Annotated in this window: 237 protein-coding genes and 3 tRNA genes (2 of these 240 running past the window's edge); 96 read left to right on the top strand and 144 right to left on the bottom strand. The window is 51.9% G+C overall.

Annotated elements, in window-relative coordinates; translation table 11 throughout:
- Nucleotides 1-769, top strand: partial view of an HD-GYP domain-containing protein gene (locus tag J9260_RS15770; protein WP_210218667.1) — the 3' portion only. 551 nt of this gene lie to the left of the window's left edge; the window shows 769 of its 1320 coding nt (coding positions 552-1320); the start codon falls outside the window, past its left edge; it ends in the stop codon at nt 767-769.
- Here the strand turns inward: J9260_RS15770 and J9260_RS15765 are convergent.
- The 3 genes from J9260_RS15765 to J9260_RS15755 are packed head-to-tail and all read right to left on the bottom strand — an operon-like array spanning nt 682 to nt 3376.
- The gene (locus tag J9260_RS15765; protein WP_210218666.1) at nt 682-1071 is read right to left on the bottom strand and encodes a hypothetical protein; all 390 of its coding nucleotides are present in this window, start codon (nt 1069-1071) and stop codon (nt 682-684) included. The genes J9260_RS15770 and J9260_RS15765 overlap by 88 nt on opposite strands.
- A gap of 17 nt (nt 1072-1088) precedes the next feature.
- Nucleotides 1089-2762, bottom strand: coding sequence for a vWA domain-containing protein (locus J9260_RS15760; RefSeq protein WP_246499482.1), 1674 nt, complete (start codon nt 2760-2762; stop codon nt 1089-1091).
- Nucleotides 2759-3376, bottom strand: coding sequence for a hypothetical protein (locus J9260_RS15755; protein WP_210218665.1), 618 nt, complete (start codon nt 3374-3376; stop codon nt 2759-2761). Before J9260_RS15755 ends, J9260_RS15760 begins: the two co-directional genes overlap by 4 nt.
- Nucleotides 3377-3671: 295 nt before the next feature.
- On the opposite strand from J9260_RS15755, the gene J9260_RS15750 reads away from it, so the two are divergent.
- The 4 genes from J9260_RS15750 (at nt 3672) to J9260_RS15735 (ending at nt 7213) form a co-directional block, all read left to right on the top strand.
- Nucleotides 3672-3881 carry a hypothetical protein gene (locus tag J9260_RS15750; RefSeq protein WP_210218664.1) on the top strand — a complete coding sequence of 70 codons (210 nt, stop codon included), beginning with the start codon at nt 3672-3674 and terminating at the stop codon, nt 3879-3881.
- Nucleotides 3878-5746 carry an AAA family ATPase gene (locus J9260_RS15745; RefSeq protein WP_210218663.1) on the top strand — a complete coding sequence of 623 codons (1869 nt, stop codon included), beginning with the start codon at nt 3878-3880 and terminating at the stop codon, nt 5744-5746. Before J9260_RS15750 ends, J9260_RS15745 begins: the two co-directional genes overlap by 4 nt.
- Before the next feature lie 63 nt (nt 5747-5809).
- Nucleotides 5810-7078: a YeeE/YedE family protein gene (locus tag J9260_RS15740; RefSeq protein WP_246499480.1), complete on the top strand. Its 1269-nt coding sequence runs from the start codon at nt 5810-5812 to the stop codon at nt 7076-7078.
- Nucleotides 7079-7137: 59 nt separating this feature from the next.
- Nucleotides 7138-7213: transfer RNA gene (locus J9260_RS15735), tRNA-Lys, on the top strand.
- Nucleotides 7214-7634: 421 nt separating this feature from the next.
- Here the strand turns inward: J9260_RS15735 and J9260_RS15730 are convergent.
- The 13 genes from J9260_RS15730 to J9260_RS15670 form a co-directional block, all read right to left on the bottom strand.
- A complete protein-coding gene (locus tag J9260_RS15730) occupies nt 7635-8204 on the bottom strand; it encodes a hypothetical protein (RefSeq protein WP_210218662.1) in 570 nt (189 codons plus the stop codon).
- Nucleotides 8204-9778 (bottom strand): YfjI family protein, encoded by a 1575-nt coding sequence (locus J9260_RS15725; RefSeq protein ID WP_210218661.1) that lies wholly within the window; start codon nt 9776-9778, stop codon nt 8204-8206. Before J9260_RS15725 ends, J9260_RS15730 begins: the two co-directional genes overlap by 1 nt.
- Before the next feature lies 1 nt (nt 9779).
- A complete protein-coding gene (locus J9260_RS15720) occupies nt 9780-10673 on the bottom strand; it encodes a toprim domain-containing protein (protein WP_210218660.1) in 894 nt (297 codons plus the stop codon).
- Entirely contained in the window at nt 10663-10923 is a 261-nt protein-coding gene (locus J9260_RS15715) for a helix-turn-helix transcriptional regulator (RefSeq protein ID WP_210218659.1), read from the bottom strand. The genes J9260_RS15720 and J9260_RS15715 overlap by 11 nt, the downstream gene beginning before the upstream one ends.
- Nucleotides 10924-10979: 56 nt before the next feature.
- Complete coding sequence (locus tag J9260_RS15710) at nt 10980-11177, bottom strand: hypothetical protein (RefSeq protein WP_210218658.1); 198 nt, start codon at nt 11175-11177, stop codon at nt 10980-10982.
- A gap of 13 nt (nt 11178-11190) precedes the next feature.
- Nucleotides 11191-12870, bottom strand: a complete 1680-nt coding sequence (locus J9260_RS15705) for an ABC transporter permease (protein WP_210218657.1) — start codon at nt 12868-12870, stop codon at nt 11191-11193.
- Between the two features lie 10 nt (nt 12871-12880).
- Entirely contained in the window at nt 12881-13135 is a 255-nt protein-coding gene (locus tag J9260_RS15700) for a hypothetical protein (RefSeq protein WP_210218656.1), read from the bottom strand.
- Nucleotides 13132-13416, bottom strand: coding sequence for a hypothetical protein (locus J9260_RS15695; RefSeq protein ID WP_210218655.1), 285 nt, complete (start codon nt 13414-13416; stop codon nt 13132-13134). The genes J9260_RS15700 and J9260_RS15695 overlap by 4 nt, the downstream gene beginning before the upstream one ends.
- The gene (locus tag J9260_RS15690) at nt 13413-13631 is read right to left on the bottom strand and encodes a hypothetical protein (protein WP_210218221.1); all 219 of its coding nucleotides are present in this window, start codon (nt 13629-13631) and stop codon (nt 13413-13415) included. Before J9260_RS15690 ends, J9260_RS15695 begins: the two co-directional genes overlap by 4 nt.
- Nucleotides 13628-13807 (bottom strand): hypothetical protein, encoded by a 180-nt coding sequence (locus J9260_RS15685; RefSeq protein WP_210218654.1) that lies wholly within the window; start codon nt 13805-13807, stop codon nt 13628-13630. The genes J9260_RS15690 and J9260_RS15685 overlap by 4 nt, the downstream gene beginning before the upstream one ends.
- Complete coding sequence (locus J9260_RS15680; RefSeq protein WP_210218653.1) at nt 13804-14172, bottom strand: hypothetical protein; 369 nt, start codon at nt 14170-14172, stop codon at nt 13804-13806. Before J9260_RS15680 ends, J9260_RS15685 begins: the two co-directional genes overlap by 4 nt.
- On the bottom strand, nt 14169-14411 hold the full coding sequence (locus J9260_RS15675; protein WP_210218652.1) for a hypothetical protein: 243 nt from the start codon (nt 14409-14411) through the stop codon (nt 14169-14171). Before J9260_RS15675 ends, J9260_RS15680 begins: the two co-directional genes overlap by 4 nt.
- Nucleotides 14412-14516: 105 nt before the next feature.
- Nucleotides 14517-14684, bottom strand: coding sequence for a hypothetical protein (locus J9260_RS15670; RefSeq protein ID WP_210218651.1), 168 nt, complete (start codon nt 14682-14684; stop codon nt 14517-14519).
- Nucleotides 14685-14800: 116 nt separating this feature from the next.
- On the opposite strand from J9260_RS15670, the gene J9260_RS15665 reads away from it, so the two are divergent.
- Nucleotides 14801-15079, top strand: coding sequence for a TraY domain-containing protein (locus tag J9260_RS15665; protein WP_210218650.1), 279 nt, complete (start codon nt 14801-14803; stop codon nt 15077-15079).
- A gap of 349 nt (nt 15080-15428) precedes the next feature.
- Here J9260_RS15665 and J9260_RS15660 read toward each other — a convergent pair whose 3' ends face one another.
- The 7 genes from J9260_RS15660 to J9260_RS15630 all read right to left on the bottom strand — a co-directional run bounded on the left by J9260_RS15660 (nt 15429) and on the right by J9260_RS15630 (nt 20877).
- Nucleotides 15429-15677, bottom strand: coding sequence for a MerR family transcriptional regulator (locus J9260_RS15660; protein WP_210218649.1), 249 nt, complete (start codon nt 15675-15677; stop codon nt 15429-15431).
- A complete protein-coding gene (gene gpM, locus J9260_RS15655) occupies nt 15674-16381 on the bottom strand; it encodes a phage terminase small subunit (RefSeq protein WP_210218648.1) in 708 nt (235 codons plus the stop codon). Before gpM ends, J9260_RS15660 begins: the two co-directional genes overlap by 4 nt.
- 2 nt (nt 16382-16383) lie before the next feature.
- The gene (locus tag J9260_RS15650) at nt 16384-17427 is read right to left on the bottom strand and encodes a phage major capsid protein, P2 family (RefSeq protein WP_210218647.1); all 1044 of its coding nucleotides are present in this window, start codon (nt 17425-17427) and stop codon (nt 16384-16386) included.
- Nucleotides 17428-17448: 21 nt separating this feature from the next.
- On the bottom strand, nt 17449-18195 hold the full coding sequence (locus J9260_RS15645) for a GPO family capsid scaffolding protein (protein WP_210218646.1): 747 nt from the start codon (nt 18193-18195) through the stop codon (nt 17449-17451).
- Nucleotides 18196-18567: 372 nt separating this feature from the next.
- The gene (locus J9260_RS15640; protein ID WP_210218645.1) at nt 18568-18873 is read right to left on the bottom strand and encodes an addiction module antidote protein; all 306 of its coding nucleotides are present in this window, start codon (nt 18871-18873) and stop codon (nt 18568-18570) included.
- Nucleotides 18870-19187: a type II toxin-antitoxin system RelE/ParE family toxin gene (locus tag J9260_RS15635; protein ID WP_210218644.1), complete on the bottom strand. Its 318-nt coding sequence runs from the start codon at nt 19185-19187 to the stop codon at nt 18870-18872. The genes J9260_RS15640 and J9260_RS15635 overlap by 4 nt, the downstream gene beginning before the upstream one ends.
- 412 nt (nt 19188-19599) lie before the next feature.
- Nucleotides 19600-20877: a tyrosine-type recombinase/integrase gene (locus J9260_RS15630; RefSeq protein ID WP_210218643.1), complete on the bottom strand. Its 1278-nt coding sequence runs from the start codon at nt 20875-20877 to the stop codon at nt 19600-19602.
- 272 nt (nt 20878-21149) lie between these two features.
- On the opposite strand from J9260_RS15630, the gene J9260_RS15625 reads away from it, so the two are divergent.
- The 3 genes from J9260_RS15625 (at nt 21150) to J9260_RS15615 (ending at nt 22802) form a co-directional block, all read left to right on the top strand.
- Complete coding sequence (locus J9260_RS15625) at nt 21150-21692, top strand: RNA polymerase sigma factor (protein ID WP_210218642.1); 543 nt, start codon at nt 21150-21152, stop codon at nt 21690-21692.
- Complete coding sequence (locus J9260_RS15620) at nt 21689-22396, top strand: anti-sigma factor (protein WP_210218641.1); 708 nt, start codon at nt 21689-21691, stop codon at nt 22394-22396. The genes J9260_RS15625 and J9260_RS15620 overlap by 4 nt, the downstream gene beginning before the upstream one ends.
- A 67-nt stretch (nt 22397-22463) precedes the next feature.
- Nucleotides 22464-22802: a zinc ribbon domain-containing protein YjdM gene (locus J9260_RS15615; protein WP_210218640.1), complete on the top strand. Its 339-nt coding sequence runs from the start codon at nt 22464-22466 to the stop codon at nt 22800-22802.
- Here the strand turns inward: J9260_RS15615 and J9260_RS15610 are convergent.
- Genes J9260_RS15610 through J9260_RS15600 form a run of 3 tightly spaced genes read right to left on the bottom strand, consistent with a single transcriptional unit; the run spans nt 22774 to nt 25564 of the window.
- The gene (locus J9260_RS15610; protein WP_210218639.1) at nt 22774-23043 is read right to left on the bottom strand and encodes a FeoC-like transcriptional regulator; all 270 of its coding nucleotides are present in this window, start codon (nt 23041-23043) and stop codon (nt 22774-22776) included. The genes J9260_RS15615 and J9260_RS15610 overlap by 29 nt on opposite strands.
- On the bottom strand, nt 23000-25321 hold the full coding sequence (gene feoB, locus J9260_RS15605) for a Fe(2+) transporter permease subunit FeoB (RefSeq protein ID WP_210218638.1): 2322 nt from the start codon (nt 25319-25321) through the stop codon (nt 23000-23002). Before feoB ends, J9260_RS15610 begins: the two co-directional genes overlap by 44 nt.
- A 3-nt stretch (nt 25322-25324) precedes the next feature.
- Nucleotides 25325-25564 carry a FeoA family protein gene (locus J9260_RS15600; protein ID WP_210218637.1) on the bottom strand — a complete coding sequence of 80 codons (240 nt, stop codon included), beginning with the start codon at nt 25562-25564 and terminating at the stop codon, nt 25325-25327.
- Nucleotides 25565-25720: 156 nt separating this feature from the next.
- Here J9260_RS15600 and J9260_RS15595 point away from each other — a divergent pair, with 156 nt between their 5' ends.
- The 3 genes from J9260_RS15595 (at nt 25721) to J9260_RS15585 (ending at nt 27941) form a co-directional block, all read left to right on the top strand.
- Nucleotides 25721-26911: an ATP-binding protein gene (locus J9260_RS15595; RefSeq protein WP_210218636.1), complete on the top strand. Its 1191-nt coding sequence runs from the start codon at nt 25721-25723 to the stop codon at nt 26909-26911.
- Between the two features lie 93 nt (nt 26912-27004).
- Entirely contained in the window at nt 27005-27574 is a 570-nt protein-coding gene (locus tag J9260_RS15590) for a hypothetical protein (protein WP_210218635.1), read from the top strand.
- 13 nt (nt 27575-27587) lie between these two features.
- Entirely contained in the window at nt 27588-27941 is a 354-nt protein-coding gene (locus J9260_RS15585; protein WP_210218634.1) for a YkgJ family cysteine cluster protein, read from the top strand.
- A 13-nt stretch (nt 27942-27954) separates the two neighbouring features.
- Here the strand turns inward: J9260_RS15585 and J9260_RS15580 are convergent, their stop codons facing one another.
- From J9260_RS15580 to J9260_RS15570, 3 genes are all read right to left on the bottom strand, one after another.
- On the bottom strand, nt 27955-29712 hold the full coding sequence (locus J9260_RS15580; protein ID WP_210218633.1) for a SulP family inorganic anion transporter: 1758 nt from the start codon (nt 29710-29712) through the stop codon (nt 27955-27957).
- A 5-nt stretch (nt 29713-29717) separates the two neighbouring features.
- Complete coding sequence (locus tag J9260_RS15575) at nt 29718-29924, bottom strand: hypothetical protein (RefSeq protein WP_210218632.1); 207 nt, start codon at nt 29922-29924, stop codon at nt 29718-29720.
- A 263-nt stretch (nt 29925-30187) separates the two neighbouring features.
- Nucleotides 30188-30823 (bottom strand): carbonic anhydrase, encoded by a 636-nt coding sequence (locus J9260_RS15570; protein WP_210218631.1) that lies wholly within the window; start codon nt 30821-30823, stop codon nt 30188-30190.
- Nucleotides 30824-30948: 125 nt separating this feature from the next.
- Between J9260_RS15570 and J9260_RS15565 the strand changes: the two genes are divergently transcribed.
- Nucleotides 30949-32415 carry a sensor histidine kinase gene (locus tag J9260_RS15565; RefSeq protein ID WP_210218630.1) on the top strand — a complete coding sequence of 489 codons (1467 nt, stop codon included), beginning with the start codon at nt 30949-30951 and terminating at the stop codon, nt 32413-32415.
- The gene (locus J9260_RS15560) at nt 32412-33776 is read left to right on the top strand and encodes a sigma-54-dependent transcriptional regulator (RefSeq protein WP_210218629.1); all 1365 of its coding nucleotides are present in this window, start codon (nt 32412-32414) and stop codon (nt 33774-33776) included. Before J9260_RS15565 ends, J9260_RS15560 begins: the two co-directional genes overlap by 4 nt.
- Here J9260_RS15560 and J9260_RS15555 read toward each other — a convergent pair.
- The 3 genes from J9260_RS15555 to J9260_RS15545 form a co-directional block, all read right to left on the bottom strand.
- Nucleotides 33773-35521, bottom strand: coding sequence for a SulP family inorganic anion transporter (locus J9260_RS15555; RefSeq protein ID WP_210218628.1), 1749 nt, complete (start codon nt 35519-35521; stop codon nt 33773-33775). The genes J9260_RS15560 and J9260_RS15555 overlap by 4 nt on opposite strands.
- Before the next feature lie 110 nt (nt 35522-35631).
- Nucleotides 35632-36987: a sigma-54-dependent transcriptional regulator gene (locus J9260_RS15550; RefSeq protein ID WP_210218627.1), complete on the bottom strand. Its 1356-nt coding sequence runs from the start codon at nt 36985-36987 to the stop codon at nt 35632-35634.
- Nucleotides 36988-36989: 2 nt separating this feature from the next.
- Complete coding sequence (locus J9260_RS15545; protein ID WP_210218626.1) at nt 36990-38810, bottom strand: ATP-binding protein; 1821 nt, start codon at nt 38808-38810, stop codon at nt 36990-36992.
- A 155-nt stretch (nt 38811-38965) separates the two neighbouring features.
- Here J9260_RS15545 and J9260_RS15540 point away from each other — a divergent pair, with 155 nt between their 5' ends.
- From J9260_RS15540 to J9260_RS15510, 7 genes are read left to right on the top strand one after another with little or no spacing between them, the layout of a single operon-like run.
- The gene (locus tag J9260_RS15540) at nt 38966-39478 is read left to right on the top strand and encodes a HyaD/HybD family hydrogenase maturation endopeptidase (protein ID WP_210218625.1); all 513 of its coding nucleotides are present in this window, start codon (nt 38966-38968) and stop codon (nt 39476-39478) included.
- Nucleotides 39475-39900, top strand: a complete 426-nt coding sequence (locus J9260_RS15535; RefSeq protein ID WP_210218624.1) for a hydrogenase expression/formation C-terminal domain-containing protein — start codon at nt 39475-39477, stop codon at nt 39898-39900. The genes J9260_RS15540 and J9260_RS15535 overlap by 4 nt, the downstream gene beginning before the upstream one ends.
- Nucleotides 39881-40993, top strand: a complete 1113-nt coding sequence (locus J9260_RS15530) for a hydrogenase small subunit (protein WP_210218623.1) — start codon at nt 39881-39883, stop codon at nt 40991-40993. Before J9260_RS15535 ends, J9260_RS15530 begins: the two co-directional genes overlap by 20 nt.
- Nucleotides 40990-41649, top strand: a complete 660-nt coding sequence (locus J9260_RS15525) for a hypothetical protein (RefSeq protein WP_210218622.1) — start codon at nt 40990-40992, stop codon at nt 41647-41649. Before J9260_RS15530 ends, J9260_RS15525 begins: the two co-directional genes overlap by 4 nt.
- Nucleotides 41646-42923, top strand: coding sequence for a (Fe-S)-binding protein (locus J9260_RS15520; RefSeq protein ID WP_210218621.1), 1278 nt, complete (start codon nt 41646-41648; stop codon nt 42921-42923). Before J9260_RS15525 ends, J9260_RS15520 begins: the two co-directional genes overlap by 4 nt.
- Nucleotides 42920-43360 carry a hypothetical protein gene (locus tag J9260_RS15515; RefSeq protein WP_210218620.1) on the top strand — a complete coding sequence of 147 codons (441 nt, stop codon included), beginning with the start codon at nt 42920-42922 and terminating at the stop codon, nt 43358-43360. Before J9260_RS15520 ends, J9260_RS15515 begins: the two co-directional genes overlap by 4 nt.
- Nucleotides 43361-43370: 10 nt before the next feature.
- On the top strand, nt 43371-45092 hold the full coding sequence (locus J9260_RS15510; protein WP_210218619.1) for a nickel-dependent hydrogenase large subunit: 1722 nt from the start codon (nt 43371-43373) through the stop codon (nt 45090-45092).
- A 3-nt stretch (nt 45093-45095) separates the two neighbouring features.
- Here J9260_RS15510 and J9260_RS15505 read toward each other — a convergent pair whose 3' ends face one another.
- Nucleotides 45096-48032 (bottom strand): TIR domain-containing protein, encoded by a 2937-nt coding sequence (locus tag J9260_RS15505; RefSeq protein WP_210218618.1) that lies wholly within the window; start codon nt 48030-48032, stop codon nt 45096-45098.
- Between the two features lie 161 nt (nt 48033-48193).
- Here J9260_RS15505 and J9260_RS15500 point away from each other — a divergent pair, with 161 nt between their 5' ends.
- The gene (locus J9260_RS15500; protein ID WP_210218617.1) at nt 48194-48391 is read left to right on the top strand and encodes a hypothetical protein; all 198 of its coding nucleotides are present in this window, start codon (nt 48194-48196) and stop codon (nt 48389-48391) included.
- A gap of 58 nt (nt 48392-48449) precedes the next feature.
- Here the strand turns inward: J9260_RS15500 and hypF are convergent, their stop codons facing one another.
- From hypF to J9260_RS15440, 12 genes are all read right to left on the bottom strand, one after another.
- Nucleotides 48450-50771 carry a carbamoyltransferase HypF gene (hypF, locus tag J9260_RS15495; protein WP_246499478.1) on the bottom strand — a complete coding sequence of 774 codons (2322 nt, stop codon included), beginning with the start codon at nt 50769-50771 and terminating at the stop codon, nt 48450-48452.
- Entirely contained in the window at nt 50768-54196 is a 3429-nt protein-coding gene (locus J9260_RS15490; protein WP_210218616.1) for a type I restriction endonuclease subunit R, read from the bottom strand. The genes hypF and J9260_RS15490 overlap by 4 nt, the downstream gene beginning before the upstream one ends.
- A complete protein-coding gene (locus tag J9260_RS15485; RefSeq protein ID WP_210218615.1) occupies nt 54193-54825 on the bottom strand; it encodes a metallophosphatase domain-containing protein in 633 nt (210 codons plus the stop codon). Before J9260_RS15485 ends, J9260_RS15490 begins: the two co-directional genes overlap by 4 nt.
- Nucleotides 54826-54964: 139 nt before the next feature.
- Nucleotides 54965-56326 carry a restriction endonuclease subunit S gene (locus J9260_RS15480; protein ID WP_210218614.1) on the bottom strand — a complete coding sequence of 454 codons (1362 nt, stop codon included), beginning with the start codon at nt 56324-56326 and terminating at the stop codon, nt 54965-54967.
- 106 nt (nt 56327-56432) lie between these two features.
- On the bottom strand, nt 56433-56723 hold the full coding sequence (locus J9260_RS15475; RefSeq protein WP_210218613.1) for a BrnA antitoxin family protein: 291 nt from the start codon (nt 56721-56723) through the stop codon (nt 56433-56435).
- Nucleotides 56710-56979 carry a BrnT family toxin gene (locus tag J9260_RS15470; protein ID WP_210218612.1) on the bottom strand — a complete coding sequence of 90 codons (270 nt, stop codon included), beginning with the start codon at nt 56977-56979 and terminating at the stop codon, nt 56710-56712. The genes J9260_RS15475 and J9260_RS15470 overlap by 14 nt, the downstream gene beginning before the upstream one ends.
- Nucleotides 56980-57036: 57 nt before the next feature.
- Nucleotides 57037-58689, bottom strand: coding sequence for a type I restriction-modification system subunit M (locus J9260_RS15465; protein ID WP_210218611.1), 1653 nt, complete (start codon nt 58687-58689; stop codon nt 57037-57039).
- A gap of 40 nt (nt 58690-58729) precedes the next feature.
- The gene (gene hypE / locus J9260_RS15460; protein WP_210218610.1) at nt 58730-59755 is read right to left on the bottom strand and encodes a hydrogenase expression/formation protein HypE; all 1026 of its coding nucleotides are present in this window, start codon (nt 59753-59755) and stop codon (nt 58730-58732) included.
- Nucleotides 59752-60885: a hydrogenase formation protein HypD gene (gene hypD, locus J9260_RS15455; RefSeq protein ID WP_210218609.1), complete on the bottom strand. Its 1134-nt coding sequence runs from the start codon at nt 60883-60885 to the stop codon at nt 59752-59754. The genes hypE and hypD overlap by 4 nt, the downstream gene beginning before the upstream one ends.
- The gene (locus J9260_RS15450; RefSeq protein WP_210218608.1) at nt 60882-61154 is read right to left on the bottom strand and encodes a HypC/HybG/HupF family hydrogenase formation chaperone; all 273 of its coding nucleotides are present in this window, start codon (nt 61152-61154) and stop codon (nt 60882-60884) included. The genes hypD and J9260_RS15450 overlap by 4 nt, the downstream gene beginning before the upstream one ends.
- 21 nt (nt 61155-61175) lie before the next feature.
- Nucleotides 61176-61748, bottom strand: coding sequence for a HupE/UreJ family protein (locus J9260_RS15445; RefSeq protein WP_210218607.1), 573 nt, complete (start codon nt 61746-61748; stop codon nt 61176-61178).
- 26 nt (nt 61749-61774) lie between these two features.
- Entirely contained in the window at nt 61775-62287 is a 513-nt protein-coding gene (locus J9260_RS15440; protein WP_210218606.1) for a glycine cleavage system transcriptional repressor, read from the bottom strand.
- A gap of 217 nt (nt 62288-62504) precedes the next feature.
- On the opposite strand from J9260_RS15440, the gene J9260_RS15435 reads away from it, so the two are divergent.
- The 6 genes from J9260_RS15435 to J9260_RS15410 all read left to right on the top strand — a co-directional run bounded on the left by J9260_RS15435 (nt 62505) and on the right by J9260_RS15410 (nt 68134).
- Entirely contained in the window at nt 62505-63173 is a 669-nt protein-coding gene (locus tag J9260_RS15435) for a toll/interleukin-1 receptor domain-containing protein (protein ID WP_210218605.1), read from the top strand.
- 47 nt (nt 63174-63220) lie between these two features.
- Nucleotides 63221-63721 (top strand): hypothetical protein, encoded by a 501-nt coding sequence (locus J9260_RS15430; RefSeq protein WP_210218604.1) that lies wholly within the window; start codon nt 63221-63223, stop codon nt 63719-63721.
- Between the two features lie 12 nt (nt 63722-63733).
- The gene (locus J9260_RS15425; RefSeq protein WP_210218603.1) at nt 63734-64708 is read left to right on the top strand and encodes an AAA family ATPase; all 975 of its coding nucleotides are present in this window, start codon (nt 63734-63736) and stop codon (nt 64706-64708) included.
- Nucleotides 64708-65709 (top strand): hypothetical protein, encoded by a 1002-nt coding sequence (locus J9260_RS15420; RefSeq protein ID WP_210218602.1) that lies wholly within the window; start codon nt 64708-64710, stop codon nt 65707-65709. Before J9260_RS15425 ends, J9260_RS15420 begins: the two co-directional genes overlap by 1 nt.
- Nucleotides 65706-66542, top strand: coding sequence for a hypothetical protein (locus J9260_RS15415; protein WP_210218601.1), 837 nt, complete (start codon nt 65706-65708; stop codon nt 66540-66542). The genes J9260_RS15420 and J9260_RS15415 overlap by 4 nt, the downstream gene beginning before the upstream one ends.
- 98 nt (nt 66543-66640) lie before the next feature.
- Nucleotides 66641-68134 carry a toll/interleukin-1 receptor domain-containing protein gene (locus tag J9260_RS15410; RefSeq protein WP_210218600.1) on the top strand — a complete coding sequence of 498 codons (1494 nt, stop codon included), beginning with the start codon at nt 66641-66643 and terminating at the stop codon, nt 68132-68134.
- Nucleotides 68135-68303: 169 nt separating this feature from the next.
- Here the strand turns inward: J9260_RS15410 and J9260_RS15405 are convergent, their stop codons facing one another.
- The 6 genes from J9260_RS15405 to J9260_RS15380 all read right to left on the bottom strand — a co-directional run bounded on the left by J9260_RS15405 (nt 68304) and on the right by J9260_RS15380 (nt 71541).
- A complete protein-coding gene (locus J9260_RS15405) occupies nt 68304-68798 on the bottom strand; it encodes a PIN domain-containing protein (protein ID WP_210218599.1) in 495 nt (164 codons plus the stop codon).
- Entirely contained in the window at nt 68791-69042 is a 252-nt protein-coding gene (locus J9260_RS15400; protein WP_210218598.1) for a UPF0175 family protein, read from the bottom strand. Before J9260_RS15400 ends, J9260_RS15405 begins: the two co-directional genes overlap by 8 nt.
- A gap of 159 nt (nt 69043-69201) precedes the next feature.
- Nucleotides 69202-69417 (bottom strand): hypothetical protein, encoded by a 216-nt coding sequence (locus J9260_RS15395; protein ID WP_210218597.1) that lies wholly within the window; start codon nt 69415-69417, stop codon nt 69202-69204.
- A 98-nt stretch (nt 69418-69515) separates the two neighbouring features.
- Nucleotides 69516-70316 (bottom strand): hydrogenase nickel incorporation protein HypB, encoded by an 801-nt coding sequence (gene hypB / locus J9260_RS15390; RefSeq protein WP_210218596.1) that lies wholly within the window; start codon nt 70314-70316, stop codon nt 69516-69518.
- Nucleotides 70316-70657: a hydrogenase maturation nickel metallochaperone HypA gene (gene hypA, locus J9260_RS15385; RefSeq protein ID WP_210218595.1), complete on the bottom strand. Its 342-nt coding sequence runs from the start codon at nt 70655-70657 to the stop codon at nt 70316-70318. The genes hypB and hypA overlap by 1 nt, the downstream gene beginning before the upstream one ends.
- 17 nt (nt 70658-70674) lie before the next feature.
- Nucleotides 70675-71541, bottom strand: coding sequence for a septal ring lytic transglycosylase RlpA family protein (locus J9260_RS15380; RefSeq protein WP_210218594.1), 867 nt, complete (start codon nt 71539-71541; stop codon nt 70675-70677).
- A 141-nt stretch (nt 71542-71682) separates the two neighbouring features.
- Between J9260_RS15380 and J9260_RS15375 the strand changes: the two genes are divergently transcribed.
- The 3 genes from J9260_RS15375 to J9260_RS15365 all read left to right on the top strand — a co-directional run bounded on the left by J9260_RS15375 (nt 71683) and on the right by J9260_RS15365 (nt 74400).
- Entirely contained in the window at nt 71683-72930 is a 1248-nt protein-coding gene (locus tag J9260_RS15375) for a vWA domain-containing protein (protein WP_210218593.1), read from the top strand.
- On the top strand, nt 72927-73457 hold the full coding sequence (locus J9260_RS15370) for a hypothetical protein (RefSeq protein ID WP_210218592.1): 531 nt from the start codon (nt 72927-72929) through the stop codon (nt 73455-73457). The genes J9260_RS15375 and J9260_RS15370 overlap by 4 nt, the downstream gene beginning before the upstream one ends.
- A 133-nt stretch (nt 73458-73590) precedes the next feature.
- Complete coding sequence (locus J9260_RS15365; protein ID WP_210218591.1) at nt 73591-74400, top strand: hypothetical protein; 810 nt, start codon at nt 73591-73593, stop codon at nt 74398-74400.
- Nucleotides 74401-74441: 41 nt separating this feature from the next.
- Here the strand turns inward: J9260_RS15365 and J9260_RS15360 are convergent, their stop codons facing one another.
- The 4 genes from J9260_RS15360 to J9260_RS15345 form a co-directional block, all read right to left on the bottom strand.
- A complete protein-coding gene (locus J9260_RS15360; protein WP_246499476.1) occupies nt 74442-75128 on the bottom strand; it encodes a hypothetical protein in 687 nt (228 codons plus the stop codon).
- Nucleotides 75129-75130: 2 nt separating this feature from the next.
- A complete protein-coding gene (locus tag J9260_RS15355) occupies nt 75131-75598 on the bottom strand; it encodes a hypothetical protein (protein WP_210218590.1) in 468 nt (155 codons plus the stop codon).
- 169 nt (nt 75599-75767) lie between these two features.
- On the bottom strand, nt 75768-77681 hold the full coding sequence (locus J9260_RS15350) for a sodium:solute symporter family protein (RefSeq protein ID WP_210218589.1): 1914 nt from the start codon (nt 77679-77681) through the stop codon (nt 75768-75770).
- Nucleotides 77682-77692: 11 nt separating this feature from the next.
- The gene (locus J9260_RS15345; protein ID WP_210218588.1) at nt 77693-77947 is read right to left on the bottom strand and encodes a DUF4212 domain-containing protein; all 255 of its coding nucleotides are present in this window, start codon (nt 77945-77947) and stop codon (nt 77693-77695) included.
- A 320-nt stretch (nt 77948-78267) separates the two neighbouring features.
- Between J9260_RS15345 and glnL the strand changes: the two genes are divergently transcribed.
- Both glnL and ntrC read left to right on the top strand, forming a co-directional pair.
- On the top strand, nt 78268-79323 hold the full coding sequence (gene glnL / locus J9260_RS15340; protein WP_246499473.1) for a nitrogen regulation protein NR(II): 1056 nt from the start codon (nt 78268-78270) through the stop codon (nt 79321-79323).
- Entirely contained in the window at nt 79310-80737 is a 1428-nt protein-coding gene (gene ntrC / locus J9260_RS15335) for a nitrogen regulation protein NR(I) (RefSeq protein ID WP_210218586.1), read from the top strand. Before glnL ends, ntrC begins: the two co-directional genes overlap by 14 nt.
- Before the next feature lie 336 nt (nt 80738-81073).
- On the opposite strand, the gene J9260_RS15330 is transcribed toward ntrC, so the two are convergent.
- Nucleotides 81074-81694, bottom strand: coding sequence for a hypothetical protein (locus J9260_RS15330; RefSeq protein WP_210218585.1), 621 nt, complete (start codon nt 81692-81694; stop codon nt 81074-81076).
- 77 nt (nt 81695-81771) lie between these two features.
- Between J9260_RS15330 and J9260_RS15325 the strand changes: the two genes are divergently transcribed.
- Complete coding sequence (locus tag J9260_RS15325) at nt 81772-82014, top strand: hypothetical protein (protein ID WP_210218584.1); 243 nt, start codon at nt 81772-81774, stop codon at nt 82012-82014.
- Nucleotides 82015-82099: 85 nt separating this feature from the next.
- Here J9260_RS15325 and J9260_RS15320 read toward each other — a convergent pair whose 3' ends face one another.
- The 10 genes from J9260_RS15320 to J9260_RS15275 form a co-directional block, all read right to left on the bottom strand.
- Complete coding sequence (locus J9260_RS15320; protein ID WP_210218583.1) at nt 82100-82930, bottom strand: prolyl hydroxylase family protein; 831 nt, start codon at nt 82928-82930, stop codon at nt 82100-82102.
- Nucleotides 82931-82947: 17 nt separating this feature from the next.
- Nucleotides 82948-83790 (bottom strand): prolyl hydroxylase family protein, encoded by an 843-nt coding sequence (locus J9260_RS15315; protein WP_210218582.1) that lies wholly within the window; start codon nt 83788-83790, stop codon nt 82948-82950.
- A 120-nt stretch (nt 83791-83910) separates the two neighbouring features.
- The gene (locus tag J9260_RS15310; protein WP_210218581.1) at nt 83911-85545 is read right to left on the bottom strand and encodes a sulfatase-like hydrolase/transferase; all 1635 of its coding nucleotides are present in this window, start codon (nt 85543-85545) and stop codon (nt 83911-83913) included.
- Nucleotides 85546-85684: 139 nt separating this feature from the next.
- Nucleotides 85685-87094: a glutamate--ammonia ligase gene (gene glnA, locus J9260_RS15305; RefSeq protein ID WP_210218580.1), complete on the bottom strand. Its 1410-nt coding sequence runs from the start codon at nt 87092-87094 to the stop codon at nt 85685-85687.
- Between the two features lie 134 nt (nt 87095-87228).
- Nucleotides 87229-89403, bottom strand: coding sequence for a glutamine synthetase III family protein (locus J9260_RS15300; RefSeq protein WP_210218579.1), 2175 nt, complete (start codon nt 89401-89403; stop codon nt 87229-87231).
- A 217-nt stretch (nt 89404-89620) separates the two neighbouring features.
- Nucleotides 89621-90784, bottom strand: coding sequence for a cation diffusion facilitator family transporter (locus J9260_RS15295; RefSeq protein ID WP_210218578.1), 1164 nt, complete (start codon nt 90782-90784; stop codon nt 89621-89623).
- The gene (locus tag J9260_RS15290; RefSeq protein WP_210218577.1) at nt 90781-91941 is read right to left on the bottom strand and encodes a homoserine kinase; all 1161 of its coding nucleotides are present in this window, start codon (nt 91939-91941) and stop codon (nt 90781-90783) included. The genes J9260_RS15295 and J9260_RS15290 overlap by 4 nt, the downstream gene beginning before the upstream one ends.
- Nucleotides 91942-91944: 3 nt before the next feature.
- Nucleotides 91945-92406 carry a hypothetical protein gene (locus tag J9260_RS18705; RefSeq protein ID WP_246499472.1) on the bottom strand — a complete coding sequence of 154 codons (462 nt, stop codon included), beginning with the start codon at nt 92404-92406 and terminating at the stop codon, nt 91945-91947.
- A 2-nt stretch (nt 92407-92408) separates the two neighbouring features.
- Nucleotides 92409-93134 (bottom strand): LOG family protein, encoded by a 726-nt coding sequence (locus J9260_RS15280; RefSeq protein ID WP_210218576.1) that lies wholly within the window; start codon nt 93132-93134, stop codon nt 92409-92411.
- Between the two features lie 16 nt (nt 93135-93150).
- Nucleotides 93151-93390 carry a BolA family protein gene (locus tag J9260_RS15275; protein WP_210218575.1) on the bottom strand — a complete coding sequence of 80 codons (240 nt, stop codon included), beginning with the start codon at nt 93388-93390 and terminating at the stop codon, nt 93151-93153.
- Between the two features lie 111 nt (nt 93391-93501).
- On the opposite strand from J9260_RS15275, the gene J9260_RS15270 reads away from it, so the two are divergent.
- Nucleotides 93502-93996, top strand: coding sequence for a Crp/Fnr family transcriptional regulator (locus J9260_RS15270; RefSeq protein ID WP_210218574.1), 495 nt, complete (start codon nt 93502-93504; stop codon nt 93994-93996).
- Between the two features lie 71 nt (nt 93997-94067).
- On the opposite strand, the gene J9260_RS15265 is transcribed toward J9260_RS15270, so the two are convergent.
- From J9260_RS15265 to J9260_RS15240, 6 genes are all read right to left on the bottom strand, one after another.
- Nucleotides 94068-94949, bottom strand: a complete 882-nt coding sequence (locus tag J9260_RS15265; RefSeq protein ID WP_210218573.1) for a rhodanese-like domain-containing protein — start codon at nt 94947-94949, stop codon at nt 94068-94070.
- Nucleotides 94950-95037: 88 nt separating this feature from the next.
- Complete coding sequence (locus J9260_RS15260; RefSeq protein WP_210218572.1) at nt 95038-95382, bottom strand: hypothetical protein; 345 nt, start codon at nt 95380-95382, stop codon at nt 95038-95040.
- A 177-nt stretch (nt 95383-95559) separates the two neighbouring features.
- The gene (gene dtd, locus J9260_RS15255; protein WP_210218571.1) at nt 95560-95997 is read right to left on the bottom strand and encodes a D-aminoacyl-tRNA deacylase; all 438 of its coding nucleotides are present in this window, start codon (nt 95995-95997) and stop codon (nt 95560-95562) included.
- Nucleotides 95994-96950, bottom strand: coding sequence for a prolyl aminopeptidase (pip, locus tag J9260_RS15250; RefSeq protein ID WP_210218570.1), 957 nt, complete (start codon nt 96948-96950; stop codon nt 95994-95996). The genes dtd and pip overlap by 4 nt, the downstream gene beginning before the upstream one ends.
- Before the next feature lie 63 nt (nt 96951-97013).
- Nucleotides 97014-97763 carry an autoinducer binding domain-containing protein gene (locus J9260_RS15245; protein ID WP_210218569.1) on the bottom strand — a complete coding sequence of 250 codons (750 nt, stop codon included), beginning with the start codon at nt 97761-97763 and terminating at the stop codon, nt 97014-97016.
- A gap of 130 nt (nt 97764-97893) precedes the next feature.
- Entirely contained in the window at nt 97894-98313 is a 420-nt protein-coding gene (locus tag J9260_RS15240; RefSeq protein WP_210218568.1) for a hypothetical protein, read from the bottom strand.
- Between the two features lie 272 nt (nt 98314-98585).
- On the opposite strand from J9260_RS15240, the gene J9260_RS15235 reads away from it, so the two are divergent.
- From J9260_RS15235 to J9260_RS15205, 7 genes are read left to right on the top strand one after another with little or no spacing between them, the layout of a single operon-like run.
- A complete protein-coding gene (locus tag J9260_RS15235; RefSeq protein ID WP_210218567.1) occupies nt 98586-100079 on the top strand; it encodes a complex I subunit 4 family protein in 1494 nt (497 codons plus the stop codon).
- The gene (locus J9260_RS15230; RefSeq protein WP_210218566.1) at nt 100076-103297 is read left to right on the top strand and encodes a DUF2309 domain-containing protein; all 3222 of its coding nucleotides are present in this window, start codon (nt 100076-100078) and stop codon (nt 103295-103297) included. Before J9260_RS15235 ends, J9260_RS15230 begins: the two co-directional genes overlap by 4 nt.
- Nucleotides 103287-104843 (top strand): proton-conducting transporter transmembrane domain-containing protein, encoded by a 1557-nt coding sequence (locus tag J9260_RS15225; protein WP_210218565.1) that lies wholly within the window; start codon nt 103287-103289, stop codon nt 104841-104843. The genes J9260_RS15230 and J9260_RS15225 overlap by 11 nt, the downstream gene beginning before the upstream one ends.
- A 13-nt stretch (nt 104844-104856) precedes the next feature.
- Nucleotides 104857-108081: a putative inorganic carbon transporter subunit DabA gene (locus J9260_RS15220; RefSeq protein ID WP_210218564.1), complete on the top strand. Its 3225-nt coding sequence runs from the start codon at nt 104857-104859 to the stop codon at nt 108079-108081.
- On the top strand, nt 108074-109630 hold the full coding sequence (locus J9260_RS15215; protein WP_210218563.1) for a proton-conducting transporter transmembrane domain-containing protein: 1557 nt from the start codon (nt 108074-108076) through the stop codon (nt 109628-109630). Before J9260_RS15220 ends, J9260_RS15215 begins: the two co-directional genes overlap by 8 nt.
- 10 nt (nt 109631-109640) lie before the next feature.
- A complete protein-coding gene (locus tag J9260_RS15210) occupies nt 109641-111179 on the top strand; it encodes a complex I subunit 4 family protein (RefSeq protein ID WP_210218562.1) in 1539 nt (512 codons plus the stop codon).
- Nucleotides 111180-111190: 11 nt separating this feature from the next.
- Complete coding sequence (locus J9260_RS15205; protein ID WP_246499470.1) at nt 111191-112654, top strand: complex I subunit 4 family protein; 1464 nt, start codon at nt 111191-111193, stop codon at nt 112652-112654.
- 63 nt (nt 112655-112717) lie between these two features.
- On the opposite strand, the gene J9260_RS15200 is transcribed toward J9260_RS15205, so the two are convergent.
- Together J9260_RS15200 and J9260_RS15195 are read right to left on the bottom strand one after the other, a co-directional pair.
- Nucleotides 112718-113782, bottom strand: a complete 1065-nt coding sequence (locus tag J9260_RS15200; protein ID WP_210218560.1) for an alkene reductase — start codon at nt 113780-113782, stop codon at nt 112718-112720.
- A 144-nt stretch (nt 113783-113926) separates the two neighbouring features.
- On the bottom strand, nt 113927-114448 hold the full coding sequence (locus J9260_RS15195; RefSeq protein WP_210218559.1) for an Lcl C-terminal domain-containing protein: 522 nt from the start codon (nt 114446-114448) through the stop codon (nt 113927-113929).
- Nucleotides 114449-114660: 212 nt separating this feature from the next.
- Here J9260_RS15195 and bioD point away from each other — a divergent pair, with 212 nt between their 5' ends.
- Nucleotides 114661-115314, top strand: coding sequence for a dethiobiotin synthase (bioD, locus tag J9260_RS15190; RefSeq protein ID WP_210218558.1), 654 nt, complete (start codon nt 114661-114663; stop codon nt 115312-115314).
- Here the strand turns inward: bioD and J9260_RS15185 are convergent.
- The 4 genes from J9260_RS15185 to J9260_RS15170 form a co-directional block, all read right to left on the bottom strand.
- Nucleotides 115311-115706: a hypothetical protein gene (locus J9260_RS15185; RefSeq protein ID WP_210218557.1), complete on the bottom strand. Its 396-nt coding sequence runs from the start codon at nt 115704-115706 to the stop codon at nt 115311-115313. The two genes, bioD and J9260_RS15185, sit on opposite strands and share 4 nt — an antisense overlap.
- A gap of 143 nt (nt 115707-115849) precedes the next feature.
- Nucleotides 115850-117007 (bottom strand): PilT/PilU family type 4a pilus ATPase, encoded by a 1158-nt coding sequence (locus J9260_RS15180; protein WP_210218556.1) that lies wholly within the window; start codon nt 117005-117007, stop codon nt 115850-115852.
- The gene (locus J9260_RS15175) at nt 117004-118161 is read right to left on the bottom strand and encodes a PilT/PilU family type 4a pilus ATPase (protein WP_210218555.1); all 1158 of its coding nucleotides are present in this window, start codon (nt 118159-118161) and stop codon (nt 117004-117006) included. The genes J9260_RS15180 and J9260_RS15175 overlap by 4 nt, the downstream gene beginning before the upstream one ends.
- 9 nt (nt 118162-118170) lie before the next feature.
- The gene (locus J9260_RS15170; RefSeq protein ID WP_210218554.1) at nt 118171-119205 is read right to left on the bottom strand and encodes a type IV pilus twitching motility protein PilT; all 1035 of its coding nucleotides are present in this window, start codon (nt 119203-119205) and stop codon (nt 118171-118173) included.
- Nucleotides 119206-119256: 51 nt separating this feature from the next.
- Here J9260_RS15170 and J9260_RS15165 point away from each other — a divergent pair, with 51 nt between their 5' ends.
- The 4 genes from J9260_RS15165 (at nt 119257) to rimO (ending at nt 123829) form a co-directional block, all read left to right on the top strand.
- Nucleotides 119257-119976 (top strand): YggS family pyridoxal phosphate-dependent enzyme, encoded by a 720-nt coding sequence (locus J9260_RS15165; RefSeq protein ID WP_210218553.1) that lies wholly within the window; start codon nt 119257-119259, stop codon nt 119974-119976.
- Between the two features lie 10 nt (nt 119977-119986).
- Nucleotides 119987-121141, top strand: coding sequence for an ATP-binding protein (locus tag J9260_RS15160; protein WP_210218552.1), 1155 nt, complete (start codon nt 119987-119989; stop codon nt 121139-121141).
- Nucleotides 121134-122120, top strand: a complete 987-nt coding sequence (acuI, locus tag J9260_RS15155; RefSeq protein ID WP_210218551.1) for an acrylyl-CoA reductase (NADPH) — start codon at nt 121134-121136, stop codon at nt 122118-122120. Before J9260_RS15160 ends, acuI begins: the two co-directional genes overlap by 8 nt.
- A gap of 392 nt (nt 122121-122512) precedes the next feature.
- Nucleotides 122513-123829 (top strand): 30S ribosomal protein S12 methylthiotransferase RimO, encoded by a 1317-nt coding sequence (gene rimO / locus J9260_RS15150; protein WP_210218550.1) that lies wholly within the window; start codon nt 122513-122515, stop codon nt 123827-123829.
- 58 nt (nt 123830-123887) lie between these two features.
- Here rimO and J9260_RS15145 read toward each other — a convergent pair whose 3' ends face one another.
- From J9260_RS15145 to J9260_RS15125, 5 genes are all read right to left on the bottom strand, one after another.
- The gene (locus tag J9260_RS15145; RefSeq protein ID WP_210218549.1) at nt 123888-124403 is read right to left on the bottom strand and encodes a 3'-5' exonuclease; all 516 of its coding nucleotides are present in this window, start codon (nt 124401-124403) and stop codon (nt 123888-123890) included.
- On the bottom strand, nt 124400-124948 hold the full coding sequence (locus J9260_RS15140; protein ID WP_210218548.1) for an RNA 2'-phosphotransferase: 549 nt from the start codon (nt 124946-124948) through the stop codon (nt 124400-124402). Before J9260_RS15140 ends, J9260_RS15145 begins: the two co-directional genes overlap by 4 nt.
- A 70-nt stretch (nt 124949-125018) precedes the next feature.
- Nucleotides 125019-126374: a slipin family protein gene (locus J9260_RS15135; protein ID WP_210218547.1), complete on the bottom strand. Its 1356-nt coding sequence runs from the start codon at nt 126372-126374 to the stop codon at nt 125019-125021.
- Nucleotides 126375-126435: 61 nt separating this feature from the next.
- Nucleotides 126436-126506 (bottom strand) — tRNA-Pro (locus J9260_RS15130).
- Nucleotides 126506-126580 (bottom strand) — tRNA-Ser (locus J9260_RS15125). Before J9260_RS15125 ends, J9260_RS15130 begins: the two co-directional genes overlap by 1 nt.
- 344 nt (nt 126581-126924) lie before the next feature.
- Here J9260_RS15125 and exaC point away from each other — a divergent pair.
- Entirely contained in the window at nt 126925-128445 is a 1521-nt protein-coding gene (gene exaC / locus J9260_RS15120) for an acetaldehyde dehydrogenase ExaC (RefSeq protein ID WP_210218546.1), read from the top strand.
- Nucleotides 128446-128483: 38 nt separating this feature from the next.
- Here the strand turns inward: exaC and J9260_RS15115 are convergent, their stop codons facing one another.
- On the bottom strand, nt 128484-128972 hold the full coding sequence (locus tag J9260_RS15115; protein ID WP_210218545.1) for a disulfide bond formation protein B: 489 nt from the start codon (nt 128970-128972) through the stop codon (nt 128484-128486).
- Nucleotides 128973-129134: 162 nt separating this feature from the next.
- Here J9260_RS15115 and J9260_RS15110 point away from each other — a divergent pair, with 162 nt between their 5' ends.
- The 6 genes from J9260_RS15110 to J9260_RS15085 all read left to right on the top strand — a co-directional run bounded on the left by J9260_RS15110 (nt 129135) and on the right by J9260_RS15085 (nt 134744).
- Nucleotides 129135-130355, top strand: a complete 1221-nt coding sequence (locus J9260_RS15110; RefSeq protein ID WP_210218544.1) for an ATP-binding protein — start codon at nt 129135-129137, stop codon at nt 130353-130355.
- A gap of 65 nt (nt 130356-130420) precedes the next feature.
- Nucleotides 130421-130990 carry a hypothetical protein gene (locus tag J9260_RS15105; RefSeq protein WP_210218543.1) on the top strand — a complete coding sequence of 190 codons (570 nt, stop codon included), beginning with the start codon at nt 130421-130423 and terminating at the stop codon, nt 130988-130990.
- Nucleotides 130991-130997: 7 nt separating this feature from the next.
- Complete coding sequence (locus J9260_RS15100) at nt 130998-132452, top strand: Eco57I restriction-modification methylase domain-containing protein (RefSeq protein ID WP_246499785.1); 1455 nt, start codon at nt 130998-131000, stop codon at nt 132450-132452.
- Entirely contained in the window at nt 132449-133402 is a 954-nt protein-coding gene (locus J9260_RS15095) for a BsuBI/PstI family type II restriction endonuclease (RefSeq protein ID WP_210218541.1), read from the top strand. Before J9260_RS15100 ends, J9260_RS15095 begins: the two co-directional genes overlap by 4 nt.
- A gap of 49 nt (nt 133403-133451) precedes the next feature.
- On the top strand, nt 133452-133715 hold the full coding sequence (locus J9260_RS15090) for a VF530 family protein (protein ID WP_210218540.1): 264 nt from the start codon (nt 133452-133454) through the stop codon (nt 133713-133715).
- Nucleotides 133716-134744, top strand: a complete 1029-nt coding sequence (locus tag J9260_RS15085) for a protein adenylyltransferase SelO family protein (RefSeq protein ID WP_210218539.1) — start codon at nt 133716-133718, stop codon at nt 134742-134744.
- Here J9260_RS15085 and J9260_RS15080 read toward each other — a convergent pair.
- Nucleotides 134724-135905, bottom strand: coding sequence for a helix-turn-helix domain-containing protein (locus J9260_RS15080; protein ID WP_202718686.1), 1182 nt, complete (start codon nt 135903-135905; stop codon nt 134724-134726). The two genes, J9260_RS15085 and J9260_RS15080, sit on opposite strands and share 21 nt — an antisense overlap.
- 175 nt (nt 135906-136080) lie before the next feature.
- On the opposite strand from J9260_RS15080, the gene J9260_RS15075 reads away from it, so the two are divergent.
- Both J9260_RS15075 and J9260_RS15070 read left to right on the top strand, forming a co-directional pair.
- Nucleotides 136081-136356 carry a helix-turn-helix domain-containing protein gene (locus J9260_RS15075; RefSeq protein ID WP_210218538.1) on the top strand — a complete coding sequence of 92 codons (276 nt, stop codon included), beginning with the start codon at nt 136081-136083 and terminating at the stop codon, nt 136354-136356.
- Complete coding sequence (locus tag J9260_RS15070; RefSeq protein ID WP_210218537.1) at nt 136343-137644, top strand: HipA domain-containing protein; 1302 nt, start codon at nt 136343-136345, stop codon at nt 137642-137644. The genes J9260_RS15075 and J9260_RS15070 overlap by 14 nt, the downstream gene beginning before the upstream one ends.
- A gap of 18 nt (nt 137645-137662) precedes the next feature.
- Here the strand turns inward: J9260_RS15070 and J9260_RS15065 are convergent, their stop codons facing one another.
- Entirely contained in the window at nt 137663-138109 is a 447-nt protein-coding gene (locus J9260_RS15065) for a type II toxin-antitoxin system VapC family toxin (protein WP_210218536.1), read from the bottom strand.
- Between the two features lie 5 nt (nt 138110-138114).
- A complete protein-coding gene (locus J9260_RS15060; RefSeq protein WP_210218535.1) occupies nt 138115-138381 on the bottom strand; it encodes a type II toxin-antitoxin system RelB/DinJ family antitoxin in 267 nt (88 codons plus the stop codon).
- Between the two features lie 183 nt (nt 138382-138564).
- Here J9260_RS15060 and J9260_RS15055 point away from each other — a divergent pair, with 183 nt between their 5' ends.
- Nucleotides 138565-138813: a UPF0175 family protein gene (locus tag J9260_RS15055; protein WP_210218534.1), complete on the top strand. Its 249-nt coding sequence runs from the start codon at nt 138565-138567 to the stop codon at nt 138811-138813.
- Nucleotides 138814-138839: 26 nt separating this feature from the next.
- Nucleotides 138840-139244 (top strand): hypothetical protein, encoded by a 405-nt coding sequence (locus J9260_RS15050; protein ID WP_210218533.1) that lies wholly within the window; start codon nt 138840-138842, stop codon nt 139242-139244.
- Nucleotides 139245-139258: 14 nt separating this feature from the next.
- On the opposite strand, the gene J9260_RS15045 is transcribed toward J9260_RS15050, so the two are convergent.
- Together J9260_RS15045 and J9260_RS15040 are read right to left on the bottom strand one after the other, a co-directional pair.
- Nucleotides 139259-140491, bottom strand: coding sequence for an RtcB family protein (locus J9260_RS15045; protein WP_210218532.1), 1233 nt, complete (start codon nt 140489-140491; stop codon nt 139259-139261).
- Between the two features lie 158 nt (nt 140492-140649).
- The gene (locus J9260_RS15040; protein WP_210218531.1) at nt 140650-141534 is read right to left on the bottom strand and encodes a fructosamine kinase family protein; all 885 of its coding nucleotides are present in this window, start codon (nt 141532-141534) and stop codon (nt 140650-140652) included.
- A 220-nt stretch (nt 141535-141754) separates the two neighbouring features.
- Between J9260_RS15040 and J9260_RS15035 the strand changes: the two genes are divergently transcribed.
- The 7 genes from J9260_RS15035 to J9260_RS15005 all read left to right on the top strand — a co-directional run bounded on the left by J9260_RS15035 (nt 141755) and on the right by J9260_RS15005 (nt 147785).
- Nucleotides 141755-142009, top strand: a complete 255-nt coding sequence (locus J9260_RS15035; RefSeq protein WP_210218530.1) for a UPF0175 family protein — start codon at nt 141755-141757, stop codon at nt 142007-142009.
- The gene (locus J9260_RS15030) at nt 142009-142482 is read left to right on the top strand and encodes a PIN domain-containing protein (protein ID WP_210218529.1); all 474 of its coding nucleotides are present in this window, start codon (nt 142009-142011) and stop codon (nt 142480-142482) included. Before J9260_RS15035 ends, J9260_RS15030 begins: the two co-directional genes overlap by 1 nt.
- A gap of 11 nt (nt 142483-142493) precedes the next feature.
- A complete protein-coding gene (rtcR, locus tag J9260_RS15025) occupies nt 142494-144086 on the top strand; it encodes an RNA repair transcriptional activator RtcR (RefSeq protein WP_210218528.1) in 1593 nt (530 codons plus the stop codon).
- 205 nt (nt 144087-144291) lie between these two features.
- Complete coding sequence (locus tag J9260_RS15020) at nt 144292-145299, top strand: TRAP transporter substrate-binding protein (RefSeq protein WP_210218527.1); 1008 nt, start codon at nt 144292-144294, stop codon at nt 145297-145299.
- Between the two features lie 80 nt (nt 145300-145379).
- On the top strand, nt 145380-146000 hold the full coding sequence (locus tag J9260_RS15015; protein WP_210218526.1) for a TRAP transporter small permease: 621 nt from the start codon (nt 145380-145382) through the stop codon (nt 145998-146000).
- A complete protein-coding gene (locus tag J9260_RS15010; protein ID WP_210218525.1) occupies nt 145997-147280 on the top strand; it encodes a TRAP transporter large permease in 1284 nt (427 codons plus the stop codon). Before J9260_RS15015 ends, J9260_RS15010 begins: the two co-directional genes overlap by 4 nt.
- Before the next feature lie 10 nt (nt 147281-147290).
- Nucleotides 147291-147785 (top strand): universal stress protein, encoded by a 495-nt coding sequence (locus J9260_RS15005; RefSeq protein ID WP_210218524.1) that lies wholly within the window; start codon nt 147291-147293, stop codon nt 147783-147785.
- 60 nt (nt 147786-147845) lie between these two features.
- On the opposite strand, the gene gpmI is transcribed toward J9260_RS15005, so the two are convergent.
- From gpmI to fusA, 5 genes are all read right to left on the bottom strand, one after another.
- Complete coding sequence (gene gpmI / locus J9260_RS15000) at nt 147846-149411, bottom strand: 2,3-bisphosphoglycerate-independent phosphoglycerate mutase (RefSeq protein WP_210218523.1); 1566 nt, start codon at nt 149409-149411, stop codon at nt 147846-147848.
- Nucleotides 149408-150841 (bottom strand): cell envelope integrity protein CreD, encoded by a 1434-nt coding sequence (gene creD / locus J9260_RS14995; protein WP_210218522.1) that lies wholly within the window; start codon nt 150839-150841, stop codon nt 149408-149410. The genes gpmI and creD overlap by 4 nt, the downstream gene beginning before the upstream one ends.
- Before the next feature lie 124 nt (nt 150842-150965).
- Nucleotides 150966-151526: a hypothetical protein gene (locus J9260_RS14990; RefSeq protein ID WP_210218521.1), complete on the bottom strand. Its 561-nt coding sequence runs from the start codon at nt 151524-151526 to the stop codon at nt 150966-150968.
- Nucleotides 151514-152701: a class I SAM-dependent rRNA methyltransferase gene (locus J9260_RS14985; protein WP_210218520.1), complete on the bottom strand. Its 1188-nt coding sequence runs from the start codon at nt 152699-152701 to the stop codon at nt 151514-151516. Before J9260_RS14985 ends, J9260_RS14990 begins: the two co-directional genes overlap by 13 nt.
- Nucleotides 152702-152829: 128 nt before the next feature.
- Nucleotides 152830-154926: an elongation factor G gene (gene fusA, locus J9260_RS14980; protein ID WP_210218519.1), complete on the bottom strand. Its 2097-nt coding sequence runs from the start codon at nt 154924-154926 to the stop codon at nt 152830-152832.
- A 193-nt stretch (nt 154927-155119) separates the two neighbouring features.
- Here fusA and J9260_RS14975 point away from each other — a divergent pair, with 193 nt between their 5' ends.
- The 4 genes from J9260_RS14975 to J9260_RS14960 all read left to right on the top strand — a co-directional run bounded on the left by J9260_RS14975 (nt 155120) and on the right by J9260_RS14960 (nt 157765).
- Nucleotides 155120-155953, top strand: coding sequence for a symmetrical bis(5'-nucleosyl)-tetraphosphatase (locus J9260_RS14975; RefSeq protein ID WP_210218518.1), 834 nt, complete (start codon nt 155120-155122; stop codon nt 155951-155953).
- Between the two features lie 20 nt (nt 155954-155973).
- Entirely contained in the window at nt 155974-156348 is a 375-nt protein-coding gene (locus tag J9260_RS14970) for a CidA/LrgA family protein (protein WP_210218517.1), read from the top strand.
- On the top strand, nt 156338-157063 hold the full coding sequence (locus J9260_RS14965) for an LrgB family protein (protein ID WP_246499468.1): 726 nt from the start codon (nt 156338-156340) through the stop codon (nt 157061-157063). Before J9260_RS14970 ends, J9260_RS14965 begins: the two co-directional genes overlap by 11 nt.
- Nucleotides 157064-157273: 210 nt before the next feature.
- Nucleotides 157274-157765, top strand: a complete 492-nt coding sequence (locus J9260_RS14960) for a hypothetical protein (RefSeq protein ID WP_210218516.1) — start codon at nt 157274-157276, stop codon at nt 157763-157765.
- Here J9260_RS14960 and J9260_RS14955 read toward each other — a convergent pair.
- From J9260_RS14955 to J9260_RS14905, 11 genes are all read right to left on the bottom strand, one after another.
- Nucleotides 157745-158260 (bottom strand): chemotaxis protein CheW, encoded by a 516-nt coding sequence (locus J9260_RS14955; RefSeq protein ID WP_210218515.1) that lies wholly within the window; start codon nt 158258-158260, stop codon nt 157745-157747. The two genes, J9260_RS14960 and J9260_RS14955, sit on opposite strands and share 21 nt — an antisense overlap.
- The gene (locus J9260_RS14950; RefSeq protein WP_210218514.1) at nt 158257-161412 is read right to left on the bottom strand and encodes a hybrid sensor histidine kinase/response regulator; all 3156 of its coding nucleotides are present in this window, start codon (nt 161410-161412) and stop codon (nt 158257-158259) included. Before J9260_RS14950 ends, J9260_RS14955 begins: the two co-directional genes overlap by 4 nt.
- A gap of 83 nt (nt 161413-161495) precedes the next feature.
- Entirely contained in the window at nt 161496-163298 is a 1803-nt protein-coding gene (locus J9260_RS14945) for a FimL-related protein (RefSeq protein WP_210218513.1), read from the bottom strand.
- A gap of 13 nt (nt 163299-163311) precedes the next feature.
- Nucleotides 163312-164439, bottom strand: a complete 1128-nt coding sequence (locus J9260_RS14940; protein ID WP_210218512.1) for a methyl-accepting chemotaxis protein — start codon at nt 164437-164439, stop codon at nt 163312-163314.
- Nucleotides 164436-164969, bottom strand: a complete 534-nt coding sequence (locus J9260_RS14935; protein WP_210218511.1) for a chemotaxis protein CheW — start codon at nt 164967-164969, stop codon at nt 164436-164438. The genes J9260_RS14940 and J9260_RS14935 overlap by 4 nt, the downstream gene beginning before the upstream one ends.
- Entirely contained in the window at nt 164962-165348 is a 387-nt protein-coding gene (locus tag J9260_RS14930) for a response regulator (RefSeq protein WP_210218510.1), read from the bottom strand. Before J9260_RS14930 ends, J9260_RS14935 begins: the two co-directional genes overlap by 8 nt.
- A 6-nt stretch (nt 165349-165354) precedes the next feature.
- On the bottom strand, nt 165355-165801 hold the full coding sequence (locus J9260_RS14925; protein WP_425520096.1) for a response regulator: 447 nt from the start codon (nt 165799-165801) through the stop codon (nt 165355-165357).
- Between the two features lie 171 nt (nt 165802-165972).
- Complete coding sequence (locus J9260_RS14920) at nt 165973-166836, bottom strand: metallophosphoesterase (protein ID WP_210218509.1); 864 nt, start codon at nt 166834-166836, stop codon at nt 165973-165975.
- Between the two features lie 15 nt (nt 166837-166851).
- Nucleotides 166852-167466 carry an NADPH-dependent FMN reductase gene (locus J9260_RS14915; protein ID WP_210218508.1) on the bottom strand — a complete coding sequence of 205 codons (615 nt, stop codon included), beginning with the start codon at nt 167464-167466 and terminating at the stop codon, nt 166852-166854.
- Between the two features lie 70 nt (nt 167467-167536).
- Entirely contained in the window at nt 167537-167998 is a 462-nt protein-coding gene (gene dsrE2 / locus J9260_RS14910) for a sulfur carrier protein DsrE2 (protein ID WP_210218507.1), read from the bottom strand.
- A 93-nt stretch (nt 167999-168091) separates the two neighbouring features.
- Nucleotides 168092-168424 carry a rhodanese-like domain-containing protein gene (locus tag J9260_RS14905; RefSeq protein ID WP_210218506.1) on the bottom strand — a complete coding sequence of 111 codons (333 nt, stop codon included), beginning with the start codon at nt 168422-168424 and terminating at the stop codon, nt 168092-168094.
- Nucleotides 168425-168520: 96 nt separating this feature from the next.
- Here J9260_RS14905 and J9260_RS14900 point away from each other — a divergent pair, with 96 nt between their 5' ends.
- Both J9260_RS14900 and J9260_RS14895 read left to right on the top strand, forming a co-directional pair.
- Nucleotides 168521-169948 (top strand): M48 family metalloprotease, encoded by a 1428-nt coding sequence (locus tag J9260_RS14900; protein ID WP_210218505.1) that lies wholly within the window; start codon nt 168521-168523, stop codon nt 169946-169948.
- A gap of 49 nt (nt 169949-169997) precedes the next feature.
- Entirely contained in the window at nt 169998-170579 is a 582-nt protein-coding gene (locus J9260_RS14895) for a DUF4124 domain-containing protein (protein WP_210218504.1), read from the top strand.
- Nucleotides 170580-170582: 3 nt separating this feature from the next.
- On the opposite strand, the gene J9260_RS14890 is transcribed toward J9260_RS14895, so the two are convergent.
- The 4 genes from J9260_RS14890 to J9260_RS14875 all read right to left on the bottom strand — a co-directional run bounded on the left by J9260_RS14890 (nt 170583) and on the right by J9260_RS14875 (nt 173484).
- A complete protein-coding gene (locus J9260_RS14890) occupies nt 170583-171365 on the bottom strand; it encodes a DUF2189 domain-containing protein (RefSeq protein WP_210218503.1) in 783 nt (260 codons plus the stop codon).
- 111 nt (nt 171366-171476) lie between these two features.
- Complete coding sequence (gene purT / locus J9260_RS14885; RefSeq protein ID WP_210218502.1) at nt 171477-172670, bottom strand: formate-dependent phosphoribosylglycinamide formyltransferase; 1194 nt, start codon at nt 172668-172670, stop codon at nt 171477-171479.
- Nucleotides 172671-172720: 50 nt separating this feature from the next.
- On the bottom strand, nt 172721-173233 hold the full coding sequence (locus J9260_RS14880; RefSeq protein WP_210218501.1) for a GNAT family N-acetyltransferase: 513 nt from the start codon (nt 173231-173233) through the stop codon (nt 172721-172723).
- Complete coding sequence (locus tag J9260_RS14875) at nt 173221-173484, bottom strand: type II toxin -antitoxin system TacA 1-like antitoxin (protein ID WP_210218500.1); 264 nt, start codon at nt 173482-173484, stop codon at nt 173221-173223. Before J9260_RS14875 ends, J9260_RS14880 begins: the two co-directional genes overlap by 13 nt.
- A gap of 180 nt (nt 173485-173664) precedes the next feature.
- Between J9260_RS14875 and J9260_RS14870 the strand changes: the two genes are divergently transcribed.
- The 3 genes from J9260_RS14870 to J9260_RS14860 are packed head-to-tail and all read left to right on the top strand — an operon-like array spanning nt 173665 to nt 175657.
- The gene (locus J9260_RS14870; RefSeq protein WP_210218499.1) at nt 173665-174705 is read left to right on the top strand and encodes a CDP-6-deoxy-delta-3,4-glucoseen reductase; all 1041 of its coding nucleotides are present in this window, start codon (nt 173665-173667) and stop codon (nt 174703-174705) included.
- Nucleotides 174702-175112, top strand: a complete 411-nt coding sequence (locus tag J9260_RS14865; RefSeq protein WP_210218498.1) for an HIT domain-containing protein — start codon at nt 174702-174704, stop codon at nt 175110-175112. The genes J9260_RS14870 and J9260_RS14865 overlap by 4 nt, the downstream gene beginning before the upstream one ends.
- On the top strand, nt 175112-175657 hold the full coding sequence (locus J9260_RS14860) for an HD domain-containing protein (protein ID WP_210218497.1): 546 nt from the start codon (nt 175112-175114) through the stop codon (nt 175655-175657). Before J9260_RS14865 ends, J9260_RS14860 begins: the two co-directional genes overlap by 1 nt.
- Here the strand turns inward: J9260_RS14860 and ung are convergent.
- From ung to hisI, 12 genes are all read right to left on the bottom strand, one after another.
- A complete protein-coding gene (gene ung / locus J9260_RS14855; RefSeq protein WP_210218496.1) occupies nt 175654-176334 on the bottom strand; it encodes a uracil-DNA glycosylase in 681 nt (226 codons plus the stop codon). The two genes, J9260_RS14860 and ung, sit on opposite strands and share 4 nt — an antisense overlap.
- Entirely contained in the window at nt 176331-177065 is a 735-nt protein-coding gene (locus J9260_RS14850; protein WP_246499466.1) for a sulfite exporter TauE/SafE family protein, read from the bottom strand. The genes ung and J9260_RS14850 overlap by 4 nt, the downstream gene beginning before the upstream one ends.
- Before the next feature lie 61 nt (nt 177066-177126).
- Nucleotides 177127-178005 (bottom strand): F0F1 ATP synthase subunit gamma, encoded by an 879-nt coding sequence (locus J9260_RS14845; RefSeq protein WP_210218495.1) that lies wholly within the window; start codon nt 178003-178005, stop codon nt 177127-177129.
- Nucleotides 178002-179429: an alternate F1F0 ATPase, F1 subunit alpha gene (locus J9260_RS14840; RefSeq protein WP_210218494.1), complete on the bottom strand. Its 1428-nt coding sequence runs from the start codon at nt 179427-179429 to the stop codon at nt 178002-178004. Before J9260_RS14840 ends, J9260_RS14845 begins: the two co-directional genes overlap by 4 nt.
- Nucleotides 179422-180225, bottom strand: a complete 804-nt coding sequence (locus J9260_RS14835; protein WP_210218493.1) for a F0F1 ATP synthase subunit B family protein — start codon at nt 180223-180225, stop codon at nt 179422-179424. The genes J9260_RS14840 and J9260_RS14835 overlap by 8 nt, the downstream gene beginning before the upstream one ends.
- 3 nt (nt 180226-180228) lie before the next feature.
- Complete coding sequence (locus J9260_RS14830) at nt 180229-180510, bottom strand: F0F1 ATP synthase subunit C (protein ID WP_210218492.1); 282 nt, start codon at nt 180508-180510, stop codon at nt 180229-180231.
- 30 nt (nt 180511-180540) lie between these two features.
- Nucleotides 180541-181212, bottom strand: coding sequence for a F0F1 ATP synthase subunit A (locus tag J9260_RS14825; RefSeq protein ID WP_210218491.1), 672 nt, complete (start codon nt 181210-181212; stop codon nt 180541-180543).
- Nucleotides 181202-181486, bottom strand: a complete 285-nt coding sequence (locus tag J9260_RS14820) for an ATP synthase subunit I (RefSeq protein WP_210218490.1) — start codon at nt 181484-181486, stop codon at nt 181202-181204. Before J9260_RS14820 ends, J9260_RS14825 begins: the two co-directional genes overlap by 11 nt.
- A complete protein-coding gene (locus tag J9260_RS14815) occupies nt 181479-181808 on the bottom strand; it encodes an AtpZ/AtpI family protein (protein ID WP_210218489.1) in 330 nt (109 codons plus the stop codon). The genes J9260_RS14820 and J9260_RS14815 overlap by 8 nt, the downstream gene beginning before the upstream one ends.
- 10 nt (nt 181809-181818) lie before the next feature.
- The gene (locus tag J9260_RS14810; protein ID WP_210218488.1) at nt 181819-182220 is read right to left on the bottom strand and encodes a F0F1 ATP synthase subunit epsilon; all 402 of its coding nucleotides are present in this window, start codon (nt 182218-182220) and stop codon (nt 181819-181821) included.
- Entirely contained in the window at nt 182213-183643 is a 1431-nt protein-coding gene (gene atpD / locus J9260_RS14805; protein WP_210218487.1) for a F0F1 ATP synthase subunit beta, read from the bottom strand. Before atpD ends, J9260_RS14810 begins: the two co-directional genes overlap by 8 nt.
- A gap of 116 nt (nt 183644-183759) precedes the next feature.
- Nucleotides 183760-184146 (bottom strand): phosphoribosyl-AMP cyclohydrolase, encoded by a 387-nt coding sequence (hisI, locus tag J9260_RS14800; RefSeq protein WP_210218486.1) that lies wholly within the window; start codon nt 184144-184146, stop codon nt 183760-183762.
- A 91-nt stretch (nt 184147-184237) separates the two neighbouring features.
- Here hisI and J9260_RS14795 point away from each other — a divergent pair, with 91 nt between their 5' ends.
- The 3 genes from J9260_RS14795 (at nt 184238) to J9260_RS14785 (ending at nt 185621) form a co-directional block, all read left to right on the top strand.
- Nucleotides 184238-184903 (top strand): glutathione S-transferase family protein, encoded by a 666-nt coding sequence (locus J9260_RS14795; protein ID WP_210218485.1) that lies wholly within the window; start codon nt 184238-184240, stop codon nt 184901-184903.
- A 72-nt stretch (nt 184904-184975) separates the two neighbouring features.
- Complete coding sequence (locus J9260_RS14790; RefSeq protein WP_210218484.1) at nt 184976-185227, top strand: DUF6290 family protein; 252 nt, start codon at nt 184976-184978, stop codon at nt 185225-185227.
- On the top strand, nt 185208-185621 hold the full coding sequence (locus tag J9260_RS14785; protein ID WP_210218483.1) for a type II toxin-antitoxin system VapC family toxin: 414 nt from the start codon (nt 185208-185210) through the stop codon (nt 185619-185621). The genes J9260_RS14790 and J9260_RS14785 overlap by 20 nt, the downstream gene beginning before the upstream one ends.
- Here J9260_RS14785 and J9260_RS14780 read toward each other — a convergent pair.
- From J9260_RS14780 to hslV, 3 genes are read right to left on the bottom strand one after another with little or no spacing between them, the layout of a single operon-like run.
- Complete coding sequence (locus J9260_RS14780) at nt 185618-185983, bottom strand: gamma-butyrobetaine hydroxylase family protein (protein ID WP_202715513.1); 366 nt, start codon at nt 185981-185983, stop codon at nt 185618-185620. The genes J9260_RS14785 and J9260_RS14780 overlap by 4 nt on opposite strands.
- Before the next feature lie 12 nt (nt 185984-185995).
- Nucleotides 185996-187363, bottom strand: a complete 1368-nt coding sequence (hslU, locus tag J9260_RS14775) for an ATP-dependent protease ATPase subunit HslU (RefSeq protein ID WP_210218482.1) — start codon at nt 187361-187363, stop codon at nt 185996-185998.
- The gene (gene hslV, locus J9260_RS14770) at nt 187363-187896 is read right to left on the bottom strand and encodes an ATP-dependent protease subunit HslV (RefSeq protein WP_202715515.1); all 534 of its coding nucleotides are present in this window, start codon (nt 187894-187896) and stop codon (nt 187363-187365) included. The genes hslU and hslV overlap by 1 nt, the downstream gene beginning before the upstream one ends.
- A 507-nt stretch (nt 187897-188403) precedes the next feature.
- Here hslV and J9260_RS14765 point away from each other — a divergent pair.
- The 3 genes from J9260_RS14765 (at nt 188404) to J9260_RS14755 (ending at nt 190395) form a co-directional block, all read left to right on the top strand.
- On the top strand, nt 188404-188838 hold the full coding sequence (locus J9260_RS14765) for a Fur family transcriptional regulator (protein WP_210218481.1): 435 nt from the start codon (nt 188404-188406) through the stop codon (nt 188836-188838).
- A gap of 88 nt (nt 188839-188926) precedes the next feature.
- A complete protein-coding gene (locus J9260_RS14760) occupies nt 188927-189502 on the top strand; it encodes a LemA family protein (protein ID WP_210218480.1) in 576 nt (191 codons plus the stop codon).
- A 17-nt stretch (nt 189503-189519) separates the two neighbouring features.
- Nucleotides 189520-190395 (top strand): hypothetical protein, encoded by an 876-nt coding sequence (locus tag J9260_RS14755; protein ID WP_210218479.1) that lies wholly within the window; start codon nt 189520-189522, stop codon nt 190393-190395.
- A 76-nt stretch (nt 190396-190471) separates the two neighbouring features.
- Here the strand turns inward: J9260_RS14755 and J9260_RS14750 are convergent, their stop codons facing one another.
- The 6 genes from J9260_RS14750 to J9260_RS14725 all read right to left on the bottom strand — a co-directional run bounded on the left by J9260_RS14750 (nt 190472) and on the right by J9260_RS14725 (nt 194467).
- Nucleotides 190472-190771: a hypothetical protein gene (locus tag J9260_RS14750; protein ID WP_210218478.1), complete on the bottom strand. Its 300-nt coding sequence runs from the start codon at nt 190769-190771 to the stop codon at nt 190472-190474.
- A gap of 210 nt (nt 190772-190981) precedes the next feature.
- A complete protein-coding gene (locus J9260_RS14745; RefSeq protein WP_210218477.1) occupies nt 190982-191356 on the bottom strand; it encodes a CZB domain-containing protein in 375 nt (124 codons plus the stop codon).
- 43 nt (nt 191357-191399) lie between these two features.
- Nucleotides 191400-192044 (bottom strand): hypothetical protein, encoded by a 645-nt coding sequence (locus tag J9260_RS14740; RefSeq protein WP_210218476.1) that lies wholly within the window; start codon nt 192042-192044, stop codon nt 191400-191402.
- A complete protein-coding gene (locus tag J9260_RS14735) occupies nt 192041-192649 on the bottom strand; it encodes a protoglobin domain-containing protein (protein ID WP_210218475.1) in 609 nt (202 codons plus the stop codon). Before J9260_RS14735 ends, J9260_RS14740 begins: the two co-directional genes overlap by 4 nt.
- A 25-nt stretch (nt 192650-192674) precedes the next feature.
- The gene (locus tag J9260_RS14730) at nt 192675-193052 is read right to left on the bottom strand and encodes a roadblock/LC7 domain-containing protein (protein ID WP_210218474.1); all 378 of its coding nucleotides are present in this window, start codon (nt 193050-193052) and stop codon (nt 192675-192677) included.
- 35 nt (nt 193053-193087) lie between these two features.
- Nucleotides 193088-194467: an RAD23 family protein gene (locus J9260_RS14725; RefSeq protein WP_210218473.1), complete on the bottom strand. Its 1380-nt coding sequence runs from the start codon at nt 194465-194467 to the stop codon at nt 193088-193090.
- Nucleotides 194468-194684: 217 nt separating this feature from the next.
- On the opposite strand from J9260_RS14725, the gene J9260_RS14720 reads away from it, so the two are divergent.
- The 3 genes from J9260_RS14720 to J9260_RS14710 all read left to right on the top strand — a co-directional run bounded on the left by J9260_RS14720 (nt 194685) and on the right by J9260_RS14710 (nt 197998).
- On the top strand, nt 194685-196253 hold the full coding sequence (locus J9260_RS14720; RefSeq protein ID WP_210218472.1) for a tetratricopeptide repeat protein: 1569 nt from the start codon (nt 194685-194687) through the stop codon (nt 196251-196253).
- Between the two features lie 6 nt (nt 196254-196259).
- Nucleotides 196260-197372: an NAD(P)/FAD-dependent oxidoreductase gene (locus tag J9260_RS14715; RefSeq protein ID WP_210218471.1), complete on the top strand. Its 1113-nt coding sequence runs from the start codon at nt 196260-196262 to the stop codon at nt 197370-197372.
- A gap of 146 nt (nt 197373-197518) precedes the next feature.
- A complete protein-coding gene (locus tag J9260_RS14710; RefSeq protein ID WP_210218470.1) occupies nt 197519-197998 on the top strand; it encodes a DUF302 domain-containing protein in 480 nt (159 codons plus the stop codon).
- Nucleotides 197999-198056: 58 nt separating this feature from the next.
- Here the strand turns inward: J9260_RS14710 and glyS are convergent, their stop codons facing one another.
- Both glyS and glyQ read right to left on the bottom strand, forming a co-directional pair.
- The gene (gene glyS / locus J9260_RS14705; protein ID WP_210218469.1) at nt 198057-200114 is read right to left on the bottom strand and encodes a glycine--tRNA ligase subunit beta; all 2058 of its coding nucleotides are present in this window, start codon (nt 200112-200114) and stop codon (nt 198057-198059) included.
- Between the two features lie 2 nt (nt 200115-200116).
- Nucleotides 200117-201028, bottom strand: a complete 912-nt coding sequence (gene glyQ / locus J9260_RS14700) for a glycine--tRNA ligase subunit alpha (RefSeq protein ID WP_210218468.1) — start codon at nt 201026-201028, stop codon at nt 200117-200119.
- A 107-nt stretch (nt 201029-201135) separates the two neighbouring features.
- On the opposite strand from glyQ, the gene J9260_RS14695 reads away from it, so the two are divergent.
- The 3 genes from J9260_RS14695 to ruvA all read left to right on the top strand — a co-directional run bounded on the left by J9260_RS14695 (nt 201136) and on the right by ruvA (nt 204102).
- On the top strand, nt 201136-201915 hold the full coding sequence (locus J9260_RS14695; RefSeq protein ID WP_210218467.1) for a methyltransferase domain-containing protein: 780 nt from the start codon (nt 201136-201138) through the stop codon (nt 201913-201915).
- 100 nt (nt 201916-202015) lie between these two features.
- Nucleotides 202016-203452: a hypothetical protein gene (locus J9260_RS14690; RefSeq protein WP_210218466.1), complete on the top strand. Its 1437-nt coding sequence runs from the start codon at nt 202016-202018 to the stop codon at nt 203450-203452.
- Between the two features lie 56 nt (nt 203453-203508).
- Entirely contained in the window at nt 203509-204102 is a 594-nt protein-coding gene (gene ruvA / locus J9260_RS14685) for a Holliday junction branch migration protein RuvA (protein WP_210218465.1), read from the top strand.
- 584 nt (nt 204103-204686) lie between these two features.
- Here the strand turns inward: ruvA and mazG are convergent.
- The gene (mazG, locus tag J9260_RS14680; protein WP_210218464.1) at nt 204687-205511 is read right to left on the bottom strand and encodes a nucleoside triphosphate pyrophosphohydrolase; all 825 of its coding nucleotides are present in this window, start codon (nt 205509-205511) and stop codon (nt 204687-204689) included.
- A 251-nt stretch (nt 205512-205762) separates the two neighbouring features.
- Here mazG and J9260_RS18850 point away from each other — a divergent pair, with 251 nt between their 5' ends.
- The 4 genes from J9260_RS18850 to J9260_RS14660 all read left to right on the top strand — a co-directional run bounded on the left by J9260_RS18850 (nt 205763) and on the right by J9260_RS14660 (nt 209296).
- The gene (locus tag J9260_RS18850) at nt 205763-206356 is read left to right on the top strand and encodes an OmpA family protein (RefSeq protein ID WP_210218463.1); all 594 of its coding nucleotides are present in this window, start codon (nt 205763-205765) and stop codon (nt 206354-206356) included.
- Nucleotides 206357-206499: 143 nt separating this feature from the next.
- Nucleotides 206500-207627, top strand: a complete 1128-nt coding sequence (locus J9260_RS14670; RefSeq protein WP_210218462.1) for a Re/Si-specific NAD(P)(+) transhydrogenase subunit alpha — start codon at nt 206500-206502, stop codon at nt 207625-207627.
- Nucleotides 207628-207629: 2 nt separating this feature from the next.
- Entirely contained in the window at nt 207630-207917 is a 288-nt protein-coding gene (locus J9260_RS14665; RefSeq protein ID WP_207250353.1) for an NAD(P) transhydrogenase subunit alpha part 2, read from the top strand.
- A gap of 2 nt (nt 207918-207919) precedes the next feature.
- On the top strand, nt 207920-209296 hold the full coding sequence (locus tag J9260_RS14660; RefSeq protein WP_210218461.1) for an NAD(P)(+) transhydrogenase (Re/Si-specific) subunit beta: 1377 nt from the start codon (nt 207920-207922) through the stop codon (nt 209294-209296).
- Between the two features lie 58 nt (nt 209297-209354).
- On the opposite strand, the gene J9260_RS14655 is transcribed toward J9260_RS14660, so the two are convergent.
- The 7 genes from J9260_RS14655 to J9260_RS14625 form a co-directional block, all read right to left on the bottom strand.
- The gene (locus tag J9260_RS14655; RefSeq protein ID WP_210218460.1) at nt 209355-210068 is read right to left on the bottom strand and encodes a 4Fe-4S binding protein; all 714 of its coding nucleotides are present in this window, start codon (nt 210066-210068) and stop codon (nt 209355-209357) included.
- Between the two features lie 3 nt (nt 210069-210071).
- Nucleotides 210072-210737: a TorD/DmsD family molecular chaperone gene (locus tag J9260_RS14650; RefSeq protein WP_210218459.1), complete on the bottom strand. Its 666-nt coding sequence runs from the start codon at nt 210735-210737 to the stop codon at nt 210072-210074.
- Nucleotides 210737-211471 carry a 4Fe-4S dicluster domain-containing protein gene (locus J9260_RS14645; RefSeq protein ID WP_210218458.1) on the bottom strand — a complete coding sequence of 245 codons (735 nt, stop codon included), beginning with the start codon at nt 211469-211471 and terminating at the stop codon, nt 210737-210739. The genes J9260_RS14650 and J9260_RS14645 overlap by 1 nt, the downstream gene beginning before the upstream one ends.
- 20 nt (nt 211472-211491) lie before the next feature.
- The gene (locus J9260_RS14640) at nt 211492-214053 is read right to left on the bottom strand and encodes a molybdopterin-dependent oxidoreductase (RefSeq protein ID WP_210218457.1); all 2562 of its coding nucleotides are present in this window, start codon (nt 214051-214053) and stop codon (nt 211492-211494) included.
- Nucleotides 214050-214940 (bottom strand): hypothetical protein, encoded by an 891-nt coding sequence (locus J9260_RS14635; RefSeq protein ID WP_210218456.1) that lies wholly within the window; start codon nt 214938-214940, stop codon nt 214050-214052. The genes J9260_RS14640 and J9260_RS14635 overlap by 4 nt, the downstream gene beginning before the upstream one ends.
- A 66-nt stretch (nt 214941-215006) precedes the next feature.
- Complete coding sequence (locus J9260_RS14630; protein WP_210218455.1) at nt 215007-216230, bottom strand: hypothetical protein; 1224 nt, start codon at nt 216228-216230, stop codon at nt 215007-215009.
- Between the two features lie 42 nt (nt 216231-216272).
- A complete protein-coding gene (locus tag J9260_RS14625) occupies nt 216273-216557 on the bottom strand; it encodes a hypothetical protein (protein ID WP_210218454.1) in 285 nt (94 codons plus the stop codon).
- Between the two features lie 264 nt (nt 216558-216821).
- Between J9260_RS14625 and J9260_RS14620 the strand changes: the two genes are divergently transcribed.
- The 5 genes from J9260_RS14620 to J9260_RS14600 all read left to right on the top strand — a co-directional run bounded on the left by J9260_RS14620 (nt 216822) and on the right by J9260_RS14600 (nt 224048).
- Nucleotides 216822-218720: an ATP-binding protein gene (locus J9260_RS14620; protein ID WP_210220808.1), complete on the top strand. Its 1899-nt coding sequence runs from the start codon at nt 216822-216824 to the stop codon at nt 218718-218720.
- Nucleotides 218717-220078 (top strand): sigma-54-dependent transcriptional regulator, encoded by a 1362-nt coding sequence (locus tag J9260_RS14615; protein WP_210218453.1) that lies wholly within the window; start codon nt 218717-218719, stop codon nt 220076-220078. Before J9260_RS14620 ends, J9260_RS14615 begins: the two co-directional genes overlap by 4 nt.
- Before the next feature lie 369 nt (nt 220079-220447).
- Nucleotides 220448-222478: a replication restart helicase PriA gene (gene priA / locus J9260_RS14610; protein ID WP_210218452.1), complete on the top strand. Its 2031-nt coding sequence runs from the start codon at nt 220448-220450 to the stop codon at nt 222476-222478.
- A gap of 109 nt (nt 222479-222587) precedes the next feature.
- Nucleotides 222588-223292, top strand: a complete 705-nt coding sequence (locus J9260_RS14605; RefSeq protein WP_210218451.1) for an SPOR domain-containing protein — start codon at nt 222588-222590, stop codon at nt 223290-223292.
- Nucleotides 223293-223337: 45 nt separating this feature from the next.
- Entirely contained in the window at nt 223338-224048 is a 711-nt protein-coding gene (locus tag J9260_RS14600) for a Bax inhibitor-1/YccA family protein (protein ID WP_210218450.1), read from the top strand.
- 4 nt (nt 224049-224052) lie between these two features.
- Here the strand turns inward: J9260_RS14600 and nadA are convergent, their stop codons facing one another.
- The 4 genes from nadA to J9260_RS14580 form a co-directional block, all read right to left on the bottom strand.
- Nucleotides 224053-225102, bottom strand: a complete 1050-nt coding sequence (nadA, locus tag J9260_RS14595; protein WP_210218449.1) for a quinolinate synthase NadA — start codon at nt 225100-225102, stop codon at nt 224053-224055.
- 2 nt (nt 225103-225104) lie between these two features.
- Nucleotides 225105-226352, bottom strand: a complete 1248-nt coding sequence (locus tag J9260_RS14590; protein ID WP_210218448.1) for a DEAD/DEAH box helicase — start codon at nt 226350-226352, stop codon at nt 225105-225107.
- A gap of 88 nt (nt 226353-226440) precedes the next feature.
- Nucleotides 226441-226677 carry a hypothetical protein gene (locus J9260_RS14585; protein ID WP_210218447.1) on the bottom strand — a complete coding sequence of 79 codons (237 nt, stop codon included), beginning with the start codon at nt 226675-226677 and terminating at the stop codon, nt 226441-226443.
- 70 nt (nt 226678-226747) lie between these two features.
- Nucleotides 226748-227548: a polysaccharide lyase gene (locus tag J9260_RS14580; protein ID WP_210218446.1), complete on the bottom strand. Its 801-nt coding sequence runs from the start codon at nt 227546-227548 to the stop codon at nt 226748-226750.
- A 238-nt stretch (nt 227549-227786) separates the two neighbouring features.
- Between J9260_RS14580 and J9260_RS14575 the strand changes: the two genes are divergently transcribed.
- Nucleotides 227787-227939 carry the 5' end (the start) of a DUF6174 domain-containing protein gene (locus tag J9260_RS14575; protein ID WP_210218445.1) on the top strand. Its footprint extends 528 nt past the window's final position, so only the first 153 of its 681 coding nucleotides appear in the window; the start codon lies at nt 227787-227789; its stop codon lies beyond the right edge, outside the window.

The raw sequence follows: 227939 nt of genomic DNA, 5'->3' as shown, positions 1-227939 counted from the left end.
GTTTTACACCTTCATGGCGGCACACAGCCTGAGCAGTTCGGTGCAAACCTTGCACGATAAGAATCAGGAAATTCTCGCCACCCAGCGGGAAATCTTGCTGCGTTTGGGGCGTGCCGGTGAATACCGCGATAGCGAAACTGGCGAGCATATTCAGCGCATGAGTAAAAGTTGTCAGTTATTGGCATTGCAGGCCGGTCTAGGGCAAACCTTTGCGGATAAAATGTTGTACGCCAGCCCGATGCACGACGTGGGTAAAATCGGCATTGCGGATCATATTTTGCTGAAACCCGGTAAATTAAGTGAGGCAGAAAGAGCCGTAATGCAAACCCATGTGTTAATCGGGAAAAACATTCTCGATGGGCATAGTTGCGAAATCATGCAAATGGCGAGCCGCATTGCGGAAACCCACCATGAACGCTGGGATGGCATGGGTTATCCCTACGGTTTAGCGGGTACAGAAATTCCTTTGGAAGGGCGGATTACCGCGATTTGTGATGTATTTGATGCGCTGACTTCGCAACGCCCGTATAAATCGGCATGGAGTGATGCCCGCGCGGTAGCATTCATACGCGAAGAAGCCGGACGGCATTTTGATCCGGTATTGGTGGGGTATTTTCTGGAAATTATCCCGGCGATTGTGGCGTTGCGCGAAACCTGTTCCCAAGAGCGTGATAACTTGGGTTACGGAAACTTAACCACCGTCCACCCCGTCGGATTAATCGTGCCATCGGATAACAAGATTTTCTCCACCGCCGACGTTTGCGCGTAACGCTGCAAATTGTCTTCGCTCATCCGCCCAAATGCGGTGCGGAAAATGGCCTCTCTGGATTTCAGGGAGGTAAGCTCCCCCAGTAATGCTTTATCCGTTCCCACCACAATCTTTTTGTAACGGGTACTCGCTTCCCGCGCCGAAATCCAGCGTTCCATTGCCGCGAATTGCGGTTTCAACGCATACGATGTATCGACCACAATCAGCACATCCGGCTGGTGTTGGCTTAGGTAAACGTGCGTACCCGCCCAAGCAGCGACGTGCAGCACTAGAAACAAACCAAAGATTTTCAAGCCTTTCACGCGCTGCCTCCCTTGGCTTACATTTCCGAATTCAGCAAGTTACCGATACGGAAGGAGGCGGAACCCGCACTCGATTCGGTATACGCGCCTTCTGCCAGACTCGCCATTTCCTTGAGTTCGGGCGAACTCAGTTCGTAAGCAATCGTGTGAATCGGGATGCCGACCAGTTCCAGCAAGGTTTTGGTTTGCTCGAAATCCACGCCCATATTGGTTTCGCCATCGGATAGCACGAAGATCACGGTTTTGTAATCCGGGTGGGTCTTTTTGAATTCGCTCAGTAAATTCGCCGCAACCAAAGTAGCACTGTAAGTTGCGGTTTTGCCGCCCACCGAAAGCTGTTCCACCGCGCCGTTAAATAAGGATTTTTGCTGCACGTTGAACGGGTTAATCGGTAAATCCACGTTCACGGTATCGTTGTACGACACCAAACCAATCGCGTTATTGGCACTGATCAGGTCGGAGGATTCGATCAGGGCTTTTTTCAGGTTTTTAATGCGCTCGCCTTCCATTGAGCCGGAAATATCGGTAACAAACACTGCCGCAACGGGTTTGCCGCCGGACTTTTTCTGCTTCCAGAGTTTTTGCGCTTGGGCAAGGGTGTTGCCATCGGGAATTTTGTAGGCATCGCGGAAATCGGGGCTGGTTTCAAAGCCGTACTTGGTTAGTACCGATTTTTGGGTGGCAATGTATTTAGCAAATAGCTTCAAGGTTTCCAACTCCGCCGGGTCAGCTTCGCTGGTGGCGTACAGCGGGTTGTCGTGGCGCACCCCGAACGGCACGAATTGGTAATCATCCATGCCGGTGGCACTTAACCAGGTTTGTTCGCTGCCGACAAAACCATCCAATACGCCGCTGCCCATGGCGGCATCACGCATTTGCAGGGTGTTTTGCGCCACAAACGGCACACCGAGTTGGAAGGCTTCAAACGCGCTGGCAACATCCGGCGACAACATTTGGCTGTGATCACCTTTGGCAAACGCATCCAGCACCGTGATTAAGAAGTTTAACCCGGTGGCGGATTGGTAAGGGTTGGTGTAACCCATTGCAAATTCGCCGCTGCTGACGTTGGTGAGTAATTTAGCAACGTCGAGCTTGCCATCGGTGGTAATCAGGTCGAGTTTGGTTTTCCGTGCAATCACGCCGCCGACGCTGGACGCGGTTACGTCGGCAATCGTGGTAAGTTTATTGCTACTGCTATTCACTAAACTTCCCCACAAGGCATTCGCGGGGGAATACGCTTCGGCAATGTACTGCCCGGTCATAATGAATTGCGCCCCTAACCCGGAATCGAGCTTGCGGATGGTAATCGCGGCTTTTTTGCCGTTGCTCAGGGTTTGGCGTTGTTGGTTGAAATTTTCGGCTAATTCCAGATACACGCCATCTAAGCCTTTGCCTGCTTTGTCGGCAGAGGTGAAAATTTCTGCGACTTCGGTGTCATTACTGTCGGTTACGTCCAGCAACAGCGGGTATTCGGCTAAATCCGGCAACATTGCCAGCAAATTGGTGCGGGTCAGTTGGATATTGGCGCGGTACTGGTTTTCGCGTTGGGTGGGTTGAATGTCGGTTTGTACCAATTCGGCGACTTTGACTTCGGCTTTTTCTTTGGTGTCGAGGGTTTCGCCGCAACCGCTTAGCGTGGTGGCGATTAACCAGGCGAGGGCGGTGAAAGTAAGTGTGTTGCGCATATTCATGACTGGGTTCCTGTGTGGCTGGCGGTTTGCGCCAAACTGACTAAACGCGCCAAGGTGTCGAGTCGCTCAAATTGGCTGACTGAACGAATATTGGCGACTTCCACGGCGGTTTCGTTTAAGGCAGTGAAGAATTTATCGTTTTCGGCGAGTAACGTGGTGATGCGTTGTTGTTGTTCCTGATGCAAATCTGATTGCGCAGCTTGGCGGTTTAATCCGGCAAGGCTGTGCCCAACCGCCACCATGTCGGTGAGATTTTGCACGACGTGTTCCTGCACACTACGAGCGGCATTCAGGTAGGTAATCGGCGCGAATTGTTTGCCGATAAAGCGGGTTTCCACCACTGAACGGTAATCATCGAGAATGTCGGTGAGGATATTGGCTTGTTTTACACCGGCAGTAATGTTTAATTCGGTTAAGGATTCGCGGACATTGTCTAGGCGTTGCATTAGGGTGGCGTGTTCGCGCAGGTTGCGTTCGTTTAGCCACAAGGCTTCGTCCTGCATTTTGTAACCGAACAGGCGGTACAATAGCGGCACGCTGAGCGCGATTAAAACCGCCGCTACCGTATAAATACCCAGCAGCCACCAAGGGGCTTGAAACCACCAAGCAAACAAGCCGACTAACGCTGCCGAGAGTGCCAGTGCGATTAGGGTGTATGCCTTGATGGTGTTATAAGGATTTGGGGCAGAAATAAGCGTTCTCCTCGCGCAGTCTTACCTAACGGCTATTGTAGAAGCATATCGCCTCGCTGTGTCAATGATACGATAAACTGTCGCTTATAAGGTTTAAGGCTAGGGGTGTTAATGGATGCTTAATATTTGTCTTGAAACGTATTTTCTGGTTGGAATATTCTGCAAAAAATCACGTCTTCGCATATAGTTGTGGGGTGTCTTTTCTAGGAGAGTGATAATGTCATCTCAAGTAACCCCAGATTTCCTGCAACAGTTACAGCCTGAGCAATTAAAAACGGCAGCAGCCCGTCGTTTCGCAGATTTTTGCCTGCAAGATTTTCCCGACCGTCAAAAAACCGACGGTTTTGAACCACACGTTTATGCCGATGCCGCCAGTTTAGTGGTTGCCCGCCTTGAAGCGACACGTTATTCGGATACTCTCGCATGATTATTACGGCACTTAAAGCCAGCGATTTTCGCAAATACGCTGACCTGCATTTAACCCAACTGCCTGAACGCGGTCTGATTGCAGTGATTGGTTGCAATGAATCCGGCAAAAGCAGTATCGGCGATGCGATTCAGTTCGGTTTGTTTGGTTGCACCGCGCAACTGGATGAAACCCAAGTGAATAAACTGATTCGCTGGGGTACTGAACAAACTACTGTGACCTTGCATTTACAGCACCGTGGTCATGCTTATCACCTGATTCGTTCGGTGAACCAAGCCGGTGACACGATGGCAACGCTGTTTTCGACCGAAGAGGGGCTAACCCTCGCGGATACTCCCGAAACGGTGGAACATCAGCTCAAAGCCTTACTGGGTTACAACCATAAAGCGTTTGCCCAAGCGTTTTACTGGAGCCAGCAAACCGCCCAACTGCCACAAGGCGATAATGAGCAATTGCTGGCATTAGCCGGTTTGAAGGAGTACGCGAATCTCAGCGGGCAATTGCAAAACGAAAATCGTGAGCGTATTCAAACCATTGCGCAAATGAATGATGCCCGTAAACAGCTTCAGGCGAATTTAAACGGGTTACAAATTGACGAAGCGCGGTTGCCGCAACTGGAAAGTATTGGCACGGTGCTCGAACATCGCCAGCAGTCATTTTTGCAATTAGCACAACGCATTGATAAAGAAACAGAAGTTTACCCCAGTAATCGTGAGCAGTTTTCAGGGCTGAAACAGAAAAGTGAAAAGCTAAGTTTTTGGACACGTACCACCCTGATGGTGTTCGTTCTGATGCTGTTAACCGGCTTGTTTTTATTGGTTTCCCCGCCGCAATGGCTATCCGGGATGAGTGGTGATTTGCGTGAAATGCTGGGCAAAGCAACGATTCGCGTGGCGGCATTAACCGCTTTAGCCGGGGCTGCGTTGTTAATTTACGGTTGGTTTGTGGAAATGCGCCAGTTGCGCCCATTGCGGTTACAGGCGAATCGGCTGGCGGATACCTTGATGGAAGGTTTTGATGTCACCAATACCCCGGCGGATCAGCAATTAACTCAGGATAATGAGCCGCTAACCCATGACGCAGCGCGTTATATCTTGCAAACCCAAGCCGATATTCCGGCTGTTAGTAGTGATCACCCCGATATTGCCGTATTGCCGGAATGGGCGGAATCGGTGCGGCGTTACGAATTAAACATGAATAATTTGCAGGGTGCAGCGGATGCATTAAACGTTAGTATGGAAGCCCGCAACCGCGAATTCGGTCGTTATTTACAGGTATTAAACGGCGACAAAGCCCAGCAACACGCCGCGCTCAACCAACGTGAACAGTACCAAGCGCAACTGGATCAGCAGGAAATGGCTTTGGAACACATCCGGCGTGACCGGGTGGTGTTTGATACCGCACTGGATTTATTGCAACGTAGCGGTAGTCAATCGGTGGCGCGTTTTAACCAACTGGTGCAACAGCGTTGTACGGAATTGCTGCAACGTTTTACCAATGGTCACTACGAAACTATTCAATTAATGCCCGATTTCAGCCTGAAAGTGTTGTCTGAACAAAAAGGCGCGTATCTGGATTTCATTGAAACCTCAGCGGGAACTCAACGGCAAATTGCGTTAGCGATGCGGGTTGCGGTGGCAAATGCCTTGGCGGATAACACCCATACCACCCATCAAGTGTTGTTTTTGGATGAGCCATTGGCGTTTTTTGACCCAGAACGCAGTCTGAGTACCTTGCAGAGTTTGCAGACAGTGAGTCAGTCGGCGGTGAGTCAGGTGTGGTTAACTGCGCAAACCGTGCCGGAGGGTGTTGATTTTGCTCGAGTGATTCATTGTCCGCAAGCCAGCGCGGATTTGCACGCTTAGGGTTTATTCTTTGACATTTCTCAAACTATAATCGGCCTCGCACACAGTTAATGAGAGGATAAGATGATGACGTTTGAAGATTTTGCATCGGCACAGTCGTTTTTACTGATAGCGGGTTTTGTGATTGCCTTCATTATGGGGGCGGTGGTGAACAAAACCCATTTTTGCACCATGGGCGCGGTTTCTGACTGGGTTAATATGGGGGACACGGGGCGTTTCCGTGCGTGGGGTTTAGCCATTGGCGTTGCGCTGCTGGGCGTAGTGGTGTTGGAAATGTTGGGTATGGTAACGGCTGATGGCTCTTACCCACCGTACCGTAACGGGCAATTGATCTGGGTGGAAAACCTGATTGGCGGCATTTTATTCGGCATCGGTATGACGATTGCGGGCGGCTGCGGCAACAAGTGTTTAGTACGTATCGGTGCTGGCAACCTGAAATCCATTTTGGTGTTTTTGATTATCGGTTTGGTGGCGTATTTCATGCTGAACCCGTTCCCCGGCTCTGATAAAACCTTGTATTCCGTGTTGTTTTACCCTTGGATGAATCCGTTAGCGATTAATCTGGGCGATTCGCAAGACTTAGGCACGCTATTGGCTGGCGCGGATAATGCGAAAATTGCCCGTCTGGTCATTGGTGGCGTGTTGGGTCTGGCGTTGGCATGGTTGGCGTTTAAATCCAAAGACTTCCGCAGCAGCAGCGATTTTGCGGTGGGCGGTATCGTGGTGGGTTTGTGTGTGTTGGCGGCGTGGTATGTCACCAGCAATATCAGCGTTAACATTGACGATCAACCGTACAGCTTGAGCCAATATTACAGCGAATGGGACATGCTCGCAGAATCCGAAGCAGGTAAACCGGCACTCGGTGCGGCATTAGCACCACAATCGTTCACCTTCATCAATCCGATGGGGCAAGCGGTTGGCTATGCGGCAGGTGGTTTTAATAGCGGTTTGTTAACCTTTGGTTTAATGGCCTTTTTCGGGGTAGCCGCAGGTTCGCTGGCATGGGCTTTAGTAAGTCGTACTTTCAGAATCGAATGGTTCGCTTCATGGGCAGATTTTACCAGTCACGTCATTGGCGCGGGTTTAATGGGTATCGGTGGCGTATTGGCGATGGGTTGCACCGTTGGGCAGGCAATTACTGGGGTTTCCACCTTGGCGATTGGCTCGTTCATTGCGTTTGCAGGCATTGTATTGGGCAGCGCGTTAACCATGAAAGTGCAGTTCTATCAAATGATGTACGAAGAAGAAGCTTCTTTTGCTAAAGCTTTGATCACAGGTTTGGTCGATTTGAAGTTGTTGCCAGAGTCTTTACGCAAACTTGAAAAAGTTTAACCGAAGCTTAAAAAAAACTTGAAAGCGGAAAGTGTTTGCGTATAATACCGCTCTTCTCAGGGACATTAGCTCAGTCGGTAGAGCATCTGACTTTTAATTAGGTGGTCGTGCGTTCGAGTCGCACATGTCCCACCATATACGAATCAAAGGGTTACATTCAAACGGATGTAGCCCTTTTTTCTTTGTAATCCCCATCAGGTGTCCTTTCAGGTGTCCTTTTGCTGTTTTGACTCCCTCAAACACCCCATTTTCTAATGCTTTGGCGTGACGTAACGCCAGAAGAGTAATAGGCAATCCCGCCGCCGTTTCTAACCTAGCGATACCCTGTTTTTTCAGTTTTGGCACGTTGCTATTGCTATTCCTGCTATTCTTGCTATTCCTAGATGATTGGCCTTTATAATCAATGGTTTGATGAATAGCAGATTTTGCTATTCCTGTTGCTACAGTTGCTATTCCTGCTATTTTTAGATTATTTTTTGCACGAATAGCAAGTTTTGCAGTTTCCATACGTAAAAAAACCGCATCAGGTGCGGCTCTTAGGGGTTGGGTGTTTTGGCTATCGTCTGCGGTAGTCGTCCAGATTATGAACCCGTGCCGTGTAATCATCACACCACCGCCATGCTGGTGAACTCTGCATCACCACATTACCGTAGGGCGTAACCTGTCGGTAAGTACAACGATTTTGCAGGCAATCAATGCAACGCACCATTCCCGCTGGTATTTCTTCAAGTCTTGGTTCTTCCATGCCTTTGTATTGGTAAGCGTACCAGCGCACGGCCTGAACAATACCTGCTTGTTTTACTAATCCCTGCCCGAACTCTTGCAAGTCATCAGCGAAAAAAACCGCCAATTCTTCAAGAGTAACAGGCAATCCCGCCGCCGCCGCTTCTAACCTGGCGATACCCTGTTTTTTCAGTTCTGGCGCGTTGCTATTGCTATTCCTGCTATTCTTGCTATTCCTAAATAGTTCTCCTTTAGAATCAATGGCTTGGAGAATAGCAGATTTTGCTATTCCTGTTGCTACAGTTGCTATTCCTGCTATTTTTAGATTGGTTTTTGAACAAATAGCAGGTTTTTCAGTAGCAAGTGGGTCAAAATCGGGGTTTAGCCAGTCGCGTAAAGCCATTATTTCACCTCTTCCAGCAATGCCGGATTCACTTCAATCACTGCGGTTTTACCCTCTTTGGTCTGGCGAATGCGGTTTGCACGTTCCAGCGTATCAAGTGCCTTATTCAGCTTGTCGGCCTTGCGTAAACTGGCAGGGGTGACGCGCTGCAATACACGATTTTTGCTAACGATGGCTTCCCCGCTTGCCTTGCATTCAGCTATTAACCACGAATCCAGCTTAACCGCTTCAAGGTCATCTTTAGGTAAGGCAATCTCACCAAAAAACCGCCGCGCTTCGTACAAGTGCCAGCTTGCTAAACGACAAGCCGCTCTCATGGTTTCGCCGCTGATTGCGTCCAGCACATCACCGCCGTTGAACAGGTGAAATAATCCCGCTAAACGTGCCGCGTTGTTGGGGTTCTTGCCCGCTATCTTGCCTTCACCTTCAAAATCGCCGCCTGAAACAAGTTCGCGTTCAACAGAATTCAGATAATTAACCCATATTCCCAGTGCTTCACGGGATAGTTTGAGCGTTGGCAAATTGTCGAACTTGCCGCCCTTTCCGTTGGTGTATTGCTGTTCAAGTATTCCATGCAATTGCTTACGGAATGCTTCAATGCTTGGTGTTTGCGCCTCAGTTAACAGGGTTTCAACGTCTTCAATGCGTGTACCTTGCGTTGTTTCTGGGAATGACAACAGCCAACGTGCAAAGAAACCTGAACCAGTTGCGCCCCTTCCGTTCGTCTCGAAAAACTCCCGGATAAGGTCGGGTTGAATAGCAAGCCCCATAGAAAAACGTCCGCCAGCTATGGTAAAGCTATCATCATCGCCGCTTCTGGTTACTTCCACTTTGCCAGCTTCCCACAATTCATTAATGCGGGAAAAATTGCGCATCGCTTTATCTTTTGCCATGCCGTGTCCACCAAAAACCGCGCCCGCTTCTGCTGCCATATTGCAAAGACTAGGCCATTTATTCATAAGATGTTTAGCTATGCCTTCGGGTGTTGCATCCTTGGTGGTCATCTTTGGGATATACACTTTTTCGGGTTCGTTCTGTTCCAGCCAGATAAGTTTTTCCCGCGCCTCTTGGCCTTTTTGTAGGCTTATCGGGTCGCCTTTTGATGCTGCTGATTCAATCGCTTTTTCAAGTCCGCGTTTTTGGGCGTTCCAGCTTGCAAGCTCTGCTTTGTATGCTTTCAGTTCTGGTTCAAGCTCCATTTCCTTGCTGTCGCACCATTCGCCGATTTCCTCAGAAAAGAAGTCGTCAGCCGCGCTTTTCCGTTCGTTGGGGTCGCCAATTGTGACCATAATCAAGCTAAGTGGTGACGGCTTTTTTAATCGTGGGTTAGGTTTGATATTGGCAACACCTTGGCACGCTGTCGCCAGTACGGACAATGCCGAGTTTGCAGCGATGGCTGCCGGACATTTGACGATTTGCACAACCTCACGCACTGCATCGCCAATAATGCCCGGTAGCGCGTCAAGCGGGTAAGGTGCTGCGCTGGTTTGTTGGGTGAGCGGTTCGGGTGTATCCCACTGATAAGCGGGTTTTTCAATGGTTGCCATTTGTAGGATTTTCGCTGGTACTGCCATGTTATGCGGCCTCATTAATCAGGTCGTTAAAGTCGGCCTTGTTGGTGGTGTTCGGGGTTAGCACATAGCCGTTACAGGCAAACGCGGCTTGTCTGGCGTAGTGAACGCCGGGGTTTTCAATGTTGCCCGCCTTAACGCCTACGTCATTGTCAGCAGCAAACACTAATTCAGATTCAGGGTAACGGGTGCGTATCGCCTGCCCCACTGGGGTTAGGTTGCCCGCATCGAACGCAATAACGACACATTGCCCGGTGAGCTGGTGCAACGTTGCGCCGGTTGCGTAGCCTTCGCACACATAAACCGTATCCGTTGGGGTTTCGGGCTTGCCGATGTGGTGGAAACCGCCGCGCTTACTGCCAAGGATAATCTTGTCAGTTTTCCCGCCGTCTGCGGTTTCCACCTTTGCCGGGTAGATGTATTGCAGGGCTTGCAGTTGCCCGGATACGTCACGGATAGGCACAAGCAAGGCGGTGTTGTGTTGGCGGATACCGAACGCGCCTACCTGCTTACGGACTAAATACGGGTGGTCTGGATTAGCAGGCTGTGAGGCTGCCCACGTTTTCCGCTGTTTGGCGATACGTTGCGCCCTTGCCAATGCCGCCGCCGCTTGCTGGCGTGCGTTGTGTGCGTCAATTTCGGCTTTACGTTGCGCGTATTCTTCGGGTGAAAGTCGGGTGTTATCCGTTCCCCATGATTTCCAAGTGAAATACTCTTCACCTTGGCGGTGGTCGTGGTAACGGACAATCACACCCTTAACGTGCTGGATAACGATGTAACGGCACTTGCCCGTGTTGGGGACTTCGCCGCCGTCGTGCCACTGTCCATCCTCCTTCAGGTTGTCGAACGAATAGCCAATATTTTGCAGCATGGCTTCCTGCAAGTTGCTATAATTCATCTGTCGATTCCTCGCTGGTATCGCCATTTTGAAGCCCTGCCGGATTCCGCCCGGTGGGGCTTTCGCATTTTGGGGATGTTGATTCAATCCACGTCTTCAGTTCTGATTGTTTCCAACGTGAGGCAGTCAGCCCGACTTTCACGGGGTTGGGAAGTTTTCCCAATCTGGCAAGCCTCCAAATAGAAGAGCGGGACATTTTCAGCACTTGTGCCACTTCTCTATCTGTCAGCATTTGTTCAATTTCATTCATCGGTTTGATTCTCGCTTGTGTAAAGTGGGCAAGGCTTGCGCCCTGCCCGGTGGGGGTTATGCCGCCAAGAGCGCGGCGATTTCCGAATCAATCAATTCGGGTGAAGCATCAGACGGGAAAAATGCCGTGCCGTGCGTGCTGCCAAAAGCGTTTATTTCGTCCATTAAATCGGCCTCTTCCTTGTCGGTTATCCAGTACCCATCAAGCCAGTAATAAATGGGCTTTATTGGTTCGGATGTGTTTTCTATGGTCATGTGTAGGTTCCTCTTAACCAATCCAGTTGTATTTTTTGCCGCCGTTACGGTAGGTCGTGTTGATCTGCATTAGCCCTTCCCGGATCGCACGACTAAAGAACCCTTTGCGCATTTGGTCGATACGTTTTAGGTCGTTGGTCTTGCTGCCGGTCATCACTGGCGCGATGTGCTTTTGAATCCATGCCCGTGACTCATTGACCGAAGCACGACACTCGCCCGCCTTCACTGCTGCTATCCATGCCGGATAAAGTGTTTCGGTGGTGGTGTGCGCTTTGGGTGCATCAGAAACCGCGTGCACGTGGTTTTCATCTGCTTTTTCCAAACCGCGTGCACGTGGTTCTACACGTGGTTTTTCGGCTGGTTGCTCAGATGGTTCTACACGTGGTTTTTCAGCCGGTGGGGTAGTGGTTGCATCTAGCGGCATATCCCGGTAATCGCTGGAACCGGTGCGCAATTCATCGCGGTAAGTGTGGCCCGGTACGGCTGGATTAGTGCGCTTGAAGTCCTCACGCGGAATCAATGCGTAGTCGTCCGCCGTCTTGCCTTTGCCGGTGGGGTATAGAATTTCCTGCGGATACTTGCGGCGGTTTTCAGCGTCCAGCCGTGCGCTGGATTGCGCGGTTTGTCCGTGCCGAATGAATCCGAAGTCTCCACCTTTCTTTTCGGGTTCCGGTTCTGGTTGAAACGCGTCCTGTAGGCGGTCTTTGAAATGCTCAATCTTGCCACTTTCGCGCATTTCCATTAGGTCGATAATTTCACCTTCCTTGAAGTCGGTCGCTTCAAACTGTTTGCCGGTCTGGTGGAAGTAATCGACTTTCAGCCGCTTGAAATTACCCTCTAGCCGGTCAATCTCTTGCTTCAATCGCCACTCGTTGTAAATCGTCAAAGAATGGCTAATCTCAAAGATCAAGGCGGCGATAAGCGCGGCGATTACCGCACCAGTGGCAATGGTCGAGCCGAACAGTTCAGCAAACGATTTAGCAATGGGCAGTGCGTGGGCTTCACGTTCCTTGTCGAGCGCGGATTGCTTGGCGGTAATGGCGGCGGTGTTGGCAGTAATCGCGGCTTGCCGGTCGGCTGCGGATTGCTCTTTCAGGCTGTTCACCTTGGCGGTGCTGTTGGCGCAATCCTTCACCTTGCCCTCGCTTAGTTTGCGTTGGCAGGCTACCAGCTTGAATTCAGCATCAGCGAGTAGGGAAGCGTAGGCACTTGTGTCGGTGCTAACCGTTGTCCCCATGATCGCCTTACCTGCATTCGAGTTTTCTACCGCTTGGTGGGCTTTTTCCTGTTGCTGGCTTGTCGCGCTGGTCATTTCAAAATAAATGCCCGATGCGATAAAGAACGCGATGATTGCGCCCATCCAACGCGGATCAATCCCGCGTTTACTGAGTGCCTTGTAACCAGAGTGCTTGCCCATTGCTAAAGCCGTGGGCAGTGCCACCAGAAACAAACCGATAACAATAATCGCAACGTAATTACCGGCATTCGCACCGAAGAATGCTTGCAACACCCACAAGGGTGCTCCGTACATTGCCGCCGCAAACATTAGGTAAATTATCCAAGTTGAAACGGTAAAGAACTGCTGCGCCCAGTGGGTCACTTTCAGGGCTTGGCGTTCATCGTGTGCGCTGCGCTGCAAATCCGTCATTTCTGAATGCAGGGCATAAGCGTTTGTCATTTTGTTGTCAGACATAGCACACCCCCTATTGAATCCAAAATGTTGAAAACGCACCAACCACAAACAACACCTTTAGCAGGCTGTTTTTGCGGGTCGCGAAACACAAAAAGCCATACGCCAGACACGCGGTAAAGCCGAACACGGGCATTACTGCGGTGAACAATGACGCGCTGCTAATGGCGTTGAAGAGGTGCGCAATAGCACACGCGGCGATAATTCCCAGTGCTAACAGGCCGTATGCGCCTTGCCTTGTTAGGGCGATGATGAAGGGGTGGTTCATGACTTACCCCCAACGGCTTCACGCAAATCACACGACATGACGGCTAATTGTGTAAGCGATTCGGCTTCATCGTCTGCGAGGTACACATTCAGATTGAAGTCACGGGTTTTGTGTTTGCACGTGTGGTCGTTCCAGCCGTCAAGGTATCCATAAGCGGATACTCCACGGACATGGGGTGCGATACTCACCCATACCATGATTGATTCGGTACTGAGTGCGAGAGCGTCACGCATTACAGCGAGAATGGCGCGTTGTTCGGCTTCGGTGTAAAGAGGTTTCATGCTGAAGCCCTCCCGATTAACCCATTAAAGGTCACGCGCCCGTGTTGGGTAATGCGGGTGTAACCGTTGGGCAAACGCTCCACGCTGTAAATTGTGCGCGGTGGGCAAGCGGTCGGTTTGATTTCTGTTACAGATTTCAACTCAGCCGGTGGGGTGGATACGGTTGTATCCGGTGTGCCTGCAAAGAGGTCGATTTGATCAAGTTCGCGGCTCATGGCTTCACCTCGCGCAATGTCGGCTTGTGGTTGAACACCGTGCGGTTAATCCAACGCGCCCACATGCTGTTTAGGAGGATTTGACGGTGTGCAGGCTTGGCACGTTGCAGGTGAGCGTCAATAACGGCTTGTGCCATTTTCAGACGTTGTTCAAAGGGTAGGGTGTTGGTGATCATGCCTCTTCCCCCTTTGAATTTGCGCGGAAAACCGCATTAACTTGTTGAAACGCTTCGATTGCGCCGGGTGGTAAGTTTTTGCGCCATTCTTTCCGGGCTTCGATTTCCTCCATTGCTTTTTGGGCTTCGATTTTGGTTAACCATTCTTCGTAAAGAACAGTTTCCAGTGCTTTAGCCGGTGCTATGGCTTCCCATGTGCGTTCTGACAGTGAATCCAGTACGTTGGTGGTATGAACCAACTCAAGCGCGTTTACTAACTGCATGGAATCGACACAAACCCGTAACAGGTTGTGAATGGCTTCCAGTTCTTCGCGCAAGTGTTCCGCGTCGCGGTGGTGGCATGGTGGGTATTGTTTCGCGCTCATGCTGCACCTCCCACGCGGGTAGCGGTGCGAATGGTGACGGCTTGCGGGTAGTGGTTCCCGTGTTGGACGGCATGGCCTGCAATTTCAACTTGCAAGCCTTGGCAGTGCAGGAAGTTCGCCAGATGTTCGCCGAGAATCGCGCTATCCGCACCGGGTTTGATACCTGTAACAGTAATCAAGATGTCAGATTCATAGGTCTTGTTTGTGCCGTTAGGCGTTGTGATAACATTAGCTTTCATTTGCTGAGTTCTCTTAACTTCGTTCAGTAAATGGGCTGTTTGGGTGTTAGTTGCACCTTGCAGCCCGGATAAGCCCCGCTTCATGCGGGGTTTGTTCGTTATGGCTTACGCCGCCTGTTTCTGTTCTTCTGCCTCCTTTGCTTTCCTCAGTACACGGTTAATTTCCGCATTTAGTGACCTGTCGCCCGCTTTTGCTTGGCTCTTAACCCATGCCTCTATTTCTGGGTCAAGACGTACTGAACGCGGTGCTTGTCTTTTCTGTTCCAAACTCATTTTGTACTCCTAGGTAATTTTTTGTAGTACCAAACATAGCATACGATAAATGGTAATACAATGTACTCCAAACGATTACTTGAATACTTTGTACTACCATTGGAAGATTGGAAACTATGAATACAGATAATCGACCACCGCCGTACTCGATGCGGCTTGATCCAGACTTACGCGCAAAGTTAGAAGCCATAGCTAAGGCTAACGGTCGTTCACTCCATGCTGAAATTTCGATACGGCTTGAGGCTTCTTTGCTGACAGAGAACACCACGCAAGCTGGTAATAAGTTTTGGTACTTTGAGGATGTGCCGCCCGGTGTGCTGGAAGTATTAAAAGAAGATATGCGCCGCGTTGCTCTTGAAGTGGTTCGGGAAGAACTCACCAAAGCGGGTAAGTAGGGGTTTTTAGGCAAAGCGTTGCTATTCATGTAAGCCCTGCATCATTAACCAAAAATAAACACCACTCATGCGCTAGGCTTGACCGATAGTAACCGGGTGACAATCGCGCCCGCTGTTCGATACGGGGTCTGTGTTGCTTCATGGTTGCGTAGGTTTTTATCCAGAATTGTTTAAAGTTTCGGTTCATGGGGTTGTCTGATTTAATTAATCTATCTGAAAAATATAAGGCGGGTGTCCTAACACACTGTTTTAAAGCGGCTTTATGCTACGTGTTGGCGGTAATCACAGATCGCAAGTAAAACGGCTGTTTAGTATTCAGTGTGGGACACCCTAAAACTCAGTTACTGATTTAACTTGATACGCACCAACCAACGGGAGTGGTGACGTGATCTTCTTTGAACTTGTCAAGATTGGCTTTTTCGTAACGAATAAAACGGCGTTTTCTGACGTATCCATCTTTGTTCGGGGTGTCGTCGCGCAAAATTTCAAGCCGTGGTATGGGTAAATCCCTAATGGTGCGTTTAGATACCCCTAAATACCGTGCGGCGGCGGTCTCGCTGTAGTTCACTTTTCCTGATACTGCATTATCTGCATTCATCGTTGTTGTCCTCTTTGCTTTTCAAGTCGTTCTATCGCCTTGCGGATACTGGCAAGCGGTCTTAATCGGTTGGATTCGGTGTAGTGTTGAATAGCGGTGTCGCTGTCAGTGCTGGCAACTGCCATTGCATAGGCGCGGTGAAGTTTGGCGTTGATGTGGTCGGTGATGTCGTGTTGCTTCACTAATTCCATCAAGTGCAATAAGTGGTTGGCTGCGTTGTGTGGGGTTTGGCTTTTTAACACCGTATCGGCGAGCGTTTCCGCCAAGGTTTCAGCGAGGTTGCGCTTGAATCCTGCGGGGCTTGGGGTGTGGCGGTAGCCGTCCGGTTTGGGGAGATAACGCCCTAATGCAAATTCAGCCAACAACAACCCGTTGCTGATTTCCCCAATGTCGAAACACCAGATACAAACCCGCGTGATAATACTGTCGGGCTTGGTGGTGTTGCGGCTGATTACCGCACTACAGTAACCCCAGTAATGCGGGAGGATGCTGTGTTTCATCTGGTTGGCACGGTCACGGCTGCGGATGCTGGCAAGCCGCCTTACATCGTCGTCTAGCCGGATATGCATTAGGCGGTAGTCATTACCCGCCGCGTGTTCCGCACTAACAGCTGCAACAATGGGCGCATCGTGAGTGGCTTGCTCACGCTGCACTTGCAGTTGCACGTCATGTTGTTGGCGGTGTTGCGCGGCGGGTGACAACATGGTTACACCCAATTACCAGCGGCGTTTTTGAGCTTGACCGCACCGGCACGGATGCCGCCAAACTTGCCATAATCTTCCACCACATAAGCGTCGTTACTGGATAGGTATTCTTCCACACGGTCGCGCTTGGGGTTGTCGATGATGGCGCGGCGGACTGCACCTGATTGAAAGTAAATACTCAAATTGTCGTAACTGGTGACGACCGCACCGCGCTCAGGGAAAAACGGGACGGTGATGGTTGGCAATCCTGCAACGGCTTGGCGTGCAAACCAGACTTGTAGGGCGTTGCGTTCGGTAGCAGGTCGGTTTTCTGCGTAAAGTTCTAAACCGTGTTTTACCCACAGTTCACGCCCCAAAATTAATACGAGGTCATCACTTCCCGTATTCCACGGGTCGAGTAAGTTGCTCATCATGTCAAACACGAGCGCGTCCAGCGTTGGGTATTGTCCACCTTCACCAACGTTGTAGGTGTCGGTGGTTTCTTGCCCGGTTGAGTCGTAACCCATCATGCGTGCTGGGGCATTGCGGCGGACTTTTTCTAACCATCCAATGTTCACGTCTTGCAGCAGCGGACTTGTCGCGCGGTCGGTTTCAGCGGCTGCACTTGTGCCGTTCCAGCCAATTAAGATGCGGTCTAATGCCATGCGCTTCATGACGTGCTTACGATAACGCTTGTTAAAGTCCGCAAACGCTGCCCATGCGTCCATCATGCGGTAACTGAGGTGAGTGTCGAAATTGGTTTGCATGGCTTCGTAAGGGTCGGGAACTAACGAGCCAACGTAGGCGGTTTCGCGCTCTTTGGTGTCGGTGTTGGTGCGGCTGCCAATTGGTGAGCCTACCCCTAAACCGAGCTTTTGGCCTTTTTGCTCCGTGACACCGATGATATTGATGCTTTTCAGAAAATCAGAACTTTCGCCCATTTGATCAACAAGGCGTTGTTCAACGGCTGGGGTGACAGTGAACTTTTCGGTTACGTCCATGACACCATTGGTCTGTGCTGCATCTAATTTCAGTTGATTGAATTTTTCGCGGGTTTGTTTTTTCATGAGATTGTTCCTAAGAGTTGTTTAGTAGCCGATACGGTTGTTTTCGAGTGAACGACCGCCCAATTCGCGGCGGACTGGTGTTACGTCTTCTGCCATGAAGTCCTCAAATTTTTGGAATTTGGCGGTGAGTTCTGCAAAGTCGTTTCTGAGCTTGTCCAGATCAGAATGTGCTGCGAATTGGTGCGGCGGGTTGGTTGGGTCGGGTTCGGTCTTACCTTTCCACGGGTCGGGGTTGGCAGTGAGCTTTTCCAGCATAGAGCGGATGGCGGTTAAGTCATCTTGTTGGTTTTCGCAGTTTCCAAACTCACACACCAACGGCGCGGAAAACACATTTTCAGGGCGGTTGGTGGTGCTGAATTTCATAATTCCAGTACCGATCGAGGCGGGAGAATCCGTTACACCTAAGCCCATAAGATACGCGCCGCCAGTGGTCGGGAATTCCGGGTGCATTTCGATAGAAAGGTGGGTCTTTTGCCCATTGCGTACCATTGCAATGAGTTCGGGTGACGGGGTGAGTTTCACGAATAAAGCCAGCTTTCCTTTTAATTCGCCGCTCTTGATCGTGTCAGCCTTCACCCCGCTAACAGTTCCCAATGCTTTGAAAACACTATCAGGTAGTGTTCCGCGCAAATGTTCCAGCCAGATTTTTGCAGCGTAAACTTGCGGGTTGTAGCTGTCCGCCATTTGCTGCACTTGTTCTTTGCTGATACCCCGCCCGTCTGCGGTTTCGCCTTCAACGGCGGCAATAATCCAATCTGTTTCAAACATGACGATTCGTCCTCTTTTGTAAAGGTTCATCATTAGCTTTTTTGTACCGATAGGACACCGTAGGGCATCCAGCTAGAGGCGCGGCTGGATGAATGCCTTAGAAGTTGCGTCCAAGGGCGGTGGGGCTGCAAAAAATAACCGCCCTAAAATTACGAGGCATTTTTTATGATCTGGAATCGCTGCAAGTGGCGCGGTGTATAAGGTTTGGCGGGTGTGATGGTGCGTTCAGATGTTCAAATTCGTTAAAAAACTGGAATGTTTTTTACATGACTTATCCACAGATCAAGCAAAAAGGCGTTTATCTGGCGTTCAGGTTGTGAGGCACAAAAAAGCCGCAACGTGTGCGGCTCTTTTTGTCGTTCATTTTCGCGCCTAAGCGGTTAAGCTGCTGCGCTCAGAATTTGGCGTGACAGTAAAGCGGAATCCAAGGCCGCGCATTATCAGAGATAGTGTGTCGTAATGCGGGTTGCCCTGTTCTGATAGCGTTTTATATAAGCTTTCACGGTTCAGCCCTGTAATATCTGCGAGTTTCGCTATACCGCCTTTAGCCATCGCGACATTACGCATTGCCAGCAGCAGGACGCTATTGTCTCCATCTTCAACGGCTGCATTCAGGTATTCGATAATGTCTTCATCGGTTTTCAGGTAGTCACTGCTACTGTAAGGAACTGTTGTCATTTTTCCACCTTGTAATCCTTCCAATATTTAATGGCTTGTTTGATGTCGGCTTGCTGGCTGCCCTTGTCACCACCACAAAGGAGAATAACAAGCTCCTGCCCGTTCCGTCCGTAGTAGATGCGATAGCCTGCGCCAACATCAACACGCAATTCACACACACCATCACCCACGGGCTTCCAGTCTCCAAACAATCCCAACGTCAAGCGGTCGATGCGTATTTGAATACGCGCCCGCGCCCGACTGTCACGAACACTTGAAAGCCAATCATCCAGCGGTATGTTCCCTTGTGGGGTTTGGTACTTGGTTATTTCCATCGACTCAGTGTAGCTCTTAGGCTACAAATGCGCAAATACACATGCTATCAATCCATTGGGGTGTTGAATGCCTGCTTTGTGTGTTGCTTAAAAACCAATCTAAAAATAGCAGGAATAGCAAGAATAGCAGTAGCAAACGCTGCTACATGAAAATGAAGGGTTAGTAAGATATATAAATAATTGATTTATATAATAATGATTAATTATTAATCTATTCTTCTTTTTCAATATTGATTAAGAATTAGGCCAAAAATAGCAAGAATAGCAGGAATAGCAAAAAATCAGAGGAGAAATAGCAAAGTATGCAGGGTGTCAGCAGTAGCAACACGGGCAAAAATAGCAAGTTATCCAACCCCCAACGGTGAGGCACAAAAAAGCCGCAACGGGTGCGGCCTTGGTGGTGTGGTGGTGGCTATTCTGCCCGCCTGAACTCCACTACATTTCCCAATAGTTCGCCGGTCACGATCTCAGTTAACCGCCGTTCCCATGCCTCTTGTGCTTGTTGGCGTTCCTTAGCGTAAGAATGGCGGTCATAAATGCCGCCTATGCTGCTGTCTGCGTGATTGGTAACAAGGTTTTGAATGAATCGGCTGAACCCCAACGCGCCTAACCCGGTGGTGAACGTCCGCCGTAGGTCGTGCGGGGTTGGCCTGCCCTCTGGGTTGTCATCCCATTGAACTGACCATTTCCCGATACTTTGCGCTAGGGTCTTGTTGTCCTTCATTTTGCCGCTGCTATCAATGAACAGATAACCTTTGCGCCCAAACATCCGCGCTTCTTCGATGATCTGTAACGCCATTGGGGTGAGGAATACATCGTGTGATTTGTCGGTCTTGGTGTCGGGTATGTGCCAGATATTGCCGGTTATCTGCTTTTCCTTCATTTGGCATATTTCGCCCGGTCGTTGCCCAGTGACAAGGATAAGACGCAATGCAAGGCGCGTAGACGGGTCAAGCCGACTGGTGGTCGAGTTGGTGTATTCCCATAGCAATCTGATTTCACGTTCACTAAGAACCCGTTCCCTGTCTTTGGTCTTGGTCTTCTTGATGCCGGTCACGGGGTTATATTCGAGTAATGCCCGCTCTATGGCAAAGTTAAACATCTTGGAAAGCACGGCTATTACCATGTTTCGGGCAACCATTACCCCCGCGTCCTGTTTGCGGTCAAGTAAACCAATGATGTGTTTACGCTCCACCTTGTCGAGCGGCATATTCCCCACTATCGGCAACACATCCACATTCAGGATACGTTTGTATTCCGTGCCGCTTTTCTTACCCTTCATGTGACGACTTATGAAGGTGTCGGCAAACTCTGAAACCGTGGGCATGGTGGCGATATGGTGCGTTTTCAGGTCACGTTCTATTGCAGGATCAGTGCCCGCCTTCATTTCTGCCCGTTGGGTTGCACATATTGCGCGTGCATTGGCTAAAGCTTCGCTGATTTGCCGTTCAGTGTTGGATTTTGAGAGGGTAATATTCTCGAAGGTATAAACGCGCCTCACGCCGTTGATTTTGTAGCGGTGTATGAATGTAGCGTTTCCCGTGGGTTGGATGCGTAAGTAAAGCCCTTGGCACGTTGAATCCTTAACTTCTACGTGCGAATGCAAGGGTGGTATGCTTAGCGCGGATTTAATGCCTTTGTGGTTGGTGTAGGTGTTCATCAGGTGTCCTTTCAGGTGTCCTTTTTGCATGATAAACCATGCTACAGACTAGAACAGTATGCGACAAGGACAGGCCAGACACTAAGCAGGGCAAAGGGTTGGTGATATTTGGTGATTTTCGCTAAAACAGGTGTGAAGGTAACTTTTAATTAGGTGGTCGTGCGTTCGAGTCGCACATGTCCCACCATACAAATGAAAGGGTTACATTCAAACGGATGTAGCCCTTTTTTGTTTCTGGGTTTCCTGCTGTTGGCGTGCATCCAACAATCGCTGAGTAACGTATAAACACGTAAAGGAGCATCATGGAACCACTCAACGAATTGCTGATTCATAGCGGTCAACGCGATGCTGCCGCATTCCGGCAACTTTACCAAGCCGCGTCCCCGCGTCTGTTTGCCTTGTGTAAACGTTTGTTGCGTGACGAAGCTCTCGCTGAAGATGTCTTGCAGGAAGGATTTGTCAAAATCTGGAATCATGCGGGGCAATTTGCCGCCAGCAAAGCCAGTGCGATGACCTGGATGACCACCATTGTGCGCAATCAGGCACTCGACAAACTCCGTCAAGCGCAAAGCCGACCCCAAGTGGTTGATGATCTGGACTACGAAACCCTAGCGTTTGTTTCACTCGAACCGCAACCGGATGCGTTGCAGCAAATGGGCGAAGATGCTCAGCGTTTGATGTTTTGCATCGGGCGGCTCAAACCGGAGCAACGTGAATGTATCCTGCAAGCCTTTTATCACGGGCAAACGCATGAGGAGCTTGCGCAGACACTGGCAAAGCCGTTAGGGACAGTGAAAGCATGGATACGTCGTGGATTGGAACAATTGAAGGGGTGCTTACAATGAAGCGTTACCAAAACCCGGACATTTTTGAATATTTGGCGATGTCTTACGCGCTAGGCACATTGCAGGGCAAGGCACGCCTGCGCTTTGAAACGCTCATGAGTAAACACCGCTATTTGCGGGCAGTGACCGACGCTTACCAGCAACAGTTCGCACCTCTAGTCACTTTATTACCAGAACAACAGCCACCAGCACGGGTGTGGAATGCGATCAGTAAAGAGCTGAACTTAGGCAAAGCCGCTTCTCCGCAAAAAAGTTGGCTGACCGGTTTGTGGCATTATTTACCCGTCGCTGCGTTTGCCTCAATTGCCGCATCCGCTGTGACGGTGTTGCTGTTAAATACCGGCAATCAGCCTAATGCGTACATGGCGAGTATGAAATCCCCGGTGCAACACGACAAAATGATGGTGGCAATGGTTTACCATGAAACCATGGAAATCGCTTTCGACATGCCAGTCGGAGCATTACCCGCTGATAGTGGGATGATGCCGACCTTTTGGTGTATTCCTAAAAATAAAGCGATGCCTCCGATGCGCATGGGAACGTTGACAGCAGGCGGGGCAATGCGAATGCCGATTGATAAGAAAGCGTGGAAAGACTTAGCGGATATTGATGCGTTTGCAATCAGTTTAGAACCGATGGATCAGCCAGCACGCGACATACCGCAGGGGAAAATTATTTACACAGGTGAATTGGCGGCACTGTAGATGGTTGACTACCCGCGGTGCAGTCAGTAGGCTTGCCCGTCTTACGCGCCTACCTTAAAGGAATTCCATGAGCGATTTACCAGCCTGCCCCCAATGCGGTTCGACTTACACCTACGAAGACGGTGAGATGTACGTTTGCCCGGAATGCGCCTACGAGTGGTCAAAAACGGCGGCAACAAGCACCGACGATGAGCGCGTGATTAAGGATTCCAACGGTAATGTGTTGCAGGACGGCGATACCGTGACGGTGATTAAAGACCTGAAATTGAAAGGTTCGTCACTGGTGGTCAAGGTCGGAACGAAGGTGAAAAACATCCGTTTAGTTGACGGCGATCACGACATTGATTGCAAAATTGACGGTATCGGCGCGATGAGCCTCAAGTCCGAGTTTGTGAAAAAGGTGTAAATTGCAGCGGTATGTCTCGCGCCCGCCATTCGTAGTGCGTGCCATCACCGCCGCCACAGCTTTTCCCCCCGCAACCGCCTGAACCGCAGGCGGCGTTTACTGCCCGCACTTTGCCGCGTTGTTGCCAGTAATCCAGCGCGAAACGTGCGGTATCCGGGGCAATGTCGAAATGGGTTGCGACATCGCTGAGACTGGCACTACCGCGTTGTTGCAAGTAATTGCGGATTTCCCCCAATAACATGCTGTTGCCTCCCCGCCCGATAAAAAGCGTAAACCACGCCACTTAGGGTTCCAAAGATACCCGTTGCCCACAATAGCGAAGCCAGCGGATGTTGCGCGAGCGTTGCCATTTGGTAAAACAATACCGCTGCGGCGTAACCCAGGCCGGTACTCCACGCCACCCCCAGCATTGCCCAACGCGCCCCGACTTCGCGATACATCGCGCCGGTCGCCGCTACGCACGGGAAATACATCAAAATAAACAGCAAGTAAGCAAATGCCCCGATTTTGCCATCAAACCGCTGTTGCATCGCGCTAAACGTGGCACTGTTCACTTCCTGCGTTTCATTCACTGTCCCAAACCCCAGCGGATCACTCAAACTACCCAGCGCATCACTGACATTGACGGGAATGGTCGCCACAGCCGCTTGTAGACCCGCCACTAAATCAAACGCGGTATCTGTTGCAGGTTCGCTCTGTGTTGCGCCGCCAGTCGTTTCCATCTGTCCGTAAAGTGCATCTAATGTACCGACGACGACCTCTTTAGCCAGTAAACCGCTGACAATACCCACCGTTGCAGGCCAGTTTTCCTGGGTAATCCCCATTGGCGCGAATACCGGCGTTACGGTTTTAGCCGTGGCACTCAGCAGCGATTTTTCGGTATTTTGATTACCAAAACTGCCATCCGTACCGAGACTGTTGGCAATATTAATCACCATCACCACCAGCACAATGATTTTACCCGCCCCCACGATAAAGCCCTTCAGCTTACCCCAAGTATTCAGCAGAATGTTGTAGATACTGGGCAATTGGTAGGTCGGCATTTCCATCACGAAATGATCCGCGCCACCTTGCAGCAAGGTCTTACGCATGATTAACCCGGTCAAAATGGCGAAAGCAATCCCGACCAGATACAGCAAAAACACGATGTTTTGCCCGCCTTGCTGGAAAAAAGCCGAAGCAAACAGCGCGTAAACCGCCAATCGCGCCCCGCACGACATAAACGGAGCCATTAACACCGTTAAAATGCGTTCGCGCTGACTATCCAGTGTGCGAGCTGCCATAATTGCCGGAACATTGCAGCCAAAACCCACAATCAACGGCACAAACGCTTTCCCAGAAACCCCCAATTTGCGCATGAACTGATCCATGACAAAGGCGGCACGCGCCATGTAACCGGATTCTTCCAATAACGTCAGAAACAAATACAACGCCGCAATTACCGGAATAAACGTCGCCACCACCTGAATGCCGCCGCCCAAGCCCTCCGCCAGCAAGGTAATCAGCCATTCCGGGAATGCCCACTGGGTCAACAGGTGACGTACCCCGTCCACCGCAATCGCTTGCACCCCAAGGTCAAAAAAGTCGATGAATGCCCCGCCAAGATTTATGCTGAACAAAAACAGCAAATACATAATGGCAAGAAAAATTGGTACGCCCGTCCAACTGCCCAATACCCAGCGATCCAGTTTATCCGACACTGTGCGGCTGACTTTACCGCGCTCTTGCACCACACTTTGGGCAATGCGTGTGGCTAAATCAAAGCGTGCATCCGCTAATAAAAAGTCTAATTCCTCGCCGCTGGCGGCTTCAATGGTGCGGTGTGTTGCAGCAATTCCCGGCTCTTGTTGGCAAGTTTGCAGCGCGAACAAGGCATCGCCCCGGCTAATGCTGGCATCGGTTGCCTGCAATTGGGTAATGGCTTGCTCGACACTGGCGTGGTACGGAATATCAAAATGCACCGTGGAAGTGCTGGGCTGGTAATGGCAAATGGCGTGATGTACCGGCGCGAGGTCTTTATCCTGCCGCAGCGATACCGGAATGACTGGGCAACCGAGGCGTTCATGCAATGCCTCGATATTAATGTTCATGCCGCGTCGTTGCGCCACATCCATCATGTTTAACAGCACGATCATTGGCACGTTTAGCTCGCGCAATTGTAACGTCAGGTATAAACCGCGCTCCAAAGTGCTGGCATCGACAATGTTTAAATACAAATGATCCGGGTGTTGTTGCACGAACATTCGCGCCACTTGTTCGTCGGTGGAGGCATCGCTGAAATCCAGCGAATACGTGCCGGGTAAATCCACCACATGCAAGTCTTCATTGAGTAACCGGCACTGGCCTTCTTTGCGTTCTACCGTGACTCCCGGCCAATTGCCGGTGCGTTGGCGTGCGCCCGTCAGCAAATTGAACAGGGTGGTTTTGCCCGCATTCGGGTTGCCCAGCAAGGCAATTTCGCGTGGCAATAAGGCTTTGGGGCAACGTCGTTCGGTGGCGTTACAGCATTCCTTCGACATGGTTTACTCCTGTACGTGAACGCTGATTTTATCGGTAATGCTGCGCCCAAGGCTGATGCGGTTATTGCCATTGCCCAGCACAATGTCACCGTTACGATTGCGCAACACTTCAATCCGCGTTCCCGTGCCTATCCCCATGCCGAGTAAGCGGATGCGCAGGGCATTGTCGGTATGCACCGCGTGAACGTGCGCAAAGGCATGTTCTGCCAATTGGGAAAGTGTTTGAGGGTTGGCTGCGTTCATGGCACTGGCTACCTAAACATGAAAATGATTATCAAATGTAAGTCACATGACGCTAATATTCAAGTACGAATGAACATTTTCCAAGGTTTTGTCGATTGCTTACGATGTATTTATCTGTAAAATTGAAGTTGTACTTCATATTTACATGGTTTCAATATGATCCAACGTCATATGCTCCCAACGTTGTTAGCGCGTGCTGTGCAATGGCCTGTGGTAACTGTAACGGGGCCGCGCCAATCAGGTAAAACGACATTGTGCCGTGAAGCCTTCCCCGATAAGCCTTACAGCAATTTAGAGCGTCCTGATACCCGCGATTTTGCCCGTCTTGATCCGCAGGGTTTCCTGAACCAATTCCCCAACGGTGCGGTGATTGATGAAATTCAGCGCGTCCCCGAGTTGTTGTCATGGATTCAGGTACGGGTAGATGAAAATAATACAGCAGGGCAATTCATCCTCACCGGTAGCCATCAATTTGAGTTGAGCCGCCATATTTCGCAGTCATTGGCAGGACGTACCGCGTTATTGAAGCTGTTGCCGTTGTCGATAGCGGAACTATTGCCGGTACTGGATAGGCCAACGTCTGACAGCTTTTTGTATCAAGGTGGTTATCCACGTATCCATGCACAACAGCTAGATCCTGCGGTAACGTTGGGTGACTATTTTGAAACTTATGTGCAGCGGGATTTGCGTGAATTGGTGCAATTGCGCAATTTACATTTGTTTGAAAAATTTGTGCGATTGGTAGCGGGGCGTGTTGGGCAATTGGTTAATATGCAAAGCCTTGCCGCTGATGTGGGCGTTTCCGGGCATACCGTGCAGGAATGGTTAACGTTGTTGGAAGCTTCTTACATCGTATTCCGCCTGCCGCCTTGGTTTAGCAATGGTAGTAAACGCCTGATCAAATCGCCGAAATTGTATTTTTATGACGTGGGACTTGCGGCTTGGTTGATGGGCATTACCCAACCGGCTTATTTGCCAACACACCCGCTGCGCGGAAATTTGTTTGAAAATCTTGTGGTGTTGGAAGTATTGAAAACCCTACATAATGCTGGCGTGAAACCCAATGTCTATTTTTACCGTGATTCCCAGCACAATGAAGCGGACTTGCTGCTGGAAACCGGGGATAAATTACAATTGCTGGAAATCAAAGCTGCGCAAACGGTTGCCAGCGACGCGATGCAGGCAGCAACACGAGTGCAGCGTGCATTAGAGGGACGTGTTGCAAGCATGACACTGGTTTATGGTGGCACGGAAGCGCAACGGAGGAGCGCGTTTGAGGTATTGCCGTTTACGCAGGTGTTTGAGTGGGTGGGGCGGGTCACGACAGTTAATCTGCCTCGCGAATGAACATTTTCTATAAAGCAATGTCATAACCAAGGGTATAGGGGTTATGCTTGCGCCATGAAAGGCATTTTTCTACTCACAGGTATGAGGGCTGCTGTGAAAACAACACATTATTTACTCACTGCATTGCTGGTCATGGGCTTGGCTGGCTGCGAACGCCTCGAAAAAGACATGTTAGCTGCACCAGACGATGATCAATTGCAGCGTTACGGCTTGGATAGCGTTAAGTTGGGCGATAAACGTGCCGAAGCTGGTAAGCAGTTGCAAACCTTACTGAAACAGCCGTTGCAGTGTAAATCGGGTAAGGCGGGTCTGGGCGATCAGCGCAAGGCGTATATGACCGAAACTTGCACTGCCAAGGCAGTTGATGGGCAAGTCGGCACACTCTGGGATGAAAAGCTCACTGCGCTATCGGCGACGTTCGTGGAAAATCAACTGTGTCAGTTAACTATCCAGCTTCAAACGTCTGGTGATTACACTGCGCTATACGACAAGCACGGTAAAAAAATCCTCAATTTATTTGGTAAACCTGATGAAACCAGCACCCAACAAGTGCAATGGCTACGTCAAGGTGATGAAGTTATCGTCCAAGACAAAGGCAAGGGTAACGTGACGGTTGAGATCCGTAATAAAAAAGTGATGCAAGCGTTGCACCACCAGCAATAATAATGATGCATTAGTGATCATAAACGACCAAGAATTACGCTTATTACGCCGTGCTATTCCCGGTTTTGCCTGTGAGCCGGGTTGCCATGATTGCTGTGGGCCGGTCACTGCTTCTTCAGAGGAAATGGCGCGTTTACCCGTTAAAAGCGCGGCAGAACACGCCGCAGCATTGGCTGAGTGGTGTTGCCCGCATTTGGGTGAGCAAGGGTGTCAGGTGTATGCGGAACGTCCGTTGATTTGCCGCTTGTTTGGAACCACGCCGCGCCTTGTTTGCCCGCGCGGTAAACGTCCCGAAATCATGATTGAGGCACGGGCGGAACGTCGGGTTTGGCAATACTTGGCGGAAACTCGCCAAGTATTGGTGTAAAAAGTGTACTGTGTTACACCTTACATTCTTTGAACAAACGCGCAGTACAACCTTCACACAGGCTCTTATCCAGCTTTTGGTAAATGGCGTGGATCGCGGCGGACTTGGACTGGAACACATTGCGTGAACCTTCCTTGTCGAAACATTCGCACGCTTCTAACGCATCCCACAAACCTTCCTTGACATTGATCAGGTACAAATTGCCGCCATCTGCCTGCCGTTGTTTGGCTTCTTTGTACAGCGCGTGGCTGCCCTGCAAATCGGCGAAGTTGATGCCTTCGCAAATCACTGCCAAGTGTTTTTGCTGCGGGTGTTCTGCACGGATTTTGCCGAACTTTTCTTCCATGTGATTCACCGAGCCGAAGAATAGCGAACCTTCAACACCCACGAAGCGCAATTGCTGGCATTGGGGTAAATCCGGGTTAGTGGAAAACGCATGGTTCGGCAAATTCTTGTCAGGTGTGCGGGTCAGGATGCGCGGCTTGGACACTTTTTCCAGATACAACACCAAGGACAGCATCACGCCGAGGAAAATCGCAAATTCCAAATCAAGGAACAGCGCACTAAAGAACGTGACAGCTAAAACCACCGTTTCGCGTTTCGAGAAGCTGATAATCTCGCGGATTTCATGCCAGTCGATCAAGCCCCACGCCACCAAAAACAGTACGCCCGCCATGGCTGCTTTGGGTAAATACGCCGCGTAAGGCGCAACCAGCACCACCACGAATATCAGCAATAATCCCGCAAATACCGCCGCCATCGGGGTTTTCGCGCCGGATTCGTAGTTGACACCTGTGCGGTTAAACGAGCCGGTCGAGACATAACCGGAGAAAAATGACCCGGCAAGATTGGATAAACCTTGCCCAATAAATTCCTGATTGCCATTGATGTTATAGCCGCCGCGTGCCGCCATTGCCCGCCCAATGGATACCGCTTCGGTCAAGGCAAACAGCGTGACTGCCAAGGCAGCAGGAGCCAGCATTTTAATATTTTCCAGCGTCAACACGGGGGAAGATAAAGGCGGGAAAGAATCCGGCAAAGCACCGACCGTCGCGATATGCGTAATATCTGTGCCCAACCATGCATTTAAGCCGACACTGAGCAAGCTACCAACCAAAATGGCCACCACCATGTAAGGCACACGTTTCAACCAACGTTTAGTCGCTATGCCACTGAGTAAGGTGACGACAGCAATCAATACCGCATAGGCGTTAATGCCGTCCAGATGTTGCGTAAACCGGAATAACAGTTCGGTCAAATTCCCGCCGTTATCCATGTCCACCCCGAAAAAATACTTCAATTGCTTGGCTGCAATCAAAATAGCCGCACCGGCAGTGAAGCCGACGACGACAGAGTGCGAGATGAAATTGACCAACGCACCCATGCGTGCCAGCCCCAGAACCAGTTCAAACAAGCCCACCATGAACGTCAGGGTCAAAGCCAGCGTGACATAATCCGGGCTACCCGGTACGGCATGGATGGAAAGTGCCGAAAACAACACCACCGAAGCCGCCGTAGTTGGCCCTGACACCAAATGCCGTGACGAACCAAACAGCGCGGCAATAATCGCGGGGATCATCCCGGCGTATAAACCGTATTGCGGTGGCATCCCCGCGATAGTCGCAAACGCCACGCCTTGCGGCAGCACCACGACAGCCCCGGTTAAACCGGCAATAAAATCCGCCCGTAAATCATGTCCATTGAGTTTGGGCATCCAGTTGAGAAATGGCAGCAGCCATGTCCAGTAAGTGGGAAGTGTTTGAACGCTCATGATGCTCACTTGGCGTGTAAGGCCATATTAGGGGGAGTTAGAATAGTTGTTGTGGTGTTGGCAGTGGCTTGCACAGCTTGTTTTTCGCGTTCAATTTCGGTGAGTACCCGTTGCAGATTGGCTGTTTTCTCTTCGGTCGTCAGCATTTCGCCTTCGTATTGCATCGCCAGCCCGTTAAGGATGGTTTTCAGTGCAGCCGATAAATGGTTCATGAGAAGAATTTCCTTGGTTAAGAATAGTATTTGTTAGTTCTATAGCAAGGGGCGTGCCAGTATTCGGGTGGCAATTAACTGATTGTTATTTAAAGATAAAAGTGAAGTGTGCTGAATGGTGTCGAAGTGTCTGCTGTTACAGTTTGCAACGGAGTTTTGATGGAACTTCGTAAGTCATTAGATTTAAAGATTATTTTCCGCAAAGTTGTTACTGTTTCAGAATGAAACGTTTTGTTTCAATCTGAAACAGTGTTGGAAGGGAATTACGGCACGTCAAAAAACTCGACTTTGCCACTTTCCAACGAATATTCGGCACTCACCACCAACAACCCTTCGTTAGCAATCAGGTTTTCCAGAATCTCCGAACCGTGGCGCAAATGACTGGTCGCGGCACGAATATTGGCACGTACTGCGTGTTTCATCAGGGCTTCGGGATCATCGCGCAACGGCGTTTCCATTAAGGTGGCAACGGCGGGGGCAATGCGTTCGACGATGGAACGTTGGTTGCGGGACGGGCTTTGCAGGTTATGGCGTAATTCCTCGATGGTGGCATGAACTGCGCCACATTGCGTATGCCCCAGCACTACCACCAGCCGCGTGTTGTATTGCGTCGCTGCGAATTCCACGCTGCCGATTTGTGAAGGCGCGACAATATTCCCCGCGACGCGAATCACAAACAGCGAGCCGAAACCTTGGTCGAACACCAATTCCGCCGGAACCCGCGAATCCGAACAGCCCAGAATAATCGCAAACGGGTTTTGCCCCTCGGTCAGGCTGGCGCGTTGTGTGTGACTCAATAAGGTATCCAGACTGCGCACATTGTTGGCAAAACGTTGATTGCCTTCTTGTAAACGGGCGAGTGCTTCCGCCCCGCTCAAGTTGCTTTGTTTATTTGGCATGATTGTTCTTCCTAAAACACGAATGTTTGATGGTAAAGAGTACGCATCCGGTTTTCAAAGGATTGCGTGACAGAAGTCTTTCATGTTACACAATGCAACACCCCGTTTCAGATTGAAATAGTGCCATGATCAGTATTCACCGTAAAATTACTTTCGCGTTCTCCTCCCTTGCTGTCTTGGTGGTCGGGGTGGCAGCTTTGGCGTTTCTGGATTTGCTGTTTCTGGAACGTCAAGTTGAGCAGGGTATCACCATCACCACCTTGGAAACCGCGATACAGGACATGCGTCGCGAGGAAAAAAACCTGTTCCTCTACCAAGACGTGAGTGCGGGTCAGGCAGCGGATACCTTTGCGGCGACCGCCTTGCAAACCTTGCAGACTTCCCCACAGACACTCGCAGAAGTGGGTAATGTGATGCAAATCTCGCAATTGCAGACGATTTTACACACCTACCGCCAGTTATTAGCCAACCATTTGCAACGTTTGCCTGCTGATAGCACGCTGGAAAGCAGCATTCGGGCGCAAGGCCATTTGGCTTCACAATTGGCGGAATCACTCACCTTGCAAGAACGCCGCTTGTTAAATACCGCCATTGCGGATGCGAAATGGGCGCAAGTGTTGGGGGTGGGGATTTTGTCCGCGCTGCTGGTGCTGATTGCCTGGTTGTTGGATCGTTCGGTGATTACCCCGATGAAACGTCTGATGGCAGATCTAACCCCGATTGCGGAAGGGCATTTCGAGCGGCTGGATGTCCGCGCCCGCAGCACCGAAATGGTCAGTTTGCGCCAAGCCTTTAACCGTTTATTGGACGAACTTGAAGCCCGTCGTCGCCGCCTGATTCAGTCCGAAAAACTCGCAGCGTTGGGGGTGTTGGTCTCCGGTGTGGCACACGAACTCAACAATCCGCTCTCCAATATTTCCTCATCCAGCCAATTGTTGCTGGAAGAACTCGACAGTGCCGAGCCAGATACCTTGCGCGAATGGGCGCACACCATCGACAGCGAAACCGAACGCGCCCGCCGCATTGTCGATGCGCTGCAAGATTTCGGGCGCAGGCAAGAGCCGCATCTGGAAACGGTCAACCTTGCCGACTTGCTGGAACGCACTTTGTTGTTATTGCGCGGGCATTTGCGCAAAGCCGGAGCGACGGTCGAAAACCATGTGCCGTTGGATTTAACCCTGCCCGCTGATGCGCAACGTTTGCAGCAAGTGTTCATCAACCTGTTGCGCAATGCGGCGGAAAGCGGCACGAACCTGACGCTGCATATTCGCGCACAGGGATGCAGCTTGTCGGGTACGCCCTTACCACCGAATGCCACGGTGGTAGGGGAACTCGGTTGTCAGGTGCGCCAACGTCAACCCATGATCGAAATCAGCATTGAAGACAATGGTGCGGGGATTTCGGCGGCAGTATTGCCACGGGTATTTGAGCCATTTTACACCACTCGCGCTCCCGGTCAGGGCATGGGGCTGGGGCTGTATATTGTGCAGGAAATTATTCAGGAACATGACGGTTGCATCGCCATTGCCAGCCAGCCGGGGCAAGGCACGTGGGTGGTGCTACGCTTGCCATGTGGAGGACATTACCCGTGAAAGAACGCATTTTAATCATCGACGACGAACCCATTGCAGTGCGCAATCTGGCGTATGCCTTGCGCAAAAACGGTTACGAAGTGACCACCCGCGAAAGCGGCACGGGCGGTTTGGAAGCCTTGCAAACCCAAACCTTCGAGCTGATTCTGACCGATTTGCGCATGGAACGGGTGGATGGCATGGCGATTCTCAAACGTGCGCTGGAAACCGAACCCGACATGGCGGTGATATTAATTACCGCACACGGCACGCTGGATTCGGCGGTGGAAGCAATGAAAGCGGGGGCGTTTCATTACGTTGCCAAACCGTTCCGTTTGGATGAAGTGCGTAGCATTGTGGCAAACGCGCTGCAATTGGTGCAGCTCAAGCGCGAAAACCGCCGCTTGCGGGCGCAGGTAAGTAACGGTTTGCATACCCATGCCGGATTGGTGACGCAAAACCCCGCGATGTTGCGCCTGCTGGACACGGCGCAACAGGTGGCGGCAACCGACACTACCTTGCTGATCAATGGGCAAAGCGGCACGGGCAAGGAATTGCTGGCGCGTTACCTGCACCAGCACAGCCGTCGCAGCCAAGGCGCATTCGTCGGGGTGAATTGCGGCGCATTGCAGGAAGATTTGCTGGCAAACGAATTGTTCGGGCATGAAAAAGGCGCGTATACCGGCGCGGGTGAAGCACGAGCAGGTTTGATCGAAGCCGCTAACGGTGGCACGTTGTTTCTGGATGAAATTGGCGAAATGTCGTTGGCAATGCAGGTGAAATTGCTGCGCGTGGTGCAGGAGCGCGAAGTGCAACGGCTGGGGGCGCAAGCCGCCGTACCGGTAGATGTGCGCTTGATTACCGCGACCCACCGCGATTTACGCGCGGAAGTGGCGGCAGGGCGTTTCCGGCAGGATTTGTATTTCCGGCTGGACGTGGTGGGGCTGCATTTGCCGAGTTTGGTGGAACGGCGCGACGATATTCCCTTGCTGGCGTTCTTTTTCTTGCGCAAACACGCGCTGCGCATGGGGCGCGAGGTGGAAAATATTGCTCCGGCGGCTATGTCGGTGTTGTTGGGGTATCACTACCCCGGCAATGTGCGCGAGCTGGAAAACCTGATTGAGCGCGGCGTGGCGTTGGCGCGGGGCAATGAATTGACTGTAGCGGAATTGCCAGCAGCATTAGCGGCGCAAGCGATTCATGCCTTGCCGGAAGCCCCGACGGAATTGCCGTCGCTGGTGCAGCGCGAAGAGGAATACATCCGCTACGTGCTGGAACACAGCGATGGCAACCGCACCAAGGCGGCGCAGATTCTGGGAATCGACCGCGTGTCGTTGTGGCGTAAGTTGAAAAAATACGGTTTGGTGGAAGGGGAAGATTAACGTACTAAAGCTGCTCCCGGTAAACCCGCACATTCGCGGAAAATGCGCTTATCGCAAGTAGCGCAAATCGTATGATCCAAACGTTTAGTGATGGACGTAATCGCCGCCTCCTTGCTGGAGAAAATATTCCCATTGCCGAAGTCATCCATAAAATCAATACGATCCATAAAATCGTACACCTTGTTTTTCGCGCCTTGTAAATAAAGCCCGCCACCGAGGGACTTTAAGCGTTTGGCTTCCTGCACCAGCATTTCCGCACCGGCTAGGTCGATGAAATTGATACTTTCGCCCAGAATCAGCACGTGTTTAATGTGTTGTTTTTCCACAATACACGCGAGTTCACGCTGCACCTTATCGAGTGAACCGAAGTAAATCGACATATCAACACGCACCAGTTTTAACTGCGGGCATTCCTGCAATGCATGATCATTTACTTCTGCAAGCTTATGGCGCGGTTCGTTGGGATCAGGAGCTAAATCCACGATATTAGGCATGGAGGTACGCATTAAGAAAATCATCAGTGACAGCATTACCCCCATGTAAATCGCGAATTCCAGTTCCATGAACAGGGTTGCAAAAAACGTGGTGGCTAAAATCGAGGTTTCGGCTTTGCTGCTATGTAAAATATGTTTGATGTGGTGGAAGTCGATTAGGTTATAGGCCACCAACATAATCACCCCGCCCATTGCCGCCACTGGTAAATACGCCGCTAAAGGTGCGACCAATAGCACAATTAACGCCAGTAATACGGCGGCAAAAACAGCGGATAACGGGGTTTGCGCACCTGCGCTGTAGTTAATGCCTGAACGTGTGAATGACCCTGAACCAGCGTAGCTGGAGAAAAAACTGCCGACAATATTGGATAAACCTTGTCCGACAAACTCCTGATTACCGTCTAAGCGTTGCTGTGATTTCGTGGCGATGGAACGTGCAATTGATACCGCTTCAATCAAACCCAGTAAAGCTACCGCGAATGCACCCGAAGCCAATTGCTTTAACGAACCCAGTGAAAAATCCGGTATGGAAAATGGTGGTAACTGCCCGGTGATTTCACCGACATAGGTAAGCCCGTGTGTTGTGCCACCAAGAGCTATGCTGGCGAGGCTGCCCATGACCATACCAAACAGTAAGTGAGGCAATTTAGGCAAATACCGTTTCAGCATCAGGGCAGACAGCATGGTAAACAGTGCAACCGCGAGGACATGAAAATTGGTGGCAGCAAGGTCGCGCCCGACATCCATCCAAGTGTGCAGGAAGGATTCCCCTTTCGGAATCGGAATGCCGGTGACATATTTCATCTGGCTGGTAGCAATCAAAATCGCCGCGCCTGCGGTAAAGCCAATGACCACGGTATGTGATACAAAGTTGACCAGCATTCCAAGACGCATTAAACCAAACGCTAACTGGTAAATGCCCGCAAGCAGTGTCAGCGTGAGTACCATTTGAATGAACGGTTCAGTGCCGGGTTCGGCGTAACGGCTGATGGTGGAAAAAACCACTAGGGAAATGGCAGTAGTCGGCCCCGATACCAGATGGAGCGATGATCCGAACAAACCAGCGATAATAGGGGTAATCATTGCTGTGTATAAACCGTATTCCGGGGGTAAGCCCGCAATCGCGGCAAAAGCTACGCCTTGTGGTAACACCACTACAGCACCCGTCAGACCGGCGAAAAAGTCAGCTTTGAGCGTGTGGCGATTGATTAACCCAAACCATGCGAGAAACGGGAGGAAAAACTGTGTCATGCAAACTGCCCTGCCAATTACCCTATGAAGGCGGGGTATATTACAACATCAGAGATTACTAATGCATTAACTTACCTTAAACGCATACGTTTTTGGCAAAAATAGTTACATTACTCCTGAAACTGCCCGCGCTCCAGCCCGTATTTTTTCATTTTATCGGTAAGGGTTTTGCGCGGTAAATCCAGTGCATCCATGACTTCGCGGGTGTTGCCTTTATGACGGTTGAGGGCTTGTTCGATCAGGGTTTTTTCAAAGCACGCGACTTGTTGCGCCAGTGACAGGCCATCAAATTTCTCATCGGAATTCATTAATATGGCAAGGTCAAAGTGAAAGGTTTCGCCCAATAACACGTAACGTTCGGCAATATTACGCAATTCGCGGATATTACCCGGCCAGTCGTGCCCCAATAAAACGTGCAGGGCTTTGCTGTTGAGTGGTGGTACTTCGGTTTCGCAACGCGCCGCCGCAACCAGTACGAAATGCTGAAATAATAACGGAATGTCTTCACGTCGCGCCCGCAACGGTGGCACTTCCAGCGTCACTACATTGAGGCGGTAATACAAATCTTTGCGGAATTCGGCGCGTTCCGCCGCGTCTTTTAAATCCACTTTGGTGGCAGCAACCACGCGAATATCCAGCGGAATTAGGTGATTGGAGCCGAGTCGCTCAATCTTGCGTTCCTGCAATACCCGTAATAACGGGGCTTGGGTGGAGAGCGGCATTCCTTCGATTTCATCTAAAAACAGCGTGCCGCCATTGGCGTGTTCAAACTTGCCGATACGTTTGCCCTTGGCTCCGGTAAAGGCTCCGGCTTCGTGCCCGAATAATTCGCTGTCGAGCAAACTGGCGGGAATCGCTGCGCAATTAATAGCCACGTAATTGTGATCGCGGCGTTTGCTTTGTTCGTGCAGGGAACGCGCCACCAGTTCCTTACCCGTGCCGGTTTCCCCCCAGATCAACACATCGGCATTCACATTGGCAATGCGGGTAATCATTTTGCGGAGCTGCATAATCGAAGGCGTTTGCCCGATAATGCGTGGCCCCGGGCGGGTTTGGTTTTCGAGAGCTTCTTTGAGGGCGCGGTTTTCAAGGGTGAGGCGGCGTTTTTCAGTGGCGCGTTTAATCACATCCAGCAACTGGGTATTGCTAAACGGTTTTTCCAGTAAGTCGTAAGCCCCTTGACGAATGGCGGCAACAGCAGTGGCTACATCGGCGTGTCCGCTGATTAAAATCACCGGCAAATCGCGGTCAATTTTCAATACCCGTTCCAGAAATTCCAAACCGTCCATGTCCGGCATTCGGATGTCTGAAATAATCACACCTTCAAATTCCGGGGTCACTTTCAGCAACGCAGCAGGGGCATTGCTAAAGGTTTCCACTTCGCACCCCGCCAGCAACAGCGATTGCGCGGTGGCATCACGCACGGCTTTTTCATCGTCGACCAACAGGATGGAACTGGGTGTCATGGTTACGCTCCGGCGATGGCTGGCTGCAAACTTAAGGTGAAAATCGCACCACCTTCGGGTGAGTTGCACACGCTTAAATGCCCGTGCATGTCTTTAGCGAGGCGGTAGGAAATCGACAAGCCTAATCCTAACCCTTTTCCAATGGTTTTGGTGGTGAAAAAGGCTTCAAAAACGTGCGGCATTGCGGCTTCGCTGATACCCATACCGTTATCGCGCACGCTAACGCTAATGTGCGTGTCAGTGGTTTGCAGGGTAATCCATACTTGCTGATCGAGTTGTTCTTGCACCGCTTCCACCGCATTGCTGATGAGGTTAACCAGAATTTGTTCCAGCCACACCAAGTCGGCTTGCACGTAACGGGTGTCATCGGTGCGTTGCTGGGTCAAGCGCACCCGGCTTTGGGAAAGTTTCGGCTGCACAATGCTTAATGCGGAATCAAGGGCGCGGTGTAAGTCGCAGGTTTCCATTTGCCCGCTGCTTTTGCGCGAAAAGGTTTTGAGCTGGCGGGTAATGGTTGCCATGCGTTCGGTAAGGCCAACGATTTCACACAAGTTTTCACGGGCAATCGCGTGTTTGCCGATGTCCAAGAATTGCACCGCATTATCCGCGTAAGCCCGGATCGCGGTGAGCGGGTTATTGAGTTCGTGATTAATCCCGGCGGAAAGTTGCCCCAGTGCAGCCATCTTGGCGGCTTGCACCAATTCTTCTTGGGTATGGCGCAATTCGCGGGTGCGCTCTTCGACTTTGGCGGCTAATTCTTCGCGGGTGCGTTGCTCGTAATCGCGGCGTTGGCGTTGGTTTTTCCACAGTAAATAAATGAGCAGGATGCTTAATAGCAACATCACTCCGGCTAAAATGACTGCGACACTCACGGTGCGGGTAACGCGCCCCCAATCAGCCAGCAGATACAATTGCCACCCAGCGGTTTCGCGCATGTCTTGGTAAAGCACCAGATAATTGCGGGTAAGGTCGTTGGCGTGTTGCCCGTTTTTACCCGGTTGCAGGTTCAATTCGGTGAGCGGGGTAATTTGCCGATCCCCGTAGCGGCGGCTTTCGCGCAATGCGGTGAGTTTCGCGCTGGTTAACGGTTGCACCGCGCGGTAATGCCATGCACTGCGGTCGGACATAAACACCACGTCATCCGGGTCGGTCACTATGAAACTCATGCCGCGTTGTTTCGCGAGATTTTCTAACGGATCAACTGCGATTTTAACCACGACCACGCCACTAACCGTGCCATCGGTTGCTTTGACGGGGGCGGAAAAATAGTAGCCGCGCTCCCCAGAGGTGGTTCCCAAGGCGTAATAGCGGCTGATTTTGCCCTGCATTGCTTCCTGAAAATACGGGCGGAAGGCGAAATTTCTGCCAATAAAGGTAGCGGGTGAACGCCAGTTACTCGCGGCAATGGTTAAACCATCAGCCTGCATCAGGTAAATATCGGCAGTTTCCGCAATGCGATTGGCTTGTTCCAAATAGCGGTTTAACGCCTCAACCGATTGTGTGGCGGGGGCGCGTTCCAAAAAATCGTGGACTTCGTGTCCGCTGGCTAACAGCGCGGGCAGGTAAGCATGACTTTCCAGTGCGCCCAACAATTGGCTGTGTAATTGTGTCAGGGCATTGTAGGCATCACGCTCTAAACTTTCCGCCGCATTTTTCCGCACTGTGTGGTAAACCGTCAGCAGCGTAATGATGCTAAATAACCCCAACAAGCCCGCAACCAGTGCTTTGCCAAGCCGGTAATGTGTTAATCGCGTTGGTGAAAATAGCAAGCGCAGAAGTGATACCTCGCTTCGTTGGTATAACGTATGGATGGGGGTAAGCATACCACGCCGCTTCAGCAATCCGCGCTTTCCTAATTAAAATCAAGATTTACCTAACTTGTTGCCGGTAGAGGGATTCATATTGATCAATGTCAAGCGAGGTTCTCAGAAAATCGCCACAATACTCACAGTGAAAATCAAACGATAAGTGAATCATTATGTTGGTATTAGGTATTGGTAATAGTCTGTTGCAGGACGAAGGCATCGGTATTCATCTGCTAAACTTTATGCAGAAGTTCTTTCCTGCCTTTCCTGATGTGACGTATTTGGATGGTGGAACCCTGAGTTTCACCCTTGCCAGCGATATTGAAGAGCATGATCACTTATTGGTGTTGGATGCGGTTGAGTTACACGCCACACCCGGCACGTTGTGTTGCTACGAAAATGAGGCGATGGATCATTTTCTCGGCACAGCCAAACGCAGTGCGCACGAAGTCGGTTTGCTGGATTTGATGGACATTGCGCGTTTGACCGGGCATCTGCCCCGGCATCGTGCCCTCGTCGGTATTCAGTACCAAACCTTCGGCTGGGGTGAACAATTGACCCGTGCGGTCAAACACAATATCCCGTTGGCAGGTCGTCTGGCTGCTAATATCTTACAAAAGTGGGAGTTTGCAGCGCATCCACCCTGCATCCCCCATCACGCACCTAAGTTGGAGATAGTTTCATGAGTTTAAACGCTATTCCTGTTCACACTGAAACCGTTGCTACTGGCAATTTGCGCCCCGTCATGCACGAAATCCGCCAAGCTCTCAGCGACTTAATCGTACACGGCACGCACGGCATGATCGACTTGCACAGCTTGCCGTTCTCCCCACAGGAATACGCGGCTCTGGATGAATTTCTGGGTGAAGGCGAGATCGACCTTACTCTCAATGTGCTGGGCAAAACCCGGTTGCGCGAAAGCGGTTACGCGGGCATCTGGCGTATTGAACACTTTGACGGCAACGACAAACGTATCGGTTATTTCATCGAAATAGGGCATGTGCCGGAAATCCTGCGTTCCCAATGCGACGACATTAAGGAAGGCTTGGCGGCAATGACCACAATTCTGGCGATGGAGGAAGACAATAATGAGGATGCAAACACCTAGTCCTTATGATCAAACCCTAGGCGAACACCTGCGCTCGCAGGGTATTTCGCGGCGGGGTTTCCTGAAGTTCTGCGGCTTGCTGGCTTCCAGTATGGCCTTGGCTCCGGCGATGATTCCGAAAATCGCCGCTGCCCTTGAACAGGCAAAACGCCCTTCGGTGATCTGGCTGTCCTTTCAGGAATGCACAGGTTGCACCGAATCCCTAACCCGCTCGCACAGCCCCAGTCTCGAAGGGCTGATCTTTGATGCGATTTCGCTGGATTACCATCACACCTTGCAAGCTGCTTCGGGCGACGCTGCCGAACACGCGCGTGAAGAGGCGATGAAAGAACATTACGGCAAATACGTGTTGGTGGTGGATGGCTCGATTCCGCTGGATAACCCCGGTTATTCCACCATCGCGGGCATCAGCAATCTGGATATGTTGAAAGAGGCTGCGGCGGGGGCTGCGGCGATTATTGCGGTCGGCACATGCGCTGCCTACGGTGGTTTGCCAAAAGCTGATCCGAATCCGACAGGGGCAGTCTCTGTTTCCGACATTATCAAAGACAAGCCAATCATTAATGTTCCCGGTTGTCCGCCGATTCCGGTGGTGATTACCGGCGTGATTGCCCATTTTCTAACCTTCGGGTTGCCTGAACTGGATAGCTTGGGGCGTCCAAAAGCCTTTTACGGGCAAAGCATCCACGACCGTTGCTATCGCCGTCCGTTTTACGAGCGCGGCTTGTTTGCCGAAACCTTTGATGATGAAGGTGCAAAAGCGGGCTGGTGTTTGTACAAACTCGGTTGCAAGGGCCCTGTAACTTACAACGCTTGCGCCACCACCAAATGGAATGACGGAACGAGCTTCCCAATTGAGTCTGGGCATGGCTGTATCGGTTGTTCCGAACCCAACTTCTGGGATTTCGGCGGCTTTTATAAAGCATTGTCCATTCCGATGGGAGCATCAGGGCAGAACGTGGTGTATGCCGCTGCCGCCGGTATTGCTGCCGGGGTTGCCATCGGTGCGATGAACAAGAAATCCAAAGCGGAGGCGGCAAGTTTACACAAAGCCGTGACTGTCGAAGAATTGAATCAGGAGTCAGGATCATGAACGAAGTTGATTTCCTGCTATGGGTCAAAGGCCCTGCTTTCAGCATTGCCCTGTTTATCTTTGTGGCGGGTTTGGTGCTGCGCCTGTTTGAAATCCTGTCGTTGGGCAGGAAAGTGAATTACGCCGTACCGAAAGGTGATCCGATGCAAGGCGGGTTGCGTGAAATTTTCCGCCGTTTCGGGACGGATAAGGCAACTTTCCAGCGTTCGATGATTACCATTGTGGCGGGTTATGTGTTCCACATCGGCTTGTTCGTGGTGATCTTTTTGCTGGCAGCGCATGTGGAAGTGTTCAAAAGCGTGATTGGCTTCGGCTGGCCTAACTTGTCCACACCCGTGGTGGATGCGTTTGCGGTTGTCACCATGATTGCGTTGGTGGTGGTGTTGATTCATCGCTTGCAACATCCGGTGAAACGTTTCCTGTCTAGCCCCGGCGATTATGTGGCGTGGGCGGTGACGTTTGTGCCGTTGCTGACCGGCTACATGGCTTACCACCATTTATTGCTGTCGCCGCAGATGATGTTGGGGCTGCATATTTTGAGCGTGGAAATTTTGCTGATCGTGTTTCCGTTCACCAAGCTGATGCATACTTTCACGGTGTTCCTGTCGCGTTGGTATAACGGGGCTTCGATGGGTTTGCGGGGGGTGAAATCATGAGTACGTTGACACTCGAACGCGGCATTAACGCTTTCAAAGCGCAAATTGATGCACCGATGGCAAGTTTCTTCAGCTCCTGCGTATCGTGCGGGATGTGTGCCGATGCTTGTCTGTTCTACACCGAAAACCCTGACCCACGCCATACGCCGATTTACAAACTCGAACCGTTGCGGCGCGTGTGGGAACAGGAATACACCCTGATCGGCAAGCTCAAAGCCAAACTGGGATTGAGCAAACCTGTCACCGATGCGGAACTCGCCGAATGGCAGGAGCTGGTTTACAACAACTGTTCCTTGTGCGGACGTTGCACCCTGATTTGTCCGGTCGGCAATGACATTACCTACATGATTCGCCGGATGCGCGAAGGCATGGTGGCATCGGGTCACGCGCCCGAAGGCTTGATTGGTGCATCCACCCGTGCGGTACAAATCGGTAGCCCAATGGGGGTCAAGCTCCCCGCCTTGCAAGCGCAAGTCCGCCATCTGGAAAAATCCAGTGGGTTGACCGTGCCGTTTGACCAAGAAGGCGCGGAATACCTGCTAATGCTGTCCTCGATGGAAATCATGAACTACCCCGAATACTTGGGGGCAGTTGCCAAAATCCTCACCAATGCAGGCAAAACTTGGACGTTGAGCAGTGAATGCTTTGAAGCTACCAATTCCGGCATCCAAATCGGCTCGTCCGACATTGCGCGGGAACTGGTCAGCCGTGTCGTGGCTGCTGCCGAAAAGCTCAAAGTCAAAACCGTGATCAGCCCCGAATGCGGGCACGCTTACACCGCATTGCGTTGGGAAGGGCCGAATCTGATTGGTCGCCCTTACACCTTTGCTGCCAAACACATCGTTGAAGTGCTGGACGAATTACGTGCTGAAGGCTTGCTGCAAACCGAAGGCTTCGAGGAATCTAAACTCACCTTCCACGACCCCTGCCAATTGGTACGTCGTGGTGGCGTGGTCGAACAGCCGCGCAATCTGCTGAATATGGTGGCGAAAAACTTCGTGGAAATGGCGGATCACGGCACGCTCAACTGGTGTTGCGGTGCAGGCGGTGGCGTGAGTGCCAACGAAGACGCTGAAGAAGTGAAAATGAAAGCCTTCCAACGCAAGAAAAAGCAACTGGACGAACTGCATGTGGATACGCTGGTGACGGCGTGCGCCAACTGCCGCATTCAGTTGGAAGAAGGTATGGAAGTCAACCAGATGGACATCCCCGTGTTGGGCTTGACCGAAATGATTGCCGAACACTTGGTCGAACGTAAGGGAGGTGCAGCATGATCACCCAAGATACCGATTTCAAACAGGCACTCGATAAGTTGGGATTGGCGCAACAACGCCGCGTTGGTGCAGCTTTTGTGCGCAACGTACTGGCACTCAATTCCGCCGTAACCAAAGTGGTGGATGCCGCTGCCAACGAAGATACCACTGCCGATGAACTCGCCGTGGCATTCAAGCAGGCCAAAGCTGCCGCGCTCGACAGCCATACCCGGTGCGGTTCGGACAGCGATTGGCAAGCGCAAGCAGGTTATTTCGTTGCCCGTGCCGCCACTGCCTTGGTTGCCCCCGACAAGCAGGCCAAAGCGCCCGCGTGGGAAGCCGCAGTCAATGCGCGGATGGCACGCACTTGTGGGCACATTGATGCCTCCGACGAATCCATGCACGAGGAAAGCGAAGCACAGTATCGCCTCCTTGAGCAATTTCTGAACGACATTTGAGGATACTAAAATGACTGAACGTGTCGTTGTCGACCCTATCACCCGCATCGAAGGTCACTTACGCATTGAAGCGCAAATGAACGGTAACACCATCGAACAGGCGTATTCCGCCGGGACTATGGTGCGCGGTATTGAAATTATCCTGCGTGGGCGCGACCCGCGTGATGCGTGGGCGTATGCGCAACGCATTTGCGGCGTGTGTACGCTGGTGCATGGCATTGCCTCGGTGCGCTCGGTGGAAAACGCGCTGAATTACAGCATTCCACCCAATGCGCAACTGATCCGCAACTTGATGATCGCGGCGCAATACGTGCATGACCACGTAATGCACTTCTACCATTTGCACGCGCTCGACTGGGTGGATGTGGTATCCGCGCTCAAAGCCGATCCCAAAGCCACGTCTGAGTTAGCGCAAAAGATTTCCCCAAGCTGGCCGAATTCCTCCGCCGGTTATTTTGCCGACCAGCAAGCCAAGCTGAAAAAGTTTGTCGAAGCGGGGCAGTTGGGTATTTTCGCCAAGGCATATTGGGGACATCCGGCTTACAAACTGCCACCTGAAGCCAATTTGATGGCAGTGTCGCATTACCTTGAAGCTCTTGCATGGCAACGCGATGTGGTGAAACTGCACACCATTTTCGGTGGTAAAAATCCGCACCCCAACTTCCTTGTCGGCGGTGTGCCTTGCCCAATTGACCTGAATTCCGATTCCGCGCTCAATATGAAACGCCTGTCGCAAGTGCAGGACATCATTAAGAAAATGCAGGTATTCGTCGATCAGGTCTACGTGCCGGATACGTTGGCGATTGCCAGTTTCTACAAGGATTGGTTCAAGCAGGGCGAAGGCTTGGGCAATTTCATGACCTACGGCGATTTCCCGGAAAAAGGCATGGATGACCCCGCGTCGTTCCTGATTCCTTCCGGCGTGATTCTCAACCGCGATTTGTCGAAAATCCATCCGGTGGATTTGAATGCCGAAGACCAGATTCAGGAATTCGTGGCGCACTCGTGGTACGACTACAGCGAAGGCAAGGACAAAGGTTTGCACCCTTACGCGGGCGAAACGGAGCTGAATTACACCGGGCCGAAACCGCCATATAAGCAACTGGAAGTTGATCAGTCGTATTCGTGGATGAAATCACCGCGTTGGAAAGGGCAGGCGGTCGAAGTGGGGCCATTGGCGCGGGTGTTGATGTTGTATGCCACCGGGCACGAACACACCAAATCGCTGGTCGATTACACCCTGAAGTATCTGGATGTGCCGGTGGACGCGCTGTATTCCACCTTGGGGCGCACCGCTGCCCGCACGCTGGAAACCAAGATCATTGCCGACAAGATGCAAACGTGGTTCGACCATTTGATTGCCAATATCAAGGCGGGCGACACCAAAACCTTCAACGAAACCTTGTGGGAACCGTCAAGCTGGCCTTCCAAAGCGCAAGGCGTGGGCTACATGGAAGCCCCGCGTGGTGCGCTGGCGCATTGGATTGTGATTAAGGATCAGAAGATTGCTAATTATCAGGCTGTCGTTCCGAGTACTTGGAATGCGGGGCCGCGTGATGTGCAGAATCAGGCGGGGGCGTATGAAGCGTCGTTGCAAGGGCATGTGTTGCATGATCCGAAGCAGCCGGTGGAGATTTTGCGCACCATCCACAGTTTTGACCCGTGCATTGCCTGCGCGGTGCATGTGACTGACCCGGATGGGGAAGAGCTGGTGAACGTGCAGATACGGTAAGTGTCACTGCGCGGCGAGGATTTGCTGCAATTCTAGCAGCTCCTTGTCGCGGCGGTGGTAGCCGGTTGCCGCGATCAAACGTTCGGCTTCCGCGATGTGGTATTGAAGAGGGCGTATGCAATACGCCCCTACGTCTGCCGTTCCCTGTAGGGGCGTATTGCATACGCCCTCTTTCTCTTCCGCTACCAACAACCGCGCCATCTCCAAATGATAATCCGTCAAATGCAGCCGCATCCCGCTGCCGTCGGCGATGTCGAACACTTCCTGCAAGTCCTGCCGGGCGCGGGCGAAGTCGTGGGTGTGGCGGTGCAGTGCAGCGCGGGCGAGTAGACCCCACGGCAAACGATGCAATGTTCCTGCTGCACGCAAACCAGCGACAGCCTGATCTAGCCAGTGAAGACCCTCACCCCCAGCCCGCACCCCTGCCGCTTGAGCGCGGCGCTTCGCCCCAGAGGTAGAGGGGAGCAAGAGTTGTTGCAGATGGGCGCGTCCGAGGGTGAGTTGATCCAGTGCTGCACTCAGCACATCCTGCCCTGCACGAGTTACCCATTCCAGCGTCTGTTCCGCCCGCTCCAGCACCTCCGCCGTGCTGCCCTGCGTCAGTAGCAGGTCGCAGTATTGGAATCCTCGCAGCGAATACAGGCGTGGGGACGAAGGCTGGCTTTCCTGCTGGAGTTGCTCCGCTTCCCGGAACAGGGCAAGGGCGGCGGCGGTGTCCCCTGCCTGATGCAGAGCATCGGCGTGAGTGGTGCGGCCGCCTATGCGCCAGAACATATCCCCGGACTGGTCGGCGTAGCGGCTGCTGCGTGCGCCGCTTTCCACTGCTTGCGCCACATCGCCGAGAGTGAGTTGCAGTTCGCTGAGGTTGCTGGCAGCCATTGACGCACGTCGCCAATCTGCCTGTTGGACATAATCATTCAAACTTACCAGTAAAGGTTCTAGTGCCTCATGTAACCGCCCCAAGGCGCGTAAGTGGAAACCTGCCCAGTTCAGCACGAACGGTTTCACCTCTTCCGTCAAACCCGCTGCGGGGGTATGCCACGGGGTCGTGAAGAAATGCGCTATGGTAGCGAGGTTATCGCTGAAAGCACCGAGTTTCTTTTCAAGGAATGACTCACTCTCACGATTGATACGAGACCAGTAAACCTCAAGCAACGCCTGCTGATGCAACCCCGCTGCACACCCATGCGCCACCGCACTGAACAGCGGCTGCATTTCTTCCAGCGTATCGGGTAATGGGTTCTTGGGCAGGGCTTTGTAGTATTCGTACAGCCGTTCATGCGCCTGCTGCCATGCTTGCGGCTGCTGGGTTTGCAGTTGCCCGCCGAAGTATTCGCGGATCAGCGGGTGGCAGTCGAGGTCGCCGCCGCTGTCATGTTGCGACAACAGGTGGTGTTCTTCGCGCAAAGCCAGTACTGCCTGATTCCATTCCCGCTGTTCTTGTTGGCTAAGTGCGGCAGGTTGGGATTTGCCAAACCATTTGCTGAGCCAACCGCGCTTGGGCTGGGGAGCTGCGGTCAAGCCGGGGATGCGTGCTTGCAGCAATACGTCAAGGACAGGCTGGTCAATCGGGTGGTCGAACAATCCCAACAAGTACAACACTTTCAATTCCGCCGTACCCGCCAGCCAGGTTTCATACGCCCGCATCACCTTGAAGGCATGATGTTCTAGCTGCCCGCTACCGTCATTCAATTCGCGGATGGTGTCACGCCTGAGGATGCCGCCCCCCAGATACCGCCGTACCGCATTTCCCAGCAAACTCAACGCCAGCGCGTGACCGCCGTATTCACCCACTGCCTTGCCCAGTTCCGCCGCACTGCCCGTCACCCCCAGCGATTGCAGCAACTGGATGCCATCCACCGCTGTCAGGTTTTGCAAATCGTGGCGGATGACAGTGGGCGCGTCCCGATCACTGAGTTCATGCAGCGTAATCCGCGTGGTGATAATGCACAAACCACACGGATGGCGGGCAAGCTGGCGCAACAACTGGCGGATGGCTTTGTCCTTGAGTTCGCCGCGCATTGCCGCGCCGCCGTGTTGCAGCGGCTCCAGCCCATCCAGCACCAGCACGTAGCGTTTGCCGTGCAACAACTCGGCGAGGTGGTCGCCCTTGTCCTCCTCCGACGCAAACCGCTCGCGGGTCGAACCCAGCTTGGCAAGCGCATGGCTGAAAAACGGCGTTGCGGAAGTCTGCTTATCCTCAGATGAGCCTTGCGAATAGAACGACCACGCGATTAGCACCGGGATGTCGGCGGTGTGGTCAAGCCAGTGGCGTAGCAATTTGGTTTTGCCTGTGCCGCCGGGGGCGATGAACTGGATGATGCGGGTGGTGGTGGATGTCGTGGGGGGCGTGGGTGGTGTTGGTAGAGACGCAAGATTTTGCGTCTCTACGGTGGTGGTGGGTGTTGCGCCAGACCATGCGTTGTTCAGCAATTGCAGTTCGGCTGTGCGCCCGAAAAAGCCGCCCTTGACGGTGGGGAGGCGGTCGGAGTGGATGGTCGTTACCGTACTAGTTTGCTGCCGGGGTTTTACCCGCTGAAGAACGAATCCGGCAATTTGTTCCGGCGTATGCCTGCGTAAGTCAATGTAGCCATCAATGCTGAACAGACCGGGAATGTCAGTATCATCAAACCGTAGCGGCATGATGTCATTATCTTGACGTTTTTTCAGCAAATCACGGATTGCCCGCCATTCCAACCCACACCATTGTTTGCGCTCATAATCCGCACACAAAAATGGCACAATCAGTTCTGCATGGTCATGGTAAATGGCTTGCAAGTGGGTATCCATATTCGGACGGGCTAATTCCGCTGTGTACCATTGGTCGTAGAACACCGTATCTTGCCCCAGCTTTTGCCCCAATATCGCCGCTACTTGTGACACATAATCACGGTATTCACCGGGAAAGGACAGGGCAACTTGGAAGCGTTTGGCAGTCATGGATAACCTTGTGGCGATAAGGGTTTACGCCATGAATCATAACGTTTATCCGCCATTTTGTCCGGCTTTATGAACAGTTAATCACCGCTTCAAGGTGGCGATATTGACAATAATGATTCAACATTCAAGACTCTAAGCACATGATACGGGAGGCGCGAAGCATGACCACACTGAACGACCTACAACAGCGTTTGGCAGATCTGTCACCAGATGAACTTGCCGAGGTGAGCGAGGAAAAATTCATGCAGATGATGCGTGAAGAGGCTCAACGCTCCGCTAAAGGCAAACGTAATTTCTTGGCGATTAAGTTGAAAACCCGTGGTTATCGCTTTGACCGTGAGGATGCCAATGCCCGCTAAGCTTTTCCTTGATTCCAACGCGTTGATCTATCTGTATTCCGAGAATGAATCTGAAAAATCAGACTTTACCCCGCGCCGCGCCAATCACCGCCTGCCCCAACGCAATGCCGCCATCGTTAGTCGGTACGTGTTGGTGTGTTAAGACCCGCACCCCTGCGTCGGTCAATTGCTGATTAATCCCGTTAAACAGCAACGTATTTTGAAACACCCCACCCGATAACGCGACCGCTTGAATGTCGGGATATTCCACACGCAACCGTTGCGCCAACTCAACAATCACGCGGATCAAACCTTGGTGGAAACGCGCCGCAATGGTTGCGCGTTGCGTGCCGTTTTGCAGGTCATGAAGCAGCGCGTACCAGAGCGGAGCGGGGTCGATTTCCCAACAGTCCGCTGCGTTTTTGGCAATGGCGAACGGATAGGGTTGAACGCTATCGGGCGCAGCGGCGGCAAGAGCTTCGAGTTCGATCGCGGCTTGCCCTTCGTAGCTGATATTGGCGCGGCTGCAATCGAGTGCTGCCGCTACCGCATCAAACAGTCGCCCGCAGGAACTGCTTAACGGCGAATTCAAGCCACGCGCCAGCATGGTTTCCAGCGTTGCCAGCGGTTGTTGTTGCAGGAATTGCAGCAACCCCAGATCCGCAAACGATGCGGCTATGTTGTCCCAGCCGAGCGCGTGTAAATGTGCCCAAGTATTGCGCCAAGGTTGCAAAATCGCTTGCGTACCACCGGGCATGGCAACGGGTTTGAAATGCCCGACACGCTGGTAATTGGCGTAATCTGCCAGCAAAAATTCGCCGCCCCACAACGTGCCATCATCGCCGTAACCCAGCCCGTCCAGCACGATACCCAAAACTTGACCACCCGCTAACGACCAGTCGTTATCCGCCATGCAAGCCGCTATGTGGGCGTGGTGATGTTGCACTTCAATCACGGGTAAAGCCTGTTCCCGCGCCCATTGTTGCCCCACTTGAGTGGAGCGGTAGCCGGGGTGTTTATCGACCACAATCGCTTGCGGCTGGTGTTGAAACAAGTCGCGGTAAAGCTGCAAGGTGTGGGTGTATTCGCGCCCGGTGCGTGCGTCCTCAAGATCGCCTAAATGTTGCGAAAGTATCACTTGCCCGTCGCGTACCAGTGCGAAGGTGTTTTTGAGTTCGCCACCCATCGCGAGCAGTGGCGGCACATCCGTAAAGCCCGCCGGTAAATGAATGTGTTCCGGTGCATAACCTCGCGCCCGCCGCAATAAGCGCGACTTACCGCCCAGAATCCGCGCAACAGAATCATCCACGCGGTTAACAATCGGGCGATTGTGTAACAGCAAATAGTCGGCGATGCCCTGCATCCGCTGGCGGGTTTCATCCAAGGTGATGCACTGCGGTTCTTCGCTGAGATTGGCACTGGTCATCACCAGCGGCGTGTCCCACGTTTCGAGCAATAAGGCATGAAGCGGCGTGTAGGGGAGCATGAAGCCGAGGAAGGGAACGGAAGATACCCCGTTTAACCACACCTTTGCTTCCAACAACACAATCGGCGCGTATTTGCTTTGCAACAACGCCGCCTCTGCCTCGCTGACCCGGCAATATTGCCGCACCACCGCTAAATCCCGCGCCATCAACGCCAACGGTTTCTGATAACGGCGTTTACGCTGCCGCAAATTTGCCACCGCCGTTGCATTGCTGGCATCACACACCAAATGCACTCCACCCAAGCCCATTAACGCGAGAATATGCCCTTCGCGCAATAAACGCTGGGCGGTATCAAGGCAATCGCGTTCGCCAGCATCGGCTGAAATCGCTTGCCCCGCCATATCTTCTAGCCACACCTTGGGGCCACACGTCGGACACGCATTCGGTTGCGCATGAAACCGCCGGTCAGCGGGGTCGGTGTATTCGCGCAAACAGTCGGGACATTGCGCAAACCCCGCCATGCTGGTATTCGCACGGTCATAGGGAATGGTGCGCACAATGCTCAAACGCGGCCCGCAATGGGTGCAATTGGTAAATGGGTAACGGTAACGGCGATTGTTTACGTCGAAAATATCCGCACGGCAAGCGGCACACGTCGCCGCATCCGCGACGATACCGGTGTGAATTTCACCGGACTCACTGGCAATAATGCGGAAATCGTGATGCGGGCAAGCGGCTTCCAGCGCGGTAATCTGGAGCCGTTCAATGTGCGCCAGTGGTGGAATATCGGTGCGTAATTGCTGTTGAAAAGCTGCCAGTGCAGATTCACTGCCCCACGCTTCGATCAATACGCCGCTGCTGTCATTGCGCACAGTTCCGGCGATATGGCAAGCCTGCGCCAGCCGCCAGACGTTGGGGCGAAAGCCGACACCTTGGACTAGGCCGGTGATGCGAATGCGTTGGGCGGTCATCATGCTGAATTCCGGTATTGCTTGAAGTTTTCCGCCTGCGCAAAGATTTCCTTGTAAACCTCGTCGCGATCGACTGGCGGGTAGCCGTATTTAGCCAACAGCATAATCAAGTCAACTTTCAGTTCTGCCTTAATGTCTTCGCGCTGGTTCCAGTCGGTGTATTTGCTTTTGTCATCGACCACCGCTTTCACGGCTTGGGCGAGGGTCAGCAGCTTCGCTTCCGGGTAAGTGAAGTCGTATTTGACCGCCAGCCCCTTGAGGATGTCGTAGAATGCCTTTTCCTCAAAGTCGATGCCGAGATCAGCGAAAGATGCCTTTTCGCGTTGCAGGGCGTGGAACAGGTCGATGATTTCATTGGCGAAGTCATCCAGCACGTTGCTGACCAGCACATTTTGTTCGTCGCGCTCGTTGTAGCGGTCAACCAGTGCTTTGAACTGTTTGGAGAAGTCCACGCCCTTGGCGCGGTTGGTCTTCTTGAATTCGGCAATGGCGCGTTCGAGTAGCTGTTGCAGCAGTTTGATTTTGGTGTTGGGCAATTTGATCTTGTCGATCTTGGCGAGGTAGTCGTCCGAGAATAAATCCACCTCAGCGGTAGCATCTTCGCCCAGCTTAAAGATTTCTTCCACGCCATCGCTTTGCAGCGCGTCTTTGATCATTTCGCGTACTTTGGCGTTCATTTGCGCGGTATCCGGGGCGTTGCCACGGGTGAGCTTGAAGACAATGGAGCGCACTGCCAAGTAGAAGTGGATGCGGTCGCGGTCGCTTTGGGTGAAAGCGTCGCTGCCGGAACAGATGTCGTAAGCGGCCTTGAGGCGTTTCACCAGCCCCATGAAACGCTGTTCGAGCTTTTGGGTGAGCTGCACGAATTCGGCGGCAAGATTCAGGTACGTCAATTGTTCAACAGGCGTGCTGTAGAAATATCTTGTGAAATCAGGGCGCACACGTAGGTGCGCCCCTACAATAGAACCGCCATTCCTCGTAGGGGCAGACCTGTGTGTCTGCCCTTTTTCGGTGTCTGATTGAAAAAATGGATAAAACAATTTATCCAGTAAATCCAATTGGTCTTTGACGGCGATAATGGATTGCTGGATTTCCTCAAAGTTGTCTTCGTCACCTTTGGAATACTGCTTGAGGGCTTCGTTCATTTGGCGTTTGATGCCGATGTAATCGACCACCAGCCCCTTGTTTTTGCCTGCAATGGTGCGGTTGACGCGGGAAATGGTCTGGATCAGGCTGTGCCGCTGGATCGGTTTGTCGATGTAGATCGTGTCCAGTTCCGGCACGTCAAAGCCAGTCAGCCACATATCCACCACGATGGCGATTTTGAAATTGGACTTGGCTTCCTTGAACTGGCGGTCGAGTTCCTTGCGGTATTCCTTGGTTCCCAACAGGTCGTACAGGGCTTTGGGGTCATCTTGCCCGCGTGTCATCACCAGTTTTAGGTGTTCGCTGGGCTTTATGTCATTGATTCTTGTAGGGGCAGACCTGCGTGTCTGCCCTTGCCCCAAATCCCCTGATTCCGAAGAAGGGCAGACACGTAGGTCTGCCCCTACAGGTTCACGCACTTCTGCCCATTCGGGACGCAGGGCGATGATTTGCTGGTAGAAATCCCAGGCGATTTCGCGCTTGCTGCACACGAACATGGCTTTGCCCTTGAGGGTTGCGCCTTCCGCCACCCGGTTTTCGTAGTGTGCGACGAAATCAGCCGCGAGTGCCTTGAGGCGGTCGGGGTCGCCGAGGATCGCGCTCATATTGGCGGAGGCTTTTTTGCTTTCCTCAATTTGGTAGTCGCTCGCGCCATCTTCCGCGCATTGCTGGTAGTAGGCTTCGATGTCTTTCAGTTTCTGGTTGTCGAGGATGACTTTGGCGGCGCGGCCTTCGTAGACGATGCGCACGGTGATGTCGTCTTTGACCGATTCGGTCATGGTGTAGCTGTCGACGATACGCCCGAAGACTTCTAGCGTGGCATCCACGGGTGTGCCAGTGAAGCCGACGTAGGTGGCGTTGGGCAGCGAGTCGTGCAGGTATTTGGCGAAACCGAAAGTGCGTTTCACACCCTGTTCGGTAACGCGGACTTTCTGGTCGAGGTTAATCTGGCTGCGGTGCGCCTCATCCGAAATGCAGATGATGTTGTTGCGCTCGGACAGTAGCTCAATGTCTTCGGTGAATTTGTGGATGGTGGTGAGGAACACCCCTCCGCTGGTGCGCCCTTTGAGCAATTCACGCAACTGGGTGCGGCTTTCCACGCTGATAATATTGTCGTCGCCGATGTAGCTTTTGGCTTTGACGAACTGCCCGGAAAGCTGGTCGTCGAGGTCGGTGCGGTCGGTAATCAACACGATAGTGGGGCTGGCGAGTTCCACACTGCGCATCAGTAGGCGGGCAAGGAACAGCATGGTGTAGCTCTTGCCGCAACCCGTCGCGCCGAAATACGTGCCGCCTTTGCCGTCGCCGTGCGGTTTACGGTGTGTGAGGATGTGGGCATACAGCTTAGTGGCGGCGTAATACTGCGGGTAACGGCACACCACTTTTTCTTCTTTGCGGGAAGTGTCCGGCAGGTAGATGAAATTGCGGATTACATCGCGCAGACGGCGTTTGTCGAATAAGCCTTGTATCAGGGTGTGCAGCGATGAAATGCCATCCACCGCCAGATTTTCATCGCCCGTGACCTTGCGCCATGCGTAGAAAAATTCATAGCGGGCGAATAGCGAGCCAACCTTGCTGTTTACTCCGTCGGAAATCACGCACAGCGCGTTGTATTTGAGCAGTTCGGGAATGTCGCGACGGTAGCGGGTGGTGAGCTGCACGTAGGCATCGTGGATGGTGGCGTCCTCACGTACCGCGCTTTTGAACTCGAACACCACCAGCGGCAAGCCGTTGATGTACAGGATCGCGTCGGGAATGCGCTTTTCGTAGCCTTCGATTTCGAGCTGGTTGACCAGTTGGTAGCGGTTTTTGCTGGCACGGTAGCGAGGTTGGAAACCTTCCGCAATCGCCATTTCCTCGCGTAGGGGCGCACCTATGTGTGCGCCCTCTTCTCTTTGTGCCGTTACGTTTGAAGGAGGGCAGACACGTAGGTCTGCCCCTACCAAATCGCTGTAGTCGATGAGCTGGATGTAGAGGTCTTTCTGGCTGCGGTCTTCGCGCTTGAGCAGGAAACCATCGCAGACCAACTTCATTACGGTTTTGTTGCTGTCGTAGAGGTCGGAGGCGGGCAGTGCTTCCAAATGGCGGATGATCTGTTCGATTTCACCAGCGGTAATGCCTTCATGCGCGTAGCGGTTTTGCAGGTAAGCGCGGAGTTCGTCTTGCAGCAGCACGTCCTGCGGGGTGCGGGTCAGGGTGTCACCGCGAACGTGCGGGTAGCCCTGTTCGCCCAGTAGGGTGATGATGGCTTGTTCCAGTTTGGCTTCGGTGAAACGGCTCATAACTTCACCACAATCGGCGGATTACGCACCTGATAACGTTCGTCCAGCAGGCAAGCGTTGATGAATAGGGTCTTGCCGACTTTCTTTTTGCCGTAGCCCTCGTGGATGTGGCCGCTGGCGTGGATGCGCGGTTTGATGCGCTGGATGGCGTGTAGCAAATCTTCGCAGCCAACCCGTTCACCATGCGTGCATAAGTCTAGTATGCCGGACGCGGGGCCGTGGGTAATCAGTACGTCAGTGTCGGCGGGGATTTTGTCCCAGTGTTGGCGGATGTCTGCGCCGCGTTCGCGGTTGAATGCCCAGTCACAGAATTCGGGCTGGATGGGCGAACCCCAGAATTTCACGCCGTCAATTTCGATGCCGGAATCGTTTAGGTAAATGAGGCCGTATTCTTTGAGGATGTATTCGGCGATTTTGCGGCGTTTGTCTTCAAAGCACCAGTCGTGGTTTCCGGCAATCACGATCTTGTGGGTGAATGGCTGCGCTGCCATGAATTCGGCGAAATTCAGCGTGTCGTCCAATGTGCCGCGCCCGGTGAAATCGCCGCAGTGAATCAGCACGTCGCCTGCGTCGATAGCGGGTAAGCGGTCGTGCAGGGAATGGGTGTCGGAGATGAAGGTTAGGTTCATGCAAGCACCACCTTTTCGGAATCAGGGTCATTAAGAGGGCGAACACGCAGGTTCGCCCCTACAACGGCACGATCATCTGTAGGGGCAGACCTATGTGTCTGCCCTCTTCGACACAACGATTCATATAACCGATAGGGAATCATGCCACGGATTCCTCCACCAATTCATCCGCCTCTGGAATCCGCAACTCACCCGACAACAACTTCGGCAACAGCGTATCCCGAAGCTGTGTCAAACTATTGGTTTCATTTTTTAGTGTTGTAATTTTTTCAAAGAAGCCATTGGTTGAATCGTGAAACTGTTGTTTGATTTTCTCGGATTTGGGTAAACACAAATAAAAACTGTCAAAGCAAGCATTTTGAACACGCTGTCTGCCCGAAGAACCAACCATGCTTTGAATACAGTGAGTGCGAAATTTATCGTCACGAGCTAAACATGCAACAAAGGGCATATTTAATCCATTTCGTCCTCGAAGAATAATAAACTCTGTTGAGCCAAAACCTGATTCGCCCTTCTTCAAAAAATCGACTACTCCCGTTTTTCCATTTTCTAAACAAGGCGTAATACGAGCAAGCAATACATCTTTATTCTTAAATTTTGCACCACCTGCATAGGCTTTTCGGCTTACATCATCAATTGCATAGCCTGAAGTCGGCAATGCTTTCATATCAATAAATGGAGCAACTTCACCTTTCTTAAGCTGAACACTAGGATTTACTGTAATCGCTTCACTCACAGAAAGAATCTCCCACCCCTCCGGTATCCACCCCATTTCCTCAGTGAACACAAACGCATTCGGGAACAGCGAGCGGATGTCCTCCGGCAGTGGCTTACGCGCATCACCCAAGGCTTGACGGGCGGCGGCTTTGGCTTCGAGTTCGTCGGGAATGGGATTCCCCGCCGCCAGCGCGTTATCAATCACTGGATCGAAGTCCACGAACCAGCTTTTGAACAGGGCTTGCGCCATTGCTTCCAGCGTGGCATTCATCTGGCGGTTGAGTTCGATTTTGTCGTCGAGAGAGCCGAGGATGTGGGCAATGGCTTTTTGTTCCTGCACTTCTGGACAAAGAATTTCCAGATTTTTGATGCTTTTTAAACTAATTGTTTTCTGAGTTGTACCGACAGCTACACTCTCAATTTGGTGTCTTACTGATGCAGACTGAAGTGTTAAATATAAAAATCGTTCATCTATTTTTGGATTTATAACAACAGTATTTTGACCTAAGCAAAATGGTTCATCAGTAGAAACATAACTGCTAATACCATATGAACCAACTCGACTAAAAACAATATCCCCTTTTTTAGGTTTGTATTTCTTAGTAAATTCGTCAAAGATGCTAAATGTTACTTTAAATGTGTTATTAAGATTTAGGAATCCTGGCCTTATATCTGTTACTCTAACCATTGAATAACCATGATCAGAATAAGATGGGGATTTATGCAATGAATCTATAACTTCAGCAATATCATCAAGACGATATTTTTGCCATTCACTCGCCATTATTCAGCACCTTCCAATGTTGGGGAGGGTGTATTTGCATACGCTCTCTTGCTCCCCCTCCATCTCTGGGATAGGGGGCAGGGGGTGGTCTTTAAATTTCGCATCATCAAGCTGCTTTATGTTGCGCTACATATTCACGTAACACTTGATCCATACGAGTTTGCCAACCTTTGCCCGATGCCTTGAAATACTCTGTCACCTCAGCAGACAAGCGCACTGTGATTCGATCCTTCGTGACATCAGCTTTCGGGCGACCCCGCATTGACACTGGTTTCATCTGCGCCCATTCCTCAGCACTTGTCACCTCATAGGTATCAGGGTCAGCGGCAATCCCAGCCCGAATTTGTGCATCTTCTGCGTCTGTTGGGAAAATAGTCCCTACTTTAAGCTTTGGCATAATCGTTAATCTCCTTCTTGGTTGCTTCTCGCAAACTGATAGCCCGCCAGTTTTCCTCATCGTGTTCTACATACACTAGGCAGTACAACGTCATCCCAATGTAACCGAAACCGATCATCCGCATTTCACCGTAAGCAAAGCGAGTATCTTCACGCGCAATAAATGTGTCCCACTCCATCCGTTTAGCCTCATTCAACGAAATGTGGTGGCTACGGATATTGAGTGCATCTTTTTTCGGATCACAGGTTACGTTCATGTGGGAAATCCTTATTTTTATTTATTGTATGTACAAAAAATTAAGCTGTCAAATTGGTCATTCCCCATACCCCAGCACCGCCAAATTCTTGCGAATCACCGCATCCAACGTTTCCGCCTGCTGCATTTGCAGGTAAAGCGTGCGCGTCAGTTCTTCCATCTTGGTTTCAAACGCGATGCCGTCGTCTTCGATTTCCGCCGCGCCCACATAACGCCCCGGTGTCAGCACGTAGTCATTGGCGCGAATATCTGCCAATGTTGCCGATTTGCAGAACCCTGGCATATCCATGTAGGGGCGGACCTGCGTGTCCGCCCTCTTTTCGGTGATGCCGGAGTTACCTGAATTGGCGGAAGGGCAGACACGCAGGTCTGCCCCTACACCGCGCCAAGCGTGATAGGTGCAGGCAATCGCGGCGATGTCGTCGCTGGTCAATTCTTTGTGGGTGCGGTCGACCATCGAACCCCTGTTGCGGGCATCAATGAACAGCGTTTCACCCCGACGGTCACGGAACTGCTGTACTCCCTCTCCCTCAGGGAGAGGGCTGGGGTGAGGGTTCTTGTTTCTGCTGAGAAACCACAAACACACCGGAATCTGCGTGGTGTAAAACAACTGCCCCGGCAATGCGATCATGCAATCGACCAAATCGTTTTCGATAATCTTCTTGCGGATTTCGCCTTCCGAGTTGGTATTTGTCGACATCGAGCCATTTGCCATCACAAAGCCCGCTATCCCGTTGGCGGAGAGCTTAGCAATCATGTGCAGAATCCACGCATAGTTGGCGTTGCCCGTGGGTGGCACTTCGTAGCCTGCCCAGCGTGGGTCGCTGGTCAGTTCATCCGCACCGCGCCAGTCTTTCAGGTTGAAAGGCGGGTTAGCCATAATGAAATCGGCTTTGAGTTCGGGATGCTGATCCTTGAAAAAGGTATCGGCTGGCACATCGCCCAAGTTCCCGGCAATGCCCCGGATGGCGAGGTTCATTTTCGCCAACTTATAGGTGGTGCTGGTGTTTTCCTGCCCGTAAATCGAAATGTCTTTTTGATTGCCGTGATGGCTTTGCACAAATTTGACCGACTGCACGAACATCCCGCCCGAACCGCAGCACGGGTCGTAAATTTTGCCCTTGTACGGCTCAATCATTTCCGCAATCAGGTTGACCACGCACTTGGGCGTATAGAATTCGCCGCCGCCTTTGCCTTCTGATGCGGCAAACTTGCCGAGGAAATATTCATACACCCGCCCGACCACATCGTTTTCCTTGTCGTGGGTGGTGTCGATATTGCTGATGGTGTCGATCAACGCAGCCAGTTTGCTGGAGTCGAGGCCAAGGCGCGAAAAGTAATTGTCCGGCAATGCGCCTTTCAACGCCTTATTGTGCTTTTCCAGCGTCGCCAACGCAGTGTCGATCTTGAGGGCAATATCGGGCTGTTTGGCGTAGGTTTGGATGTAAAGCCAGCGGGCAGCTTCGGGCAGGTAAAACACGTTTTTCATGGTGTAAAACTCCACCATGTCAAGATAGGCTTCCTTGCCTTCGTCGATCAACTCCTGTTCACGCTCGGTGAATTTGTCGCTGGCGAATTTCAGGAAAATCAGGCTGAGAATAACGTGCTTGTATTCGGAAGATTCCACCGTGCCGCGTAATTTATTGGCGGTGTCCCACAGGGATTCTTCAAAACCTTTGCCGGATGGTTTGCTGGTCGGGGTTAGTGCCATGATTTGCCTTTTGCGCGGAAATTTTAAGGTGCATATACCTTCAGCAAATGCGCGGTAACTGCTCTCCGGGCAGCATATCAACAATCCGTTCCCCACCGAAAGCGGTTTGCAAGATCACATGCCCGTCGCCTTCCAGCACTTCGCCGATAATGCGGCTATCACGGCCTTCGGGGATGCGTTGCATCGCTACCAACACCGCTTGCGCCGCTGCTGCGGGAACTACCGCTACCAGCTTGCCCTCATTCGCCAGGTACAACGGATCAAGGCCGAGGATTTCGCACATGCCGCGCACCGGAGTACGAATCGGCAATGCTGTTTCTTTCAGCACAATATCGACACCGGAACGTTCCGCAAATTCATTCAGCACCGTCGCCAAACCGCCACGGGTTGCATCGCGCAAGCAATGGATGTCAGCGCAAGCGGCAAACATCGCTTCCACCAACGCATTCAATGGAGCGCAATCGGTTTCAATATCCGCCTCCAACGCCAAATCGCCCCGCGCATTCAGGATTGCCGCGCCATGATCGCCCAACCAGCCGTTGACGATCACCGCATCGCCCACTTGCGCACCGCCAGCGGACGGGTTGAAACCTGCGGGAATCACGCCCACGCCAGCGGTATTGATAAACAGCTTATCCGCGCCGCCGCGTTGTACGACTTTGGTATCACCTGTGACGATTTGCACACCTGCTTCATCTGCCGCCAAGCGCATCGCTTGCAAAATACGTGCGAAGGTTTCCAGCGGCAAACCTTCTTCGATGATGAAACCGCAACTCAGGTACAGCGGGATTGCGCCCCCGACTGCCAGATCGTTAACCGTGCCATTGATGGCGAGTGTGCCGATATTGCCACCGGGGAATTCCAGTGGGGTAACGACGTAAGAATCAGTGGTGAATGCCAGCCGGTCGCCTTGCGCAACCAATTCTGCTAGTGGGATGCGGGCTTGATCTTCGCCTTCTTCCAGCAGTGGATTGCTGAAGGTGCTGCGGATTAGGTCATCGACCAGTTGGTGCATGGCGCGTCCGCCGCTGCCGTGGGCGAGGGTGATTGTGCCGGTAAGATTCATGCGGTTTCCTTGCATTTCGCCAGCTTGCCGTAAGCGTAATACGCCGCACACGAACCCTCCGGTGACACCATCAATGCCCCTAGCGGATTTTGCGGGTTACAGGCTTTTCCAAACGCGGGGCAATCCCACGGTTTTATCACCCCGCGCAATACATCCGCGCATTTGAGGTGTTCGGGGTCGTGCGTACTCGCCGTCGCTTGCAGCTTAAACTTCTTCTCCGCATCGTAAGCTGCATACGCTTCCCGAATCTGGATTCCCGCATCACCAATATTGCCCAAGCCGCGAAATTCGCTGTGTTCCCGCGTTTCGTAAACCTCGGCAATTGCTTTCAACCCCGCGACATTGCCCGCCTCCGGCACAATCCGCGCATATTGGTTTTCGACTTCGCAACGCCCTTCGGCAAACTGTTTCACCAGCATCCACAAGGCTTGCAAAATATCCAGCGGCTCAAAGCCGGTAATCACCAGCGGCTTGTGGTAATCGCGGGTCACGAAGTCATAGGGGTGCGCGCCGATCACCATGCTGACGTGTCCGGGTGCAAGGAACCCATCCAGCCGCAAATCGGGGTCGGTGAGGATTGCCCGCATTGTCGCAGGCGTGGTGATGTGGTTGCAGAACAGCGAAAAGTTTTTCAGCCCTTCGCGGTGTGCCTGCAACAAAGTCAGTGCGGTGCTGGGCATGGTAGTTTCAAAGCCAAGCGCGAAAAACACCACTTCACGGTCTGGGTGTTGGCGGGCAAGGGTGAGCGCGTCCAATGGCGAATACACCATACGCACATCGCAGCCATCCGCTTTGGCTTGCAACAGGCTTTTGCGCGTCCCGGGAACACGCATCGCATCGCCAAAGGTGGTGAAAATTACGCCGGGTTGTTCCGCAATCGCCACGCAATCATCCACCCGCGCCATTGGCAATACGCACACCGGGCAGCCGGGGCCGTGCACCATTTCAATGTCAGCGGGCAACATCGACTCAATGCCGTACTTGAACAGGGTGTGGGTGTGTCCGCCGCAGAATTCCATGATTTGCAACGGCATCTCGCGTTCGCCACGGGCAATGGCTGCGAGGCGGTTGATTTCCGCTACCAAGGTTTTGGCTTTGCTGGGGTCACGGAATTCATCGACGTATTTCATGCGCTTTGACCTGGTAACTCGTCCTGTTGCATGTCGCTCAATTCTGCTAACAATGCCAAGGTGCGTGCGGCTTCGTCCTCGTCCAAGCGGCTCATGGCGAAACCGACATGCACCAACACCCAGTCGCCGACGCAACTTTCCGCCGGATGTTCGTCATCCACAATGCAGGCAATGCTCACCGAACGCTGCACCCCGCCAATCTCCACGATGGCGAGGTAACATTCCGCGTCCAGCAAACCAACAATACGACCGGGGATACCAAGGCACATGCTGCACCCTCCTTAAAGGCATTAACTGGCGAGCAACAACCACGCGCCCACGGCACTCATGCCCGCCCCGAATAAGCGCAGCACCCACAGTTGCGCACTACGCACGCTCAACGAGCCAATACCCACACCCGCTAAATGCAGCAAGCCGGTACTCAGCAAGAAACCCAGCAAATACATCGCTATCGCACCACCTGCGGGGGCTTCCACCCCATGCGCGTTACCGTGGAACAAAGCAAATGCGGCAATCAAACCTAAAGCAGGCATTGCCCCCAAGCGCGAGAAACCAATGACCAACAGACCCATGACCACCACCGACAAGGCAATGCCCGGTTCAAGCAGCGGTAACGTTACACCGCCAATACCAAGGGTTGCGCCGATTAGCATTGCTGCCATAAACGCCGCAGCACCCGCCCACCACTGGCGCGGCATTGCCGTCGCTGACCACATACCCACCGCCAGCATTGCCAGCAAATGATCCAAACCGCCAAGTGGGTGCGCCATACCACTGGCGAAACCGTGTACATCATGCCCGGTGTGTGCCAGTGCGGAAGTACTGGCGAGCATCAGGCTTACTGTCATCCAAGTGCGTTTCATGGTTGTTCTCCTATTACGGATAAAAGTTAGCTAAAACTCAGGTCAACCGTCAGCGGGTCAGGCATCGCCTCAAATGCCCCTTGCACATCATCAGCCGTCACACCCTCTGGCAAACCCAATTTGAGATGCGCGTAAAACATCAGTTCACTCGACATCGGGGCAGCACGCTGTTCGCTTTCCAACTCTTCGATATTCACATTGAGTGCAGCAAGCAGGCGGGTAATGTCATGGATAATACCGGGGCGGTCATGGCCTAACAGTTCCAGCGACAACGGTGTGATAGCGCGAGTGGTCGGGGTTTCACAATGCTGGAGCAGGATTTGCAGACCGTCCTGTTGTAATGCTTGCAGCGTTTGGGTCAGTGCGGCGAGTTGCTCTTGCGGTAGGGTCACGTGGGCAAGCCCGGCGAATTGCCCCGCCAGATGCACCATCCGGCTTTCCTGCCAGTTACCCTGATGGGCGGCGACAGCTTCGGCAATGGATTTGACCAGACCAGCACGGTCAGAGCCAAGGACAGTGAGGACAAGCGATGATTGCATGATAGCTCCTGTTGCGGTTGTTATGGTGAGATTGTAGCAGTTTTGCGTAGCGCAAAACGTGGTATAGGTCATGGTTGTTGATGTTGGGTAGGGACGAACAGTGTTGCGTCGCTGAGATAGATCAGCCTCTAGAGAAGCATAATCGGGGTTTGTGCTTGTAATTGTCTCAGAAATAAGTAATCTCATCCGTACAACGAATCCTCCACAAAGAAACCGGATGCGCCGACCCAAAGTTTTCATCAGCCACAGTACCTCACCAGCAAATAAGCCTTTTCTGGATCAAGTCTATGCCGCATTAAAACAACATGATGGGGGAAACAGCTTTGACGTGTTTCTTGACCGTAAGGAAATCACTACGGGTGAAGAGTGGCATCAGAAAATCCTCAAAAACCTTTGCACCTGTGATGCCGTTGTAATCCTGCTCTCGAAAAAAGCACTGGCTTCGCACTGGGTAAAGCAAGAAGCCGCATTTTCTGCGATGCGCAGGTACGGCGACCTTGCGTTAAAGCTGGTGGTGGTGACATTGGACAAAGTTACTGCCCAACAAATTCAGGCTTGTCCTTATCTGGGCGGCGTTGCCCGGTTACACGATATTCAGTTCCAGCCCAAACACAAAACGCCGGAAGAAATCATTGAGGAGCTAGCTGATTTAACCATCAGACCCTATTCCCCATTGGGTGATTTGCTGCTCAAAATGAGCGAAACGCTGGAGTACATCAAGCCCGCCACACTGGAGCGTGCTATCAGGCTTCTGGACTGCAATTGTGTTGCCACACTCAACTGGAATACTCATCTTGCCCACACATTGGCACTTTCGGTTGCCAGTGAACAGTACAAGGCACTAGAAAACCTGTCAGCTTTGATGAAAGGCATTGGTCAGTCGTAGGGCAAGAGAAAGCCCGTACTCTGCTGCATATGGTCAGGCATTTGTGGGTGAGTTCTGATGCTGCCGCTCATCTTTCTAATGCACATACCCAGCGGATACCGATTACCGTCAACGGTTTTAACCCAGAAGATTTTACTGCGGGGAGTTTTGCAGATAGAGCTTGGGGCAAAGGCAATCACTGGCTTGTACCTGTTGGTCATTGCCGTGATATGGGGGCGATTGAAGAGGCAATGCGGCAAAGTGTCGGCCTGCGAACCATGCCCCTGCGCTACAAAGATAAACTGCTGAAAACTATTTCTGAACCCATTTTACTGGTTTTTCCTGCGCCTGATGAGGTTGCACCCGACATTGATCTTTTGCCTGACGAAAATTTGCTGAAAGACATCATGGGGAAATACCCGACGACAGTCATTTTTATTCCAGTTGGAGAAACTTCTCCCGATTGCAGACCAGATTTGCAACCCATTGAACCCGCCTTGGATGTGGCAATGGAAGATGAGCAGTACTTGAACTACTGTAAAGTGAAGCAATACATCGAGAGCATGTAACGGACTAAAGCCATGAACAACATACTGAAAGATTTTAAATTCCCTGAAACCAATGTCTGGCTAGGCAACCCGGAGACTGGGACGCCGCCGTATGTGCTATCCGAGGAGATCAAAATCGCCCTAAAAGTTGCTTTGGTGACAAACCGCCCTTTATTGGTTTCCGGCCTACCGGGTAGCGGTAAGACTACATTGGCAAAGGTGGTTGCTGAATCCCAAGGTTGGAGTTACCTGAAACATACATTGACCTCTCGTAGCCGTTTGGAAGATTTGACGGGTGAAGTAGATCAGTTGCAACGCCTGCATGATGCCCATACTGCCATATCAAACGAAAACGCACTGATGCCTGATTGGGCATATCTGAAACCGGGGTTATTTTGGTGGGGATTTGATCCCATTTCTGCACAACTCAAGGGGCGTGAACCAGAAGAATTTGAGGAACAAGTAGAGAATGGCATCAAACAAACGACTCCTCCGAAAACACTGCAAAATAACGCCGCTGGTATCGTTATTCTGTTGGATGAAATCGACAAAGCAGAACCTGATTTGCCTAATGATTTATTGGAACCATTGGATCGACGTATTTTCCAGTTACCGGATGGCACAGAAATCAAGGCCACTGATGACTTGCACATGTTAGTAGTGATTACGACCAATGGCGAACGTGATTTGCCACCTGCATTCCTTCGTCGTTGTATCCATCTGGAATTGCAAAGCCCGGATTCGGAAGCCTTGCAGCAGATTGCAGATTTTCATTTCAAGACAGAGGAATGCACATATAAACAAGCCCTTTTTGCAGCTGTCGCTGAGAAATTCAGTGATTTGGTAAAAGTAGCCAAAGGCACAAGTCGCCGTCCACCAGGCACGAGTGAATATCTGGATGCCGTGCGTGCCTGTCTGGAACTTGGTATTACTCCTGAAAACGAAATCTGGCAGCAGGTTGAGCAAGCCACCTTGAAGAAACAACCCAAGCAGGCAGAGGATGCATAATGACAACCCGGCGGGCTGAAATCGGTTTGGCGGATTGGGTGCGGGTTTTGGCAGAACTGCCTGCGATCACGGATTCAGAGCGTGCGTTGGTTGCACGCTGTTTAGGCTTACAAACGGACAAAGTGGAAAACACATATAATGACCAACCGACACGGGGCGCGTGGCAGCGTAATGCACGTAAGCCAGAAGTTCGTACAGACACACCTACCGATAAACCAACTTCTGCACCCGCTACAGAATCACGGCCTGAATTGCCGGATGAAATATTACCCATTCGTATAGAAAAGCTACCGAATACCTTAGAAGCGGGACTTGCGCCTCCTTTGCCAGCAGAAATTGCCAACCAAGAGCCACTGGAGCTTGGCGCATCCAATCACCCACCTGTGCCGCGCCTTTCCTTGTTTCCGCAGCGCACGGTGCGGGGTTTGTTGGCAGCAAGTGTTGCCCAACCTTCAGGCGGGTATGATTTGGACATGCCACGGCTGATTCGGGCTTCTGTACAATGCCAACCCTTACGAAGTTTACCGTTACTGCCACGTTTCAGTACCCAACAGGGTTGCCAATTGTTACTGGATTTCAGCGAAGCATTAGTGCCGTGGTGGGACGACATGCGCGATCTGATCCAGCAATTTCATGCTGTGTTAGGGGAAACCGCTTGCCCAGTGTATGAGTTCACCGACAATCCACGCCACGCAGTCCGTTGGACAGAAACAGGTGAACAACCTTGGCAAGCAATTGCTGGGAAGCCCGTGGTGATTGCCTCTGATTTGGGACAAGTTCGCACCATCCGCCATGAAGTGCGCCCCGGTTTATCCGTCTGGCGTGATTTTGCCTTGCACTGCCGCCGCTGGCAGATTCCCGTGATTGTGTTGACACCATTGGGGCATAAGCGTTGCCCCAAAGAATTGGCACATCTTATGTCCATTATCGACTGGAATTCACAAACCCGCGCTTCTGATGTCAAACGCCTGATCAACCATAAGCAAGGCATACGGCTATGAGTTGGTTGCAACCTACCCTCGAAGATGAGCAAGACATTCAGCAATTACGGGAAGTGCAACCTGAACTTTATGCGTATGCACAAGTACTGGCCTTGGCTTTGCGGATAGATTCACGGTTGTTGCGTAACCTCCGCCTGTACTTTCTCCCCAAAAGCAACGTGGAATTGGAAACCGAACTCTGGTTTTCATCGTTAATCCATACCCGGAATGTACAGGCAGCAACGATGTACTCTGGTATCGCCCGTGCTTTGTGTGATGCTTTGAAAAATGAGAATTTGGATCGCTTTGCATCAGCCAAAACCGAGATTGGCAAACTGACACATCACTGGCCTGAAACCGATCGAATTGAACAGGAAATGCGTTGGGCTGTGCTAGAAGGTAATGAGCAGACTTTAAAAAATAACGTGCAACGTATTTTGAAGGCTGTAACACTGGCAGAGGGGGATATTGAAAAACGTGAGTTGGCACGTTGGGTGAAAGGCGCATTACCCGTGTTGGCAGACATAGAGAAAGTTGATAGAGAGCAACAATGGTTATTGCAGTACGTAATTGCAGCATTGGGGGCATCTGTCACATGGCAGACAAAAGATGCTGAGTTGCAACCAATGCCTGAAGTCTTAATAAAGGCTTTACCCAAAGGAAAGTCACAGAAAGTAGGATTACGAATGCGTCCAGGAGTGTTGGAAGTGTTAAATCCGAATGAGAATTTAAAAGTAATTGAGCTTTCCATGCCATTACCAACTACTGTAATGCTTGAATTTAATGCTAAACCCTCTAATTTGGAGAGCGGGGGGGGATTAGCAAAACTGATTATGGACAAGTTTCAAAAATAAGGCAATGGGAATTATTCTGGCCAGGACGAGTAATTTATATCCCCAAACACATATCAAGCTTAAATCTACAAACATTGCAAGGTGATAAATTTAATATTATGATCAAAAAAGAAATTACCAACAACTCTAACATCAATGTACTTGTATCGTATTCATGGAGTGTTGAACGCGATATAGGTATCGTTGATGAACTCGAAAAACACTGCCAGTCACGCAATATTCATCTGTTGCGTGATAACAATCAAATCAAACACGGTGAATTGATCCAACAGTTTATGGATAAGTTAACAGGAGGTGAACATGTCATTACCGTATTCAGCAAATCTTATTTCCAAGCACATTGGTGCATGTATGAATTGCTAAAGATATGGCAAAGAGGCGACTTCCATAATCGTATCCATCCCATCATCGTCGATGACTGTGATTTACAGGATGTCGCTTACCGGATTTCTGTCGTTGATCATTGGGTTGTCGAGCATGAGAAAATCAGGGAGCTTCTGAAAGGTCGCGATCTCGCTCTGTTTGTTGAAGAGTTCAAGAAAGCCAACATGCTCCGCGACATCAGCCAGAATGCGAATCAACTGATGAATTTCGCGGCGGGCAGACTCACCACGCCGTTGGAACAACTCAAAGCAAGCAATTATGCTCAGTTACTTGATCCAATCAATTCTCTACACAAAACATCTTCCTCTTATACCTCCCATGCCCAATCCGATCAAAATTTTATGCTTGAAGTCAAGGCGAGAATGCAAGAGGAACTAGATAAATCCAATCTCTTGCGAGAAGCAATTGTCAGACAATTCAGAGTCGATAGCAGCATAGATATCAAAACACTTGTCAACATCCTAGTCGACCGTTGTGAAAACAGTTTGGACGAACTACTACGGGATGATATGCATATTGCTATTGATGAAAAATTACATGAGTTGTCATTTCGATTCGATATTGAATCTTCTTGGATAGTAAAGGAGTTCCAGCAACTAATCAGTAGTGCTGATATGCTATTTTCTTGTTTAGTCCTATATGCAGTGCGTGAACAGTGGATGGTAGATTACTTTCAGCGATACAATTTAACAGTTTCAAGTTTATATCAAATGCCATTTAACTCGGAGAGTATAGTGGAAATTATTACTTCGCGTTATTTGCAAAGAATACCGCGTTTTAAATTCAATAATACAAAAACCGAAATCACAGGTGAAGATGCTGTTACTGCATGGGTGACGTATTTTGATATTGTAACTGATATTCTACAAAAAGTTTGGATTCAGGTATTTCCGACAGATCGCCCGGAAAAACTGAATGAAAGGCGTTTAGGGGCACAAATAAAAGCTCGTCATAAACGTAAAAGTATAAAGAAAAACAACTATTATGTGGTTATCCCAGATGACCCTACTCATCCTCTGATAGATACGGGAATACGTGAAGAACTGATGCGGCGTCTTCCAGAGTTGCCACTAATTTTCCTGAAATCTTCTAACCAAGAAAATGCTTTGGTGATCCCAGAATCTGAGGAGTTGGCATCACTAATCTTCGACTTTTACCTGATGTTAGATAAATACACTCCTTATTCTTCCCCCGATCTAAAAACTTAAAGTACGATATATTTACCTCAAGACATTCAACTAGCAACCAAACAGTGACAGCCCAAGTCAGAACCACACCAAAACTACTGCACTGAGTGCGGGAATGCGCTCGTTTAAGCGCGTTCGACTTAGCGAAAAAGTTGCCGGTCAAACCTAAAAAAACGATGCAGTGATTGCCTCAATCCCACTCCCCAACATCGCGCAGTACAGCCTCCACCAAATTCTCAGCCATATAAATATTATTCGCTCGCAGATATTCAACGTGAGGTCTTATCACGGCAATCAATCCCTGCTTTTTTGCCTTGCGCAAGATGCCCAAAGTCCCTATACGCGGAATATGGAAACGTTCCGCTACCCGTCGAGCCTGGGAATCATCCAGCAGTACAATGCTATCGGCGATAGTTTGTGCCAGCGCAATAGCTTCCGCTTCACCCGGATCAACTAAGATGGATAGCGGCTGGAGTACTTGCGGTTCCGGTTTACGAATTTCCAGCCAAGATAATTGAGCAACAGCCTGCGCACCCGGCATCCCCAAACCTTTCACCGTCACCTCATGCCATACAGCGGGTGGAACTAAAACCCGCTGATACAACTGCCTCAATAAGTCCAGTTGCCCAATAATGGCTAATGAAATTAACGGGCCGCTGTCCGCAACGATAGCTGGTCTAATCATCCCGCAACTCGTCTGCGATCTGGTCATTCTGCAAATTAACCACGGAGACACCCAGCCGTCCCAGTTCAAACATGAATTTCAGCTTTGCCATCCCGCAGAATTCCGCTGCCTTGCCCAGTGACAAGCGGTGCAGTTCAAACAACTTGAGAGCCAGTAAAAAGCGTAATTCTTCCTCTAACTCGCGTGGAGCCTTGCCGGATGTGACTAATAGGTCATCAGCGTAAGGTATTGATAAACATTGCATGGTGCTATTCCTAATACAACTGTGCTAGTAGGTGCAGCGTACACCAAAAACTACCGATTTGGCATAAAGATAGCGTGCGTATGAAGTATCTCCGATCATAAAAAACGGCGATACAATCGCTTGCACCGCCGTCGTATCAGTCCGTTATCTACGGAAAGCTTACTTGTTGACCATTGCTTCGCATTCTGCGATCAGGTCGTCCAACACTTGTACCGCTGATTTTGCTTCTGCTTTGATTTCTTTCAGGAAATCGAGTTCGCTTTTGCTAACGTCGCCGTCTTTCAATACGAGTTCGCGCAGCAGGTCGACTTCTTTAGTACTTACGTGACCATCGCCCAGTGCAAAACCTTTTGCTACTTTACGCCATTCAGCCATTGGATACGCTCCTTTTTACATTCATTTAATTAGTGATAATGTGCGACTTATTAAAATAAAATAATGTCGACGAGCTGATTATCCGGCAACTGGCGCAGTTAAACAATATTTACAGTTTTTCCTGCCAATTGATGTTGTAGCCAGCCAACCCATGCAGCCATGCCTTCTCCGCTGGTGGCGGATAAGTGCAGGATTTGGATATTGGGGTTAACCCGGCGGGCATAGTCTTCACACTTTGCTACATCAAATTGTAGGTAAGGCAGTAAGTCGGTTTTATTTAATATCATTAAATCGGCGGCATGAAACATATCGGGGTATTTGATGGGTTTGTCTTCACCTTCCGTGACAGAGAGAATCACGACTTTATGCGCTTCGCCCAAATCAAAGGCGGCGGGACACACCAAATTGCCTACATTTTCGATGAATAAAATACCGCCAGCGGCTATGGGTAACGTTTCCAGCGCGTGACCGACCATGTGTGCGTCCAGATGGCAACCTTTGCCGGTGTTGATTTGCACCGCAGGCACGCCGGTAGCGCGAATGCGTTCCGCATCATTGCTGGTTTGTTGGTCGCCTTCAATCACCGCTAAGGGCATTTGCCCCTGTAATTGGCTGAGAGTGGCGGTCAGTAAGGTGGTTTTGCCTGAGCCGGGGCTGGATACGAGATTCAACGCCAGAATGCCACGCTCCGCCAACCAGCGGCGATTATCGGCGGCGTATTGGTTGTTTTTACCGAGAATGTCTTGTTCGATTTGCACCATGCGGGCTTGGGTCATGCCGGGTGCGTGGGCATGGGAGTGTCGCGGCTGCTGTGCCTGCAACCCACGAATCAGGGCGTGAGGTGGGTATTTACCATCAATGGTGAGTTCGCCTTCGCCGCAACCACATACGCTACACATTATGCTACCTCCAGTTCTTTGATGCGCATTTCCTCGCCGCGAATAACTTGTAGCTGGCAACTGCCGCAATGGGGGCAGGTATCGTAACGCTGTTGGATTTTGACCGTTTGCGCACAATCTAAACACCATGCTTCGGCGGGAACTTCAATAACTTGCAGTGTAGCCCCATCGGCCAAGGTATTTCGCACGATTACGTCAAAACAAAAGCGCATTGCTTCAATTTCTACGCCGGACATCGCGCCGATTTCCAGCCATACCGTTTTGACTTGGTGAAATTGTTGGCGTTTGGCTTCGGTTTCTAAGACCTGCAACACGCTTTCGCACAAGGACATTTCATGCATGGCGGGTGAAACCGTATTTACTCAAGTACTTCGACCTTGACCTTGGCAGTGCCCGCGCCCAGCATCCCAATTTGGCGGGCAGCAGCTTTGGATAAGTCAATCACACGCCCGTATTTGTGGAAGCCGCCCCGGTCGTTGACTTTGACTTCCACCGATTGATTATTGCGTAAGTTGGTGACACGTATTTTACATCCAAAAGGCAAACTGCCATGAGCGCAGGTGAGTTTGTCCTGATCGAAGCGTTCGCCGCTGGCAGTGCGCCCGCCATCAAATTTGTCGCTGTAATACGAGGCAGTACCTGTGTGTAAATAGCGGGCTTCACGCTCTTCGTTGGTTTCGGTTTCCGGTGCAGCTTGGGTTTGATAATCGTCGGGAATGGCTTCGTCGAAAGAAGAGCCACCGGGCATTTGGTAATACGCTTGCTGCGATACGTTGGTGGGTGGTTGCCATAGTGAATCGTCGTCGCGCTTAACGGCGTGCTGGCGGCTGCTGCGTTTGAGCGGTTTTGCTTTGAGGGTTTTTTTGCTGGCAATAACGCTGGCTTTGCTCGATTTGGTTTTAGCGGTCTTTTTGACGGCGGTATTTTTGGTCGCCGCTGCGGTTTTAGTCGCTTTCACCTTGGTTTTGGTGGTGAGTTTAGCCGGTTTAGCGGTTTTGACGGACGCTTTCGCAGTGGGTTTGGTGGTTTTTTTCACCTTAACCACCACGGCTTTCGCCGTTTTTTTATCTTTTGCCGCCGCATCGTGTGGCAGTAGCAAGGTCGTGACTGATAAGCCCAGTAATATACCCATGCTCCAACGGTGCATCGGGTTTGTGAAAATAGCAACGGAAGAAGCCATATCCCCATATCTCCGCAGTAATAACAGATTGATTTTGGTAAGCATACCACGCTCACCCGACTTGTCCATTAATGGCAAAATGATGCTCAATGGTTGTCGCTTCAATCAGTTGACTTACATCATGCAGGAGTGCAAGTCTAGGGCGTAGAGTAAGCTTATTATTTGCGTTTGATAGGGAGTATTGAAATGAATAAAAAAATTGCCTTAGTCAGCTTGTTAGTGTGTGCCGCTGTATCTTCGGTGCAGGCCGAAGAGCGTTCCATGCTGGTGTTGGATGCATCGGGCAGTATGTGGGGACAGGTGGATGGTAAACCCAAAATTGATATTGCCCGCGATGCCCTGAAAACCTTGGTGGCGGCATGGCCTGAAGGTCGTTCGGTTGGTTTGGTGGCTTACGGGCATCGCCATAAAGACGATTGCGCCGATATTGAAACCTTATTACCCGCAGGCGCGGTGGATGCGGCAAAAATGGGGGCGATTGTCGATGGGTTAACCCCCAAAGGTAAAACCCCGCTTTCTGCCGCCGTCAAACACGCTGCTGAAGCCCTTAAATACACCGAAGAAAAAGCTACCGTGGTCTTGATCAGCGACGGGGTGGAAACCTGTAATCTTGACCCTTGCGCTTTGGGGACGGAACTGGAAAAACTCGGTGTGGATTTCACCGCGCACGTCATCGGTTTTGATGTGAACAAGGTGGAAGATCAAAAAGGTTTGCGCTGTCTGGCGGAAAACACGGGCGGGAAATTCATTTCCGCCGCCAATGCAGGTGAACTCAAAACCGCGTTGGAACAAACCGCTAAAGCTCCCGAACCAGAGCCTGCGCCACCTCCAGAAACTAAGCCTGAACCACCTGTTTTGCCTAAGGCTACGCTGACCATTACCCCGGCTGAAGTCATCAAGGGCGCGGAAATTACCATTAACGTGGAAAGTGCGGAAGACATTACCGGCGGTGGTCACGCCCACCTTGAGCTGTTCAAAGTCGGCAAAAATGTTGCTGCGGAACATCAATACGTTTACGAGGATAAAAAAGCGGGAGGGTATAAACCTGCCACCCTGCGAGTGCCGAACGTTGCGGGTGATTTCACCGTCAAATTGCTGACACGCGACAAAAAACACGTATTGGCGGAAGCCCCGCTCAAGGTCATTGAGGCTGAGGTCAAATTGCTTGCCCCCGCCCAAGCCGCACCGGGCAGCAAGGTTGAGGTGAAGCTGGATGCGCCGTTAGGATTGAAGGGCGAAGTGCGCCTTTACCCACAAAATGGCACGAAACAGGTTGGCATTGAATACGTGCGTGAAGATGCCATTGAAAACTATAAGTCCATGAAATTCACGCTGCCAGAAGTGGCGGGCGCATACGTCTTCAAATTTGAGGCAAAGCCCGACAGGAAAGTGATGGCTGAACTGCCCATCCAAGTTGGTGGTGCACAGCCATGAACATGACAAAACTTACCTTGGCTTGCGCCCTTGCCTTACTGTCTGCGTCAGCGGGCGCGGTTGACCTGAAAGCCTTTCAGGAACAGGTTCGTGCCGTTGTGCCAACCGACCCTTTCAAGACTGCTCCAGTCTGTATGCTGGGTGACGCGGAAGAGGCAGGAGCTACTTGCTCTTTCTTCAACAATACCGGAATGCTGGGTGCTACAGTGCACCTGAACATTGGGGTCGGTAAGGAAAGCCCGGAAGATGCCACCGAGGGTGATGGTAATCCTGCTAACACGGATAGCACCCCCATCGAGGTTGAAGGCTGGAAAGGTTTACTGGCAAGCAAGCGTGAACCGGAAGACGGTTTCGTTGGCAAGATGCTGATGTTGACCCACCCCCAAGGTCAGTACCAACTGAGCCTTGCCGCTGGCTGGCAACCCGGCAGTAAAGATGCCCTCAGCGATGACAGCCTCAAAGTCATGGCAGGCAAACTGGCGAAGGTGTACACCGATCAGCCCGGTTTGCTGGAAGGAGGAATCTGACGCGTTACGTAACATTTATGATCCAGATCAACGCGGAGCGAAGCAGGGTGCAAATTTGCAGGCTTACGCATGTGCAATTGACCTAAAAAAGTTGTCCAACCTCAGGTGAACCAACAAAAAGGAGATATTTGTGATGAAACACCTTAAATTAAAAATGAGCGCGTTGGCGGTGCTGGCTCTCGCGGGTTGCGTGGAAAACCCGGTGATTAGCGATGCACGAGCCGATTACCGCGACATGTCCCGCCCGGAACTAGCAGTGGATATGCGGGTGGAAGGCGACAATACCGGTGCGGCGCGGGAATTTCCCGTGAATGGCAACGCCAAACATTACCGCGCTTACGTGCAGGCAACCCCGAATGAGCGTTACCGTTTGCGCGTTACCAATAACAGCGGCGAGCGTATCGGCGTGGTGATTGCGGTGGATGGGCGTAATATTATCAGTGGTAAGCAGTCCAACCTGCGCAATGATGAACGTATGTACATTCTTGAGCCGTATGCCAGCGGCACGTATGAAGGCTGGCGCAGCGGGCAAAATCAAACCAACCGTTTCTTTTTCACTCAAGCTTCCAATGCTTACGCAACCGCATGGGGTGACACCAGTGCGATGGGCGTAATTGCAATGGCGGCATACCCTGAAAAACCGCGCCTCCCACCGCCGCCGGTTATGCACGGCAACCGTATGGAAGCTGCGCCCGCCGCCGCGCCGATGATGCGTCCGGCTCCCGGCACAGGTTACGGTGAATCTACTTGGTCGCCCAGCCATTCCGTGGATTTCGAGCCGGTTGGCAACCCGATGGAAAAGCTATTCCTGAAATACGAATGGCGTGAAACCTTGTGCGAAAAGCGCGTGTTGCCGGAATGCCGTGCAGTGCAGCCACGTCCCGGTAATAATCGTTTCTGGCCTGAAAACGGTGGTTACGCGCCACCGCCACCACGCCATTAAATTTAGGTTGCGGCGTGTTGCAAGATACACGCCGCACTTATCTATATTTCCGTCAAATACTCGCCCATCTTCGGCGCGAACGGATCCATTACCACGATTTCACCGTCTTTGGTGCGGCGCATTAGGTTGTCACCGTGTAAATCCCACGACAGGTAAGCCTCATGTTCGCGGTAATAACGGCACAGTTTACGAATATCTTCGGCAAGCGTTTCCCCGTAACTGGTGGCGACCCATTCCAGTACCTCGGCACGGGTCTTATCGTCTTTCCAGTCCATGCCGTAAACGTGTTCGGTGAAAAAAGCTGCGTCCGCTTCGTCCAAATGTTCCAAGCGTTCCATCACGTAAATCATGCGGTAATCCGGCTCCGCATAGCTGAATAACTGCACCACGCTAGGGTCAAGGTTGATGTCATTTTCATCGAGAATCCCGACCCGTCGAATGAACGGTACGCGCACTAAATCGTATTGCTGAATCGCATCATAAAAATATTCCAAACCCAGCGCGTATTTTTCCAGAATCACGTAGTTTGCCCACGCGCTGGTTTCGGTATTAGCGAGGAATACCTTTTTGCATTGAGCGCATCTGACGCTGAGTTTTTTGCCATGATCAAAGCACTTGAGTTCGTAGACATTGGTGAGAAAGGTGTTTTCACATTGCGGGCAATTCATGCGTTTGAATTTACCCTTGATGAAACATTCCAGAATGTCTTTGCTAGAGTCAATGTCCATAATCAATAGTCTATGCCGTTGTTTAGGAGGAAAGAGGTTCCGCACTGGCTGATGCCGGGGAAGTAATCGTCTATCCATAACCCAACGCTAATGCCTTCGTGGAGCATGAAGGCGCGTTTGCGTTTACCGTCAGTGGTGTAGACGCGAATCCCGGAGTCGTGCAGTTTCTCATGGATTTCGGTGAGGTTATCGCCTAAATCATCGCGTAAGGTGCATACGACCGGCTCCCAGCCGTGTTTACGGTAGGTGTCGATCAGGTCAATGTAGAAATCAACATCAGCGGTAATGGTATTGTCAAAGTCCAGTGCGATAACGCGCGATGTCAATGAATCCGCCAATACGTAAGCATCAATCAAAAATTCATTGAATTCGTGAATGACCCGATGTTCGCCATTCATACGGATGGCAGATTGCAATACCGTAAAAGCCGGGTGGGTATTGGGGCGATGATAAAAAACAAGTCCACTCATTAACCAAGGTTCTCTCTAGCGTTGCTGCGTTACATTATTTTCAATTGTCCAGCATAGGGGTTAATAACCACGTATACCATGAGATAAAGCAAGTTTTTGGCGGTGAAAAAGTCCAGACGAGAAAAAGGCTCCCGAAGGAGCCTTTTTACAAACCGATGTGGAGATCGATTTAGTGAGTTGCTGCACCCGCACCGCGTGGGATACGAACATCTTCAACCAAGTGTTGAATGTGCTCTGGAGGTGGCGCAGTGAACTTAGATACGATGAATGCTACTGCGAAGTTCGCAATTGCACCAACCGTACCAAACGCTTCAGGAGAAATCCCCAGGAACCAGTTAGCTGCAACGTTAGGAGCCATTTCTGTGCCCTTAACGAAGAACCAGCCTTTGAACCAGAAGATGTAAACCAGTGTCAAGCCGATACCAGCCAACATCCCAGAGATAGCACCTGCGGTGTTCATACGCTTGGAGAAGATACCCATCATCAACACAGGGAAGATGGAGGATGCCGCCAAACCAAACGCCAAGGCCACGACCTCTGCGGCGAAGCCTGGTGGGTTCATCCCCATGTAGCCTGCTAAAACGATTGCAATGGTAATCGCAACACGCGAAGCCATCAATTCGCTCTTTTCAGAGATGTTAGGCATGAAGATACCTTTCATCAAGTCATGAGAAACGGAAGATGCGATTGCCAGCAACAAACCAGCCGCTGTAGACAGTGCCGCTGCGATACCGCCCGCTGCAACCAAGGCGATAACCCAGTTAGGCAGGTTAGCGATTTCAGGGTTAGCTAATACCATGATGTCGTTGTCGACCTTGGTGATTTCGTTACCCTTCCAGCCGTAACCAGCAAACTTAGTGCCGTCGTGCTTGGTGGTCGCTTCAGCCAATGCTGCCGTTGCTTTATCAACAGCCGCTTGTGCTTTCGCAGTGTCGCCGCCTTTCTCTGTGGCTTCTTTCAAGCCTTTTTCAGCAGCACCCATGTCAGCTTGCGCTTTGCTCAGTGGGCCGTCGCTGTAGTATTGAATTTTGCCATCGCCGTTCTTGTCTTTGAATGAGATCAAACCGGTTTTTTCCCAGTTAGCCATCCAAGCTGGACGTGCATCCATTGCCAAGTTGCCATCAGCCGCACCGACTGCACCAGTTTGAACGGTATTCATCAGGTTCAAGCGAGCCATTGCGCCTACTGCCGGAGCAGTGGTGTACAACAATGCGATGAAGATCAATGCCCAACCAGCAGAAGAACGTGCATCCTTAACGGTTGCTACCGTGAAGAAACGGATAATAACGTGTGGCAGACCCGCAGTACCAATCATCAGCGTCATGGTTAACATGAAGACGTTGATGGTGCTGTCATTTTGGGTGGTATACGCCTTGAAGCCAAGTTCAGTGATAACCTGATCCAGTTTATCCAGCATGTAAATGCCGCTGCCGTCAGCCATTGTAGAACCTAAGCCCAATTGTGGGATTGGGTTACCAGTCAGGTTGAAAGAGATGAACATCGCAGGAATGGTGTAAGCCAAAATCAAAACAACGTATTGTGCGATCTGGGTATACGTGATGCCTTTCATACCGCCGAACGCAGCATAGAAGAATACGATAACCATGCCGACAATCAGACCCATTTCCATGCTAACGCCTAAGAAACGAGAGAAGGTAACGCCAACGCCTTTCATCTGACCGATTACATAGGTCAAGGAGATAACGATTAAGCAGACAACAGCAACGATACGGGCAGTCTTTGAGTAATAACGATCACCAACGAACTCAGGTACGGTAAATTTACCGAACTTGCGCAGGTAAGGTGCTAACAGCATTGCCATCAGTACGTAACCACCGGTCCAACCCATCAGGTAAGCAGAAGCGTCATAGCCTTTGAATGCAATGATACCTGCCATAGAGATGAAGGATGCTGCTGACATCCAGTCAGCCGCTGTTGCCATACCGTTAGCAACCGGGCCGATACTGCCGCCTGCAACGTAGAATTCACTGGTAGAACCAGCACGCGCCCACCATGCAATACCGAAGTACAGCATAAAGCTGGCACCAACAATTAGATAAGTCCAGATTTGAAGTTCAGTCATGTGATTTCCCCTTACTCGTGAACGTCAAATTGACGGTCGATTTGCCCCATGCGCCATGCATAGAAGAAAATCAGGCCAACGAAAATATAAATAGAACCTTGCTGGGCGAACCAGAAGCCAAGTTTGTAGCCGCCAAGTTTGATAGCATTCAGTGGTTCAACCAATAAAATGCCGAAACCGAACGATACAACGAACCAAATAACCAAGCACAATGTAAGCAAGCGAAGATTCGCTGCCCAATAGGCTTTTGCATCTTGAGATAACATAAATAAAGACTCCTCCGTTTGTTCTGCAAACGAGCCGAGTTTAGCTTGAATGTAAACAAGATGTAAATTAGGGAGACCATAAAAACTGTCGATTGACCAACATTTTGTAGATATTTGTGCAGTGTTTCGGGGTGTATATCAGCAAATACTGCAATAGATTGGTCAGGATTGTCGACAATCCTATTTCCGCACCTTATTGGTGCGTTAATTTTTTACGAAATGCTTAAAAAATATCCTTGAACGGGGTTTTGCCCCGTGGTTATCGGTTTAAGCTTAATGGCATTAATTTTGCATGGATTCGGTGCATGAGACATTTGGAAATGAACACAAAAGAATTATTAGACATCCTCAATTGCGCAGTGCTGGTATTAGACGGCAGCAAGTGCGTTGTCTACATGAATCAGTCCGGTGAAATGCTGTTCGGGCAGAGTCACCAGCGTGCAGTGGGTGAATCGGTGGTGCAATTGCTGCGCGGCGATGATTTTTTCGAGCATTTGGACTTGGCGATGCATCAACGTGACCCGCATTCGCTGCGTGAGTGCGTGGTTGAAGTCGCAGGTGGCGAGCTGATTACCATTGACTGCATTTTGACACCGCTGACATTGGAGCAATGGCCGCAACATTTATTACTGGAATTTCAACGGGTTGACCGTCAGTTGCGGATCGTGCGCGAAGAGCAAATGATTCACCAGCAGCAAGCCATTCGCGAATTGGTGCGCGGCATTGCCCACGAAATCAAAAATCCGCTGGGTGGTTTACGCGGTGCGGCGCAATTACTGGAATCCGAATTGGATAATCCAGAGTTGAAAGAATACACCCAGATTATTATTTCCGAAGCGGATCGGCTGAAAAATCTGGTGAATGGCATGTTAGGCCCGCGCACATTGCCACGTGCGGAAGAGGTCAATATTCACGAAGTGTTGGAACATGTGCGGCATTTGGTGAGTACCGACATGGCGACTGACATTCATTTTGTGCGTGATTACGACCCTAGCATTCCAGAATTTCAGGGTGATCGTGATCAATTAGTGCAGGTAGTGCTGAATATTGTTAGCAATGCGGTGCGTGCCTTGGAAAATGTGGGTGAAGTGCAGTTACGCACCCGTATTTTGCGCCAATTCACGATTCATCAGGTGCGTTATCGTCACGTGTTGAAAATTGAGATTTGTGATAACGGCCCCGGCGTTCCGTCACATTTACGCGATAAACTGTTTTTACCGATGGTAAGCGGTCATGCTGAGGGCAGTGGCCTCGGTCTGGCGATTGCGCAATCGTTGGTGCGTCGTCATAACGGGCTGATTCAATACGAGTCTGCGCCCGGTTGTACGTGCTTTTCTATCCTGATTCCGTTGGAGAATGGACATGCCTCTCGTTGAAAATATATGGATTGCCGATGATGACCGCTCAATCCGCTGGGTGTTGGAACGCGCTTTGCAAAAAGCCGGTATCGGGGTGCGCAGTTTTGAAAGTGCCGATCAGGTCATTGTGGCTTTGCGTACTCAGCAGCCGGACGCGCTCATGACCGACATCCGAATGCCGGGAACCGACGGTTTGCACTTGCTGGAGCGGATGCAGCGCGAATACCCGGAAATTCCGGTAATGATTATGACCGCACATTCTGACTTGGAAAGTGCGGTATCCGCGTACCAAGGTGGTGCATTTGAATATTTGCCCAAGCCGTTTGATGTCAACGAAGCGGTGGATTTGGTGCGGCGTGCCTGCAAAATGCGCCATGAACGTGATGTGAGTAAAGACACCGAAGCGGCAGTTAATCTGTTAAGCGGTGGCGACATGATTGGTCACGCACCCGCGATGCAGGAAGTGTTCCGCGCGATTGGGCGACTCTCCAAATCCAGCATTACCGTGTTGATTACTGGGGAGTCTGGCACGGGTAAGGAATTGGTGGCAAAGGCTTTGCACACCCACAGCCCGCGTGCCAATAAGCCGTTTATCGCGCTTAACACCGCCGCGATTCCGCGTGAGTTACTGGAGTCCGAATTATTTGGGCACGAAAAAGGTGCATTCACCGGTGCGTATGCACAACGGAAGGGACGTTTTGAACAAGCCGACGGCGGCGCGTTATTTTTAGACGAAATCGGCGATATGCCTGCGGAACTGCAAACACGCTTATTGCGGGTGCTGGCGGAAGGCACTTTTTACCGGGTTGGTGGGCATACCCCGGTAAAAGTGGATGTGCGTATCATTGCCGCGACTCACCAAAATTTAGAAGATTTGGTGAACAAAGGGCAATTCCGCGAAGACTTATTTCACCGTTTGAACGTGATTCGGATTCATAACCCGCCGTTGCGTGAGCGGCGCGAAGACATTCCTTTGTTGCTTAATCACTTTTTACACCGTGCGGCGGAAGAGTTGCAGGTCGAATCCAAAACCCTCGCGGCACGCGCTACCGAACATTTACAAACCTTGCCTTGGCCGGGCAATGTGCGCCAGTTGGAAAACACTTGCCGGTGGTTAACCGTGATGGCTTCCGGGCGTGAAATCGTGATGGATGATTTGCCCAGCGATTTACTCGAAACTGATGCCGGTAAAGCGGAAATGCCGGGTAGCTGGGAAAAAGCATTGGCGTTATTCGCCGATAATCGTTTAAACAAAGGTGCGAGCAATTTGCTGAATGACCTTAGCCCCATTTTCGAGCGAATTTTATTGCAAGCAGCCTTGAAGAAAACCGGCGGGCGCAAAATCGAAGCGGCGGAATTGCTGGGGTGGGGGCGCAATACCCTGACACGCAAGTTGAAGGAGCTTGAAATTGAGGGTGAAGTCGAGAAGTAAATCTGGCGGGAATAGCGGTGTGTATTGACCGCTGTTCCATATGGTTGCTACCTCTCGTCTCGCAACACTGCTAGGATTTTTAACGTTTGGCCTATGATGATCCCGGAAGGATTGTTCCCTTTCAGGTAATACCAAAAATTCTCAACCGAGGAATCATTATGCTAAACAGAAACTCATTGGATACGAATTCCACGAGTCGTTATAACAGCGGCAACACCCAAAACACCAATCAAAGCCAGCGCACTACGACCAGTAACACGCAAGCCAACCCTTTTGCGTCAATGCTTAACTCCAGCAGTGCTGCTTCGTTTCCTATGATGAATATGCTCAATATCATTATGCAGTTGATGCAAATGATTCAGCAAATGGCAAACAACAGCGGTAATAACGGCGGCAATTGCGGTGAAAACGGCAACGGCAACGGCAACGGCAACGGCAACGGCAACGGCAACGGAAACGGAAACGGCAACGGTAGTGGTCGTGGCGAAGGTTCTCATGGTCGTGGTCATGGACATGGCAATGATGGTTGCGGTATGAACCGTCCGCCAGTATGCCCACCAGCACCGTGCCCGACACCAACGCCGACACCAACGCCGACACCAACGCCAACGCCAACACCAACACCGACACCGACACCAACGCCGACACCAACGCCGACACCAACGCCGACACCAACGCCGACACCAACGCCGACACCAACGCCGACACCAACGCCGACACCAACGCCGACACCAACGCCGACACCAACGCCGACACCAACGCCGACACCAACGCCGACACCAACGCCGACACCAACGCCGTGCCCGACACCAACGCCAACGCCAACGCCAACGCCAACGCCAACGCCAACGCCAACGCCAACGCCAACGCCAACGCCAACGCCAACGCCAACGCCAACGCCAACGCCAACGCCAACGCCAACGCCAACGCCAACGCCGACGCCAACGCCAACGCCAACGCCGACGCCGTGTCCTACCCCAACGCCACGGCCTACGCCAGCACCAACACCATGTCCTACTCCGGCTCCTGCGCCATTGGGTTGGTGTGATGCGACGCAAAGTTGGAATGACACGCGCACTGATCCGTTGGCTGACCCGCGTGGCCCAAGAAGCTCGCCTGCGCCATCACCAGCACCGCAGCATTACACACCATCGCCTTCCCCTAGTCCGTCACCTGCACCTAGTTCATCCCCTAGCAGCGGTGGTGGTAGTGGCATGGGTTGGTGTGATGCAAGCCAAAGCTGGGTTAGCAAACACGATGATCCATTAGCGCGTTAAGCGTCCTCAACGTCAGCGACTAACCATGTCGCTGACATAAAAAAGGCTTCTCAAGGGAAGCCTTTTTATTGCTTGGCTGAATCAATCAGATAAACACAGAGCCAAAGCCGTGTTCTCGGAACCATTTGGTAATAATAAATTTTTCCCCGCTCTCAACCGGCATCCCGCAATGCAGTGTCTGGCGATTAATGACTCCATCTGCGGCTAGGTTGTTCCAGATAGCTGCGCGTCCTGTTTTGGGATAAATGGTGTGATCAAGGTAAGGAAAATACGTGCCGCCACCTTGTTCCACTTCATTCAGATAAACCGCAAATGTCCAAGTGCGCTGTCCGGCTTTACCTGCAACCTTGGGGTAAATATCTGGATTTAGTGGGAAGTAATCGTGATGCGCTTTCAATTCCTGCCCGACTTGATAAGCCTGCATTTGAATTGGCTCGGAATAAGGCCAGCGAATCCCCAGCGCGTGCGATATTTTTTCATCAATGGCTTTGATAAACGGGTAAGTATGCATTTCCAGATGACAGGTCATGCTGGTACGGAAATACGGGTCACCGTTGGAGTGCGTAGTTTGCGAGGGGGTTAAGCGTTCGCGCCCGTGTTCAATTAATTGTTGGCATTCCGCTTCGGTTAAAAAATTATCAATGGTATAGAGTTGCACCTCATCACTGGGGAAACGCTGTGCAATACCCTGCATTTCAGGGCGTTCCATACGTTGTGATAGAGCTTGGTAATCAATGCTGGCAGGGTACGGCGCATCTTTATACTGAGGCGGATAAGCATTGCCCATCACTGCTTGTAGGGTGGAATTGCTAAAACCGGCAGAGCGCATAATGTCATACAGCTCCAGCGGGTCGCAGGGGCGTGCAAGATTTTCGTCTAACCACACCTGCCATTCTTTATCCAAGGTTGAAATCATGGCAATACCTGCAAACGTTAGTGATTGGTGTGATAAAACATGTCGCCGGAACCTTTTTCACGGAACCACTTGGTAATAATGACTTTTTGGCCTTCTTCCACCGGCATTCCGTGGTGTAAGGTATTTCGGTTGGGTGTGCCATCGGGGTACAGATTATTCCAAATCACCGCTTGCCCTTGTTTCGGGTAGAAAATCTGATCCAAATACAGGAAGTGAGTGCCGCCGCCTTTGGGGGTGTCATTCAGGTAGATCATGAATGTCCAAGTACGCTGCCCCATTTCCCCGGTAAATTCTTGATAAACGTCCATATTGGGCGAAAAATAATCGTGGTGCGCTTTGAATTCTTGCCCGATAGCGTAATGTTGCGCCTGAATCGCTTCCGAATACGCTAAACGCACGCCCAATGCCCGTGAAATTTTGTCGTCAATGTAGCGCACAAACGGGTCTTCGTGATCATTTAAGTGGCAGGTCATGCTGGTGCGAAACGCTTTATCGCCGTTGTCGTGGGAAACTTCTGACGGGCGTAATTTTGCTTGGGTCAGGGCGATAACTTTGGCGCATTCGTCGGGGGTGAGGAAATCATCAATGGTATAGAGCTGGATTAAATCGGTATCAAAACGTTTTGCCCCAATGCGTTCTTGTTGCGTTTCAAGGGTTTGCGCTAACGCCAGGTAATCTACGCTGGGTGCATTATCAGTCTGCGTTTCAATGCCGACCGGAAAAGCATCGCCCATCATGGCTTGGATGGTGCTGATGTCAAAGCCGTTATCACGCATAATTTTATACAGATCGCCAACGTGACAGCCGCGCAATAAATTGTCATCCAGCCACAGTTGCCATTCTTGATCCAGTGCTGACATTACCGCCTCCTCTTTATTAATATTGGTAGAGTTTGTAGGGGTATCTTACTGGATTTGTCGATCCGCTCCGACGTTATCCGCCGAATTGTGGCAAAAAAACGAGGAGCGGTAGCGCGGGAATTACGGCGAAGGCGGTGGTGGTTGTAGTTGGGTCAACGCGGTATTGCCGTGGGTGTAGCCGGTGTCAAACGCACAAAAACTCCCGGAACATTCCTGCATATGCACCAGCTTATCGCTGACGTAGCGGCTTTCAAATCCAGCATAACGCAGGGTCAAGGCATCCAGCATCGCAATATCAATGGTTTCAAATTCCTGCCCATCCAGCACCTCGCGTGTTACAAAGCCGTGCGCTGAATCCCACACATTGAAAAACGTGCGGAAGCGGTCTTGTTTGTAAAAGCTGCTTTCGGTGAAGTTTGCCGCTACATCGCCGGGGATGTGATCTCCAAACGCGACCACGATGGTGCGTTCCGGCAATTTTTTAAGCTGGGCAACGAAGTTTTCATACGCTTTAACCGACAGTTTTAAGCGGTCGTTGTAATCCAGCAAAATCGAGCATTGCTTGGGCGACAGACTCGCATCACAGCGTTGGCTGTCCGGTTTGCTGTTTTTTTCGTGCGGTGAATGCTGCCGCATGGTGGCAACGAATGTGAATAACGGTTGATCATTGGTTTTGATTTGCTTGACTGCTTCATCAAAAAAGATTTCATCCGGGATGCGGTTCCATTGGCGTTTTGCGCATTCTGGTAAGGCTTTGCAGTCGATAAAATCCTGAATCCCCAATTGTTCGTGGAAACGTTGCCCGCCGTAAAACCGCCCAGCGGTGGGGTAGATCGTTTTGGTGCGATACCCCTGCGCGGCTAGTTGTGGCGCAATGCGTCCATCTAAGCGTCCGGGTGTGAATAAATTGATAGATTTCCAGCCATCACCATACAACGGTGGCGCGACTCCGTGCAAAAATGCGATTTCCTGCACCCAAGTTGAACCTCCCGCCGTATGCACTTTGAGCGGGTAAGCGTCCTTGAAGAATTTACCTTCAGCTTTAAACGTTGAAATGAGTTCCAAGGGAAAGGTCGACTCTTCCAAAATCACCACAATGTTGGGCTTTTCCGTCGGAGCTTGGGTAAAACTAGCGGCTTGCGTATCCGCTTTGAAGCAGCAATAGCTGGCTTTGCCGGGATGTTCGGGTTCTTGCAGTTGGGTGCGCCAAATGCTCTGCACAAAGGTGGGGAAGGTGTTTTTGTATTGCACAGTCCATTGCAAATCGACGTAATTGTTGGGTAAGTTCAATGCAGTGAAGCCGAGCATTACCCCGATCCAAGTGGCGATGGCAACTTTATGTTCACCTAAGCGCAGCGGTTTTTCCAACCACAGCAATAGCAATAGCAGCAAGCAATAACCGGTAATCAGTGCGGTGGGTAACAAACCCATTTCCAGCAAGGTTTCCCCGCTCAATAGCGCGACAATCAGATCGGGTGCAACCAATTGTGAGCCAAGAAACTGGTATTTAATCGCAGCCCCAACCCACAAACCCACCAGCGTCAGCGAGGCCATGCCAGCGGCGAACCAAGGGCGACGTGCCAGTGCGAGGATGCCGCCAAACAAGCTTGCCCATGTCAGAAAAATATACAGACGATTGTAAACAGCACCCCATACACCGTTAGTGCCTTGATCCACGGTGAGGATATAGGGCATTACCAACGTCACGGGAAGGACAATCAACAGTGGAAGGTAACGGCGGTAATGGTGCGACATGGGTTCCCCAATAAAATTTTCTTGGCTAGGATAACCGCTTTGTCATCAATTTGTCACATTAGTTGCATTAACTTGGATGAAGGGCATAAAAAACGCCTCACGAGGAGGCGTTTTCAGCTACCAGCTTTAAGCGCGAAGCTTAGAGTGAGTAGTACATATCAAACTCAACCGGGTGAGTTGTCATGCGGAAGCGGGTTACTTCTTCCATTTTCAGGTCGATATAAGCATCAATCATGTCGTTGGTGAATACACCGCCTGCGGTCAGGAATTCACGGTCTTTGTCGAGTGCATCCAGTGCCATATCCAAAGAGTGGCAAACCCGTGGGATGAGTTTGTCTTCTTCCGGTGGCAGGTCGTACAAGTCTTTATCCATCGCTTCACCTGGATGAATCTTGTTCTTGATGCCATCCAAGCCTGCCATCATCAGTGCTGCAAATGCGAGGTAAGGGTTAGCAGACGGGTCAGGGAAACGCACTTCGATACGGCGACCTTTCGGGCTTGCCACGAACGGGATGCGGATAGACGCGGAACGGTTACGTGCGGAATAAGCCAGCATAACCGGTGCTTCAAAGCCAGGAACCAAACGCTTGTAAGAGTTTGTGCCCGGATTGGTGATCGCGTTCAGTGCTTTAGCGTGTTTGATAACACCGCCGATGTAGTACAGCGCGGTTTCAGACAAACCCGCATAACCGTCGCCCGCGAAAGTGTTTACGCCGTCTTTTGCTAAAGACATATGCACGTGCATCCCAGAACCATTGTCGCCGACGATAGGTTTAGGCATGAAGGTAACGGTTTTGCCGTACTGATGCGCAACGTTGTGGATAACGTATTTTTGACGTTGCACCCAATCCGCACGGGTGGTCAATGTCGCAAAACGTGTACCGATTTCGCACTGGCCTGCGGTAGCGACTTCGTGGTGGTGAACTTCAACCGGAACGCCGACTTCTTCCAGAATGTTACACATGGTGGAACGGATGTCTTGGAAAGAATCGACAGGAGGAACAGGGAAGTAACCGCCTTTGGTGGTTGGGCGATGTCCCATATTGCCGTCTGGATACACTTTTTCGGAGTTCCAGCCTGCTTCTTGCGAGTCAATTTTAACGAAAGAACCGCTCATGTCCGAACCCCAGCGCACGTCATCAAAGATGAAGAATTCAGGTTCCGGGCCAAAGAATGCGGTGTCAGCAATGCCGGTGGATTTCAAATACGCTTCTGCACGCATCGCGATGGAACGCGGGTCACGCTCGTAACCTTCCATCGTGGTTGGGTCAACGATACCGCAGGAAATGTTTACGGTTACGTCTTGGAAAAACGGGTCAACGAATGCGGTAGTTGGGTCTGGCATCAGAATCATGTCGGATTCGTTGATACCTTTCCAGCCAGCAATGGAAGAGCCGTCGAACATTTTGCCTTCAGTGAAGGTGTCTTCTTCTACGGTATAAGCAGGAACGGTAACGTGATGCTCTTTGCCACGGGTATCAGTGAAACGAAAATCGACGTATTTCGCGTCGTTATCTTTGATCATGTTAAGAACGTCTTGTGCAGACATTGCAAGCCTCCTGATGAGTAGAAAAATAATAGTTTTTCAGATAAGCCGCGATGTTACGCAGACTAGGGGGCACTGTAAATAATAGGCAAAAAAAAGGGCGTGATAAATCACGCCCTTCGTAGCAGGGATTACCCTTACTTGATGAACAGCATTTCGCTGTATTTAGGCAGTGGCCACATTTCGTCAGAAATCAGCGTTTCGAGGGTGTCAGCGTGAGCACGAACTTCGGTCATTAAGCCGCGCACGGTATCAGCCAAGAAGCGCATGTGGTCTTGCACGCTGTCGAAGTCGTGTTTAGCACGGGCTTCACTTAACTTACCAACTGCAACCATCAGTGCATTGGCTGTTGTAGCAACGCTTTGTGCAACGCTGTTATCCAGTGAAATGCCCAGCTCTTGCAGGTTAGCGGAAGTCGCTGCCAACTCAGACAGGTAAGTAACCGCCGCAGGGTAAATCATGGTGGTAGCCATGTTAACCATCAGCTTGGCTTCTACGTCGATGCTGTTGATGTATTGTTCAGCGTAAACTTCAAAACGGCTGTGCAGTTCTGCCGGAGTCAAAACGCCAGTGCGCTCGAACAAACCGGCTACTTCAGGGCTTAACAGTTCTGGCAATGCATCCGCAGAGGTTGGCAGGTTTTTCAGGCCGCGCTCTTCAACAGCGGCTTTGTGCCAGTCTGGGGAGTAACCGTTACCGCCGAATACCGCGTTACCGTGTTGTTCCATCAACGTTTTCAGTACCGCTAAGGTAGCAGTCGCAACGTCTTTGCCGCCGGTGAGTTCTGCTTCCAACTTGTCAGCAACCCAGTTCAGGGAGTCAGCCAGCATGGTGTTCATGGCAATTAACGGGCCAGACACGGACTGTGAAGAACCCACTGCACGGAATTCAAAACGGTTGCCAGTGAACGCAAACGGTGAAGTACGGTTACGGTCGCCGGGGTCACGGTCGAAGTGCAGAATCTGGGACAGACCTAAATCCATCTTGCCGCCTTTTGCCGTTTTGAGGATTTTGCCGTCTTTGATGTCTTGGAAAACTTTTTCGAGTTGGTCGCCCAAATAAACTGACAAAATCGCCGGAGGTGCTTCGTTCGCGCCCAAACGGTGGTCGTTAGATGCAGATGCGATAACCGCACGCAGCAATGGCCCAAACAAATGTACGCCACGGATTACCGCGCCGCAGAATGCCAAGAAGTGCAGGTTGTCTTCTGGGGTATTACCCGGATCAAGCAAGTTGCCTTGAGTGCTGTTACCCACAGACCAGTTAACGTGTTTGCCTGAACCGTTTACGCCAGCGAACGGTTTTTCATGCAACATGCACAGGAAACCGTGGGCTTTCGCGGTGGTTTTCATGATGGTCATCAGCAATTGCTGATGGTCAGCCGCAACGTTCGCTGCTTCAAAGTAAGGTGCGATTTCAAACTGACCCGGTGCAACTTCGTTGTGGTGGGTTTTAGCAGGAATGCCCAAGCGGTAGAGCTTGTCTTCGATGTCTTGCATGTAGACTTGGACGCGCTCTGGGATTGCGCCGAAGTAATGGTCATCGAATTGTTGACCTTTCGCCGGAGCTGCACCAAACAGGCTGCGACCAGACAACAGGATGTCAGGGCGGGCAGTAGCAAAGGCTTCGTCGATCAGGAAGTATTCCTGTTCCGCGCCACAGCTAGAGTTCAGGGTGGCAACGTCAGTTTCGCCCATCAGTTTCAATACGCGCTGGGCAGCCGCGTTCATCGCTGCATTGGAGCGCAGTAATGGGATTTTCTTGTCGAGTGCTTCGCCAGTCCAAGACAGGAATACGCAAGGAATCATCAGTGTTGCGCCATTAGCAGTGTGCATAATGTACGCAGGGCTGGTTGGATCCCATGCGGTGTAACCACGCGCAGAGTTAGTTGCACGGATGCTGCCGTTAGGGAAAGAAGAACCATCCGGTTCGCCCTTGATCAGCAGGCTGCCGCTGAAATCAGTGATGGCATTGCCTTCTGGGCTGGTGATGATGAAGCCGTCGTGCTTTTCAGCCGTAGCATTGGTCATCGGGTAGAAAATGTGTGAGAAGAATTTCGCGCCTTTAGACATCGCCCATTCTTTCATTGCCGCTGCGACAACATCCGCTGTTGCAGGGTCAAGTGGTGCGCCCGTCTGGAAGGTTTTCTTCATGGCTTTGAAGGCATTTTTGGAAAGGCATTCTTCCATGCGTGCCAGATTGAAAACGTCACAAGCCCAGATTTTGCTTAATGGATCGGTTTTGCCGAGATCCATTGGGGAACGTTGGCTGATGGTCTGGATTGCTTGGGTACGCGCTAAATTGCTGCTCATCTATTAACCTCGTTCGATAGAATAAATCACAAATGATGAGGAAGTATGCAAGTTTTGTGCCATTCCATAAAAAATCCCTCACCCCAACCCCTCTCCCGTCAAACGAGAGAGGGGATAAGGAAAACAGTCTCTTGCTCCCCCTCTACCGCTTGGCGGGAGAGGGGGTTGGGGGGTGAGGGGTTTATTTGCTATCACCAAAACAGTGCTTAACACACAATTAATGCACTATTTTGGTGAAAAAGCTGGCGTGCTCAATTAAGGGGATGCTACCGCAAGCGTGCCGAAATGCCGCGAGTACTTCCGCAGAAGGTGTTTCTTTCAAAACTATTTCCAGTTGGAGTTTGCCGCCGTTGTAATGCAAGGTGAGGTCGTCGACGCTGGCTAAAAGTGTTGCCGCCTCCGGGAGTGCCTGCAATGTGCTTAGTAATTCGGCACGCGACGGCAGATTTTTACACGGATGCACCGTTTCATCGTCTTCCGGGTCAATGTGAATTACCACATCGCTAATGCTGGGAAACTGTTTGCGTAAGCGGTACATCACGGTTTCGCCGATGTGATGCCCTTCGGACACGCTGATGCGCCCATCCACTTGCAAATGCACGTCAGCTAATACGCGCCCACCCATACGACGTGTGCGTAATAAATGCACGCTTTCCACCCCGTTGATGGCGCAAATGAAATCACGAATATCCTGCACTTCCTGCGCGTCCAGCCCGGTATCCACCAGTTCGCTGGTGCTTTCCAGAATCAGTTGGATCGCCATGTAAAAAATCATGATGGCGACAAGTATCGCCGCCACTGAATCTAACCAAGGGAAACCCAGTTGCGCCCCGCCAATCGCCAACAATACCAACACCGATGAAATGGCATCCGAACGGTGATGCCATGCACTAGCTTTGAGCATCGGCGAACTGATGCGTTTGGCAACGTGGACGGTGTACTGATAAAGCCCTTCCTTGCCGATAATCGCCAGTGCTGCAATAGCCATTGCCCAAGGTTCCGGGGTCACTAATGGCGCATCACCCGCGAGTCGATCCCATGCTTGCAGGAAAATAGCGGCAGCAACGCCACCGAGCAAAATACCCAAAATGACCGTGGCGAGGGTTTCAATGCGCCCATGCCCGTAAGGGTGGTTGGCATCGGCTGCTTTTCCCGCATGATGCGCGGCAAACAGCACCACAATATCGCCCACCAAGTCTGACAGGGTATGCATTGCATCCGCTACCAAGGCTTGCGAGTGCGTCAAAATGCCACCAATGATTTGCGCAATGGTGAGGAAAATATTAACCGCCATGCCCACCATCGCTACCCGGCTGGTAACGGCTTTGCGGCTGTTGTCCGGGGCGTTGGCTTCCGTTGGGGCGTGGTGATGTCCGCTCATGGCTGGCCTCCGGTTTGCAGCACAATGGTGTATTCACGCCCTTCGGTGCGGGTTTCCAGCACGCAGTGTCCGTGAATCCGCGCCCATGCGGGAATATCGTGTAACGCACCGGGGTCGGTGCAAACAGCGGTAACGCAGGTTCCGGCAGGGAGGCTTTCAATGGCTTGTTGCACGCGAATTACTGGCAGTGGGCACAGTAAGCGGCGTGCATTGACGTGAACAGCTTCAGGTGTCATGGCGGCAATACGGTGTTGTAATTTTTGGCGAAATTCCAGCGGATTCTTTTGCAAGGTTAACTCGCCGGGGCGCGGGTTGTGCTGTTCATACAGGCGCGACAGCCAAAAGCGTAACGCGGCGGTGCGTAGCAATGCAGGCCACGCCTGCTGTTCCTGCGGTTCCCACGGGCGTAAGGCTTGGTAATGGCTGACGCACGCTTGCAAGCGCGTTTCATCCAATGAGCCATCCGCCTGACAACACCAGTCATTTACCACTACCGCCAAGTCGTATAACAAACAGTCGTTGCAAGCGAAATACACGTCCAGCACACCACTGAGGTTTTCCGCATCAAATAACACATTATCACGAAATAAATCTGCGTGAATCGTGCCTTGTGGCAATTCTGCAAACGCAATGGTCTGCTGAAAGGCAATTTCGGCACGCAACAATTCGGCATCCGCTGCGTCCAATTGCGGCAACACGGTGTGCGCCATTTGCATTCGCCAACGGTGGTCACGGTCGGAAGCGCGATGCAGGGTAAAATCCCGCGCTGCAAGGTGCATCCGTGCCAACATTGCACCAATCGCGGCACATTGAGCGGGCGTGGTTTGCTGTGGGTGTGTGCCAGGTAAACGCGCCACCAGCGCGGCGGGTTTTGCGTTTAATGTGCCTAAGACTTCGCCATGCCGGTTTGCCAAAGGCGCAGGCACGGGAATGCCTGCCGCAGCCCAATGTTGCAGCAATGCGAGAAAATAGTGCAAAGCGTCGGGGCGGTGTTGCTCAAATAAGGTGAGAACGTATTCCCCAGTGGTGGTGCTGACAAAGAAATTGCTGTTTTCAATGCCAGCTTGAATACCAGCAAACCCCACGCACTCGCCGACGGGATAATCGCTTAAAAAGGCAGCTAACTCGGCGGCACTAACGGGGGTATAAACTGACATGCATTACCAAGTAAATAGTTTCCAACTGGAAATTTTCATATCGCTGCCTTGGTGCGCACTTTGGCTTTTACCTTGTGAGCCGTTGGACTCAATCAGGTTGTAACCGTCCGCGCTGCCCGTTGGCACGTAACGTAATTCGCTGCGCATGGCTTGCACGCGGTCTTCTTCAATCGTGCCGAAGCGGTCTTCCACACGGATGTTTTGCATTTTCAGCTTGCCAACGGTTTCGCTGTCTACGCTGTCAGCGGAAGCAACAGTCGCTTCTTCCATCGGTACGTCAACGGCGACTGGTTCCACTTCAGCTTCAACATCAGCTACTACCGCTTGTGGGGCAACTTCCGGCATTGCTTCCGCAGCCATCGGTTCAATCGCGTAAACCGATGGTGCGGTTTCATCGGCATGAGCGGCTACACCGCTGAGTGTTGTCAGCCCAAGAGCAACAGCCAGTAAGACGGTTGTTTTCATTATTATATCTCCATGAAATTAGCGCGTTCGGCAGCAGAGGGGCCGGAAACCGCGCGTTCGTAATAGTGGAAAATGTGTTTAACGATGGCATCTGCGTCATCAAGGACGACAAACAAATCCAAGTCATCGGCAGCTATTGTACCCTGTTTTACCAGCGTATTCCTGAACCACTCCAGTAGCCCCGTCCAGAATGGCGTGTGCACTAGCACGATGGGTATCTTACGGCTTTTCCCGGTTTGTACCAAGGTAATGATTTCCGCCAATTCATCCAATGTGCCAAAACCACCGGGCATTACCACGTAAGCAGAAGCGTATTTAACAAACATCACCTTGCGTGAGAAAAAGTGCCGGAAATACAGCGATACATCTTGGTAAGCGTTGGTCTGTTGCTCGTGCGGTAGCTGAATGTTTAAACCGACGCTGGGCGATTTCCCGGCGAATGCCCCTTTGTTGGCGGCTTCCATTAAGCCGGGGCCGCCACCGCTGACCACCGCGAAACCCGCATCCGATAACTTGTGCGCAATGGCTTCCGTCAAAGCGTACAGTGGGTCATCCGCTAAAATACGTGCCGACCCAAAAATACTCACCGACGGGCGTAAATGTGCCAAGCGTTCAAAGCCATCCACAAATTCCCCCATGATCTGAAACACTTTCCAGCTTTCGCGGGCGAGTTCTTCGTCACTGATGGGCATCAACGCGGGATGATGGTTACGGTGTTGTGCATCCATAGTGCAGGGTTTCCGGTTAAGCGGTTTTTTCAGCCGGAGTAAACGTGCGGATCGTGAGCGCGTGCAATTGCCCGGAGGTAATCGCCTCGTTCACCGCAGCGTAAACCAGTTGGTGGCGTTTCAGTGTATTTAAACCAGTAAATGCCTCGCTGATAATGTCAGTTTCGTATTTATAACCGTCACCGCTGACACTGATTTGTGCGTCTGGCAGTTTATCTTGAATCATTTGTTTTACTGCGTCGTTGCTGATGCTCATTGGAATGCTCCACGGGTGCGACAAAGATGCAGATTATACTATGCCCCCGCCGACAACGCTTATTACTATGCGTATAATGGCGGCATTCAATTATTTTAGAAGGGCAAGTCGATGAACAAGGTGAGTACGCAGTTGGTTGAGCAAGTCAAAGATACCTGTCACGAGTTTTGTGCAGCGTTAACTGATGAAGAAGTATCGCGTTTCGTGCGTTATACCCGCATCCGTGAAATGGGTTCGCAGGAAGTGGTCGCGGATATTGGCGAAATCAGCGATCGTTTTTACTTGGTTATCGGCGGTTCTATCAAATTATTGCAAGTGGATGGCGAAAAAGAATTCGAGGTGGGGCGTATTGAACCGGGTTGTTTGGTGGGGGAAATGTCGTTTTTCGATCGTCAACCACGCACAGTGCGGTTACGGGCGCGGCGTAGTGGGGTGCGTTTGCTGGAAATTAATCGTCAAATGTATAACCGGATTCGGATTGAAGAGCCATACATTGCCACCAATTTGCTGGAGTTTGTGATTCGCAGTTTGGATAGCTTGGTGCGTCATTTGAGCGATGAGAACGCTAAATTACATAAGCAGGTAACGGGTTTAGGCTACCGTTAATACGCCGCACCGCCCGTGAAAAAAGAAAGCCAGCAATGCTGGCTTTCTGGTGAGCTGGAAACAGTAACGGGTTACTTTTTCTCGCCTTCCGCCGGTTTTGCGTCCGCAGGTTTAGCATCGGCTTTCGCTTCTGCTGGCTTAGCATCCGCAGGTTTAGCATCCGCTTTTGCTTCTGCTGGTTTTGCATCCGCCGGTTTAGCATCGGCTGGTTTTTCTTCTGCTTTCGCAGCACCTGCTGGTTTAACGGTAGTCAAACCGAGGATAGCCCAGTCTTGCATCCCACCGCGATACCACTTGATTTTGTCTGCCGGGTAGCCAAACTTCAACAGCGTTTTGATATTGGTTGGTGATTGACCGCACCACATACCGTTACAGAACATGACCAGTGTTTTCGCACCTGAGTAGTCAAATACTTTGCTTACTGCGTCGCCGCCAGCCGCTACCGCTTCATCAACGGCTAAAGAGTCTTTGCCATCTGCCAATTTCGCGCCGAAGTCTTCGGTCAAAATCTTGATAATGTCGTCAGTGCTCGCGCCTTTGTCCGGTGCTAAACCTTCCCAAGGAATGTTTTTCGCGCCCGGAATCGTGCCTTTCTCAACCCAGTCTGGGGTACGTGAGTCAACCACCAAAATGCTTTTATCACCGCCGTTCATCTTTTCCAGATAGCCTAACATGCCCATTTCAGCGATGGTTTGTACGCCATCAGCAATGGTGTCAGGTTGAATACAGAACGGTGGGCAAGGGCGTGAGGTTTTCGCGAAGTCATCAACAACAACCGCTTTGTTGTCTTGGTTACGCTTGATTTCAACATCTTTACCGTCGTGTTTAACAGTAACGCTCATCTTGTCAGCAGTAATACCAACCGGCTTGGCTTCGTCAGCCGCGATGACCGCGCTTGAAAAGCTCAAACCTGCTGCCAATGCAGCAATACCCAACAGTTTCGTTAATTTCATGTAAGTCCTCCAATGGTGGTTATAAGATTTAACCGCACTTGCTCCTCTCCAAGGCAAGGCGATTCAATCGTGCTCAGTCGGTAATGGCCTAGTTGCAATCCGGCTCATCGCCTTTTTTCTTTGCGTCGCCGCCTTCAGCAGGTTTGGCTTCGCCCGCTGGTGCAGGAGCCGCAGCGTCGGTAGCAGGTTTAGCTGCGTCTGTTGCTGCGGGAGCTGCGGTATCAGTGGCAGGTTTGGCTGCATCTGTTGTTGTGGCTGCTGGTGTTGTTGCGGTTTCCGCTGGTTTAGCTTCACTCGCAGGTGCAGCCGTTTCAGCAACTTTCGCATCTGCTGGTGCAGCCGTCGCAGCCTTCGCCGGATCATCTTCAGCACACGCGGTTAAACTGGTGATGGATAACAAAGCCAATAAAAAGAAATGGGGTAATTTTTTCATCCTGATGATCCTAACTGTAAATTGCTTTAGTTTTCGTGGTGAGGCATACATTTAACAGAATTCATTTCCAGCCACAAGTATTTTTATATGTGGTATAGATTAATGCAAAAGTTCCCTAAGCCTCTGAAAAACTTAATATTAATATATAAGCATATTATAAGTAACTTACATTAAGGCTTATTGTTGCAGCCAAAACGTTACTGGGCCGTCATTGACTAAACTCACCTGCATATCCGCGCCAAATACACCTTTAGAAACATTGGGGTAATATTGGGTAGCTTGGTTATAAAATAACTCAAACAATTCCCGCCCTAGTAGCGGATCAGCGGCAGGGGTAAAGCTGGGGCGCGTACCTTTACGAGTATCCGCAGGCAAGGTGAATTGCGGCACGATCAGCAGCCCACCCTCAATATCGCGCAACGACAAATTCATTTTGCCCGCATCATCGGCAAAAATCCGGTAGCCCAGCACGCGCTCTAACAAACGTTGCGCATCAGCGGCGGTGTCGGCTTTTTCCACGCCCAGCAATAGCAAAATACCGCGCCCGATTTGCCCGACATTCACCCCATCCACCTCCACCTGAGCGCGAGTAACCCGCTGAAGCAGTGCGATCATGCAAGTTTATCCAGCAAAGCATCGGTGGCATCCACTAACGCTTGTTGAATCGGGGTTTCACTCGCGGCGTGCCCGCAGTTAGGAATAATGTGGAAATCCGCGTTTTGCCACACGTTATGCAATGCAGTGGCCTGTTCCAGCGGGCAAATCATGTCATAACGTCCGTGAATAATGCTGCCCGGTAAATGTGCTATCCGGTGCGCATCGCGCAGCAATTGATCTGGCTCGAAAAAACCGTCATTGATAAAATAATGTGCTTCAATCCGCGCCACGCTCATCGCGGTGTAAGGGTCGGAAAAATGTGCAACGACACTCTCTTTCGGTTGCAAATTCGCAGTGCGCCCCTCCCACACCGACCATGCTTTGGCGGCTTGCATCCGCGCAATTTCGTTTTCCCCGGTCAATCGCCGGTAATACGCCGCCAGCATATTATCGCGCTCATTCAGTGGAATCGGTGCGAGGTAATCTTGCCAATAATCCGGGTAAATCCGTTCAATTCCCTGACCTTGTTGGTAAAACCACGCAATATCGCGCTGCCGACATAAGAAAATGCCGCGCAATACCATGCCGCTTACCCGTGCGGGGTATTGCTGCGCATACGCCAGTGCCAGTGTGGAACCCCATGACCCGCCAAAAATCGCCCATTCGTCGAGACCTAGGCTTTCGCGAATCAATTCCATGTCGCTGACCAAATCCCATGTGGTGTTATTTTCCAACGAGGCATGAGGCGTGGAGCGTCCGCAACCGCGCTGATCGAACAAAATAATGCGGTAGCGAGTGGGGTCAAAAAACTGCCGATGCCAAGTTTCACAGCCAGAGCCGGGGCCGCCGTGCAAAAATACAATCGGAACTCCGTTTGGATTGCCGCATTCTTCAACGTAAAGGGTGTGTATCTCGTCCACGGCGAGGAAAAAATGCCGGTTTTCGTGGATGGGGGGATAAAGTGGCAGCACGTCAATCTCCTGTGGACGAATTAGTCTTGGCAGTTTAGACGAAATCCGCCCCAGCAAAAAGGCTCACAAATATTCGTGAATGTTAACCATGCCGAGTATGTACAACAGCTCATTGCTAGTAATGTTGCCGAATTCCTGCCGAATGCCGAGTAATACTTTTTCTGCGTAACGCGGTGCGATCCCGAAGGTATGCGGAATGCTTTTCATCGGCTTGCCGGTCAACAGGTGTTTGAGTACCGTTTTTTGAGTGGTATTCAAATTTTCCAGTAGCGGCTGAATGAAAAAGCGCAGCGATTCTTTGGAGTTAATCACGGTAGCGTGATAGTCGCTGGCAAGCGTGAAAAGTTGCGCGAGATGCGTTTTTTTCAGGTTTTGGAAGTGTGCCAAACTCTGGTTTTTACTAATGACAGAGATTCCGGCAATCGCAAAGGTTCCCCGTAGTGCTGGGACAGACAGGCCGTACTGGATGCCAAAGTGCTTTCTGGCATCTTCGGTGACGGCGCGTTCTTCGCGACTGACGTGACCGGCGTTAATTTCCTCCCACCAGTCAATCGCTTTTTTCCAATCCTGTAATGCCAGCCGCAGCACAAAATCCCGGTTGCCGTAATTGTGCTGAATGTAATGCGCCACAAAAGGGGCAAGGCTGGCGGAATAGTGCAGCACGGGTTGCACCTCTTTACTCATGTACATCGGCTTGGGGTAGAAAGAGTACAACACGCCGTCAAAGCCTAAGTCACTGACCGCTTTAGTCAGTGTCGCGAATTCATCCCCAAAAAACGGGAGGGGAGTGGGGGTAAGAGGTGCTTCGGTCACAATGTTGCATTACCATGAAAAATCATCGGGTTTAATAGCAAACTTTTTGGGCATTCGTCTATATGCCGTAACGTCTAAACGCAAAAAGGCTCCCGAAGGAGCCTTTTTTAATCACTTGGTAAGCGAGTGATTACTTAGCCGGTGCTGCTACTGGAGCCGCTGGCATTACAGGAGCAAAGCCGTTGCCGTTTTGTGAAGATTGACCAGTAGCGTAAACGTTGTTTTTGTTGTCGCCGTAGCCATAGCCGTTACCAGCAGCATACCAGTCGCCGTTGCCTTTGCCGTTAGCAGCCATGTCGCTAGCCATGTCAGTTTTGCCTTTGCCTTTGAAGTTGATGCTGAATTCAACTTCGCCGTCAGCAGTGCCTTTGTTTTTGCTGAAACCGTTCATGTCGCCAGCACCGTTGCCGTAGCCATTGGTGTTTGCCGCTGTGTTTACAGTGCCTTGGTTGTTGCCTTGACCAGTTGCAGTGCCGTTGTCGATGAATTCAGCAGAAGCAGCACCAGACAGTGCGATCAGGGTAGCAAAAACGATAGTTTGTAATTTCATAGTAATCTCCTAGCAAAGGTTGGTAATTTCTGTATCTATGTACGTGATGGAGAAAATTATAATATTAGCATTTACTAATGTAAAGTAATTTTTTACGGTAGAAGTCACTACCTATCCAAAATGGATATATGCCCCTTGCTTGAGGGGATAAAGCAGGATAAATCCCCTGAATTGTTGGCGGGTAATGGCGGGGGTGAAGCCTGTTATTCCACGGCAAAGGGGGTTATTATCACGGGCTTATCGACTTTTCCAACCACAAAGCTCTGGACTGTATGGATCCTTTAACCCTCCTGTTATTGCTCCCCGTTGTGGGTGCGGTAGTCGTGGCTGTGTTGCCAGACAATCGCCCTGCCTTGTTACGTTACACCGCGATTGGTGCAGCTTTGCTCACGTTGGTTTACGCGCTGAGTTTGCTGACACAGTTTGACTTGGCTGCACCCGGTAGCCAATTGTCTGTGCATCATGTGTGGAACTCGCAACTCGGTACGGCATTCGCCCTCGGTGTTGACGGCTTTTCCCTGCCTTTGGTACTGCTCACCACACTGCTGGTGTTAATGGCGATGCTGGCTTCGCACATGATTACCCACCACGTTAAAGGCTATTACCTGCTGCTGCTGTTACTGGAGGCCGCCACGATGGGGGTGTTCATGGCGCAGGACTGGGGTTTGTTTTACGTGTTTTGGGAATTGGTGCTGATTCCGTTGTTCTTTTTGATTGATCGTTGGGGCGGCAAAAATCGCCAGACGGCGGCGTTAAATTTCGTGCTGTACACCATGGGCGGCTCAGTATTCATGTTGCTGGCGTTACTGATGTTGTTTGATGCAACGCCTTCCCATGCGTTCAGTTTTGCGGCAATGGCGGAAGGGGCAAAATCCTTATCCACGGGCGAACAGACTGTTATTTTCCTCGGCTTGTTGATTGGTTTTGGGGTGAAAATGCCGATCTTCCCGTTGCACGGGTGGTTGCCGTTAGCCCACGTTGAAGCTCCTAGTCCGGTGAGTATTTTACTGTCAGGTATTTTGCTGAAAATGGGGTCGTATGGCTTGTTGCGTGCCATTGAAATCCTGCCTGCGGCGGCTCATGCGCTGCAAAACGTGTTGTTTACGATTGGGGTAATCGGCTTGTTGTACGGCGGTTTGCTGGCTTGGCGGCAAAGCGATATGAAAAAAATGATTGCGTATTCGTCCGTGAGTCACATGGGCGTGGTGTTAATCGGGATTGCGACGCTGAACACTTACGGCATTATCGGTGCACTGTATCAAATGGTGGCGCACGGTTTGGTGGCAGGGGCGACGTTTATGCTGATTGGCTTGCTGTATGAGCGTACCCACACCCGAGATATTAACGATTACGGCTCGTTGATTCGGGTGACTCCGCGCTTTGCGTTTCTGATTATTTTGGCGTTTGTGGGCGGGGTGGGTTTGCCCAGTACTGCCGGGTTCGTGGCGGAATTGCACGTTTTGATCGGTGGTTTCCAGCAATGGGGTTGGGCTATCGTGGCATTGTCGTTGGGGGTGTTGATTACCGCGACTTACAGTATTCGCACTATTAAGCAGTTGTATACCGGGCCGATGCGCTTGGATATGCAGCAAGTAGAAGATTTACGCCCCTTAGAATGGATTGCGGCTGGCACGCTGATTGTGGGGATGTTGGTGCTGGGCTTTTACCCCGCGCCGTTACTTGATTTGATTACCTTGGCGGCAGAACCGTTTGTGGCAGCGGTTACGTTGCACGCCCCGGCTATTTCTGGGGGGGCAATGCCGTGAGTCACGCTGGGCAGGTGCATCAACAGCCGTCGCAACGTTTTGCCCATTTGCTGGAGCATTTAGCGCATATTTTGCCGGGGCAAGCACCGTTGCGAGATTTTGTGCATCACAATACGTTGCACGGGTTTCAGCACTTGCCTTTTCCGCAGGCTTTAAAGCAAATGCACGAGATTACCGGGGCTTATGGCTATTGGCCGGTGGCTCGGTTTCGTGAGCAATTTCAGCGCGGGCGCATTGATGCGGCGGATTTGGATGCGGTATTGCAGGCGGATGCCGGGTTGGATGCCGGGTTGGATGCGTCAGCGGTGATTTTTACCCATGCCGAGGGTGCTGTTACCCGTGGGGATGTGTATCGTGCGGCGTTGATTCACCCGATTAAAGCGATTTCACCGAGTCAGTTTGTGTGGCAGGTGGAAGAAAACCGGGTGCTGGAACGCTTTGGTGAGCTGTGGGCAGGGTGTTTGGAGGCGTTGAGTTTGCAGCATTACTTGTTGCACTCCGAAGAGTTAATGACGTTTTCCCCAGAGCGGGCGGTGCGTTTGTTTGCGGCGGAATTGGCGCAAACGGCGGAAACCTCAATGGAAGAACGCTTGGTGCAGGATGCACAACGTTTATTGCTGGATTGGGTGGGGCAGGTTGGCACGCACTACACGGTGCGCAGTTTGCTATTGGCGGTGACGGGCGAAGATATTATGCACAGCGTGCGCCCGTTGTTATTGCGGCAAATGGGAGCTTGGTTGGATCAAGGTTTAGCCGCTTGGACGAATGCCGAACGTGCGCCGCGCTTGTTTGCCGCATGGCGCGAAGCCAGTCTCAATGATTTAACTCCGTTGCTGGAAGATTTACCCGATTGGCGCGAACACTTAGCCTCGTTACCGGATGAACCAGCAGCGGTGATTGTCGCGGAATTGCAGCGTTTAGGGATTCCCGAAGCGCATTGGGACGGTTATTTAGAGTGCTTGGCGTTGGAAATGCCGGGTTGGTCGGGGATGTTTTTATGGCGTGAACAGCATCCGGGGTACGGCGGGGAACGTGCGGCAGCAGTGGATATGCTGGATTATCTGGCGTTACGCTTGGTGCTGGAACACTTGTTTGCGCGGCGTTTGTGCCGTCGTATTTGGTGGATGGAAGCCAATGTTGATGTGATTCGCGGGCGGTTTCGGCGGCATTGGGCTGAATTCTTGGTGCGTTATTACACCTTTCAGCAGCCATTGCCGGAATATTTGCTGACTCCGGCACAGCAGTTGATTCGGCATACGCGCCCACGGGTTTACGAAGATCAGCAGTGGGAACAGTTAGCGCACCAGATGTGGACTTGGGCGCAAGTTGGTAACGGCAGCGTGGGGGCTGCTTACCATCACGGTTGGCGGTTATTTCGGTTGATGCAGCATCTCAAGGTGGATGCGGCGACGGTACGCTCCTTGTCGCATGAGCAACTCGCCAGCATTTTCGCGTGTTTGGATGCGATGGATGAAGAACGTGCGGGTTTTTTGTGGTTGCAAGCCTATGAACGCCATTACCGCGAACAAATCTTCAATGCGGTGGTGAACAACCACGGGCGCGGCATGTGGCGCAACCGCGAGCAACGTCCGCAAGCGCAATTAGTGTTTTGCATGGATGAGCGCGAAGAAGGCATTCGCCGCCATCTGGAAGAATTAAACCCGCAAATTGAAACACTGGGCGCGGCGGCGTTTTTCAATTTGCCGATGAACTGGCAAGGCTTAGACGATAAAGACGTGACCAAACTCTGCCCCGTGCCAGTGATTCCGGTGCATTTGGTGCGCGAAATTCCTGATATAGCGGACGATGATTTGGATTTGCGCCAACACCAGTTACGGGTGAGTTGGCGTAAACGCTTGTTTGCACATTTGCAGCACGTTACCCGCCACCATTTACTGCTGGGGACGCTCAGTCAAATGCTGCTCGCGCCTGCTTCGCTGGGGATTATGTTGGGTAAATCCTATTTGCCGCTGGGGTTCGGGCAATGGGTGAAAGGCTTGCGACGCAAGGTGGATAAGCCGATTCCGACCACTTTGGAATACATTGCATTGCAGTCCAACACCGAGCGTTCCAGTGCGCAAAACCAGATGGGGTTTACGGATGCGGAACAGGCCGACAAAGTGGGTGGGTTTTTGCGGATGATCGGTTTGACCGACGGTTTCGCGCCGTTGGTGGTCATTATGGGGCACGGTTCGACCAGCCAAAATAACCCACACGCTGCTGCTTATGAGTGCGGTGCGTGCAGCGGTCGGCACAGTGGTCCGAATGCGAGGGTGTTTGCGGCCATGGCTAACCGTGGAGAAGTCCGTGAATTGTTGGCGGCGCAAGGCTTGGTGATTCCGGCGGATACGTGGTTTGTGGGGGCGGAACACGACACTTGCGACGAACACATTCCTTGGTTTGATACCCATAAAATCCCCGCCGCTTGGCAACAACCTTTGCAGCAATTACAAGCCCTATTGGAGGAGGCTTCGCGCCATTCTGCGCACGAACGTTGCCGCAAATTGGCTTCTGCCCCGCGTAAACCCAGCCTGCAACAAGCTGCGGCACACATTGCCAGTCGCGCGGTGGATTATAGTCAAGCCCGCCCCGAATTAGGTCACGCGACTAACGCTTGGGCATTGATCGGGCGACGTGCTGTCACCCGTGGCAGTTTCTTGGATCGACGCTGCTTTTTGATTTCCTACGATTGTACCCGTGACCCGGATGGCAAGATTTTGGAAAACATTTTGCTGAGCGCGGGGCCGGTGGGTGCAGGGATTAACCTTGAATACTATTTTTCCACGGTCAATAACGAGCGTTACGGCGCGGGTACGAAAGTAACCCATAACCTCACGGGTTTGTTTGGAGTGATGGAAGGCGTATTCAGCGATTTGCGCACCGGTTTGCCGCAGCAAATGATCGAAATCCACGAACCAATGCGCTTGCTGGTGGTGGTTGAGGCTAAAGCCGCACTGGTTGGGGAGATTTACGCACGCCAGCCGCCGTTGCAGGAATTGATCGGTGGCGGTTGGTTGTTGTTGGCGGTGAAAGACCCGGATTCGGCGGCGATTGATTGGTTTGTGCCGGGGACGGGGTTTGTGCGTTGGGAGGGGGACGTGAGCGAGTTGGCAACAGTTGAGCGTTCGGCGCAGTGGTATAGCGGGGATTATGGGCATTTGTCACCGGCGTTGGTGACGGCGAATGCCGTGACTTTGGAGACACACCATGCCCAATGAATTACTCCTATTAATCCCCGGCCTCCCTTTCCTAGCCGCCCTGTGGATCGTCCTCGGCTTCATCTTCGGTTGGAATCGCGGCGAAAAAGGTGAGCGTGAAACCGCGTTTGTGGTCGTTACCGCGAACACGCTGAGTTTGCTGGCGATGTTGGCTCTGGCGATTTATGACTTTACCCACGGCGCACCGGGTCATGTGGTGGTGTTTTCGTGGTTGCAAAGTGGTGCTTATCAGGCGAATGTGAGTTTGATGCTGGATACCTTGAGTTTGTCATTCGGGGTGGTGATGGCGACGATTAACCTGTTGGTGGTGCGTTTTGCGGTGAATTATTTGCATCGTGAAAGTGGTTTTCAGCGGTTTTTCATTGTGATGGCGTTGTTTTCGTGTGCGATGTTGCTGATCGTGTTGTCGGGCAGTGCCTTGCTGGGCTTTATCGGCTGGGAAATGGCGGGGATTAGCTCGTATATGCTGATCACTTACGCATGGCAGCGCGAAGCCGCTACCGAAGGTGCGACTCGTGCCTTTGTGACCAACCGTTTTGGCGATACCGGGTATTTGTTTGGGATGTTTATGGCGTTTGCGTGGTTGCACACTACCGAGTGGAACGTGTTGTTGCAGCCGCACGCGCAAATGTCGGGTTTGATCGTGGGCATTATGGCGATGGGCTTTATGCTGGCGGCGTTGGTAAAATCGGCGCAATTTCCGTTCAGTGCGTGGATTACCCGTGCGTTGGAAGGCCCCACGCCGTCAAGTGCGGTGTTTTACGGCTCGGTGATGGTGCACGCGGGGATTTATTTATTGCTACGCATCGCGCCGCTGCTGGAACAGGTGGTGATGCTGCAATACTTGTTGCTGCTGTTGGGGACATTAACTGTGTTGTACGGTTGGCTGGGGGCGCAGGTACAAACCGATATTAAAAGCTCCTTATTGTTTTCGACCCAGCAGCAAACCGGCTTAATGTTGGTGGAAATCGGCATGGGTTGGTATACCCTTGCGAGCGTACACATGATTTTGCACGCGATTTGGCGGGCGTATCAGTTTTTGCATTCACCTTCGTTTTTGCAGCAAACCGAGTGGCAGCCCGCGAAATCCGCCCCGCAGTGGTTGCGGCGTTACCCTTGGTTATACAGCACAGCGGTGCAGCGTTTTTGGTTGGTTCCGCTGGAAAATGCCTTGTTGGTGCGTCCGACGCTGGCGTTGGCGTTGGAAACCCAGCGTTTTGACAGCCATTTTATTGACCGTTTAACCGGGATGCCATCCGACGGGCAGCATTTGTCGACCTTGGCGGAAATGCAGGCGTTTCAGCAAGGTAAATTGCATTTGGACAATGCGGTGGGGGTCGGTTCTGGGGTATTGGGTAAGCTGATGCAGTGGGTTGCGGAACATTTTGAGTGGTTGGAGTCGCGTTTATTGCTGCAACAAGGCGGTGGTAAATGGGGTGCAGCCTTGCGCCAAGCCGGAGAGTATCTGGACGAAATTGAAGCGTTGTTGATGCAGCCGCGCTATTTGATTTTGCTGATAGCGATGACCTTGGCGGTGATTTTGTAAGGAATAATGATTAATGAGTGACCATAGTACGGCACAACACACTCTGTTGCGCGAAGCGATTGCCCGCTTAGATGCGGTGCTGCCGATTCAAGCACCGTTGCAGGATTTTGTGCATTTTAACCCTTTAATGAATTACGAGCATTTGCCGTTCGCGCAGGCGTTGCGTCAGGTGCATCAGCAAACCGGGTCATTGGGGTATTTACCCGCCGCCGAATACCGTCAGTTTTTCCGCCAAGGGCGTATTAGCAGCCACGACATTACCAGCGTATTAACTCAAGACGGGGTGTCGCAAGCCGAACAAGCAACGTGGTTAACGGTGTTGGCGCACGACATTAAGGCGATTTCGTTTCAGCAAATGCGTTGGCAGGTGGAAGAAAATCACGCGCTGGAACGCTTTCAAGCGGATGTGGCGTTTGAACAGCGCGAAAAACTTCTCGAAGCCGCAGGGCAAAGCGAAGCCCAAGCGATTCGGGCGTTATGGGAAACTTGCTTGCAGCGGTTGGGCTTGCATTACGACTTACCGCACCCGGAAGCCTTGTTAAATCTGGGCATGGCGGATATTGATACGATCTGGAATGGGATTAATCAGCACGGGCAGGACGGTGCGAGAATTACCGATGCGGAAGGTTTTATTAATGCGGAAAGCCGTCATTTGCTGCATACCCTGAGTGATCGGGTGGGGGTGAGTTTAACCCTGCGTGGCCTGCTGAAAAACTTAACTGCCACCGATGTTATGGAGCCGATTTTACCGCAATTGGGGCGGTATTTGAGCAGTTGGTTGGATCAAGGTTTGGCGGGTTTGCCACCGCGTGCCGCAAGTTTTTATGCGTATTGGCGTGAATCGGTGTTGCAGGATATTACTCCTTGGCTAGAAGGCATGGATGACTGGCGCGATTATCTGCTGTCGTTGCACAGTGATCCGCTGGAAACCATTCACCAAGAGTTGATGCGCATCGGGATCGACAAAGCGCATTGGGAACCGTACCTGCAAGCCTTGGCGTTGGAGTTGCCGGGTTGGTCGGGTATGGTGAATTGGCGGGCGAAAAATGCCGATTACCTGGGGTTGCCGAATCGTATCGGCATGGAAGATTATTTGGCAGTGCGCTTGGTGTGGGAACATCTGTATTGCCGCCGCATTACCAGCCAACAGTGGCAGGTGGAAGCGAGTGTTCCGGCGATTCGCGGTTATTTCCATCAGCAACTGGATGAGTTTTTTGTGCGTTACCATGCGTACAACACGGTGTTGCCGGAGTATTTGCAACAGCTTGCCGAGCAGTTTCTGGAAAGCCAAGAGGACATTAAAGCGGATGAATGGCATCAGTTAGCGCATCAGATTTTGACTTGGAATCTTGCCCCGGAAGCGATTATTCCGGTGGGTGCAGATGTTTATCGCAAGGCGTGGCGGGTGTTTCATTTAGCCCAACATCTGGCAATGGATGCACAGCAGTTCGCACAGTTGGAACACGCGGATATTGAAAAACTGCTGGCGATTTTACATACCTTGGATGACCCGAATACCAGCGGTTATCTGTGGTTACGCGCGTATGAACACCATTACAGCGAAGAAATTTTCAGCGCGTTATTGAACAAGCACGCACAAGAAACCCCTGCACTATCCACCCCACCCGCTGCGCAATTGATTTTCTGCATGGATGATCGTGAGGAAAGCGTGCGCCGACACTTGGAAGAACTCGCGCCGCAACTGGAAACGCTGGGCGCGGCTGGGGTATTTGGTTTGCCGAATAACTGGCGCAGTCTGGACGCACCTAAACCGTTGAAACTGGCGCAGCCGGTAGTCACCGCAGTGCATGAATTTACTGAAGTGGCGGATGGCGGTGTGGCGGCTGCTGCGGTGCGTGGGCATCAGCTGCGGCATGGTTGGTTAAACGCTTTACGCAGCCTGAAAAATCATCAGATGCGTCACAGCGTATTAGGCACGACCTTGGCGTTGCCGTTGTTCGCGCCGTTTGCCTTGCTGGAATTGTTAGGGCGCGGTTTTATGCCTGCGACTTATCAGCGATGGATGACGAAACTGCAACGGCGGGTGAGTTTGCCGCTGCAAACCCGCGTGGATTACACCGCCAGCGAGGTGTTGGAATGCCCCACCAAAGAACACAATCAGCGCGGTTTAAGTGCCGCTGAGAAAGTGGCTAAAGTCGCGGCCTTTCTGAAACTGACCGGTTTTACCAGCGGTTTCGCGCCGTTGGTGGTGTTAATGGCGCACCGTTCCCGCCATTTAAATAACCCGCATATTTTGGGTTATGGCTGCGGGGCGTGCAGCGGGCGTTTCGGCGGGCCTAATGCGCGGGCGTTTGCGGGGATGGCGAATGACCCGGTAGTACGGGCGCAACTCGCAACCGAACACGGCATAGTGATTCCTGAAACTTGCCGTTTTATGGCGAGTGAACACGATACCAGCAGCGATGAAATTGATTGGTTTGACACCGATTTGCTGCCCGATACGCATCAGGCGGTATTGCAACAAGTGCGCACCGCCACCCAGCAAGCGGTGCAACAGTCATCGCACGAACGTTGCCGTAAATTTGCATCCGCACCCGCGCAGTTATCCCCCAAACAAGCACAGCGTCATGTACGCGGGCGGGCGGCTTCCCCGGATCAGGTGCGGGCGGAATTGGGGCATCAAGGTTGTGCAGTCGCTTTCATTGGCGCACGCGACTTGAGTAAAGGGGTGTTTTGGGATCGGCGTTCGTTCCTGATTTCCTATGACGCACACCATGACCCGGAAGGCCGGATGCTGGAAGCGCAATTGCAAGGCAACGGCGTGGTCGGGGTCGGTATCCAGATGGATTACTATTTTTCGCGGATGCAAAGCGGTTACTTTGGTTCGGGCAGTAAAGCCACCCACAACCTCACGGGTTTATTCGGGGTAATGGAAGGCGGTTCCAGCGATTTGCGCACCGGCTTGGCGCAACAGATGGTGGAACTGCACGAACCCATGCGCTTGCTGGTGGTGGTGGAAGCGGAGCTGGAAACGCTGGGTTTAATCCATCAGCGTCATGCGTATTTGCGTGAGTTGCTGGATAACGAGTGGGTATTGTTAGCGGTGAAACCACCGTTGCGTAATGAAATTCATCAGTTCAAACCGGGAGTCGGTTTTGTGCAATGGCACGGTACGCTGCATCAGTTGCCGCGTGCTGCCAGTTCAATGGCGTGGTATGGCGGGCATCACGGTCATTTGTCACCTGCAATGATTACGGGGGAGGCCGCGTATGCCTGATTTATGGTTGTTATTGATTCCGGGGTTGCCGTTGTTGGCGGCGTGCTGGATTGCCGCACGGTTGTTGTTACGTTGGGGGCGCGGTGATGAGGCCGAATACCTCACGGCTTACAGCGTAATGGGTGCGGGGGCGTTGAGTTTGCTGTTAATTGTGGTTGCGGCAGTGCAAGTGGTCATTACGGGTGCGGCGCAGCAAGTGTTGTTATTACCCTGGTTGCACAGTGGCACGTATCACGCCGACATCAGTTTCCGGCTGGATGGCTTGAGTTTGAGCGTGGCGGCGGTGGTGGCGTTGATTACGTTGCTGGTGACGCGCTTTTCGATGAATTATTTGCACCGTGAACCGGGGTTTCAACGCTTTTTCATGGTCTTGGCTTTGTTTGCGGCAGCGATGCAATTGATCGTGCTGGCGGGGAGCGCGTGGTTGGCCTTCGTGGGGTGGGAATTGGCAGGGGCAAGCTCGTATTTGCTGATCGCTTACAATTGGCAGAGTAAAACGGCTACCCGCAATGCGACCCGCGCGTTTGTGACTAACCGGGTGGGGGACGCGGGTTTTCTGCTGGGGCTGTTTATGGCGTTTACTTGGTTTCACAGTGTGGAATGGGATGTGTTGTTAACCCCGCACAGTGAGGTGTCCAGCTTGATGGTGGGGGTAACTGCGGTAGGTTTCATGCTGGCAGCGTTGGTGAAATCGGCGCAATTCCCGTTTTCGGCGTGGATTACCCGTGCGCTGGAAGGGCCTACGCCATCGAGTACAGTATTTTACGGGGCGGTAATGGTACACGCGGGGATTTACCTGTTGTTACGGATTCACCCGTTGTTGGAACAAGCTCCTGCGTTGCAATACGTGCTGCTGTTGCTGGGTGTATTGACGCTGTTGTACGGCTGGTTGGGCGGTTTGGTACAAAGCGATATTAAAACCTCGTTGCTGTTTTCGACCTTGGCGCAAACCGGTTTGATGTTGGTGGAAATTGCCTTGGGGTGGTACACGCTGGCATTGGTGCATTTGTTGTCGCACGCGGTGTGGCGCACCTACCAGTTTTTGCATTCGCCCTCGTTTGCACTGCATGTGGAATGGCAGCCTGCACCGCTTGCACCTGCTTGGTTACGTCGTTGGCCTTGGTTGCGTAATGCCGCGTTACAGCGTTTCTGGCTCGACCCCTTAGCCGATTGGCTGTTGGTCAAACCGACGCAGGCGTTGTCGCACGAAACCCAGATTTTTGACGAGCAAATTCTGGATAAATTAACCGGCACGCCGATCCACCATTGCTGCATTTCAACCTTGGCGGAAATGCAGGCGTTGCAGCAAGGCACATTACGCTTGGAAAACAGCGTCGGGGTCGGTTCCGGGTTGTTTGGGAAAGCGATGCAAGGCATTGCCGAACCGTTAGAATGGCTGGAAAACCGTTTGTTATTGCAGCAAGACGGCGGCAAAGCCAAACAACGGCTGGATAAGTTGGGCGGTTATCTGGATCGCATTGAGCGGTTATTAACCCAGCCGCGTTATTTGATGTTGCTGGTGACAGTAACGCTAGTCGTGATTTTCTAGGAGATAAACCATGACGTTTACTGAAATCCAAGCAAACACCCCGTTACTCGCGGTATTACAGGTCTTGCCATTGCTTACTGGGTTATTGCTGATTCGGGTGCGCGGGGAAGCTGCTTTGGCCTTGGCAGGGATAACTTCGGTGACACAATTGTTGTTGGCGGTGAGTTTGTACCTGCGCTTTGACAGCAGTTTACCCGCAGGCACGATGCAATTTGCGGAACACATTCCCTTGCTGGGGGCGTTGCACTACCACGCGGCGGTGGATGGTATTGGGGTGCTGTTTGTATTGTTAAGCAGCTTGTTGGGTTTATTGAGCGTCATGTTCATCCTGATCCGTAAGTTGCACGAAAGCTCGATACTAGCGGTCATGATGGGGATTCAGGCAACCCTGATCAGTCAGTTTGTCACGGTGGATTTGCTGTGGTTTACCTTGATGGGTTTGGTGGAAATCGTGCTGGTGGCGCACATCACGCGCCGCTGGCCGACGTTTCACGATATTCAGCCGACACTGGTGCGCTTTCTGCAATTCATGACTGTGGGCTGGATGTTACTGTTGTTGGGAACGTTATTGCTGGGTTGGAGTTACGCAGATGCGCACCAAGGGCAGTGGAGTTTCAGCTTGTATGAGCTGGTGAAACTGGATTTACCGCAAGGCAGCATGGTCGGTACGCTGGTGTTTTTCGCGCTGTTTTATGGGCTTGGGGTGCGGATTCCGTTGTTTCCGCTGCATGGCTGGTTGCCGAGCTTTATGATTAACGGCAATGTGGCGGTCGCGCCGATTTATTTGCTGGGTTTGAAAGTGGGCGTATTTGGCTTGCTGCATTTTGTGTTTCCGATAGTGCCGGAGGCGGTGCAGGAATGGCACACAATTGCGACGATTTTTGCCGCCAGCGGGGTGTTTTACGCAGCATTTTTGGCAATGCGTCAGCAAACCCTGCGGGAAATGTTGGCCTTCGCGGTGATTAGCCATACCGGGATTTTAACGATTGGTTTGTTTAGTTTGCACCCGATGGGATTCCGGGGCAGTGTGTTACTGGCGGTTAACTTTGGGGTGGCGATTACCGGGTTGGCGTTAATGAGCGGCATGGTGTGGCAGCGCACCCGCACTACACGCATGAGTAAGCTGGGCGGTTTGTTTGATTACATTCCGACGGTGGGCTTAGGGTTCTTGGTAGCGGGTTTGGCGATTGTGGGAATGCCGGGAACGCCGGGTTTCGACGGGGTGCATTTCGTGCTGGAAGGTGCGATTAAACGCTTCGGCGCATTAGTCACGATTGCGGCGGCTTTGGGGAACTTGGTGGCGGCGGGCTTTTTGTTACGCGCGTTTCAACGTGCTTTCTTGGGGCAAGCCACCGTGGATACCTCTCGTTGGGATAAAAGCCCTACCTATTTGGCAGAAACCGTGATGGCTATCGCTGTCATTTTGATTATTGTGGGGGTGGGATTTTATTCCGCACCTTGGACGGCGTTAATTGCCGAGCCGGTGAAAGGCTTGGCGGCGTTGTTTCCTGAGTTAAATACACCGAACCTGCATGGGGGGGCGCACTAATGACAGCCTTGATGACTGATTTTCCTTTGTTGAGCTTGTTGTTATTGATGCTGCCGTTGGGGGCGTTGTTAACGGGGTTAATACCTTGGCTGGATGCGCGATGGGCGGCGTTGACCACCGCGTTATTGGTGTTTGCGGTAACGATTGTGGTGGTAGTGGGGTTTGATCCGACCCAAATGGGCTTTCAGTTTGTGGAAAACAGCCCTTGGATGCCGGGGTTGGGGATTTACTACCGCTTAGGGGTTGACGGTTTGTCGGTGTTATTCCTGCCGTTTACCGCGCTGTTGTTTGTGGCGGTTATTTTGGCTTCTTGGAATGCGATTCGTACTTTGCCACGCTTTTATTTTGCGTTGTTATTGGTGTTGGAATGCACGATTTTGGGCATTTTCACCGCGCTGGATACCATTTTATTCTTCCTGTTCTGGGAATTGACGTTGTTACCGTTATTTTTCCTGATCAGTTTGTGGGGCAGTGGTGCGAATCGGCGTTACGCAGGGGTGAAATACAGCTTGTTCATGTTGGTGGGTGGGTTGCCGATCCTGATTGGGTTCGTGATTATGGCGATCCATAACCCCGGCGGCTTGAGCTTTGCGTATACCGATTTGCTGCAAAATAGCCGTGATTACGGGGTGCAAGTCACGGTGTTTTTCCTGTTATTGCTGGGTTTTGGGGTAAAAATACCATTGTTCCCGCTGCATACTTGGTTGCCAGTAGTGGCGCAGGAAGGCCCGGCGACGACGGTGGCGTTACTCACTGGCCTGAAAGTAGGTGCGTATGGGCTGTTGCGTTTTGCCTTGCCATTGGCTCCGCAAGCGGCTTACGAATACCGTTGGGTATTGGTAGGTTTGGGCATGATTGGGGTGCTGTATGGCGCGGTGGCTGCGTTGAGCCAAACCAGTTTGCGGCGCATGTTGGCGTTTTCCTCATTGAGCCACGTGGGTTTGGTGGTGCTGGGGATTGCAGCATTTAGCCCGCAGGGAATGCAGGGGGCGGTGTTCCAACTGTTGAACTTTACTGTGGTGGCGGGCGGCTTATTCCTGATTACCGGATTTTTACATCAACGCACTGGTTCGACTGAAGTGTTAAGTTTGGGCGGTGTGGCGAAATCCATGCCATTGCTGGCTTCGTTTTTCTTCTTCCTCGGCTTGGCGGGCATTGGAATGCCTGCGACTAGCGGGTTCCCGGCGGAATTTTTATTGATTGTGAGTATTCTGGAAGTACACACCGGGGCGGGTTTGGTCGTGCTGTTTGTGGTGGTGCTGGGTGCAGCGTATTTCTTAAACTTTTACCGCAAAGCCTTTTTGGGCGAAGCACGTCACGACATTATCCGCGATGCCCCTGACTTGAAAAAGCGCGAGCTGGGTATTTTGCTGGTGTTGTCCGTGGTGGTGCTGGTATTCGGATTTTATCCGCAGGGGATTTTGGATATTACTGAAACCAGCAGCCAGTATTGGGTGAGTTTGATGTTGCCATAAGAAATGGCTCAATACGCGGTGAAAATGCGGCGATATTGAGCCATTGTCAGTGTTTTTCCGGCGTTAATCAGCAAATGGGTAATCGGTATACCCCAACGCGAAATCTGCCGCGCCCATTGGGTAAAAGGTGTTGAAGTTGGGTGGATTCAACGGCAGATTTTCTTGCAAACGGCGCGGCAAATCAGGGTTGGCAATGAATGCCTTACCAAATGCTACCGCATCAGCATTGCCCGTTTCCAAGATGTGTTGTGTGCTTTGTGCATCAAAGTTTTCATTAGCGATGAAAAAGCCGCCGAACGCTTGTTTCATAGCGGGGCTGATGCTGTCATCACCGACTGCTTCGCGGGTAAAAATAAACGCGATATTGCGCTTGCCTAGCTCCTGCGCTACATAAGTGAATGTCGCCAGTGGGTTAGAATCGCCCATTGTGTGCGCGTCGCAGCGTGGTGCAAGGTGCATTCCGACTCGTGCCGCACCCCACACCTCAATTGCCGCATCGGTGACTTCAAGCATTAAACGCGCCCGATTTTCCAGTGATCCGCCGTAAGCGTCTGTGCGCTGGTTGGTGCTGTCTTGCAGAAACTGGTCGAGTAAATAGCCATTCGCCCCGTGAATTTCCACCCCATCAAAGCCCGCGAGTTTGGCATTTTCCGCACCTGCCCGGTAAGCGGCAACAATGCCAGCGATTTCGTGGGTGTCTAAAGCGCGGGGTGTTTCGTAGGATTTTTCGGGGCGCACTAAACTGACGTGGCCTTCAGCGGCAATCGCGCTGGGAGCCACCGGCAATGCGCCATTTAAATAGCTGGAGTCAGAAATGCGCCCGACATGCCACAACTGGCAAAAGATTAGCCCGCCTGCTTGATGCACGGCATTGGTGATTAATTTCCAGCCTTCGACTTGTTCCGCTGACCAAATCCCCGGTGTATCGGGGTAGCCCACACCCATCGGGGTAACGGCAGTAGCTTCACTCAGGATTAAGCCCGCACTGGCACGTTGTTGGTAATAGTGCGCCATGAGCGCGTTGGGAACACGTCCGGCAGCAGCACGGCAACGGGTGAGCGGAGCCATAATGATGCGGTTACGTAAGGTGAGGCAGCCTACTTGGGCAGTGTCGAATAAGGTAGTCATGGTGGTTATCCCTGTTAGTTTTCACAACACCAAGGAGCTTACCATAAAGGTATACCGGGACTGATGGCGATCTATCCACAGGGGAGCGGGACTCAATCGCCACCAGCACCAGTATGAGGTGGTCGCAGGATGCGTTTACAGCGGTTAGTGTAAATTGCGCACCAAGCGGACGTACTTGCCGCCAGCCTTAAAGGACTGGAACGGGCGGCCTGCACCAAAATCAACGCTCCACGCATTCGGGTCGGATTGATTGCCCGACCACAAGCTGCTGGCGGGTGTTGCAGGAAAAATGCTTAAGTTAATCGCAGGTTCGCGGCATTGCTTATCTACCACGCTGAGTAATTCTTCTACTGTGGGTAATCGCCAATCACCGTAACCCGCGAAGTGCGCCTGACTGGCGGAGTAAGCGGTTTGCAAAGCGCGATCCCACGGTAATACTTCGGCTTGACCAAAGCAGCGCGTGCCGCGTTGACCTTCCATGCATTGCTTCCACATGAGCTGAGTTTGGGTGTCTGTTACTGTTCCATTAGCGTGGCTTATGAATCGTCCCATATTGGCGTTTAACGCTTGCCTGTTATTGCATTCTTGTGCAGCCAATAAAGGTGTTTGTGTCCCTAGGAATACGTAGCCCACTGCGAATAACGCAGTCAATTTGGTCATTTTCATCGTTATTTTCACCAAGCAAGTCGCAAGAATCGTCATTTTTTTAACAGTGTGTTGCCCCCAACACATCTGCTGTTTTTGGTGAGTCGCGCTAAGGCGAGTAGAGGTTCATCAATTTATAAAATAAATCTATCATTAACGTATGTCGTTAATCAGTATCATTGTGGTATCAATGAGTTATTATCCGACAAGCGGTCTATCGCAGAGGTTAAAAAATGTCAAATGTGGTCACTGATGAACGGGCGTGGTTAGCCGCCACAGGTATTGCGCGTGCTCGTGGGGTGTTTATAACCGCCACGGATACGGGTGCGGGTAAAACCTGGGTGAGTCGGCGTTTGATTGCTGCATTACGCGCGAATGGGCTGGATGTGGTGGCACGTAAACCGGTGGAATCGGGCTGGAATGCGGCGGATGTGACCACCACGGATGCTTGGCAATTGGCACAAGCGGCAGATATTGACCCGGCGCAGGTTTGCCGTCATCACTTTCACGCGCCGTTATCACCACCGCGTGCGGCGGCACAAGAAGGCGTGACTTTAAGCATTGCTACGCTGGCACAAGCGTGTTGGGCTGGCGTGACAGGTTCGCAGTATGTGCTGGTGGAAGGTGCAGGTGGTTTTTACTCGCCGTTGGCAGCGGATGGCTTAAATGCGGATTTGGCAGTTGCCTTGGGGTTGCCGGTATTATTAGTCACGGAAGACCGGGTGGGTTGCCTCAACCCGGTGTTATTGAGTTTGGAAGCGGCACAGCGGCGCGGTTTGCAGATAGCGGGGATTGTGCTGAATCGGCGTAATTCCCCGCCTGCGGGCATGAATAATGCAGCGGATTTACGTGCATTTACCTCTGTTCCATTATGGCAAACCGCTTAAGGTAACTTAATCAGCGGGCTGCTGCCGTTATCCGTACAGGTAAACGGTGCGGATTCGGCGGTGCGTTTTGCACTGTAGTTATCTAGGTGTAAACCGCTGAGTTTGGTTTGGTAAGTGATCCGCAACCGCGTGGTGGCATCACGTACCAGTTCCAAACTGCGCTTCCATGTCCAGTTGGCATTATTGGTGAGGATTTGTTCGATTTGCGCTTCATTACGCCATTGCCGTTGTTGCGGCTCGAAATAATCCACCGCAGTGATTTTGACCGCTGCGCCAGTTTCATTGGCAATGTTGATGTTCAATTGTTGGCAACGTTCCCCTGCCGTCGCTAAGGGCACGTTAAGCACAGCTAGGCACAATAAAGTGCGGATAATGGTGTTGCGGTACTTCATAATGTTTAGCCCTCCTTGGTGTGATGATGAGGCTGGAAAACACGCTCATCCTTGATTCATGCCCGGTTCCTTGTGGGCATCTTCCAGCCTGTAGCTTACTGTACGTTGTCAGTCAGTGGCGAGTCTGTGATTTATTCACGATTTTACGCGGCTATACCATCAATAATTTCCGGCATCTGGGGTTTGGATGCACCATTGGTGGTTTCACCCGCACCAAAATTGAGTTGCCATTCCATGTCATTGCGGGAGCTGGCGTATTCTAATGCGCGGGCTTTGCTGATGTGTTCTTCGCGGTAAAGTTTTAATAATGCCTGATCAAAACTTTGCATTCCATCGCTGCCGCCCTTGGCAATAATATCACGTAAATCATTAAGATTACCTTTGCGGATTAATTCGGCAACATAAGGTGTGTTGATTAAAACTTCAGCGGCTAGGTGCAAACTGTCCTGTTTTCCCGGCACAAGGCGTTGCGCGACGATAGCACGTAGGTTAAGAGATAAATCCATCAATATCCGGCTTTTGTTTTCGCTGGGGAATAAATACAGGATGCGTTCTAACGCTTGGATAACGTTGGTGGCGTGCAAGGTCGACAGCACTAAATGACCGGTATCGGCAAAGCCGAGCACCGCGCTCATGGTTTCCGTATCACGCACTTCCCCGACCATAATCATGTCCGGTGCTTCGCGCATCGCTTCACGCATCGCATTGGCGTAACTTAAGGTATCAAAACCGACTTCGCGTTGCCCAATGATCGAACGGTTGTGGTGAAAGGTGTACTCAATCGGGTCTTCGATGGTTAAAATATGACCTTGATGGTGTTCGTTGCGGCGTTGAATCAGTGCCGCCATTGAAGTGGATTTCCCCGAACCGGTCGAGCCAATGAATAAAATCAGCCCGGATTTTTGCATTACCAAATCATTTAACACCAGCGGTAAATTTAAACTTTCCGGCGTAGGAATTTCCGAGCGGATATGGCGGATGACCATCGACACTTCCCCGCGCTGAAAATAAAAATTCATGCGGAAACGCCCAACACCGGGCATTGAATAGCCTTTGTTGAGTTCGCGATCGGCATAAAAGTTATCTAACTCATTGGCTGCAAGGATTTCTTCAGCAAGTTGACGGATATTACCGGGGCGCATCGGTTCGCGGCTAATGGAGCGTAATTGCCCGCGCACTTTAATCGAAGCGTTCGCGCCTGTGGTTAAATACAAGTCAGAAGCACCCTGTTTCACCATCATATGCAGCAGCGGGTGAATGCGGTGTCCGTGGGTTTCGGTCGGGGGAATAGTGGCGGTCATTTCAGGCGTTGCTCCAACGGTTCCATGCTCATGTCATCCAGCCCTTTGAAGAAGTCATTATCTTTGGCAAAGCGGCTTTCCAGCTTGAGACGCAGCCGCAGATCGTTTTGCGAATCGGCGTGGCGTAAGCCTTCATGCACGGTGATTTTGCGGGTTTCAATCAAATCGAACAGGGCTTGGTCAAAGGTGCGCATTCCGTGTTCTCGGGATTTAGCGGTTAAATCTTTCATCCCCGGCACGTCGCCTTTGAGGATTAAATCAGCCATTAACGGGGTATTGATCACCACTTCAACCGCCGGTAAACGCCCGTCGTCTTTGGCTTTGCGCACTAGGCGTTGCGAGACCACCGCTTTGAGATTGAGGGATAAATCCATCAGTAATTGGTTACGACGTTCTTCCGGGAAGAAGTTAATAATGCGGTCAATCGCTTGGTTGGAGCTATTAGCGTGCAACGTTGATAAGCATAAGTGCCCGGTTTCTGCATAGGCAATCGCGTATTCCATGGTTTCACGGTCACGAATTTCCCCCAGTAAAATAACGTCTGGAGCTTGGCGTAGCGTGTTTTTCATGGCAATTTCGTAACTGGCGGTATCCACCCCAACTTCGCGTTGCGTAATCAAACAACCTTTATGTGCGTGGACGAACTCAATCGGGTCTTCAATGGTGACAATGTGGCCTTTAGAATTTTCATTACGGTAATCCACCATTGAAGCCAGCGTGGTGGATTTACCCGAACCCGTTGCCCCGACCATGACCACCAGACCACGTTTGGTCATGGCAATGTCACGTAAGACTGGCGGTAAATTCAGCGTTTTTAAATCGGGAATGTGGTTGGGAATATGGCGTAACACCATGCCCGCACAGCCGCGTTGGGTGAAAGTATTGACCCGGAATCGCGCTTTGCCCGGTAAGCTAATCGCGAAATTGGATTCCATGTCTTCTTCAAACTGTTTTAACTGGCGGTCATTCATAATCGAACGCACCAGCATCCGCGCATTGCTTTCATTTAACGGCTGATTGGTCAGCGCGACCAATTCGCTGTCGAGTTTGATTGACGGCGGGGCTTCAGCGGTGATGTATAAATCAGAGCCGCCTTTTTCGAGCATGGTGGCAAGTAATTTGTGTACGTAACTGACGGCAGCATCACGATCCATGCTTTACTCCTAAATACTATCCGGGCTATCCGCTTTGCGGCGGGCATCGTTGCGGTCAACTAAACCCTTCATGACCAACGCTTTCAGTGATTGGTCAAGGGTTTGCATTCCGTCGGTTTGCCCGGTTTGCATGGATGAGCGCATCTGGGCAATCTTGTTTTCACGAATCAGGTTACGGATAGCGCGTGTACCGATTAAAATTTCATGCGCGGCTACCCGACCGCCGCCTTTTTTCTTGAGCAGGGTTTGGGAAATCACCGCCTGTAACGATTCGGACAACATCGACCGCACCATGTCTTTTTCCGCCGCCGGGAACACATCGACAATACGGTCAATGGTTTTCGGGGCAGAGGTGGTGTGCAATGTGCCAAATACCAGATGCCCGGTTTCCGCTGCGGTCAATGCCAGTCGGATGGTTTCGAGGTCACGCATTTCCCCGACCAAAATGGTGTCCGGGTCTTCACGCAATGCAGAACGCAGCGCGTTTTCAAACCCACGGGTATCGCGGTGGACTTCACGTTGGTTGACCAAGCTTTTTTTGCTTTGGTGCACGAATTCAATCGGGTCTTCAATGGTGAGGATATGCCCGTAATCGGTGTCGTTTTTGTAATCGACCATTGCCGCAAGGGTGGTGGATTTGCCCGAACCTGTCGGCCCTGTAACCAGCACTAAACCGCGTGGATTGTCAGCAATTTTACGGAAAATGCTGGGTGCGCCGAGCTGATCCAGCGTCAACACTTTGCTGGGGATGGTACGAAATACCGCACCCGCGCCGCGATTTTGGTTAAACGCATTCACCCGGAAGCGTGCCACGCCGGGGATTTCAAACGAGAAATCGCATTCCCAGTGTTCTTCATAGGTTTTGCGTTGATGGTCGTTCATAATGTCGTAGACGAGCGCGTGGACTTCCTTGTGCTCTAGCACGGGTAAGTTGATTTTGCGCATTTCGCCATCAACACGAATCATGGGCGGCATTCCGCCGGAAAGGTGCAAGTCGGAGGCGTTGTTTTTCACGCCAAAGGCCAGCAGTTGGGTAATGTCCATTTTTGTTATTATTCCCGTAGGTACAATTAACCAAGGAAATTAACATAAGCCATGACAATAGGTGAGAACATCCAGACAATCGGTGAGCGCATTCGTGCTGCCGAACAGCGTTTCGGGCGTGAACTGGGTAGCGTGCAGTTACTAGCAGTGAGCAAGAAACATCCCGCCGCCGCTATTCGTGAAGCTTTTGCCGTCGGGCAACACTGTTTCGGCGAAAATTACGTGCAGGAAATGACCGAAAAAGCGGCTGAATTAACCGATACAGGCATTGAGTGGCATTTTATTGGGCCGATTCAATCCAATAAAACCAAAGCGATTGCGGTGACAGCGCGGTGGGTACATTCGGTTGATAGCTTGAAAGTGGCGCAACGTTTGAGTGCGCAAAAACCTGCTTCCGCCCCGGCTATTAATGTGTGTTTACAAGTGAATATCAGTGATGAAGCCTCCAAGTCGGGGGTTTCACCATCGCAAGTGCCGAAACTGGCGCGGCAAATTGCGCTGTTACCGGGTTTAAAGTTGCGCGGTTTAATGGCGATCCCTGCCCCTGAACACGAGTTTGAACGTCAACGCGCGGTATTTGCACAAGTGCGGTTGCTGCAACAGAATTTGAATGCACAAGGGTTCGCGCTGGATACCTTGTCGATGGGGATGACCGACGATATGGAGGCCGCGATTGCCGAGGGCGCAACCATTGTGCGGATTGGTACGGCGATTTTTGGATGTAGAAACGCCATAAATACTGGTAAAATGGCGTTAACGAATCCACTTTAGCGTATAAGTTATGTATAACAGGTTATTTACCCCGCCCGCCAACAAGAGTTTTTTCCTATTCGGGCCGCGTGGTACGGGGAAAACCACTTGGCTGAAGACGTATTTTGGTGATGCCATTTACCTCGATTTCCTCAGACCTGATTTGTTTCAGCGTTTGTTGGGGTCGGAAAATCGGCTGGAAGAATATATTCCTGCTGATTACGCAGGCTGGGTCATATTGGATGAAATTCAAAAAATTCCCAATTTGCTGGATGAAGTCCATCGTCTGATTGAAACCCGCAAAAACCTGCGGTTTGTGCTTACCGGCTCAAGTGCCAGAAAATTGCGCCGTAGTAACGTCAACCTGTTGGCAGGCAGGGCATTGCAGTACCATTTTTTCCCGTTAACGGTGGCAGAATGCGCTGACGATTTTGATCTGACCAAAGCGTTACAATTCGGGATGTTGCCGTCTATTTTCACCGAAGAAAATCCTAAGCATTACCTGCAAGCCTATATCCAAACCTATTTGGAGCAGGAGGTACAACAGGAAGGTTTGACCCGTAATATCGGCGCATTCAGCCGCTTTCTGGAAATTGCTAGTTTTTCCCAAGGTGAATCGCTGAATATTACCGACGTAGCACGGGAGGCGCACATTAACCGCAAGGTAGCGGAAAATTACTTTTCTATCCTTGAGGATTTGTTGATTGCCTACCGTTTGCCGGTATTTACCAAACGCGCCAAACGCAAAATGACGCAGCACCGTAAATTCTATTTTTTCGATACCGGTGTTTATTACCACCTGCGTCCCAAAGGGGTGTTGGATAGCCCGGAAGAATTGGAAGGTGTGTGCCTTGAGTCTTTTATTTTGCAGGAAATACGTGCCTTAAATGCTTATCGGGATTGGGGTTACACCCTTTCGTTTTGGCGCACCGCCACGGGGCAGGAGGTGGATATTGTTTGTTACGGCGATGCTGGATTTTATGCGATTGAAGTTAAGCGCAACCGCACGGTTTCTGCCAAGCATTTGAGCGGACTCAAGAGTTTTCGCGAAGATTACCCAGAGGTTACGCCTTACCTTGTGTATGGTGGCGATGATAAGTTGGAAATAGATGGCATAAAAATTATCCCAGTCAGGGTGTTTTTACGCGACATTGAGCATTACCTTTCAGGAGTTTCCCATGTTTAAAGCCTTAGTTCTGGAACAACAGGACGCTAAAACCCACGCGAGTATTCGGCAGTTAACCGTAGCCGATTTACCCGCTGGTGATGTCTTAGTCGATGTGGCGTATTCGTCGCTCAATTACAAAGACGGTTTGGCAGTCACGGGTAAAGGCAAAATTGTGCGGCAGTTTCCAATGGTTCCCGGTATTGATTTTGCCGGAACTGTGGCGGAATCGGCGAGTGAGCGGTTTCGTCCGGGCGATGCGGTGATTCTCACGGGTTGGGGTGTTGGGGAAAACCATTGGGGTGGTTTTGCCCAGAAAGTGCGGGTGAATAGTGAGTGGTTAGTGCCGATGCCTGCGGGGTTGAATGCGCAAAAAGCCATGATTATTGGCACAGCAGGGTTGACCGCGATGTTGTGCGTCATGGCGTTGGAAGAAGCGGGCGTAACCCCAGATGCTGGGAAAGTGTTAGTCACGGGTGCGGCAGGTGGTGTGGGCAGCGTGGCGGTTTTGTTGTTGGCGCGTCTGGGGTATCACGTGGTAGCCGTCACTGGTCGCCCGGAAACTCATGCGTTTTTAAGCGCATTGGGCGCAAAGGAATTCATCAGTCGCGAAATCATGAATCAGCCTTGCCGTCCGTTAGAAGCCCAACGTTGGGCGGGTGCGGTGGATGTGGTGGGTGGTGAAATGCTGGCGCGGGTGCTGGCAGAAATGGCTTACGGTGGAGCGGTGGCTGCTTGCGGTTTGGCGGGTAGTTTCAAACTGGATACTACGGTGATGCCGTTTATTTTGCGTAATGTGAGTTTACGCGGGGTGGATTCGGTGAGTTGCCCGTTGGCGCGACGGGTACGTGCGTGGGAACGCCTTGCTGCGGAATTGCCGGAAGCCGCTTACGCAGATCTAGTGCAGAGCATCGCACTCGAAGCCGTGCCGCAAGCCGCCCAAGATATTATTAATGGGCGTGTGTGTGGGCGGGTGCTAATCGACTTGGCGCAAGGCTAGGAATTCCGCTGGGGCGCACCCTAGTGTTTTAATCATTGTGTAATCATGCAGTTATTCATGTTATCCCCAGAGCCTGTGGATAACTGTGTGGATTGTTTTGTGAATAGGGTGCGCCAAGTCTTGTTTTTAAAGGGTTCTCCGCAGAATGGCTAAAAAACAATCAAAGTTATTTCTCTTTATAATCAATAGGTTGGTTTATTTTTGTTGGGGTATTGACAAGTTGGTGCAGTTTTGAAACTTGCTTGTGATGGTTAAGTGTCGTGTGTGTATAACATTTATCGCTGTGGAAAAACCTTGACACAAGATGTTGTGTGTTACGCATTTGCAGCAGCACAAACAGGGTAAATCAGTTACAATGCCGCGCTTTGTTGTTACCCAGTTCTAGTCAACTTATGAAACAATCTCAACCCCGTGTCGGTTTCGTGAGCCTCGGTTGCCCGAAAGCTTTGGTGGATTCCGAACGCATCCTGACTCAACTCCGTGCGGAAGGCTACACCATTAGCGGTAGTTATGACGAAGCTGATTTAGTGGTGGTGAATACCTGCGGTTTTATTGATTCCGCCGTTGCCGAATCGTTGGAAGCGATTGGTGAAGCCTTAGACGAAAACGGTAAAGTGATTGTCACCGGCTGTCTGGGCGCGAATGCGGATAAAGTGCTGGACGCTTACCCCAATGTGTTAGCCGTCACCGGGCCTCATGCGTATGAAGCGGTGATGCAATCGGTGCATACCCATTTGCCGCCATTGCATGACCCCTACACCAGCCTTGTGCCGCCGCAAGGGGTGCGTTTAACCCCGCGTCATTACGCTTACCTGAAGATTTCAGAAGGCTGTAATCACCGTTGTTCGTTCTGCATTATTCCGTCATTACGCGGTGACTTGGTGTCGCGCCCGATTGGGGATGTGTTGCAGGAAGCTGAAAATCTGGTGAATGCCGGGGTGAGAGAATTGCTGGTGATTTCGCAAGACACCAGTGCTTACGGGATTGATGTGAAATACCGCACTGGTTTCTGGCAAGGCCGCCCGATTAAAACCCATTCGCAGCAATTGGCGGAAGCGTTGGGTGATATGGGTGTGTGGGTGCGCTTGCATTACGTTTACCCGTATCCGCACGTCGATAACCTGCTGCCGTTGATGGCAGACGGTAAAATCCTGCCGTATTTGGACATTCCATTCCAACATGCCAGCCCCAGCGTCCTGAAAAATATGCGCCGTCCGGCTCATGCGGAAAAAGTGCTGGAACGCTTGGGTAAATGGCGCGATGTCTGCCCGGATATTGCGGTGCGCAGTACCTTTATCGTGGGCTTCCCCGGTGAAACCGACGATGATTTTGAAACCTTGCTGGATTTCCTGCAAGAAGCCGAACTCGACCGCGTAGGGGCATTCACCTATTCAGCCGTTGAGGGTGCGCCTGCTAACGCGCTGGAAGGGGCTGTCCCTGAAGACGTGAAAGAAGAGCGTTTAGAGCGTTTCATGGAAGTACAGGCAGAGATCAGTGCTGTGAAACTCAGCCGGATGATTGGTAAAACCCTGACGGTTCTCGTTGATGATGCGGAAGATGGGCAAAGCCTTGCCCGCAGTTACCGTGACGCGCCGGAAATTGACGGACAAGTGGTTATCGAAGGAGTGGAGTTGCCGGTTGGTGAATTCGTGAAAGTCCGTGTTACTCATGCGGATGAACATGATCTTTGGGCAGAGGTCGTGGTTTAACACACCCGACAAGGGAAATAAATCCGATTGGCAGAGGCGTTGCGGGTAACGGCAGATTCTAAGGTAATTTCAAGCCATATTGACGCGCGAATGTGAGCAACGCTTCTGCATTCCCCTTCGCATCATTTACCGGATGGTGGTCATGCGCCGTTTTACGTAAGTGCTTGAAGTTCTGAAACATATCCCGCACCACGCCTTTGTACAGTGAGCCAAGATTGGTGGAATTGTAGCCAAATGGGTTGTCACCCAGAAAATGGTGGAAATACCAATTGATGAACGACCAGTCGAAACCGTTATTGTCGGCGATGAAATGCGGGCGGCCTTTGACTTCGCGCTTGAGCCAATCGGCAAAACGTTGCATCACCACCGCTGGTTCGTCAAACGTAAGCGTTTCCTCACGGCTGTGCCCACTGACTGCGAGGGCTTGCGGAATCCAGCGTTCGGAAATGGGTTTGAGTTGCCCGTAGAAGGTGCGCTGCAAATCCGGTTCGACAATGACCGCGCCGAAACTGACCATGGAGTAATCGCCGGGGATCGGGCCATCGGCTTCGATGTCGACCATAATGAAGGTCATGCCATTACCTCTACATATGTGACTGGCACATGATCGGTTAACCATACGCCGTTGGCGGAATGATAAAAGATCAGACCGTCATGCTGCATTCGTCCTGCCGCTATTTGTAGAATGACAGGCTTGCCGTGACGAATACCAACCTTGTGCGCGGTTTCTGTATCGGCGGATAAATGCACATGCTGACGCGAACGTTTTTCCAAGCCTGTCTGTAAAATCGACTCCAGAAAGCGTTCGGCAGTGCCGTGATACAAGATTTCGGGCGGCTCAACAGCCTGCAATCCTAAATCGAGTGTTCGCAAGGAATGCCCCTGATTGGCGCGGATACGGGTTTTGTCTGCGTTGAAACTGAAACGCTGTTTGTCGTTGGTGGTGACAACGTGTTCCAGTTCTTCCATGCTCATGTTACGTCCGTGCGCCGCTAATTGTGTGAGTAATTCGCCCACAGATACCCAGCCTGCTTCGTCCAACGTCAGACCGATTTTATCCGGCTGGTGGCGCAGAACGAGGCTGAGGAATTTACTTTGTTTTACTGTTTTTTGATTCATAGTTTTTTTGTCTTGATAATGTAGAGACGCAAAATCTTGCGTCTCTACGGGTGGGGCACATTGTGTAAGGTTACGCTGCTTTGCCCTTGTCCGTCAGCTTGACCAGATCGTTCATCACGCCATCCAGACCGCCGTAAACGTTCAGGGTGCTGATGCGTCCGGTGATCTTTTCCAAGATTTCCAACTCTTTCAAGCGCAGTAACACAGGGTTGCCTTCCATGACTTTGGCGGTGTTGTGCATGGAGCGTGTTTCCTGCGTTTCTTCGCGGCGGCGGATCAGGTTAGCTTCGGCCTTTTTCTCGGCTTCAACGACTTGTGCCAAAATCGCCTTCATATCACCGGGCAATACGATGTCACGCGCCCCGACGGTTTTCAGGTCGATGCCGTAAGCCGCTGCTTTTTCCACCACTGTTTGCTGGATGGATTGGTTGAGCAGGTTTTTGTCTGCCAGCAATTCGTCCAGCGTTTGGGTGGAAACCACGGCACGTAACGCCAATTGCAGCTCGCGGTACAGGTAGTCCTTGTGGTCTGCCAGTGCCGTTTTGACTTGCTGCGGGTCAACAATCTGCCACATGGCGGAGAGGTTGATACGCAAGCCTACGCGGTCTTTGGTGAGGATTTCCTGACCGTTGACTTCCATGTTTTGCAGGCGGCAATCCAGTTGGGTTGCTTCGATGGTGTGGTTGAACTTCCACCAAACGTGCGTACCTGCCGTCAGCATTTCGTGCTGTTCGCCGTCAACTTCAAGAAAACCGCTGTGGCCTTCGGGGATGATGGCGATAGCCATTGCGTTGAAAGCCGCCGCCCGCAAGATGGGGTCTTTGGCTGCCAGCAATTGGCTTGCCAAGGCTTTAGGCAGCTTGAAATCGGTGCTGATGTCAATTTTACGCACCTCAATGCTGCGCTGACCTTGCCAGCACGCACCACGTTGCGCAGGCGGCTTGATGTCTTTCAGCACATTGTCTTGGTACAGCAAACCGACTTCCTGTTCGCCCGTTTCCCAGCGTTGGAGGTGCGCGGCGAATTTGTCAGGGTGCAAGTCGGCAAGGCTGACGACATCCTCCGGCACGAAGGTTTGCGCACTACCCGTGACGGCGAATTGCTGCACGCGGTATTGGTTTTTCCAGCCGTGTAAGGTGTGGACACCCGCAGGCAGGACTTGTACGAACTGTTCGTCTTTGAACAACAGCCCGCGATGTGTTTCTGGAACAATAATTTTGGTTTTGAATAACATGGCGTTGTCCTTTAAAAATTGGGTGGCATTCCCCCACACCCGTGCAGGCTTGACGGTTTGTGTCGGATGGGAAATCCGCGTGAGCCGAAGCCGTTGCGGTTTCGCATCCACCAAACCCACCGTCAAGGCGGCGCGGGTGCTGGTCGTTGCCGTCGGGTAATCCGTGCCGAAACACGTGCTGCCGTCAGGCATTGACCTTGGTGGTTTGCCGTTTGTTTACCCTTGCGGGCCAAGCTACCGTAAAAGGGTAGTTCACTAGCCGGAGTTGAACCGGCGACAACCAGATACCAGATCCAGTGCTCTACCAGACTGAGCTATAGTGATGGAGCAGCCAGTTGGAGTTGAACCAACGACCGACCGAATCTCTCGGTTGCTCTACCAGACTGAGCTATGGCTGCATGGTTGTGACGATCAGAACAGATACGCGGGTACACCAGCGGTGGTTGCGTCAGGCAGGTATTTGAACCTGCTCCACGAGTAACGAAAGTCGCCAATGGTTTTGCAAAGTGTGTGCCAACTGCGCTGTTTTTCTTTAAGTGGTTGATAAAAGATGATTTAATGTGGATGGTGGTCGCTGGTGGGAAAGCAAGATTATCGAAATTGCTATCTATAAAAATACAAATCTATTTTTTGTTAAACCAACCTTTCTCCAACCTTGATGCCGTATGTTATCGCTCAAGAGCCAAGTAGAGGACGCGGCTCTACCCGATACCATCATGGATAATGAGAGAGGAGAACAATCATGCAATACGCAAATCCCAATACCGAAGGCGCGGTCATCAACTTCAAGGAACGCTATGAAAACTTCATTGGCGGTGCTTGGGTTGCCCCCGTCAACGGCGAATACTTCGACAATATTTCCCCGGTAAACGGCAAACCATTCTGCCAAATCCCGCGCTCCAGTGCGGAAGACATTGAACTGGCACTGGATGCCGCACACGCCGCCAAAGATGCGTGGGGCAGAACTTCCGTGACTGCACGTTCCAATATCCTGCTGAAAATCGCGGATCGCATCGACGCGAATCTGGAAGTGCTGGCAGTCGCGGAAACATGGGACAACGGTAAAGCCGTGCGCGAAACTCTCAACGCTGACGTACCGCTTTCCTCCGACCATTTCCGCTATTTCGCAGGCTGCTTGCGTGCACAAGAAGGCACAATGGGCGAAATCGACGAAAACACCGTCGCTTACCATTTCCACGAACCGTTGGGTGTGGTGGGTCAAATTATCCCTTGGAACTTCCCACTGCTGATGGCGTGCTGGAAACTCGCTCCGGCATTGGCAGCAGGCAACTGCGTGGTTCTGAAACCCGCTGAACAAACCCCTGCTTCTATCCTGATCATGATGGAACTGATTGCGGATTTGTTGCCGCCGGGCGTATTGAACGTGGTTAACGGTTTCGGCGTAGAAGCAGGTAAAGCACTCGCCACCAGCACCCGCATTGCCAAAATCGCGTTCACCGGCTCCACCCCGGTCGGCTCGCTGATTATGAAATACGCGGCGGAAAACATTATTCCTTCCACCGTTGAACTCGGCGGCAAATCCCCGAATATCTTCTTCGCCGATGTGCTGGATCACGAAGATGCATTTGTGAGCAAAGCGGTCGAAGGCGCGGTACTGGCGTTCTTCAACCAAGGCGAAGTCTGTACTTGCCCATCCCGCTTGCTGATTCAGGAATCCATCTACGAAAAATTCATTGGCATGGTGATTGAGCGTTCCGCACAAATCAAACGCGGCAACCCGCTGGATACCGAAGTCATGGTCGGTGCGCAAGCCTCGCAAGAACAGTACGACAAAATCCTCAGCTACATCCAGATCGGCAAAGACGAAGGCGCGGAAGTGATTACCGGCGGCGCAGTCGAAACGATGGAGGCGGCTTACTGCGAAGGCTATTACATCCAACCGACTTTGCTGAAAGGCACCAACAATATGCGCGTGTTCCAGGAAGAAATCTTTGGGCCGGTGGTGTCAGTGGCGACGTTCAAGGACGAAGCTGAAGCACTGGCGATTGCCAATGACACCGAATTTGGTCTCGGGGCAGGGGTGTGGACTCGTGACATGAACCGTTCTTACCGCATGGGTCGCGGCATCCAAGCCGGTCGGGTGTGGACAAACTGCTACCATTTGTACCCAGCGCACGCGGCATTTGGCGGCTACAAAAAATCCGGCGTAGGCCGCGAAACCCACAAGATGATGCTTGATCATTACCAGCAGACCAAAAACCTGCTGGTAAGCTACGACATCAATCCGCTGGGCTTCTTCTAAGTTTCCTCCTCCTCGCGTGGTGTAGTGTGCGGGTCGGCTTAGTCTGACCCGCGTTTAAACAACGCCCACACGGCAACGACCAACGCTGACGCGAAAGAAACCAACGCCCAATTGGCGAGAGAAAGCCCCATAATCACCAATTCCTCGTCTTCACACAAACCGCTGACCTCAAACAAGCTGGGCACGTTATCGCTCAGGAAATAAACAAATTGCTCAATCAAACCGGGTTGACTGCCCGCACAAGAAGCACTGCCGGGCGGCTGTAATTGCAACCAAGTTTGATAACTCGCCGTAGCCGTTCCCACGCCTGCCAGCAATAGCACCAGACTACCCCACACTTTTTCACCAAACCCGGTTGCCGCCAGCAGCCCGAATACCGCAATCAGCATGAATAACAGTCGCTGGAAAATGCACAAATAGCAGGGGTGAAGATTTAACCAAGCGGTCAGTATGAAACTGCTCAACGCAAGACTCATCGCGATCAGGCCAATCGCAAGCCAGAGGGATTTACGGGTTAGGGGTAGCATTTTTATGGGTATCCTGTGTTTTATTTATCCCGCGAGTATAGTCTGGCTATCGCCTGATAGGGATGACAAAAGGCAAATAATGGTTGCTTTTTATCATGCTAATCTACATGCCCATCGTAAAATAGTCTGGATTTTTTTACGATGCGTCGTAGAATGGTTGTGATGAAACGCTTCTATACTGACATCCTGCAAAATGAGTTGCTGACGCAGCGGCAAATGTTGTTTGTGTCCGGCTCCCGCCAAGTTGGCAAAACTACACTGGCAAAAGCCATTGTCGAGCAGCAACACGGGCAATACTACAACTGGGACAACCGCCAGCACCGGCAGTGGATTCTGGAAAGTGTCAGTAATATGAGCAACGCCACTTTGCTCAATCAGATGGGTGTGCATGAATTGCGCGACCAGCGGGCAGTGGTGGCTTTCGACGAATTGCACAAGTACAAGGACTGGAAAAACTACCTCAAAGGCTTGTTTGACTTGTACGAACACCAACTCGCGGTGTTGGCGACAGGCAGTGCGCGGATGGATATTTTCCGCAAGGGTGGCGATAGCCTGATGGGGCGTTATTTCCATTACCGGATGCACCCCTTGAGTTTGCGTGAAATCAGTGCGCCTTTTGTCGCAGGGCAATTGCTGCAAGACCCCCATAAACCCGAACCCACCGCGCTGGAACAGTTACGCCGTTTTGGTGGTTTCCCTGAGCCATTTCTCAAAGCGGATACCCGTTTTTATAACCGTTGGCAGCAATTACGCCAGCAACAACTGATTCAGGAAGACATCCGCGACACCAATACCGTGCAAGACATCGCCCATCTGGATGTACTCGCCACCCTGTTGCGGGAGCAATGTGGGCAGGTGGTGCGTTACAGCTCGCTGGCAAACCAAATCAATGTCAGTGTGGATACCATCCGCCGCTGGGTGACGCTGCTGGAAAGTTTCTACTACGCTTTTCGGGTCACGCCTTGGTTCAATAATCTTGCATCTGCCTTGCGCAAAGAGCCGAAAATCTATCTGTGGGATTGGTCACAGGTGAAAGACATCGGTGCGAAAAACGAAAATCTGATTGCCAGCCATCTGCTCAAAGCCGTGCATTGGTGGACAGATCACGGGATGGGTGATTACCAACTGCATTATTTGCGCACCAAAGACCAGAAAGAAGTCGATTTCCTTGTTAGCCGCGATAACCAGCCCTGGTTGCTGGTGGAAGTGAAAAGTTCTGCCAACCAACCGCTTAACAAGCATCTGGGCTGGTTTCAGGAACAACTGGGTGCGGAACATGCCTTGCAGGTGGTGATGGATATGCCGTATGTGGAAGCGGATTGTTTTGCGGTGGGCAAGCCGGTGAAAGTGCCGGTGGAGACGTTGTTGATGCGGTTGGTTTAATTTGTGTTTGCTACAGGCTCTCTCTATCATTTGGGTGTAGGCATTTTAAAATACAGGGTGTTATCGTGAATCAATATTCTATAGGTCAGACTCTTCGAGAGCTTAAGGCATTCGCCTATATACTTTATATCCCGCTGATTTTACTAATGCCGATTGGGTGGATCGGGATTTTATTTGCGTATACGTTAGGGTGGAGGGAAATCACTTCAAATGACTTTACTTTGGCACTTAATACAACAGTAGCAGTTCTTGGCTTTATTTATTTCATACAAAAACAAAAGCTTGAAGAGGAGAAGCTGTTTTTTGATCAGTTTGCCAATTTTAATAAACGTTTCCACGATTTAAGCCAATCTTTAAATCAACTGAGCGAGATAGACTGTGAGCATCAGGATACCATTGGCATCGTGGGCAAGTACTTCGATTTATGTTTAGAGGAATACCAGCTTTACCAATATGGACGAATACCTGAAAAGACATGGCGTTACTGGGGAAGTGGTATGCTTTATTACATCAGAAAATACCCATGTATTGAACAACATTGGAGACTGATGGAAAGAGAGGCTTTAGACGATGGGCTTACTATTGCTTGGTTACAACAGCATTGCGCAGACATAGGCAATGCTCAAGAGTCATAGAAATGTGATGATAACTACCCTTGTCTCCAACCATCTCCACCGCGAAGCCTGCCAGCAACTGCCGGACACCCAACGCAGTCAGCTAGGTCAATACATGACCTCCGCCGCCATTGCCCGCTTTATGGCCTCGCTGTTCCATTACCCGGAACAAGCCCGCTTGCTGGATGCTGGTGCAGGCACGGGTTCGCTGACCGCTGCTTTTTTGGACGCTGCCCTGCAACACGGCACAAGCACCGCAGTGGACGCATGGGAAATCGACCCCATCTTGCGCCGTTACCTGCAAACGACGCTGGAACAATACGTGCAACGCGGGCAAGGGCACATCACTACCCAATTACATTCCATTGATTTCATCGAAGACACCAGTTTTGCAGCACAAACAGGTATCGGCAAACGCTACACCCACGCCATCCTCAATCCGCCGTACAAGAAGATCAACACCCCGTCCCGCCACCGTCAACTCTTGCGTAAAGCCGGGATTGAAACCGTCAATCTATACACCGGCTTTGTTGCACTCGCCATCCTGCTGCTGGAAACCGGCGGCGAACTGGTTGCGATTATCCCGCGCTCGTTCTGCAACGGCAGCTATTACCGCCCGTTCCGTGAACTGTTGTTAAAACAGTGTGCTATTCGCCACATCCACCTGTTTGAAAGCCGCAGCAAAGCCTTCGGTGCAGACGACGTATTACAAGAAAACATCATCATCCATCTGCTCAAAAATGTGGAACAAGGGCAAGTCACCGTCTCGACTTCGCACGATGCCCGTTTCGCTGACTATCAGGAAACCTGCTTTGCCTTTACCAACATCGTCAAACCGAGCGATACCGAGCAATTCATCCACATCCCGACCAGCCATGCCGCAACAGATATTCCCGCAGTCAGTACCCATTCGTTGGTAGAACTGGGCTTGGAAGTTTGTACCGGCCCCGTGGTCGATTTCCGCCTGAAAGAATGCTGGAGCGCACAACCCGGCAACAACACCGTGCCTTTGCTCTACCCACACCATTTCAGCACCGGACAACTAGTTTGGCCTAAACTACACAAGAAACCCAACGCCCTGCACCTGCTACCAGCCTCCCGCAGATGGCTGATGCCAAATGGACATTACGTGCTGGTTAAACGCTTTTCCTCCAAGGAAGAACGCCGTCGTGTTGTCGCTTACCACCTGACACCGGAAATGCTGGGCAGTGAACTGATCGGCTTTGAAAACCACTGGAATATCTTTCACATTGGTAAAGCAGGGTTGGATGCAACACTGGCTAGTGGTTTGGCAACCTTCCTCAATTCGACTGTGCTGGATGATTGGTTCCGCGTATTTTCTGGGCATACGCAAGTTAATGCCACTGACTTACGTACCTTGCGTTACCCTAGCCGTGCCCAATTACTGGTACTCGGCGAATGCGCCGCCAGCTATGCCAGCCTTGACCAAACCACCATCGACCAACTGGTTGCAGCCCTATGACCACACAGCAAGAACGCATCAACGAGGCATTGCACATCCTCCAAGCCTTGGGGATGCCGAAAGAACAACTCAACGAACGCACCGCTATCACGTTGCTGGCACTGCTGAATTTACCTGCTGATAAGCAATGGCAACATGCCAGCAATTCACTGCTGGGTATTCGTGCCATACTGGATTTTGCCCGCCAACAAATGGCACGCAACTACGCCGAAAACACTCGCGAAAGTGTGCGCAAATACAGCGTCAAACAATTAGTAGCGGCAGGTGTTTTGCTGCACAACCCGGATAAACCCGACCGGGCAGTGAACAGCGCGGATAACTGCTATCAAGTCGAGGAACAAGCCCTTGTGCTGTTCCAACAGTTTGGCACAAAAAAGTGGGATGTCGCTTTAGGCAACTATTTGGCACAACGACAAACACTGGCTGACCAGTTTGCCCGCCACCGTGATATGCAGCGCATTCCTGTCACCATTCAGCAAGATCAAACGATTACCTTGAGTCCGGGCGCACATTCCGACCTGATTCGGCAGATTATTGAGATATTTGCCCCATATTTCGTACCCGGTGGCGAACTGGTATACGTGGGTGATACCGGCAGCAAATGGGGCTATTTCAACGAATCGCTGTTGCAATCATTGGGAGTTGAAGTCGGCAACCACGGCAAAATGCCTGACATCGTGCTCTATCACCGCGAGAAAAACTGGTTGATATTGGTCGAAGCCGTAACCAGCAGTGGCCCGGTAGACGGAATTCGCCACGCCGAACTTGCCAACTTGTTCAAATCAAGTTCGGCAGGCTTGGTTTACGTGACAGCCTTCCCTGACCGAGGCGAAATCCTGCGCAAGTTCTTGTCGGTAGTCGCATGGGAAACTGAAGTATGGTGTGCCAGCGATCCTTCGCATTTGATCCATTTCAATGGTGTGCGGTTTTTAGGGCCGTATACAAGTTAAGGGGATACCCGCCATAATCACAACCTTGACCCCGATACGGCGAACACGCATGTCCAACGACCTCAAGCAACGCAACAATCCTCTGCACGGCCTCACGCTGGAGGCGATACTCACCGCGCTGGTGGCGCATTTTGGTTGGGCGGAATTGGCGGAACGCATTCCTCTGCGTTGTTTCAGCATCGACCCCAGCATTAAATCCAGCCTGAAGTTTTTGCGTAAAACCCCGTGGGCACGCGAAAAAGTGGAAGGGCTTTACGGCTTCATGCAGCGTGAGATTCATCGCGCGGGCAAGAGCGACCCCACCGCTGACTAAATGTTGAAACACCTCCACGACCTCATTTTCCGCAATCGCTTCCATGCTTTGGGCGCACACTTTTACAGCGAATTCCAACCGCAGGGGCTGGAAAACCCGACGCTGGTATGCAGCAGTACAGAAGTCTTGCAGCAGTTGGGTTTGCACGCGGATGAAGTGAATACGGACTTATTCCTGCAAGTATTCAGCGGTAATGCGCTGTTGCCGGGGATGCAGCCATTGGCGCAGGATTATGCGGGGCATCAGTTTGGGCATTTCAACCCGTTCTTGGGGGATGGTCGCGCGGTATTGTTGGGTGAAGTGGAAACACCGGGCGGCATCGTTGACCTTTACCTGAAAGGTGTGGGCAAAACGCCGTATGCGCGGACTGCCGATGGGCGGGCGGGGTTGCGTGAATGCCAGCACGAATTCGATACCACGGAACAGTTGGCGGCTTTGGGTGTGCCGACCGCGCGGTGTTTGTGTGTTACTTCCGGTAGTCAGCAGGTGTACCGGCAAGGCTTTGAAGCGATGGCGATGGTGACGCGCATTGCCCCCAGTCATGTGCGTTTCGGCACGTTTGAAAATTATTTCTTCCAGAAAAACCCGGCGGCGTTGCGGCAGTTGGCGGATCATGTGATTGCCTGCCATTTCCCGGCGTGCGCGGCGGAAGGGGAGGCGCGTTATGCGACGTTTTTCCATGAGGTGGTGTTGCGCACTGCTCGCTTGATTGCGCATTGGCAGGCGGTGGGGTTTGTGCATGGGGTGATGAATACCGACAACCAGTCGATCCTCGGCATCACCTTGGATGTGGGTGCGAGCACGTTTACCCCGGCGCGTGATCCCTTGTGTGTTAGCCACCCGGACGATGAGCATGGGCGTTATGCTTTTGGGCAACAACCCGTGGTGGGTCTGTGGAACTGCAATGTGCTGGCGCGGGCACTTTCCCCGCTGATTACGGTGGATGCGTTACGCAGTGCTTTGCTGGCGTATGAGCCGGAATACCTGCGCCATTACGCCGCGCTCATCTCAGAATCTGACGGGGTGTAACACCAACTCCGCCAGCCGTTCGCGCACCAGCTCACTACCGCCGGTGCTATGGCACAATTGCCCCATCAGTACGCTAGGGTCTTGGCAGGAATCAATGGCTTTACCCATCACCGCATCAATGCAATAACGCCATTCTTCCAGCTCTGGTGAGGCGGATTGCGGCAAAAACGAACCACGGTATAGCGAAAAGGCTTCTTGGCTTTGTTGCTGGCGCAAGGCTTGCCAGACTTGAATGAAATCCGCCCACACCGGCATTTGTAAACGGTACGGGCGCGAACCGATTTGCCCATCCAGCAAACGCCGCAAATGCGACAGTTCCGCTTTCAACGTCGTGGTGGAAATAGGTTGATCGCCGTACAACGCCGCGTGGAAACCTTCGAGGCTCAAACCTTGCGGATTCAAGGCCAACAGACAAAGGATTTCCACTTGGCGCATGGGCAGGCTCAAGGGCTTACCCCTAAACAGAATGCGGGGCTGCCCCAGTGCATGGATTTCCAATTCAGCGCGGGGTAACTGCTGCGGCAAGCATCGCCCAATCGCACGCGCCAATTCGGTAACAGCCGCTTGCCCCAACGGTGTATGGCGATTCCATGTGGTAGACATATCCAACACACCCAGCACTTCGCCGGATTGCGGATGCGTAATCGGTGCGGCGTAACACACCCAATCATGCACAAAAGGCAGGTAATGTTCCGACGAAAACACCGTGACAGAACGCCGCAATTTCAACGCCAAACCCACCGCATTTGTGCCGACCGAGGCTTCATCCCATAAACCGCCAGCGGTAAAATTGACCGATTCCGCGCGGCTGCGCATGTGACGGCTGGAAAATGTCCATAATAAACGCCCTTGCGGATCGGCAATGGCTGCGACTAACTCGCCTTCATGGGCAAGTTGCATCATTTGTTCTTGTTCGCGTTGCGCGGCTAGGCACAGTTGGGACTCTTTCCAGCGTTGCAGCGTGGAATATTCATCGTCAGCAGGCGCGTGAACTTGGAGCGGATGGATGTGTTGAGCACTGCGCTGCCATGACGACATAATGTCATCACGGATACCGTCGCGTTTTACGAAGGGGCTGCCAGCAACAAAACGACTCCACTGTGTTTCAATGGTGCGCCGTCGCTGCGATAAACTGGTTGCCGAATCCTTAACTTGCTCCATACGCCTCCTCCAGCGTTCAGATTGCTATTGTTATAGCATTGATGAGCCTTGGCGCATAGCATCTGTTTTGGCGTGTGGGCTTGCGGTAATTGTTCCTGCTATTCAAGGAATAATATTGCATTCCATTGCTAATACGCTATTATTCCTTGAATAGCAGGAACAATGGTAATCCAGTATGGCAAGACCCCTGATCCCACTTCCCACCCCACAACAATCCGGCGCACTCACCCCCGAATTACTGGGGCAATTCATTCGCGCCAAGCGCACCCAATCCGGTTTACGGATTGACGATGCCGCCGCATTGCTTGGTGTTGCCAAGGATACTTTGAGCAAGCTGGAACGCGGGCATTCCGGCGTGCAACTTAGCACGCTGCTGCAAGTGCTCAACGGTCTTGGTATTGGGCTGAAAGTGGAGCCGTGGACAGAAGGTGGCGACGATGACTGGGTATGAACATCGTCTGCGGGTTTGCTTGGGGGAGCAGCCCATTGGTTTCCTGCTGGCAGATGCGCAAGGGCAATTGACGCTGGAATACACACCGGCATGGCAGGCCAGTGGTTTTGCCATTTCGCCGCATTTGCCGCTGACAAACACAGCGAATCATCAAGTGGTGCAACGTTTCCTGCGTAACTTGCTGCCCGAAGGTCAGGGTTTCGACATCCTGCTGGAAAACTACCAAATCAGCCGCGCCAATACCTTTGGGATTATCCGTGCTTTGGGGGCAGATACGCCGGGTGCATTGCAGTTTTTGCCTGAAACGCTTGAACCCATCCAGCCCGCCCACTTGCGCCCGATCTTGCTTGATGAATTGCTCGAGCGTCTCGACAATCAACCCGCCCGTAACCTGATTGTGTGGGATGGTCGCCCGCGCTTGTCGGTGGCTGGGGTTCAACATAAAATCAATGTGTTGGCGGATGCACAAGGCGGGCTGGCATTTGGTGAAGGCAGTTTGTGTTCCACCCATATCCTCAAATTCGAGCCAGCCAACCAGAACCATGTGGTGCTGAATGAATACCTGTTGATGCAGCTTGCTCAATCCATCGGTTTGCCCGTCGCAGCGGTGGAATTGCGGCGTTTCGGGCAGCATCGTGCGTTGCTGGTGACGCGCTTCGACCGCAAACGCCAGGGCGATATGGTATTGCGTCGCCATCTGATTGATGGTTGCCAAGCACTCGATTTGCCGCCCGAATACAAATACGAGCGCAATTTTGGTAACAGCCCCGATGTGGCGGCTATCCGTGACGGCGCAAGTTTGCCGCGTTTATTCGCCTTCTGCGCCCATTGCCGTTCGCCTGCACTTGCCCGCAAATACGTGCTGGACTGGGTGCTGTTCAATCTCATCATCAGCAATTGGGATGCGCACGGCAAAAACATCAGCTTTTTCGTCGGCAAAAACGGTATCGAACCCGCGCCTTGCTACGATCTGGTCAATATCGCGGTGTATCCCGAATACCAGCAGGAACTGGCGATGGCGTTGGGGGATGATTTCGATACTCGTATCTCCGCCTTTCAATTGGCAGATTTTGCCGCAAGTTGTGGTCTGTTGCGCTCATTGGTGCAGGCAACACTGACCGCCATGTGCAAGCAGGTTGTGGAACAATTGCCCCGCGTGTGGGCAGCGTGTGTATTGAAAACTCCAGCAGAACAGCAGTTTGCAGCAAACTTGCGGGATAGCATCCAGCAACAGACAAGCCGCTTGCTAGAACATGCGGGCATGATGCAGGATGTGGAGATTCAGTAGAATTCTTGGTAGGTCATGCTAAACATTCGCTAATGGATTCACGACATTCAGAAAGGTGAACTCGATAAAGTCTTTGGTATTCAGCGTGTACAACCCAACGACATCGTTGTCTCTCAGTGTTGCCGCCAGCGCGACATCAAAAATCTTTTTGCGGGTTTTCACCGTTGCCAGCAGTTCCAGCAAGGTATCCAACTGACTGGGCAACGGATGCGCGATCGTCACGCCCGTATCCATGTATTGCTGCACCACCCGCAAGGCAACAGGTAGAGGCAATGGCGATTCCAGTTTTGCCCAAGTAATCACGTTCAAAAACTCGACCAAAACTTGTGCAGGAATGCAGATAGTGAGATTGCCCGCGCTATCACGCTCATTCAGGACTTTTTCGACAAAGGCTTTCGCAGCTTTGTGAAAGGGTGCGTCAACATTGTGTGCGTACACCAGCAGGTTGGTATCCAGTGCGAACATATGGTTTACAAACCCCGTTCTGTATACATCTCATCCCGATCAGGCATCACATCGCTGCCCAAGCTGAAGGTTTCCGCCTTGAACGGTTTGTAAACGTGCGTAGCTTGTGGTGGCAAACGAGGTGTGAATGGCAAACCACGGTTTAACTCAATCTGCTTCAGGAACATGGTAATGGCTTGTGCGGTAGTCATGCCCAGTTGCGCCAATACCTGTTCAGCATTGGCTTTTAGCATGGGGTCGATGCGGGTAGTAATGACAGCGGTTCGGCTCATGGTGAAGTCTCCCAATAACGCATGAATGTATTCATATGTTATACATTTGACTGTATTTTACAATCATTTCATTGAATACTGATTACCACTCGAACCCATCGAATAGGCGTGATGTAATTCATTGCTGAACGCATAGCGCAACGATTATGATGAATCACACGAAGATTAACCGAGGTGTTGGATATGCAAATCACACTGGAGATACCCGAAGATTTCGGGCGTGACACACTTCCCGAACTGGAAAAACAAATCAAGCTGGAAGCAGGTATTGCACTGTTTCATGCAGGGAAAATATCTTCTGGACGCGCCTGTGAGTTTGCAGGCGTAGACCGCTACCGCTTTTACGAAGAATGCGCTAAACGCGATATTCCGGTGGTTAACTACGACCCTGGCGAACTCGAAGCGGAGTTGGAATATTTGCGTGGTTTGTGATGATTGTTGAGTAACGCGATAAAATCATGAAAACACTACCCTATCTCAACACTGACCTTGACCTGATTGCAGAGCAAGATTTGACACTTCTGGTTCAAGCGTTGGAATCTAGCGGTTTGTATTCATTGCACGCGGGTGTTCGTGATGACGGCAAATGGTTTGCAACGTTGGAAGTCAATGAACCGGCTGACGAGGCATTGCACCTGCGTCAGCCTGAACTGACCATCATAGCCATGCTTGATGCGATCGAAGCACTGGATGCTCCAGCCGGTGCTATTTGGGACGCTTGCATGACCAAAACATTGGACATCGGCTATCAATGCGGCGGGTTATGGGTCAGAAATAGGCTGACCAATGCAACCCTGACCCGTCTGACTGCTTTGGGGGTGGATGTGTATATCTCGCTGTATCCGTGCGAATCGGACAACTGAAGTATGAAAGGGCATCACCCCTTCACACAAACCACCTGCTTCAGCGTATGCAACACTTCCACCAAATCGCTTTGCGCCGCCATCACCTTATCAATCGGCTTGTAAGCCGACGGCGTTTCGTCAATCACTGCCTCATCCACGCGGCATTCCACCCCCGCAACAGCGCGTTTATGCTCCTCCAACGACACGCGGCGTTTCGCCTCAGTACGCGACATCACGCGCCCCGCGCCGTGGCTGCAACTGCAAAAGCTTTCGGCATTACCCAGCCCGCGCACGATGAACGATTTCGCCCCCATGCTGCCCGGAATAATCCCAAGCTGACCTTGTTGCGCACTCACCGCGCCTTTGCGCGTCACCCACACATCCTTGCCGTAATGGTGTTCGCGGCTGATGTAGTTGTGGTGGCAATTCACCGCCTCTACGTCCGCCGTGAACGGGATCGGCAACACCTCGCGGATCGCTTGCAAAGTACGCGCCATCATCAGCTCGCGGTTGGCTTGCGCGAAATCCTGTGCCCACGCTACCGCCTCCACGTAGTTACGGAAATGCGGGCTACCTTCGGGGATGTACGCCAAATCCTTATCCGGCAGGTGAATGAAATAGCGTTCCATGTCCTTTTTCGCCTGCTCGATAAAGTGTGTACCGATGGCATTCCCCACCCCGCGTGACCCGCTGTGCAACATCACCCACACGGTTTGCGTTTCATCCAAACACACCTCGATGAAATGGTTGCCCGTACCCAGCGTCCCCAAATGCTTCAAGTTATTGGTGTTTTTCAGGAACGGATGCTTCTCGCACAAACGCTGGAAACCCGCACTCAACGCCAACCATTTTTCCAGCACATCGTCCGGCGGCTCACCCCAGCTTCCAGTATCGCGTTTACCGCGAGTCGCCACGCGCCCATGCGGAACAACTTTTTCGATCTTGCTACGCATCGCCTCCAAGGAATCGGGCAAATCGGCTGCGGTCAAGGTGGTTTTCGCCGCCATCATCCCGCAACCCAAATCCACGCCCACCGCTGCCGGAATAATCGCCCCCACGGTCGGAATCACGCTGCCAATCGTTGCACCTTTCCCCAAATGCACATCCGGCATCGCCGCCACCCACTGGTGAATAAACGGCATCTGCGCAATGTTCAGCAATTGCTTTTTAGAGTTGTCGTCGAAAGGCACGCCTTTTGTCCACGCTTTAACGGGCGCGTGGCCTGCTTCGTGGAGGACTTCGTAGGGAGTGGCGGTAGTGCTCATGGTGTGTTCCTTGCTTGTCGTTAGTTACGCTGAAGTTATTGCAAGGGGTGTGCCAATGGCAAAACGGTGTCTAGAAGATTGAAAAACAATACTGTTTTTCATGTTTCGCTTTTATGCGGTTGGCATATTTCTATTTTTATAGATAGAAACCTATCGTTTTAGATTTCCGCCAACAGTTTCTCCGTCATCCGCGCCGCCTGCTCCCCATACCCACTACCAAACAAGTTGAAGTGGTTGAGAATGTGGTACAAGTTATACAACGTTTTGCGCACCGCATAGCCCGAATCCAACGCCCACGCTTCGTTATACGCCGCGTAAAAATCCGCCCCAAACCCACCAAACAGCTCGGTCATCGCAAGGTCGGTTTCACGATCACCGTAATACACCGCAGGGTCGTAAATCACCGGGCTGCCATCCGGCAAATACGCCAAATTCCCACCCCACAAATCGCCGTGCAACAGCGATGCCTCCGGCTGATAATCCGCAAACAATGCACCGATGCTCTCTTTCAAGCGCAACCCTTGCTCATAAGAACGCGGCGGATAGCCATTACGCCGCGCCCGTTCAAGCTGGAAACCCAGCCGTTCCTGTTGCCAGAACTGCACCCAATCATGCGTTTGGGTATTGCGCTGTGGGCTTGCGCCGATGGTATTGCTGCGAAACCAACCGTGTTGCGCGGCAGTATGACGGTGCATGGCAGCGAGTTGCGCCCCCGCTTGTTGCTGATCACCGTGCGCTTGCAGCGGCAAGTATTCCAGCAACAGATACGCTTGCTGCCCTTGCACCCCATAACCCAATGGCTCAGGTGTGCGCAGACTGGTACTGGCGCGAATGGCGTTCAATCCGTCCGCCTCTGCTGCAAACATTTCCAGCAATCCTGCTTGATTCACCTTGAGGAAATAGCGTCGACCATCGGCAAGCGTTACTGTGCTGGTCTGGTTAATACAGCCACCACTGGCAACATCGACATGGGTAATTGCAATGCCTTGCCCAAGGTGTTGCTGAAGCATCGGTAAAATCAGGTCTATGCTGCTGGGTTTCATTACACTTAAACCGGAAATGACAGGAAGCACGCATTCTACTACAGGGGCGCAGCTACTACCGACTGACCACCTCACAAATCATTCACGTTAATACACTTTTCGCATTAAGATGCTGGACTCACTGTTAGCAACCGCTTGAAACCGCACATACAAACCTTTTGCCGGACAACCCCAGTCTCTATAGAATGGAAACAGCACCTTTCCATGCGGAATACCTAATATGCAAATCACAATGGACATCCCCGAATACTTCGGTCTGGATAAAACCAAGCCGGAAATCGTTAGCACCCTCAAGCTATACGCCGCCCTTGCGCTATTCCAAGCCGGAAAACTGTCAGCTGGTGCGGCAACCGAACTGGCAGGCGTTGACCGCTACACTTTTATGGCAGAGTGCAAAAAACACGACATTCCGACCATCAACTACACACCCGAAGACTTGGAAGCCGAATTAGCTGATTTTCGGTTAGCCTGCTGATGCTAGTTATTGCCGATACCTCACCACTGGTTGCCATAGCCGCTTGTGACGGCTTGAGCTGGCTGGACACTTTATTTGCAGAGGTTCGTGTACCTCCCGCCGTGTTTCAGGAAGCAACTGTTCAAGGCAAACCCCAAGCAGACAGGCTACGGCACTACTTGCAAGATAAAGTGTTGACGATTGACCTGCATGATTTCGTGATTACCACTGAAGGGCTGGGGAATGGTGAACTGCAAGCAATGGCGTTGTATAAAAAGCAACATGCTAACCGCTTGCTCATTGATGACTTACGGGCGCGGAAAGCGGCATTGCGTAACGACATTCACATTATCGGCAGCGTCGGTATCTTGCTGTTAGCCAAAGAAAATCAGCTAATCTCTACCATCAAACCGTATCTGCAAATTATTCAGCAAACCGACGCTCATCTCAGCGCCAAACTGATCGACAAAGCGTTAGTGATTGCTGGGGAATGATGCCAGCAAAAATGAAAACCACCGTCATCGGCATCCTCGGCTCGCGCCTTGACCACCAAGGCTTAGGCAAACGCCGCCATTCGCGCTGGCGACCTTCCGTCGGCATCCTCATGCACCCCGATTTTCCGGTGGATGAATTCGTGCTAATCCACCACGCAGACGAGGCCGAACTGGCGGGTATCACCCTTCGCGACATGCACGAACTTGCCCCCAACACGCGCCTCACCAGCCACGTCGTCAACTACAGCAACCCGTGGGATTTCGGCGAAGTTTACAGCCAGCTCCACGATTTCACCCGCCAGTACCGTTTCGACCCGGAACAAAACCACTACTACGTCCACATCACCACGGGTACGCACGTCGCACAAATCTGCCTGTTCCTGCTCACCGAAGCCAATTACATCCCCGGCAAGCTGCTACAAACATCGCCCAGCAAGGAAAGCACGCAAGGCACGCTGCAAATCATCGACCTCGACCTGTCGCGCTACGACCAGATTGCCAGCCGCTTCGAGCGCGAAGCACAGGAAGGCATGGCATACCTGAAAGGCGGCATCGACACCCGCAATCCCGCCTTCAACGCCATGATTGCGCAACTCGAACAAGTCTCGATCCGCTCCGCCGCGCCCATCCTGCTCACGGGTGCTACAGGTGTCGGCAAATCGCGCCTCGCCAAACGCATTTACGCGCTGAAAAAACAACGCGGGCAAGTCAGCGGCAAACTGGTCGAAGTCAACTGCGCCACCTTGCGCGGCGACAATGCCATGTCAGCCTTATTCGGGCATGTGAAAGGCGCGTTCACTGGCGCACTCACCGCCCGCACCGGCTTGCTGCGTGAAGCCGACAAGGGTTTGCTGTTTCTGGATGAAATCGGCGAACTGGGGCTGGACGAACAAGCAATGTTGTTACGCGCCATCGAAGACAAAGTATTCACCCCCTTCGGCAGCGACAAGGAAACCAGCAGCGATTTCCAACTGATTGCCGGAACCAACCGCGACCTGTTCCAGCGCGTGCGTGATGGCAAATTCCGCGAAGACTTGCTCGCACGCATCAATTTGTGGACGTATGAACTCCCCGGCCTACGCCACCGCCTCGAAGATTTGGAAGCGAATATCGAATACGAATTGCAGCAATTCACCCGCAAAGTCGGGCACAAAGTCAGCTTCAACAAAGCCGCCCGCGAACAATATCTCGCGTTTGCGCAAACCCCGGCTGCAACCTGGCGGGCAAATTTCCGCGACCTCAATTCCAGCATCACGCGCATGGCAACACTGGCGAATGGCGGACGCATTACTGAAGAAAGTGTGACGGAGGAAATCCGCCGCTTACGCTACGACTGGGGTAGTTTTCAGGAAGCGGCAGCCAGTAACAATAGCGATAGCGTATTGCGCGAATTCGTGGCGACTGAGGTGCTGGAAACTATCGACCATTTCGACCGGGTGCAATTGGCGGAAGTCATCCGCGTGTGCCGCACCGCCAAAAGTCTTGCAGACGCGGGGCGCAGTCTGTTCAACGTCAGCCGTACCCAACGCGCCAGCGCGAACGATTCGCACCGTCTGCGGGTGTATTTGCAGAAATACGGGCTAACCTTCCAGCAACTCACCTAAGCGGCGGAAATCCGCCAGCCTACCCCTAGGTATTCGGCGGAAATCCGCCGCTCATCGGCTTATCAAGCCTGCAAACCAACGAATGAAATTATATTAAGCTGTTGTTTATTAAATAAAATAAAAATATTTTTCAGCAATCAATGCCGTTGGCATGTTTCTTCCAATACAAATGGGGTGTTTAACCGTAATTCGTTTGGAGAGAGAGATGAAAAAGACACTGTTAACCCTGACTACCGCTGTTGCCCTTGGCTTGTTCAGCATGTATTCCTATGCTGCTGACCCCATCGTAATCAAGTTCAGCCACGTGGTTGCACCGGATACTCCAAAGGGCAAAGCGGCTGACAAGTTCAAAACACTGGCTGAAGAAAAAACCAAGGGCGCGGTCAAGGTTGAAGTTTACCCGAACAGCACCCTTTACAAAGACAAGGAAGAAATGGAAGCCCTGCAAATGGGTGCAGTCCAGATGCTCGCGCCATCACTGGCAAAGTTCGGCCCACTGGGCGTGAAAGAAATGGAAGTGTTTGACCTGCCTTACATTTTCCGTGGCTACGACGACCTGCATAAAGTCACCCAAGGCGAAGTTGGCAAAACTTTGTTGTCCAAACTCGAAGCCAAAGGCGTGAAAGGACTGGCGTTCTGGGATAACGGCTTCAAGATCATGAGCGCGAACAAACCACTGAAAGCCGTCGAAGACTACAAAGGCTTAAAGATGCGCATCCAGTCGTCCAAAGTGCTGGAAGCCGAAATGAAAGCCCTCGGCACTAACCCACAAGTAATCGCATTCGGCGAAACTTACCAAGCCCTGCAAACCGGCGTTGTGGACGGTACTGAAAACCCACCATCCAACCTGTTCACCCAGAAAATGCACGAAGTGCAGAAAAATGCCACCGTGACCAACCACGGCTACCTCGGCTATGCGGTCATCACCAACAAAGATTTCTGGGAAAAACTGCCAGAAGACGTGCGCAAAGGCTTGGATGAAGCGTTGAAAGAATCCACCGACTACGCCAACCAAATCGCCAAGGAAGAAAACGAAAAGGCACTGGAAGCGGTAAAAGCCTCTGGTAAAACCGAAGTCTACGTACCGACCGAAGACGAAACCAAAGCCATGCAAAAAGCCCTTGCACCTGTCCATGCCGAAATGGCAGAGCGGATTGGCAAGGAAACCATCGACGCGGTTTACGCTGCGACTGGGTTTGATCCGTCCAAATAATCCCGCTCATTCCTCCCCTGTAGAGACGCAAAATCTTGCGTCTCTACCTTTCCCCCTAATACATTTTGGAGGAGAAATGTATGAAGTGGCTCGATCATCTCGAAGAAATATTGATTACGTTTTTGATTGCTGCCGCCACGATTGTGATTTTTGTGGCAGTGGTGCATCGCTACGCCTCCGGTTTTCCGCTGGGTGCGTTTCAGGATTTTTTACTCGACATTAACATGGGCTGGGCGCAGGAACTGTGCATTATTATGTTCGTGTGGATGGCGAAATTTGGCGCGGCTTACGGGGTGCGTCAAGGCATTCACGTTGGGGTGGATGTGCTGGTGAATCGCTTGTCACCGGATAGGCAACGCATTATGACCAGCGTGGCACTTTCCGCCGGTATTTTGTTTACCGGGATTGTGGCTATGTTGGGTGCTCGCATGGTGTGGGAAAACGGGTTGGCGTATGTTGCCCTGAATGCGTTGGGGATGGATGCCGCTGGTCATTACGAAGGCCCCACCACCCCTGACCTCGAATGGCCGACATGGATAGTGTACATGGCTGTGCCGTTGGGTTCGTCCTTAATGTGCTTCCGTTTTGTGCAAGTGCTGCTGAATTTCTGGCGCACGGGCGATTTGCCCCACCACGACCACGGGCATGTGGACGGGTTGGATGAGCTTGAACCCTTCCCCGTCGTGGAGCAAAAACCATGAGCGCATTAATCATTTTTGGCTTGTTAATTATGCTGATGTTGACCGGGATGCCGATTTCAATCGCGCTCGGTCTGACGGTATTGACCTTCTTGTTTACCATGACATCTGTGCCGATTGAGGCGGTGGCGTTGAAGCTGTTCACCGGCATTGAGAAGTTCGAGATCATGGCGATTCCGTTTTTTATCCTCGCGGGCAATTTCCTCACGCACGGGGGGGTGGCGAAACGCATGATTGTGTTTGCCTCAGCCATGGTCGGGCATTGGCACGGCGGCTTGGGTTTGGCGGGCGTATTGGCTTGTGCGTTGTTCGCGGCAGTGTCCGGTTCTAGCCCTGCAACCGTGGTGGCGATTGGGGCAATTTTGCTGCCTGCGATGGTAAAAGCAGGTTTCCCTAAGCAATTTGGTGCGGGTGTTATTACCACGTCGGGTGCGTTGGGGATTTTGATTCCGCCGTCCATCGTGATGGTTATGTATTCGGTGGCAACCAATACCTCGGTGGGTGCGCTGTTCATGGCGGGGGTTGTCCCCGGCTTTTTGCTGGCGATGTTTTTGGGCTTAACCACTTGGCATCGGGCGCGGAAAAATAATTACCCGCGTCAACCTAAAGCCAGTTTTGCAATGCGTGCGAAAGCGTTCCGCGAGTCCATGTGGGGCTTATTGTTGATCGTGGTGGTGATGGGCGGGATTTACACCGGCATCTTCACCCCAACCGAAGCGGCGGCGATGAGTGCGGTGTATGCGTTTATCGTGGCGGTGTTCGTCTACAAGGACATGGGTTTGAAGGATGTGCCGAAAGTGCTGCTGAATTCTGCCAGCATGTCGGCGATGTTGCTGTACATCATCACCAACGCGGTCATGTTCTCGTTCATTATGACCAATGAGCAAATTCCACAATCCTTGGCGGAGTGGATGTTGGCGCAAGGCATGGGGCCGATCATCTTCCTGTTAGCGGTGAATGTGCTGCTGTTGATGGCGGGTAACTTCATGGAACCGTCCAGCATCGTGCTGATTTTCGCGCCGATTTTGTTCCCAATGGCGATGAAGCTGGGGATTGATCCGGTGCATTTCGGCATTCTGATGGTGGTAAATATGGAAGTGGGCATGTGCCATCCGCCGGTGGGTTTGAACCTGTACGTGGCGTCGGGGATTACCAAAATGGGGATTACCGAGCTGACCATTGCGGTCTGGCCTTGGTTGTTGACCATGTTGGGGTTCTTGGTGTTGGTCACGTATGTACCCGCCATCAGCTTGTGGTTGCCACGCTTGATGGGCATGTTGTAAGGAATCTATGATGAGTGAAATAAAACCGTTCCAAACCATTTTGTACGCCACCAATCTGGGCACGCACATGCGCCCAGTGTTCCGGCAGGCGATCAATTTGGCACGGATTCATAAGGCGAAAATCATTATGCTGCACGCGGTCGCGCCGATTGGTTCGACCGGAACAGCGATTTTGTCGATGTACATGCCGGGCAAGGAAATCCACGACATTGAGCAGGAAAGCATGAATCAAGTAATTGAAACCATGCGTGAACGCTTGAAAAACTACTGTGCCGAAGAGGATGACATCTGTAAGGATAAGGATGAATTGCTGGATAAAATCGTGGTCAGTGCGGGCAATCCGGCGGATGTGATTAACCATTACGCGGAAACCCACGGGGTGGATTTAATCGTGATCGGTAGCCATACGCGCCAAGCGAGTGGGCATACCATGCTGGGGTCAACGGCGCGGACGGTAACGCAACATAGCAAAGTGCCAGTGTTGATTATCCCGAATGGAGGGTAAACCTTTAAACGGTTGATGGATTGTAGAGACGCAAGATTTTGCGTCTCTACGGTTCAAGGTTTAATACGTGCCAACAGCACTTTGACCGAGTGGAATTTCTTCCAGCAACAAGGTTTTACCTTTCATAGTATCCGGTTTGGGCAAGCCCATCAGGTGTAATACCGTAGGGGCGAGGTTGCTTAAACCGCCTTCGGTCGACAATCGCCAGTTGGATTTGTCGATAATCAGGCACGGCACGGGGTAAACCGTGTGTTGCGGGTTGGGGCCGCCGGTTAACGGGTCAACGTATTCGTCGCAGTTGCCGTGGTCGGCGGTGACAATCACTGAGTAATCGCGTGCGATTGCTGCATCCAATACCCGTCCTGCTTCGTGATCAAGAACTTCCACGGCTTGGATAATGGCATCGCGAATCGCGGTGTGTCCCACCATATCGCCGTTGGCAAAATTCGCCACGATAAAGCAATATTTGTCGTTTTCAATTGCATCAATCACGGTGTCAGCGACTTGTTTCGCGCTCATTTCCGGTTGCTGATCGTAAGTTTCGACCTTGGGCGACGGGATTACCACGCGCTCTTCCCCGGCGTAAGTGCGTTCGCGTCCGCCGTTGAAAAAGAAGGTTACGTGGGCGTACTTTTCAGTTTCCGCGCAGTGCAATTGCTTTAAACCTGCCAGACTGATGATTTGTGCCAAATTGGTAGCAGGGCGTTCGGGCGGAAAAATAACTGGCGCAAGCAAGCGTTTGTCATATTCGGTCATGGTGGTGAGCGATACTGGCTCGAAGTCGCCCCGCTCAAAACCGTCAAAGTTTTCATCCGCAAGGGCTTTTGCCGTTTGGCGCGGGCGGTCATTGCGGAAGTTGAAAAACAATACGCTGTCATTGCTTTGGATGCGTTCGGCATTGGGCAGGATGCGCGGTTTAATAAATTCGTCAGTTTCCCCGGCGGCGTAAGCGTCATCCACTGCTTGCATCGCATCGGTTGCGGGTGTGCCAATACCGTGTACCATCGCATCCCACGCGACTTTGGTGCGTTCCCAGCGGTTGTCACGATCCATTGCGTAAAAGCGTCCGGTAATGGTGGCAATTTCCCCGCCAGTCATATCCATTACGTTCAATACATGGCGCAAAAACGATTTGGCAACATTCGGTGCGGTATCACGTCCGTCAGTAATAACGTGCAACACCGGTTTAACATTATGTTCCATGCACGCTTTGAGTAACGCAATCAGGTGGTTGAGGTGGCTATGCACTCCGCCATCGGAGACCAGCCCCAACAGGTGCAATGGGCGATTTTCACGCTTGGCATTATTGATGGCATTGATCAGAGAATGGTTGCGGGCAAAGCTGCCATCTTCAATCGCATCATCAATTCGCACTAAATCCTGCTTAAGAATCATGCCGCAACCAATGGTCATATGCCCGACTTCGGAGTTGCCCATCTGTCCATCCGGCAAGCCCACTGCACGCCCGGAAGCTTGCAGCGTGGTGTGCGGGTATCTGCCAAAATAGCTGTCAAGTTTCGGGGTATTAGCCTCGTGTACCGCATTGAACTTTTTGCTAGGGTTTACGCCAACACCATCCAGAATGAGTAAAATGGTGCGGCGGCGTGGTACAGTGGTTTGTCTCATGAGGTAGCCTCGTCGTTACAGTCTTGATTTTGCGACTTATTGTAACAGGTAATCGGTGGCTTTTCGCCGCCATTGTGATTACCCGCTGTTAAGGCGTACCAGTCAAAGTGGCGAGTTGCCAGCATCAACACCGCTAAGACCACGAAAATTAACACGCTGCCCATCAGCAAAGCGTTTTCTTCTGCCTGCAAAATCATATACAGCAAGGCGTAAAGCCCCGCCAAACCAGAGCCAAGCAGCAACCCCAATTTACGGCTGTGTAAAATGCTCCCGAAATACAGCGTCAATAACCCAGTGCTGGCGAATCCGGCGGTGGTGTAAGCCAGCCAGAAAGCCAAGTGTTCTGACAACGATACCAATAACAGGTAAAACACCAACAGCGCGAAGCCGACCAAAGTGTATTGCACCGGATGAATCGGGAGTTTTTTCAACAGTTCAAACAAAATCAACACCCCAAAGGTCAGCACAATGAACAATAAAGCGTATTTCACACTGCGTTCGGCTTGCTGGTAAACATCCACCGGCTGTAACAAGCTGAAACCCACTGCCCGATCCAGCAAGCTGGCGCACTCACCTTTACGGCATTGTTCCATCGCGCCACTGACGTTAAAAGAAAACGAAGAAGCGTGCCATTGTGCGCTAAAACCGCTGTCGCTGATCTCGCGCTTGCTGGGCAACAATTCACCCGTAAAGCTGGGGCTTGCCCAGTTGGATTGCAGTTTTACTTCGGTATCTTCCGAAAGCAGCGCGAAATTCATTGCCCGCATTCCGTTGAGTTCAAGGTCAAACGCAAATGCTAAACGACTCGGAGCATCCACGATTAATGCAGGCAGTTTGGCGTGCATTCCGGCGGCGGCATTGCTCCCGGATAAATTGCTGCCCGGTTGAAACGCCAGTGCAGAGCCTGACCATTGCAAACTGGGTGGGCGGGCAATGCCACGCTGATCACGCACCATGACTGACAGATACGGTTTTTCCCACTGAAATTTCTTATCAGGATTTTCCGCGAGTAAATCCAGTACCGCCTGATTATTGAATTCGCCGCTGACTTGCATGGCACTGTTGTAGACCGGCACGCCGTAAATGCCGCGAGAACGCACGCTGCTATCGAGTTTGCTGTTAATCAGCAATTGCTTGGGTAACAGATGCAGTGCGTCGCTAAGTTTTTCCTCGTGCAGGGTTTCACGCACCACGCCTTTGGCATCTTTGGCGGTTTCTTTGCGGTTATAAGTGAGCGTGTAAGGAATCACCAGTACCGGGCCTGCGAGGGTTTGTTCCCCCGGCCAACTTTGCCCGATGCTTTGATAGGCTTGTTCACGCCAGCTTGCGCGTTCACTTACTAAATCGAGAATGACACTTTGCGGAATCAGCAAAAACACCATCAGAATCGCAATGGCGGCAAATTTGAGGTAAAAACGGCGGCTATGCATGGGAATCTCCTTGTTATGCGTGATTTGACCCACTATAAGCAGGTCAGGTGGAGATTCGATGCGGGGGATGTGGAAATGCCGTGTCAGTCAGTGCAGATTCGGTGCAATTGGCTGATTGGCGTGCTCAGAATAGGGTGAGCATTAACATGACGAACCCCAGTAGCGTCATGCCTAATACCCCGACCAGCGACAATGCGCCGAGAATCAGCGTGAATGGGTTTGCTAAGGTGCCAATGCTAATGTAAGAGCCGAGCAATTCCCGTGCTTCGCCTGCCATTGAGCCAATGCTCCACAAGCTTTTCGCCGACCCAAGAAAGCTCAGTTTTTGGGCTTGCCCTGCATGAATGCTTTGCACAGTTTCACGGATTTCACCTTTCGCGTCCTCCATCATGCGTCCGGCAATCGTGGGCAGGTCTTTGATTTCTTCCAACGCCCACCAAAACCGCAATAGGACTAAGACTGGCAGCAATAATACCCCAGTGACAATCAGGGAACTGCTGGCTGAGAATTGCTTGATGAAATACAGCCACACGAAAATCCAAATATCCAGCCCCAAGCCCAGCAGGGCGGCAAAGCGGATTTTGTCCGAAACGCTGTCTACCAGCGGCAATAGTTTTTGGAATAGTTCCAACAGGCGTTGTTTGGTGGAAGGTTGTTCCGTGGTGGTGGTTTCTACTTCTGACATACCAATCCCTTCAAATAATAGCCTTCGGGGAATGCCAAGCGTGTCGGATGGTCGGTGGCTTGATCCAACTTGTGGAGAATCCGCGCATCACATCCGGCATCGACAGCAGCATCAGCGACTATTTTCTGGAATAACGCGCTTTCCATCAAGCCCGAACAGGAAAAAGTGAATAATAAACCGCCCGGACGTAGCAATTTAAAGCCGAGTAAATTGATGTCTTTGTAACCGCGTGCAGCTTTTTCCAATTGGTTACGGCTTTCCGCAAACTTGGGTGGGTCAAGCACTACCACATCGAACTGACGGCCTTCGTTACGGTATTCGCGCAATAATTTGAACACATCACCGCAAATATTTTCCATACGATCAGCGGCGAAACCATTCAGTGTGGCGGCATCTGCGGCTAAATCCAAGGCTGGTTGGGAAGCGTCAATATTGGTAGCATGACTCGCGCCGCCGTGCAAAGCCGCAATCGAAAACCCGCCCGTGTAAGAAAAACAGTTTAAAACGGTTTTATCCTGCGCGTAGTGTTGCAACAAGCTGCGATTATCGCGTTGATCAAGGTAAAAGCCGGTTTTGTGACCATTGATAACGTCGACACGGTAATGGCGTTGATGCTCGTGAATATCAATAAATGGCGGCGGGGTTGCGCCGTTGAGTACGCCAACGGTGGTGGTTAACCCTTCCTTTTTACGCACTTCCACATCGGAACGTTCGTACACGCCCTGCGCCGGAATCAGGCTGAGTAAGGCTTCAGCGATGGTGTGTTTCCAATATTCCGCGCCAGCAGTGAGGGCTTGCATAATCAGCCAGTCGCCGAATACGTCAACCACCACACCGGGCAAACCGTCGGATTCGGCATTGATTAAACGGTAGCCTGAGCTGTGTTGTGGAATGCCCAATGCTTGCCGGTAAGCCAACGCTTGCTGAATGCGTTGCACGAAAAAATCGCGGTCAATGGTTGCATCAGTGAAAGACCACAACCGCACCTGAATTTGTGAAGCAGGCGACCATGCACCGATGCCGAGTAAATCACCGCTGGCAGTGCGTACTTCCACGCTTTCACCGGATAGTGGTTTGCCTTTGACTTTATCGACCGCGCCGGAAAATACCCACGGGTGATGGGCGCGGACGTTTTTATCGCGTCCGTGTTTGAGAATAACTTGTCCATTGACCACGGGGTTGGCTGCCTATTGGGTTTTTCGTAGGCAAAGTATACCGTAGTTCTGGGATTGTGGCGTGAGGTACGCACCAATAAAAAATCCCCGCCGGGGCGGGGATTTTTGAGCTGGAACAGTGAAAAGAATTACTTCTCAGCGTCCAACGCTTTCTTACGTTCTTGCGCTTCTTTGATGACCTGATCGGAAACCGATTTCGGGCAAGCCGCATAATGTGAGAATTCCATCGAGAACTGACCACGACCCGAAGTCATGGTACGCAGTGAACCGATGTAACCAAACATTTCAGACAGCGGCGCTTCTGCCTTAATGCGTGCACCGATAGGCGCGGCATCTTGGGATTTGATCATCGCACGGCGACGGTTCAAGTCACCGATTACGTCACCGACGTGAGAATCTGGTGCGAATACGTCAACTTTCATGATTGGCTCAAGAATTTGCGGGCCAGCTTTAGGCATGGTTTGACGGAAGCCGCCTTTCGCCGCAATTTCAAACGCAATGGCTGAGGAGTCAACCGCGTGGAAACCACCTTCGCGCAAGGTGAATTTCACGTCAACGACCGGGTAGCCAGCGAGTGGACCTTTGCCCATGCTGTCTTTGAAACCTTTGTCGACCGCAGGCCAGAATTCGCGTGGTACGGAACCACCAACGACCACGGATTCAAACACATAACCCGTACCTGGTTCACCCGGCTCGATGGTGTAGTCGATCTTACCGTATTGACCAGAACCACCGGACTGCTTCTTGTGGGTATAGCTGTCTTCAACGCGCTGGGTAATGGATTCGCGGTAAGCAACCTGTGGTTTACCGACGTTAACTTCCACACCGTGAGTACGCAGCAAGATGTCGACTTTGATGTCCAAGTGCAATTCGCCCATGCCTTTGAGGATGGTTTCATTGGTTTCTTGGTCAGTTTCAATGCGGAAAGACGGGTCTTCTTTCGCCATTTTGTTGAGGGCGATACCCATTTTTTCTGCACCGGCTTTGTTCTTCGGTGAGATAGCGATGGAGATAACCGGATCAGGGAACACCATCGGTTCAAGTGTCGCTGGGCTTTTCGGGTCACACAAGGTATGACCAGTCTGTACGTTTTTCAGACCAACCAGTGCGATAATGTCACCGGCTTGCGCGAAGTCGATGGAATTCGCATCATCCGCGTGCATTTCCACCATGCGCCCAACCCGTTCGGTTTTGCCGGTGAAAGTGTTGAGGATGGTGTCGCCGGTTTTCAGCGTACCAGAATAAATACGGGTAAAGGTCAATGCGCCGTATTTGTCGTCCATGATTTTGAACGCCAAAGCACGCAGCGGACGGTTCGCATCAACGATAGCGAATTCGCCAGTCGGGTTACCTTCCAAGTCAACTTCAGGCTGTGGTTTTACGTCAATCGGGCTTGGCAGGTAGTCAACCACGCCGTCCAACACCAACTGCACGCCTTTGTTTTTAAAGGAAGAGCCAGCAAATGTTGGGAAGAAGTCCAAATTGATCGTGCCTTTGCGGATGCAACGCTTGATGTCTTCCAAGGCGGGTTCTTCACCACCGAGATACATTTCCATCAGGTCGTCGTCTTGCTCAACCGCCATTTCGATTAGCTTTTCACGCCATTCATCCACCAGAGCTTCCATATCTGCCGGAACGTCTTCAATGGTGTACTTCATCGGGTCACCGGAGCTGTCCCATACCCATGCTTTACGGGTTAACAGGTCAACCACACCCACGAAGTTGTCTTCCAGACCGATCGGTAATGTCATTGGCATGGGGCGTGCGCCGAGTACGTCTTCTACCTGTTTGACAACGCGGTAGTAGTCAGCACCAATACGGTCGAGTTTATTGATATAAATAACACGGGCAACGCCGGAGTCATTCGCATAACGCCAGTTGGTTTCTGATTGTGGCTCAACACCGCCGGAACCGCAGAATACGCCCACGCCGCCATCAAGAACTTTCAAGGAACGGTAAACTTCGATGGTGAAGTCAACGTGCCCTGGAGTGTCGATAACGTTGAAGCGGTGACCTTTCCAGAAACAGGTGGTCGCTGCCGACTGGATGGTGATCCCGCGCTCAGCTTCCTGCGCCATGAAGTCCATTGTCGATGCGCCATCATGAACTTCACCCAGCTTATGAATTTTGCCGGTGAGTTTCAGGATACGTTCGGTCGTGGTGGTTTTGCCCGCGTCAACGTGGGCGAAAATGCCGATATTCCGGTAAAGTGTTAAGTCAGTCATTTGTCCAGATCTCAAAGAAAAGCGCAAGAAGTTGCGGTAAGGGGGCGATTGTAAAACATCTTGAAGCATGGGGTAAGAGGAAATTCCAGTGTGTTGGGTGGCATTCAGCGTTTTTTCACACGTTAGTGCGATGATAAAGTGCTGATAGCACGGTTTTTGGTGATTATTTTTTGGTGATGCATAGGAAACGTACATGGCAATTTACGCGATTGGCGATCTTCAGGGTTGTTATAAACCCTTGCTGCGACTGCTGGATAAATTACGTTTTGACCCCGGTGCAGATACCTTGTGGTTCGCGGGTGATTTGGTGAATCGTGGTAAACATTCGCTGGAAACCTTGCGTTTGGTACGTTCGCTGGGGACTGCGGCGGTATCGGTATTGGGCAATCACGACATCAGTTTGTTGGCTGCATTTCACGGTTTGCGTAAGCCGCATAAAAGTCTTAAAGCCTTGGTGGAAGCCCCTGATTACCCTGAATTGATGCACTGGTTAGCGCAGCGTCCGGTATTGCATGTGGATGCGGCATTGGGGTATGCGCTGTGCCACGCGGGTATTTCACCCCAGTGGAATCTTACGACAGCGCAGGCGTGCGCTCGTGAAGTAAAGCAACACTTGGCAGCACCCAACCCCCACGAGTGGTTAACGCAAGTTTATGGCGATCAACCCGATAAGTGGGACGCGCAAGCAACGCTGTTTGAACGCCACCGTTACATTTTGAATGCGTTTACCCGAATGCGTTATTGCCGTTTGGATGGCAGTCTGGATTTTGATGCGAAAGGGCATCCCCGCGATTATTTGCCGACTGATATTAGAAAACTAACGCTGATACCGTGGTTTTTATACCCACAACGCCAGTCTTTGGGGGTAAAAGTTGTATTCGGGCATTGGTCCACTTTGGGATATTACAATGACGCGCAAGTGATTGCGTTGGATACTGGCTGCGTTTGGGGTGGGCAGTTAACCGCGATCAGGCTGGATTCTCCCAACTCCGTGCCATGCAGTGTGGCGTGTGACGATTATGCGTAGCTGGCGTGTGAGGTTTTTGTATGGTTTCTAATTTTCTCAATGGCATGACGCTGTTGCTGGTGTATCAACTGGTGGGCGAGGTGAGTACGCGCGTGCTGCATTTGCCCGTGCCGGGGCCAGTGTTGGGGATGATGTTGTTGTTTATCACCTTGTTATTGCGCAAGCGCGTGGAGCCGGTGGTGGAACCGGCAGCGAGTGCGTTGCTGAGCCATTTGTCACTGCTATTTGTACCGGCAGGAGTCGGTGTCATGGTACACGCGGGGCGCATGGGTGAGGCGTGGTTGCCGATTATTGCGGCTTTAGTGGTGGGGACACTCATTACGCTGGCGGTCACAGCGTTGGTGATGCAGGCAATGCAACGCTTGTTGGGCAAGGGGGCAGCGCGTGAATCCTGATACGCATTTGGAACAAATTTGGGTTTACCTGTCCGCTTCGCCGTTGTTTGGTTTGACCATGACCTTGATTGCTTACGGGATTGCTTACCGGGTGTATTTGTGGGGGAAGTCGAATCCTTTACTGAATCCGGTAGTGACGGCGGTGCTATTGCTGATTACCTTGTTGGTGCTGACGGATACCTCGTATCAGGATTATTTTGAAGGCGGGCAATTTGTGCATTTCCTGCTGGGGCCTGCAACGGTGGCGTTGGCGATTCCATTGTATCGGCAAGTGGGTAAGTTGAAAGCGTTATGGTTGCCGGTATTAGTTGCGCTGCTGGTGGGAGTAACGGTTGGCGGGATAAGTGCGGTAGGTATCGCGTGGCTATTGGGTGCGGATGCGCAAATTTTACTTTCACTTGCACCCAAATCTGTAACCGCTCCGGTGGCAATGGGGATTGCAGAACGTATCGGTGGCATCCCGTCGTTAACCGCCGTGCTGGTGGTAATGACGGGCGTTGTTGGGGCGGTGTTTGGCACGAAATGGTTTGATCTGTTGCGGATTCGTGATGATAGCGTGCGCGGTATCGCGATGGGGGTGGCGGCACACGGAATTGGCACGGCACGAGCGTTTCAGGTGAGTGCGGAAATGGGGGCGTTCGCGGGGTTGGCGATGGCATTGTCGGCGTTTACGGCTTCGGTGATTCTGCCTTGGTTGGTGAGCTGGATGCACTGAGCGCATCACAAAAAATGAACTTATTTCCACCCAATACCTCAAAACTGTAAGCCGCTGGTGGGGCACGCTTGTTTGGAGATTGCCCCGCCTTGGGGTATGATAACGACCAGTAGGTCATCGCGCTGAAGCTGGGCTGTGTATGGGGCACGCAAGCCAGCGCAATCAAATAGATACTAATAATTCAACCACATAATGTGGAATGTACCGACTATGGCTAATAATAATCCAATTGCATTACCAAGCAACTACGCGGGCACGGTGAAAGTCACGATACGCGAACGTGACTACTACGTTCACATGTCCGCACCGATGCCGATGATGCCACTCGACGATCTTGAAAAAGCGTTGAAAGTGAATCGTCAATTAATCAAAGACTCTCAGGAAAAAATGCGGGAAATGTTCCTGCTGGAAGCCTTTGAATACGCCGCACCTTGGGCAGTCGACTACGAAAGTCCGACCCAAGATGCGATTCAGGCGCACCTCAATATCAGCATGTTGATTCCATTGATCAACCTCAAGGGCGGTAAGGAAACTTACGAGAAACCCGAAACCCTGAATGTGCAAACGCGTTTGGAACTGATGCGTAATACCGCTGAAAAAGCCGTGTTCATGGATCGTCACATGAGTAAGTACAACACCGTGAATGCCGCATTCGGCATTACTTTGGTGGTGTTGCTGCTGTTATCCCTGACTCTCATTTAACGGGGCGTGCGGTTGTTCAGCACTTAATTGCAAAATTTCCGCCAGAACCGCTTCAATCGCAGGCATATCAGGAATAAAGCACAGTAAATGTGAGGCTCGCACTTGCCGTGCCACGTAAGGGCAGCGTTGCACATTGCCGCTGTGGTCGTCGCGTAAGGTATCGGGCAAGATTTCCAGCGTATTCAAACCACCGCGCACCCGCAGCGCAATAAACGGCAGCCCCGCCATCGGTGATAAGGTGTGTAAGATTAAGCACTTGCCTTCATTGCTGAGGGTTTCATCCTCTAACATACACAATGATTCCAGCGATACTACCGGAATTTGGCGGTTACGCCATTGCAACCAGCCTTCCACGCCGGGGTGGGTTGACGGGCTTAATTGATTGCCATCCACCAGTTCCGCCATTAGGTTGAGTGGCAGCAATAAGCTGGCTTTTTGCAGGCGTACAATCAGGCATTTAATCGCTGGTAAGGGTTGGTTTTGTTCGTTTTTCATGCTGAAACGCGCTCCCCATCGTTCGCGTGACCGTTGTTCAGGAGATTTTGTAAGGTACTGAGCAACATTTCATTTTGGTAAGGTTTGCCAAGGAAATCGCTGGCTCCGAGTGACATTGCGTGTTCGCGGTGGCGTTGTGCAGTGCGTGAGCTGATCATCACCACGGGCAGGCGTTGCCATTGCGGATCGCGGCGTAAATGCCCCAGCAATTCAAAACCGTCCATGCGCGGCATTTCAATATCCAGCAAAATCACGTCGGGCAGGAATTCACCGATTTGTTCGAGTGCATCCATACCGTCTTTGGCGGTGCTGACAGTGTATTCTTGGCTATGCAGGAATTTTTCGGTCACGCGCCGCACCGTGATGGAATCGTCCACCACTAATACCCGTGCGGTTCCGCTCGGTGTATCCGGTGTTACGGTGGTGCTGGTTGAAGCCGCGTGTCCGACACTCACGCGCCGCGCCAGTTCTGCCATATCAGGTACGAGGAATACACTGCCATCCGGTGATAGTGTCGCGGCGGAATACAAGCGGCAATCCTTGAACAGCACGCCCAGCGGTTGCAATACGACTTCGCGCCGCCCTTGGATATGCCCGATGATCCACGCAATATTGTGTTCTTGCAGTTTGTAAAACACGACCGGGAACATCTCTTCCGCTGCCAACACGGGTGCAGTGTGCGCACCCAAGGGTTCGGCTAACATTTGCAGTGAGTAACGTTCATCCGCGAAATCCACTTGCGCGATGTCGCTTTGCAGGGCTTTTTCAAGGTCTGCCCCGGAAATGCGTGCCAAGCCCTGAATCCCGCTAATCGGTAATGCAAAGGTTTGACCTTCCACCTCGGCTAATAACACCGGGTTTACGATCAAAGTGAAGGGCAGGCGCATAATGAATTCCACCCCTTGCTGGGGGCGCGATTCGATTTGCAGGCTGCCGCCCAAAGCTTTGAGTTCCGAATTCACCACGTCCATGCCGATGCCACGCCCTGCGATTTGGCTGATGCTTTTTGCAGTGGTAAAACCGGGGCGCAAAATTAACCGATCCAGCTCGTTATCCGGCAAGGTGTCCTGCGGTTTGATTAAGCCGAGTTCCAGGCCGCGTTGGCGTAATTGTTTACGATCCAAGCCGCGCCCATCATCGCGGAAACGGATAATAATTTCCGCATCATCACGGCTGACGCTCAGGGTAATGCGCCCGTTACGCGGTTTGCCTTGTTGTTCGCGCTCTTCGGGCGTTTCAATCCCGTGCGAAACTGCGTTACGGATCAGGTGTTCCAGCGGTGCGGTCATGTTTTGCAACAGGTTACGGTCGAGTTCGCATTCTTCGCCTTCGACTTCCAATACCGCTTGTTTGCCCAGTTCGCTTGCGGTTTGGCGGGTCAAACGCCGTAAACGCGGAACCAACATGGTAAGTGCCACCAAGCGGGTATCGAGTAAATCTTGCTGGATGTGGCGCGTGGTGCGCATGTCTTCCTGTAAAAGCTGTTCACCCTTACGCACTTGGGTGGAAAGATCAGCTTCGATATTGACTAAATCGTTCAAACTTTCGGCTAATGAGCGTGAAATACGCTGAATTTCCGCGTATTGATCCATTTCCAGTGGGTCAAATTCCGCGCCACTGCTGTGGGCAATCGTGCCGCTGCGCTGGCTGCGTCCGTCGTGAATTTGCGCTTCGCTTTCGAGTTCGAGAGTCCGCACTTGCTGGCGTAAACGCGCTACGGTGCGGCCTAATTCCTCGACATCCACACTCATGCTGTTGAAGTGTTCGGTCATGCGCACCTGCTGAACATTTAAACCGACAATGCGTTCAATCAGGTTGTCCACAAACAGCGCGGGCAGGCGGATGGTTTCGTGATGATTAGCATTAGTGCTGGCATCGTGCGTGCTTGGCTGCGGCTGTTCTGTCGCGCTGGCGTTACTCAATACCTGAATGTCTGGCAGGGTATCAGCTTGTTCAGCAAGCACTTGTTCCAGCAAACTGGCGAATTCTTGAGTGTCATTGCTGACTTTAAGCCAAGGCGCACCCAATGCAGGCAGTGGCGGTAAGGAGGGCAAAGTGCCCGCGCTGCTATCCGCCGGGGTGATGGTTTCGGTAACTGTTTCCGAGGTGCTGGCTGCGGGTGCAGTTACCTCTGGCAGCGGTGTTGTTGGCGCAGGTTTGCTGCGTGCTTGTTCGGCAACGCTGTGCAATTGATCAATGGCTTGTTGCAAGGTGTCGAGACTGGCAACATCCGCGCCGCTGGCAGGCAAATGCGCCAACAAGGTTTCGGCATCATGGCTAATATCGGCAAGGCGGGTGAGTTGCGCCATGCGTGCGCCGCCTTTGAGGGTGTGGAATTCGCGCTCCAATTCGCGCAAGGTGTCTTGATCTGCGGGGTGTTGCTGCAAGTATTGCAGGTGCTGATCCAATGCCCGAATTTGTTCCGGGAACTCTTCCCAGAAAAATTGCCAGATTAGCTGGGTATCGGCTTCTTGTTCAGCTTGAGCTGCTTGTTCATCAATGATTTCAGGACTTTCTGGTTCACTGACAGTGATTTCTGGCTCGATAAACTCGATAAAGCTGAGCGTTTCCGCAGGGTCTGCCGCGATTTCGGGTTCAATGCTTTCTACTTCAAATGTTTCGACAACGACAGGTGTGTCATCGGTAGACGTAACATTCTCAAGATGTTGTGCCAGTGTCAAAGCCGCCGCTGCGGGGCTGGGTTTGCCCGCCAAAATCGCTTCAGCTTCCGCAATCGCTGCGATAACGCCCGCGTCTTTAGTTTGTGCGTTCTGGAAAAATACCGGACGCGCCTGCAATTCCTGAATTGCGGCTAACAATTGTGCTGACATCCGGTCGTCTGCGGCGAGTTGCCCGCCTAACACATTGTTAAGCAAGCTTTCATGCGCCCATGCGAAATCACCCAACGCAAACGCGCCCGCCATGCGCCCACTGCCCTTGAGGGTGTGGAAGCCCCGGCGGATTTCACCCAATAAACCCCGGTCGTTACGTGCTTGATCCCATTGAGGGTAAAGCTCGCTTAACGCGGCAATGATTTCACTGACTTCTTCCGTGAAGATTTCATAAATCTCCTCCCCTAGTGCATCACGCAGACTGGGGGAGGGCGGAGAAACCGGTGCTTCTGGGGTAGGCGTTATACTCGGCTCGACCACCAACGGGAGGGCGGGCGGCGGCGAAGGTAGCGGTTCCGGTGGCGCGGCTGGAGCTGCTGCCTGTGCTTGTATCGGCGTTTGCGCTAGGGGTTCGACTGGCGTAAACGTTGGTAAAGCGTCGGCATAACGTAATGTTTCGCTTTTTTTTTTGCCTCGACTTCTTGTGTCAGGGCATCCAAATCAAGGTTATCCAGTAAGGCTACGTCACTATGCCGATCCAGCTCGCCGAGTTTTTCATAACCCGTCGGTAGCAAACTGAGGTAATCCTCATCTTGCAGACGTGCAGATAACGCGGCTTCTGTCAGGGTTAACACATCAGCAAAGGTGGCTAATTCTTCGGGTGAAGGTTGGCGTTGACGGGCTAATAAATCTTCCCGCAGGTAGCGCAATGAGGTATCTACCAGTGGCAGTAATTCCTGCGCTTCCATGATATTGAGTGCGCCGCTGATACTTTCCAGTGAGGTAATAACTTCCTCAAGGTAATAAAATGCCCAACCTTCCTTGTAGAACGCAATAATCCGCGTTTGTGCTTTATTGAGTTCGGTTTGCGCAGTACGCATTAAACTGCGTGCGCTGCCGGGGTCTTGGCCTTCATGCCCGGAACTGAACACTGTTTCAGTCGTGTCAAAACCGGTACGGGCGTACTCTTCCAGTACTTTTTCCAAACGCACGTAATGGGTGCTGATGTGCAACAAATCGTCCAGCGTTTGCTCTTCCTGGCGTTCTTTTTTGCCCATTAATGCATCGCCTAACAAGCGGGTTAATTCCGCTGCTTGTCCAAGGCCAATCATGCCCAGCGTGCCTGCGATGTGCGAGGTTTTGTCGGCAAGTTTACGCAGTAATTCCGGTTGACGCGCTTCGTCCTGCATTCCTTCGAGGGTGGTTTGCAAGCCTTTGAGTTCTTCGATAACCGAATGCGCTACGGCGTGCCATAAATCACGTCCAGGTGTGGCGTAATGTTGGCGCAATTGCTCCAGCGTTTCGCCTTGCGGCAAGTATAAATCCAGATGGTAGGCGGCTTTTACCTTGTCGGTTTGTTCGCTGCCAGATTCGGCAAGACCGATGTAATACAACAGGTTTTTGAGCAATTCATCTGGCAGGCTGCGGTCAAAGCTGGCTTCGCCGACTTCACCAAAGCGACGGATTTCGCGCTCAATCCGCCCCATTAACATTTTGATAGCAACGCTGTGTTCTAAGCGGCCTTGTTCGAGCGATTCGCTGAGTGCGCCGGTAATCCACCATAATGCGCGTAAGCGTTGCGCTTGGCTCAAAACCAGTAAGTTGTTGGAAACTTTGCCTGTCGCTTGCAACATCCGTGGGGCGTGTTCGCTTTTAAACCATCCCAGTAAGGCTTTCTGGAAATAAAAGCGCAATTTGGTCGTTACTTGTTGCAGACGATCAGCGGTTAGGCTAATGAATTCATCCGTGCCAATTTGTGCATCAGTCGCGTGACCGGCTTCGGGTAAAAACACCAAATGTTCGGATAACAATGCTGCATCACGTGCTGCCCGCAGGTTATTTAGCGTCGGTAACACCACAACCGGCAAATCGGCGTAACCGTCTTGCAAGTGTTTGAGGTATTCGGACAATTGCAGCAAACCTTCCGCAGCGGCTTCTTGCGCGGCATTCACATTGCTGACTTTGTGTTGAATCAATGCGTCAAGTAACGCTACCAGCTCTTTAGCGAGCATATTCGCGCCATCTGCACCCAACACATCCAATACGCCCCAAATCTGGCGACAAGCCTCGCGGCATGAGCTGAGTTCCCCGCCGTCATTGGGCTGGGTGTATTGGGCGAACAATTCGCGTGCCTGCTCAATGGCAGGTTCTAGCTCACCGATAATCCAGCCAAGACGGCTTGCTAAACTTGATTTATCCGAAATCATATGTCACCTGTCATTATCTTTTTTCTTCTGCCAGATTGAAGCCCGCAATGGCAGCACGTAAGTCCATCGCGGTTGCATTCAGGTTCGCCACGAGGCTGCGGGTTTCCTGACTGTATTGCGCGGTTTGTAACGTGGTTTCCTGAATGGCCTGCATGGTAGAGCTGACTTGCCCTGCCATGTCGGTCTGTTTACCGGCTGCTTCGGAAATATTCCCGATTAACCGTACCAGTCCGATGGTCACGTTTTCTACTTCGTCGAGCGCGTCCCCTGCGGCTCCGGCATTGCGTGCCCCGTCCACCACTTTCGCGGTGGTTTCTTCCATCGAAGCCATAACTTCGTGCGTATCCGCTTGCATGGTACGAATCAGCACGTCAATTTTGCGTGAAGCACCTGCCGCTTGTTGCGCCAATTGCTGCATTTCATCCGCCAAACGCCGGAACCCACCACTGTTGCCGGTGGATGCACCCGCAGTGGTTTGAATCGAGGCATTTAACGCCAGAATATTGGTCTGTTCGGCAATCTCATTCATCAGACGCACAATGTCGCCGACTTCCTGTGAGCTTTCCCCTAAACGTTTCAAACGTTTGGAGGTGGCCTGAATTTGTTCACGGATGGCTACCATGTCTTCAATGGTGGCGCGTACCGTTTTTGCCCCCGCTTGGGAAATTTCCTGCGATTTGCGGGCTACTTCTGCCGAGCTGGACGCATTGCGTGAGACCTTTTGAATGGATTGCGTCATGGTGGCAATCGCGGTACTCGCTACTGCAATGTCGCGTGCCTGACGTGTGCTGGCCTCGGCTAATTGGTTAACCCGTCCGTCAGCATCTTGTGCAAAGCGGGTTAAGCGGTGCGAAGTCGCATCCATCCGCACCACCAAATTACGCAAGGCATCCACCGCGTAATTGACCGCATCCGCAATCGCGCCGGTTACGTCTTCCGATACCGTAGCACGCATGGTTAAATCGCCGTCAGCTAATGAACCCATTTCATCCAGCAAGCGCATAATGGCTTTTTGCTGTTGTTGACTACCGCCTTTGGCCTGCAAGCGGGTTTGGCGTTGTAAGCGTGCCAGTAAAATTGCCAGTATCAACACCAGCACCAACAAGCCACCGCTGAGTAGCTGCCATGTTAACAGTGTCATGCGCGTACCTCCCCGGTTTCCAGTGTGCTAATCAGTTTTTGTGCGTCGATGACCGCGACCGTTTCGCCTTCTAGTGCCAGCCATTGGCGCACGTATTGCAACCAAGAGCCGTCAAAATGCGGTGGCATCGGGGCTTCTTGCGTGTCTGACCAAATGTGGCGCACCCCGTCAAAGGCGGTGACTTGCAGCCCGAACCATTCTTGTTTGCCGCGCATTACAAATACCCGTGCAGAAGCTCCCGGTGTTTTGCGTTCGCCGCGCAACAGGTTTGCCATATCCACCAGTGTCAGTAATTGCGCCCGAAAATACGCCACACCCAATACCCACGCAGGCACATTGCGGGCGACAGATACCGAGTTGGGCAGCATCACTTCTTCCACCTGTTCGCACGGAATCAGGCAAACCAGTGACCCTATTTGCACTTTAAATCCCGACCATTCTTGCAGCTCCAGTTCATGGCTTTGCTGGGACAGGCGTTTCTTTTCACGCAATAATGCTAACCCTGCGAGTAATTCATACGGGTTAGCCATGTTGCCCTTTCCTCAGCACGAATTGCGCTATCGTATCGAGCAATAAATTGGCAGAAACCGGTTTCACCAGGTAAGCCTTCGCACCTTGGCGCATTGCCCACAGACGGTCGGTATCAGCCGATTTCGAGCTGCATACAATGATCGGAATGTGTGCAGTTTCGGAGGAGCGCGTCAGTTCACGAGTTGCCTGAAAACCATTAAGCAACGGCATTACCACGTCCATCAAAATCACGTCGGGTTGACGTGCTTTCGCGACTTGGATGCCTTCCTGACCATTGCAGGCCACGCTAACTTTGTACCCATGCTTTTCCAGTAATACCGTGAAAATGCGGGTTTCAGCTAACGAGTCATCAATGATCAGCACATGCGGTGCGGTCATACACAGTTATCCTTCCGGCAAAGCGGCGGGAGCAGCGGTGGTGAGCTTGACATGCGTTTGGATAGCAGACAGCAAATCCTGCTTAGTAAAAGGCTTGGTGAGGTATTTATCCGAACCTGCCAACCGCCCGCGTGCCATGTCGAAAATGCTGTCCTTACTGGAAAGCATAATCACCGGAATATCGCGGTATTGACGGTTTGCCTTAATCAGGGCGCAGGTTTGATAGCCATCCAAGCGCGGCATCATAATGTCAACAAAGATGACATCCGGTTTGAATGAGGCGATCTTAGCGAGGGATTCAAAGCCATCACTGGCAGTGACTACCCAGCAGCCTTGCTCACCGAGGAGCACTTCCGCTGTTCGCAGGATAGTCTTACTGTCATCGACAACGACAACTTTGAGACCGCTCAGATCCAGTTCAGGCATAGTAGTTTGGGAATCGGAGGTATTCACACGGATAGCTCATTGTTTTTTTAATTATTCAGACCCGCCAGTACACCCGGCAAGCCCGCGCTTACAAAAGGTATGGAAGCTACGACAGGAAGCCCCCTTGCATACATTTAGTTTTTTATTTCTGACAGTTTACCCAAATGCCAATAATCTCCAAAGCCTTTCAGATAAACGTTACGCTACAGCCTTGTAACCATCACCAGCCACCAGCGTAATATGGGTAATTTCCGGTGAACAATTGCGCCGTAACGGCACACCGGTTGTCCCAATCCCGCGACTGGTGTAAACCCATGACTGGTTGACCCGATATAGCCCTTGCACGTATTTTCGGCCTAAATACGGGCGAATAAATGGCTTGCCCGGTGAAACCTGCACCTGTCCGCCATGAGTATGCCCAGATAACTGCAAGGAAATGCGACTATCGTCGGCATACCAATCCATCATATCCGGTTCATGTGCCAGTAAAATCACCGGCTTGTCGCCCCGTAATTTATCCAGCGTGGTGGCAATGTCCGGTTGCCCCAACCAGCCATCATCAATCCCCGCGAGATGGAATACACCGTTGCCGTGTTGCAAATCCAGCCCTGAGTTACGCATTACCGGAATGCCGTGTCGCTCAAAAGTTTCCTCAATCAACACCGGGTCAGTTTTAATGTCATGATTGCCCATCACCGCAAAAATGCCGTGCCGCGCATTCAGTTTTGCTAATACGGGTACGAGATCAAGGATGTCTTGCGCGTCGTGCCACACGTAATCGCCGGTTAATACCACTAAGTCGGGTTTTAGTGCGTTGGTTTTTTCCACCGCACGTTCAATGTGTTCGACTTGAGTGTAAGGCCGCAAGTGCATATCGGTTAATTGCACAATGGTGAAACCTTCCAATGCGGGTGGTAGGTTTTTCACCGGAATTTCTACAAACTCTTCCACCAACCAGCGGATTTCATTGCGCCGTTGCGCGTGCCGCTCGTCGTGGAAATAGCTCAGACGACCAATGCGGTTGAGTACCCGCTGTGGAGCCATCGCTGCTGTTTTTAACATGGCATAAAGCCTCTTTTACATACCGAAGCGGAATACGTCCGAGTGGGTAATGCCGGATTCGCGCACGCCCTTGAGCGCGTTGGCATAAGCACTGAGGATACCGCCTGCGTAAACAATACGTTCACGGAAGTAGCGGTCGGTTTCCGGGTTATTTTTGGATGCATCTGCATTGAGTACTGATTCAACGTTACGGATGATCAAATGCTCAGGCAGGTAGCAAATCCGGTTGTTTTTGTAACTGCTCATACGCAATTCAGCCACCGGATACGCGCCCCCATCCGACGAGGAAATGCTGACAATGAGGGCTGGCTTATGCGCCAATTCGCCCGCGCCCCATAGTAAAAAGAAATTTTTCAGCCCCGCCGGGACTTGCCCGTGCCATTCCGGTGATAAAATCACAAAACCGTCACTGGCTGCCAATTTTTCCGACAAAGGGTTAAGTAAGGCTTGCCATGCAGCATCGCCGTTCCAGATGCCTTCATCCCATAAGGGCAGGGGATTACCTGCTAAACTGAAAACTTCAGTGGCAGTGGCTTGCCCGTTATCCAGTAAAGATTGCGCCATGTAGTGCGCGACTTTTTCACTTTGGGAATTCATGCGGTGGCTACCGCTTATTAACATAATTTTCATGGTAGGTTTCCTTACAGCAAAAAGCCGGGTATACCCGGCTTTCTGATGTCTGTCCAATAACCTTGAAGGCTTAGATGAACAAGCAGATGTCGGATTCGCCCGCGAATTCAAAGAACATCGCCGCGCCTGCGTATTCAACGCCGTCGATGAACTGAGTGTGATCCATTTCAAACAGGTCAACAGTCATTTGGCACGCAACGAATTTCACGTCAGCTTCCTGACACAAATCGCGCAATTCGCCCAAATCAGCTACGCCTTTGTCTGCCATTTTCTTTTTCATCATGGCAGTCATCATGCCCTGCATTCCCGGCAGTGCTTGCAGCAGGACTGGCATAGGCATAGGCATAGGCATACCGGGGTTGCCCAGTGAAGTCACTTGCAGGTCAAGCTTCTTGTTCAGCAGTTGCAGACCGTAGAATGTGAAGAAAATCTGTACTTCGTAACCCAGTGCAGCGGCTGTTGACGCTAAGATAAACGGTGGGTAGCCCCAGTCCAGTGAACCTTTGGTTGCGATGATTGCCAGTTTTTTCATGCTCAGAATCTCTCTCAAGTAAATGATAACTTGCGGGCCAGCGTCGACCCACCCCTCCTAAATAACAAAATCACTATAACAGAATTTTCTTATTTAGGCAGCGTTCGGTGCTACGATCTTCTGCCCAGCTTGATACCAGGAAATAATGCCGCCGCGTAAGTTAATGGCTTCAATACCGGTGTTTTGGGTTAAAAACATGCAAGCTTGCGCCGAACGCGCCCCACTACGGCAATAAAACACGATGGTTTCGTCTTTAGGTAACTCATTCATGCGCATTGGCAGGGTATGCAATGGCATGAATTCCGACCCTTCGATAATGCCTTGCGCGACTTCTGAAGCAGAGCGCACGTCAATCAGACGCACTTTTTCGCCAGAACCCAGTAATTGCTTTAAACCCGTTGCATCAATCTCGCGAATCCCAAACATGACGTTGCAGTCCCTATGACAAATATCAAAATATACTTATATTCTAATGTAATTGCGTAGACTGTCAAGCTTCGTCATTTGAGCTATAGTTAGCGCATGAAAAAACATGCCCTAACCCTGATAATCGCCACCTGTCTGTGGGCAGGTGCATCCCCCGCTTTTGCGGAACTCTCTTTGGAGCGACCGCAGATTGTGCTGCCTGATTTTGGTGATCCTGCCAGCAGTGTGTTGAGCAGCACCAATGAATCCCACCTTGGTTTAAAACTGTTACGCGAAGTGCGCGGCAGCGATCCAACCATTGAAGACCCGGAATTAAGCACTTGGCTGCAAAATTTGGGTAAGCGTTTGGTGGCACGCGCTCCCAACGGTGGTCAATATTATTTCGTGATTGCGAAAAACCCGGAAATGAACGCTTACGCGATGCCCGGTGGGGTAATCGTGATCCATTCAGGGTTGATCCTTAATACCAGTTCGGAAAGTGAATTGGCAGCGGTGGTGGCGCATGAAATTGCCCACGTTTCCCAGCGGCATATTGCCCGAATGCTCGCGGATCAACGCGGTAGTCCGTTGCTTACCGGTTTAGGGGTGTTAGCGGGGGCGGCAGCTGCGACTAAAAACCCTGAAGCAGGCGAGGCGATTATTACCGGGACGATTGCCGCACAAGCGCATAGCCAATTAGCCTTTAGTCGTCAGGCAGAAGCGGAAGCCGATCGCGTGGGTTTGCAAATCCTTGCTGGTGCGGGATTTGATCCGGGAGCAATGCCAAGTTTTCTGGAAAAGTTGGATCGGCGCAGCAATGACAAGCTTTACGGCAATATTACCAAATACGTGCGTACCCATCCGTTGAGCCTTGACCGGGTGAGCGATACCCGCAGTCGTGCTGCACAAATGGGCGGGGCAAAACAGCCGGATGATGTCAGTTACTTGTATGCGCGTGAAAAATTACGGGCGTTGCTTGCGCCTAGTTCACCGGTTCAGGCGATGGGCAATGCCAATATCGCGCAATACGCGCAGGCATTACGCCAATTACGCGCAGGTAATAGTCCGGCAGCATTACAAGCGTTACGTGGTGGTGTGGGCGCGTTACCCGTGACGCTGGCGATGGCACAGGCACACAATCAAGCGCGGCAATACGAAGCGGCGGAAGCCTTGTTGCTGCCTTTATCGCGTAGTCATCCGGGTCACGAAGGCGTGTTAGCACCGTTGGCAGAGGCGATGCTGGCTTCCGGGAAAGCCGCACAGGCTTGGCAATTGCTGAGTCAACACCGTCTGCAAGAGTTAAGCAGTCTGGAATTTCTGGAAGTGCGTCAGCGGGTTGCGGAAGCCGCAGGGCAGGGTGCGGAAGCCTATGCATCCGCTGCGGAGCGCAGTTTACGCATGGGTGAATACAAACACGCTCGCGCCTCTTTAGAGCAGGCATCGCGTTTACCAGGTACGCCCGCACATACCGCCGCTCGCTTGCAGGCGATGGCTGGGGATATTTCCCGGATGGAACGTCAGGCCAAAGCGTTGGATAAGTTCTGAAGTGGGCGTAAAATTCAAAGCTCATTCACTACAAAACTGCTAATGGCTTATGCGTAATCCAGTGTTATTGCTGCTGTTCCTGTCAGGGATAAGTTTGTCTGTTGCCCATGCGGAAGTTTACCGTTGGGTTGATGCAACCGGGCGCGTGGTTTACGGCGATAATCCACCCAAGAAAAGCGGGGCAAAAGCGGTGGATTTGCCCACCCTGACGATTGCGGATGGTTACGCCCCGAAAGTCACAGCACCAGAACCCGCTGTTACCTCATCACCTGCGCCAGCAGAAGCAGCACCTGCATCCGAAGTGCCTCCTGAAGCCGCAGAAGAAGCAACTGCTTACAGCGAATTTAAAATCACTTCACCCACGGCTGATGAAACGGTGCGCAGTAATACCGGCAGTGTGGATGTCAGCGTGGCATTAACCCCCAGTCTGAAAAGCGGGGACGGCATTGTATGGTACGTGGATTCTAAACAGGCGGGGAGTGGTGTGACACCTACCGTCACGCTCAATGACCTAACGGTAGGTACGCACCGGGTTTTCGCGGTATTGAATGATGCAGCGGGTAATATCATCCAAAACACCGAGACAATAACGTTTAACATGTTGCGCCAAACGGCATTGCCTAAGCGATAGGGTTTATTCTTCGGTAATCAGCTCGCGGTAAGCGTGCCAGCTTGCGTGACCCGCAATCGGTAACGCAATCGCCAACGCCACGAAGAAGAAAATAAACCCTAAGAACATCAGCGTTGCCAAAATAAACGCCCAACTGAGCATTACACCGGGGTTGACCATGACTGCTTTTACGCTGGTGATAATTGCCGTTACGAAATCCACCCGTTTATCCGTCATCAACGGTACAGATACCACGCTGATCGCAAAGGCAACCACCGCAATTAAGCCACCGCCAAAAACGTAGGCAAACAAAAACGGCACAAATTGCTCATGCGCTAACAAAGTATCCAGCCAGTGATCGGTAATGGTGAGGTTGTCAAAGAATAACGCGACAGTAATCGACGACAGTACCGCCCAGATACCCATTAATACGCCTAATACCAGCGCGAAACTCACCAGACTGAACGCATTAAAGCGTAGGGCATCCAGCCCTTGCATGACGCTGGGTTGCTTGCCTTGTTCCAAGGTGCGGCTCATGCAGTAAAAACCGACTGCAACAATTGGCCCTAGGATTAAAAATCCAGTGGCTAATGAAGTGATGAAAATGGGATTTTCCCAAGACAGCCATGCCAACACTAATCCTAGTGCCACGTAAATCATGCCGTAGGTCATACTGGCGAGTGGCGCGGCTTTAAAATCCTTGATTCCGGCATTAAGCCAACGCATTGAGGCTTCAGAATCAACCTTGTTGACTTTCAGGCGGGGGGCTTCAACCGTTGCATTGAGGTCATTGATGGTGGTGGTCATGGCACGTTCTCCTTTTCATTACTTACGCTTACACTGTGTGCCTTGACCATAGCATTAACTGATACGTGCGGTGAATTCACCTACACGAATCAGATCATTCCATTGTTTTATTTAACCGATTGTTTTTATTGAATTTGCTGCGGTTATGGCGCGTTCGCGAGCGGTGGCGGTGTCCGTGGCTCTTGCTAGGGTTACCCCCATGCGACGACGCTCGAATGCTTCGGGTTTGCCGAATAAACGGATGTCAGTGTCTGGTACGTGCAAAGCTTCCGCTACGCCGTCAAACGCAATACCGCAGGCATCCATTCCGCCGTAAATTACCGCACTTGCGCCCGTGGAATGCATCGCGGTATTTACCGGCAAGCCGAGAATGGCGCGGGCGTGTAACTCAAATTCGTTTTGGAACTGGGTTGCCATTGTCACCATACCGGTGTCGTGCGGGCGCGGGCTGACTTCGGAAAACCACACGTCATCGCCTTTGACGAATAATTCCACCCCAAACAAACCGCGTCCGCCAAGGTTAGCCGTCACTTTGGCGGCAATGTCTTGGGCTTTGGCGAGTGCGCTGTCGCTCATCGGTTGCGCTTGCCAGCTTTCGACGTAATCGCCTTTGACTTGGCGATGCCCGATAGGGGCGCAGAAGTGGGTTTCGATTTCGCCATTCGCGCCCCGCGCCCGCACCGTCAGCAAGGTGATTTCGTAATCGAAATGGATGCATTCTTCCACAATCACGCGCCCGTGGTTAACGCGCCCTGCGTCGATAGCGTATTGCCAAGCGGGTGCGACATCAGCCGCACTTTTCAGCATCGACTGTCCCTTGCCGGAAGATGACATCACCGGCTTGACGAAACAAGGGTAGCCCACGTCATCGGCAGCGGCCTGCATTTCTGCCAAACTGGAGGCGAAGTGATAGCGTGAGGTGGGTAAGCCTAGTTCTTCGGCGGCGAGGCGGCGGATACCTTCGCGGTTCATGGTCAATTGAGTGGCGCGGGCAGTGGGAATGACTTCCGCCAACCCGTCGGCTTCGATACGACCGAGTTCATCGGTAGCGATGGCTTCGATTTCCGGCACGATTAAATGCGGTTTTTCCTGCTCCACCAAGGCGCGTAATGCTTGCGGGTCTGCCATATTGATGGTGTGGGCGCGGTGTGCAACCTGATGCCCCGGCGCGTTTTCGTAACGGTCAACCGCGATGACTTCCACCCCCAAGCGTTGCAGGGCAATGATAACTTCCTTGCCGAGTTCGCCGCTGCCAAGGAGCATCACACGGGTGGCAGAGGGGGAAAGCGGGGTTCCGATGCGCATTTGAGTCCTCCGGGGCGATAGGTTCGGGAAAAGTGGGGAGGATAGCATATTTACTGCACGCCAGACGCTTCCAGATCACGGATACGGATGTACATCGCCTGTTGCGGGTCTGGCTCTAAAGTGCTGAAACCCCACCGCTGATAGAAGGCGCGGGCATTGTCATCCAACGGATGAGTGACTAACGCAAAGCTACCGATGGTTTTGGAAACGTGTACTGCGAACGTAAATGTGGCTGCCAACAATACTTTGGAAACGCCTGAGCCTTGGTGAGCAACATCCACCGCTAATTGCCCCAGTAACACGATAGGCATAGGGTCGGGCATATTGCGCTGCTGACTTTTTGGCAAAAATTCGCGGCGGATTTCTCCCGCTGCCAATGTCACATAGCCTCTGATTTGTTGTGGTTGCGTTGGATCAGGCAATACATACGTCCGAGATACACCAGTCATCTGGTTACGCCACGCATTACGTTGGAACCAGCCGTTCAGTGATGCCCTGCCGCAATCAAAACTGGCGCGGTCGTCATTTTCCGCCAACGGGCGGACGGTATTCAGGGTTTCCATGCAGGAGCATAGCGGGCAAGTTCTTTCACCGCTGGAATGACCCGTGCAGGTGCATTGATGAGTGCTTCAATTTCTTCCCAGCGGTTCATCGGAATAACAATGAGATTGCGCTCCAGCAATTCAGCTTCGGCTGCTTCCAACGCTTTACGGCGGATAAAATCGCCCAGTTTGAGACGGGCATGACCAGCGGCAACCTCCAAGAGGCTGCGCTCGGCATTGCTTAAGCGAACGCTCAACACAGAAGACAACATGACCATCACCCTGAATGTATTACAATAGACTACAAATATAGTGAGTTCAGGGTTATTTGGGAAGCCTGTAATTGCCTCAATCAAGCCTAAATTGACAATAATCGGTGAGAAATCTACAGTTTCTGTCAAACTCATGCTGATGGCTGTCAGTACAGAATTGCCACTTTCAAAGGAAAACAGATGACTTATCAGGTAACAGTACAACCCTCCGGGCATACCTTTCAGGCGCAACCCAATGAAACTCTTTTAGAGGCTGGGTTGCGTCAGGGCGTAGCGTTACCTTACGGTTGTCGTGGCGGGATGTGCGGTGCGTGCGCGGCAACGGTGTTGAGTGGTCAGGTGCATTACCCGTCTGGTGATCCGCAGGGTCTGTCAGCGGATGATGCGCAGCGCGGCAAAGCGTTTTTGTGCATGGCGGCGGCATTAAGCGATGTGGAAATTAACGCGCCGCAAGTGGGTGCAACCCCGGATATTGAGGTGAAAACCTTGCCGGTGCGGGTCGAAACCATGCGCAAACTGGCGGATGATGTGATGGAACTCACCTTGAAATTACCCGCGTCGGAGCGGTTGCGGTTTTTGGCAGGGCAATACGTCGATATTTTGCTGAAAGATGGGAAGCGACGCGGTTTTTCGCTGGCGAACGCACCGTTTGACGATCAATTGTTGGCATTGCACATCCGCCATGTACCCGGTGGGCAATTTACCGGGCAGGTGTTTAGCACAATGCAGCCGAAAGCCTTGTTGCGTATTGAGGGGCCATTGGGTAGTTTTTACATCCGTGATTCAGCGCATCCCTTGATTTTAATCGGGGGCGGGACGGGCTTTGCACCGTTAAAATCCATGTTGGAGCAAATGATGCAGCATGGCTTGGAACGCCCGGTGCATCTTTACTGGGGGGCGCGTGCCAAGGCGGATTTGTATCTGGATGACTTAGTGAAAAGTTGGGTGGCAGAGTATCCGTTGCTGACGTATGTACCCGTTTTGTCCGAGCCATTGACGGCGGATGGTTGGCAAGGGCGTACTGGCTGGGTGCATGAAGCGGTCGCCAGCGATTTTGCTGATTTAGCGGGATATGATGTGTATTTAAGCGGGCCGCCGCCGATGGTCAATGCGGCAAAAGTGGCGTTTCTGGCGCAAGGTTTACCCGATGCACAATTGTTTTACGATTCGTTTGAGTACAGCCCGGATACCGTGCAGGCAATGCAAGCGGGGCAAGCATGACACAGGCATTTAGTTTGCACCCGCAATTGGCGCAAGATACGTATGTGGTGACAGATTTGCCATTGTGTCGGGTGTTATTGATGAATGAAGCGCGTTACCCTTGGTGTATTTTAGTGCCTCGTCGGGCGCAATGCCGCGAAATTCACGATTTATCCGCGTCTGAACGCACTCAGTTATGGGCGGAATCTGATCAGATTAGCAGCGCGTTAATGGCTTTATTTCAGCCGGATAAGCTGAATATGGCGGCGTTGGGCAATATGGTTCCGCAATTGCACGTGCATCACATTGCGCGTTTCCAAACCGATGCGGCATGGCCCGCGCCGGTATGGGGTAAGTTTCCGCCACAAGCTTACGACCCGGAAGCGGCGCGTTTACGCATTCAAACCCTGCAAGAGGTGTTACGCTGATGTTACCTACTTGGTCACAAGATAGTTATTTGCAGGCATGGGATTTCGCCTGCCTTGCACACCGTGGACAAACTTACGTCGGGCATACGACCGGGGTAGAGTACGATTACCTCAATCATCCCGCCGCAGTGACGATGGAAGTACTGCACGCGCTGGCATTTCACCCCGAATACGACGGTAATTTAGCGGTGCAATGCGCGTTGTTGCACGATGTGCTGGAAGATACCGCTACCCGTTATGCCACGTTGCTGGCGGAATTCGGGCAAGCGGTAGCAGACGGGGTGAGTGCGCTGAGTAAAGACGCAAGTTTGCCCAAAGCGGCGCAAATGGCGGACAGTTTGCAGCGTATTCGCCAGCAACCGCAGGAAGTGTGGCTGGTGAAACTGGCGGATCGCATTAGCAATCTGCAATACGTGCCGCCGCATTGGAGCGCGGCAAAAGCAGCCGCTTACCGTGAGGAAGCGCAGGTAATTGCGGATACCTTGGGTGCTGCCTGCCCGTCTTTACGGCAACGTTTGCTGGAACACATTCAGCGTTACGGTTAAATCTGCCAGTCGATGCTGTCACGCCCGTGTTCGCGCAAAAAGGCATTAATTTTGGAAAACGGTTTACTGCCAAAAAAACCGCGCCGCGCTGACAATGGCGAAGGGTGCGCGGTTTGAATCACCAAGTGCCGTTGGCTGTCGATGCGCTCTGCTTTTTTCTGGGCATGACCGCCCCACAAGACGAAAACCACGGGTTGCGGTTGTGCATTGACCGTATCAATAATGCGGTCGGTGAGGCGTTCCCAGCCGCGTTTTTGGTGACTGCCCGCATTGCCCGCTTCCACGGTTAATACGGTATTGAGCAATAACACGCCTTGTTCCGCCCAAGGTTGCAGATAGCCGCTGTGCTGATTATCAACGCCTACGTCATCCAATAATTCCTTGTAAATGTTCTTCAGGGAACGCGGCAGCGGTTTTACTTCCGGCAATACCGAAAACGCCAAGCCGTGCGCATGACCGGGTGTGGGGTAGGGGTCTTGCCCCAAAATTACCACTTTCACCTTGTCCGGCGGTGTTGCCTGCAATGCCTGAAAGCGTGTGGCAGACGGTGGCAAAATCAGTTTCCCGACCTGTTCTTGCGTGGCTAAAAAGCTAAATAATGCCTGTAAATCAGGGTGCTGCAAGGTATCCATCAAGGCAGTTTGCCAAGCAATAGGCAGTGTTATTACATCATTCATAAAGCTTTCACCGTTAATGATAGGCTGGCGAGCAGCAATAAAATCCCAATCAAGCGGGTGATTTGCGCATGACTTAACCCGGTGTGGACATGCCCGCCCAGCCACAATGCACTGAAAACCACCGGTAACGCCGTCAACGCCGACCACCAGATAGCAGAATCTAGCAGCAAACCCGCGAAACTAAACGTAACAATACGAATCATGCCTTCCAGAAAAAACAGCGCGGAAAAGGTAGCGCGTAGCAGGCTCTTATCCTGAATCCGATGGTTCAGGTAAATCACATACGGCGGTGCACCTGTGCCAAATAAACCGCCGATAGTGCCGCCGGTTAACGCCGCAGGCACTGACCACCATGCCGACACCGGCTTATGCCCGCCAATATTCAATAAATTACGCACTGCGAAAATAAAAACAAACACCGCAAGCGTTAACAACATCGGGGTAACAGGTAAATTCATCAGCAATTGCGTGCCCAAGATCACTCCGACAATGCTAAACGGAATCAGCAAGCCGACCTCTTTCAATTGCACCCGCTTAAAATCTAGCCCACCGAGAATCAGCGATGTGGTGAAATCCAGCAGCAAAACTAACGGTACAACGAAAGTCAGCGGTAAAAACAACGCCAATAACGGCACTGAAATTAATCCCGACCCAAAACCGACGATGCCGCGCACGAAATACGCCAGCATCATGACTGCGGCTGCTGCGCCGTATTGCCAAAGTTCCATCATGTGTGTTTGCCTTGTGTCAGGGGTGTGTTTTGAAGAAGGTAAATGATTTCGGTGGGGTAGTTTACATCTGACCTTCAAACCCGGCGACAATATCAAACAATTCTGCGTCAATTCCTTCCTGCCGCAATTGGTGGTAGCTGTGTTTAAGCGCATCCAGCATTTCACCGATGTTCTTTTCCGCCCGTTGCATGGTTGCCAGACGGCTGGCATTTTCGCTGGCAAGCGATTCGGCACAGGCACGGAACAGGGACACGAACAGGTATTCGCGGATCAGGGCTGCCAGCGTTTGCATACTGGAACCCAGTGTTTCCGGCAGGCGATTGGTCAGCCAGGGTTGCGCCCGCAATTGCCGCTGCCAGAGTGCATCCAGTGGCAGCAGACGCTGGATGATGGGTTCATAATTGCCGGAGATCTCGCCGGGGCGGTTGTGGAATAAGTAAAGGCCGTGGATTTTGCCACGCTCCCGTGCCGTTTCCACGGCGACCACCAGTTGCCCGATCAGGGCGGTGACGGCATTGAGTGAGTTGGGTACGTTGAACAGCTCTGCCAGTGGCAGGTGATGATCTTCCATCCGATCCTGCATCCGTTCGCCTACTACCCAGATCAGCTTGTTGCCGGGTAATTCCGGCAGGGTGTGTACCACAAAATCTGCCAGCAGGTCATTGAATTGCCCGACCAGTCCCTGATCAGTGCCGAACACGATTACGCCACTGACAGGATTGCCGACCGGATGCGTTTCTGTCACCAAGGGTACATCCGGCTGCCGCAAGCAAGCCACCAGCCCCAGTTCCACCGTGTGGTAATAGGCATCCAGTGCCTGCACGGCGCGTTCGTACACACCGATGTTGGAAGCTGACAGAGCTTTCATGGTGCGCACCACGGACTGGAGATCGGCAGTGCCGTCGATACGATGGCGCAGGGCTTCGATACCGTCGCTCATGGCTGTGGCCTGAATCCGGCGGCGGCATACACTTGCTGTTCGGCAGCTCGCATCTGTGCCAATGGGACATCATCAAACTGGCCTTCGCTCAGCGCCCGCAACAGGCTGATTTGCGCAGTAACCGGTACGGGCGCGTGTTCGGCTTGTTGCAAACAGGCGCGGATGCGTTGCCCGTGTGCCAGAATCTTGCGGGTATTGTCGTCCAGCCGTGTACCAAAGCGGGCGAAACCTTCTAGCTCCTCGAATTGTGCGTAAGCCAGCTTGAGGCTGCCTGCCACCTTGCGGTAATCCGCCAGTTGCGCCTTGCTGCCCACCCGTGACACCGAGCGCCCCACATCCACCGCCGGTAATATCCCCAGTTCAAACAGTTTGGGCGACAGGTAAATCTGTCCGTCAGTGATCGAAATCAGGTTGGTGGGGATGTAGGCCGACATGTTTTGCGCTTCGGTTTCAATGATCGGCAAGGCAGTCAGCGAACCGCCGCCAAACGCCGGACGCAGCCGGGTAGCGCGTTCCAGCAGGCGTGAATGGATGTAGAACACATCGCCCGGAAACGCTTCCCGCCCCGGTGGACGCCGCAACAGCAAGGAGAGTTCGCGGTAAGCCCGCGCATGGTTGGTGAGGTCGTCGTACACGATCAACACATCCCGTCCCAACTGCATGAAATGTTCGGCAATGCTGGTGGCGGCATAAGGGGCGATATAGGTCATGCCCGGCGGGTCGTTGCCTTCGGTGACGACTACAGTGGTGTAAGCCATTGCCCCGTGTTCACGCAGGCTGGCGACCACTTTCGCCACAGCCGAGGCACGTTGCCCGATGGCGCAGTAGATACACACCACATTCTGGTCGTGCTGGTTGAGGATGGTATCCACCGCAATGGTGGTCTTGCCGGTCTGACGGTCGCCGAGGATCAGTTCGCGTTGCCCGCGCCCGATGGGAACCAGCGCGTCGATCACCTTGATGCCGGTTTGCAAGGGCACGCTGACCGGGGCGCGATCCATGATCGGGGCAGCCGGGCGTTCGATGGGCAAGCGTTGGACGCAGGTCAGCGTCCCCCGGTCATCCAGTGCCTCACCCAGCGGATTGATGACGCGCCCCAGCACGTCAGTACCCACTGGCACATCCATCACCCTGCCGGTACGTTCCACTTCATCCCCGGCTTGCAGATGCCAGTAATCGCCCAGCAGTACCACACCAATATCGGTTTCGCCGAGGTCAAAGGCAATGCCGTACAAGTCGCCGGGGAATTTCACCAGTTCCTCAAAGCCTACATTCGGCAAGCCAGTGACGCGGGCAATGCCCGTAGCAACGTTGCTGACATGACCGACTTCGCGTGCCTGTAAACTGGGGGTGAAGGCTTCGCGTGCTTCGCGGATGCATTGGAATGCAGCGTCTAGGGTGGTTTGCAGGTTGGGGTCATGCATGGGCTGGCTCCGGGGGCGCGATGGAAGCATTAGTCACCAAAGTAGTGTGGATCAGTTCGCCGATGCTGGCTTCCAGTGCTGCCAGATATTCGGCAATGCTCCATTCCAGTTTGTGTCCGTTACTGATCAGTTCGATACCGCTGAGCAAGTCAGACGCCAGTTCAAAACGGATGGTCGGCTGAATCGGCAGCAGGTTACGCACTGCCTGCCCAAGGGCTTTCTGTTCATTGGGTGGCAACAGGAAGGCACTGCGGATAAGCACCTGACAATCTGTTTGCCCGGCAGGGGGGGACATCTGTATTTTTTCCGCCATACCCAACGTTTGCAGGCGGTTGATGAAGACTGCCACCATGCGTGCTTCCAGCCCGGTATCAGCCAGATCAGCCAAGGTCTTGCGGGTAATGGCGAACACTTCCTGACGGGTGCGGTTGGCAATGCCCTGGGTCAGGCTTTGCTGTTCCTTGAGCAGGGCATCCTGCCATTGGCTACGCAAGCTGGCGGTTTCATTGTGGGCAGCTTCCAGCAATTGCAGGCGGGTAGCTTCTACCTCGGCAGTGGCTTGCGCCAGCAAACCGGCTTGTTGCTGTGCGATTTCGGCATTCAGGCGCTCGTATTTGTTGCGTTCCGCAGCGGCAGCGGCCTGCGTATCCTGTGCGGCTTGCATCTGCTGGGTGAGGCGTTCCTCGCGGGCGTCGATGGCATCCAGCACCGGCTGGTACAGGAAGCGTTTCAGTAACCACATCAGGATCAGGAAATTGACCACCTGAGCGGCGACGGTGAACCAGTCAATCAACATGGCTTAACCTCCGCTGGCAGCAGCAATGGCGTGGTTCCAGAAGGGATTGGCAAATAGCAGGATCATGGCAACCACGAAACAGTAAATCGCAATCGACTCAATCATAGCCAGCCCCACGAACAGGGTGCGGGTAATGGTGGCAGCAGCATCCGGCTGTTGTGCCAGGGCGCTGAGTGCAGTGGCGACGGCCTTGCCTTCGCCCAATGCCGGGGCGATACCGCCAATGGCGATGGTCAGCCCGGCGGTAATAATGGAGGCAATCGCAATGAGGGTGATCATGTCCATGAGTATTTCCTTGTAGTGTCAGACATTAGGTCAAGCGCCTTCCCCGCGTGTGGCGGCTGCGATGTACACCGTGGCTAGGATGCTGAAAATATAGGCTTGCACCAAGCCAGTCAGCAAGTGCAGCGCGTGCATCACCACCGGGAAAAAGAACGGGGTAATGGTCAGCAGGATGGCGATAATCATGCCGCCGCTCATGATATTGCCGAACAGGCGGATCGCCAGCGCCAGCGTGCGCGAAATTTCGCTGATGATATTGAACGGCAACATCACCGGTGTCGGGTGCAAATAGGATTTGAGGTAGCCCCGCACACCGATTTCACGGATACCAAATAGTGGCACAGCAATGAACACGCAAATCGCCAGCGCAGTGCTGGTAGACAGTGAACCCGTGGGTGGCTCGTAGCCGGGGATGATTGCCGCCAGATTCGCCACCACCACGAACAGGAACAGTGTGCCGATGAAGCTGATATAGCGGCGTGATTGGGCAAGGCCGACTTCCTCAATTTGCGCCTGTATCCCCAGCAGCACCACTTCCAGCACATGTTGCCAGCGCGGAATGTGGATGGCACTGCTCAGCCTGCGGGTTAGCAGGAAGCAACCGCCACCCAGCGCCACCATCAGTATCCAGGTGGTAATGATGGTCAGGTTGAGTTTTACCCAGCCGTATTCCCAGAACACCAGATCGTCGGAACTAAGGTGCATGATTTACCTCCTGTGGCGAAGCCGCAAATCGGGTCAACAGTATTCGAGCAAACACAAAGCCTGCCACCATCGCCAGCAAACGCTGCCAGTCACTCGCCCCAACCACATAAAACCCAGCCAGCGTAACGCCGGTGCGCAGGATGAAACTGCCGATGAACCACAGCGCCGGGTTAGCAGCAGTACTGCCTTTGCGCACCGTCCACCACAGCCCGCCGAAGAAAAAGCCACCCAGCACCATGCCAGCCAACAGCGGTAATGTCAGGTTCTCAATCATGAGGTGGCTCCTTGTCATCTTGTTCATCGTGCATGGTCTGATATTCCTTCCTGACCCAGAAAACGACGTTGATACAGCCCAGCAACAGACCCACCATCAACAGGTTCAGCGTCCAAACGAAGCGACCGGGGCAGCATTGATCCAGCCACCAGCCCACCACCAGTCCTAACAATACTGGCACGGCGATTGACCAGCCGACGATGCCCAGCAAACCCAGCCCGCTTAGCACCCGTGGCTTACCCTGCCTCTGGGCTTTCAGCTTGCGTGTGGCTTTCGTGCCCAGTTTGCGCAGGAAAGCGCTGTCATCGTTGTTCATTTTCATGTTGCTTGCCTCATGTCTGCTGCATCCCGCTCAACCGACGGATGAAACCGCTTTCCAGTTTGGCCAAGGTTGCCCGCAGTTCACGTTCGCGCTCATCCAGATTGAGGAATTCCTCTTTCACCGCTGCGTACAGTTTCCCCAGATCAGCGCCACCTTTGGCATTGCGTACCGATACCCGCACTTCCTGCCCGGCTTTGACCAGAATGCCTTCATCCACCGCGATGAAAACTTCGCCGTCCGCTTCGGTGGTGTAGGCGAGGATGCCCGGTTCCAGTGCCGCCACGCAGTCCAGCCGCTGCGGCAACAGGCCGAAAGAACCTTCGGGTGTGCCCACTACCATGCTTTGCACCCCGGTCTTGTCGGCAAACACCGTAAAAGGCAGCAGGATTTGCAGGTGCATCAGCTCAGGCATGGCTGGCCTCCGGGCGTTTGGCCTCGTCGATTGCGCCAATCATGTAGAGTGCGCTTTCCGGGTAATCCTTGAATTCGTCATTGAGGATGCGTTCGCAACCGACGAGGGCATCTTCCAGACTGACGGTTTTGCCAGCCATGCCGCTGAATTGCCCGGTGGTGTAAAACGGCTGGGTGAGGAAGCGTTCCAGACGCCGCGCCCGTAACACCACCTTGCGATCTTCCTGCGAGAGCTGTTCCAGCCCCAGCATGGCGATAATGTCCTTGAGGTCTTCGTATTGCGTCAGGGTACGGCGCACCGCCTGCGCCAAATGGTAATGGCGTTCGCCGACAATACCGGGGGTGAGCATTTTGGACGACGATTGCAGCGGGTCAACCGCCGGGAACAAGCCTTCACTGGCACGCTTGCGAGACAATACGATCGAAGCCGACAAGTGCGAAAAGGTATGCACTGCCGCCGGGTCGGTGAAATCATCCGCAGGCACATACACCGCCTGGATTGAGGTAATCGCCCCGGCGTCGGTATTGGCAATACGCTCTTCCAGTTGCGCCAACTCCGTACCCATGGTCGGCTGGTAGCCAAGGCGCGACGGCATTTGCCCCATCAGCCCAGAAATTTCTGACCCGGCCTGAATGAAGCGGAAAATATTGTCGATCAGCAGCAGTACATCGCGCTTTTCGTCATCACGGAAGTATTCCGCCATGGTCAGCGCGGCATGACCGACACGGGCGCGGCAGCCGGGCAGCTCGTTCATTTGCCCGAACAGCATCACCATGCCGGGCAATACGCCTGCATCGCGCATCTCACGGTAGAGTTCCTCACCTTCGCGGCAACGTTCGCCGATACCGCAGAACAGGCTGACGCCGTGGTGATGCCCGACCATGTTGTGGATCATTTCGGTCAGCAAAACGGTTTTACCCACGCCTGCGCCGCCGAACAGCCCGGCCTTGCCGCCGCGTTCCAGCGGAACCAGTACGTCGATCACCTTGATGCCGGTGATAAACACTTCGGAATGGGTGGAACGGCAGGAGAGTGAGGGTGGGGCATGGTGTACCGAGCGCCATTCGACGTTTTCGGGCGGCGGCAACAGGTCGATGGGGTTGCCGAATACGTCGAACATGCGTGACAGGATGCTGTTGCCGACGGGAGCCATCAGCGGTGCGCCGGTATCTTCTACCACCATCCCGCGAGCCAGCCCTGCGGTCGGGGTCAGGGCAATGGCGCGTACCCGTTGCGTATCAAGCTGGGTCAGGACTTCGAGGATGATATGGTTCTGTTCACCAGTGCGTAACAGGTTACGGATATGGGGGAGATGTTGTGGGAAGTACACATCAATGACACTACCGCGTACAACGACAACATTGCCAATATTAGTAGCATGTAGTGCGGAGGAACGCTGTGTTCTGTCGGGATAATCATCCATCGTGGCATCTTCCCTTTATTCTGATGCCTTTACGCTACTCCATGCTTGCAGCCTGCGCATTGATTAAAGTGGGAAAATGTTAGCGATTTATGATTTTAGGTGTTGATCAAACAAAATCAGGCGTACAGCGTTGACGGGTCGATCAGCACTTCACGGTCAATAATTACCTGATCGCCTTCCACCCTATTGTAAAAGCATGAACGCCGCCCGGTGTGGCACGCAGGCCCGGTCTGATCTACCAGCAGTAAAATCGTGTCAGCATCGCAGTCGATACGAAATTCCTTCAACACCTGCATTTGTCCCGACGATTCGCCCTTGCGCCAGAAACGGTTGCGCGAGCGTGACCAATAGCACACGCGCCCGGTTTCCAGCGTTTCTTCGATACTGGCACGGTTCATCCACGCCATCATTAGCACTTCGTGGGTGTCGAATTGCTGGGCAATCGCAGGGATCAAGCCATCGGCATTGTATTTCAAGGAGTCGAGGGTTTCGGTCAAAGTCATGAGGTTTCCTGTTTCAGCAGTCGTTTATTGGTGCGAGTATACCAGCATGTTATAAGATGTGATCCTCTGTGATTTAGGTGAAACCCCGACCATGCTGACTTTATATCAATTCAATTCCTGCCCGTTTTGCTGGAAAGTAAAAGCCTTCCTCAACTACACCAAAACCCCGTATGAGGTGGTGGAAGTAACCCCGTTTGGAATGAAAGAGCTGGATTTCACCGACCACAAGAAAGTCCCGGTGCTGAAAGACGATGCCGAAATCGTGGTCGAATCCGGCGCGATTGTGCGTTACTTGAATGACAAATACGCACACTTGCCCGTCAATCCACAAGATGAGGCGTGGCAGGCTTGGGTAGATAACACGCTGGTGCATTACCTGCCTCCGCTGATTCACCCGAATATTGGCAAGTCGTTTCAAAACCTTGGTTTGGTGATGACGAATGGCAAGGATGGTGCGGTTAAGCGTTTCTTTGTGCGGCTGGTCGGCGCAATGGTAATGCCACGTGTCGCCAATAAAATGAAGCTGAAGCACAACATTCAGAATCCTGCCGCCGAATTTCAAACTGCTTTAGCGCATTGGATGGATAACGGTTTGGCTGGCAAAGACTTTTACGCGGGTGAACAACCGGGTTTGGTGGATACCAGCGTGTTTGGCGTGTTGCGTTCCGCGCAAGGCATGGGAATTTTGGAAGCAGCCGCTGTGACGAATCCGGCGTTTGGGCGGTGGTATGAGGCGTGTCGCGGAATGATGGGGTAGACACTTTTACTTGATTGCCCCTGTGTCAGCGAACTACACTTGTAGTACATCTGTATTACAGGGGTTATCACCATGAGTATTTCGATTCGTCTGGATAAATCGGTAGAGGAAAGCCTGCGGCAGCGTTTGCAGTTTGAAGGTATTTCTTTGTCGAATTTTATCCGTGAAGCTGTCTGCGAGAAACTTTCCCGTTACGAAAACCGCCCGACACCCTACGAACTGGGTGAACCTGTATTCGGGCGTTATAGCAGTGGGTGTGACGATCTCAGCATTAATCGCAAAGCCCTGTTACGGGAGAAGCTGAATGCTAAACATCGTCGTTGATAGCGGGGTATTCATTGCTTTATTTGACGGTAGCGACCGTTATCATGCACAGGCAAAACACTTTATTAAGCATGTTCGGGGCAGATTGCACACCAATTTGCCGGTCATTACGGAAGTCGTCCACATGCTGGATTTTTCTCAGCAAGCACAACAGGATTTTCTGCTGTGGGTGAATCAAGCCGTGCAAATCGACGCAAGCACGGTAGGTGATTGGGAGCGCATTCTGACGTTACTGAAGAAATACGCTGATTTGCCCGCCGATTTTGCCGACGCTTCCCTGATTGGTCTGTGCGAGCGCACCAACACCTGCACGGTGGCAAGTGTTGACAGCGATTTTACGGTTTACCGCGACTATGCACGTAACCACTTTACCAATGTGTTTTGGGAAGCTTAAATCACCTGCCCCGGCAATTTGCGCGTATACCCCGCCGCATCCAGCTTCGCCAGATACTCCACCCAGTTCTGCTCCATGTTCTTACCCAGCTCATACAGCAAGTTCCAGTCGTAAATGCCGCTGTCGTGGTTGTCATCAAAGGTCAACTGAATAGCGTAATGTCCCACTGGCTCAATGCCCTTGATATTCACGTTTTCCTTGCCGATTTGCAGCTTTTCTTGGCCTGGCCCATGCCCGCGTACTTCGGCTGACGGCGAATTCACACGCAAGTATTCGCAACTCAGCGCGTGGACTTCATCGCCCGGCCAGGTAATCAGCAATTCACGGGTTTTTTGGTTCAAAGTAATATCAAGTGGTGTCATGTTTGGTTCTCTTTACAAAATATAACGGCTAAGGTCTTCGTCTTTGACCAATTCGCCCAAAATCTGGTTAACGTAAGCTGCGTCTACCGTCATTTGGTCGTCGCAATCGGGCGCTTCAAACAGCACATTTTCCAGCAAACGCTCGACCACGGTGTGCAGGCGGCGTGCGCCGATGTTTTCGGTGCGTTCGTTGACTTCAAACGCAATTTCCGCAATCCGGCGAATCGCATCGGGGGCAAAGGTCAGCTTTACGCCTTCGGTTGCCAGCAAGCCCTGATACTGTTCGGTCAGGGATGCGTTCGGTTCGGTGAGGATGCGTTCAAAGTCATTCGCGCTCAAGGCATCCATTTCTACACGAATTGGTAGCCGACCCTGTAATTCCGGTATTAAGTCGGAGGGTTTAGCGACGTGAAATGCACCGGACGCAATGAACAAAATATGGTCGGTTTTGACCATGCCGTATTTGGTGTTGACGGTGCAACCTTCGATCAATGGCAGCAAATCGCGCTGCACGCCTTCGCGGGAAACGTCCGCACCGCTGGTTTGCCCGCTACGCGCCACTTTGTCGATTTCATCAAGGAATACGATGCCAGTTTGCTCGACCGCAAACAAAGCACGTTGCTTGAGTTCTTCCTCGTTGACCATTTTATGCGCTTCTTCCTCGGTCAGGACTTTAAGCGCATCCTTGATTTTCATCTTGCGTTTGCGCTTTTTGCTCTGGTTGAGGTTTTGGAACATGCCTTGCAACTGACTGGCCATTTCTTCCATGCCCGGTGGGGTCATGATTTCCACACTTGCGCCACCGACCGAGACATCCAGCTCGATTTCTTTGTCGTCGAGTTCGCCTTCGCGCAATTTTTTGCGGAATTTCTGACGAGTGACGGAATCTTCGCGCACGGGTTTGGCAGGTTCGTCATCGCCGCTGGAAAGCCATTCGTTGACCGGCGTTTCCTTGCGGGGTGCAGGTAACAGGATGTCGAGGATGCGTTCTTCGGCAGCTTCCCCTGCGCGGTATTTAACCTTTTCCACTTCCTGTTCACGCATCATTTTCATCGCCATATCCGCCAAATCACGGATGATGGAATCGACTTCCTTGCCCACGTAACCGACTTCGGTGAATTTGGTGGCTTCGACTTTGATAAAGGGGGCATTAGCGAGTTTGGCTAAACGGCGGGCAATTTCGGTTTTACCGACACCCGTAGGGCCAATCATCAGAATGTTTTTCGGGGTCACTTCTGGGCGCAGCGCGTCATCGAGCTGCTGCCTACGCCAGCGGTTACGCAAGGCAATGGCGACGGAACGCTTGGCCTTGTCCTGACCAATGACGTGTTTGTCGAGTTCTTGGACAATTTCGCGGGGGGTCATGGTGCCGACGCTCATTAAAGTTCCTCAATGGTCAGGTTGTGGTTGCTGTAAATGCAAATGTCGGCGGCAATGTGCAGCCCTTTTTCGACGATTTCGCGGGCGGAAAGCTCGGTGTTTTCCAGCAAGGCGCGGGCGGCGGATTGCGCAAATGCACCGCCGGAACCGATGGCGATTAAATCGTTTTCTTGCTCGATCACGTCGCCGTTGCCGGTGATGAGCAGGGAAGCAGTCGCGTCTGCAACGATCAGTAAGGCTTCCAGTTTGCGCAACATGCGGTCGGTACGCCAGTCTTTCGCCAATTCCACCGCTGCACGGGTGAGGTTGCCATTATGTGCTTGCAGTTTGCTTTCAAAGCGTTCAAACAGGGTGAAGGCATCGGCTGTGCCGCCTGCGAAGCCTGCAATTACTTTGTCATTGTACAGGCGGCGCACTTTGCGAGCATTGCCTTTCATGACGGTATTGCCCATCGTCACCTGACCATCACCGCCGACTACAACTTTGCCGTTGCGGCGCACGCTTAGGATGGTCGTTCCTCGGTATTGTTCCACAAGCAGCTCCAGAATTTATGTGTGGCGAGAATTTGTGGGTGGAGCACTGAAATTTCAAGGGCTAGGGCGCACCCCCGTTACACGAAAAAAGAAATGTTTAAGAATTATTCGTTAAACGTGTACTATACTTCCAGCGTTGTGGTGTTTTTCCTTTAAACTTCAATAAGTTGTTCTTGCAACAATGTTGTTTTTCCACCACAGCAAAAGTTCGGCCTTGAGTCTTGGAGGTGTAGCATGAGTCTATTTAGCTTGGTGATCTTAGCCGTCATCGTGTTCGCAATTTGCTATACAACCCGTTGTCTTCACCGTGGAGCGCGGCGTGAGAAGTTACCTCGCGAAATTGAACGTTTACTGTAGTCTGTTGTTGTTTCAGCAACCGCACGGTTGTTCGGGGGTAATGCGCTGGCGGGAAAGCTCTGCACCAGCGCATTTTTCGTTGTGCCTGCCTCATTCACTGAAATCTGTTAGCATTATTGCCCTTGATTTTGGCGTGAGAGTAACAACCGCATGACGCAATTCAGCACAGAACAAGCCGCCCGTCATTTGCTATTGCAGGCACGGGGTCGGGTTACGCCCGCGCGTCTTGGGGTGCTGAGTATTTTGCTGGACGCAGATGTCGCGTTAAGCCATCAGGAAATTGAACACACCGCCTTGCAACAGGGCTGTGCATTTGACCGCGTAACGTTATACCGCGCTTTGGATTGGCTGGTCGAACAGCGTGTTGCGCATAAAATCGCCGGAGCCGACCGCACCTGGCGTTATAACGCGCAGGCAGGCACGCCACATCAACACGCCCATTTTCACTGTAAACACTGCGAACAAGTGTTTTGTCTGGAAAACTTACAACCTGCTTTGCTGTTTTCATTGCCGCCCGGTTATCAGGTGGAACAAGTGGAGCTAAACCTGCAAGGTTGTTGCCCCTCATGTGCGGGCAAAGTGTAATCAATTAAGCCAGTTGTCGGGCAAAACATCACTCATATCGGCATTTTGCTAGGATAGATCTCATTATCCATTAGCTAAAAATAACGCCATGACAACCGGACTTCTTATCTTTTTATCCTTATTCGCTGGGTTGGTGTTGTGGGGCATTTTGCTTTATAACCAACTTGTTGTGTTGAAAAATAATACCGAAAAAGCGTGGAGCAATATTGATGTATTGCTTAAGCAACGCAATGAGGAATTGCCAAAGTTGATCAGTGTTTGCAAAGAACACATGCAGTACGAGCAGGCTACCTTGCAAAAAGTTATGGAGGCGCGGAACCGCGTTGCCAGTGCAATGCAGTCCGGCAATATGGGGGCGTTAGGTGCGGCTGAAAACGAATTGCGGATTGGTTTGGGTAATTTGTTTGCGGTGGCGGAAGCGTATCCCGAACTTAAGGCCAGCGAGTCGTTCCAGCATTTACGTGAGCGCATTACCAACCTCGAAGATGCTATCGCAGACCGGCGCGAGTTTTATAACGATTCTGCCGCGATCAATAACACCCGTATTGAGCAATTTCCCGACGTATTGGTGGCAAAAACCTTTAGTTTTAAACGCTTCCGCTTAATGAGCTTCACCGCACAGGAAACCACCGATGTGGATGTTGCTACCCACTTTTCTACGTAACGCTGGCAGTCATTAGCGTGATACCTAAAGCCGTTGGCAGTGCGGATTGGCTGGAAATTGCTGAAAATCAGCGTTATGCGGTGTTGCGGCGCGGCGGTTTAATCAATTTAGTGGCATTGCTGCGGTTCGGGGTATCGTGGCTGTTACTCGCAGCATGGTTGTTTACCTATGCTAATCCGCTGTGGTTGCTGCTGCTTGGCAATATCAGTTTGCTGTTCGCACTGGGGTTAACCCGCCGTTACCGTTTGATTACCGATACCCCGACTTCGCGCCTGAGTAGCAGTGCTCAAGGTTATGTGGAATTACACGGCACGGTAGCGTTACCTGATGGGGAAAGTTGCCGTGGTTTGCCGCATTTACCCGCCACGGTATGGTTGCCGGGGTATGTGGAAGACGCACCGTTCGTGTTGGATGATGGTTTGGGGCGTTGTTTACTGTATCCGGGTGAGGCGGAAATCGTGATTCAGCCCGGTCATACGCACTTTTCGTGGTTGCACGCGATTTATCCGGGGCAAATGTTGTACGTGTTAGGTGAGTTACATACGCAACGGGCGCAACCGCTGGAATCGTTATCGCGGCGTGAACGTTTGGCGCAAGTACTTGCCGGATGGAAAGCCGAACCGTTGGAATTGCTGCGTGGTTTTGATGCCAATGGCAACGGTAAAATTGACCCGGATGAGTGGCAACAAGCACGCGCGGCGGCGGAGCGTTGGGTGGCGGATGATGAAGTGGATGAGCGGCGCGCACCTGCGATACATACCATGAGTCATGCGGCGGCGGGGCAGGTGTTTTTGATTACCAATATTCCACCGGAGCGGTTAGCACGACGTTACGCGCTGGCGGCGGTGTTGCATACCTTGCTGTGGCTGGGTTTGATGGTGATTGCGCACTAAAAAAAGCCGGGCGAACCCGGCTAAACCATGTACAAAGAGAGTCGAGAAAAAAATCGTTGCCTAGTTTTGCTAGGGCTTAATTGGTGTAATACCCGTGATTTTCCGCATCAAACGCCGCTACGGATTCGTAGGCATAGGCATTATTTAGCGGTGCTTGATACGAGTACTGGTCATACGCCGCTACCGGGTAGGCGTAATCAGGGGTGTAAGTTGCCATTGGCTGATAGTGTTGGGTGTGTTGCGCTTGATAGGCGTTGACGGCATCAACCCAGTAACCTTTGTAATCTGCTTGTGCAGTGGCACTGAATGTTTGCAGCAGCAGGAACGCCGCTCCTGATAACACCGATAATACGTTTGATTTATTAAAAGTTTTCATGGTTCCGATCTCGTCTTTGTTGTTGTGATTTCATGGTTAAATCATCACATAAGCAGGATTAATAGTCTTATGTGGCAACGATAAACGGAAACTTAGTAGCGATAACCGCCATAAAAGGTCATTTGAACAAGATGGGCGGTATAAAAAAGCGTAAAAATGCAGGACAAACGGTTAACGCACCGCCTGTCCTGCCAGTCGTCATGGTTTGGCTTAAGCTGCCTGCCGGTGTGCTTGGCGATCCATACTCAGTAACAAGTTAACCAATTGCCCCGACAGCTTGTGCATTTCGGTCATGGCGCGGCGGCTGTTGAGATGGTCGCCGCTTTGATGTTTTACCAAAGCTTCGTTACTGAAATCGTGGAACAGCTCGTGTTTCGCGACTAATTCCGCAAATTGCTGTTGCAGCGCGGGGCTGGCGTGCGCAATCGCGTGCGTGCCTTCGTTATCAATCCAGGTGCCAAGTTTGCATTGATGGCAATTCGTACCCTGAAAATTACCTTGCCCTTTCAGGGTGTTAGTCACTTTGCCAAGGTATTGGATGTGGTCGTTTAAGCGTTGTACGAAAAAAGCTTTGTCAGTGGACATGGTTGTTCCCCGTTTTACTGTGTGTGGTGTTTTTAAGAGTGGGTCAAGGGCGTGCGATTTGCATCCACAGGTGTTCGCCACGGTTAGCCAAAGCCAATACGCGGACTTTTTCACCTGCGGAAACCACACGCAGAATCCGTTGGTTGGCACGGTCTTTACGCGAGGCAGGGCGGGTGCGCACGTGCAAGCTCTTCAGCAGAGTGTAAACATTGCCTTGAGTAACGCGCTGTGAGGTTTTTACGGCGGTTTGGCGTTTTTGTTTTCCCGCATAAATCCATCCCATCGGTGTATCAGTCGCCTCAGCAGGTTCAGCTATGGGCGGCTCTGCCAGTGTAACCGGCGTGGCAGCCGCGCTGGACTGGCAACCGGGGTCACGTGGAAAAGGGCAAAAATCCGCAGCAGCGGGTTTTACCGGAGCGGTTTCGTTTAGCTGATCGAGCTTATCCAGCTTGTCAAACTTATCGAGTTTGGCGGCTAACTGGTTGATGGTTTCCAGCGATTGCCCCAATAACATCGCCGCACGTTGTAATCCGGGTAAGGACATTGCCAACACCAGCAGCAACGCCAGCCCCAATATGATGTTGAAAAAGCCCATGTATTGCAGGTAAGTCGGCACTTTAGCAACCAAAGGCAGAATCCGCTGGGTGTAAGGGTTCGGCTGGGTGTATTTCACGGGCATGAGTCTCACGCTGCGGCTTGCAGCATAGGGTTTTGTAAAGTGGCACGACCTTGCCGCAGCATGGTGTCGATTTCGATTTGGATGAAACGTCGCTGAATCGCAGGATTTAACCCGGATGCGCGGGTGATGGCTTCCTGCTGGGTGAGGATGAAACTTTCCACGATCAGGCTGCAAACGGTCGCTTGCACCTTTTGTAACACCTGGATGGCAGCCAGAGCTTCCGCAGCGGGCAGTTCTTGTAATAAACGGGTTTGCAGGAAATTGATGATCCAGCCCCACATACTCAGCATTGAGGAGTTGGATATGTTGTGTTTCACATGGACAATGCCCACCAACGCCTGCCAAGTCCAGTAATGGTCGTCAAAGTGCCCACTGGTGGTGATTTTATACCACTCGCGTAAAGTGTTTTCGCGTGCGGGGCGTTCTGCCGGGTTCAGGTGGCCTTGGGTGCTGGCATCGCTGAAAGCTAGGTCGTAAAAGCCTTTGATAACAGCTTCTTGATGTTGGCGAAAAAACTTCTGGTGGCTACGGATGAGATCACCATCCGCAGCCGTGGGTATCATGGACTGAGGAATCTTGCGTAGAATCTCAGTGGTCATCGTGGCTAAATCCATAGAAAAACTCCTCTGTCCGATACGATTAATGCGTGACGCGCAATTGGTGCTCGTTGGCATCAATAAAGTCACATACGGTTTGTAAGGCTTGCGGGGTGCTCAATTGCACCGGTACTTGAAAGCCCATTACGCAATCATCATTAACCCGCGCAATGGCGTAAGTGTGTTCTTTGCCAGAGCAGATAATCATGCCCTGTGGCATTTCCGCGCCAAGGTATTTGGTGAGGTTTTGTGCTGCGCTATACAGCATCGCAGTCAATGCCGATACGGTGTCCTCGTGCGCATGATGATGATCAACGTGTAACGACAGCCCGTCGGTGGTCATCATTTGCAGGTTTTCCACAAACGGTACTTGGTGTTGTAAATTGCTGACGAAGTGTTGAATAGTTTGTTGTGTCAACATGGTTATGTCCCCTTGATTATTAAACGGTCTGTTTTTCAGTAAAATTGTGCGACTTTATGCTCCAACACCTGTTGTGCCGAGTTAGTCGTGGTCAGGTTGAATTCTTTAATCGTGGCTTTCGCGCTGTGCAGCAAATCTCCGGCACGCTCTGGATCACTCACTTGCAAGGCAGCACGCACTTGCTCGTGGTAACGCCCCACAATGGCATGGCTTAAACGCTGCACAGCCGGGTGTAAATGTGACTGTGCCCGAATCGCATCAACGTATTGACGTGCTTTGCTGAGTTGACCTGCGGCAATCGCTTGTTCGGCGTTGCTGGCGAGTGTCTCAATGCTCAGGTCTTCCGGTTGGGCGGTAACGGTTTGTGTTTCTACTGCACGTGGTGGTGCAACCACTGGGATTGGTGCAACAGCTACAGGAGCCAGCGTTGCCTGCGGTTTAACCACTTTATCTTTTTTGGTGTCAGTCTTGGGTTGCGGTGCTTCTGCCTTGGGAACCGGGCGTAATACCGCACGTTGCACGCTCGGTGTCGTGGTGCTGCTGGTCGGAATCCGCATCGGTTTCGCGCTCAATACGCTGGGCGATGGCTTAACTTCCATCGCGCTCATCAGCATCGGCGCGGGCAAGGTGGTTGAATGGTTAGTAATGGTCACGCGGTCACTGTTGCGCCAGTCGCTGCGCACGTTTGGCAATTGTTCGGTATTAATCATTGCCAACTGTAACGGGGCTGTGTCCGGCATATTATCGTCTGTGGCGAGTGTCGCCAGCTTGGTGTGTGCTGCATCCATTTCCGCGTGGAGTAAATAGCTGCCCGCTGCGGCACTGACAGTGGCGAAAACGCTTAATCCCAAACAACCCAACAGGAAATTTAAACGCCGCTGCCGCAATGACATTCCCGGCATTTTGTAAGGAATCGCCTGTATCGCAGGTAGTAATGCGGTTGCCAATACGTACACTTGCTGGGTGACGGATAAATACAATAACGCGGGGTTAATGTGTTTACTGACGAACCCGGCTTTACGTAAACGCTTTAAGGTGTGTTTGGCTTGTGCGGGCAAGGTGCTGACGTGACCGTTGAGGTCGGTAAGTGCGTGGACACTCGCTGCTTGCGGGCATTGCAACACCATGAAGCGTTCCCCGTCGACTTCGCCATAAGCCAGCGGTGGCATTACCGAGTCGATATTGAGGTGTTGGTGGGTAGCTAACATTTGCTGAAACAAAGCGTCTAACGGTTGCGCATTGCAGGTGTCAGGCAGGATGTGCACCAAAATCCGTGACTCAACCCCGTAAGATTGCATCTGTTCTAAATCACGCCCTCGATAGACTTGCCCGATATTGCTGCTGACCAAGCATTCCAATAATGCATAGCGTCCGCCCAAGACGCGGCATCCACCAAACGTAGCCGTGTGTTTCATAAGCCCTTCTTCCAACTGTTGATCACTCTGGGGAGCGCATCATAGCGGCGCGGGCGGAATAACAAAGTAAAATTGCCCTGTTACCCGTAACAGCATTTGTTACACAGACGTTACATGATAACGATTGAGAATCTATCGTTGGCAACGTAACATACCTTTTCTCGGAGAAAAGTTCTTAACCCCACAGCATCAATGTATTTCCGTTAGAGTAGGATGAATGATTAACAAGGATAGTGTTCGTCACGAACTGGCTAAGTTATTGGCCAGCCGCGCTTTTGAGGGCAAACGACAAGCCTGCAATTTCCTCGAATACGTGGTCGTGGAAGCCTTAGAAGGGCGTGGTGAAAAGATTTCCCAATACGGCATTGCTGTTGAATCTTTGGGTAAATCCCCCGATTATTGCCCAACAGAAAACCCTGCGGTACGTGTAGAAGCCGGGCGGGTACGTAAGTTACTGGATGATTATTACGCCAATGAGTGTGTAACGCCGCTGTTACGTATTCAGTTGCCGGTGGGAAGTTACGCCCCGGTATTTGAGCCAGTGCAGCGTCAGTCTGGCGCATTGAGCATGGCGAGTGTGGCAATTACCGAAAAAAGTGTGCAATCGGTGGGGCCACGCATTTACATCAGTTGTCAAAACCCCGCGAGTATCCGTGACGATGTGGCGCGTAACTTGGTTTACACCCTGCATTCCAGTTTGCCAATGATTTTGGGGAAATTCCGCGAATTGCGCATTGCCTTGATTGACCACACCGAAACCCCGCGTACCTTGGATGATGAGTTAAATTACGCATGGCAGCAGCATCAGTCAGAGTTTTTACTCAAGTGTGAGATCCAGGTTGAAGCAGAAGGGTTTGTATTAAATAAAACCTTAATTCACACCATTAGCGGTGAACGGGTATGGGAGAGTCAATCCAGTATTGCCCGCATGTACGATCCTAAAGTGCTCGAAACCTTGTACGCGCAAATGATTACGCAGGCTTTTAGCCTCAATCAAGGGGTGGTGCTGAATTACTGGAGCCGTTATTGGCGTAATCAGGACAGTTTGCCCGCGCATTACCGGGTGTTGGTTGAGCACATCCATTTTATTCAGGAAGATGCCTCGGAACGCAGTTTCCATCTGTTTTTACACGCTTGTCAGGAACGCACCCAGCAATACCACGATGACGCGCTGGCACATTTACACTTTGCGGTACTGTGCTTGTACGCCACCATGATGAATTTCGCCAGTTACCCGTTGCCAGCGGAGCAATGGCGGCAGTTAACCTTGAAAGCGTTGACCTTAAATCCGGGTAATGCGTTAGCGCACGGGATTTTTGCCTTGGAATGTTACCAGCGTGGCGATCTGGAACTTTGTCAGATGGAAATGGGGACGGCACGGCGGACTAACCCGTTTGATACGGCTTGCGGACATTTGTTGGCGGTGGGTTTGTGTGCGTTGCGTAACTGGCGGCAGGCGTTAACGTTACTGACTGAGGTGTTAGCAGGGGAATATCGTCATCCTGAGCCATTGTTGAGTGTGCCGTGTTTGTATTATTTCCGGCAGGGGCGTTTTATCCAAGCGGCGCGTCAGGCCGACAGTTTTGCGCAGGTTGGTGGTTGGGCCGCTTTTGGGACATTAAGCGAGCGTTGCCGTGCGGAAGATTGCAATGGTTGTATTCAGCGTTTAGGAAATGCTGTCAGTCAGCTCGACACCCCGGCTCATTTTTCTTACCCTCAACATCTTACAAGGCTGGATGCACCCTTGGGCACTCCGTATACTTGGCGTTCTTGTCCTCAGTTGTGAGATGTGATGAAAGACGTAATCATTGTCGGCGGTGGTATTATCGGCATGTTGACCGCCCGCACCCTGCATGAAGCAGGCTTGGATGTGATGTTGATTGATCAGGGTGAGTTGGGTACGGAATCTACCTGGGCGGGTGGCGGGATTCTTTCACCGCTTTATCCGTGGAATTATCACCCGGCGATTACGCTGCTGTCGCAATACGGGCAGCAACATTACCCCGCGCTGTGTCAAAAATTACAAGCAGTTACCGATGTTGATCCGCAATGGATACGTTCAGGTTTGGTATTTACTGATGATCGTGAGTTAGCCGCTGCACAGGCGTGGGCGCAGCAGTTTGGTTACGATTTGCAACATTTGGCGACTTCAGAAGCATTACATGCGTGCGAGCCGCAACTGGCTCCTGAGTTCCGCAGCGGTCTATTCCTGCCTGAAATTGCGCAAATGCGTAACCCGCGCATTGCTCATGCGTTGCGCACCAGCTTGCGTTTGTCACCGATTACCCTGATGGAGTTCACCCGTGTTACCCGTTTAGAAACCAGCGATGGGCGGGTAACGGGCGTATACCTCGGCGATCAGGTGTTAAAAGCGCGTAAAGTCATTTTAACCAGCGGCGCGTGGACAGGGTTATTCCCGGAAATGCAGGCGGCTAACGTTAATATTCGTCCGGTATTGGGACAGATGATTTTATTCCGGGGCAAGCGCGGTTTGTTAAAACGCATTGTGTTGCACGAAGGGCGTTACCTGATTCCGCGTAATGACGGGCGTATTTTGTGCGGTTCCACGCTGGAAATGAATGATTTCGATAAACACACCACCGATGCGGTACACGATGAGTTACAGGCGACGGCTTACCGGATGATGCCTGCGTTACGTGATGTGCCAGTATTGAATCATTGGAGCGGGTTACGCCCCGGTTCACCGGATGGTGTGCCGTACATTGGTGAACACCCGGATATTGCTGGTTTATACGTAAATTCCGGGCATTACCGTTACGGTGTCACGATGGGTTTGGGTTCGGTGCAAATGCTGACCGATGTGATGTTGGGTAAACCACCGTGCATTGATCCTACGCCTTACCGTTTGGATGCGGTGCGTACTCCGACGGCAGAGTGGGGTTAGATAATAAAAATATTAGAAAATGCTAATTTAGGTCAAGGATTGTGGTAATCGCTGCTGGGATTTGATTTTTTGCAATTGTTCTTTCGTCGTGTAGAGCTACGCTGAAGTTGAGAAATGGATAATCAACATACGACAGGAGGCAGGCAATGAAAACGTTTAATGCTGTGTTACTAGGATTGGCTACTGGTGTGGTGCTAACGGCTGCGGCAACGTGGGTGGTGATGCCAAAACTGATGATTACGACCCATGAGAGTCGTTTAGGGTTTGATGAAACGGTAGCGACTTTGCAGACGGCTGCGACGGGTAAGCAATGGTTGATCCCCAAGGTTTATGATATGCAGGCGAGCCTCAAGAAAGAAGGTTACGCGGATATGAGTAAGCTTTCTATTTTGTCTTTGTGTCAGCCGCATTACGCTTACAATATCTTGAAAAATGATAGTGATAAGTTTGTTACAGCCGTTATGCCTTGCCGTATGGGTGTATATGAGACTGCTGATGGCAAGGTCATGATTTCTGGGATGAATATGGGGCTGATGAGTAAAATGTTCGGCGGTAATATTGCCAAGGTCATGGGTGGCGTTGCGGATGAAGAGGCGCAAATGCTCAGTCAGGTCATTAAACAGTGAACCCGCCAAGTAGAGACGCAAGATTTTGCGTCTCTACGCTGTTAGCATCCGGTGTGGTTCACAACACCGACAAATCTGCTACTCGCAGGAACAAACCACGCAAGTGATTGAGTAACGCCAGCCGGTTGTTACGTAACGCCATATCATCCGCCATGACCATGACATCGGTAAAAAACTGGTCAACAGGTTCGCGCAGCGAGGCTAGTGACAGTAACGCCGCTTCGTAATCACCGACAGCAAACAATGGCAATACTTGGTTTTCTTGAGTAAACACCGCATCTGCGAGTGCTTTTTCCGCTGGCTCTTGCAACAAGCCTAATTCCACGCGGGTTGGTAACTCGCCTTCGACTTTCTTGAGGATATTGCTGATGCGCTTGTTGGCAGCAGCAAGGCTTTCAGCGGCAGTCAACTGACGGAACGCGGCAACCGCTTTCACACGGCGATCAAAATCCAGCGGTTGGCTGGGTTTTAAGGTTGCCACGGCTTCCACAATGTCAGCACCAATGCCGCGCTCTTGGTAATAGCCCCGCAAGCGGTCGAGGATGTAATCTAGCGTATCGCTTGTTGCCGGTTTACTGCCCAGTTGTTCGGTAAGGTTCAGCGCGGCTTGATCCAGCAAATCGGTTAAATCCAGCGGCAATTGTTTTTCGATCAGCAAACGTAATGCACCCAAGGCAGCGCGGCGTAAACCAAACGGGTCTTTCGCACCTGTGGGTTTTTGCCCAACACCGAAAATACCCGCAAGTGTATCAAGGCGTTCCGCCAGTGCGAGAATCTGCCCGGTTTTGCTTTGTGGCAATTCATCACCCGCGAAACGTGGCATGTATTGCTCATCCAATGCGGCGGCGACTTCCGCTGCTTCACCATCGTGGGTGGCGTAGTAACGCCCCATAATGCCTTGCAGTTCGGTAAACTCGAACACCATATTGGTAATCAGGTCACACTTGCCCAATTCTGCTGCCCGCACCGCAAGGCTGGCATCCGCGTCAAGTTGTTGCGCAATGTAACCCGCAAGTTTGGCGACACGGGCAGATTTGTCGTACAACGACCCCAGCTTTTGCTGGAATACCATGGTTTTCAGCCCTTCGCGGCGGCTTTCCAACGTTTGCTTTTTGTCTTGCGTCCAGAAGAATTCCGCATCGCTGAAACGTGGGCGAATCACGCGCTCGTTACCGGAAGAAATTTGAGTAACGTCACGGCTTTCAATATTGGCAACAGTGATGAAATTCGGCATTAATTTGCCGTTAGCATCGACCAGTGCGAAATATTTTTGGTTATCCTGCATGGTGGAAATCAGAGCTTCTTGCGGTACGTCGAGGAAACGTTCCTCAAAACGACCGGCTACCGGCACAGGCCATTCGACCAGTGCGGTGACTTCATCCAGCAATTCATCCGGCATAATGGCCTTGCCGCCGAGTTCGCTGGCAAGTGCTTCCACTTTGGAGCGGATGAGTTCGCGGCGTGCTGCAAAGCGGGCAATCACAAACGCAGCACCCAGTTGCGTGGCGTAATCCGCAGGGCTGGTGATAGTGATCGCAGCGGGGGCGTGAAAGCGGTGTCCGCGTGATTCGCAGCCGCTGGGAATGCCCATAATATTGGCATTAATCACCGCATTATCTGCCAGCATCACAATCCAGTGTATCGGACGCACGAATTCTGCCGTGCCGCTACCCCAGCGCATCCGCTTAGGGATCGGTAACGCAGCCAGCGATTTTTCGACCATCGCCGGAAATAACGCGGTGGTTGCCTGTCCGGTTTGCTGTTGACGGAATACCAGCCACGCGCCTTTGTCGGTTTCAATTTTACCTAAATCAGCGACTTCGACTCCGCAAGAGTTGGCAAAAGCCAGCGCGGCTTTGGTTGGATTGCCAGCAGCATCGAATGCCCCTTTAATCGCCGGGCCGCGTTTTTCAATGATTTGGTCGGCTTGTTGGGGGGCAACACCTTTTACCCATACTGCTAAACGGCGCGGCGCAGCGTAAGCAATTACCTCATTCGGGGTTAAACCTGCGTCGCTTAAACCTTTGGTAATGCCGTCAGTGAAAGCGGCGGACAGGGTGGGCAGGGCTTTCGGTGGCAGTTCTTCTGTGCCGATTTCTACGAGTAAGTCGATCATATTCATGCCACCTTGTCTTGTTGCAGCATCGGGAAGCCCAGTGCTTCACGGGCGTTGTAATAAGCTTCGGCAACAGCGCGTGCCAGTGTGCGTACCCGCAGGATAAAGCGTTGGCGTTCCGTCACGGAAATGGCGCGGCGAGCATCCAGCAAGTTAAACGTATGCGAAGCTTTGAGCATTTGTTCGTAAGCAGGCAACGGCAATCCGGCTTCGATCATGCGCTGGCTTTCACTTTCGCACACGTCGAATTGGTGGAACAGCGCGTCGATATTGGCGTGTTCAAAGTTATAGGTGGATTGCTCGACTTCGTTTTGGTGGTAAACGTCACCGTAAGTCACCACGCCTTGCGGGCCTTTTGTCCACACCAGATCGTAGACGCTTTGCACGTTTTGCATGTACATGGCGAGGCGTTCCAGACCGTAGGTGATTTCACCGCTGACCGGGCGACAATCCAGCCCGCCGACTTGCTGGAAATAAGTGAACTGGGTCACTTCCATGCCGTTGAGCCACACTTCCCAGCCCAAACCCCATGCGCCCAGTGTTGGTGATTCCCAGTTGTCTTCGACGAAGCGGATGTCATGCACCAGCGGGTCAAAGCCCAGTAACTTGAGCGAGCCGAGGTAGAGTTCCTGAATATTGTCAGGGGAGGGCTTTAACAATACCTGAAACTGGTAATAGTGCTGCAAGCGGTTGGGGTTTTCGCCATAACGACCATCCGTCGGGCGGCGCGAAGGCTGCACGTAAGCGGTGCGCCACGGCTCTGGGCCAATCGAGCGCAGGAACGTCGCAGGGTGGAATGTACCCGCGCCCATTTCCATGTCATACGGTTGCAGAATGACGCAACCTTGCTGCGCCCAGTAATTTTGCAGGGCAAGAATCAGCCCCTGAAATGTGGATAAGTCGTAGTTAGCCATTGCTTGCTTTATGTACTTTTACAAAGCACTCAGTATACTGCAAGCGCGTTTTGCATTCAGCATTTGTGCGAAGCGACCTAGACAAACGCGAACAGCAGGATGATGAAATGAGTAAACAGGATCGGGTTTTTGACGGGTTGGCGCAACGTTTCCAACGGCAAATTTACGATGATCCACGCGGTATTATTCGCTTACACATTTTACAGGACGATTTGCGCTCATTAGTGACGCGCTCGGCATCGCAACCACCGTTACAAATTTTGGATGCAGGCGGCGGTTTGGGGCAAATGGCAATATGGCTGGCGCAACAAGGTCATCAGGTGGTGTTGGCGGAGCCATCGGCGGAAATGTTAGCAGCGGCGGCGGACAATATTCGTCAAGCAGGTTTGGAACACGCGATTACCTTGCAGCAAGCCAGCGTGCAAGATCTGGCGATGAATGCGGATGCACGTTACGACCTGATTACCTTTCATGCAGTTTTGGAATGGCTGGCGCAACCGCGTCAGGGTTTGGAAGAGTTGTTAACCTGCCTGAAACCCGGCGGCTGGTTGTCGTTAATGTTCTTTAATTACCATTCCACCGTGATGCGGCGTTTGATTGCCGGGGATTTGGAAACCGTGCGCCAAGGGCAAATTGCCAGCAATGGCAAACAGGGTTTAGCCCCGATTTCGCCGTTAAAACCTGACGAAGTGCAAAGTTGGTTGCCCGATTTAGGGTTGCAACTGGAAACTTGGTCGGGGGTGCGATGCTTTTATGATTATATGTACCGTGATGTGCGTAAAACTGCCGATATGCAAGCGGTATTGCCATTAGAGCGTGACTATTCACGTCAAGAACCTTGGCGTTCCTTGGCGCGTTACCAGCATATGTTATGCCGTAAACACTGACGTTTTTCGCGATAATTCAACATTTTGTCATTTATGCCTAGTGCTGCCGGGTGCGTCTGTGCCTATACTTGCGCTTGTGTGTGGCTAACAAATAAAGTTTATGAATTCTTGGAATCTCGCCTTATCGCGCCCGTTGTGGTTGCTGCTTTTGCTGCTGATGGTTGGGGGATGCGCTCCGAATGCGGCTTATCGTACCGCAGAACCCAGTGCCACTTGCCCGTCAAGCGGTTGTACCACCGCAGCTTTAGAGCATCATCCAGCGTATGACATTGGTTTTGTTGAGTTTACCGATCGCGGCAATGTCTTTGATCGTGAGCAAATGAACACCTTATTGCAATACATCGACACCCAAGCTAATAGCCTTGGTGGTGCGACGGTAGTGGTGTTTGTGCATGGCTGGAAACACAATGCCGCTCCGGCAGATCGTAATCTGCAAAGTTTCCGTAATATGCTGCAAAGTACCGCGACGGCAAAACTCACAGGCAATCGACGCTTAATCGGGGTTTACATTGGGTGGCGCGGACAATCGTTGGATCTTCCAGTCGCCGAACATTTAACCTATTGGGCACGAAAAAATACCGCACACGACGTGGGTAAGGGCGGCGTTACCGAGTTGCTATTACGCTTGGAACACACGCTGGAACCGAAACCTGCCACCGCTGATCCCAACCGCAATGTACTGGTGACGATAGGGCATAGCTTTGGTGGCGTGGTGCTGCTCTCCGCGTTGCACGATGTGCTGCTGGATCGCGTCGTTAGTACCGAAACGGTGGGTAATGCGCAATGCAGTAAGAATAATCGCGACCGCTGTGGTAATTGTGTACGTACCCGCAACTTTGGGCATGGGGTTATTTTGCTGAATCCAGCGGTGGAGGCCAATGAGCTGTTGCCATTGAAAGAAGTGGTGGCGGAGCAGCAATGTTATGCCGAAACCCAGCCGAAACTGTTACATGTGGTTAGTTCCACCGCCGATATTGCTACCCGTATCGCGTTTCGTGCAGGGCAATATTTGGGCGTAAGTGTTAGCACCAGCGAATTACCGCTAAAGCGTACTTACAAAGGCAAAACGGTGACTTTGCATGAACATGGTTTGGATACCACCACGATTGGTAATTACCTGCCGTTTCGTTCGGGCGTGAGTGTGCGCCGTACTCCGCAAAATCAGCCGTATTGTGCCGATCCCAATAGCCAGCGCAGTGAATGTTACATGGTGTGCCGCGAAGATGAACCTGGATGTTTTACCTCGGAAGATGCCGCGAAACACATTCCGATTGGTTCTTCTGAGCCGCTTCACTTTTTGTATACCGATGCGGATTTTATTAAAGATCACAACGATGTGTTTAACCCCAAAGTGGGTGGCTACATCGCTGCTGTCGTGATGGAAAGCAGTTACCAGCGCATGAAAGCCCAGCCACAGCACACACCTACGCAAGTGCTGGCTCAAACGTTACCGGCGTGCCTGAATGACGCGGGTGATAAGTTTCACTTTCCGAATTGTTTTGACCACCACGTGAATGTGCTGAAACAGCAAAAGTAAGCGCGGTGGGTTTGCGTTATGATGAAGCGTTGTGAATGATGACGGAGTAACAAGGCATGATCGGACTTTTGCGCGGTAAATTGCTGCTGAAACAGCCACCGGATTTAATGTTAGACGTGAATGGCGTGGGTTATGAAGTGCAGGCTTCCATGACCACTTTTTACGATTTGCCGGAATTGCAGGCGGAAGTAACGCTGTATACGCATTTTGTGGTGCGTGAAGATGCGCAATTGCTGTACGGCTTTAGTTCGCAAACCGAGCGTGAATTATTCCGCCATTTATTAAAAGTGAATGGGGTGGGGCCGAAGATGGCTCTCGCCATTGTGTCGGGGATGAATCCGCTGGAATTTCAACAAGTGATTCATGCCGCAGACATTACCCGTTTGAGCCGCATTCCCGGTGTGGGTAAAAAGACTGCCGAGCGTTTGGTGATTGAGTTGCGTGACCGTTTGCCGAAAGCGGCGGGTGATAGTGTTACCCCGACGTTGATTGCTGTACCGGAGACTTCGGCGAGTGATGAGGCAGTTAATGCCTTATTAGCGTTGGGTTACAAGCCGGTGCAAGCCAGCCAGATGATTGCTGCTTACGAAAATCAGGGCTTGAGCGTGGAAGATATGATCCGCCAAGCACTCCGCGCCAGTTTGAAATAGTGTTTTGCCTGCCACTGATTGTCACCTGACAACACCTGTCACGCGCTAATGTGTCACTTGTGTCACTTTTTGACAGTTAGCGCGTGTGTCATGTCCCCTGTGAAAATCCATAATTAAACGCTTAATTCCTTTTAAATCATTATCTTATGTTTTTCGCTGTGCAGTTGGCACGAGGGTTGCAATACCTTGGATATAAGGGACGACAACAAAAATAAGAAAGGGTTAAAGGAAGATTTTATCAGCAAGCCCCAAGAAGCAGAGAGCAGGCATAGCCATTAATAACAATAAATAGCCTAGCCATGTTTCGACTCCCATAACCCCTTGCGGATAGCGTGAGGGGTATTTAACCGGGAAGTCACGGTTTGATTACAACAAGTTTCAGCAAGCCCCAAGAGGCAGAAAGCAGCCACAGCACATCAATAACAATAAGTTGCTGCTTCGCCCGACGACACCCCCTGTACGCAGGGGGCAACGTTTCAAGAATGCTGAACAAAGAGCTAACAACAACAATAAACAACTATAATAATAACTTTTGCCCGTGTTGACTGCCCCCGTTCGTCGGGGGCTTCGTTTTTTAGCCCCATTCAGCTACCGTTTATCTGTTTCTCTTCTTGCTTGGCGATATTCCAAGCAGTTTCCATGCGTTCTAAGCCTGCGTCAGCCAAAGCAACCCCTTGCATTTGCAACAAACTCTCAACCCGCCGAAAGCGATTTTCAAATTTACGATTGGACAGGCGCAAGGCATTTTCAGCATTTACGCCGAGCAAGCGTGCCAGATTGGTTGCACCCATCAGGACATCGCCGACTTCTTCCTCAATGCGTTCAAAAGGTTCTGCATCGGCGACTGCTGCACTGACTTCATCCAGCTCTTCCTGAATTTTAGGTAATACTTCTTGCCAGTGGGTCCAATCGAAGCCCACTTGTGCGGCGCGTTGCTGGAGCTTTTGGCTGCGGCGTAAGGCGGGCATTGCGGTGGGGATGCCTGCAAAGAAATCCGGCGGCGTATTTTGTTGGGTGCGTTCCTGCTGCTTAATGGTTTCCCACGCTTGTTTTTGTGCCCGTTCATCGCTGTAAGTGGTGTCGCCGAACACGTGCGGGTGGCGACGTATCATTTTGTGGGTAATTCCTGTAACAACATCGTCAAAGCTGAAAAGGTTTTGCTCTTGAGCAATGCGTGCCATAAACACCACCTGAAACAGCAAATCACCCAGCTCATCGCATAACGCAGTAGCATCGTGCCGGTCGACGGCATCGGCGACTTCGTACACTTCTTCCAGGGTATGCGGCAAAATGGATTGCCATGTCTGTTTTATATCCCACGGGCAGCCGTGTTGCGGGTCGCGTAAACGCGCCATCAGAGTGAGCAGTTCGTCGATTGAATGAGAGTTTGGGGCGGTTTTGCCTTGCATGACGCTTACCTGTCGCGTATCGTGAGTTGTCGTGAAGTGTACACAATGTGGTAATAATGCTACATTTATTAGAGAAAATATGCTATGTATGTGGCGGTTCGGGGGAGATTCACCTATAATCTCACCGACTGTTGTATATTTAGCACATTGCTCACCAAAATATCCGTGAGTGTAGACCTGCCTAAGTGGGTTTGCGCAACTGATTAATTACTCAACAACTTGAAATCAAAACCAGGCTTAAGGAGATCACGATGACTCTGAAGAAAGTTGCAGGTATCAGCGTAGCTGCCCTGATGGCAGTTATGATGGCCACCACTGCTCAAGCAGCAGAAAACGGCAAATACGTCCAAGACAGCGCAGGCAAAGCTGTTAAAAACAGTGCTGGCGAATGCGTTAAAGCGCAATTCGGCAGTATGCCAGAAGGCTGTGAAGCGGCTCCAACTCCGCCACCGGCTCCAAAACCAGCTCCAGCTCCAGCTCCAAAACCAGCTCCTCTCCAGAAACTGACTATGAGTGCTGATGCTAACTTTGACTTTGACAAAGCGGTTCTGAAACCTGCTGGTCAAGCAAGTTTGGATCAATTCATGGCTGGCTTGGCTGGTTCTAAAGTATCCGGTATCAGCGTTGTTGGTCACACTGACAGCGTAGGCACTGATGCTTACAACCAAAAGTTGTCTGAGCGTCGCGCTGGCGCAGTTGCTAACTACCTGGTAAGCAAAGGCGTTCCTGCTGCTGCTATCCAAGCTGCTGGTAAAGGCGAGTCACAACCTGTTGCTGACAATGGCAGCAAAGCAGGCCGTGCAGCTAACCGTCGCGTAGAAGTTGAAGCATCTGGCACTAAGTAATTAGTTTCCACGTTTCATCAAAAGAGCCGGGCAATGCCCGGCTTTTTTTTGTTGCCCACAATGAATATTCACTCATGAATAGCATTTCGCTATGATGACAGAATTTTTATCCATCACCACACCATCCTTCTGGAGACAAAAATATGTCGATCAAAGTGGCTGTGCCCAAAGAAACAGCCGAAGGCGAACGCCGGGTTGCCATCGAGTCCAGTGTTATTGCTAAACTCGTTAAGTTGGGAGCAGAAGTCCTAGTCGAAACCGGTGCAGGCAGTGCAGCGCATATCCCTGATGCCGCCTTTAGTGGGGCTACCATTGTACCAACGGCAAACGATCTCTATCAGCAAGCCGACATCGTTCTCAAAGTCCAACCACCTTCCGATGCTGAAATTGCCCAATTAAAAGAGGGCAGCGTGTTGATTGGTATGTTGCAGCCTTACCAAAATCCAGAGCGCATCGCGGCACTTAAAGCTAAAAATATTACCGCGTATGCGATGGAGCTGATTCCGCGTATTTCGCGTGCACAAGCAATGGACGTGCTGTCTTCGCAAGCCGCTATCGCCGGTTACAAAGCCGCGATCATGGGTGCTGACCTTGCACCACGCTTTTTCCCGATGCTGACCACTGCGGCTGGCACGATCCGCCCATCCAAGGTCATTATCATTGGCGTGGGCGTGGCAGGTTTACAGGCAATTGCTACCGCACGGCGTTTAGGCGCAGTGGTTGAAGCGTATGACGTGCGTTCTGCCACCAAGGAACAAGTGCAATCCCTCGGTGCAAAATTCATCGAATTGGGCATTACGGCGGAAGGCACGGGCGGTTACGCACGCGAACTCACCGCCGAAGAAAAGCAGCAACAGCAAGAAGCCTTGGCGAAACACATTGCTACTGCTGATGTGCTGATCACCACGGCTGCGGTTCCGGGTCGTCCTTCGCCGAAAATCATTCCCGAATCCACGGTTGATGGTATGAAATCCGGCGCGGTGATTATCGACTTGGCAGCGGAAGGCGGCGGTAACTGCACCCTGACGCAACCGGGGAAAACTATTGTGCATAACGGCGTGACGATTCACGCGCCACTCAATGTGCCCAGCCAAGTGCCGGTACATGCTTCCGAGATGTACGCCAAAAACCTGCTGAACTTCCTCACCCCTATGTTGAAAGGCGGCACTTATGCCCCCGATTTCAGCGACGAAGTGATTGCAGGCGCGTTACTCACGCACGAGGGCAAGATCATGAACGCAGCCATTCGCCAACTGGTTGAAGGAGCATAACAATGGACGGTTTTATTGCAATTTACATCTTCATCCTCGCCGGATTCGTCGGCTATGAAGTGATTTCCAAAGTGCCAGTGATCCTGCACACCCCGCTCATGTCGGGTTCAAACTTCGTCCACGGCATCGTCTTGGTCGGCGCAATGGTGGTGTTAGGTCAGGCGGAAGGCTTTATGGAACAACTGGTCGGTTTCATCGCGGTGGTGCTGGCAGCGGGTAACGCGGTCGGCGGTTACGTTGTGACCGAACGGATGCTGGAAATGTTTAAAAGCAGCAAAGGGGGTAAATAAACATGAACCTGTTTGTTGAAATCTTTTATCTGGCAGCCGCTGTGCTGTTCATCCTCGGCCTGAAGCAAATGGCTTCGCCGGTCACTGCGCGTCGCGGGATCGTGTGGGCAGGTATCGGCATGGTGCTGGCAACGCTCATCACCTTTGTCCACCCGCACGTTAACAGCAACTATTTGCTGATTATTATCGGTATCGCGGTCGGCGGTGGCATTGCGTGGAAAACCGGTAAAGAAGTCGCGATGACTGACATGCCGCAAATGATTGCGCTCTACAACGGCATGGGCGGCGGTGCAGCAGCGGCGATTGCAGCGGTCGAATTGATCAAGCACGAGCCGATGGATGGCACGGTGCAATTGCTGGCGGTGTTCGGCGCATTGATTGGTTCGGTGGCGTTCTCCGGCTCGTTGATCGCGTTTGGCAAGTTGCAAGGTATCAAGCAATTGCGCGGTGCGTTCCGTTTCCACAATCAGCAACGCATTAACGCGGGATTGTTTATCGTGGTGGCGTGGATGGGGCTGGGCATTGCAACTAGTGGCACGGATTACGGCATGTTTACGCTGTTCCTGTTCTTCGCACTAGCGTTGGCGTTTGGTGTGATGATGACGCTGCCGATTGGTGGCGCGGATATGCCGGTAGTGATTTCCCTCTACAACGCCTTCACGGGGCTTGCGGTTGGTTTTGAAGGTTATGTGCTGGACAACCCGGCGATGATGATTGCGGGCATTGTAGTGGGTTCTGCGGGTACGTTGCTGACGCAATTGATGGCAAAAGCGATGAACCGCCCGATTACCAACGTGCTGTTCAGCAATTTCGGCGAAACCACGGGTGAAGCGCAGGAAGTCAGCGGTTCGATGAAGGCGATTGAATCCCCCGACGCTGCCATCATGATGGCGTTTGCGGAAAAGGTCATTATCATCCCCGGTTACGGCATGGCGGTGGCGCAAGCGCAGCACAAGATTTGGGAAATGACCAAGCAATTGCAAGAGCGCGGTGTCACCGTGAAATTTGCGATTCACCCAGTGGCAGGGCGGATGCCGGGACACATGAACGTGTTGTTGGCGGAAGCGGGCGTGCCATATGACATCATCTACGATCTGGACGAGATCAACGAAGAGTTCAAAACGGCGGACGTAGCCTTGGTCATCGGTGCGAACGACGTGGTGAACCCGATTGCGCGGACTGATCCGAACAGCCCGATTTACGGGATGCCGATTTTGAACGCGGATTACGCCAAGAACGTGATCGTGGTTAAACGTGGTCAGGGTGCTGGCTTCTCCGGGATCGAGAACCACCTGTTCTTCGCCGACAACTGCCGGATGCTGTATGGCGACGGTCAGGCGGTGGCGAGTGAATTGATTGCGAATATGAAAGAGCTGTAACGCGCTTTCTTTGCCATGCGGGTGGGGCAGAGCTTGTTTTGTCCCACCTACGGGTCGATCAATAGACCTGAAACAACTGCCGATGATGGTTCGTTTGGGCGCAAATCCGGCAGTGCTGTTTTACCGCATTGCCATCCGCCGGGTAGTGAAAATGGCTGCCACACGCTTTACAACGCGCTTGCACCAAAGGAATCGTGGTATTGCCCACTTGCTGATCCACTGGCTGCATTTGCCGGACTTCAACCGCATCCCGCTCACATACATCCATACAAATCCCACATCCCGTGCAATGCTCCGCCTGAATTCGGTAGGCAAGGGTTTGCTCATCGTCGCTGTTCTCCAGTTGTAACGCCTGATGTGGACAGAGCTTTATGCACGCATCACAGCCATTACAATTTGCTAGACTAAGCATTGGGACAAAGGGGATTAGGGGTAAAGCCACGGGCGGAGCCATGCTGTCTTCTGCGGAGAACACCAAGGCTTTGCGCAAAAACTGACGGCGATTGATGGCTGGTGTGACCTCCACCACGGGGCTATTTCCCACTAATGCTGATTCGGTACAAGCGGCGACACACAAGCCGCAACCATCACAACGTGAGGTATCAATCTTCAAGCTGGCATCATCCAGCAGCCATGCCTCCTGCGGACAGGCATCCACGCAACGGGTGCAGCTCGCCACTTCGCAGAGGCTGTGGACGCAGCGTTCAGGGATAACTTCCGGGATCACCCATTCTTGTTTAAGTTGTTTGAACCACCCCAGCGATAAACTCATGGTTTACCAGCTCGGCGCAACGCCGGGGTAATATTGCATGGTTTGCGGCTGTGCCGCTACCCGCTGCCGAACCTTCATACGGGTCTCGATTTCCTCGTGGGTCGGGCGTGGCACACCCAGTATGTCTACTAGAGTCATGCGCAATTTGTCGATGTGGTTGTACGTCAATAAAGCAAGATAGGCGTAAAAAACAGTATCGCAACGGTCAACGACCCGGATGGCAAACGGCTGTAGCCAGCGCAACAAGTGTTCGTCCATAAAAAGGGCAACTTCTTGCAGTATTGCCTGCGGATCATCCTCCGCCTTGTCCAGTAAATGAGCAATGAACAAGAGCTGATTGACCAAGTTATCATCAGCCATCTTGCGCCAGTTGGGAACCGCCAGCCCATGCTTCGCATACCATTCGCGTACTTGAAACATGGGTTGTTGGCAAATCAGTTCTTCATCATCTATCCACACCGATTCTTGCGGCGAGGCATGGAAACGACCATTCAGATAGATGTCAGCAAAGTCGGTTGCTAATTCATCTAACAAACTGTCCGGTATTTCCTGCGGAAAGTCTTGGGCGAGTGGGAAGTCAATCGCTTGTAATTCCTGTATCCGTTCCCGTGTCAGTTCCGTAGCGTGCAAATCCGCCAGCAGCCGTAAGTCATTGGCTATATCCAGCATTACTTCGGCTCCTTGGGTGGTTCTTTGGGTGCATCCACTGCATCCACCCGCCCGTTGCTATGCGCGATAAACACGATCGAAGGATTCGTCAATTCCGGGTCTGCCATGCTTTTGACCTGACGTACCAGCTTATCCTTTTCGTGCGGAGCCATTGCCTTGGTCGGGTAAGTGGCTTCGCGCAGCTTGTCGATGGGGCCAATATCGAGCACCCGCATCATGCACGCCATCACGCAATACGGTTTGCGCCCCGCATCAATCTCATCCACACACATATTGCACTTGGACACGATGTTCTGTTCGGGGATGAATTGCGGCGCACCATACGGGCAAGCGGCTTCACAACGGCGGCAGCCAATGCACAGGCTGGAATCAATATCGACGATGCCATCTTTTTTGCGCTTGTAGATTGCACCAGTAGGGCAGGTCGGCAAGCACGCGGGTTCAGCGCAATGGTTGCACGACATATTGACTTTGTAGGCATACACTGCGGGGTAAGTGCCACCTTCCACGTACATGACTCGGCGGAAACGTGGCCCCGGAGCCAAGCCGTTTTTGTCCTTACAAGCGATTTCGCAGGCGCGGCAACCGATGCAATCGACATTGTTGTGGATGAAACCGAATTGCTGGGCAGGTACAACAGGGGTGTAAACCTCTTTCTTGTGCCGCACGATAGCTTCCTTGATCGTGGCCTTGTCCTGTAATACCGGATTCTTGGGTACTGGCTCGTTTGCCATAGGGAATTCTCCTCGAAAGATTACAGGTCACGCCGGAACACATGGCTGCGGGCAGTTGCCAGCCTGTCCCAACCGGGTTTGTGTGCAAGGTCGGTTTTCTGGATGCTTGCCAGCACCGTGTTGTAAGCAAACGAACCAGCCGGGCTGGGTTCATCCAACGTCAGCATGTCGGGGTTGCCGGAACGGTCGACGCCATTTTCATCTAAATCCAACCACGCACCTTCGTAGATCACCAACACACCGGGCATACAGCGTTCGGTCACATACGCTGGCACAACCACCTTGCCACGATCATTGAACACTTCCACGGTATCGCCGGTTTTGATACCGAGCTTTTTGGCATCGGAAGCGTTGATGGTGACTTCCTGTTCGTAGGTTTCACGCAGCCAGCCGATATTGTTGAAAATCGAATGGGTGCGGTGGCGCGGGTGCGGTGAAATCAGGTGGAACGGGTGTTTGGCGGTTTTTTCCTTGTCACCCAGATATTCCCACGGCTCAATCCATTTGGGGATGGCAGGAATTTCATAGCCGTAAGCCGTTTTTGTCCAGTCGTCATACTGTGCCAATTGCCCCGAAAAGATTTCGATCTTGCCGGATGCGGTAGGCCAAGGCACGCCTTTTTCCACGTTATCCTGAAACGCAACGTGGGGGCGATCCAGCTTGAATTTGTAAATGCCGTATTTCTGGAATTCGTCCCATGACATCTCAACGTGTTGATGCGCCATGACTTTGTGTTCCCACCATTCTTGCAGGTAGGCATTATCCACTGCATCGTTGTATAGGAAATAATCGCGGTTGGCTTTGGGGTTATAACGCTTGCCAAACTGATCACCGCCCAGCCGGTAAGCCAGTTCAGTGTAGATTTGCAGGTCGGTTTTACTTTCACCTAGCGGTTCAATCACTTTAGGGCGGTGGATGTAGTAATGCCCCTTGTACCAAGGCAATGCCACGTCATGGCGTTCAAAGTGCGTGGCAATCGGGAACAATACATCCGCATACAAGCCGGATGGGGTAATGGTGGAATCGTTACACACCACCAAATCCAGCTTGTTGATTGCCTGAATTTCTTTATTGATATTGGTGAGTTGGTTAAACCAGTCTGAGCCTTGCCAGAAAATGCCGCGAATATTGGGAATGACCCCATCACCCGCCTTGCCACCCGGCCATAAGCCAATCTCTTCGCGCTTTACATTCGGGTAGTTCAATACGCAATGCGCCCAGCGGTCAGATTTGATGGATTCGTAAAACACATTGGCGAATTCGTCGTAAGGGTAGGCAACCCCTTCGGCGTGCCATGCCTTGCCGATGCCTTCCGCACAGCCGCCCAAAATACCGATATTGCCGGTCATGGACTGCAACGCGGCTGCCATGCGGTTGTATTGTTCGCCGTAAGCGTTGCGCCCCGGAGCCCAGGACGCTTTGAGCGCGGCAGGTTTGGTGGTGGCGTACAATTGCGCCAATTTCTTAATGTCGTCGGCGGATACACCGCAAATCTCCGCTGCCCATTCCGGCGATTTCGGGGTGTTGTCGTATTTGCCGAGGATATAATCCTTGAAGTTTTCCTTGTCCTTCGCCCACTCTGGCATCGTGCCAGCATCCATGCCTTGCACAAATTTATTGATGAAGTTTTGGTCTTGCAGGTTGCTGGTGAAAATGTGGTGCGCCATCCCCGCCATCATTGCCGCATCGGTATTGGGGCGGATCGGAATCCACCAGGCATCATACGCAGACGCGGAATCGGTATATTGCGGGTCAACCAGCACAAACTTGCAGCCGTTCTGCTTCGCCATGCGCATGTAGTAGAAGGTATTGCCGCCGTGGAAGGTATACGCTGGATTCCAGCCCCACATAATGATCAGTTTGGAATGCGCAAACGTGTCATCTTCATTGCCGTCTTCAATCGTGCCGAAGGTGGTTTTCGAGCTGAATTTCGTGCCTTCATACGAGGGTACTGACCACGAACTGGTGCGGCAGCCGTACATGCCGAGAAAACGCCCCAGCAAGCCTTCAATCTGGTCGGATTTGTGCAATACGCCGTAGGATGCGCCCGCGTAACTTTGGTCAAGCAGGGCAGTGGGGCCGTATTTGCTTTTCAGCTCTTCCATTTTGCCCGCAACATGATCGAGTGCCGCATCCCATGAGGCGCGTTTGAATTTGCCTTCGCCACGCTTGCCCGTGCTAATCATCGGGTAGAGCAAACGTTCCTGCGAATACAGGCGCGAACGGTAGGAACGCCCGCGCAAACAAGCCCGCATTTGCGGTTCTTCAAACGTGTCTTTGCCGAATTCACCGCCTTTTTGGTAACGCCCGTCGTCGGTGGAAAGGCGCACGATCACATCGCCTTTCTTGTGCGCCACCAGCATGTGGCGCGAGCCGCAATTGTGGGCGCAACTGGTGACGACTGTGGTCAGGTCGTTGTCGCGTGGGTAAGGTTCATACGCAAACGCCTTGGCTTCCTTGGGTTTGAGCGTCAGGCCACCGGCTGCAATGGCGGCAGAACCGACTGCGGTGGTTTTAAGGAAGCTGCGCCGATCCATCTTCAGGGCGGATTTCAGCTTGTCTTGCCAGCTTGGTTCACTCATGGCTTGCTCCCTTCAATCAAAAAACGTAGGTCGGATTCGGTGGGGCGATCTTTCGCCCAATCAGGTACAGTTGCGCCTGCTCCCGCCCATGCGTGGCGCGGGTAGGGGAAACTGGTGCGATACCATGCGCGTCCGCCGTGGCAGCCGTAGCAAGAATCGCTGTTGGCAACGCCTTCTTGTTCAATCCCGGCGGCATTGAGGAAATTGACCTTGTGGCGGTTGGTGCGGATCGCTGCGTGGCACAGTAAACAGTTGTTCTGGAACGCTGCACCGCTTTCATGCCAAGGCCCCGGTAAGCCCATGTTCTGATAGGGAAATTGCCCGTGGCACATCAAACAGGTATTCGGGTCAACCATCTTGCGCATGGTTAAGTCGGTTGGGCTGTCAGCCGCCGTGCCGGACACTTCGTCGCGGGGGTTATTACCCTGATGGCAGGTGGTGCAGCTCATATTGGCAACCTTTTTAATAAAAGGTGCAGTCAGGTGACGCTGGTGGAAGGTCATTTGTTCGCCTTCATAGGTAGCAAGCGTTTGATACCACGCCAGCGTGTCAGTTTTCTTTAAGCCTGCTGGGGATGCATCACGGGTGTTGGTGTCCAGCACCTCCTGATGGCATTTCAAGCAATCGGCATCCGTGGCTTTATCAATGGCAGGTTTGAAGTGGATGGGGTCGTAGCGGACGCGCTGGTAATCGCTGCTCACTGGGGGCGCGGCGGCTACTGCGGGTGTCGCTGGTGCTTCTTTCGGTGCTGTTGCTGTTGTGGTTGTGCTGGGTTCAGGGGCGGGTGCGCTATTGGAGTTTGACATGAAATGTACGCTGAACCCTCCCACAACCGCAATGACAAGGGCTAGTACGCCGACCCACCATTTATCCGTGCCTGCATTCATGAATGTGACTCCTTGGTAAAAGCCTCCCTCCCTTGGCAGGAGAGAGGCTGGGGTGAGGGGGATTTTTTATTTAGCTGGTGGTGTCCAAGTTTGACCTTGCATCCCAGACATGCCGTTCATGCCGCCCATGCCTGACATTCCGTTCATGCCACTCATACCATCCATGCCTTGCATCCCAGACATGCCATTCATGCCGCCCATGCCTGACATTCCGTTCATCCCTGACATTCCGTTCATCCCAGACATGCCATTCATGCCGCCCATGCCGGACATCCCGTTCATCCCCGACATGCCATTCATGCCGCCCATACCTGACATTCCGTTCATCCCAGACATACCATTCATGCCGCCCATGCCTGACATCCCGTTCATGCCTGACATACCACTTTGGGAATCAGCCCATTCAACACAGACCATTGCTGGGTTGCCGCTCATCCCAGACATGCCATTCATGCCTTGCATCCCACCCATGCCTGACATTCCGTTCATCCCCGACATGCCATTCATACCGCCCATGCCTGACATTCCGTTCATGCCACTCATTCCATCCATGCCTTGCATCCCGTTCATGCCGCCCATGCCAGACATTCCATTCATGCCACCCATGCCAGACATTCCGTTCATGCCCGACATCCCATTCATGCCTTGCATCCCACCCATGCCAGACATCCCATTCATGCCACCCATGCCACCCATGCCACCCATGCCAGACATTCCGTTCATGCCCGACATGCCATTCATACCGCCCATGCCGGACATCCCATTCATCCCCGACATGCCGTTCATGCCGCCCATACCTGACATTCCGTTCATACCTGACATGCCTGTTTGAACAGGAACCCATTTGGTACAAACTTTGTTACCAGACATCCCCGACATGCCGCCCATGCCAGACATCCCGTTCATTCCTGACATGCCATTCATGCCGCCCATACCTGACATCCCGTTCATCCCAGACATGCCATTCATGCCGCCCATGCCTGACATTCCGTTCATCCCAGACATGCCATTCATGCCGCCCATACCTGACATCCCGTTCATTCCTGACATGCCATTCATGCCACCCATACCTGACATCCCGTTCATGCCCGACATGCCATTCATGCCGCCCATACCTGACATCCCGTTCATGCCCGACATGCCATTCATGCCTTGCATCCCGCCCATGCCGGACATGCCATTCATACCTGACATGCCGCCCATGCCTTGTTGTTGTTCAGCAAACACTACGGGGGAAAGCAGCATCGCACCGACCAACATAGCCAAGGTTTTTTTAACAAACTGTTTCATTTGAAGTCTCCATCGATTAACTAACGGTTACGTTTCAGAACTTTACTTGTCGGTATGCCAGCCGCGCAGATCATAAGGCGGAGTCATGCCAGCATGGGTGAAGGGGCTAAACCAGTTGCCCTGATTTTCCAGAAAGTGCAGCGAAGCGGGGTAGGGTTGTGCCACACCAGTTAACGCGCTTGCGTACCAAGCCGCATCTTTTTGAACTTCAGTCACAGCAGGGGCAGTGGCGGGGCGTTCCGCCGGGTTTGTGCCTGCGATATAGGCAATTTCGCCTGCCTGTGCGGTAGTAGCCAGCAGCGCGAACAGGAAATGGTGCATTCGCATGTCGAGTTCTCTCCTCTCTCATATCCTTCATCCACCCTCCATACAGCAGGAACTGTGCCAAATGTTGAGGAATCTAATTAATTATTTGATATATATGATATTTTTAGTTATTTTCTCGGTGGGCAGATAGGTATTTCGGATCATGAATTTATGACAATATGTCATATTTCTGGTGACATCTTGTCACGCCAAAAGTTGATCAAGACATTTTGTCATTAAGTGCGTTACACTCTTCTCTTCAAAATAGGGAGTTATTTCGTGCCTATGCCTACGCAACACCTGAGCCGCCGCTTTATCATCTTCCTGTTTGGGGTATTGGGGTTGGTGTCGGTGTGTTTTTTGCTGATGTTTTACTATTTCTACAGTGCGCAGATTGCGGATGAGCGTACCCAAGCCTCGCATTCGGTCAGCCTGTTGCTGAAGTCGTCGCTGGAAGGTGCGATGTTGCGTCGCGACCTGCCCGGTTTGCGTGACATTATCAGCGATTTGGGCAAGCAAGAGGGGGTGAAGGAAGTGATGATCCTCAATCCGGCGGGTGAGGTGCGCTTTGCGTCGCAGCCGCAACGCTTGGGGCAAACAGAAGTAGCTATCATCCAGCAATTTTGCCCGGATTGTACCGCCGCAAGCCTGCCGCTCGAACCCGTCACCCGTTTCTTTACCCCAAGCAATGGCGGTGAGTTACTGCGTACTTTCCACCCGGTCAGGAATAAACCGGAATGTATGCAATGCCACGGCAGCGCAGCATCCCACCCCGTCAACGGCATTCTGGTGGTGGATTACGATGCTGCACCGATCCGCGAGAAAGGTTGGGTAAATATCCTGATGTTGACCGGTGCAGGGGCGGTAGCGGTACTGTTCAGCGCGGGCGCGGCATGGTGGTTTATGCGGCGTTATGTGCTGCAACCGATTAGCAGCCTCGATACCGCCAGCCATGCCTTGTCGCAAGGCAATCTCGCCGCCCGTGTCCCCGTGCGGGGCAAGGATGAAATGGCAAACCTCGCCAACACTTTCAACCACATGGCGGAACGCTTGCAACATAGCCATCAGGTATTGCAAAGCCGCGAACAGTTCCTGCAAGGCTTGATTGATGCCGTGCCGGATGGGGTGCGGGTGATCGACCCGTATTTCCAGATTGTGCTGGCAAACCGTGCTTATGCGAACCAATGTGGTGTTGATTCTGCGGAAAGTTTACGCCAGCAATACTGTTACAAGGTCACTTACCAGCGTGATACGCCTTGCCCTCCATCGTTGCGTAGTTGCCCGCTGGCGATGCTGAGTGCCGAACAACCGACATTGAAATTCATGGAAACCCTGCATCGGGCTGATGCGTCCTTGTTATCCACCGAAGTGTACGCGGCGCGTTTGCCCGTGGTTGCAGGGGAAGCGGTTGCCTCAGAATGTCTGGTGGTGGAATCGGTGCGCGATCTGGATAAGGCGGTGCAGTATTCGCACGAACAAAAACTTGCCTCGCTGGGCGAGTTGGCGGCAGGCGTTGCCCACGAAATCCATAACCCACTCGCATCGGTACGCATTGCGCTGCAAGCCAGCGATCAGATATTGGATACTTCACAGGAAAATGTGACGGAGCTGAAAGATTACCTGCATCTGGTAGACGAACAAGTGGAACAATGCCTCAACGTGACTCGCCGCCTGATGAAGCTTGGTACGCTTGCCAGCGGGCATCCCGAACTGGTGGAGGTGAACGGTGTGATTCGCGAAACCCTGTCCCTGTTGCGTTTCGAGCGCGAACAACAAGGGATTGGCGAAGCGTTGAAACTGGATTCCAGCAATCCGCGCATCCTCGCGGCGGATAACGATGTGCGTATGATTATCCTGAATCTGGCGCAAAATGCCTTCCACGCCATGCCAGCGGGCGGCGAATTGCGGGTCATTACCCGCAAACAGGGTGCTACGGTTGAAATTCGGGTGGAGGACTCGGGTACGGGCATTCCCGACGCGATTCTGGCGCATATTTTCGACCCGTTTTTCAGCCGTCGTCATGACCAACGTGGCACTGGGTTGGGGCTGACCATTACCCGCACGCTGGTCAAACAACATGGCGGTCAAATACAGGTGGCGGAACATGCGGCAGGGAAGACGGCATTTGTGCTGCATTTTCCCGATGCGGATGACGTGCAAAACGTGGCTCAGGAGGCAGCATGATTCCCTTGGTATTGGTGATTGACGACGACGTAACCCTGAATCGTTTGATGGTGGGGCAGCTCAACCGCATGGGGCACGCGGCAACCGGGGTGCATTCATGGGCGGCGGCGCAGGCGTATTTGCAACAACATGACCCGCATCTGGTGCTGCTGGATTGCCAGTTGCCGGATGCGCGGGGGCGCGACATTTTGCCGCAATTGGTCGGGGATTGCCCGGTGATCATTATTACCGCTTATGGCAGCGTAAAGGAGGCGGTCGGGGCAATGCAGGCAGGTGCGGCTGAATACTTGCTCAAGCCGGTGAATCTGGACGAGTTGCAACTGGTGATCCGCAAAGTGCTGGACGCGCACAGCATGAAACAGGAATTTCTCTACCTCAAAGAGCAGGTGCAAAAGCGCAAGTCCTTCATGGTCGGGCAAAGTCCTGCCTTGAAGGAGGTAGAAAACATGATTGGTGCGGTTGCCCCCAGCATGATGACGGTGCTGATTCAGGGCGAAAGCGGGGTGGGCAAAGAATTGGTTGCCCGCGAAATCCACGAACGCAGCCAAGTCGCTAGTCGCAGTTTCGTCGCTTTGGATTGCTGCACCATGCAGGAAAACCTGTTCGAGTCGGAACTGTTCGGGCATGAAAAAGGCGCGTTTACCGGTGCGGATCGCCAGAAAAAAGGGCTGATCGAAAGCGCCGAAGGTGGCACGCTGTTTCTGGATGAAATTGGTGAAATTACTCCAGCGATTCAGGCTAAATTGTTACGGGTGCTGGAAACTGGGCGTTTCCGGCGGCTGGGTGGTACTCGTGACTTAAGTGCCAACGTGCGGGTAGTTGCTGCTACCAACCGCGATTTGCTGGCAATGTCGCAGGAAGGTACGTTCCGGGCGGATCTGTTTTACCGTCTGAATGCCTTTACCATTTACGTGCCGCCGTTGCGCCAACGCAGTGACGATATTCCGGCATTGGTGAAACATTTTATCAATAACCACGACTTTTCGCGGCGGGTTAACAAGCACTTGAGCGAGGAGGCGTTGGCAAAACTGGTGGCGTATCCGTGGCCGGGGAATATTCGTGAACTCAAAAACATGGTGGAACGGGCGATTATCCTGTCGGGCGATACAGCGCGGATTTTGCCGGGGCATATTATGTTGAGTGATTGCGCTGCGGCAACAGGTGTTGTATCTGTGGATACTAAGGGAATTAGCTTGGATTTTAAGCATATACCTACACTGGAAGATTTGGAGCAGCATTATCTGCACGTATTGCTGGATAAATTCAGTGGGCATCGGGGTAAGGTGGCGAGAGCCTTGGGTATTAGTGAGCGCAATGTGTACCGCCTGCTAAAGAAGAATGAGTTTATGGAAACTTGACTATCAAGTCTTGACAATCGCCAAAAAAGCCCGGTTCGTCCGGGCTTTTTTATAAGTTGTCCACATATTCATCGGCTGTTAACAATCTTGCTATCTTTGTCAAGAAATTAATTTTATTTGCTGTTATCTATTTGATTTTTAAATTAAAATTTAGCATGATTGATTTTTAACCAAAGCGTGAAAACGCTTATGCAGCAAGGGCTGGAGGCAGATTTCCGCAGTTCATCCACAGAGTTATCCACAGGTTTTGTGCATAACCTCACAACTATCCACAGAAACAAGCAGTTGCCGCGCTTTTGGAGGTTCGCCTTCAACTATCTTGATAAAACTCGTCCAGAATGTCGCCGGGGCTTCTGGTAAACTCGGTGCATGGATCAACCCTCAACTTTAGTACACGTCGCGATCCCGCGTCCGTTGCACACACTCCTCAGTTACAGCGTAACGGCAGGTGAAATACCTGCGGTGGGTGTGCGTGTTGCCGTGCCTTTAGGTAAAGGGGTGAGCGTGGGGCTGGTTTTGGGGGTGGAAGCGGTAGCCGCCGACTCAGAATCTGAGTTCGCGATTAAGCCGATTCAGGCGGTGCTAGACACTGAGCCGTTAGCAGATGCGCATTTGCTGGCGTTGTTGGAATGGGCGGCACGTTACTACCATTGCCCGCTGGGTGAAGTGATTTTTAGCGCGTTACCAGCGGCATTGCGTAAAACTAAGCCATTGTCAAAAGCGATGCAGCGTTTGCTCAAGCCCGCTGCACAGCCCGCAGCAATCGCCGTCGAGCCAGACAATGCGTTACAGCTTACCGCGTCACAGCAAGCGTGTTTGCAGAGTATTCAAACTTGGAATGCTGAAAGTACCCCGCGCCCAGTGTTGTTGCACGGGATTACCGGCAGTGGCAAAACCGAAATTTACTTGCGGTTGATGACTCCGTTGCTGGCGGCGGGCAAGCAGGTGTTGGTGATTGTGCCGGAAATCGGTTTAACCCCGCAGTTATTGACGCGCTTTGCCCATTTTTTCGCGGAAATCCCCACGGTATGCCTGCACTCCGGTTTGAGTGATGGGGAACGTTTTAAAGCTTGGTTACGCGCTCGCAGTGGGCAGGCACAAATTATTATTGGTACACGTTCGGCGATTTTTACCCCGGCTCCGTCACTGGCATTGATTGTGATTGATGAGGAACACGATGCCTCGTTAAAACAGCAGGACGGGTTTCGCTATCACGGGCGCGATTTGGCGATTAAACGGGCGCAGATGCTGGCTATTCCGGTATTACTGGGCAGTGCCACCCCTGCGTTGGAATCGTTGTATAACGTGCAGACTGGGCGTTACCGTTATTTGCGGTTGGAACAACGTCCGGGTAGTGCGCGTCCACCGGCATTGCAAGTACAGGATACGCGCCCGTTTGAGTTGCAGGCGGGGTTAACCCCCGACACCTTGCAGGCATTGCGGAATACGTTGTTGCGCGGTGAGCAAGCAATGGTGTTTTTAAACCGCCGGGGTTTTGCTCCCGCGTTGTATTGCCCTTCGTGTGGTTGGCAGGCCGATTGTGCGCATTGCAGTGTGAAAATGACTTGGCACGCCCGCCGTAACCGTTTGGTATGCCATCATTGCGGTGCGGAACAAGCCACGCCGACTGAATGCCCCAGTTGCAAAAATCCGCAATTGACCACCCAAGGGCAGGGTACGGAGCGTTTGGAATTGCTGTTGCAAAACCATTTCAGCGGCTTTCCGGTGGTGCGTATCGACCGTGACAGCACCAGCCGCAAAGGTGAGCTGGAGGAAAAGCTAAGTGCAGTGCGTACTAATGAACCGTTGATTTTGGTGGGGACGCAGATGTTAGCCAAAGGTCATGATTTCCCCAATTTGACCTTGGTGGTGATTATGGACATTGATCATGCGTTGCTGAGTACCGATTACCGCGCGTTGGAACGCTTAGGGCAATTGCTGGTGCAAGTCGCGGGGCGTGCCGGACGTGCTACCAAAGCGGGGCAGGTGATTTTGCAAACCAGTCAGCCACAACACCCGTTATTGCAGCAATTAGTGGGGCAGGGTTACACCCCGTTTGCCAAGCAATTGCTGGAAGATCGCGCCCGTTGGTCATTTCCGCCTTACGGTTATCATGCGTTGATTCGTGCCAGCAGCGAAACCCTTGAACCAGCGTTACGTTTACTGGAATTTATCGCGGAACGCCTCAAGGCCAGTGAGCAAGTGATTCAGTGTTTAGGCCCGGTTCCAGCACCGATTGAAAAACGTGCAAACCGTTACCGGGCGCAATTGCTATTGGGCAGTAAACAGCGCGGCGCATTGCACACCGCCCTCGATTTTTTGTTGGCAGGTGGGGTGAAATTGCGCGGCTGTTCGGGGGTGCGTTGGTCAATTGATGTTGATCCTGTCGATTTCAGTTGACCATCAGTCGCTAGATTATTGAAAATAACCGTTAATCCAAGGTTAATAGCCGTATCTTACCTAGGTTTTCGCTATACTTGCGCTAACCGCGAATTTGAGAATCACCGCAATGACCAAAGACTTTAAAAAACAAGCGGCCTCTGACAGCACTTTCAGCCAATACGGGATGGGCTGGATGCTAGGGGGAATAGCTATCGGCTTGCTCGTTGGCTTAGGGTTGTATGCCATGAATAATGACAAACCTGCCAGTGACAGTGCCGCCACTACGCCGAACACAACCACTACCCCAGCGGTTGTCAGTGCACCGAGTAATACCAGTGCATCGCCTAATCCGGCAAATAATCCGGCGTTACGCGATACCGCGCCTTCAGAACCGGACGGTAATGAACCACCGGGTTTCAGTTATCACGCAGTATTGCCGCAGTTAGAAGTGGGCGTACCCATTGTCGTACCGGAGCCTCCAGCTGTGGTTGCTAACAAAGACACCAAGCCAAAACCTGAAACCAAGCAGGAATCCAAACCCGCCACTAAGCCAGCGGAAGCCGCAACCGACCCGGCAACACCTGCGACTACTGCAAAATTGGGTAAGGTCAATGGTTTTCAGCTAGGTTCGTACAAAACCGAAGCGCAGGCGACTTCCTTACAAGCGCGGGCTAAAGCCAGCGGTTTAAACAGCAGGGTAGAAAAAGCGGATGTCAACGGCGTGCCCATGTTCCGGGTGCGTATTGGCCCCGCGACGACGCAGGCGATGCTAGACAAGTGGGAAAAAACGTTGACAGGTATGGGAATTACCCCGATGGCTGTGCGTATGTAATCATAAAAACACGCTCATTGATTTAAAACTGAAGGAGTTAACACAATGGCACAATTGGACATTCACAGCGGCACTATCGTCGCTCATGCCAGCGAAACGGAACGCGCTGGCTTTATTCGGCGCACTTACCTGCATTTAGGTGGGGCGATCTTGGCGTTTGTTGGGGTGGAATCCCTGCTGATCCAATCCGGCGTGGCGGAGTCATTCCTGCACCTGTTGCAAGGCAGTAAGTGGATGTGGCTGGTAGTCATGGGCTTGTTTATGGTGGTGTCTTACGTCGCTGATAAATGGGCGCACTCGGCTATTTCCAAAGAAATGCAATACGCGGGTTTGGGCTTATTTGTGCTGGCAGAAGCCGTAGTATTCATGCCGCTGATTTACATTGCGTTGAGCAAAGCCCCGGATGTCTTGGGTCACGCGGTGTTATTGACGCTGATGTTAGTGGCGGGGATTACCTTTACCGCATTTACCACCCGTAAAAACTTCGCGTTTTTGGGGCCGATTCTCAATATTGGTGGATTGATTGCGCTGGGCGTGATTGTTGCCAGTATGGTGTTTGGCTTTACGCTGGGCTTGGTGTTTTCCGGGATTATGATTGCGTTTGCAGCGGCAGCGGTACTTTACAGCACTTCCAATATCATCCACGAATACCACACTGAACAACACGTTGCTGCGTCATTGTCGTTGTTCTCCAGTGTGGGCTTGTTGTTCTGGTATATCCTGCAATTTTTGATGAGCTTGATGGGCGACGATTGATCGTTTAACCGCGCCGCATTTTAGCAAAATCCAGCATCCGCTGTGTTGAGCGCAACGCTTGCACACGGATGCTTTCTTCCACGAAGATTTCATTCCCACCCGATTCCAGCACTTTCAATAAATTATGCAGGCCATTCATTGCCATCCAAGGGCAGTGCGCACAACTGGTACAGGTCGCGCCTTCGCCCATTGTTGGGGCGGCAATAAAGACTTTACCGGGTGCGGCTTGCTGCATTTTGTAGAAAATACCGTTGTCAGTCGCCACGATAAAGCGTTGCTGCGGTAAGGTCTGTGCGGCCTTGATCAGTTGCGAGGTGGAGCCGACCGCATCCGCTAACTTGATGATTTCCTCAGGCGACTCGGGGTGTACCAAAATACCTGCATCGGGATATTTCTCAATCAAATCACCCAAGGCGCGGGATTTGAATTCGTCATGCACCACGCAAGCCGCTTGCCAGCGCAACATATCCGCACCGGTAAGACGCTGGATGTAATTGCCCAAATGCTTGTCAGGAGCCCAGAGGATTTTCTTGCCCTGTTGGTGCAGCCAAGTTACTAAATCGACCGCAATGCTGGAGGTGACAACGTAATCCGCCCGTGCCTTCACTTCCGCACTGGTATTGGAATAAACGACGACAGTACGGTCGGGATTTTCATCACAAAACGGAATAAATTGGTCGGCGGGGCATTCCAAATCCAGTGAACATTCGGCTTCCAGCGTTGGCATTAACACGCGCTTTTCCGGGTTCAGAATCTTCGCGGTTTCGCCCATGAAACGCACGCCTGCGACAATCAGGGTTTTTGCGGGGTGTTCATTGCCAAATTTCGCCATATCCAGCGAGTCGGATACGTAACCGCCGGTTTCTTCCGCCAATTCCTGCAAATCGCGTTCGACGTAATAATGCGCTACCAGCACTGCGTCCTGCTCTTTGAGCAGGCGTTTGATTTTGTCCTTCACCACCGCTTTTTGTTCGGGGGTGTAATGCGGGTTCAGGGCTTCAATGTGCGCGGTGTGCGGGACTTTGATGATGGGGATATTGATGGTTTTAGTCATGATTAACGCTTCTTTCCTTTCTTCGCCGCTGCTTTCTTGGCGAGTTTCTTCTTTTTGCTGCCTGCGGCTTTGCCAGAGGCTTTGAGTTTTTTGGGGCCGGTGTAAGTGCCTTCCAAGCCTTCAATGGTACGCCGTTTGAAATTTTGTTTCAAAAATCGCTCGATATTGATCATTAAATTCCATTCGCTGGCTTGCACCAAAGCCACGGTAATGCCGCTGGTATCACCGCGCCCGGTACGCCCGATGCGGTGGATGTAATGTACCCCAGTGCGTGGCATATCGAAATTGACGACCAGTTCCACACCTTCAATATCCAGCCCGCGTGCCGCCAGATCAGTGGCAATCAAGGTGTTGATCGTGCCGAGGCGGAATAACGCCATAATGCGGTTGCGTTCTTTTTGATCCATTTCGCCGTGCAATACGCCGCAACGCACCCGTTTGCCCTGCAATACGCCGCTTAAACTGTCGGCTTGAGCGCGGCTATTAGTGAAGACGAGGGCTTTGTTAAAGGTTTCGTTTAACAGCAGCCATGCTAAAAGGTTTTGTTTGTGCGCGGTGTTGTCGGCAATGATGACCTGTTGTTCGAGGTTTTCGTGCTGATCATACAGGCTATTGAGGCGCACCATTTCCGGGTCGCGTAAAACTTTTTCGGCGATTTTGATAATGCCGTATTGCTGCAAGGTGGCGGAAAACAGCAGCGTCTGGCGTTGCGGGTTGCTCGCGGTGGCAATGGTTTGCAGGGCTTGGCTGAAGCCCATGTCTAACATACGGTCGGCTTCGTCCAGAATCAGCACTTCCAGCCGTGAAAAATCAGGGGTTTGCGCTTCCATCAATTCCAGCACGCGCCCCGGTGTGGCAATCACGATTTCAGCATTTTTGCGCAACAGGGTTTGCTGTACTCGGAAATCTGCCCCACCGGTAATTAAACCGACTTGCAGGCTGGTGAATTCCAGTAGTTGCTGACATTGTTGGTAAATTTGTTTCGCCAATTCACGGGTAGGCACGAGTACCAACGCCCGCGTGCCGTAAGCCTCGGTCGGGGTTGCTAATAACTGCTGGAGGGTGGGCAATAAAAATGCGACGGTTTTGCCGCTGCCGGTTTCCGCGCTGACCAGTAAATCGCGCCGCGCTAATGCACGCGGAATCGCTGCGAGTTGTACCGCTGTGGGCTGTTGAAACCCTAGTTTCTGCACAGCCTGCAACAGCGGTTCAGCAAGGTCAAAATCGGCAAAGGCTGGGGTGGTTTCCATGAAAGATCGTCGTCCGCTGCGATAAAGATGCAGCATAACCGATTATTCATCGCCAGCGTAGGGTTTGCCGCCGCGCCGTTGCCCCGAACTATTTACCCAAGGCGCGATAGCGTGTCATCAGCACCCCGGTAATTTCCGTGACGCTGCCCAGCATCGAAGGATCGAGCAGTTCGTGGATAAAATCCAGCTCATCCAACACTTTGTCGATCTTGTCGCGGGTATCGTAGCTGTCGATTTCCCCTGCAATTTTCTGCAAATAAGCGTAAGGGTTGTCTGCGATTGCCGAAACGCCCTTCATATTGCTTTCAAAAACGCCGTCTACCATGATTTATGCTCCTTCATCGTCGTTATCTTCAGGAGCGTAACTATAGCTAAATCCGCGTCGCTCGCAAAATCTAGTCAAGCGGCGCGTGGGATAAGCGGATGTCGTCAAAATCAATGTAGTTATTCCAACGCGGAGCCCAGTCCTGCGTATTGCCGCCGTAATAAGTGCTGAAGTAAAACGAATCAATCTTGCCTTTATCGCCGTGCCGCCATTCCATGTCTTGGCGGTGGGTGACTTGCTTGCCATCCAGCCACACGCTGTAAATACCGTCGCGTTTGCCGGAGCTATTGAGGCGAATCCGCTGGGTAATGGTTTGCCATTTCCCCGGTGTGACTTGCGCATCAATTGGCCAAAAATCCCCGAATTTGCGGTTGGCAGGCATTCCCACATAATACAAATACGGTACTAAACGCCCCTGTTCGACCCACATTAGCCGCGCTGTCCAGCCATCACCATCCAGCGGTTTATGCGCGTTGGAATATTTACCCCCACCGCTGGTCAAGCCCGGTAGTTTTCCGCCTTTGGCAAAATCGAAGCCAGGTTGAAAGCGCACCCGATAACGCAGGTAATATTCATTGGCAGGCGGCAAATTCACCAGAAATTGCCCGCCATTGTGTTCCGGCCCCACGGTGTTTGCAGGGTAAGTAACGCGCAAAAAACGTGCGTTATTATCCTTGCCATCGGTAGCAATGTGGGCGCGTTGGCGTGTGCCATCCCACATTAGATTTGCCCAGTCATGGCGCAGCAACGCACCAGTGTAAGTTTGTAAAGGATGTTGATTAAACGAGATATTAACATCATTAGCCGCAGCGGCAGGAGTGAGTGGACTTGCCAACAGTACGCCTGTCAGCCAACAGTAAAGGTATTTCATGATTATGCCCGGTCATTCTTATCCAGTTTTGGAGTGTCATCATTGACCAAAAGTTCCAGCCCAAACGTAGATTGGGCATTGAGCTACGCGGTTGTCATGCGTTTGGGCATCTACCGGTTGTCAGATAGTGTTGGTGTGCCAAGATTCGCCTATTTAGGATGGAAGACTCCCCAACCCCATTGGGGCGTTCGAGTGTCTTTATTTAATGAAATGAAAACAAACCCCTAAGGCATTAATTATGAAAAAACTTGTTTTTTTGAGCATTCTGCTCTCAAGCAATATGGCATTTGCAGTTAGCACCGATGCACCGATAGTCTTTAAAGCACCGGAGGGCATGGTCTGTAAAGGTGATCCAAACAGTGCGGAGGGGATTTACTGCGTTAGTGAAAAC

This window comes from Thiothrix unzii (genome assembly GCF_017901175.1).
GTDB classification, from domain to species: domain Bacteria; phylum Pseudomonadota; class Gammaproteobacteria; order Thiotrichales; family Thiotrichaceae; genus Thiothrix; species Thiothrix unzii.
The sequence above is the reverse complement of the archived record's forward strand: the minus strand, read 5'-3'. Positions and strand labels throughout refer to the sequence as shown.

Coding starts and splice junctions, on each gene's coding strand:
- J9260_RS15370 (WP_210218592.1), top strand. CDS start 72,927: ATGAACATGACAAAACTTACCTTGGCTTGCGCCCTTGCCTTACTGTCT.
- hypF (WP_246499478.1), bottom strand. CDS start 50,771: ATGATGACCGCCCAACGCATTCGCATCACCGGCCTAGTCCAAGGTGTC.
- J9260_RS14725 (WP_210218473.1), bottom strand. CDS start 194,467: ATGAAACACACGGCTACGTTTGGTGGATGCCGCGTCTTGGGCGGACGC.
- J9260_RS15040 (WP_210218531.1), bottom strand. CDS start 141,534: ATGAAACCCAGCAGCATAGACCTGATTTTACCGATGCTTCAGCAACAC.
- J9260_RS15690 (WP_210218221.1), bottom strand. CDS start 13,631: ATGAGCCGCGAACTTGATCAAATCGACCTCTTTGCAGGCACACCGGAT.
- J9260_RS14880 (WP_210218501.1), bottom strand. CDS start 173,233: ATGGAAACCCTGAATACCGTCCGCCCGTTGGCGGAAAATGACGACCGC.
- bioD (WP_210218558.1), top strand. CDS start 114,661: ATGTCAAATGTGGTCACTGATGAACGGGCGTGGTTAGCCGCCACAGGT.
- rimO (WP_210218550.1), top strand. CDS start 122,513: ATGAAACAATCTCAACCCCGTGTCGGTTTCGTGAGCCTCGGTTGCCCG.
- J9260_RS14820 (WP_210218490.1), bottom strand. CDS start 181,486: ATGATTGAGAACCTGACATTACCGCTGTTGGCTGGCATGGTGCTGGGT.
- J9260_RS14940 (WP_210218512.1), bottom strand. CDS start 164,439: ATGACACTGTTAACATGGCAGCTACTCAGCGGTGGCTTGTTGGTGCTG.
- glyS (WP_210218469.1), bottom strand. CDS start 200,114: ATGATCGACTTACTCGTAGAAATCGGCACAGAAGAACTGCCACCGAAA.
- hypE (WP_210218610.1), bottom strand. CDS start 59,755: ATGAATCTTACCGGCACAATCACCCTCGCCCACGGCAGCGGCGGACGC.
- J9260_RS15180 (WP_210218556.1), bottom strand. CDS start 117,007: ATGACCGCCACTATTCCCCCGACCGAAACCCACGGACACCGCATTCAC.
- J9260_RS15705 (WP_210218657.1), bottom strand. CDS start 12,870: ATGTCTGACAACAAAATGACAAACGCTTATGCCCTGCATTCAGAAATG.
- J9260_RS15550 (WP_210218627.1), bottom strand. CDS start 36,987: ATGACACCCAGTTCCATCCTGTTGGTCGACGATGAAAAAGCCGTGCGT.
- J9260_RS15625 (WP_210218642.1), top strand. CDS start 21,150: ATGGAACCACTCAACGAATTGCTGATTCATAGCGGTCAACGCGATGCT.
- J9260_RS14915 (WP_210218508.1), bottom strand. CDS start 167,466: ATGAAAATTATGTTAATAAGCGGTAGCCACCGCATGAATTCCCAAAGT.
- J9260_RS14720 (WP_210218472.1), top strand. CDS start 194,685: ATGATTAACAAGGATAGTGTTCGTCACGAACTGGCTAAGTTATTGGCC.
- J9260_RS15615 (WP_210218640.1), top strand. CDS start 22,464: ATGAGCGATTTACCAGCCTGCCCCCAATGCGGTTCGACTTACACCTAC.
- J9260_RS15365 (WP_210218591.1), top strand. CDS start 73,591: ATGAAACACCTTAAATTAAAAATGAGCGCGTTGGCGGTGCTGGCTCTC.
- J9260_RS15265 (WP_210218573.1), bottom strand. CDS start 94,949: ATGAAATTAACGAAACTGTTGGGTATTGCTGCATTGGCAGCAGGTTTG.
- J9260_RS15135 (WP_210218547.1), bottom strand. CDS start 126,374: ATGCCTGACGGCAGCACGTGTTTCGGCACGGATTACCCGACGGCAACG.
- J9260_RS14960 (WP_210218516.1), top strand. CDS start 157,274: ATGGCTAATAATAATCCAATTGCATTACCAAGCAACTACGCGGGCACG.
- J9260_RS14970 (WP_210218517.1), top strand. CDS start 155,974: ATGGTTTCTAATTTTCTCAATGGCATGACGCTGTTGCTGGTGTATCAA.
- J9260_RS18705 (WP_246499472.1), bottom strand. CDS start 92,406: ATGAAAACAACCGTCTTACTGGCTGTTGCTCTTGGGCTGACAACACTC.
- J9260_RS14695 (WP_210218467.1), top strand. CDS start 201,136: ATGAGTAAACAGGATCGGGTTTTTGACGGGTTGGCGCAACGTTTCCAA.
- J9260_RS15395 (WP_210218597.1), bottom strand. CDS start 69,417: ATGGCTGAATGGCGTAAAGTAGCAAAAGGTTTTGCACTGGGCGATGGT.
- J9260_RS14895 (WP_210218504.1), top strand. CDS start 169,998: ATGCGTAATCCAGTGTTATTGCTGCTGTTCCTGTCAGGGATAAGTTTG.
- feoB (WP_210218638.1), bottom strand. CDS start 25,321: ATGTCGAAGGAATGCTGTAACGCCACCGAACGACGTTGCCCCAAAGCC.
- J9260_RS15080 (WP_202718686.1), bottom strand. CDS start 135,905: ATGGAGCAAGTTAAGGATTCGGCAACCAGTTTATCGCAGCGACGGCGC.
- J9260_RS14635 (WP_210218456.1), bottom strand. CDS start 214,940: ATGAATGCAGGCACGGATAAATGGTGGGTCGGCGTACTAGCCCTTGTC.
- ruvA (WP_210218465.1), top strand. CDS start 203,509: ATGATCGGACTTTTGCGCGGTAAATTGCTGCTGAAACAGCCACCGGAT.
- J9260_RS14750 (WP_210218478.1), bottom strand. CDS start 190,771: ATGAAAACTTTTAATAAATCAAACGTATTATCGGTGTTATCAGGAGCG.
- hypD (WP_210218609.1), bottom strand. CDS start 60,885: ATGAAATACGTCGATGAATTCCGTGACCCCAGCAAAGCCAAAACCTTG.
- J9260_RS15535 (WP_210218624.1), top strand. CDS start 39,475: ATGAGTTTAAACGCTATTCCTGTTCACACTGAAACCGTTGCTACTGGC.
- J9260_RS15170 (WP_210218554.1), bottom strand. CDS start 119,205: ATGGACATTACCCAACTGCTGGCCTTTGGCGTGAAAAACAACGCCTCC.
- J9260_RS15055 (WP_210218534.1), top strand. CDS start 138,565: ATGCAAATCACACTGGAGATACCCGAAGATTTCGGGCGTGACACACTT.
- J9260_RS15440 (WP_210218606.1), bottom strand. CDS start 62,287: ATGCAATCATCGCTTGTCCTCACTGTCCTTGGCTCTGACCGTGCTGGT.
- J9260_RS15315 (WP_210218582.1), bottom strand. CDS start 83,790: ATGTCAGCACTGGATCAAGAATGGCAACTGTGGCTGGATGACAATTTA.
- glnA (WP_210218580.1), bottom strand. CDS start 87,094: ATGTCTGCACAAGACGTTCTTAACATGATCAAAGATAACGACGCGAAA.
- J9260_RS15565 (WP_210218630.1), top strand. CDS start 30,949: ATGATCAGTATTCACCGTAAAATTACTTTCGCGTTCTCCTCCCTTGCT.
- J9260_RS15320 (WP_210218583.1), bottom strand. CDS start 82,930: ATGATTTCAACCTTGGATAAAGAATGGCAGGTGTGGTTAGACGAAAAT.
- J9260_RS14620 (WP_210220808.1), top strand. CDS start 216,822: ATGCCTACGCAACACCTGAGCCGCCGCTTTATCATCTTCCTGTTTGGG.
- J9260_RS15720 (WP_210218660.1), bottom strand. CDS start 10,673: ATGAATTATAGCAACTTGCAGGAAGCCATGCTGCAAAATATTGGCTAT.
- hypA (WP_210218595.1), bottom strand. CDS start 70,657: ATGCATGAAATGTCCTTGTGCGAAAGCGTGTTGCAGGTCTTAGAAACC.
- J9260_RS15185 (WP_210218557.1), bottom strand. CDS start 115,706: ATGAAGTACCGCAACACCATTATCCGCACTTTATTGTGCCTAGCTGTG.
- J9260_RS15400 (WP_210218598.1), bottom strand. CDS start 69,042: ATGCAATGTTTATCAATACCTTACGCTGATGACCTATTAGTCACATCC.
- glyQ (WP_210218468.1), bottom strand. CDS start 201,028: ATGGCTAACTACGACTTATCCACATTTCAGGGGCTGATTCTTGCCCTG.
- J9260_RS15695 (WP_210218655.1), bottom strand. CDS start 13,416: ATGAAACCTCTTTACACCGAAGCCGAACAACGCGCCATTCTCGCTGTA.
- J9260_RS14650 (WP_210218459.1), bottom strand. CDS start 210,737: ATGCTGGATATAGCCAATGACTTACGGCTGCTGGCGGATTTGCACGCT.
- J9260_RS15510 (WP_210218619.1), top strand. CDS start 43,371: ATGACTGAACGTGTCGTTGTCGACCCTATCACCCGCATCGAAGGTCAC.
- J9260_RS14930 (WP_210218510.1), bottom strand. CDS start 165,348: ATGACCGCACCGCATGTGCTGATCATTGATGACTCGTTAGCTGAAACC.
- J9260_RS15745 (WP_210218663.1), top strand. CDS start 3,878: ATGATTATTACGGCACTTAAAGCCAGCGATTTTCGCAAATACGCTGAC.
- fusA (WP_210218519.1), bottom strand. CDS start 154,926: ATGACTGACTTAACACTTTACCGGAATATCGGCATTTTCGCCCACGTT.
- J9260_RS14580 (WP_210218446.1), bottom strand. CDS start 227,548: ATGAAATACCTTTACTGTTGGCTGACAGGCGTACTGTTGGCAAGTCCA.
- hslU (WP_210218482.1), bottom strand. CDS start 187,363: ATGAGCGTCGGCACCATGACCCCCCGCGAAATTGTCCAAGAACTCGAC.
- J9260_RS15405 (WP_210218599.1), bottom strand. CDS start 68,798: ATGATTAGACCAGCTATCGTTGCGGACAGCGGCCCGTTAATTTCATTA.
- J9260_RS14690 (WP_210218466.1), top strand. CDS start 202,016: ATGAATTCTTGGAATCTCGCCTTATCGCGCCCGTTGTGGTTGCTGCTT.
- J9260_RS14795 (WP_210218485.1), top strand. CDS start 184,238: ATGCTGACTTTATATCAATTCAATTCCTGCCCGTTTTGCTGGAAAGTA.
- J9260_RS14900 (WP_210218505.1), top strand. CDS start 168,521: ATGAAAAAACATGCCCTAACCCTGATAATCGCCACCTGTCTGTGGGCA.
- J9260_RS15360 (WP_246499476.1), bottom strand. CDS start 75,128: ATGGACATTGACTCTAGCAAAGACATTCTGGAATGTTTCATCAAGGGT.
- J9260_RS15710 (WP_210218658.1), bottom strand. CDS start 11,177: ATGACCATAGAAAACACATCCGAACCAATAAAGCCCATTTATTACTGG.
- J9260_RS15545 (WP_210218626.1), bottom strand. CDS start 38,810: ATGCTTACCCCCATCCATACGTTATACCAACGAAGCGAGGTATCACTT.
- J9260_RS18850 (WP_210218463.1), top strand. CDS start 205,763: ATGACTCTGAAGAAAGTTGCAGGTATCAGCGTAGCTGCCCTGATGGCA.
- J9260_RS15045 (WP_210218532.1), bottom strand. CDS start 140,491: ATGAGCACTACCGCCACTCCCTACGAAGTCCTCCACGAAGCAGGCCAC.
- J9260_RS14955 (WP_210218515.1), bottom strand. CDS start 158,260: ATGAAAAACGAACAAAACCAACCCTTACCAGCGATTAAATGCCTGATT.
- J9260_RS15075 (WP_210218538.1), top strand. CDS start 136,081: ATGGCAAGACCCCTGATCCCACTTCCCACCCCACAACAATCCGGCGCA.
- J9260_RS14585 (WP_210218447.1), bottom strand. CDS start 226,677: ATGGTAGACGGCGTTTTTGAAAGCAATATGAAGGGCGTTTCGGCAATC.
- atpD (WP_210218487.1), bottom strand. CDS start 183,643: ATGGATGATTATCCCGACAGAACACAGCGTTCCTCCGCACTACATGCT.
- J9260_RS15065 (WP_210218536.1), bottom strand. CDS start 138,109: ATGTTCGCACTGGATACCAACCTGCTGGTGTACGCACACAATGTTGAC.
- J9260_RS14835 (WP_210218493.1), bottom strand. CDS start 180,225: ATGTTGATTGACTGGTTCACCGTCGCCGCTCAGGTGGTCAATTTCCTG.
- J9260_RS14815 (WP_210218489.1), bottom strand. CDS start 181,808: ATGAAAATGAACAACGATGACAGCGCTTTCCTGCGCAAACTGGGCACG.
- J9260_RS15010 (WP_210218525.1), top strand. CDS start 145,997: ATGAGCGCATTAATCATTTTTGGCTTGTTAATTATGCTGATGTTGACC.
- J9260_RS15110 (WP_210218544.1), top strand. CDS start 129,135: ATGAAACGCTTCTATACTGACATCCTGCAAAATGAGTTGCTGACGCAG.
- J9260_RS14890 (WP_210218503.1), bottom strand. CDS start 171,365: ATGACCACCACCATCAATGACCTCAATGCAACGGTTGAAGCCCCCCGC.
- J9260_RS15490 (WP_210218616.1), bottom strand. CDS start 54,196: ATGAGCCGTTTCACCGAAGCCAAACTGGAACAAGCCATCATCACCCTA.
- J9260_RS14615 (WP_210218453.1), top strand. CDS start 218,717: ATGATTCCCTTGGTATTGGTGATTGACGACGACGTAACCCTGAATCGT.
- J9260_RS14670 (WP_210218462.1), top strand. CDS start 206,500: ATGTCGATCAAAGTGGCTGTGCCCAAAGAAACAGCCGAAGGCGAACGC.
- J9260_RS15650 (WP_210218647.1), bottom strand. CDS start 17,427: ATGAAAAAACAAACCCGCGAAAAATTCAATCAACTGAAATTAGATGCA.
- J9260_RS15275 (WP_210218575.1), bottom strand. CDS start 93,390: ATGAGCATCAGCAACGACGCAGTAAAACAAATGATTCAAGATAAACTG.
- J9260_RS15060 (WP_210218535.1), bottom strand. CDS start 138,381: ATGAGCCGAACCGCTGTCATTACTACCCGCATCGACCCCATGCTAAAA.
- J9260_RS14730 (WP_210218474.1), bottom strand. CDS start 193,052: ATGTTGACACAACAAACTATTCAACACTTCGTCAGCAATTTACAACAC.
- J9260_RS15600 (WP_210218637.1), bottom strand. CDS start 25,564: ATGAACGCAGCCAACCCTCAAACACTTTCCCAATTGGCAGAACATGCC.
- J9260_RS14785 (WP_210218483.1), top strand. CDS start 185,208: ATGCTAAACATCGTCGTTGATAGCGGGGTATTCATTGCTTTATTTGAC.
- J9260_RS15345 (WP_210218588.1), bottom strand. CDS start 77,947: ATGTTATCTCAAGATGCAAAAGCCTATTGGGCAGCGAATCTTCGCTTG.
- J9260_RS14830 (WP_210218492.1), bottom strand. CDS start 180,510: ATGGACATGATCACCCTCATTGCGATTGCCTCCATTATTACCGCCGGG.
- J9260_RS15225 (WP_210218565.1), top strand. CDS start 103,287: ATGCCCAATGAATTACTCCTATTAATCCCCGGCCTCCCTTTCCTAGCC.
- J9260_RS15200 (WP_210218560.1), bottom strand. CDS start 113,782: ATGACTACCTTATTCGACACTGCCCAAGTAGGCTGCCTCACCTTACGT.
- J9260_RS14810 (WP_210218488.1), bottom strand. CDS start 182,220: ATGCCTGAGCTGATGCACCTGCAAATCCTGCTGCCTTTTACGGTGTTT.
- gpM (WP_210218648.1), bottom strand. CDS start 16,381: ATGTTGTCACCCGCCGCGCAACACCGCCAACAACATGACGTGCAACTG.
- J9260_RS14645 (WP_210218458.1), bottom strand. CDS start 211,471: ATGGCAAACGAGCCAGTACCCAAGAATCCGGTATTACAGGACAAGGCC.
- dsrE2 (WP_210218507.1), bottom strand. CDS start 167,998: ATGAAAAAACTGGCAATCATCGCAACCAAAGGTTCACTGGACTGGGGC.
- J9260_RS15665 (WP_210218650.1), top strand. CDS start 14,801: ATGAATACAGATAATCGACCACCGCCGTACTCGATGCGGCTTGATCCA.
- J9260_RS15100 (WP_246499785.1), top strand. CDS start 130,998: ATGATAACTACCCTTGTCTCCAACCATCTCCACCGCGAAGCCTGCCAG.
- J9260_RS15090 (WP_210218540.1), top strand. CDS start 133,452: ATGTCCAACGACCTCAAGCAACGCAACAATCCTCTGCACGGCCTCACG.
- J9260_RS15410 (WP_210218600.1), top strand. CDS start 66,641: ATGATCAAAAAAGAAATTACCAACAACTCTAACATCAATGTACTTGTA.
- J9260_RS15445 (WP_210218607.1), bottom strand. CDS start 61,748: ATGAAACGCACTTGGATGACAGTAAGCCTGATGCTCGCCAGTACTTCC.
- J9260_RS15730 (WP_210218662.1), bottom strand. CDS start 8,204: ATGGCTTTACGCGACTGGCTAAACCCCGATTTTGACCCACTTGCTACT.
- J9260_RS15740 (WP_246499480.1), top strand. CDS start 5,810: ATGATGACGTTTGAAGATTTTGCATCGGCACAGTCGTTTTTACTGATA.
- J9260_RS14715 (WP_210218471.1), top strand. CDS start 196,260: ATGAAAGACGTAATCATTGTCGGCGGTGGTATTATCGGCATGTTGACC.
- J9260_RS15575 (WP_210218632.1), bottom strand. CDS start 29,924: ATGAACCATTTATCGGCTGCACTGAAAACCATCCTTAACGGGCTGGCG.
- J9260_RS14780 (WP_202715513.1), bottom strand. CDS start 185,983: ATGACACCACTTGATATTACTTTGAACCAAAAAACCCGTGAATTGCTG.
- J9260_RS14920 (WP_210218509.1), bottom strand. CDS start 166,836: ATGTTAAAAACAGCAGCGATGGCTCCACAGCGGGTACTCAACCGCATT.
- J9260_RS15485 (WP_210218615.1), bottom strand. CDS start 54,825: ATGAACCTAACCTTCATCTCCGACACCCATTCCCTGCACGACCGCTTA.
- J9260_RS15580 (WP_210218633.1), bottom strand. CDS start 29,712: ATGAGCGTTCAAACACTTCCCACTTACTGGACATGGCTGCTGCCATTT.
- J9260_RS14640 (WP_210218457.1), bottom strand. CDS start 214,053: ATGAGTGAACCAAGCTGGCAAGACAAGCTGAAATCCGCCCTGAAGATG.
- J9260_RS15435 (WP_210218605.1), top strand. CDS start 62,505: ATGCGCCGACCCAAAGTTTTCATCAGCCACAGTACCTCACCAGCAAAT.
- J9260_RS14905 (WP_210218506.1), bottom strand. CDS start 168,424: ATGTTTGGGATTCGCGAGATTGATGCAACGGGTTTAAAGCAATTACTG.
- J9260_RS15300 (WP_210218579.1), bottom strand. CDS start 89,403: ATGAGCAGCAATTTAGCGCGTACCCAAGCAATCCAGACCATCAGCCAA.
- J9260_RS15640 (WP_210218645.1), bottom strand. CDS start 18,873: ATGACAACAGTTCCTTACAGTAGCAGTGACTACCTGAAAACCGATGAA.
- J9260_RS15355 (WP_210218590.1), bottom strand. CDS start 75,598: ATGAGTGGACTTGTTTTTTATCATCGCCCCAATACCCACCCGGCTTTT.
- J9260_RS14735 (WP_210218475.1), bottom strand. CDS start 192,649: ATGGATTTAGCCACGATGACCACTGAGATTCTACGCAAGATTCCTCAG.
- J9260_RS15235 (WP_210218567.1), top strand. CDS start 98,586: ATGGATCCTTTAACCCTCCTGTTATTGCTCCCCGTTGTGGGTGCGGTA.
- J9260_RS14600 (WP_210218450.1), top strand. CDS start 223,338: ATGGCACAATTGGACATTCACAGCGGCACTATCGTCGCTCATGCCAGC.
- gpmI (WP_210218523.1), bottom strand. CDS start 149,411: ATGAGACAAACCACTGTACCACGCCGCCGCACCATTTTACTCATTCTG.
- J9260_RS15610 (WP_210218639.1), bottom strand. CDS start 23,043: ATGTTATTGGGGGAAATCCGCAATTACTTGCAACAACGCGGTAGTGCC.
- J9260_RS15035 (WP_210218530.1), top strand. CDS start 141,755: ATGCAAATCACAATGGACATCCCCGAATACTTCGGTCTGGATAAAACC.
- J9260_RS15700 (WP_210218656.1), bottom strand. CDS start 13,135: ATGAACCACCCCTTCATCATCGCCCTAACAAGGCAAGGCGCATACGGC.
- J9260_RS14660 (WP_210218461.1), top strand. CDS start 207,920: ATGAACCTGTTTGTTGAAATCTTTTATCTGGCAGCCGCTGTGCTGTTC.
- J9260_RS14865 (WP_210218498.1), top strand. CDS start 174,702: ATGACACAGGCATTTAGTTTGCACCCGCAATTGGCGCAAGATACGTAT.
- J9260_RS15070 (WP_210218537.1), top strand. CDS start 136,343: ATGACTGGGTATGAACATCGTCTGCGGGTTTGCTTGGGGGAGCAGCCC.
- purT (WP_210218502.1), bottom strand. CDS start 172,670: ATGCGCATCGGAACCCCGCTTTCCCCCTCTGCCACCCGTGTGATGCTC.
- J9260_RS15420 (WP_210218602.1), top strand. CDS start 64,708: ATGACAACCCGGCGGGCTGAAATCGGTTTGGCGGATTGGGTGCGGGTT.
- J9260_RS15500 (WP_210218617.1), top strand. CDS start 48,194: ATGACCACACTGAACGACCTACAACAGCGTTTGGCAGATCTGTCACCA.
- J9260_RS14745 (WP_210218477.1), bottom strand. CDS start 191,356: ATGTCCACTGACAAAGCTTTTTTCGTACAACGCTTAAACGACCACATC.
- J9260_RS15505 (WP_210218618.1), bottom strand. CDS start 48,032: ATGACTGCCAAACGCTTCCAAGTTGCCCTGTCCTTTCCCGGTGAATAC.
- J9260_RS15215 (WP_210218563.1), top strand. CDS start 108,074: ATGCCTGATTTATGGTTGTTATTGATTCCGGGGTTGCCGTTGTTGGCG.
- J9260_RS15015 (WP_210218526.1), top strand. CDS start 145,380: ATGAAGTGGCTCGATCATCTCGAAGAAATATTGATTACGTTTTTGATT.
- priA (WP_210218452.1), top strand. CDS start 220,448: ATGGATCAACCCTCAACTTTAGTACACGTCGCGATCCCGCGTCCGTTG.
- J9260_RS15415 (WP_210218601.1), top strand. CDS start 65,706: ATGAGTTGGTTGCAACCTACCCTCGAAGATGAGCAAGACATTCAGCAA.
- J9260_RS15260 (WP_210218572.1), bottom strand. CDS start 95,382: ATGAAAAAATTACCCCATTTCTTTTTATTGGCTTTGTTATCCATCACC.
- J9260_RS15050 (WP_210218533.1), top strand. CDS start 138,840: ATGAAAACACTACCCTATCTCAACACTGACCTTGACCTGATTGCAGAG.
- J9260_RS14845 (WP_210218495.1), bottom strand. CDS start 178,005: ATGAGCGACGGTATCGAAGCCCTGCGCCATCGTATCGACGGCACTGCC.
- J9260_RS14625 (WP_210218454.1), bottom strand. CDS start 216,557: ATGCGAATGCACCATTTCCTGTTCGCGCTGCTGGCTACTACCGCACAG.
- J9260_RS15020 (WP_210218527.1), top strand. CDS start 144,292: ATGAAAAAGACACTGTTAACCCTGACTACCGCTGTTGCCCTTGGCTTG.
- J9260_RS15470 (WP_210218612.1), bottom strand. CDS start 56,979: ATGAACGTAACCTGTGATCCGAAAAAAGATGCACTCAATATCCGTAGC.
- J9260_RS15725 (WP_210218661.1), bottom strand. CDS start 9,778: ATGGCAGTACCAGCGAAAATCCTACAAATGGCAACCATTGAAAAACCC.
- J9260_RS15760 (WP_246499482.1), bottom strand. CDS start 2,762: ATGAATATGCGCAACACACTTACTTTCACCGCCCTCGCCTGGTTAATC.
- J9260_RS15520 (WP_210218621.1), top strand. CDS start 41,646: ATGAGTACGTTGACACTCGAACGCGGCATTAACGCTTTCAAAGCGCAA.
- J9260_RS15085 (WP_210218539.1), top strand. CDS start 133,716: ATGTTGAAACACCTCCACGACCTCATTTTCCGCAATCGCTTCCATGCT.
- J9260_RS15165 (WP_210218553.1), top strand. CDS start 119,257: ATGACAATAGGTGAGAACATCCAGACAATCGGTGAGCGCATTCGTGCT.
- J9260_RS15375 (WP_210218593.1), top strand. CDS start 71,683: ATGAATAAAAAAATTGCCTTAGTCAGCTTGTTAGTGTGTGCCGCTGTA.
- J9260_RS15635 (WP_210218644.1), bottom strand. CDS start 19,187: ATGGAAATAACCAAGTACCAAACCCCACAAGGGAACATACCGCTGGAT.
- J9260_RS15240 (WP_210218568.1), bottom strand. CDS start 98,313: ATGAAATTACAAACTATCGTTTTTGCTACCCTGATCGCACTGTCTGGT.
- J9260_RS15715 (WP_210218659.1), bottom strand. CDS start 10,923: ATGAATGAAATTGAACAAATGCTGACAGATAGAGAAGTGGCACAAGTG.
- mazG (WP_210218464.1), bottom strand. CDS start 205,511: ATGCAAGGCAAAACCGCCCCAAACTCTCATTCAATCGACGAACTGCTC.
- J9260_RS15030 (WP_210218529.1), top strand. CDS start 142,009: ATGCTAGTTATTGCCGATACCTCACCACTGGTTGCCATAGCCGCTTGT.
- ung (WP_210218496.1), bottom strand. CDS start 176,334: ATGAATGATGTAATAACACTGCCTATTGCTTGGCAAACTGCCTTGATG.
- J9260_RS15290 (WP_210218577.1), bottom strand. CDS start 91,941: ATGTCAGTTTATACCCCCGTTAGTGCCGCCGAGTTAGCTGCCTTTTTA.
- J9260_RS15570 (WP_210218631.1), bottom strand. CDS start 30,823: ATGCCAAATAAACAAAGCAACTTGAGCGGGGCGGAAGCACTCGCCCGT.
- nadA (WP_210218449.1), bottom strand. CDS start 225,102: ATGACTAAAACCATCAATATCCCCATCATCAAAGTCCCGCACACCGCG.
- J9260_RS15220 (WP_210218564.1), top strand. CDS start 104,857: ATGAGTGACCATAGTACGGCACAACACACTCTGTTGCGCGAAGCGATT.
- J9260_RS15475 (WP_210218613.1), bottom strand. CDS start 56,723: ATGCCAAAGCTTAAAGTAGGGACTATTTTCCCAACAGACGCAGAAGAT.
- J9260_RS15295 (WP_210218578.1), bottom strand. CDS start 90,784: ATGAGCGGACATCACCACGCCCCAACGGAAGCCAACGCCCCGGACAAC.
- J9260_RS14605 (WP_210218451.1), top strand. CDS start 222,588: ATGACCAAAGACTTTAAAAAACAAGCGGCCTCTGACAGCACTTTCAGC.
- acuI (WP_210218551.1), top strand. CDS start 121,134: ATGTTTAAAGCCTTAGTTCTGGAACAACAGGACGCTAAAACCCACGCG.
- J9260_RS15310 (WP_210218581.1), bottom strand. CDS start 85,545: ATGTCGCACCATTACCGCCGTTACCTTCCACTGTTGATTGTCCTTCCC.
- J9260_RS14665 (WP_207250353.1), top strand. CDS start 207,630: ATGGACGGTTTTATTGCAATTTACATCTTCATCCTCGCCGGATTCGTC.
- J9260_RS15195 (WP_210218559.1), bottom strand. CDS start 114,448: ATGAAAATGACCAAATTGACTGCGTTATTCGCAGTGGGCTACGTATTC.
- J9260_RS15525 (WP_210218622.1), top strand. CDS start 40,990: ATGAACGAAGTTGATTTCCTGCTATGGGTCAAAGGCCCTGCTTTCAGC.
- dtd (WP_210218571.1), bottom strand. CDS start 95,997: ATGATCGCACTGCTTCAGCGGGTTACTCGCGCTCAGGTGGAGGTGGAT.
- J9260_RS14710 (WP_210218470.1), top strand. CDS start 197,519: ATGAAAACGTTTAATGCTGTGTTACTAGGATTGGCTACTGGTGTGGTG.
- J9260_RS15145 (WP_210218549.1), bottom strand. CDS start 124,403: ATGACCTTCATTATGGTCGACATCGAAGCCGATGGCCCGATCCCCGGC.
- hisI (WP_210218486.1), bottom strand. CDS start 184,146: ATGACTTTGACCGAAACCCTCGACTCCTTGAAATACAATGCCGATGGC.
- J9260_RS14630 (WP_210218455.1), bottom strand. CDS start 216,230: ATGAAACAGTTTGTTAAAAAAACCTTGGCTATGTTGGTCGGTGCGATG.
- creD (WP_210218522.1), bottom strand. CDS start 150,841: ATGCATAGCCGCCGTTTTTACCTCAAATTTGCCGCCATTGCGATTCTG.
- exaC (WP_210218546.1), top strand. CDS start 126,925: ATGCAATACGCAAATCCCAATACCGAAGGCGCGGTCATCAACTTCAAG.
- J9260_RS15680 (WP_210218653.1), bottom strand. CDS start 14,172: ATGAGCGCGAAACAATACCCACCATGCCACCACCGCGACGCGGAACAC.
- J9260_RS15160 (WP_210218552.1), top strand. CDS start 119,987: ATGTATAACAGGTTATTTACCCCGCCCGCCAACAAGAGTTTTTTCCTA.
- J9260_RS15675 (WP_210218652.1), bottom strand. CDS start 14,411: ATGAAAGCTAATGTTATCACAACGCCTAACGGCACAAACAAGACCTAT.
- J9260_RS15685 (WP_210218654.1), bottom strand. CDS start 13,807: ATGATCACCAACACCCTACCCTTTGAACAACGTCTGAAAATGGCACAA.
- J9260_RS15210 (WP_210218562.1), top strand. CDS start 109,641: ATGACGTTTACTGAAATCCAAGCAAACACCCCGTTACTCGCGGTATTA.
- J9260_RS14790 (WP_210218484.1), top strand. CDS start 184,976: ATGAGTATTTCGATTCGTCTGGATAAATCGGTAGAGGAAAGCCTGCGG.
- J9260_RS14825 (WP_210218491.1), bottom strand. CDS start 181,212: ATGCACCTTAGTTCCGACGATCTGGTGTTCTGGGAATACGGCTGGGTA.
- J9260_RS15270 (WP_210218574.1), top strand. CDS start 93,502: ATGAACAAGGTGAGTACGCAGTTGGTTGAGCAAGTCAAAGATACCTGT.
- J9260_RS15425 (WP_210218603.1), top strand. CDS start 63,734: ATGAACAACATACTGAAAGATTTTAAATTCCCTGAAACCAATGTCTGG.
- J9260_RS15530 (WP_210218623.1), top strand. CDS start 39,881: ATGAGGATGCAAACACCTAGTCCTTATGATCAAACCCTAGGCGAACAC.
- glnL (WP_246499473.1), top strand. CDS start 78,268: ATGAACACAAAAGAATTATTAGACATCCTCAATTGCGCAGTGCTGGTA.
- J9260_RS15140 (WP_210218548.1), bottom strand. CDS start 124,948: ATGAATCAAAAAACAGTAAAACAAAGTAAATTCCTCAGCCTCGTTCTG.
- J9260_RS14975 (WP_210218518.1), top strand. CDS start 155,120: ATGGCAATTTACGCGATTGGCGATCTTCAGGGTTGTTATAAACCCTTG.
- J9260_RS14760 (WP_210218480.1), top strand. CDS start 188,927: ATGACAACCGGACTTCTTATCTTTTTATCCTTATTCGCTGGGTTGGTG.
- J9260_RS15380 (WP_210218594.1), bottom strand. CDS start 71,541: ATGCTTACCAAAATCAATCTGTTATTACTGCGGAGATATGGGGATATG.
- J9260_RS15670 (WP_210218651.1), bottom strand. CDS start 14,684: ATGAGTTTGGAACAGAAAAGACAAGCACCGCGTTCAGTACGTCTTGAC.
- J9260_RS15095 (WP_210218541.1), top strand. CDS start 132,449: ATGACCACACAGCAAGAACGCATCAACGAGGCATTGCACATCCTCCAA.
- J9260_RS14935 (WP_210218511.1), bottom strand. CDS start 164,969: ATGGCTAACCCGTATGAATTACTCGCAGGGTTAGCATTATTGCGTGAA.
- J9260_RS15465 (WP_210218611.1), bottom strand. CDS start 58,689: ATGGCACTAACCCCGACCAGCAAACCATCCGGCAAAGGTTTTGAAGAA.
- J9260_RS15450 (WP_210218608.1), bottom strand. CDS start 61,154: ATGTGCCTTGGTATCCCCGGTCGTATTGTTGGTTTGCTGGACGCGGAA.
- J9260_RS15280 (WP_210218576.1), bottom strand. CDS start 93,134: ATGGATGCACAACACCGTAACCATCATCCCGCGTTGATGCCCATCAGT.
- J9260_RS15660 (WP_210218649.1), bottom strand. CDS start 15,677: ATGAATGCAGATAATGCAGTATCAGGAAAAGTGAACTACAGCGAGACC.
- J9260_RS14875 (WP_210218500.1), bottom strand. CDS start 173,484: ATGTTGTCTTCTGTGTTGAGCGTTCGCTTAAGCAATGCCGAGCGCAGC.
- J9260_RS15645 (WP_210218646.1), bottom strand. CDS start 18,195: ATGTTTGAAACAGATTGGATTATTGCCGCCGTTGAAGGCGAAACCGCA.
- J9260_RS14990 (WP_210218521.1), bottom strand. CDS start 151,526: ATGTCAGAAGTAGAAACCACCACCACGGAACAACCTTCCACCAAACAA.
- J9260_RS15515 (WP_210218620.1), top strand. CDS start 42,920: ATGATCACCCAAGATACCGATTTCAAACAGGCACTCGATAAGTTGGGA.
- J9260_RS15115 (WP_210218545.1), bottom strand. CDS start 128,972: ATGCTACCCCTAACCCGTAAATCCCTCTGGCTTGCGATTGGCCTGATC.
- J9260_RS15175 (WP_210218555.1), bottom strand. CDS start 118,161: ATGGATCGTGATGCTGCCGTCAGTTACGTACACAAATTACTTGCCACC.
- J9260_RS14945 (WP_210218513.1), bottom strand. CDS start 163,298: ATGATTTCGGATAAATCAAGTTTAGCAAGCCGTCTTGGCTGGATTATC.
- J9260_RS15350 (WP_210218589.1), bottom strand. CDS start 77,681: ATGACTGAACTTCAAATCTGGACTTATCTAATTGTTGGTGCCAGCTTT.
- hypB (WP_210218596.1), bottom strand. CDS start 70,316: ATGTGTAGCGTATGTGGTTGCGGCGAAGGCGAACTCACCATTGATGGT.
- ntrC (WP_210218586.1), top strand. CDS start 79,310: ATGCCTCTCGTTGAAAATATATGGATTGCCGATGATGACCGCTCAATC.
- J9260_RS15555 (WP_210218628.1), bottom strand. CDS start 35,521: ATGACACAGTTTTTCCTCCCGTTTCTCGCATGGTTTGGGTTAATCAAT.
- J9260_RS15750 (WP_210218664.1), top strand. CDS start 3,672: ATGTCATCTCAAGTAACCCCAGATTTCCTGCAACAGTTACAGCCTGAG.
- J9260_RS14860 (WP_210218497.1), top strand. CDS start 175,112: ATGTTACCTACTTGGTCACAAGATAGTTATTTGCAGGCATGGGATTTC.
- J9260_RS14765 (WP_210218481.1), top strand. CDS start 188,404: ATGACGCAATTCAGCACAGAACAAGCCGCCCGTCATTTGCTATTGCAG.
- J9260_RS14590 (WP_210218448.1), bottom strand. CDS start 226,352: ATGGAAACCACCCCAGCCTTTGCCGATTTTGACCTTGCTGAACCGCTG.
- J9260_RS14655 (WP_210218460.1), bottom strand. CDS start 210,068: ATGAGTTTATCGCTGGGGTGGTTCAAACAACTTAAACAAGAATGGGTG.
- J9260_RS14840 (WP_210218494.1), bottom strand. CDS start 179,429: ATGCATGACCCCAACCTGCAAACCACCCTAGACGCTGCATTCCAATGC.
- J9260_RS14850 (WP_246499466.1), bottom strand. CDS start 177,065: ATGATGGAACTTTGGCAATACGGCGCAGCAGCCGCAGTCATGATGCTG.
- J9260_RS15540 (WP_210218625.1), top strand. CDS start 38,966: ATGTTGGTATTAGGTATTGGTAATAGTCTGTTGCAGGACGAAGGCATC.
- J9260_RS14870 (WP_210218499.1), top strand. CDS start 173,665: ATGACTTATCAGGTAACAGTACAACCCTCCGGGCATACCTTTCAGGCG.
- J9260_RS15005 (WP_210218524.1), top strand. CDS start 147,291: ATGAGTGAAATAAAACCGTTCCAAACCATTTTGTACGCCACCAATCTG.
- J9260_RS15480 (WP_210218614.1), bottom strand. CDS start 56,326: ATGGCGAGTGAATGGCAAAAATATCGTCTTGATGATATTGCTGAAGTT.
- J9260_RS15595 (WP_210218636.1), top strand. CDS start 25,721: ATGATCCAACGTCATATGCTCCCAACGTTGTTAGCGCGTGCTGTGCAA.
- rtcR (WP_210218528.1), top strand. CDS start 142,494: ATGAAAACCACCGTCATCGGCATCCTCGGCTCGCGCCTTGACCACCAA.
- J9260_RS15620 (WP_210218641.1), top strand. CDS start 21,689: ATGAAGCGTTACCAAAACCCGGACATTTTTGAATATTTGGCGATGTCT.
- J9260_RS15205 (WP_246499470.1), top strand. CDS start 111,191: ATGACTGATTTTCCTTTGTTGAGCTTGTTGTTATTGATGCTGCCGTTG.
- J9260_RS15630 (WP_210218643.1), bottom strand. CDS start 20,877: ATGCAAAAAGGACACCTGAAAGGACACCTGATGAACACCTACACCAAC.